Annotated in this window: 217 protein-coding genes, 1 tRNA gene, 1 pseudogene and 1 riboswitch (2 of these 220 cut by a window edge); of the genes and pseudogenes, 144 read left to right on the top strand and 75 right to left on the bottom strand. The window is 65.9% G+C overall.

Translation table 11 applies throughout. From position 1 onward, the window contains the following. Positions 1-131 carry the final stretch of a hemin-degrading factor gene (locus BMX85_RS06735; protein ID WP_090314939.1) on the top strand. It extends 1,051 nt beyond the left edge of the window, so 131 of the gene's 1,182 nt are visible here — the last part of the coding sequence; the start codon falls outside the window, past its left edge; it ends in the stop codon at positions 129-131. A gap of 104 nt (positions 132-235) precedes the next feature. On the opposite strand, the gene BMX85_RS06730 is transcribed toward BMX85_RS06735, so the two are convergent. Continuing rightward, positions 236-1,372, bottom strand: coding sequence for a glycerophosphodiester phosphodiesterase (locus BMX85_RS06730; RefSeq protein ID WP_229210305.1), 1,137 nt, complete (start codon positions 1,370-1,372; stop codon positions 236-238). Between the two features lie 44 nt (positions 1,373-1,416). After that, positions 1,417-3,831 carry a TonB-dependent receptor gene (locus BMX85_RS06725; RefSeq protein ID WP_090314936.1) on the bottom strand — a complete coding sequence of 805 codons (2,415 nt, stop codon included), beginning with the start codon at positions 3,829-3,831 and terminating at the stop codon, positions 1,417-1,419. Between the two features lie 129 nt (positions 3,832-3,960). Between BMX85_RS06725 and BMX85_RS06720 the strand changes: the two genes are divergently transcribed. Together BMX85_RS06720 and BMX85_RS06715 are read left to right on the top strand one after the other, a co-directional pair. Beyond that, positions 3,961-4,284, top strand: a complete 324-nt coding sequence (locus BMX85_RS06720; RefSeq protein ID WP_090314934.1) for a hypothetical protein — start codon at positions 3,961-3,963, stop codon at positions 4,282-4,284. Positions 4,285-4,291: 7 nt separating this feature from the next. Beyond that, entirely contained in the window at positions 4,292-5,281 is a 990-nt protein-coding gene (locus tag BMX85_RS06715) for a bile acid:sodium symporter family protein (protein ID WP_090314931.1), read from the top strand. 64 nt (positions 5,282-5,345) lie between these two features. On the opposite strand, the gene hslO is transcribed toward BMX85_RS06715, so the two are convergent. Further along, positions 5,346-6,299, bottom strand: coding sequence for an Hsp33 family molecular chaperone HslO (gene hslO, locus BMX85_RS06710; protein WP_090314929.1), 954 nt, complete (start codon positions 6,297-6,299; stop codon positions 5,346-5,348). A gap of 3 nt (positions 6,300-6,302) precedes the next feature. After that, positions 6,303-6,827, bottom strand: a complete 525-nt coding sequence (locus tag BMX85_RS06705) for a gamma carbonic anhydrase family protein (protein ID WP_090314927.1) — start codon at positions 6,825-6,827, stop codon at positions 6,303-6,305. Positions 6,828-6,990: 163 nt separating this feature from the next. On the opposite strand from BMX85_RS06705, the gene BMX85_RS06700 reads away from it, so the two are divergent. The 10 genes from BMX85_RS06700 to bamC all read left to right on the top strand — a co-directional run bounded on the left by BMX85_RS06700 (position 6,991) and on the right by bamC (position 16,615). Further along, positions 6,991-7,875: an alpha/beta fold hydrolase gene (locus tag BMX85_RS06700; RefSeq protein ID WP_090314925.1), complete on the top strand. Its 885-nt coding sequence runs from the start codon at positions 6,991-6,993 to the stop codon at positions 7,873-7,875. Positions 7,876-8,250: 375 nt separating this feature from the next. Further along, positions 8,251-9,264, top strand: a complete 1,014-nt coding sequence (locus BMX85_RS06695) for a threonine ammonia-lyase (protein WP_090314924.1) — start codon at positions 8,251-8,253, stop codon at positions 9,262-9,264. Continuing rightward, positions 9,258-10,091 (top strand): 3',5'-nucleoside bisphosphate phosphatase, encoded by an 834-nt coding sequence (locus tag BMX85_RS06690; protein WP_090314923.1) that lies wholly within the window; start codon positions 9,258-9,260, stop codon positions 10,089-10,091. Before BMX85_RS06695 ends, BMX85_RS06690 begins: the two co-directional genes overlap by 7 nt. Before the next feature lie 120 nt (positions 10,092-10,211). Then, on the top strand, positions 10,212-11,087 hold the full coding sequence (gene htpX, locus BMX85_RS06685) for a protease HtpX (RefSeq protein WP_090314921.1): 876 nt from the start codon (positions 10,212-10,214) through the stop codon (positions 11,085-11,087). Positions 11,088-11,160: 73 nt separating this feature from the next. Further along, complete coding sequence (locus BMX85_RS06680; RefSeq protein WP_090314919.1) at positions 11,161-11,784, top strand: L-threonylcarbamoyladenylate synthase; 624 nt, start codon at positions 11,161-11,163, stop codon at positions 11,782-11,784. 79 nt (positions 11,785-11,863) lie between these two features. Next, a complete protein-coding gene (locus BMX85_RS06675) occupies positions 11,864-12,541 on the top strand; it encodes a site-2 protease family protein (RefSeq protein WP_090314918.1) in 678 nt (225 codons plus the stop codon). A gap of 7 nt (positions 12,542-12,548) precedes the next feature. Next, complete coding sequence (locus BMX85_RS06670) at positions 12,549-13,751, top strand: tryptophan--tRNA ligase (protein ID WP_090314916.1); 1,203 nt, start codon at positions 12,549-12,551, stop codon at positions 13,749-13,751. A 44-nt stretch (positions 13,752-13,795) separates the two neighbouring features. Then, on the top strand, positions 13,796-14,344 hold the full coding sequence (locus tag BMX85_RS06665; protein WP_090314914.1) for a class I SAM-dependent methyltransferase: 549 nt from the start codon (positions 13,796-13,798) through the stop codon (positions 14,342-14,344). A gap of 84 nt (positions 14,345-14,428) precedes the next feature. Then, positions 14,429-15,304 (top strand): 4-hydroxy-tetrahydrodipicolinate synthase, encoded by an 876-nt coding sequence (gene dapA, locus BMX85_RS06660; protein WP_090314912.1) that lies wholly within the window; start codon positions 14,429-14,431, stop codon positions 15,302-15,304. Between the two features lie 120 nt (positions 15,305-15,424). Then, positions 15,425-16,615 (top strand): outer membrane protein assembly factor BamC, encoded by a 1,191-nt coding sequence (gene bamC / locus BMX85_RS06655; protein ID WP_229210304.1) that lies wholly within the window; start codon positions 15,425-15,427, stop codon positions 16,613-16,615. 194 nt (positions 16,616-16,809) lie between these two features. Here bamC and BMX85_RS30905 read toward each other — a convergent pair whose 3' ends face one another. The 3 genes from BMX85_RS30905 to BMX85_RS06640 all read right to left on the bottom strand — a co-directional run bounded on the left by BMX85_RS30905 (position 16,810) and on the right by BMX85_RS06640 (position 18,957). After that, positions 16,810-17,049, bottom strand: a complete 240-nt coding sequence (locus tag BMX85_RS30905) for a hypothetical protein (RefSeq protein ID WP_090314909.1) — start codon at positions 17,047-17,049, stop codon at positions 16,810-16,812. A 290-nt stretch (positions 17,050-17,339) separates the two neighbouring features. Beyond that, on the bottom strand, positions 17,340-17,816 hold the full coding sequence (locus tag BMX85_RS06645) for a DUF7931 domain-containing protein (RefSeq protein WP_090314906.1): 477 nt from the start codon (positions 17,814-17,816) through the stop codon (positions 17,340-17,342). 19 nt (positions 17,817-17,835) lie between these two features. Further along, the gene (locus BMX85_RS06640; RefSeq protein ID WP_090314904.1) at positions 17,836-18,957 is read right to left on the bottom strand and encodes a cupin domain-containing protein; all 1,122 of its coding nucleotides are present in this window, start codon (positions 18,955-18,957) and stop codon (positions 17,836-17,838) included. A gap of 139 nt (positions 18,958-19,096) precedes the next feature. On the opposite strand from BMX85_RS06640, the gene BMX85_RS06635 reads away from it, so the two are divergent. Next, positions 19,097-19,639, top strand: coding sequence for an FKBP-type peptidyl-prolyl cis-trans isomerase (locus BMX85_RS06635; protein WP_090314900.1), 543 nt, complete (start codon positions 19,097-19,099; stop codon positions 19,637-19,639). A 9-nt stretch (positions 19,640-19,648) separates the two neighbouring features. On the opposite strand, the gene BMX85_RS06630 is transcribed toward BMX85_RS06635, so the two are convergent. Together BMX85_RS06630 and mutS are read right to left on the bottom strand one after the other, a co-directional pair. Further along, positions 19,649-20,647 carry a hypothetical protein gene (locus BMX85_RS06630; protein WP_090314898.1) on the bottom strand — a complete coding sequence of 333 codons (999 nt, stop codon included), beginning with the start codon at positions 20,645-20,647 and terminating at the stop codon, positions 19,649-19,651. Further along, positions 20,644-23,355: a DNA mismatch repair protein MutS gene (gene mutS / locus BMX85_RS06625; protein WP_090314896.1), complete on the bottom strand. Its 2,712-nt coding sequence runs from the start codon at positions 23,353-23,355 to the stop codon at positions 20,644-20,646. The genes BMX85_RS06630 and mutS overlap by 4 nt, the downstream gene beginning before the upstream one ends. 247 nt (positions 23,356-23,602) lie before the next feature. On the opposite strand from mutS, the gene BMX85_RS06620 reads away from it, so the two are divergent. Further along, on the top strand, positions 23,603-24,217 hold the full coding sequence (locus BMX85_RS06620) for a glutathione S-transferase family protein (RefSeq protein ID WP_090314895.1): 615 nt from the start codon (positions 23,603-23,605) through the stop codon (positions 24,215-24,217). Positions 24,218-24,239: 22 nt separating this feature from the next. On the opposite strand, the gene BMX85_RS06615 is transcribed toward BMX85_RS06620, so the two are convergent. Further along, complete coding sequence (locus BMX85_RS06615; protein WP_090314893.1) at positions 24,240-24,878, bottom strand: hypothetical protein; 639 nt, start codon at positions 24,876-24,878, stop codon at positions 24,240-24,242. A gap of 354 nt (positions 24,879-25,232) precedes the next feature. Between BMX85_RS06615 and BMX85_RS06610 the strand changes: the two genes are divergently transcribed. Beyond that, on the top strand, positions 25,233-26,768 hold the full coding sequence (locus tag BMX85_RS06610; protein ID WP_090314891.1) for a class I SAM-dependent methyltransferase: 1,536 nt from the start codon (positions 25,233-25,235) through the stop codon (positions 26,766-26,768). Positions 26,769-26,777: 9 nt separating this feature from the next. Here the strand turns inward: BMX85_RS06610 and BMX85_RS06605 are convergent, their stop codons facing one another. Further along, positions 26,778-27,689 (bottom strand): LysR family transcriptional regulator, encoded by a 912-nt coding sequence (locus BMX85_RS06605; RefSeq protein ID WP_090314890.1) that lies wholly within the window; start codon positions 27,687-27,689, stop codon positions 26,778-26,780. Positions 27,690-27,807: 118 nt separating this feature from the next. On the opposite strand from BMX85_RS06605, the gene BMX85_RS06600 reads away from it, so the two are divergent. The 8 genes from BMX85_RS06600 (at position 27,808) to BMX85_RS06565 (ending at position 38,753) form a co-directional block, all read left to right on the top strand. Further along, positions 27,808-28,686, top strand: a complete 879-nt coding sequence (locus BMX85_RS06600; protein ID WP_218147303.1) for an oxidoreductase — start codon at positions 27,808-27,810, stop codon at positions 28,684-28,686. Between the two features lie 117 nt (positions 28,687-28,803). Further along, positions 28,804-30,459, top strand: a complete 1,656-nt coding sequence (locus tag BMX85_RS06595; protein WP_090314888.1) for a sensor domain-containing diguanylate cyclase — start codon at positions 28,804-28,806, stop codon at positions 30,457-30,459. A 209-nt stretch (positions 30,460-30,668) separates the two neighbouring features. Beyond that, complete coding sequence (locus tag BMX85_RS06590; protein WP_090314887.1) at positions 30,669-31,139, top strand: rhodanese-like domain-containing protein; 471 nt, start codon at positions 30,669-30,671, stop codon at positions 31,137-31,139. Positions 31,140-31,173: 34 nt separating this feature from the next. Further along, complete coding sequence (epsC, locus tag BMX85_RS06585; protein ID WP_090314885.1) at positions 31,174-32,121, top strand: serine O-acetyltransferase EpsC; 948 nt, start codon at positions 31,174-31,176, stop codon at positions 32,119-32,121. 16 nt (positions 32,122-32,137) lie between these two features. Further along, entirely contained in the window at positions 32,138-32,428 is a 291-nt protein-coding gene (locus BMX85_RS06580; protein WP_090314883.1) for a helix-turn-helix domain-containing protein, read from the top strand. Between the two features lie 346 nt (positions 32,429-32,774). After that, on the top strand, positions 32,775-33,707 hold the full coding sequence (locus BMX85_RS06575; RefSeq protein ID WP_090314882.1) for a family 2A encapsulin nanocompartment shell protein: 933 nt from the start codon (positions 32,775-32,777) through the stop codon (positions 33,705-33,707). A 9-nt stretch (positions 33,708-33,716) separates the two neighbouring features. After that, complete coding sequence (locus BMX85_RS06570; protein ID WP_373923275.1) at positions 33,717-35,732, top strand: family 2A encapsulin nanocompartment cargo protein cysteine desulfurase; 2,016 nt, start codon at positions 33,717-33,719, stop codon at positions 35,730-35,732. A gap of 96 nt (positions 35,733-35,828) precedes the next feature. Then, the gene (locus BMX85_RS06565; RefSeq protein ID WP_143067914.1) at positions 35,829-38,753 is read left to right on the top strand and encodes a bifunctional diguanylate cyclase/phosphodiesterase; all 2,925 of its coding nucleotides are present in this window, start codon (positions 35,829-35,831) and stop codon (positions 38,751-38,753) included. Positions 38,754-38,760: 7 nt separating this feature from the next. On the opposite strand, the gene BMX85_RS06560 is transcribed toward BMX85_RS06565, so the two are convergent. Next, positions 38,761-39,516 carry an SDR family NAD(P)-dependent oxidoreductase gene (locus BMX85_RS06560; RefSeq protein WP_090314878.1) on the bottom strand — a complete coding sequence of 252 codons (756 nt, stop codon included), beginning with the start codon at positions 39,514-39,516 and terminating at the stop codon, positions 38,761-38,763. Positions 39,517-39,649: 133 nt separating this feature from the next. On the opposite strand from BMX85_RS06560, the gene BMX85_RS06555 reads away from it, so the two are divergent. Beyond that, positions 39,650-40,555, top strand: a complete 906-nt coding sequence (locus BMX85_RS06555; RefSeq protein ID WP_090314877.1) for a LysR family transcriptional regulator — start codon at positions 39,650-39,652, stop codon at positions 40,553-40,555. Here the strand turns inward: BMX85_RS06555 and BMX85_RS06550 are convergent. Next, positions 40,552-41,532 carry a LysR substrate-binding domain-containing protein gene (locus BMX85_RS06550; RefSeq protein ID WP_090314875.1) on the bottom strand — a complete coding sequence of 327 codons (981 nt, stop codon included), beginning with the start codon at positions 41,530-41,532 and terminating at the stop codon, positions 40,552-40,554. The genes BMX85_RS06555 and BMX85_RS06550 overlap by 4 nt on opposite strands. 6 nt (positions 41,533-41,538) lie before the next feature. Then, a complete protein-coding gene (locus BMX85_RS06545) occupies positions 41,539-42,453 on the bottom strand; it encodes a glycoside hydrolase family 16 protein (RefSeq protein ID WP_229210303.1) in 915 nt (304 codons plus the stop codon). Positions 42,454-42,901: 448 nt separating this feature from the next. Between BMX85_RS06545 and bglX the strand changes: the two genes are divergently transcribed. Together bglX and galA are read left to right on the top strand one after the other, a co-directional pair. Continuing rightward, positions 42,902-45,157, top strand: coding sequence for a beta-glucosidase BglX (bglX, locus tag BMX85_RS06540; RefSeq protein WP_090314873.1), 2,256 nt, complete (start codon positions 42,902-42,904; stop codon positions 45,155-45,157). Next, positions 45,154-48,015: a beta-galactosidase GalA gene (gene galA / locus BMX85_RS06535; RefSeq protein WP_229210302.1), complete on the top strand. Its 2,862-nt coding sequence runs from the start codon at positions 45,154-45,156 to the stop codon at positions 48,013-48,015. The genes bglX and galA overlap by 4 nt, the downstream gene beginning before the upstream one ends. 109 nt (positions 48,016-48,124) lie before the next feature. Here the strand turns inward: galA and BMX85_RS06530 are convergent, their stop codons facing one another. Then, positions 48,125-51,166: a TonB-dependent receptor gene (locus BMX85_RS06530; RefSeq protein WP_090314871.1), complete on the bottom strand. Its 3,042-nt coding sequence runs from the start codon at positions 51,164-51,166 to the stop codon at positions 48,125-48,127. A gap of 368 nt (positions 51,167-51,534) precedes the next feature. Between BMX85_RS06530 and BMX85_RS06525 the strand changes: the two genes are divergently transcribed. The 6 genes from BMX85_RS06525 to BMX85_RS06500 all read left to right on the top strand — a co-directional run bounded on the left by BMX85_RS06525 (position 51,535) and on the right by BMX85_RS06500 (position 56,733). Next, positions 51,535-52,206, top strand: coding sequence for a heavy metal response regulator transcription factor (locus tag BMX85_RS06525; RefSeq protein ID WP_090315297.1), 672 nt, complete (start codon positions 51,535-51,537; stop codon positions 52,204-52,206). Then, positions 52,203-53,642 carry a heavy metal sensor histidine kinase gene (locus BMX85_RS06520; protein WP_229210301.1) on the top strand — a complete coding sequence of 480 codons (1,440 nt, stop codon included), beginning with the start codon at positions 52,203-52,205 and terminating at the stop codon, positions 53,640-53,642. The genes BMX85_RS06525 and BMX85_RS06520 overlap by 4 nt, the downstream gene beginning before the upstream one ends. 87 nt (positions 53,643-53,729) lie before the next feature. Next, the gene (locus BMX85_RS06515; protein WP_090314869.1) at positions 53,730-54,212 is read left to right on the top strand and encodes a VOC family protein; all 483 of its coding nucleotides are present in this window, start codon (positions 53,730-53,732) and stop codon (positions 54,210-54,212) included. After that, a complete protein-coding gene (locus BMX85_RS06510) occupies positions 54,209-54,622 on the top strand; it encodes a YciI family protein (protein ID WP_090314867.1) in 414 nt (137 codons plus the stop codon). Before BMX85_RS06515 ends, BMX85_RS06510 begins: the two co-directional genes overlap by 4 nt. A 40-nt stretch (positions 54,623-54,662) precedes the next feature. Beyond that, a complete protein-coding gene (locus tag BMX85_RS06505; RefSeq protein WP_090314866.1) occupies positions 54,663-55,475 on the top strand; it encodes a YciI family protein in 813 nt (270 codons plus the stop codon). A gap of 31 nt (positions 55,476-55,506) precedes the next feature. Then, positions 55,507-56,733, top strand: a complete 1,227-nt coding sequence (locus BMX85_RS06500; RefSeq protein WP_177196679.1) for an RNA polymerase sigma factor — start codon at positions 55,507-55,509, stop codon at positions 56,731-56,733. Here the strand turns inward: BMX85_RS06500 and BMX85_RS06495 are convergent. Beyond that, positions 56,730-57,236 carry a GAF domain-containing protein gene (locus BMX85_RS06495; protein WP_090314862.1) on the bottom strand — a complete coding sequence of 169 codons (507 nt, stop codon included), beginning with the start codon at positions 57,234-57,236 and terminating at the stop codon, positions 56,730-56,732. The genes BMX85_RS06500 and BMX85_RS06495 overlap by 4 nt on opposite strands. Before the next feature lie 122 nt (positions 57,237-57,358). Then, on the bottom strand, positions 57,359-58,243 hold the full coding sequence (locus BMX85_RS06490; protein WP_090314860.1) for a LysR family transcriptional regulator: 885 nt from the start codon (positions 58,241-58,243) through the stop codon (positions 57,359-57,361). Positions 58,244-58,343: 100 nt separating this feature from the next. Here BMX85_RS06490 and BMX85_RS06485 point away from each other — a divergent pair, with 100 nt between their 5' ends. From BMX85_RS06485 to BMX85_RS06455, 7 genes are all read left to right on the top strand, one after another. Then, a complete protein-coding gene (locus BMX85_RS06485) occupies positions 58,344-59,309 on the top strand; it encodes an aldo/keto reductase (RefSeq protein WP_143067913.1) in 966 nt (321 codons plus the stop codon). A 132-nt stretch (positions 59,310-59,441) separates the two neighbouring features. Further along, positions 59,442-59,690, top strand: coding sequence for a hypothetical protein (locus BMX85_RS06480; RefSeq protein WP_090314858.1), 249 nt, complete (start codon positions 59,442-59,444; stop codon positions 59,688-59,690). An 83-nt stretch (positions 59,691-59,773) separates the two neighbouring features. Beyond that, on the top strand, positions 59,774-60,880 hold the full coding sequence (locus BMX85_RS06475; RefSeq protein ID WP_090314856.1) for a ligase-associated DNA damage response exonuclease: 1,107 nt from the start codon (positions 59,774-59,776) through the stop codon (positions 60,878-60,880). Continuing rightward, complete coding sequence (locus tag BMX85_RS06470; RefSeq protein WP_090314854.1) at positions 60,873-62,516, top strand: ATP-dependent DNA ligase; 1,644 nt, start codon at positions 60,873-60,875, stop codon at positions 62,514-62,516. The genes BMX85_RS06475 and BMX85_RS06470 overlap by 8 nt, the downstream gene beginning before the upstream one ends. After that, a complete protein-coding gene (locus BMX85_RS06465) occupies positions 62,513-65,029 on the top strand; it encodes a ligase-associated DNA damage response DEXH box helicase (RefSeq protein ID WP_090314851.1) in 2,517 nt (838 codons plus the stop codon). Before BMX85_RS06470 ends, BMX85_RS06465 begins: the two co-directional genes overlap by 4 nt. A 50-nt stretch (positions 65,030-65,079) precedes the next feature. Beyond that, positions 65,080-65,757 (top strand): ligase-associated DNA damage response endonuclease PdeM, encoded by a 678-nt coding sequence (gene pdeM / locus BMX85_RS06460; RefSeq protein ID WP_090315291.1) that lies wholly within the window; start codon positions 65,080-65,082, stop codon positions 65,755-65,757. A gap of 158 nt (positions 65,758-65,915) precedes the next feature. Then, positions 65,916-66,314: a KGG domain-containing protein gene (locus BMX85_RS06455; protein ID WP_090314849.1), complete on the top strand. Its 399-nt coding sequence runs from the start codon at positions 65,916-65,918 to the stop codon at positions 66,312-66,314. Positions 66,315-66,517: 203 nt separating this feature from the next. Here BMX85_RS06455 and BMX85_RS06450 read toward each other — a convergent pair whose 3' ends face one another. Beyond that, positions 66,518-67,015: a pyridoxamine 5'-phosphate oxidase family protein gene (locus BMX85_RS06450; protein WP_090314847.1), complete on the bottom strand. Its 498-nt coding sequence runs from the start codon at positions 67,013-67,015 to the stop codon at positions 66,518-66,520. 215 nt (positions 67,016-67,230) lie between these two features. On the opposite strand from BMX85_RS06450, the gene BMX85_RS06445 reads away from it, so the two are divergent. The 6 genes from BMX85_RS06445 to BMX85_RS06420 all read left to right on the top strand — a co-directional run bounded on the left by BMX85_RS06445 (position 67,231) and on the right by BMX85_RS06420 (position 75,010). Beyond that, entirely contained in the window at positions 67,231-67,869 is a 639-nt protein-coding gene (locus BMX85_RS06445) for a PepSY-associated TM helix domain-containing protein (RefSeq protein WP_090314845.1), read from the top strand. Positions 67,870-67,890: 21 nt separating this feature from the next. Continuing rightward, a complete protein-coding gene (locus BMX85_RS06440; RefSeq protein WP_090314843.1) occupies positions 67,891-68,406 on the top strand; it encodes a DUF2271 domain-containing protein in 516 nt (171 codons plus the stop codon). A 13-nt stretch (positions 68,407-68,419) separates the two neighbouring features. Further along, on the top strand, positions 68,420-69,244 hold the full coding sequence (locus BMX85_RS06435) for a DUF4198 domain-containing protein (RefSeq protein ID WP_090314840.1): 825 nt from the start codon (positions 68,420-68,422) through the stop codon (positions 69,242-69,244). A 39-nt stretch (positions 69,245-69,283) separates the two neighbouring features. Continuing rightward, the gene (locus tag BMX85_RS06430) at positions 69,284-70,336 is read left to right on the top strand and encodes an FAD:protein FMN transferase (RefSeq protein ID WP_090314838.1); all 1,053 of its coding nucleotides are present in this window, start codon (positions 69,284-69,286) and stop codon (positions 70,334-70,336) included. A 4-nt stretch (positions 70,337-70,340) separates the two neighbouring features. Further along, a complete protein-coding gene (locus BMX85_RS06425; RefSeq protein ID WP_090314837.1) occupies positions 70,341-71,702 on the top strand; it encodes a sulfite reductase subunit alpha in 1,362 nt (453 codons plus the stop codon). 539 nt (positions 71,703-72,241) lie between these two features. Further along, positions 72,242-75,010, top strand: a complete 2,769-nt coding sequence (locus tag BMX85_RS06420) for a TonB-dependent receptor (RefSeq protein ID WP_090314836.1) — start codon at positions 72,242-72,244, stop codon at positions 75,008-75,010. Between the two features lie 124 nt (positions 75,011-75,134). Here the strand turns inward: BMX85_RS06420 and BMX85_RS06415 are convergent, their stop codons facing one another. The 6 genes from BMX85_RS06415 to BMX85_RS06390 all read right to left on the bottom strand — a co-directional run bounded on the left by BMX85_RS06415 (position 75,135) and on the right by BMX85_RS06390 (position 79,619). Further along, the gene (locus BMX85_RS06415; RefSeq protein ID WP_090314834.1) at positions 75,135-76,442 is read right to left on the bottom strand and encodes a DUF2325 domain-containing protein; all 1,308 of its coding nucleotides are present in this window, start codon (positions 76,440-76,442) and stop codon (positions 75,135-75,137) included. 12 nt (positions 76,443-76,454) lie between these two features. Beyond that, on the bottom strand, positions 76,455-76,793 hold the full coding sequence (locus BMX85_RS06410) for a hypothetical protein (protein WP_229210300.1): 339 nt from the start codon (positions 76,791-76,793) through the stop codon (positions 76,455-76,457). A gap of 99 nt (positions 76,794-76,892) precedes the next feature. Further along, entirely contained in the window at positions 76,893-77,096 is a 204-nt protein-coding gene (hemP, locus tag BMX85_RS06405) for a hemin uptake protein HemP (protein ID WP_177196657.1), read from the bottom strand. 225 nt (positions 77,097-77,321) lie between these two features. After that, positions 77,322-78,119, bottom strand: coding sequence for a Crp/Fnr family transcriptional regulator (locus tag BMX85_RS06400; RefSeq protein ID WP_090314832.1), 798 nt, complete (start codon positions 78,117-78,119; stop codon positions 77,322-77,324). 297 nt (positions 78,120-78,416) lie between these two features. Then, positions 78,417-79,061 carry a response regulator gene (locus tag BMX85_RS06395; protein ID WP_090314830.1) on the bottom strand — a complete coding sequence of 215 codons (645 nt, stop codon included), beginning with the start codon at positions 79,059-79,061 and terminating at the stop codon, positions 78,417-78,419. 90 nt (positions 79,062-79,151) lie between these two features. Further along, a complete protein-coding gene (locus BMX85_RS06390; RefSeq protein ID WP_090314828.1) occupies positions 79,152-79,619 on the bottom strand; it encodes a universal stress protein in 468 nt (155 codons plus the stop codon). Positions 79,620-80,014: 395 nt separating this feature from the next. Here BMX85_RS06390 and BMX85_RS06385 point away from each other — a divergent pair, with 395 nt between their 5' ends. The 19 genes from BMX85_RS06385 (at position 80,015) to BMX85_RS06295 (ending at position 101,467) form a co-directional block, all read left to right on the top strand. After that, positions 80,015-80,851 carry a protein phosphatase CheZ gene (locus BMX85_RS06385; RefSeq protein ID WP_090314826.1) on the top strand — a complete coding sequence of 279 codons (837 nt, stop codon included), beginning with the start codon at positions 80,015-80,017 and terminating at the stop codon, positions 80,849-80,851. Beyond that, the gene (locus BMX85_RS06380; protein WP_090314825.1) at positions 80,851-82,755 is read left to right on the top strand and encodes a chemotaxis protein CheA; all 1,905 of its coding nucleotides are present in this window, start codon (positions 80,851-80,853) and stop codon (positions 82,753-82,755) included. The genes BMX85_RS06385 and BMX85_RS06380 overlap by 1 nt, the downstream gene beginning before the upstream one ends. A 224-nt stretch (positions 82,756-82,979) precedes the next feature. Next, positions 82,980-84,383 (top strand): 3-isopropylmalate dehydratase large subunit, encoded by a 1,404-nt coding sequence (gene leuC, locus BMX85_RS06375; protein ID WP_090314823.1) that lies wholly within the window; start codon positions 82,980-82,982, stop codon positions 84,381-84,383. A gap of 31 nt (positions 84,384-84,414) precedes the next feature. Beyond that, positions 84,415-84,540, top strand: a complete 126-nt coding sequence (locus tag BMX85_RS06370; protein WP_008450980.1) for an entericidin A/B family lipoprotein — start codon at positions 84,415-84,417, stop codon at positions 84,538-84,540. Between the two features lie 52 nt (positions 84,541-84,592). After that, positions 84,593-85,240: a 3-isopropylmalate dehydratase small subunit gene (gene leuD, locus BMX85_RS06365; protein ID WP_090314822.1), complete on the top strand. Its 648-nt coding sequence runs from the start codon at positions 84,593-84,595 to the stop codon at positions 85,238-85,240. A gap of 14 nt (positions 85,241-85,254) precedes the next feature. After that, complete coding sequence (gene leuB, locus BMX85_RS06360) at positions 85,255-86,325, top strand: 3-isopropylmalate dehydrogenase (RefSeq protein ID WP_090314821.1); 1,071 nt, start codon at positions 85,255-85,257, stop codon at positions 86,323-86,325. A gap of 19 nt (positions 86,326-86,344) precedes the next feature. After that, positions 86,345-87,472: an aspartate-semialdehyde dehydrogenase gene (gene asd, locus BMX85_RS06355; RefSeq protein WP_090314820.1), complete on the top strand. Its 1,128-nt coding sequence runs from the start codon at positions 86,345-86,347 to the stop codon at positions 87,470-87,472. A gap of 214 nt (positions 87,473-87,686) precedes the next feature. Continuing rightward, complete coding sequence (locus tag BMX85_RS06350; protein ID WP_090314818.1) at positions 87,687-90,527, top strand: motility hub landmark protein FimV; 2,841 nt, start codon at positions 87,687-87,689, stop codon at positions 90,525-90,527. Positions 90,528-90,606: 79 nt separating this feature from the next. Further along, the gene (gene truA / locus BMX85_RS06345; RefSeq protein ID WP_090314816.1) at positions 90,607-91,410 is read left to right on the top strand and encodes a tRNA pseudouridine(38-40) synthase TruA; all 804 of its coding nucleotides are present in this window, start codon (positions 90,607-90,609) and stop codon (positions 91,408-91,410) included. Positions 91,411-91,424: 14 nt separating this feature from the next. Then, positions 91,425-92,117: a phosphoribosylanthranilate isomerase gene (locus BMX85_RS06340; RefSeq protein ID WP_090314814.1), complete on the top strand. Its 693-nt coding sequence runs from the start codon at positions 91,425-91,427 to the stop codon at positions 92,115-92,117. Then, positions 92,101-93,348 (top strand): tryptophan synthase subunit beta, encoded by a 1,248-nt coding sequence (gene trpB, locus BMX85_RS06335; protein WP_090314812.1) that lies wholly within the window; start codon positions 92,101-92,103, stop codon positions 93,346-93,348. Before BMX85_RS06340 ends, trpB begins: the two co-directional genes overlap by 17 nt. A 31-nt stretch (positions 93,349-93,379) precedes the next feature. Beyond that, complete coding sequence (gene trpA, locus BMX85_RS06330) at positions 93,380-94,177, top strand: tryptophan synthase subunit alpha (protein WP_090314811.1); 798 nt, start codon at positions 93,380-93,382, stop codon at positions 94,175-94,177. 101 nt (positions 94,178-94,278) lie between these two features. Continuing rightward, complete coding sequence (locus BMX85_RS31555) at positions 94,279-94,524, top strand: BrnT family toxin (RefSeq protein WP_090314810.1); 246 nt, start codon at positions 94,279-94,281, stop codon at positions 94,522-94,524. Between the two features lie 184 nt (positions 94,525-94,708). Then, entirely contained in the window at positions 94,709-95,581 is an 873-nt protein-coding gene (gene accD, locus BMX85_RS06320; protein WP_090314808.1) for an acetyl-CoA carboxylase, carboxyltransferase subunit beta, read from the top strand. Between the two features lie 101 nt (positions 95,582-95,682). Then, complete coding sequence (folC, locus tag BMX85_RS06315; protein ID WP_090314806.1) at positions 95,683-96,984, top strand: bifunctional tetrahydrofolate synthase/dihydrofolate synthase; 1,302 nt, start codon at positions 95,683-95,685, stop codon at positions 96,982-96,984. A 22-nt stretch (positions 96,985-97,006) separates the two neighbouring features. Then, positions 97,007-98,062 (top strand): SPOR domain-containing protein, encoded by a 1,056-nt coding sequence (locus BMX85_RS06310; RefSeq protein ID WP_090314805.1) that lies wholly within the window; start codon positions 97,007-97,009, stop codon positions 98,060-98,062. 15 nt (positions 98,063-98,077) lie between these two features. Further along, complete coding sequence (locus BMX85_RS06305) at positions 98,078-98,566, top strand: CvpA family protein (protein ID WP_090314804.1); 489 nt, start codon at positions 98,078-98,080, stop codon at positions 98,564-98,566. A gap of 74 nt (positions 98,567-98,640) precedes the next feature. Continuing rightward, on the top strand, positions 98,641-100,167 hold the full coding sequence (purF, locus tag BMX85_RS06300; protein WP_090314800.1) for an amidophosphoribosyltransferase: 1,527 nt from the start codon (positions 98,641-98,643) through the stop codon (positions 100,165-100,167). 55 nt (positions 100,168-100,222) lie between these two features. Then, entirely contained in the window at positions 100,223-101,467 is a 1,245-nt protein-coding gene (locus BMX85_RS06295; RefSeq protein ID WP_090314795.1) for a cystathionine gamma-synthase family protein, read from the top strand. A gap of 50 nt (positions 101,468-101,517) precedes the next feature. Here the strand turns inward: BMX85_RS06295 and lexA are convergent, their stop codons facing one another. Beyond that, the gene (lexA, locus tag BMX85_RS06290) at positions 101,518-102,156 is read right to left on the bottom strand and encodes a transcriptional repressor LexA (RefSeq protein WP_090314792.1); all 639 of its coding nucleotides are present in this window, start codon (positions 102,154-102,156) and stop codon (positions 101,518-101,520) included. A gap of 117 nt (positions 102,157-102,273) precedes the next feature. Beyond that, positions 102,274-104,982, bottom strand: a complete 2,709-nt coding sequence (locus tag BMX85_RS06285) for a DUF5695 domain-containing protein (protein ID WP_090314788.1) — start codon at positions 104,980-104,982, stop codon at positions 102,274-102,276. Positions 104,983-105,143: 161 nt separating this feature from the next. On the opposite strand from BMX85_RS06285, the gene rpsF reads away from it, so the two are divergent. The 7 genes from rpsF to BMX85_RS06250 all read left to right on the top strand — a co-directional run bounded on the left by rpsF (position 105,144) and on the right by BMX85_RS06250 (position 109,960). Further along, a complete protein-coding gene (rpsF, locus tag BMX85_RS06280) occupies positions 105,144-105,536 on the top strand; it encodes a 30S ribosomal protein S6 (protein WP_090314787.1) in 393 nt (130 codons plus the stop codon). A gap of 30 nt (positions 105,537-105,566) precedes the next feature. Further along, positions 105,567-105,872, top strand: a complete 306-nt coding sequence (gene priB, locus BMX85_RS06275) for a primosomal replication protein N (protein WP_090314785.1) — start codon at positions 105,567-105,569, stop codon at positions 105,870-105,872. A gap of 15 nt (positions 105,873-105,887) precedes the next feature. Then, the gene (gene rpsR / locus BMX85_RS06270; RefSeq protein ID WP_019922639.1) at positions 105,888-106,178 is read left to right on the top strand and encodes a 30S ribosomal protein S18; all 291 of its coding nucleotides are present in this window, start codon (positions 105,888-105,890) and stop codon (positions 106,176-106,178) included. 28 nt (positions 106,179-106,206) lie between these two features. After that, positions 106,207-106,659, top strand: coding sequence for a 50S ribosomal protein L9 (gene rplI / locus BMX85_RS06265; protein WP_090314782.1), 453 nt, complete (start codon positions 106,207-106,209; stop codon positions 106,657-106,659). Between the two features lie 141 nt (positions 106,660-106,800). Next, complete coding sequence (locus BMX85_RS06260; RefSeq protein WP_090314778.1) at positions 106,801-108,186, top strand: replicative DNA helicase; 1,386 nt, start codon at positions 106,801-106,803, stop codon at positions 108,184-108,186. Positions 108,187-108,301: 115 nt separating this feature from the next. Further along, on the top strand, positions 108,302-108,928 hold the full coding sequence (locus BMX85_RS06255; protein ID WP_090314775.1) for a DUF47 domain-containing protein: 627 nt from the start codon (positions 108,302-108,304) through the stop codon (positions 108,926-108,928). An 18-nt stretch (positions 108,929-108,946) separates the two neighbouring features. Continuing rightward, positions 108,947-109,960, top strand: coding sequence for an inorganic phosphate transporter (locus tag BMX85_RS06250; protein ID WP_090314773.1), 1,014 nt, complete (start codon positions 108,947-108,949; stop codon positions 109,958-109,960). Positions 109,961-109,992: 32 nt separating this feature from the next. Here BMX85_RS06250 and BMX85_RS29985 read toward each other — a convergent pair whose 3' ends face one another. After that, positions 109,993-110,196 carry an AbrB/MazE/SpoVT family DNA-binding domain-containing protein gene (locus tag BMX85_RS29985; protein WP_143067912.1) on the bottom strand — a complete coding sequence of 68 codons (204 nt, stop codon included), beginning with the start codon at positions 110,194-110,196 and terminating at the stop codon, positions 109,993-109,995. Between the two features lie 174 nt (positions 110,197-110,370). On the opposite strand from BMX85_RS29985, the gene BMX85_RS06245 reads away from it, so the two are divergent. After that, a complete protein-coding gene (locus tag BMX85_RS06245; protein WP_090314771.1) occupies positions 110,371-110,760 on the top strand; it encodes a hypothetical protein in 390 nt (129 codons plus the stop codon). Positions 110,761-110,783: 23 nt separating this feature from the next. Here BMX85_RS06245 and ycaO read toward each other — a convergent pair whose 3' ends face one another. Beyond that, positions 110,784-112,508, bottom strand: a complete 1,725-nt coding sequence (ycaO, locus tag BMX85_RS06240) for a 30S ribosomal protein S12 methylthiotransferase accessory factor YcaO (RefSeq protein WP_090314769.1) — start codon at positions 112,506-112,508, stop codon at positions 110,784-110,786. 152 nt (positions 112,509-112,660) lie between these two features. Between ycaO and BMX85_RS06235 the strand changes: the two genes are divergently transcribed. The 3 genes from BMX85_RS06235 (at position 112,661) to BMX85_RS06225 (ending at position 114,623) form a co-directional block, all read left to right on the top strand. Then, entirely contained in the window at positions 112,661-113,527 is an 867-nt protein-coding gene (locus BMX85_RS06235; RefSeq protein WP_229210299.1) for a metallophosphoesterase, read from the top strand. An 8-nt stretch (positions 113,528-113,535) separates the two neighbouring features. Further along, complete coding sequence (locus BMX85_RS06230; protein ID WP_090314766.1) at positions 113,536-114,012, top strand: GNAT family N-acetyltransferase; 477 nt, start codon at positions 113,536-113,538, stop codon at positions 114,010-114,012. A gap of 125 nt (positions 114,013-114,137) precedes the next feature. Continuing rightward, entirely contained in the window at positions 114,138-114,623 is a 486-nt protein-coding gene (locus BMX85_RS06225) for a cyanophycin synthetase family protein (protein WP_090314765.1), read from the top strand. Between the two features lie 57 nt (positions 114,624-114,680). Here BMX85_RS06225 and BMX85_RS06220 read toward each other — a convergent pair whose 3' ends face one another. Then, positions 114,681-115,589 carry an MBL fold metallo-hydrolase gene (locus BMX85_RS06220; RefSeq protein WP_090314764.1) on the bottom strand — a complete coding sequence of 303 codons (909 nt, stop codon included), beginning with the start codon at positions 115,587-115,589 and terminating at the stop codon, positions 114,681-114,683. Between the two features lie 245 nt (positions 115,590-115,834). On the opposite strand from BMX85_RS06220, the gene BMX85_RS06215 reads away from it, so the two are divergent. The 5 genes from BMX85_RS06215 to BMX85_RS06190 all read left to right on the top strand — a co-directional run bounded on the left by BMX85_RS06215 (position 115,835) and on the right by BMX85_RS06190 (position 126,369). Further along, entirely contained in the window at positions 115,835-117,469 is a 1,635-nt protein-coding gene (locus tag BMX85_RS06215; protein ID WP_090314762.1) for a GAF and HD-GYP domain-containing protein, read from the top strand. A 9-nt stretch (positions 117,470-117,478) separates the two neighbouring features. Next, positions 117,479-119,752 carry a CHASE2 domain-containing protein gene (locus tag BMX85_RS06210; RefSeq protein ID WP_090314761.1) on the top strand — a complete coding sequence of 758 codons (2,274 nt, stop codon included), beginning with the start codon at positions 117,479-117,481 and terminating at the stop codon, positions 119,750-119,752. A 267-nt stretch (positions 119,753-120,019) separates the two neighbouring features. Beyond that, positions 120,020-121,615: a ShlB/FhaC/HecB family hemolysin secretion/activation protein gene (locus BMX85_RS06205; RefSeq protein ID WP_090315284.1), complete on the top strand. Its 1,596-nt coding sequence runs from the start codon at positions 120,020-120,022 to the stop codon at positions 121,613-121,615. A gap of 19 nt (positions 121,616-121,634) precedes the next feature. Beyond that, on the top strand, positions 121,635-125,519 hold the full coding sequence (locus tag BMX85_RS30900; RefSeq protein WP_229210298.1) for a two-partner secretion domain-containing protein: 3,885 nt from the start codon (positions 121,635-121,637) through the stop codon (positions 125,517-125,519). Then, entirely contained in the window at positions 125,488-126,369 is an 882-nt protein-coding gene (locus tag BMX85_RS06190; protein WP_090314760.1) for a FecR family protein, read from the top strand. Before BMX85_RS30900 ends, BMX85_RS06190 begins: the two co-directional genes overlap by 32 nt. A 30-nt stretch (positions 126,370-126,399) precedes the next feature. Here BMX85_RS06190 and BMX85_RS06185 read toward each other — a convergent pair whose 3' ends face one another. The 3 genes from BMX85_RS06185 to BMX85_RS06175 are packed head-to-tail and all read right to left on the bottom strand — an operon-like array spanning position 126,400 to position 129,650. Further along, entirely contained in the window at positions 126,400-127,671 is a 1,272-nt protein-coding gene (locus tag BMX85_RS06185; protein ID WP_090314758.1) for an MFS transporter, read from the bottom strand. Beyond that, positions 127,668-128,885, bottom strand: coding sequence for an SLC13 family permease (locus tag BMX85_RS06180; RefSeq protein ID WP_229210331.1), 1,218 nt, complete (start codon positions 128,883-128,885; stop codon positions 127,668-127,670). Before BMX85_RS06180 ends, BMX85_RS06185 begins: the two co-directional genes overlap by 4 nt. A 57-nt stretch (positions 128,886-128,942) precedes the next feature. Further along, entirely contained in the window at positions 128,943-129,650 is a 708-nt protein-coding gene (locus tag BMX85_RS06175; RefSeq protein WP_090314753.1) for a hypothetical protein, read from the bottom strand. A gap of 15 nt (positions 129,651-129,665) precedes the next feature. Here BMX85_RS06175 and BMX85_RS30410 point away from each other — a divergent pair, with 15 nt between their 5' ends. Next, positions 129,666-130,004 (top strand): hypothetical protein, encoded by a 339-nt coding sequence (locus BMX85_RS30410; RefSeq protein ID WP_177196656.1) that lies wholly within the window; start codon positions 129,666-129,668, stop codon positions 130,002-130,004. 181 nt (positions 130,005-130,185) lie between these two features. Here BMX85_RS30410 and BMX85_RS06165 read toward each other — a convergent pair whose 3' ends face one another. Both BMX85_RS06165 and BMX85_RS06160 read right to left on the bottom strand, forming a co-directional pair. Next, the gene (locus BMX85_RS06165; RefSeq protein ID WP_090314749.1) at positions 130,186-131,550 is read right to left on the bottom strand and encodes a sigma-54-dependent transcriptional regulator; all 1,365 of its coding nucleotides are present in this window, start codon (positions 131,548-131,550) and stop codon (positions 130,186-130,188) included. Further along, positions 131,535-132,887 carry a sensor histidine kinase gene (locus BMX85_RS06160; protein WP_177196655.1) on the bottom strand — a complete coding sequence of 451 codons (1,353 nt, stop codon included), beginning with the start codon at positions 132,885-132,887 and terminating at the stop codon, positions 131,535-131,537. The genes BMX85_RS06165 and BMX85_RS06160 overlap by 16 nt, the downstream gene beginning before the upstream one ends. A gap of 126 nt (positions 132,888-133,013) precedes the next feature. On the opposite strand from BMX85_RS06160, the gene BMX85_RS06155 reads away from it, so the two are divergent. The 5 genes from BMX85_RS06155 (at position 133,014) to BMX85_RS06135 (ending at position 141,000) form a co-directional block, all read left to right on the top strand. After that, complete coding sequence (locus BMX85_RS06155; RefSeq protein ID WP_373923259.1) at positions 133,014-135,254, top strand: heavy metal translocating P-type ATPase; 2,241 nt, start codon at positions 133,014-133,016, stop codon at positions 135,252-135,254. Continuing rightward, on the top strand, positions 135,251-135,643 hold the full coding sequence (cueR, locus tag BMX85_RS06150) for a Cu(I)-responsive transcriptional regulator (protein ID WP_090314747.1): 393 nt from the start codon (positions 135,251-135,253) through the stop codon (positions 135,641-135,643). Before BMX85_RS06155 ends, cueR begins: the two co-directional genes overlap by 4 nt. A 42-nt stretch (positions 135,644-135,685) precedes the next feature. Then, positions 135,686-135,906: riboswitch (cobalamin riboswitch) on the top strand. Between the two features lie 64 nt (positions 135,907-135,970). Beyond that, positions 135,971-136,567: a MotA/TolQ/ExbB proton channel family protein gene (locus BMX85_RS06145; RefSeq protein WP_090314745.1), complete on the top strand. Its 597-nt coding sequence runs from the start codon at positions 135,971-135,973 to the stop codon at positions 136,565-136,567. A gap of 1 nt (position 136,568) precedes the next feature. Beyond that, entirely contained in the window at positions 136,569-136,910 is a 342-nt protein-coding gene (locus BMX85_RS06140) for a DUF2149 domain-containing protein (RefSeq protein ID WP_229210296.1), read from the top strand. Beyond that, positions 136,897-141,000: a cobaltochelatase subunit CobN gene (locus tag BMX85_RS06135; protein WP_090314743.1), complete on the top strand. Its 4,104-nt coding sequence runs from the start codon at positions 136,897-136,899 to the stop codon at positions 140,998-141,000. Before BMX85_RS06140 ends, BMX85_RS06135 begins: the two co-directional genes overlap by 14 nt. 34 nt (positions 141,001-141,034) lie before the next feature. On the opposite strand, the gene BMX85_RS06130 is transcribed toward BMX85_RS06135, so the two are convergent. Then, positions 141,035-141,796, bottom strand: coding sequence for a sulfite exporter TauE/SafE family protein (locus tag BMX85_RS06130; RefSeq protein ID WP_090314741.1), 762 nt, complete (start codon positions 141,794-141,796; stop codon positions 141,035-141,037). A 134-nt stretch (positions 141,797-141,930) separates the two neighbouring features. Between BMX85_RS06130 and BMX85_RS06125 the strand changes: the two genes are divergently transcribed. Then, positions 141,931-142,650 carry a glutathione S-transferase gene (locus BMX85_RS06125; protein WP_090314739.1) on the top strand — a complete coding sequence of 240 codons (720 nt, stop codon included), beginning with the start codon at positions 141,931-141,933 and terminating at the stop codon, positions 142,648-142,650. Positions 142,651-142,675: 25 nt separating this feature from the next. Here BMX85_RS06125 and BMX85_RS06120 read toward each other — a convergent pair whose 3' ends face one another. From BMX85_RS06120 to BMX85_RS06095, 6 genes are all read right to left on the bottom strand, one after another. Continuing rightward, positions 142,676-142,876, bottom strand: coding sequence for a heavy-metal-associated domain-containing protein (locus BMX85_RS06120; RefSeq protein ID WP_090315276.1), 201 nt, complete (start codon positions 142,874-142,876; stop codon positions 142,676-142,678). A gap of 175 nt (positions 142,877-143,051) precedes the next feature. Continuing rightward, entirely contained in the window at positions 143,052-143,336 is a 285-nt protein-coding gene (locus tag BMX85_RS06115; RefSeq protein ID WP_090314736.1) for a type II toxin-antitoxin system HicB family antitoxin, read from the bottom strand. Between the two features lie 218 nt (positions 143,337-143,554). Further along, positions 143,555-145,447, bottom strand: a complete 1,893-nt coding sequence (locus tag BMX85_RS06110; protein ID WP_090314734.1) for a PhoH family protein — start codon at positions 145,445-145,447, stop codon at positions 143,555-143,557. 283 nt (positions 145,448-145,730) lie between these two features. Continuing rightward, a complete protein-coding gene (locus tag BMX85_RS06105; protein ID WP_090314733.1) occupies positions 145,731-146,219 on the bottom strand; it encodes a peroxiredoxin in 489 nt (162 codons plus the stop codon). An 82-nt stretch (positions 146,220-146,301) separates the two neighbouring features. Continuing rightward, positions 146,302-147,249, bottom strand: a complete 948-nt coding sequence (locus BMX85_RS06100) for a formyltransferase family protein (RefSeq protein ID WP_090314730.1) — start codon at positions 147,247-147,249, stop codon at positions 146,302-146,304. 28 nt (positions 147,250-147,277) lie between these two features. Then, positions 147,278-147,670: an Mth938-like domain-containing protein gene (locus BMX85_RS06095; protein ID WP_090314728.1), complete on the bottom strand. Its 393-nt coding sequence runs from the start codon at positions 147,668-147,670 to the stop codon at positions 147,278-147,280. 205 nt (positions 147,671-147,875) lie between these two features. On the opposite strand from BMX85_RS06095, the gene BMX85_RS06090 reads away from it, so the two are divergent. Both BMX85_RS06090 and BMX85_RS06085 read left to right on the top strand, forming a co-directional pair. Further along, complete coding sequence (locus BMX85_RS06090) at positions 147,876-149,108, top strand: pyridoxal phosphate-dependent aminotransferase (protein WP_090314727.1); 1,233 nt, start codon at positions 147,876-147,878, stop codon at positions 149,106-149,108. Positions 149,109-149,169: 61 nt separating this feature from the next. Beyond that, on the top strand, positions 149,170-150,492 hold the full coding sequence (locus BMX85_RS06085) for a homoserine dehydrogenase (RefSeq protein ID WP_090314726.1): 1,323 nt from the start codon (positions 149,170-149,172) through the stop codon (positions 150,490-150,492). A gap of 216 nt (positions 150,493-150,708) precedes the next feature. Here BMX85_RS06085 and BMX85_RS06080 read toward each other — a convergent pair whose 3' ends face one another. The 8 genes from BMX85_RS06080 to BMX85_RS06045 all read right to left on the bottom strand — a co-directional run bounded on the left by BMX85_RS06080 (position 150,709) and on the right by BMX85_RS06045 (position 158,080). Next, a complete protein-coding gene (locus BMX85_RS06080; RefSeq protein ID WP_090314725.1) occupies positions 150,709-151,041 on the bottom strand; it encodes a BON domain-containing protein in 333 nt (110 codons plus the stop codon). 204 nt (positions 151,042-151,245) lie between these two features. Then, positions 151,246-152,694 (bottom strand): sigma 54-interacting transcriptional regulator, encoded by a 1,449-nt coding sequence (locus BMX85_RS06075; protein WP_307172923.1) that lies wholly within the window; start codon positions 152,692-152,694, stop codon positions 151,246-151,248. Next, a complete protein-coding gene (locus tag BMX85_RS06070) occupies positions 152,691-153,287 on the bottom strand; it encodes a hypothetical protein (protein WP_090314724.1) in 597 nt (198 codons plus the stop codon). The genes BMX85_RS06075 and BMX85_RS06070 overlap by 4 nt, the downstream gene beginning before the upstream one ends. A 20-nt stretch (positions 153,288-153,307) precedes the next feature. After that, positions 153,308-154,726 carry a HAMP domain-containing sensor histidine kinase gene (locus tag BMX85_RS06065; protein ID WP_090314723.1) on the bottom strand — a complete coding sequence of 473 codons (1,419 nt, stop codon included), beginning with the start codon at positions 154,724-154,726 and terminating at the stop codon, positions 153,308-153,310. Between the two features lie 114 nt (positions 154,727-154,840). Beyond that, positions 154,841-155,389, bottom strand: a complete 549-nt coding sequence (locus tag BMX85_RS06060) for a GNAT family N-acetyltransferase (protein WP_090315272.1) — start codon at positions 155,387-155,389, stop codon at positions 154,841-154,843. Between the two features lie 5 nt (positions 155,390-155,394). Further along, positions 155,395-155,736 (bottom strand): ribonuclease E inhibitor RraB, encoded by a 342-nt coding sequence (locus BMX85_RS06055; protein ID WP_090314722.1) that lies wholly within the window; start codon positions 155,734-155,736, stop codon positions 155,395-155,397. A gap of 144 nt (positions 155,737-155,880) precedes the next feature. Further along, positions 155,881-157,359: a sensor histidine kinase gene (locus tag BMX85_RS06050; protein WP_090314721.1), complete on the bottom strand. Its 1,479-nt coding sequence runs from the start codon at positions 157,357-157,359 to the stop codon at positions 155,881-155,883. Between the two features lie 19 nt (positions 157,360-157,378). Then, a complete protein-coding gene (locus BMX85_RS06045; protein ID WP_090314720.1) occupies positions 157,379-158,080 on the bottom strand; it encodes a response regulator in 702 nt (233 codons plus the stop codon). Between the two features lie 227 nt (positions 158,081-158,307). On the opposite strand from BMX85_RS06045, the gene BMX85_RS06040 reads away from it, so the two are divergent. The 25 genes from BMX85_RS06040 (at position 158,308) to BMX85_RS05920 (ending at position 182,479) form a co-directional block, all read left to right on the top strand. Then, a complete protein-coding gene (locus BMX85_RS06040; RefSeq protein WP_090314719.1) occupies positions 158,308-159,375 on the top strand; it encodes a porin in 1,068 nt (355 codons plus the stop codon). A 102-nt stretch (positions 159,376-159,477) separates the two neighbouring features. Continuing rightward, positions 159,478-160,455 (top strand): Bug family tripartite tricarboxylate transporter substrate binding protein, encoded by a 978-nt coding sequence (locus BMX85_RS06035; RefSeq protein WP_090314718.1) that lies wholly within the window; start codon positions 159,478-159,480, stop codon positions 160,453-160,455. Between the two features lie 36 nt (positions 160,456-160,491). Beyond that, positions 160,492-161,598, top strand: coding sequence for an ABC transporter substrate-binding protein (locus BMX85_RS06030; RefSeq protein ID WP_090314717.1), 1,107 nt, complete (start codon positions 160,492-160,494; stop codon positions 161,596-161,598). Between the two features lie 115 nt (positions 161,599-161,713). Then, positions 161,714-163,489, top strand: a complete 1,776-nt coding sequence (locus BMX85_RS06025; protein ID WP_090314716.1) for an ABC transporter permease — start codon at positions 161,714-161,716, stop codon at positions 163,487-163,489. Positions 163,490-163,554: 65 nt separating this feature from the next. Then, the gene (locus BMX85_RS06020) at positions 163,555-164,628 is read left to right on the top strand and encodes an ABC transporter ATP-binding protein (protein ID WP_090314715.1); all 1,074 of its coding nucleotides are present in this window, start codon (positions 163,555-163,557) and stop codon (positions 164,626-164,628) included. Positions 164,629-164,918: 290 nt separating this feature from the next. Then, the gene (locus BMX85_RS06015) at positions 164,919-165,674 is read left to right on the top strand and encodes a beta-ketoacyl synthase chain length factor (RefSeq protein ID WP_090314714.1); all 756 of its coding nucleotides are present in this window, start codon (positions 164,919-164,921) and stop codon (positions 165,672-165,674) included. Then, on the top strand, positions 165,667-166,452 hold the full coding sequence (locus BMX85_RS06010) for a lysophospholipid acyltransferase family protein (protein ID WP_090314713.1): 786 nt from the start codon (positions 165,667-165,669) through the stop codon (positions 166,450-166,452). The genes BMX85_RS06015 and BMX85_RS06010 overlap by 8 nt, the downstream gene beginning before the upstream one ends. Beyond that, positions 166,445-166,699 (top strand): phosphopantetheine-binding protein, encoded by a 255-nt coding sequence (locus BMX85_RS06005; protein WP_090314712.1) that lies wholly within the window; start codon positions 166,445-166,447, stop codon positions 166,697-166,699. Before BMX85_RS06010 ends, BMX85_RS06005 begins: the two co-directional genes overlap by 8 nt. Before the next feature lie 11 nt (positions 166,700-166,710). Next, positions 166,711-166,980 (top strand): acyl carrier protein, encoded by a 270-nt coding sequence (locus tag BMX85_RS06000; protein WP_229210295.1) that lies wholly within the window; start codon positions 166,711-166,713, stop codon positions 166,978-166,980. A gap of 5 nt (positions 166,981-166,985) precedes the next feature. Next, positions 166,986-167,531, top strand: coding sequence for a COG4648 family protein (locus BMX85_RS05995; RefSeq protein WP_090314710.1), 546 nt, complete (start codon positions 166,986-166,988; stop codon positions 167,529-167,531). Continuing rightward, positions 167,524-169,302, top strand: a complete 1,779-nt coding sequence (locus BMX85_RS05990) for an ApeI family dehydratase (RefSeq protein WP_090314709.1) — start codon at positions 167,524-167,526, stop codon at positions 169,300-169,302. The genes BMX85_RS05995 and BMX85_RS05990 overlap by 8 nt, the downstream gene beginning before the upstream one ends. Next, on the top strand, positions 169,292-170,050 hold the full coding sequence (locus BMX85_RS05985) for a glycosyltransferase family 2 protein (protein WP_090314708.1): 759 nt from the start codon (positions 169,292-169,294) through the stop codon (positions 170,048-170,050). The genes BMX85_RS05990 and BMX85_RS05985 overlap by 11 nt, the downstream gene beginning before the upstream one ends. Then, a complete protein-coding gene (locus tag BMX85_RS05980) occupies positions 170,047-170,988 on the top strand; it encodes a lysophospholipid acyltransferase family protein (RefSeq protein ID WP_090315270.1) in 942 nt (313 codons plus the stop codon). The genes BMX85_RS05985 and BMX85_RS05980 overlap by 4 nt, the downstream gene beginning before the upstream one ends. Then, entirely contained in the window at positions 170,975-172,540 is a 1,566-nt protein-coding gene (gene hutH, locus BMX85_RS05975; protein WP_090314707.1) for an HAL/PAL/TAL family ammonia-lyase, read from the top strand. Before BMX85_RS05980 ends, hutH begins: the two co-directional genes overlap by 14 nt. Then, complete coding sequence (locus tag BMX85_RS05970; protein WP_090314706.1) at positions 172,533-172,964, top strand: acyl-CoA thioesterase; 432 nt, start codon at positions 172,533-172,535, stop codon at positions 172,962-172,964. The genes hutH and BMX85_RS05970 overlap by 8 nt, the downstream gene beginning before the upstream one ends. Next, on the top strand, positions 172,961-173,569 hold the full coding sequence (locus BMX85_RS05965; RefSeq protein WP_090314705.1) for an outer membrane lipoprotein carrier protein LolA: 609 nt from the start codon (positions 172,961-172,963) through the stop codon (positions 173,567-173,569). The genes BMX85_RS05970 and BMX85_RS05965 overlap by 4 nt, the downstream gene beginning before the upstream one ends. Further along, positions 173,566-175,917, top strand: a complete 2,352-nt coding sequence (locus BMX85_RS05960; protein ID WP_090314704.1) for an MMPL family transporter — start codon at positions 173,566-173,568, stop codon at positions 175,915-175,917. The genes BMX85_RS05965 and BMX85_RS05960 overlap by 4 nt, the downstream gene beginning before the upstream one ends. Next, on the top strand, positions 175,910-177,157 hold the full coding sequence (locus BMX85_RS05955; protein ID WP_373923246.1) for an NAD(P)/FAD-dependent oxidoreductase: 1,248 nt from the start codon (positions 175,910-175,912) through the stop codon (positions 177,155-177,157). Before BMX85_RS05960 ends, BMX85_RS05955 begins: the two co-directional genes overlap by 8 nt. Next, positions 177,142-177,720, top strand: a complete 579-nt coding sequence (locus BMX85_RS05950) for a DUF3261 domain-containing protein (RefSeq protein WP_229210294.1) — start codon at positions 177,142-177,144, stop codon at positions 177,718-177,720. The genes BMX85_RS05955 and BMX85_RS05950 overlap by 16 nt, the downstream gene beginning before the upstream one ends. Positions 177,721-177,756: 36 nt before the next feature. After that, positions 177,757-178,959: a beta-ketoacyl-ACP synthase gene (locus BMX85_RS05945; protein ID WP_090314703.1), complete on the top strand. Its 1,203-nt coding sequence runs from the start codon at positions 177,757-177,759 to the stop codon at positions 178,957-178,959. Further along, the gene (locus BMX85_RS05940; protein ID WP_373923322.1) at positions 178,959-179,438 is read left to right on the top strand and encodes a hotdog family protein; all 480 of its coding nucleotides are present in this window, start codon (positions 178,959-178,961) and stop codon (positions 179,436-179,438) included. The genes BMX85_RS05945 and BMX85_RS05940 overlap by 1 nt, the downstream gene beginning before the upstream one ends. Continuing rightward, on the top strand, positions 179,435-180,172 hold the full coding sequence (locus BMX85_RS05935; RefSeq protein ID WP_090314701.1) for a 3-ketoacyl-ACP reductase FabG2: 738 nt from the start codon (positions 179,435-179,437) through the stop codon (positions 180,170-180,172). Before BMX85_RS05940 ends, BMX85_RS05935 begins: the two co-directional genes overlap by 4 nt. After that, positions 180,169-181,401, top strand: a complete 1,233-nt coding sequence (locus BMX85_RS05930; protein WP_090314700.1) for a beta-ketoacyl-ACP synthase — start codon at positions 180,169-180,171, stop codon at positions 181,399-181,401. The genes BMX85_RS05935 and BMX85_RS05930 overlap by 4 nt, the downstream gene beginning before the upstream one ends. A gap of 10 nt (positions 181,402-181,411) precedes the next feature. Continuing rightward, a complete protein-coding gene (locus BMX85_RS05925) occupies positions 181,412-181,858 on the top strand; it encodes an excinuclease ATPase subunit (RefSeq protein WP_090314699.1) in 447 nt (148 codons plus the stop codon). A gap of 12 nt (positions 181,859-181,870) precedes the next feature. Further along, a complete protein-coding gene (locus tag BMX85_RS05920) occupies positions 181,871-182,479 on the top strand; it encodes a 4'-phosphopantetheinyl transferase family protein (protein WP_090314698.1) in 609 nt (202 codons plus the stop codon). Here BMX85_RS05920 and BMX85_RS05915 read toward each other — a convergent pair whose 3' ends face one another. After that, positions 182,480-183,247, bottom strand: coding sequence for a polysaccharide deacetylase family protein (locus BMX85_RS05915; protein ID WP_229210292.1), 768 nt, complete (start codon positions 183,245-183,247; stop codon positions 182,480-182,482). It lies immediately after the preceding gene. A gap of 215 nt (positions 183,248-183,462) precedes the next feature. Here BMX85_RS05915 and BMX85_RS05910 point away from each other — a divergent pair, with 215 nt between their 5' ends. The 6 genes from BMX85_RS05910 (at position 183,463) to BMX85_RS05885 (ending at position 190,662) form a co-directional block, all read left to right on the top strand. Beyond that, on the top strand, positions 183,463-184,200 hold the full coding sequence (locus tag BMX85_RS05910) for a class I SAM-dependent methyltransferase (protein WP_090314697.1): 738 nt from the start codon (positions 183,463-183,465) through the stop codon (positions 184,198-184,200). A 118-nt stretch (positions 184,201-184,318) separates the two neighbouring features. Then, positions 184,319-186,484 (top strand): TonB-dependent receptor, encoded by a 2,166-nt coding sequence (locus BMX85_RS05905; protein ID WP_090314696.1) that lies wholly within the window; start codon positions 184,319-184,321, stop codon positions 186,482-186,484. Positions 186,485-186,495: 11 nt separating this feature from the next. Further along, entirely contained in the window at positions 186,496-186,795 is a 300-nt protein-coding gene (locus BMX85_RS05900) for a hypothetical protein (RefSeq protein WP_090314695.1), read from the top strand. Continuing rightward, on the top strand, positions 186,785-187,054 hold the full coding sequence (locus BMX85_RS05895) for a hypothetical protein (protein ID WP_090314694.1): 270 nt from the start codon (positions 186,785-186,787) through the stop codon (positions 187,052-187,054). Before BMX85_RS05900 ends, BMX85_RS05895 begins: the two co-directional genes overlap by 11 nt. Continuing rightward, positions 187,051-188,622: a PepSY-associated TM helix domain-containing protein gene (locus BMX85_RS05890; protein WP_090314693.1), complete on the top strand. Its 1,572-nt coding sequence runs from the start codon at positions 187,051-187,053 to the stop codon at positions 188,620-188,622. The genes BMX85_RS05895 and BMX85_RS05890 overlap by 4 nt, the downstream gene beginning before the upstream one ends. Before the next feature lie 132 nt (positions 188,623-188,754). Then, complete coding sequence (locus BMX85_RS05885; protein WP_090314692.1) at positions 188,755-190,662, top strand: MFS transporter; 1,908 nt, start codon at positions 188,755-188,757, stop codon at positions 190,660-190,662. Positions 190,663-190,672: 10 nt separating this feature from the next. Here the strand turns inward: BMX85_RS05885 and BMX85_RS05880 are convergent, their stop codons facing one another. The 5 genes from BMX85_RS05880 to BMX85_RS05860 form a co-directional block, all read right to left on the bottom strand. Then, the gene (locus tag BMX85_RS05880; RefSeq protein ID WP_229210291.1) at positions 190,673-191,638 is read right to left on the bottom strand and encodes an alpha/beta hydrolase family protein; all 966 of its coding nucleotides are present in this window, start codon (positions 191,636-191,638) and stop codon (positions 190,673-190,675) included. Positions 191,639-191,682: 44 nt separating this feature from the next. Further along, positions 191,683-192,456 carry a MerR family transcriptional regulator gene (locus tag BMX85_RS05875; RefSeq protein WP_177196654.1) on the bottom strand — a complete coding sequence of 258 codons (774 nt, stop codon included), beginning with the start codon at positions 192,454-192,456 and terminating at the stop codon, positions 191,683-191,685. Positions 192,457-192,621: 165 nt separating this feature from the next. Next, positions 192,622-194,163, bottom strand: coding sequence for a hybrid sensor histidine kinase/response regulator (locus tag BMX85_RS05870; RefSeq protein WP_229210290.1), 1,542 nt, complete (start codon positions 194,161-194,163; stop codon positions 192,622-192,624). Continuing rightward, positions 194,156-195,664 carry an ATPase domain-containing protein gene (locus BMX85_RS05865; RefSeq protein ID WP_090314689.1) on the bottom strand — a complete coding sequence of 503 codons (1,509 nt, stop codon included), beginning with the start codon at positions 195,662-195,664 and terminating at the stop codon, positions 194,156-194,158. Before BMX85_RS05865 ends, BMX85_RS05870 begins: the two co-directional genes overlap by 8 nt. 95 nt (positions 195,665-195,759) lie before the next feature. Then, positions 195,760-197,928, bottom strand: a complete 2,169-nt coding sequence (locus BMX85_RS05860; protein ID WP_090314688.1) for a diguanylate cyclase domain-containing protein — start codon at positions 197,926-197,928, stop codon at positions 195,760-195,762. A gap of 263 nt (positions 197,929-198,191) precedes the next feature. Between BMX85_RS05860 and BMX85_RS05855 the strand changes: the two genes are divergently transcribed. The 5 genes from BMX85_RS05855 to BMX85_RS05835 all read left to right on the top strand — a co-directional run bounded on the left by BMX85_RS05855 (position 198,192) and on the right by BMX85_RS05835 (position 205,596). Next, complete coding sequence (locus BMX85_RS05855) at positions 198,192-199,409, top strand: efflux RND transporter periplasmic adaptor subunit (protein ID WP_090314687.1); 1,218 nt, start codon at positions 198,192-198,194, stop codon at positions 199,407-199,409. 15 nt (positions 199,410-199,424) lie between these two features. Further along, positions 199,425-202,568 carry an efflux RND transporter permease subunit gene (locus BMX85_RS05850; protein WP_090314686.1) on the top strand — a complete coding sequence of 1,048 codons (3,144 nt, stop codon included), beginning with the start codon at positions 199,425-199,427 and terminating at the stop codon, positions 202,566-202,568. 11 nt (positions 202,569-202,579) lie between these two features. After that, the gene (gene adeC, locus BMX85_RS05845; protein ID WP_090315259.1) at positions 202,580-204,028 is read left to right on the top strand and encodes an AdeC/AdeK/OprM family multidrug efflux complex outer membrane factor; all 1,449 of its coding nucleotides are present in this window, start codon (positions 202,580-202,582) and stop codon (positions 204,026-204,028) included. Between the two features lie 164 nt (positions 204,029-204,192). Beyond that, complete coding sequence (locus BMX85_RS05840; protein WP_090314685.1) at positions 204,193-204,804, top strand: TetR/AcrR family transcriptional regulator; 612 nt, start codon at positions 204,193-204,195, stop codon at positions 204,802-204,804. A gap of 84 nt (positions 204,805-204,888) precedes the next feature. Continuing rightward, entirely contained in the window at positions 204,889-205,596 is a 708-nt protein-coding gene (locus BMX85_RS05835; RefSeq protein ID WP_090314684.1) for a fumarylacetoacetate hydrolase family protein, read from the top strand. A gap of 5 nt (positions 205,597-205,601) precedes the next feature. On the opposite strand, the gene BMX85_RS05830 is transcribed toward BMX85_RS05835, so the two are convergent. Next, positions 205,602-206,438, bottom strand: a complete 837-nt coding sequence (locus BMX85_RS05830; RefSeq protein WP_090314683.1) for an SIR2 family NAD-dependent protein deacylase — start codon at positions 206,436-206,438, stop codon at positions 205,602-205,604. Positions 206,439-206,538: 100 nt separating this feature from the next. On the opposite strand from BMX85_RS05830, the gene BMX85_RS05825 reads away from it, so the two are divergent. Then, positions 206,539-206,615: transfer RNA gene (locus BMX85_RS05825), tRNA-Pro, on the top strand. Between the two features lie 123 nt (positions 206,616-206,738). On the opposite strand, the gene BMX85_RS05820 is transcribed toward BMX85_RS05825, so the two are convergent. From BMX85_RS05820 to BMX85_RS05795, 7 genes are all read right to left on the bottom strand, one after another. Continuing rightward, a complete protein-coding gene (locus BMX85_RS05820) occupies positions 206,739-206,939 on the bottom strand; it encodes a helix-turn-helix transcriptional regulator (protein ID WP_090314682.1) in 201 nt (66 codons plus the stop codon). Between the two features lie 43 nt (positions 206,940-206,982). Beyond that, positions 206,983-207,294 (bottom strand): hypothetical protein, encoded by a 312-nt coding sequence (locus BMX85_RS05815; RefSeq protein ID WP_090314681.1) that lies wholly within the window; start codon positions 207,292-207,294, stop codon positions 206,983-206,985. Further along, a complete protein-coding gene (locus tag BMX85_RS29975; protein WP_143067911.1) occupies positions 207,291-207,482 on the bottom strand; it encodes a hypothetical protein in 192 nt (63 codons plus the stop codon). The genes BMX85_RS05815 and BMX85_RS29975 overlap by 4 nt, the downstream gene beginning before the upstream one ends. Further along, positions 207,479-207,976 (bottom strand): hypothetical protein, encoded by a 498-nt coding sequence (locus BMX85_RS05810; RefSeq protein ID WP_143067910.1) that lies wholly within the window; start codon positions 207,974-207,976, stop codon positions 207,479-207,481. Before BMX85_RS05810 ends, BMX85_RS29975 begins: the two co-directional genes overlap by 4 nt. Continuing rightward, on the bottom strand, positions 207,973-208,233 hold the full coding sequence (locus BMX85_RS05805; RefSeq protein ID WP_090314679.1) for a hypothetical protein: 261 nt from the start codon (positions 208,231-208,233) through the stop codon (positions 207,973-207,975). Before BMX85_RS05805 ends, BMX85_RS05810 begins: the two co-directional genes overlap by 4 nt. Further along, the gene (locus BMX85_RS05800; RefSeq protein ID WP_090314678.1) at positions 208,230-208,532 is read right to left on the bottom strand and encodes a hypothetical protein; all 303 of its coding nucleotides are present in this window, start codon (positions 208,530-208,532) and stop codon (positions 208,230-208,232) included. Before BMX85_RS05800 ends, BMX85_RS05805 begins: the two co-directional genes overlap by 4 nt. Positions 208,533-208,761: 229 nt before the next feature. Next, positions 208,762-208,959 carry an Arc family DNA-binding protein gene (locus BMX85_RS05795; RefSeq protein ID WP_090314677.1) on the bottom strand — a complete coding sequence of 66 codons (198 nt, stop codon included), beginning with the start codon at positions 208,957-208,959 and terminating at the stop codon, positions 208,762-208,764. A 99-nt stretch (positions 208,960-209,058) separates the two neighbouring features. Between BMX85_RS05795 and BMX85_RS31550 the strand changes: the two are divergent. Beyond that, positions 209,059-209,199 (top strand): annotated as a pseudogene (locus BMX85_RS31550) (Arc family DNA-binding protein); the annotation flags it as partial. A 281-nt stretch (positions 209,200-209,480) separates the two neighbouring features. Here BMX85_RS31550 and BMX85_RS05785 read toward each other — a convergent pair. From BMX85_RS05785 to BMX85_RS05760, 6 genes are all read right to left on the bottom strand, one after another. Further along, complete coding sequence (locus BMX85_RS05785; RefSeq protein WP_090314675.1) at positions 209,481-210,377, bottom strand: ORF6N domain-containing protein; 897 nt, start codon at positions 210,375-210,377, stop codon at positions 209,481-209,483. Then, positions 210,374-210,832: a hypothetical protein gene (locus tag BMX85_RS05780; RefSeq protein ID WP_090314674.1), complete on the bottom strand. Its 459-nt coding sequence runs from the start codon at positions 210,830-210,832 to the stop codon at positions 210,374-210,376. The genes BMX85_RS05785 and BMX85_RS05780 overlap by 4 nt, the downstream gene beginning before the upstream one ends. Then, positions 210,829-211,170, bottom strand: a complete 342-nt coding sequence (locus tag BMX85_RS05775) for a hypothetical protein (RefSeq protein ID WP_090314673.1) — start codon at positions 211,168-211,170, stop codon at positions 210,829-210,831. Before BMX85_RS05775 ends, BMX85_RS05780 begins: the two co-directional genes overlap by 4 nt. Beyond that, positions 211,167-211,421: a hypothetical protein gene (locus BMX85_RS05770; RefSeq protein ID WP_090314672.1), complete on the bottom strand. Its 255-nt coding sequence runs from the start codon at positions 211,419-211,421 to the stop codon at positions 211,167-211,169. Before BMX85_RS05770 ends, BMX85_RS05775 begins: the two co-directional genes overlap by 4 nt. 106 nt (positions 211,422-211,527) lie before the next feature. Further along, positions 211,528-212,097, bottom strand: coding sequence for a hypothetical protein (locus BMX85_RS05765; RefSeq protein ID WP_143067909.1), 570 nt, complete (start codon positions 212,095-212,097; stop codon positions 211,528-211,530). A 127-nt stretch (positions 212,098-212,224) separates the two neighbouring features. Then, positions 212,225-213,046 carry a helix-turn-helix transcriptional regulator gene (locus BMX85_RS05760; RefSeq protein WP_090314670.1) on the bottom strand — a complete coding sequence of 274 codons (822 nt, stop codon included), beginning with the start codon at positions 213,044-213,046 and terminating at the stop codon, positions 212,225-212,227. 128 nt (positions 213,047-213,174) lie between these two features. Here BMX85_RS05760 and BMX85_RS05755 point away from each other — a divergent pair, with 128 nt between their 5' ends. Next, the gene (locus tag BMX85_RS05755) at positions 213,175-213,417 is read left to right on the top strand and encodes a Cro/CI family transcriptional regulator (protein ID WP_143067908.1); all 243 of its coding nucleotides are present in this window, start codon (positions 213,175-213,177) and stop codon (positions 213,415-213,417) included. Beyond that, the gene (locus tag BMX85_RS30405; RefSeq protein ID WP_177196653.1) at positions 213,414-214,109 is read left to right on the top strand and encodes a hypothetical protein; all 696 of its coding nucleotides are present in this window, start codon (positions 213,414-213,416) and stop codon (positions 214,107-214,109) included. The genes BMX85_RS05755 and BMX85_RS30405 overlap by 4 nt, the downstream gene beginning before the upstream one ends. Here BMX85_RS30405 and BMX85_RS29965 read toward each other — a convergent pair. Beyond that, entirely contained in the window at positions 214,072-214,287 is a 216-nt protein-coding gene (locus BMX85_RS29965) for a hypothetical protein (RefSeq protein WP_143067906.1), read from the bottom strand. The two genes, BMX85_RS30405 and BMX85_RS29965, sit on opposite strands and share 38 nt — an antisense overlap. Further along, entirely contained in the window at positions 214,253-214,438 is a 186-nt protein-coding gene (locus tag BMX85_RS29960; RefSeq protein WP_143067905.1) for a hypothetical protein, read from the bottom strand. The genes BMX85_RS29965 and BMX85_RS29960 overlap by 35 nt, the downstream gene beginning before the upstream one ends. A 101-nt stretch (positions 214,439-214,539) precedes the next feature. Between BMX85_RS29960 and BMX85_RS05735 the strand changes: the two genes are divergently transcribed. The 6 genes from BMX85_RS05735 (at position 214,540) to BMX85_RS30400 (ending at position 218,108) form a co-directional block, all read left to right on the top strand. Continuing rightward, the gene (locus tag BMX85_RS05735; protein WP_090314666.1) at positions 214,540-215,364 is read left to right on the top strand and encodes a hypothetical protein; all 825 of its coding nucleotides are present in this window, start codon (positions 214,540-214,542) and stop codon (positions 215,362-215,364) included. Next, positions 215,351-216,175 (top strand): hypothetical protein, encoded by an 825-nt coding sequence (locus tag BMX85_RS05730; RefSeq protein WP_090314665.1) that lies wholly within the window; start codon positions 215,351-215,353, stop codon positions 216,173-216,175. The genes BMX85_RS05735 and BMX85_RS05730 overlap by 14 nt, the downstream gene beginning before the upstream one ends. 13 nt (positions 216,176-216,188) lie before the next feature. Next, positions 216,189-216,410 carry a hypothetical protein gene (locus BMX85_RS05725; RefSeq protein ID WP_090314664.1) on the top strand — a complete coding sequence of 74 codons (222 nt, stop codon included), beginning with the start codon at positions 216,189-216,191 and terminating at the stop codon, positions 216,408-216,410. Positions 216,411-216,459: 49 nt separating this feature from the next. Then, positions 216,460-216,987 (top strand): hypothetical protein, encoded by a 528-nt coding sequence (locus BMX85_RS05720; protein ID WP_090314663.1) that lies wholly within the window; start codon positions 216,460-216,462, stop codon positions 216,985-216,987. A gap of 25 nt (positions 216,988-217,012) precedes the next feature. Next, the gene (locus BMX85_RS05715; RefSeq protein WP_143067904.1) at positions 217,013-217,783 is read left to right on the top strand and encodes a hypothetical protein; all 771 of its coding nucleotides are present in this window, start codon (positions 217,013-217,015) and stop codon (positions 217,781-217,783) included. A gap of 163 nt (positions 217,784-217,946) precedes the next feature. Further along, positions 217,947-218,108 carry a hypothetical protein gene (locus BMX85_RS30400; protein WP_177196652.1) on the top strand — a complete coding sequence of 54 codons (162 nt, stop codon included), beginning with the start codon at positions 217,947-217,949 and terminating at the stop codon, positions 218,106-218,108. A gap of 49 nt (positions 218,109-218,157) precedes the next feature. Here the strand turns inward: BMX85_RS30400 and BMX85_RS05710 are convergent, their stop codons facing one another. Beyond that, positions 218,158-218,766: a hypothetical protein gene (locus BMX85_RS05710; RefSeq protein WP_090314661.1), complete on the bottom strand. Its 609-nt coding sequence runs from the start codon at positions 218,764-218,766 to the stop codon at positions 218,158-218,160. Positions 218,767-218,875: 109 nt separating this feature from the next. Here BMX85_RS05710 and BMX85_RS30395 point away from each other — a divergent pair, with 109 nt between their 5' ends. The 7 genes from BMX85_RS30395 to BMX85_RS05685 are packed head-to-tail and all read left to right on the top strand — an operon-like array spanning position 218,876 to position 221,062. After that, complete coding sequence (locus BMX85_RS30395) at positions 218,876-219,037, top strand: hypothetical protein (RefSeq protein ID WP_177196651.1); 162 nt, start codon at positions 218,876-218,878, stop codon at positions 219,035-219,037. Next, positions 219,038-219,475 (top strand): HNH endonuclease, encoded by a 438-nt coding sequence (locus tag BMX85_RS05705; protein ID WP_090314660.1) that lies wholly within the window; start codon positions 219,038-219,040, stop codon positions 219,473-219,475. A 59-nt stretch (positions 219,476-219,534) separates the two neighbouring features. Continuing rightward, a complete protein-coding gene (locus tag BMX85_RS31295; protein ID WP_255372370.1) occupies positions 219,535-219,669 on the top strand; it encodes a hypothetical protein in 135 nt (44 codons plus the stop codon). After that, positions 219,666-219,902 (top strand): DUF7940 domain-containing protein, encoded by a 237-nt coding sequence (locus BMX85_RS05700; RefSeq protein WP_090314659.1) that lies wholly within the window; start codon positions 219,666-219,668, stop codon positions 219,900-219,902. The genes BMX85_RS31295 and BMX85_RS05700 overlap by 4 nt, the downstream gene beginning before the upstream one ends. Further along, a complete protein-coding gene (locus BMX85_RS05695; protein ID WP_090314658.1) occupies positions 219,889-220,368 on the top strand; it encodes a lysozyme in 480 nt (159 codons plus the stop codon). The genes BMX85_RS05700 and BMX85_RS05695 overlap by 14 nt, the downstream gene beginning before the upstream one ends. After that, positions 220,365-220,760, top strand: a complete 396-nt coding sequence (locus tag BMX85_RS05690; RefSeq protein WP_090314657.1) for a hypothetical protein — start codon at positions 220,365-220,367, stop codon at positions 220,758-220,760. The genes BMX85_RS05695 and BMX85_RS05690 overlap by 4 nt, the downstream gene beginning before the upstream one ends. Further along, positions 220,757-221,062, top strand: coding sequence for a hypothetical protein (locus BMX85_RS05685; RefSeq protein ID WP_229210289.1), 306 nt, complete (start codon positions 220,757-220,759; stop codon positions 221,060-221,062). The genes BMX85_RS05690 and BMX85_RS05685 overlap by 4 nt, the downstream gene beginning before the upstream one ends. Here BMX85_RS05685 and BMX85_RS05680 read toward each other — a convergent pair. The 3 genes from BMX85_RS05680 to BMX85_RS05670 form a co-directional block, all read right to left on the bottom strand. Further along, positions 221,037-222,248 (bottom strand): nSTAND1 domain-containing NTPase, encoded by a 1,212-nt coding sequence (locus BMX85_RS05680; protein WP_177196650.1) that lies wholly within the window; start codon positions 222,246-222,248, stop codon positions 221,037-221,039. The two genes, BMX85_RS05685 and BMX85_RS05680, sit on opposite strands and share 26 nt — an antisense overlap. 118 nt (positions 222,249-222,366) lie before the next feature. Then, complete coding sequence (locus BMX85_RS05675; protein WP_090314655.1) at positions 222,367-223,761, bottom strand: tyrosine-type recombinase/integrase; 1,395 nt, start codon at positions 223,759-223,761, stop codon at positions 222,367-222,369. 320 nt (positions 223,762-224,081) lie between these two features. Next, on the bottom strand, positions 224,082-224,297 hold the full coding sequence (locus BMX85_RS05670) for a tyrosine-type recombinase/integrase (RefSeq protein WP_090314654.1): 216 nt from the start codon (positions 224,295-224,297) through the stop codon (positions 224,082-224,084). Here BMX85_RS05670 and BMX85_RS05665 point away from each other — a divergent pair. After that, positions 224,245-224,374, top strand: partial view of a ubiquitination-like system serine protease family protein gene (locus tag BMX85_RS05665; RefSeq protein ID WP_229210288.1) — the start only. It continues 269 nt past the right edge of the window; 130 of the gene's 399 nt are visible here — the first part of the coding sequence; it begins with the start codon at positions 224,245-224,247; its stop codon lies beyond the right edge, outside the window. The two genes, BMX85_RS05670 and BMX85_RS05665, sit on opposite strands and share 53 nt — an antisense overlap.

Genomic DNA, 224,374 nt, shown 5'->3' with positions numbered 1-224,374 from the left:
ACAACAACAGCGACCAGGTCGTCAGCTTCTTCGGCGTGCGCGAACCGAAGAAACCGCAGCCGGCAAGCTGGATCAACATGACCGCGGCGCTGCCAAAAGCGGACGACGCCTCGCGCCAGGCCAGCCGCTAGCCACCACCGGGGTCAAGTCTGTCATTCGGACACGGGTTGGTCCGTAAGCGCAATCACAAAGATCAGCTCGTGTCCGAATGACAGACTTGACCCCGGAGTTGGGGTTAGGTGCCGACGGCGGCGCGGCCCAGGGCCGGGTCGTCGGTGAAGAAGCCGTCCAGGCCGACCGCGATGTAGCGCTTCATTTCGGCGATCGAGCCGGCTTCGTTGCGCGCCTGCAGGCTGCCGCCGTCGCGGAAATCGGCCGCGAGGAACTGGTTTTCGGGCCGGAACGTCCACGGTTCCACGCGCAGCCCCGCCTTGTGCGCATCGTCCACCAGCGAAGTCGGCTCGGCCAGGCTGCCGTCCTTCTTCAGCGGGATGATCGAGCGCGTCGGCGGCGCCACCACGTCGGCGTATTGGGCGATGTCGCGCAAGCCGGCCGGCGTGCACATCTGCGCGAAGGTCAGCGTGCCGCCGGCCGCCGCGACGTCCATCGGCCGCACGTCCTGGCCGATCACCAGCTGCATGATGCGCAGGTTGGCGCGCCGCCCCAGCTTGCCGCGCAGGTACTTGAGGTTGGCCACTTCGAACGACTGGATCTCGACCGGGTTGCGGCGCGTGTAATCGTGCGCGTCGAGGATCGCCAGGAAACGGTCCTCCAGCGGCAGGCCGACCCTGGCGAAATAGGTCGAGTGCTTCAACTCCGGCACGATGCCGATGATGCGCCCGCGCGCGGCCGCCTCGGCCGCGACGAAGTCGATGATCTCCTCGAACGTGGCGACCTGGAACATGCCGTTGTACTGCGCGCTGCCCGGACGGTAGGCCGGAATGCGCTCCACCGCCCGCAGGGTCTTCAGTTCCGCCAGGGTGAAGTCGTCGACGAACCAGCCGTCGTGCGGCTCGCCGTCGATGGTCTTGCGCGTCTTGCGGCTGGCGAACTCGGGATGGCTGGCGACGTCGGTGGTCTCGCTGAGATAGGCCTCGTGCCGCGCCACCAGCACGCCGTCCTTGGTGCTGCACAGGTCCGGCTCGATGTAGTCGGCGCCGTCGGCGATGGCCCTGGCGTACGACGCCAAGGTGTGCTCGGGCCGCAGCGCGCTGGCGCCCCGGTGCGCGAACACCAGCGGCCTGCCGCCGCCGGCGCCGACCGGCGCGACGCCCGGCAGGCCCGACTGGTCCGCCAGCCCGCCGGTCGCCGCCAGCACCGACGATGCCGGCAGTATCAGCGTAGCGCCGGCGCTCAGCGCCGCCGTCCGCATAAATCCCCGGCGCGACAGGCGCGAAGGTAAACAAAGTCTATTCATTAGAAGTCAGCCATCAAAGTCAGGAAGCCCTGACGTGGTGCGATCGGGAATGTATTGTAAGTCCCGCTGGCCGCGCCGACCACCACATTCAGGCTGCCTTCGCGATCGGCCAGGTTGCTGATGTTGACGCGGTAGCGGGCGTTCTTGATCAAGCCGCCGTTGAGGAAGGGCAGCTTGCCCGACACGCCAAGGCTCATCAGGAAGTAGCTCGGCACCGACAGGTCGTTGGTGTAGGTCGCGTAGCGCTTGCCGACATAGTCGCCGATCAGCTGGAATTCGGTGTCGGCCACGGTCAGCGTGGCGACCGTCTTGTTCATCCACTCCGGGCTGCCCGGCACGGCCTTGCCGGCGGTGCGCACGATGTCCTTGCCGTTGCTGTAGTTGTCCTGGTACTCGGAACGGTTGTACGACAGCGCGTTGTACAACGAGAACATGCGGCCGAAGTGCAAGGTGCCGGACAGGTCGATGCCGTCGGTCTTGACGCTGCCGACGTTGGCCAGCACCGGGTTGCCGCCGATGATGGACGAGATCACCGGCGTCGGGCTGATCGTCAGCAGGCGGTCCTTGCAGTTGACGTGGTAGACGTTGACCTGGCCGTCGATCGCGCTCAGCGCGCCCATCTCGAGCTGGTGGCTGGTGCGCAGGCCGGCTTCATAGGTGATCGAGGTTTCCGGCTTGGCGGTGTCGCGGAACAGGTCGAACGCTTGCTGGCTCGCCAGGCTCCACGGCGACGCGCCGCCACCGCCATAGGTGACGAACTGGCGCATGTTTTTCTGCACGTTGACGAACAACTGGTCCTGCGCCGTGATGTCCCAGCGCGCGCCGATCTGCGGCAGCAGCCATTTCTTGGTGGTGATCTTGCCGACCGGCAGGGCGGTCGAGCCGTTGGCGATGGCGCCCACTTTCGGCTGCACCGGGAATTGGCCGTCGGCCCATTGCAAGCTCGATTTGACGCCGGCCTGCAGCGCCAGGTCGTCGCGCACGCGCCATTCGTCCTGCACCGAAATCTGCGCGACCTTGTTGTCGATCTCGCTGCCGTACTGGGTGATCAGCGGATTGCCCGGACGGTCGTACGGCGAGCTCGGATTGTTGACGTCGAGCGCGTACCAGCGGCGGTAGGCCGACGAGCGGTTGCTTTCGAGCCAGAGGCTGGCCTGCAGCTTGTGGTCGCCCAGTTCGGTCGTCAGGCTCGACAGGTAGCCGCTGCGGTTGATGACGTATTCGGTGGTGCGCGTCGCGTAGCCGGAGTTGCCGAACACCTGCTTGAGGTTCTGGCCCGGGAAGTACACCGCGAACAGGCCCGGCAGGCCGGCCACGCCGATCGGACCGGCCACCACGCCGACGCCGTCGTCGTTGTGGTAGTAGAGCTGGTTCGACCAGGTGGTCGATTCGCCCAGGTTCATGTCGAACCTGGCGTACGTCAGCCAGTCGGTGCGCTGGGCGTCGCTGTAGTAGTTGCGGTAGTTGTTGCCCTCGGCGGCCGGGGTGGCGCCGGTCGGCGACAGGTAGGACACGGCCTGCTGGAAGTTCGGATACAGGAAGGGGCGGGTGTACGGCTGGAACTTCTCGGTGGCCGAGCGCACGGTGCTGTCCTCGTTCGGCTCGATCTTGTCCGAGTAGTTCAGGAACAAGGTCAGCTTGCCCAGGCTCGACTGGTTGACGAACTTGGCGTTGAACTGGTCGCCGCCCTGGCGTCCCTTGAAGTCCCAGGCGCGCTGCTCGTGGTGCACGCCGGAGAGGTAGGCGCTGTTGCCTTCGCCGAAGGTGCCGGTGTCGTAGCGCAGGAAGGTGCGCGAGGTCTTGTAGCTGCCGACGGTCTGCTGGACCGCGAGGTTGCGCGTCTGCGACGGATCGCTGGAGAACGTCTCGATGGTGCCGCCCAGGTTGCTGGTCGACGCGGTCGACAGGTCGCCGGCGCCCGACGACAGGATCACGCTGCCGACGTTTTCGCTGATGACGGCGCGCTGCGGCGACAGGCCGTTGTAGTTGCCGTACTGCTGGTCGCCCAGCGGCACGCCGTCCATCGTGTAGCCCAGTTGCGGGCCGCTGAAGCCGTGGATGAACAGCGAGGTGTTTTGTTCGTTGTTGCCCCACGGGTCGGCGGTCTGGAAGCTCACTCCCGGCAGGGTTTGCAGCGCTTTCAAGGGATTGATGCCAGGCAGGATCTTCTGCATATCGCTCTTGGTCATCGCGACCGACGAGCGGGTCTTGCGGGTGGCGATTTCCACGGTGGCCATCGGCGCGGCGGCTGTGGCGGCGGCGTCCACGCTATCGGCAGCGGCGGCGGCGGCGGGGGCTTCCGCGGCATTGGCCGGGGCGGCCATTTCAGCGACGGCGGCGGCAACGTTGGCGGCCATGGCCAGCATCGGGAAGCTCAGCGCGGCGAAGCACACTGCGGATAATTTCTTGTTCATGTTCTGCCTTCAAAACCGGTTAAAAGAGTAACAACAGGAATAGCAACGCTGCGCATGATAGTGACGGCGTGTGACCGGGTGATGACCGATGCGTTACACTTCCGTATGGAAATAAGAGGGAAAAACACGATGCGCATACTTCTGATGCTGGCGTTGGCGTTGCCACTGGCCGGCTGTTACACGGTCAATCAGGCTCGGTTGGGCAACTTCGTCACCGACACCGTGCAGCCCGGCATGCCGCTGGAGCAGGCGGTGGCGCGCATGCGGGTCGAAGGCTTTGCCTGCAACGCCAGCAGCGCCGGCACCGTGACGGTGTGCACCCGCACGCAGGAACGGCTGATGCGCGGCGACTGCGTCGAACGCGTCGACCTGGTGCGCAGCACGGCGTCGGCCAAGACGCTGGGCGCGGTCGACATTCTGGAAGTCCAATGCGCCAAGATCAAGCTGTGGTGATCCGGCGATGACCCGTCCTAAATTCCTACCCGATAACTTTACGCTGGCGATGGTCGTGACGATCGTCGCGGCCAGCCTGTTCCCCTGCACCGGCCAGGGCGCCGTCATCTTCAACGGCGTCACCCATGGCGCCGTGTGCCTGCTGTTTTTCCTGCATGGCGCCAAGCTGTCGCGCGAAGCGGTGGTGGCTGGCATCACGCACTGGCGGTTGCACTTGCTGGTGTTGCTGTGCACGTTCGCGCTGTTTCCCTTGCTGGGATTCGTGCTCAAGCCGCTGCTGATGCCGCTGGTGACGCCGGACCTGTATCTGGGCATCCTGTTCCTGTGCATGCTGCCGTCGACGGTGCAATCGTCGATCGCCTTCACGGCGGCCGCGCGCGGCAATGTGCCGGCGGCGATATGCAGCGCGTCGGCGTCGAACCTGATCGGGATTTTCCTCACGCCGTTGATGGTCGGGCTGCTGACGGCGGCGCAGATGCAGGGTGGCTCGCCGTGGGAATCGGCGTTGCAGATCGCCTTGCAGTTGCTGCTGCCGTTTATCGCCGGACAGGTCGCGCGGCGCTGGATCGGCGCCTGGGTCGAACGCAACAAGCCGCTGACGCGGATGGTCGACCAGGGGTCGATTTTGCTGGTGGTCTACACCGCCTTCAGCGAGGCGGTCGGGCAGGGGCTGTGGCACCAGCTGTCGTGGGCGTCGCTGGGCGGGCTGATGCTGATTGACGTGGTGTTGCTGGGATCGGTGATGCTGATCGCCGCGCAGTTGAGCCGGCGCCTGGGATTCAACCGCGAAGACCGGATCGCGATCGTGTTCTGCGGGTCGAAGAAAAGCTTGGCCAGCGGCGTGCCGATGGCCAAGGTGTTGTTCGCCGGCGGCGCGCTCGGCGCGGTGGTGTTACCGTTGATGTTGTTCCACCAATTGCAATTGATGGTGTGCGCGGTGCTGGCGCAGCGCTATGCGAGCGAGCCGGAGGCTACGGCACAGGGTAGGGCGGATTAGCGTAGCGTAATCGGCACCGAGCCGCCAGCGGCTCGAGGCGGATTATGCGAGCTATTTTCAACGATCAGTGCTTGACGTCGCTCGCCGGGATCAACGCCGCGACCGGCTCGTCACTGGCGAACAACTGCGCGCAATCGACCTTGTCGTAGTCGTAATGCTGCCCGCAGAAATCGCAATTGACGCCAACGTGCCCCTGTTCCTCCAGCACGCTGTCGACCTCATCGCGTCCCAGCATCTTCAGCATGTTGCCGACTTTTTCGCGCGTGCAGGTGCAGTGGAACGACGGGCTCAACGGATCGAACACCCGGATCGTCTCCTCCCAGAACAGGCGCTGCATCAGCACATCGACGGTCGTCTCCAGCAACTCCTGCTCCTTCAGCGTCGAGCCCAGGATCACCGCCCGGTTCCACGTCTCCAGCGCGTCTTCCTGCGTCAGCGGCTCGGCGCCGGCCTTGCCGCCATGGTCCGGCAGCTTTTGCAGCAGCAAGCCGCGCGAGACGTTGTCGTCCGCCGCCAGCCACAGCTTGGTGTCCAGCTGTTCCGAGCGCAGCATGTAGTTTTCAATCACGGTCGCCACATCGTCGCCGTCCAGCGGCACGATGCCCTGGTATGGCTGCTGGCCCGGCACCTTGTCGGCCGGATCGAGCGTGATGATGAAGCGGCCCTTGCCGTTGGCGTTCAACATCGCCGGCAACGTGGCGTCGTCGGCGATGACGGCGCCCTCGGCCAGCTTGGCGGTAGCGCGCAGGCGCAGCTCGGCGTCGCACTCGACCACCAGCAACTGCACTGGACCGTCGCCATGGATTTGCATGATGATCGACCCGTTGAACTTCAGGTTGGCCGACAGCAGCGCGCCGGCGCCGACCATCTGGCCCAACAGCTTCTTGACCGCAGGCGGATAGTCGTGGCGCGACAGCACCTCGCGCCATGTGGCCGAAATGTCGATGAACTCGCCGCGCACGGCGGCGTTCTCGAAGATGAATTTCTGCAGGACGTCCGTAGTCAGGGTAATGCTCATGTTTTATCCAATCTTTTTGAGTTGCGTCTTGAACAGCTGGCCGCGTTGCACATAGCTGTCGGCGCTGGCGAGCAGGCGCGCGGTGTCCTCGGGCGTCAGGGTGCGCACGGCCTTGGCCGGCGAACCGATGATCAGCGAGTTGTCCGGAAATTCCTTGCCTTCGGTGACCAGCGCGCCGGCCCCGACCAGGCAACCGGCGCCGATCTTCGCGCCGTTCAGGATCACCGCCTGGATGCCGATCAGGGCGCCGTCGCCGATGGTGCAGCCGTGCAGCATGGCCTGGTGGCCGATGGTCACGTTTCTGCCCACGGTCAGCGGGTAACCCATGTCCGTATGCATCACGGCGCCTTCCTGGACGTTGCTGTTCGCGCCGATGGTGATGCGTTCGTTATCGCCGCGCAAGGTCGCACCAAACCACACCGAGGTGTTGGCCTGTAACGTGACTTTGCCCACCAGGGTCGCGCTGTCGGCGACAAATGACGATGCATCGATCTCTGGCGCGTGTTCGCCCAGTTGATAAATAGACATTGGAAACCTTCGGTTGAATGATGGGAACGGCGGGATGGCGCTATTTTACGCTTGCACGACCAGCGAACGGTCGTGCTATTATTTTGCTTTGCGGCCAGCAATGTACCGATATTGCGCTGACTTCGCCGTTTTCAAGCTGCCGTCTCAGACAAGGACAACAACCATGACGCTGACACCATCCCGCTCCGAATTCCTGACCATACGCGGCTTGCGTTGCCATTTGCATCATTGGGGCAGGGAAGGCGCGCCCAAGATCTTCATGCTGCATGGCTGGATGGACGTCGGCGCTTCGTTCCAGTTCGTTGTCGATGCACTGAAGGGCGACTGGCACGTGATCGCCCCGGACTGGCGCGGCTTCGGCCTGTCCGAGCGCAGCGGCGAGGATACTTACTGGTTCCCCGACTACCTGGCCGACCTGGACGCGATCCTGCGCCACTATTCGCCGGACAAGGCGGTCGACATCGTCGGCCACAGCATGGGCGGCAACATTCTCGGCCTGTACGCGGGCGCGCGTCCCGAGCGCATCCGCAAGCTGGTCAACCTCGAGGGCGCCGGCCTGCGCGCCGCCAAGCCCGAGCAGGCGCCCGGCCGCTACGCCAAGTGGATGGATGGCTTGCTGGAAAAGCCGGAACTGCGCACCTACCCGTCGCGACAGGCCGTGGCGGCCCGCTTGCAGAAGACCAATCCGCGCCTGAGCGACGAGCGCGCCGCCTTCCTGGCGCAGCACTGGTCGGCGCAGAACGAGCAGGGCGAGTGGGAAATCCTCGGCGACCCGGTGCACAAGCAACAAGGCCCGCTGCCGTACAACGTCGACGAGGTGATGGCGTGCTGGAAAGCCATCACGGCGCCGGTGCTGTGGGTCGAGGCCGACCAGACCAATATGTGGGACTGGCTCGGCTCGAAGCCGGGCGGGCAGGTCGAACTGGAGCGCCGCCTCGGTTATTTGCGCGACGTCACCCGCAAGATGGTGCACGATGCCGGCCATATGCTGCATCACGACCAGCCGGTCGAGCTGGCCGGATATATCGAAGAATTCCTGACGCGCTGAAAATCACGCGTTCCTCTGAATCACGTAGCGCGGATTGGCGTAGCGTAATCGGCCATGTATGCGTCGCGGCGGCTCCAAGATGGCCGTTTACGGCGTTCGGCCTAATCCGCCCTACGAACTTCTTGCCAGCGCGCTACTTCTTTGGCATGATTGACCTCATGAACCCGCATAACACCACCGTCACGAACCACCGCCACGTCGCTACCGACGCCGGCCGGGCCGCGTTCGCCGGTTGCGGTCGGTCCTTCTCCATTATTCGAATTATTCAGGGTCGCTGAGCTGCGGCTGCGCCGGTGCTCGGCGCCCCTAGCCCCAGCGCGTCCCCGCGCGCGGGCCGTGCCCGCGCCTTCCCTGAATAGTTTAATGGAGCACCCAATGACAACGTCCCACCCGTATCCTTTGCTGGCCGAGATCCGCGATACCGCCGCTCGCCTGCAAGGCCGCATCCTGCACACACCGGTCTGGCGCTGGCAAACCGGCGTCATCGAAGAACAATTCCCGTCCACCGAAGTCTGGCTCAAGCTGGAACTGTTTCAGAAAACCGGCACCTTCAAGCTGCGCGGCGCGCTCAACTGCATCGAGGCGCTGGACGCGGCCGCGCGCGAGCGCGGCGTGGTCGCCGTCAGCGCCGGCAACCATGCGATCGCCGTGGCGTACACGGCGCGGCTGGCGGGCTGTAGCGCAAAGGTCGTCATGCCGGCCCACGCCAGCCCGGCGCGTATCGCCGCTTGCCGCGAGTTCGGCGCCGAAGTGCTGCTGATGCCGGACGTACACCAGGCGTTCGCGCGCGGCCGCGAGATCGAACGCGACGAGGGCCGCACCATGCTGCATCCGTACGACGGCCCGCTGACCGCGCAGGGTACCGGCACCGTCGGACTGGAACTGATGGCGCAGGTGCCGGACCTTGATGCGGTGGTGGTCCCGGTCGGCGGTGGCGGCTTGTGCGCGGGCATCGCCGCCGCTGTCAAGCAGCTCAATCCGCGCTGCGTCGTGTACGGCGTCGAGCCGTTCGGCGCCGACGCGCTGTTCCGCAGCTTCGCCTCGGGCACGCCGCAGACCTTGGAGCGGGTCGACACCGTCGCCGACAGCCTGGGCGCGCCGTATGCGATGGAGTACAGCTTCAACGTCTGCCGCCGCTTCGTCGACGAGGTGGTGCGGGTCGACGACGACCAGATCTGCGAAGCCATGCTGTATCTGTTCCGCGACGCCAAGCTGGTGGCCGAGCCGGCGGCGGCGGTGGCGACGGCCGCCCTGTTCGGCCCGCTGCGCGAGCGGCTCCGGGGCAGACGCGTGGCGTTGCTGGTGTGCGGCTCGAATATCGACCCCGCGCGTTTTGCCGAGCTGCTGTGCAGGGGCGCGCGCATCCGGGATACAATGACAGCATGTTAAAAGTCGATCTGCACTGCCATTCCAATGTCTCCGACGGCGTCCTCGCACCGGCCGCCGTGGCCGCCCACGCGCGCAAGGCCGGCGTCGACGTCTGGGCCTTGACCGACCACGACGAAGTCGGCGGCATTCCCGCCGCGCGCGCCGCCGCCAGAGAGCAGGGGATGGAATTTGTCTCCGGCGTCGAGATTTCGATCACGTGGGCCAACGAGACGGTGCATATCGTCGGCCTGCGCATCGACGAGACCAACGCCGCGCTGCTCAACGGCCTGGCGTGCACGCGCTCGGGCCGCGACAACCGGGGCCGCGAAATCGCGCGCCAGTTGGAAGCGGCCGGCATCGCGGGCGCCTACGAGGGCGCGCTGACCTATGTCGGCAATCCGGACTTGATGTCGCGCACGCACTTTGCCCGCTATCTGGTGGAAGTCGGCGCCTGCGCCAATATTCCGGAAGTGTTCAAGAAATACCTGTCGGAGGGCAAGCCGGGCTACGTGCCGCATTGCTGGGCAAGCCTGGCGGACTCGGTCGAATGGATACGCGGGGCCGGCGGCATCGCCGTCATCGCCCACCCGGGGCGTTATCGCTTCAGCCAGCTGGCCCAGGGGCAGTTGTTCGACGAGTTCAAGCAGCTGGGCGGGCAGGCGATCGAGGTCGTCACCGGCAGCCATACGCCGGACCAGTATCCGGTGTATGCGCAGTTGGCGAATAGTTACGGTTTTCTCGCCTCGCGCGGCACCGATTTCCATGCGCCGGGCGAGTCGCGCGTCGATTTCGCGTTGTTGCCGCCATTGCCAGCCAACGTCAAGCCGGTCTGGCACGACTGGTTCTAAGCCTCGCCGGTAAAACCTGCCGCTGATTACCGGCGGTAATTAATATTGCCATCTTGATTTTGCGTAGCACCGGTCATACCTTATGATCTGGGCAAACTTGTCCATACCGGAGAACAATCAATGAAACGCATCGTCCTGTTTATCGCCACCAACCTTGCCGTCGTGCTGGTGTTGTCCATCGTGCTGTCGCTGCTGGGCATCGGCCGTCCGGGCGCGGGCGGCGACCTGGAGCTGGGCAGCCTGCTGGCGTTTTCGCTGGTGGTCGGCTTCACCGGCGCGATCTTCTCGCTGCTGATCAGTAAGCCGATGGCCAAGTGGTCGACCGGCGCGCGCGTGATCGAGACGCCGTCCTCGTCGACCGAGCTGTGGCTGGTCAATACCGTCAAGGCGCTGTCCGAGCGCGCCGGCATCGGCATGCCCGACGTCGCGGTCTACGCCGGCGAGCCGAACGCATTCGCCACCGGCGCCTTCAAGAACTCGGCGATGGTGGCGGTGTCGACCGGTTTGCTGGAAAACATGAACCGCGACGAGGTCGAGGCCGTGCTCGGCCACGAGGTGGCCCACATCGCCAACGGCGACATGGTCACCATGACCCTGATCCAGGGCGTGGTCAACACCTTCGTCGTGTTCCTGGCGCGCGTGGTCGGCTTCTTCGTCGACAAGGTATTGCTCAAGAACGACCGCCAGGGCACCGGCATCGGCTACATGGCCACCGTGTTCGTCTGCGAACTGGTGTTCGGCCTGGTCGCCTCGCTGATCGTGGCCTGGTTCTCGCGCCATCGCGAATTCCGCGCCGACGCCGGTTCGGCCAAACTGCTCGGCAGCAGCGTGCCGATGCAGCACGCGCTGGCCCGGCTGAACGGCATGGAGCCGGGCGCCTTGCCGCAATCGATCGCGGCCGCCGGCATCACCAACCGTGGCGGCTGGGGCGCGCTGTTCTCGACCCACCCGCCTTTCGAGCAACGCATCGCCGCCTTGCGTAGCGTACAATCCTGATGTTATTAATAGCGGCCTCGGCCGGCTGCAGTCGGTCTCGACTTCAGCTAAAGCCGGGCCCTGCCAGCCAACCATGAGTCAATTCTTCCAGGTCCATCCCGTCAACCCGCAAGCGCGCCTGATCAAGCAGGCGGCGCAAATCATCGACGGCGGCGGCATCGTCGCCGTGCCGACGGATTCCTGTTACGCGCTGGTCTGCCATCTGGACGACAAGGGCGCCGTCGAGCGCCTGCGCCGCATCCGCGGCATCGACGAGAAGCACCACCTGACCTTGCTTTGCCGCGACCTGAGCGAGATCGGCGTCTACGCGCGCGTCGACAACCGCCAGTTCCGCCTGCTCAAGAGCGCCACGCCGGGGCCGTACACCTTCATCCTCGAGGCGACCAAGATCGTGCCGCGCCGGCTCAGCCATCCGTCGCGCAAGACCATCGGCCTGCGCGTGCCGGAGAATCCGATCGTGCTGGCGCTGCTGGAGCAGTTGCAGCAGCCGCTGCTGGGCACGACGCTGATCATGCCGGGCGAGCAGGACGCGCTCAACGACGCCGACACCATCTGCGAGCGGCTCGGCAAACAGATCGAGCTGGTCATCGACGGCGGCGCCTGCAGCATGGAGCCGACCACCGTGATCGACCTGACCGGTCCCGACGCCGAACTGGTGCGCCAGGGCCGGGGCGACGCCGCCTTGTTCGGACTCTGATCGTCCCTTCGCGACAAGGCAAGCGCGCCGGCCTTCGACGGCGCCCAAGATCACTTAGCAGCCTCTGGTAGAATCCCCCATCATGGATATAGATAGCATCGTCCGGACCATCACGGTCTACGCCATCCCGGTTCTTTTTGCGATTTCCCTGCACGAAGCGGCGCACGGCTATGTCGCCCGCTACTTTGGCGATTCCACCGCCGCCGACCTCGGCCGCCTGAGCATCAACCCGATGCGCCACATCGATCCGTTCGGCACGGTGCTGCTGCCGCTGGTGCTGAGCCTGCTGACCTTGCCGGCGCTCGGCTACGCCAAGCCGGTGCCGGTCGATTACGGCCGCTTGCGCAATCCGAAGAAACAGATGGCCATCGTGGCCGCCGCCGGCCCCGGCGCCAACTTCGCCATGGGACTGGGCTGGATGGTGCTGTGGGTGGTGCTGACGTTCGTGTTCCATGCCGACCAGGAGGACTTCTTCATCCTGATGGCCAAGGCCGGTATCGGCGTCAATTCCGCCATGTTCGTGTTCAACCTGATTCCGTTGCCGCCGCTCGACGGTGGCCGCATCGTCACCGGCATCCTGCCGATGCCGCTGGCGCGCAAATACGCGCAGATCGAGCGCTACGGCGTCTATGTCTTCATCGGCCTGATCCTGATGATGCAATTCGGCCTGCTGACCGGCTTCCTGATCGGCGGCATGCACCTGGTGCAGGGCGTGTTCCATTTGCTGGTCAAGCCGCTGATCTTCCTGTTAGCCTGAGCCAACCATGTACCCCGATCGTGTCGTCTCCGGCATGCGTCCGACCGGCTCCATGCATCTGGGCCACTACCACGGCGCGCTGAAAAACTGGATCAAGCTGCAGGCCGAGCAGCCGTGCCTGTTCTTCGTGGCCGACTGGCACGCGCTGACCACGCACTACGACGACCCCGGCGTCATCGAGCGCAGCACGTGGGAGATGCTGATCGACTGGCTGGCCGCCGGCATCGATCCTTCGCAGACGACGCTGTTCATCCAGTCGCGCGTGCCCGAACACGCCGAGCTGCACCTGCTGCTGTCGATGGCCACGCCGCTGGGCTGGCTCGAACGGGTGCCGACCTACAAGGACCAGATCGACAACCTGTCCAACAAGGACCTGGCCACCTACGGCTTCCTCGGCTACCCGCTGCTGCAGGCCGCCGACGTGATGATCTACCGCGCCAGCCTGGTGCCGGTGGGCGACGACCAGGTGCCGCATATCGAGATGATGCGCGAGATTGCGCGCCGTTTTAATCACTTGTACGGCAAGGAAAAAGGCTTCGAGGAAAAGGCGGAAAAGGCCGTCAAGAAGCTGGGCAGCAAGCGCGCCAAGCTCTACATGGAGCTGCGCACCGAATACCAGCAGGACGGCAAGGACGAGGCGCTGGAGCAGGCCAAGGCCATGCTCGACGACGCCCAGAACCTGTCGCTGGGCGACCGCGAGCGCCTGTTCGGCTATCTGGAGGGCAGCCGCAAGCTGATCCTGGTCGAGCCGCAGGCGCGCCTGACCGCCGCCTCGCGCCTGCCGGGCCTGGACGGACGCAAGATGTCGAAGAGCTACGGCAACGCCATCGCGCTGCGCGAGGACAGGGACTCGGTCGCCAGGAAGATCCGCACCATGCCGACCGATCCCGCCCGCGTGCGCCGCACCGATCCGGGCGATCCGGCGCGTTGCCCGGTCTGGCAATTCCACCAGGTGTACTCCGATTCGCCGACCCAGGCCTGGGTGCGGCGCGGCTGCATGTCGGCCGGCATCGGCTGCATCGAGTGCAAACAGCCGGTCATCGACGCCATCGTCAAGGAACAGGAGCCGATGCACGAACGCGCCCAGCAGTATCTGGACGATCCGTCGCTGGTGCGCGCCATCGTCGCCGACGGCAACGACGCCGCCCGCCGTCTGGCGCAGGACACCATGCGCGACGTGCGCGAGGCCATGGGCCTGGCCTACACATAGCGCTGGAAACTTTGTAACCCTTGGTAAATTCCGGTAAAGACATCATGAGCGATAACATCTCCCCCTGGGTGCGGCGCTACGCCCCCCTGATTCCCGGCGGCGACGTGCTGGACCTGGCCTGCGGCAACGGCCGCCATACCCGCCACCTGGCGTCGTTGGGCCACTCGGTGGTCGCCGTCGACCGCGACCCGGAGGCGCTGGCGCTGGCGGCCGGCTCCGACATCACCACCTCCAACATCGACCTGGAGCAGCCGGGCGCCGCCTGGCCGTTCGGACCCGCGCGATTCGCCGGCATCGTGGTCACAAACTACCTGCATCGGCCGCTAACGGCCGCGATGATCGCCAGCCTGGCGCCGCACGGCGTGTTGATCTACGAAACCTTCGCCGACGGCAACGCGCAGTTCGGCAAACCGTCGAATCCGGACTTCCTGCTCAAGCCGGGTGAACTGCTGGATTGGGCGCGCGACCACGGCCTGCGCGTGGTGGCTTTCGAGGACGGCGTCGTCGACGCGCCAAAAACTGCCATGGTGCAACGAATCTTTGCGGTGAAGCCCGATTTTCCGCGCGTGGCGGCCCTGTTGCCGCCATTTTGAAGCCCGATTTGTCGCCCCGAATGCACCATAACCACGACTCATCGTCTACAATCGTCGTTTTAATACTTTATGCAGTGGTTTCCTATGATTAAGGGCAGCATAGTAGCAATCGTCACTCCGATGCACCCGGACGGCAGTCTGGACTTCGAGGGCCTGAACCGCCTGATCGACTGGCACATCGCCGAGGGCACGGACAGCATCGTCATCGCCGGCACCACCGGCGAATCGGCCACCGTCAGCGTGGAAGAGCACTGCGCCCTGATCAAGGCGACGGTCGCCCACGCCAAGGGCCGCATCCCGATCATCGCCGGCGCCGGCGCCAACTCGACCGCCGAAGCGATCAAGCTGACCCGTTTCGCCAAGGAAGCGGGCGCCGACGCCACGCTGCAAGTGGTTCCCTACTACAACCGCCCGACGCAGGAAGGCATGTTCCAGCACTTCAAGGCGATCGCCGAAGCGGTCGACCTGCCGGTGATCCTGTACAACGTGCCCGGCCGGACCGTGGCCGACATGAGCAACGACACCATCCTGCGCCTGGCGGCCGTGCCCGGCATCGTCGGCGTCAAGGACGCGACCGGCAACATCGGCCGCGGCTACGACCTGCTGCGCCTGGCGCCGAAGTCGTTCGCCGTCTACTCCGGCGACGATCCGACCGCGATGGCGCTGATCCTCGGCGGCGGCGCCGGCAACATCTCCGTCACCGCCAACGTCATGCCGCGCGCCATGGCCGAGATGTGCGCGGCCGCGCTGGCCGGCGACATCCCTAAAGCGGTGGCGCTGAACAATCAAATGTTCCCGCTGCACCAGAAGCTGTTCATCGAGCCGAACCCGGTGCCGGTCAAATGGGCGCTGGCGGAAATGGGCAAGATGCCGGCCGGCATACGCCTGCCGCTGGTGCCGCTGGGCGCCGATTGCCACGACGCGGTACGCGCGGCCCTGCGAGAGGCCGGCGTACTGTAAAACCCGGCAGGCATGCTGGCGCCCGCGCTGTCGCACGGGCGCGGCAGCTGCCTGAGCAACAAGCCCCGACTCGATCGGATCATATTTTGCTGCACTCCAGCTTCTTATAACAGTAACGACATGACTATTCGCAAGACAGCTTCTATTTCCTCGCAGCGCGTGCTGGTACTGGGCGCATTGATGGCCAGTTTGACCGGTTGCGGCATGATCAGCTCCGTCATCGGCAACGACAAGGTGGATTACAAGTCCGCCAAGAAGGCCAGCACCCTGGACGTGCCGCCGGATCTGACGCAATTGCAGAAGGATAACCGCTACTCGCTGCCGGACTCGAACAACGGCGTCGCCACCGCCTCCGGCTACAACGCCGCCAAGGGCGCGGCCGCCGCCGCCGGCGTCGGTCCGGGCGTGGTCGTGCCGGGCCAGCCGGCCGCCGGCACCGTGGTGCCGACCACCGTCAACGATATCAAGGTCGAGCGCGACGGCAACCAGCGCTGGCTGGTGATCAAGCAGACGCCGGAACAACTGTGGCCGCAGCTCAAGAAGTTCTGGGAGGATTCGGGCTTCACCTTGGCGCAGGAACTGCCGACCGCCGGCATCATGGAAACCGAATGGAACGAAAACCGCGCCAAGATTCCGCAGGATTTCATCCGCAACACCATCGGTAAAGTCTTCGACTCGGTCTATTCGAGCGGCGAGCGCGACAAGTTCCGCACCCGCATCGAGCGCCGCGCCGACGGCGCCAGCGAGATCTACATCAGCCATCGCGGCGCCCAGGAAGTGGTCACCGGCGCCCAGAAGGAAACCACGATGTGGACCCCGCGTCCGAACGATCCGGGCCTGGAAGCCGAATTCCTGGCGCGCATGATGAACAAGCTGGGCAACGGCGGCGAAGACACCTCGCCGGCCAAGACCGCCGTCGAATCGGCCATCGTGCAGCCGCAGCACGCGTCGCTGGTCGGCACCGGCGCCGAGCGCGCCGTGCAGGTGGACGAGGGCTTCGACCGCGCCTGGCGCCGGGTCGGCCTGGCGCTGGACCGCGCCGGCTTCACCGTCGAGGACCGCGACCGCACCAGCGGCACGTACTTCGTCCGCTACATCGACGACGCGACCGAAACCAAGGGCTTCTTCAGCAAGCTGTTCAGCTGGGGTTCGTCGTCGGAGGCCGATAAGGAAGCGCAGCGCTATCGCATCTCGGTCAAGGCCGGCGCGGGCAATAGCAGCACCGTCACCGTGATGAACAATGCGGGCAAACCGGAAACCGGTCCGGTCGGCGATAAGATCCTGACCCTGCTGCACGAGCAATTGAAATAAGCGCGATTGCGGTGGCGGCGCCGATCGGCGTCGCCGCCTGAATAACCGGAGAATATCCGGACATAAAAAAACCGGCGCGACGCGCCGGTTTTTTTATCGCCGCGAATAAATGGGAATTTCCATTCGAACGCAAAAGCGTCAGGCGAAAAAAAACCCGCCGGCGCCATAAGCGCCAGCGGGTTTTTCCTTACGAATTACTTCGAAGCAGCAGGTGCCGAAGCAGCTGGGTCAGCGGCAGGAGCGGCTGGAGCAGCAGCGTCAGCAGCTGGAGCGGCTGGAGCGGCAGCGTCAGCTGGAGCTGGTGCTGGAGCAGCAGCAGGAGCGGCTTCTGGAGCAACTACTGGAGCTGGGGTAACGGTGGTTTCTTCTTTTTTCGAGCAAGCGGTCAGAGCAGCAACGGCCAGCAGGGAAACGATCAGCAGGGATTTTTTCATGGATTTTCCTTAGTAAATACAAAATTGAACACAGTGTTGCGATTAATAATTACCGGTAATTATCGCTCATTAGGTCGTCTTCGAAGGCTTTTCGTACCTGACATGGTGCCTGCCAGACAACGGAAACTTCCTAACCGAATATTATAGCGATTTTTACTGCGTCGCAATAGGACAAAGAGCCGTTCTCACAACTATTTTGCGGTATCGCAACATTTCGCTTTCGACTTCAGTTTAGGGAAGCCGGCCACTACCGGAGTTCGCTTCGAACACCGCATTTTACCCCTAACCGTTCAAAGTCCTGTTGAATTTGCAAACATTCCCGCGCCTGATTCGTCCCAAATTGTAAGGAAACGTTCCAAAGGGGTGTTTATGTCGGCCGGACCGTCGAAAACTGCTTCACCACGGAAATGATCCGAATGGAAGCGCCGCACCAGATGGCGTTCGTCGGCGATACAGAACGAGTCGGTTAGTTGCCGCAGCGACTGGCTGGTGCGCCTAAACTCGACCGCGTGGCCGTAATCCTTAACCAAACGCAAGAAACGCGGCGCCTCCCGCTCGAGCACGCGGCCGTCGTGGGCGGCCAGCTGCAGCCGGCCGCCGGCTTTCAGGAAGCGGCGCAACACCGCGTCGGTGGCGCTGCCGCCCAGGTCCCAGATGGCGAAATCGGGATCGAACAGCCGCAGCGTGTGCTCGGCGCGGGGCAGGCAGGCGGCCAGTTGTTCGACAAACCCGCCCCTGGTTGTAAAGGGAAATACTTGCCTTTCCATCGCGCCTCCGCCTGATTGATCAGCCCAGTTCGACCCAGCCGTCCTGGTACCACGTGTACAGCGCGTCCATCACGTCGTCGGACGCCGTCGCCAGCTCGGCGCCGGTCAGCGCGCGGTGATTGGCCAGCAATTCCAGCGCCACCTTGTCGGCGCGGCCGACGCCGAACGATTCGCCGTTGATGAACACGTGCTTGCCGCGATACAGCATCTGCGTCTTGCGCGACAGCGACAGGCCCTTTTTCGCGGCCGCCTCGCCGAACTTGCCGAACGTCAGCGGTTTGGCGGGCCCGGTGAAGAACACGTTGTGCTTGGGCTCGGACATGTACTCGCCCAGGAAGATCGTCACGTCCTCTTCGGTGAAGCGCACCTTGTTGATTTCCTCGGTGATCGTGTCGAGCATGTGGCGCGGGATCTCGGCCGGCTTGGCGGTCGCCTCCAGCTCCGGATCGGCGTAGCGGCCCGGCAGGTCGATCGAATCGGCCATGAATTGCAGGAACGCCTCGCCCAGCTCCTGGTACGACGGCGAGCGGAAGCCGATCGAATAGGTCTGGCAATCGCCGATGGCCACGCCGTCGTGCGCGTAGTGCGGCGGCAGGTACAGCATGTCGCCCGGATTGAGGACGAATTCCTCGTTCGGCTTGAAATTGGCCAGGATCTTGAGCGGCAGGCCGTCGACCAGGCTCAGGTCCTTCTGCGGGCCGATGCGCCAGCGGCGCTGTCCCTGCGCCTGCAGCAGGAACACGTCGTAGGAATCGAAGTGCGGACCGACGCCGCCGCCGTCGGTGGCGAAGCTGACCATCAAGTCGTCGAGGCGGGCGTCGGGGATGAAGCGGAACTGGCGCAGCAGCGCGTCGGCCTTGGCGTCGAACAGGTTGACGCCCTGGACCAGCAGCGTCCATTCCTTTTGCGTCAGCGGCGGCAGGTTTTCCAGCGGCCCGTGCTGCATCGACCATTGGCCGTCGACGGCCGCGATCAGGCGCGATTCGGCATGGTTGGTCGAGGCCAGCCTGGTCAGGGCGTCCAGGCTCAGCAGAGGCTTGAAACCGGGGATGGCGTTACGGATCAGGAGTGGCTTTTTGTGCCAATAGTCGCGCAGGAACTGCGCCGGCGTGATGTCGCCGAGGAGCGGTATTTTTTTCATACCGCATTATAAACCGGCGCCCGGGGCGAAGCGCCGTAATCCGTCCGGCCTGCATGGCATTGCGGGTGCGCCGCTGCGGCGCGGCCCGCCGGACGATTAAAGGTATAATCTGCCTGCTCATAACAGAAAGGAAATTCAAATGAAGATTGCCAAGAACACGGTCGTGACTGTGAATTACAAACTGTCCGATGCACAGGACAATCTGATCGAAGACGGCCGTCAACCGATGGTCTATCTGCACGGTGGCTACGAGAACACCCTGCCAAAAATCGAAGAAGAACTGGACGGCAAGGAAGTCGGCTATTCGTCGATCATCCAGATCGAGCCGGAAGACGCGTTCGGCGACTACGACGCCGCGCTGGTCAAGGTCGAGCCGCGCAACCGCCTGCCGGAGCCGCTGGAAGTGGGCATGCAGTTCGAGGGCATGCCCGACGGCGACGACGCCGACGAAGCGATGATCTTCACCGTCACCGACATCGCCGACGACAAGGTCGTTTTGGACGGCAACCATCCGCTGGCCGGCATGGCGCTGCGCTTCTCGCTCAACGTCACCGAAGTGCGCGAAGCGTCGGACGAGGAAATCGCCCACGGCCACGTGCACGGCGCCCACGGCCACCACCACGGTGACGAGGACGACGAAGGCGAAGACGGCGACCACGTCGCCATCCATCCGATCCACTAACCTAGTCGATCAAGGCGTCGTCTCGGCGCCGCCGCCCTTGATGGTGAACAGGGTGGCGGCGTCGGGATTGACGCGCACCTCGGCCGATTCGGCGGCCACGCTCAGATGCCCGACGTTGCCGCGCCAGTCGATGGCCGTCTCGGTCCTGCCGGCGGCGCCGACCTGGGTCTGGATCTGGGTATCGACCAGCAGCACCTTCCCCTTGAATTTTTTCGCCAGCGTGTTGATTTGACGGCGCGGTTCGGCGAAGCCGTCCTGTTTCGACTCGAAACGCGGCAACAGCGAAAACCCTTCCTCCTCCTGCAAGCCGATGGCGCCGTCCGAGAACAGCACCAGGCCTTGCAATTTCTGGCGCGCGGCCAGCGTGAACAGGCGGTGCAGCCACGCGCGGTTGGCGACCAGGCGGTCCTCGTACTCGCTGTTGCGGCCCGCCTCGGGGCGGTAGTGGTTATTGTTGGCCGGCAGATTGATGGTGGCGAACAGCACCTTGCCGTATTCCCAGTGCGCGTTTTCGGCGTAGCTGCGGAACTTGGCGGTGCTCGACAGGCGTGACAGCGCGATGCGCTGCGCGCCCAGCGATTCGGGCTCGCCGTAAAACAGTTCGCGCAGGCGGTTCAGGCGTTCGATCGCGTTCGAGCGGCCGGCCGAATTGAGACAGGCGCTCCAGTCGCTGCCGGCCAGCGACACCACCACCGGCGCGGCCGCGTCGTCCAGGATCGCGTGGCGCGCGGCGTACAGCTTGTCGCTGCACGGTTCCTTGTCGCCCTTGATCCCGGTGGCGACGATGAAGGCCGGATTGCCCTGCATGGCGGCGGCGATGGCGCGCTTGAGGGGCGCCTCGTCGGCGCCTTGCTTGAACGGATGGCCGATCACCGCGAACTGGAAGCCCTTGCCGGCCGGGGCGGCGCGCTCGCGCGCCTGCGCCGGCGCCAGCGCCGCCACGACGCCGAGCGCGGCGGTCAGCGCGATCCTTCGCGCCACAGCCAACCGGGACGCGGCGCGCGTCATGCCTGCGCGGTCTCCGTCATGCGCTTCACTCGATGCTTAAGCTGATACAAGCGCTCCAGCGCCTCGCGCGGTGTCAGCGCGTCCGGGTCCAGATCGTCGAGCGCGTCGAGCAGCTCGCGCATGGCCGGCGTCGGATCGCCGTCGCCGGCGCCGTCGGCGGAGCCCGGCGTTTCCGCCGGTTCGTCGTTGGCGTCGGTGGCCGGCGCCGCGAACAGGTCCAGCTGCGGCGTGGCGTCGAGCGCCTGCGCCTCGAGACGCGCCAGGTGCTTGCGCGCCGCCTTGATCACCGTCTGCGGCACGCCGGCCAGCTGCGCCACCTGCAAGCCGTAGCTCTGCGACGCCGGGCCGTCCTGCACCGCGTGCAGGAACACGATGCTGTCCTTGTGCTCGACCGCCGACAGGTGCACGTTGGCCGCCGTCGGATGGCTCTCCGGCAGCTGCGTCAGTTCGAAGTAGTGGGTCGCGAACAGCGAGAAGCTGCGGCTGGTGTCGATCAGGTGGCGCGCGATCGCCCACGCCAGCGCCAGGCCGTCGAAGGTCGAGGTGCCGCGTCCCACTTCGTCCATCAGCACCAGCGAATGCTCGGTGGCGCCGTTGAGGATCGCCGCCGACTCGGTCATCTCCACCATGAAGGTCGAACGGCCGCCGGCCAGGTCGTCGGTGGCGCCGATGCGGGTGAAGATGCGGTCGATCGGGCCGATCGTCGCGCTGGTGGCCGGCACGTAGCTGCCGACGTAGGCGAGCAGCGTGATCAACGCCACCTGGCGCATGAAGGTCGATTTACCGCCCATGTTCGGACCGGTGATCAGCAGCAGGCGGCGCTCGTCGACGAAACGGCAATCGTTGGCGATGAAGCGCTCGATCTGGTTCTCGACCACCGGATGGCGGCCCTCGACGATGTTGATGCACGGGCCGTCGACCAGCTGCGGCGCGCACCAGTTGTGGCGCAGCGCGTGGTCGGTCAGCGACACCAGCGCGTCGAGCTGCGACAGCGCCTTGGCGATCGTCTGCAGGCAGCCGATGAACGGCGCCAGGTCGGCCAGCAGCTGGTCGTACAGCATCTTCTCGCGCGCCAGCGCCTTGTCCTGCGCCGACAGCGCCTTGTCCTCGAACGCCTTCAGTTCCGGCGTGATGTAACGTTCGGCGTTCTTCAAGGTCTGGCGGCGGCGGTAATCGTCCGGCACCTTGGTGGTCTGGCCGTGCGTGACCTCGATGTAGAAGCCGTGCACCTTGTTGTACTCGACGCGCAGGTTGGCGATGCCGGTGCGGGCGCGTTCGCGCGTCTCCAGGTCGACCAGGAACTGGCCGGCGTTTTCCGACAGCGCGCGCAGCTCGTCGAGCTCCGCGTCGAAGCCGCGCGCGAACACGCCGCCGTCGCGCACCATGTTGGCCGGCTCCGGCGCCACCGCGCGCACCAGCAGGTCCAGGCATTGCTCCGGCGACGACAGGTCGCCGTGGATCGCGGCGAGCAAACCATTCGGATCGGTCAGCGCGCGCTGCAAGCCGTGGCGCAGCGCCGGCAGCTGCTTGACGCCGTCGCGCAGGCTGGCCAGGTCGCGCGGACGCGCCGACAGCAGCGCGATGCGCGTGGTGATGCGTTCGATGTCGGGCACCTGCGCCAGGGTGTGCGACAGGCCGCCGGTGGCGTCGGCCTGCGCCAGCGCGGCGATGGCCTGGTGGCGCGAGCGGGCGATGCCCTGGTCGCGGCGCGCGTGGTGCAGCCAGTAGCGCAGCAGGCGCGAACCCATCGCCGTGCGGCAGTGGTCCAGCAGCGAGAACAGGGTGGGGGATTCCTGGCCGCGGATGGTCTCGGTCAGCTCCAGGTTGCGGCGCGTGGCCGCGTCCAGGCCGATGAATTCGCTCTCGGTCTCGGTGCTCAGGCTGCGCACGTGCCGCAGGCCGCGACCCTGGGTCGACTGAGCGTAGCGCAGCAGCGCGCCGGCCGCGCCGAACGCCGCGCCCAGGCCGTCGGCGCCGAAGCCGGTCAACGTCGCCACGCCCAATTGATCGAGCAGCGACTTGTGGCCGGTGACGACGTCGAAGTGCCAGTCCGGCACCCGGTTGACGTGGCAGCCGACGGCCTCCTCGAACAGGTCGGCGTTGTCGCCGCGCAGGATCTCGGCCGGCGCGATGCGCTCGAGCTCCTGCTGCATGCGGGTGTTGACGGTGCGGCTGTCGCCGGAGAATTCCATCAGCTTGAGCGAACCGCTGGCCAGCGACAGCCACGCCAGGCCGGCGGTGCACACCTTGCGCTGGCTGATGATGCACATCGCCAGCAGCGGGCGCTCGGCCTTTTCCGGCAGCAGGTCGGCGTCGGTCAGCGTGCCCGGCGTCACCACCCGCATCACCTTGCGCTCGACCGGGCCCTTGCTGGTGGCCGGGTCGCCGATTTGTTCGCAGATCGCGCACGACTCGCCGATCTTGACCAGCTTGGCCAGATAGCCTTCCAGCGAATGGAACGGCACGCCGCACATCTTGATCGGCTGGCCGCCCGACGACCCGCGCGCCGTCAGCGTGATGCCGAGCACGCGCGCCGCCTTCTCCGCGTCGGAATGGAACAGCTCATAGAAATCGCCCATGCGGTAGAACACCAGCATGTCCGGATAGTCGGCCTTGATGCTGAGATATTGCTGCATCATCGGCGTGATTTTTTCTGTGGGACTGTTCTTGACGGCGGCGGCGTTGATTTCGTTGGGGACGGTGGTCATTGGTTCTTTTTCGGCGGTGCGATGAGTCTGGTTTTGCCGGGGCGTAACGCCCGTGGCGCGTAACCCGACATTCTACCGCTTTCGGGCACGGATAGCCCATTTGCTACCGCCTTGGAAAATCATGTAAATGGGAAATCAGCGGCCGTCGGCGGCGTCCGCAATTCGATCGCGCTCCGACTTTCCGTACCGAACACCGCGTGTGCTATAAATCGAACGGTCGACACCCACAACGCTGAAAAGGAAACACATGACTATCCGGGTCCATCATTTGAACAAAAGCCGCTCGCAGCGGATCGTCTGGTTGCTCGAGGAACTGGGCCTGCCGTACGAAATCGTGCGCTACCAGCGCGATGCGAAAACCAACTTCGCGCCGCCCGAGCTGAAGAAAATCCATCCGCTGGGCAAGTCGCCGCTGCTGGAGGACGACGGTGAACTGATCGAAGAGTCGGGCGCGATCGCCCAATATCTTTGCGACCGCTACGGGGAAGGGCGCCTGCAGCCAGAGCCGGGATCGAAGGCCGCGCTGAAGCACCTGCAACTGATGCACTTTGCCGAGGGCTCGGCGATGCTGCCGCTGCTGCTGCGTATTTATGTCTCGCGGCTGGGCGACGGGGGCGCGCCGCTGCACGGGCGCATCGACGGCGAGATCGTCAGCTATTTCGATTACCTGGAAGGCATCCTGCAGCCGTCGGGCTTCTTCATCGGCGACGACTTGAGCGCCGCCGACATCATGCTGAGCTTCCCGGTCATCCTGGCCACCCAGCAGCCCGAGGGGCAGCGTTGGCCGAAGCTGAAGGCGTTCGTCGAATCGATCAAGGCGCGCCCGGCATGGCAGCGCGCGATGGCGGCCACCGAAGGCTAGCCTTCACGGCCGTGCCACAGCGTCAGTTCACGATCACATCGATCTGTTTCGACAGTCCCGGCGCCAGTTGCGGCGTCGGGCTGTTGTTCAACACCCAGGGCACCAGCTTGCCGTTTGCGACGATCTCGGCCTTCGAAAAGACGAGGCGCAGATAGGCCTCGGCCTCCATGACGGTCGCCGGGTTCGCGGCGGCCTCCGTTCTCAGTTCGGTATCGTCTTCAAAATAATACCGCGAGCTGTTCAACGACGGATATTTCGCCAGCAACCGGTCGTTCAACGTATGGCTGGCCTCCTTGCCGTACAGATCCGCCTGCGCTATTTTGGTGACGGTCAGGTCGCGCACGCCGTCTTTCAGCGATGCATACTCGTCCTTCGTGGTCGAAAAGGCGGACAGCGGCTGGTTCGGCGGCGACAGCTGCCGGACCACGGCGAGCCGCACATGGTCGCCTTCGATCTCCACCACCTTGAAGATGAAATAGGCGCGCTCGCGGCTTTGGCTGCCGTTGTGCTCCATCGACGTGGTGAAGATATAGCTGCCCGATTGCAGGCGATGCTCCGGACTGGCGATGGCCTTTTTCCACATGTAAGGCTGGTAGACCATCAGCTTGAGGACATACAGCGCGACGAGGACGAGCAGGCTGAGCGCGAGGATTTTTTTCATTGGAGGGCGGGCCGGCGACAAGGCGGACGATCCGGCATTCTACCGCGCCGTCGGTCAGCCTTCGCGGCGATGGCGGACGGTTGCTGCCCGGCCGGCGGCGGCGGCACCGTTGAAACAACGATGTTGTCTTGCGCCGGTTGGCGCGATAGTATTTGTGTCCACGTCCCCGAAGCACGGAAGCGGCGGCGTCGGCGGTTCGGGCAGTAATGGCGGCGGATCAGGCAATCGGCTTCGCGGCCGGCTGGCGATAATAGCGGATTGATAGTGACGGGGTCCCGGAACGCTCGCGCTGGCGGCTTTTCGCGGACCGGATGGCGCCCCGGGCGCCCGTTAAGTTCGAGATCGAGGAAACGCATGACTGATTGGACCGGCGGCTATGTCGCGGACGTAGGCTACACCTATGGTTATTACGGGGAACTCAACCCGCTGCGCGCCAGGCTCGCGCTGCTGAGCGCCAACCTGGCGCTGCCGAAATCCGGCGCCGCTTGCGAGCTGGGTTTCGGCCAGGGCATCAGCGCCAACGTCCACGCCGCCGGCTCGGGCACGCGCTGGTACGGCACCGACTTCAATCCCGCGCAGGCCAATTTCGCCGGGCATCTGGCGGAGAGTTTCAGCGGCGGCCCGCAGTTGTTCGACCAGTCGTTCGCCGAATTTTGCGCGCGCGACGACTTGCCCGACTTCGATTTCATCGGGCTGCACGGCATCTGGAGCTGGATCTCCGACGACAACCGCGCCGTCATCGTCGACTTCCTGCGGCGCAAGCTCAAGGTCGGCGGCGTCCTCTACATCAGCTACAACACCCAGCCCGGCTGGGCCGCGATGGTGCCCGTGCGCGACCTGTTGAACCAGCATGCCGACATGCTGGCGCCGGCGGGCGCCGGCGTGGTGGCGCGGGTCGAGGGCGCGCTGGCCTTCGCCAAGAAATTGTGGGCCGTCAATCCGGCGTTCGCCCGCAACAATCCGCAGATCGCCGAGCGCCTCAAGAAGATCGAGGCCATGGACCGCAACTACCTCGCGCACGAATACTTCAACCGCGACTGGGTGCCGATGTCGTTCGCCGACATGGCCGCCGCGCTGGCGCCGGCCAAGATCGACTTCGCCTGCTCGGCCACCTACCTCGACCATTTGCCGAACCTCGGCATGACGCAAGAGCAGCTCGCCTTGCTCGACGAGCTGCCCGATCCGGTGTTCCGCCAGAGCACGCGCGACTTCATGGTCGGCCAGCAGTTCCGGCGCGATTACTGGGTCAAGGGCGCGCGCAAGTTGAACCCGCTCGAATACCGCGAACAATTGCGCGCCCAGCGCGTGGTGATGGTGGCGCCGCGCGACAGCGTGACGATGACGGTCAAAGGCGTGCTGGGCGAGGCCACGCTGACCGACGCGATCTACCGGCCCATCCTCGATTTGATGAGCGATCACCAGGTGCGCGGCGTCGGCGAGATCGAGCACGCCTTGCGCGAACACGCCATCCCGCTGGCGAGCCTGCATCAGGCGCTGATGGTGTTGACGGAGAAGGCCGCGCTGGCGCCGGCGCACGACGAGGCGACGATCGCGGCCGCGCGTCCGCGCACCGACCAGCTCAACCGCTTGTTGCTCGACCGCGCGCGCGGCAGCGGCGAGATCAACTATCTGGCCAGCCCGGTGCTGGGCGGCGCCGTGACGTTGACGCGCTTTCCACAACTGTTCATCCTGGCCATCCAGGCCGGCAAAGCGTCGCCCGAGGAATGGGCCGCCTATGTATTGCAGATCATTAAGGGCCAGGGCCAGAGCATCGTCAAGGACGGCAAGCCGTTGCAGGGCGACCAGGCCAACTTTGACGAGCTGCTCGCGCAGGCCACCGAGTTCGGCAGCCAGCGCCTGGCGGGATTGCGCGCCCTCGGCGTGCTGTGAGGCCGCGTTCTACGGCGGCGCGGGCGACCTGATGAAATCGACGAACGCGCGCAGCGGCGCCGGCAGGTGGCGCCGGCCCGAGTAGTACAGGAACGGGCCGGGGAAATCCGCCCACCAGTCCCGCAGGATCGGCTGCAACTGGCCGCACGCCATGTACGGCTCCAGCCACTCCTCGAACAGATAGATCACGCCGTGGCCGTCCACGGCCGCGCTCACCGCCAGATCGAACACGGTCGGCGTGACGACCAGCGGTCCGCCCGGCTCGACCGTCAGGGTCTGGCCATCGCGCGCGAACTCCCAGGGATAGATGGCGCCGCTGAGGAACTTGCCGCGCAGGCAGGCATGGCGCAGCAGGTCGCGCGGGTGTTCGGGCACGCCGCGCCGCGCCAGATAGTCGGGCGCGGCGGCCACCGCGAAGCGCTGCACGCGCGGCCCGATCGGGATGGCGATCATGTCCTGTTCCAGCCGCTCGCCGTAGCGGATGCCGGCGTCGCAGCCGCTGGCGACGACGTCGACGAAATTATTGTCGATCACCACGTCCAGCACGATGTCCGGGTACGCGCGCATGAAGCGGTTGACCAGCGGCTGCAGGAAAAAGCGCGCCGCGCTGACCGGCACGTTGAGCCGCAAGGTGCCGCGCGGGCTGTCGCGCAGGTCGTTGAGCACGTCGAGCGCGCCGGCGACCTGGCCCAGCGCCGGTTGCAGGCGCGCCAGCAGCAGGGCCCCGGCCTCGGTCGGGGTGACGCTGCGGGTGGTGCGCAGCAGCAGCCGGATGCCGAGCTGGTTCTCCAGCCTCCGCAGCGCCTCGCTCAGCGCCGACGCCGACTGGCCGCCCGCGCGCGCGGCCTGCCGGAAGCCGCCGTGCTGGGCCACCAGCGCGAAAGTGGCCAGGTCGGCCATGGAAGGGGTGTCGGTGGTCATGGCGGCGTTCTCGATTGTGCGGAATTTCGTACAGCCCGTGCGGCATTGCCCCCATTATCACACGCCCGCGCAGCCGCTACCATGGGTCCATGTTCACACCACACCCGAGGAGATCGACATGAACCCGAGCATGCGTACGTATTCCCCATCCGCCGACCAGTTCAGCCCCGCCGGCAGCGGCATCCGCTTCAACCGCGTCGGCTACGGCGCCATGCAGCTGGCCGGCCCGCATGTGTGGGGGCCGCCGAAGGACCGCGCCGCCGCCGTGGCCGTGCTGCGCGAGGCGATCGAGCTGGGCATCAACCACATCGACACCTCGGACTTTTACGGGCCGCACGTGACCAACCAGATCATCGGCGAAGCGTTGCACCCGTACCGCGACGGGTTGACCATCGTCACCAAGGTCGGCTTCGTGCGCGGCGCCGACCAGTCGTGGCTGACGGCGGCCTCGCCGCAACAACTGCGCGACGCGGTCCACGACAACCTGCGCAACCTGCGACTGGAGGCGCTCGACGTGGTCAACTACCGCGCGCCGGGCGTGCAAGGCCCGGATGGTTCGCCGATCGGCGAGGCGATCGCGGCGATGGCGCGCCTCAAGGAGGAGGGACTGATCCGCCATATCGGCGTGAGCAACGTCAGCGCCGCGCAGGTGGCCGAGGCGCGCGCGATCACCGGGATCGTCTGCGTGCAAAACCAGTACAACCTGGCCCATCGCGGCGACGACGCGCTGATCGACGCGCTGGCGGCCGATGGCATCGCCTACGTGCCGTTCTTCCCGCTGGGCGGCTTCTCGCCGTTGCAGTCCGACGCGCTGAGCGCGGCGGCGGCCGCGCTGGGCGCCCAGCCGATGCAGGTGGCGCTGGCCTGGCTGCTGCAGCGCTCGCCCAACATCCTGGTCATTCCCGGCACCTCGTCGGTGGCGCACCTGCGCGACAACGTCGCCGCCGGCGCCTTGCGCCTCGACGCCGACACGCTGGCGCGGCTGGACGCCATGTGACGCCGCCGTGGGTAATTCGACACAAAATTACTTCGAGGAAAGTAATCCTGTTATGATCGCATGACGAGGCCCAACCCCCGCCGCGTTTTTATTCCGTAAAAATAGCCCAAGGGAAGTATGCCGCAGTCCGCCGCCAACGAATTCGCCCCCGCCGCGCCGCCGCCCGCCGGCGCCGGCGGCGCGTCCGCATCGACGCTGGTGCAGCTCGAGGGGAAAAAACGGCCGGTGGGCCGCGCCGCGTCGTTTTTCCTGATCTTCGTCATCTGCGCCATCTGCGGGCTGCAATTCGCCTACCGCAGCGGCGCCCGCCAGAGCCAGCTCGACGAGAGCCGGCGCGCCACCGTCAATATCGCCCGCGCGACCGCCGAGCACGCGGAGCGCACGGTCGACATCGTCTCGTCGGTGCTATTCGGCGTGGTCGAACGCGCCGAGGTGGACGGCACCGGCCCGTCCAATTTCCCGCGCCTGCACGCGCTGCTCAAGGCGCGGGTGGCGCAAACCCGTGGCCTGCTGGGCATCTTCGTCTACGATGAACAAGGCCGCTGGGTGATCACCTCGCTCGACCAGGTCGAGCCCGGCGCCAACAACGCCGACCGGCCCTATTTCAAGTATCACCAGACGCACACCGACCGCGGCCTGCATATCGGCGTGCCGGTGCGCAGCCGCTCGTCGGGCCTGTGGATACTGCCGGTGTCGCGCCGCATCAACCATCCCGACGGTTCGTTCGCCGGCGTGGTGCTGGCGACCATCCGCACCGATTACTTCCAGCACTACTACAACGGCTTCGACATCGGCAAGGCCGGCGGCATTTTCATCGCGCTCGACGACGGCACCCTGATCGCGCGCCGGCCGATGCTGACCGACGTCACCGGCAGCAGCCTCAAGGGCGGGGCCGTGTTCACGCTGGTCGACCAGGGGCACGACAGCGGCACGGTGATGCGGGTGGCGCTGGTCGACCAGGTCGAGCGGCTGTACAGCTTCCGGCGCGTGCGCGGCTATCCGCTGGTGATCGCGGCCTCGCTGGCGAAACAGGAAATCTACGCCCAATGGTGGATCGATACCTGGCGCCAGTGCGGCGCGCTGGCGGTGTTGCTGGCCACGCTGGGATGGCTGGGCGCGCGGCTGTTCCGCCAGATCAGCCTGCGGGACCGCCTGGAGGTCGAACTGCGCAATTCGCGCGCCGCGCTGGAGGACAGCGTCGGCAAGCTGGAGTTGATCGCCACCACCGACGCGCTGACCGGCTTGAAGAACCGCCGCTACCTCGACGAGCGGCTCGCGGGCGAACTGGCGCGCGCCGCGCGCGACGCCCTGCCGGTGGCGCTGATCATGCTCGACGTCGACTTTTTCAAGCGCTACAACGACACCTACGGCCACCCGGCCGGCGACGCCTGCCTCAAGCTGGTCAGCGATGTCGTGGCGCGGGCCGCGCAGCGCGGCGCCGACGTCGCCGCGCGCTTCGGCGGCGAAGAGTTCGTGGTCTTTCTGGCCAACACCAATCTGGACGGCGCCCGCGCCGTCGCCGAGGGCATCTGCGCGGCGGTGCGCGCGTTGCAGGCGCCGCATCGCGGCAGCGATTTCGGTATCGTCACCATCAGCGCCGGCGTGGTCGCCGGTGTCCCCGTCCAGGGCGATGGCGGCGGCTCGCTGATCGAAGCGGCCGACGCCGCGCTGTACGCCGCCAAACGCCAGGGCCGCGACCGGGTTTCACCGCCGCCGCCGCCGCCAGCGGACAGCGCGCCAGCCGTGCCGCGTCCGGCCTGCGCCGAAGCCTGACGAGCGGCCGCGCGGCCGCCATTTCCCCTGCAAGGCCGGCGCCGCCGGGCCGTCCGCGCGCGCGGCATGCCGTCGCATAGACGGTTTTCGTCTTTGTGAAGTTGATTTTATTCGTTTTGTTTCACTTCGGCCGAACGTATATTTCATTCCGCAAGCCGTCCATCGCCATCGACGGCTATCCACCAATCACGCCATCATAAGGTCCTCCTATGTCCGTTGACGTCCTCTCGCCGGCGCTGCCTCCAGTGCTGGCATCGATCAAGGCCGATGCGGCCGCGTCCCAATTGCCGTATGCCGGCGGCGTCGCCCCGGCGCTCGCGTGGGAACTGTTCTCCGCCAAGGACGTGCTGCTGGTCGACGTGCGCACCGGCGAGGAGCGCAAATTCGTCGGTCACGTCGCCGACAGCTTGCACGTGCCGTGGGCCACCGGCACCGCGCTGACGCGCAATCCGCGCTTCGTGCGCGAGCTCGAGAGCAAAGTCGGCGGCAAGGACGCGGTGGTCCTGCTGCTGTGCCGCAGCGGCAAGCGTTCGGCGCTGGCGGCCGAAGCGGCCACCAAGGCGGGACTCGGCAACGTCTTCAACGTGCTCGAAGGCTTCGAGGGCGAGCTCGACGCGCGCCAACAGCGCGGCAAGGCCGACGGCTGGCGCTTCCACGGGCTGCCGTGGGTGCAGGACTGAACCGTACCACCAACCATTTCGGGACGAGGACAGCGTGGCCACTTTCGACATCACCACCATCGTGCAATCGCTGCACGAGGCGCGCCACCGCTGGCGCCAGCAACAAAGCCGCGGCAGCGAACCGGGCGGGCGTGAATTCCCCTCGCGTAACGCCTTGGCGGCCATCATCGACAGCCTCAAGGGCGTGCTGTTTCCGATGCGCCTGGGCCCGCCCGACCTGCGCCAGGAAAGCGAGGACTTCCACGTCGCCCACGCGCTTGACGGTGTGCTGCACGCGCTGCTCAAGCAGGTGCGGCGCGAGTTGACCTACAACGCCGGCCTGCGCGGCGAACCATTGCGCGCAGTCGACGCCAGCATCGGGCACGACATCGACCACGCGGCGCTGGACGCGGTGCGCCGCTTCGCCGCCGCGCTGCCGGCGATCCGCGCGCTGCTCGACAGCGACGTCATGGCCGCCTACCAGGGCGACCCGGCCGCGCGCAGCGTCGACGAGGTGCTGCTGTGCTACCCGGGCGTGCTGGCGATGATCCATTACCGCATCGCCCACCAGTTCTACACGCTCGGGCTGACGTTACTTGCCCGCATCGTCGCCGAGCTGGCGCACGGCGCCACCGGCATCGACATCCATCCCGGCGCGCGCATCGGCCCCGGCTTCTTCATCGGCCACGGCACCGGCGTGGTGATCGGCGAGACCGCCGTCATCGGCGCGCGCGTGCGGCTGTACCAGGCCGTCACGCTCGGCGCCAAGCGCTTCCCGACCGACGCCGACGGCAACCTGCAAAAAGGCTTGCCGCGCCACCCGGTGGTCGAGGACGACGTCGTCATCTACGCCGGCGCCACGGTGCTCGGCCTGATCACGATCGGCAAGGGCGCCATCATCGGCGGCAATGTCTGGCTGACGCACGACGTGCCGCCGGGCGGCCGCATCGCCCAGGCCGAATCGCGCGTGGGCGCCTTCGCCAACGGCATCGCGGCGGCATGAGCGGCGGGGCGGACCGATGACCAGCCTGGTGCGCAGCTTCGGCATCGGCGTGCGGCAACTGCGCGAGGCGCAGGGATGGTCGCAGGAACAGCTGGCCGAGAACTCCAACCTGAACCGCTCATATGTCGGCGAGATCGAGCGGGGCCGCGTGATCGCCTCGCTGCTGACGGTGGAAAAGTTGGCGCTGGCGCTCAAGCTGACGCCGTCCGCCTTGCTGACGCGCGGCGAGATGGTCGGCGACGCCAGCTCCATCCCCCCGGGGTCAGTGCCGACATTCGGACACAAGCTCGGCAGGCGAACGGATTAGTCCGTCCATCCCCGGGGTCAGCATCCCCGGGGTCAGTGCCGACATTCGGACACAAGCTCGGCAGGCGAACGGATTAGTCCGTGTCTGAATGTCGGCACTGACCCCCGGGGGCTGACCCCCGGGGGGGATTGGTGGCGATAGCACGTCCATCCCCGGGGTCAGTGCCGACATTCGGACACAAGCTCGGCAGGCGAACGGATTAGTCCGTGTCTGAATGTCGGCACTGACCCCCGGGGGGGATTGGTGGCGATAGCATGTTGAGCTGACTCATCAGTAGCGCCATACTGGCCCGGTTATTTTCCGCATAACCTTATTTGATTTTTCACCTTACTGAAATGGAGTCACGATGTCGGCAACTGTAGGCGGTACCACGGCGCTGGGCGATAACGCAGCACGGCAATTAGCGAACGCGACCAAGACCGTTCCCCAGCTCGAGACCATCAGCCCGCGCTGGCTGACCCATCTGCTGCAATGGGTGCCGGTGGAGGCGGGCATCTACCGGCTCAACAAGGTCAAGAATCCGGAGGCGATCAAGGTCACCTGCACCGCCCGCGAACAAGAGAACCAGTTGCCGCGCACCTACGTCGATTACGAGGAAAATCCGCGCGAGTACTTCCTCAACGCCGTCTCCACCGTGCTCGACGTGCACACCCGCGTCTCCGACCTCTACAGCAGCCCGCACGACCAGATCAAGGAGCAACTGCGCCTGACGATCGAGACCATCAAGGAAAACCAGGAAAGCGAGCTGATCAACAATCCCGACTACGGCCTGCTGGCCCAGGTGACCGACGAGCAGCGCATCTTCCCGCTGACGGGCGCGCCCACGCCGGACGACCTCGACGAGCTGCTGACCAAGGTGTGGAAGGAGCCGGCCTTTTTCCTGACCCATCCGCTGGCGATCGCCGCCTTCGGCCGCGAGGCCACCCGCCGCGGCACGCCGCCGCCGACCATCAGCCTGTTCGGCTCGCAGTTCATCACCTGGCGCGGCATTCCGCTGATCCCGTCGGACAAGGTGCCGGTGGCCGACGGCAAGAGCAAGATCCTGCTGCTGCGCGTCGGCGACAAGCGCCAGGGCGTGGTCGGCCTGTTCCAGCCGGGTCTGCCGGGCGAGCAAAGCCCGGGCCTGTCGGTGCGCTTCATGGGCATCAACAACCATGCGATCTCGTCGTACCTGATCTCGCTGTACTGCTCGCTCGCGGTGCTGACCTCCGACGCGCTGGCCGTGCTCGACGACGTCGAGATCAACAAGTACCACGACTATCCGGACACCTACAAGTAAGCGCGCGCCGTGAGCCTCCTTTCGCCCCCCATCTCCCTGCCGGCGGACCGTGCCGCCGGCGTTCCCGAACCGTCCGGCGCGCCGTTCGATGCGGCCGCGCTGGCGCGCCTGGCCAACGAATTCTTTGCGGCGCCGCCGTTCGTCCGGCAATTGAGCGCGCCGGGCGTGCAGGCGCCGGCCAACATCGCGCCGCCCGGTTCGCCGCTGGTCAGCCCGGCCGGCTTCGGTCCCGGCGTGCCCGGCACGCCGATCCCGCAGGGCCAGATTCCCGGCACCAACCTGATTTCCGGATCGCCGACCCAGGTGCTGTCGCTGGGCAATCGGGCGCCGGCGTTGTTGCCGGCCGCGCAGGCCGGCAACGGCGTGCCCGACAAGGCGTTCGGCGCGATTCCCGCGTACGAGCCGCGCAACGGCGGCGCCGTGCTGGGCGTGCCGAACGTGCCGACCACGGCGGCCGGCGCGAGCGCGCCGGCCGAAGCGTCGTCGTACTATTTCTTGAGCGAGCGCTACGGCCAGCCGGGCGCCACGGCGCAGGCGCAGCAGCGTTCCGCACCGTCGTCGCCTTTGCCGGACGGCGCGCCGCCGGCGCCGCACGGCGCCACGCCATCGTTGCCGTCGCCCCGGCCGCCGGCCGGTGCCGCGCTGCCGCCACCGGTGACCGGCTTGCCGGGCGCGTCCGCGCCGGCGGCGCCAGCGCCAGCGCCGCGGTATTACTTCGTCGACGCGGTGGTGCTGCCCAGCGGCTACGTCACCCCGGCCAAGCCGGCGCCGCACGGCGGCGCGCCACTGGCCGGCGGCGAGCGCCATCCACCGTTCGACGTGCACGCCGTGCGGCGCGATTTTCCGATCCTGCAGGAGAAGGTCAACGGCCGCCAGCTGGTCTGGTTCGACAACGCCGCCACCACCCACAAGCCGCAGTCGGTGATCGACCGCATCGCGTATTTCTACGCGCATGAGAACTCGAACATCCACCGCGCCGCGCACGAGCTCGCCGCGCGCGCGACCGACGCCTACGAGGGCGCCCGCGAGCGGGTGCGGCGCTTCCTCAACGCTCCCGACGTCAACGAGGTCATCTTCGTGCGCGGCACCACCGAGGCGATCAACCTGGTGGCCAAGAGCTGGGGCGGACAACACGTGGGCGAGGGCGACGAGATCATCGTCTCCAACCTCGAGCACCACGCCAACATCGTGCCGTGGCAGCAGCTGGCCGCCGCCAAGGGCGCGCGGCTGCGCGTGATCCCGGTCGACGACAGCGGCCAGGTCTTGCTCGACGAGTACCGCAAGCTGCTCAACGACCGCACCAAAATCGTCGCCGTCACGCAGGTGTCGAACGCGCTGGGCACGGTCACGCCGGTCAAGGAAATCGTCGAGCTCGCCAAGCGGGCCGGCGCCCGGACCCTGGTCGACGGCGCGCAGTCGGTCTCGCACATGCGCATCGACGTGCAGGACATCGGCGCCGATTTCTTCGTCTTCTCCGGCCACAAGCTGTTCGGCCCGACCGGCATCGGCGCGCTGTGGGGCAAGCGCGAAGTGCTCGAGGACATGCCGCCATGGCAGGGCGGCGGCAACATGATCGCCGACGTCACGTTCGACAAGACCGTGTTCCAGCCCATCCCCAACAAGTTCGAGGCCGGCACCGGCAACATCGCCGACGCCGTCGGGCTGGGCGCGGCGATCGACTACGTCACGCGCATCGGCATCGACAACATCGCCCGCTACGAGCACGAGCTGCTGGTGTACGGCATGCGCGAGCTGGGCGCGATCAACGGCGTGCGCCTGATCGGCACGGCCGCCGACAAGGCCAGCGTGATGTCGTTCGTGCTGGCCGGCTACACCACGGAAGAGGTCGGTCACGCGCTCAACGACGAGGGCATCGCCGTGCGCACCGGGCACCATTGCGCGCAGCCGATCCTGCGGCGTTTCGGCGTGGAGACGACGGTGCGGCCATCGTTGGCGTTCTACAACACTTTCGACGAGATCGACCGGCTCGTCGCAGTGGTGCGCAGGCTGGCGTCGGCCCGCTAGCGCGGCACGGTAGAAACGCGGCCAAACGGCGCGGCGAAATTGCGGCAAAATAGGTGTTCAATTTTGTCGAGCCGCGCCGATCCGGCCGGGCAGCCCATGCCGCCATCTCTCCAAGAATCGATACCGTTGCCGCACCAGGCGGCCGGGATGTTTTGCCTGATGGTGCAGGAGATCAAGGAGTGCGCCATCTTCCTGATGGACACGCGCGGCGTGATCACCAGCTGGAACCGCGCGGCCGAGGTCATGAAGGGCTACCGCGCCGACGAGGCGATCGGCCAACACCTGTCGCTGCTCTACCGCGACGAGGACCGGGTGCGCCGCTGGGCCGACCACAACCTGGGCCAGGCGGCCGAGCACGGCTTCTACAGCGAGGAAACCTGGCGCCGCCGAAAGGACGGCAGCCTGTTCTGGGCGCACATCGCGCTCACCGGCCTGCGCGACGAGCACGACCGGTTGATCGGGTTTTCCAAGGTCACGATGGACCTGACGCGCCACAAGCTGCTCGAGCAGTGCCTCGACGAAAAAGAAGAAAACCGCCGCATCATGACCGCCGCCAACGCCGGCACCTGGAAGTGGCAGGCCGCCGGCCGCCACCTGGCGTTGTCCCCCGCGCTCAAGCAATTGCTCGGCTACGAGGCCGGCGGCGCCGCGCCCGACGCCAGCGACTGGCGCGCCCTGGTCGACCCGCGCGACGTGCCGGCCGTATGCGCCAGGTTGCGCACCATGATGACGGCGATGCCGGCGCGCCCGCTGGCGCTGGAGCTGCGGCTGTGCCGCCAGGACGGCAACTGCCGCTGGTTCTTCGTGCGCGCCGACTGGACGCGCGATGCGGCGGGCCAGGGCGAGCTGAGCGGTGTTTGCGTCGACATCCACGATATGCGCCTGCTGGCCGAGGACCGCGAGCGCCTGCTCAACGAGCTGCAGCTGATGCGCTTGCGCTTCCGCGCCGTCATCGACCAGATGCCGTCCGGCGTGTTCGTGGCGGAGGTGCCATCGGGCAAACTGCTGTACCAAAACCTCAAGGCCCGGCGCATCTTCGGCGCCACGCTCGACGAGATCGCCACGTACCACGACTACGTGCGCGTCGACATCCGCGATCTCGACGGGCGGCGCCTGCTGGCGCACGAGTTTCCGCTGGCCCAGGCCATCCTCAGCGGCCGGCCGGTGCCGGCGCGCGAACTGGTGTTCCATCCGCCCGGCGCCGCGCCGCGCTACTTCCGGGTCGGCGCCACGCCGGTGCAGGCCGACGGCGACGAGCGCCGCATGGCCGTCGCCGTGGCCCACGACATCGACGATCTGAAGCGGGCGCAGGAATCGCTGCGGGCGGAAAAGGAGCGCGCCGAGGTGACGTTGCGGGCCATCAGCAACGGCGTCGTCACCACCGGCCTGGACGGGCGCATCGACAGCATGAACACGGCCGCCGAACGGCTGACCGGCTGGAGCCAGCGGGAGGCCCTGGGCCGGCCGCTCGACGAGGTGCTGCAACTGGACGAGGAGCCGGCCGACGAGCCGGGCGGGCAGCCGCGCGCGCCCGCGGCCGGCATCGATCCGGTGCTGCGCTGCCTGCGCGAGAACCGGCCGGTGACGTCGTCCGCGCCGGCGGTGCTGCACGCGCGCGGCGGCGGCCGGCACATGATCGACTACGCGGCCGCGCCGTTGCAATTGCCGGACAACCGCACCGGCGGCGCCGTGCTGGTGCTCAACGACGTCACCGAGTCGCGCGGGCTGCTCAAGCACCTGGGCTACCAGGCCAGCCACGACGTGCTGACCGGCCTGGTGAACCGGCGCGAGTTCGGCGTGCGCCTGCAGCGCGCGCTCGACCGCACCGGCCAGCCGGGCGCCAGCAACAGCGCGCTGCTGTACCTGGACCTGGACCAGTTCAAGATCGTCAACGACACCTGCGGCCACGCGGCCGGCGACGACCTGCTGCGCCAGCTGTCGGTGGCCTACGGCGCCCATGTGCGCGAGCGCGACACGCTGGCGCGCATCGGCGGCGACGAGTTCGCGCTGATCGTCGAGCACTGCACGGTGGAGGAGGCCAAGGTGGTGGCCGACAAGCTGCTCGAGACCACGCGCAACTTCCGCTACATCTGCAACAACCAGGTGTTCCGGCTGGGCGTGAGCATCGGCCTGACGCCGCTCGACGGCGGCACCACGACGATGGAGGAGGCGCTGCGCCAGGCCGACCACGCCTGCTACATCGCCAAGGAGGGCGGACGCAACCGGGTGTTCCTGCAACAGCGCGGCGGCGCCGAGATCGCCCAGCGGCGCAACGACATGTACTGGGTCAAGCGGCTCGGCGACGCCTTCCGCAACGACGAGCTGCAGCTGTACCACCAACCGATCCGCGCGCTCGGCGGCGCCGGCGACGGCGGCCTGCACTACGAGATCCTGCTGCGCATGAAGGACGGCAGCGCCGGACCGGTGGGGCCGACCAGTTTCCTGCCGGCCGCCGAGCGCTACGACATCATGCAGGAGGTCGACCGCTGGGTGCTCGACCGCAGCCTGGCCTGGCTGGAGGCCCATCCCGGCCACGTCGAGCGGCTCGAGCTGTGCACCATCAACCTGTCGCAGCGGGCGCTGGCCGATCCGGGTTTCCAGCAGTACGCCGCCGCCCGCATCCAGGCGGTGGCGGTGCCGGCCCACAAGCTGTGCTTCGAGATCACCGAGACCGGCGCCTTCGCCAATATGCAGAACACGCTGTCGTTCGTGCTGGCCTTGCAGCGGCTGGGCTGCCGCTTCGCGCTCGACGATTTCGGCACCGGCATGGCCTCGTTCGCCTATCTGAAGCAGTTGCCGGTCAACTACGTCAAGATCGACGGCTCGTTCATCCAGATGATGACCAGCAGCACGGTCGACTTCGAGATGGTGCGCTTCACCAACGACATCAGCCACATCATGGGACGCCGCACCATCGCCGAGTTCGTCAATGACGAGGACACGCTGGCCAAGCTGACCGAGATCGGCGTCGATTACGCCCAGGGCTTCATGCTGGGCGAGCCGCAGCCGCTGGAGGCGTGACGGCCGACTAGATTTGCGCCACGCCGCCGTCGACGAACAGCTCGACGCCGTTGACGAAGCTGGCGTCGTCCGAGGCCAGGAACACCGCCGCCTTGGCGATCTCGTCGGGCTCGCCGACGCGCCCCATCGGAATCTGCGCGGCGAGGTGGTCGAGCAAGCCTTGCTGCCGGGCGGCGTCCGGCCCGGCCAGCTCCACCAGGCCCGGCGTCCTGATCGGGCCGGGGCTGATGGTGTTGATCCGGATGCCGCGCCCCTTCAGGTCGAGGATCCAGTTGCGGGCGAACGAGCGCACCGCCGCCTTCGACGCCGCGTAGACGCTGAACGCCTCGGTGCCGGTGCTGCCGGCGGTCGAGCCGGTCAGGATCACCGACGCGCCCTGGCCCAGCAGCGGCAGCGCCGTCTGCACCGTGAACAAGGTGCCTTTGACGTTGCGGCCGAAGGTGTCGTCGAAGTGAGCCTCGGTGATCTGGCCCAGCGGCAGCATCGAGCCGCCGCCGGCGTTGGCCACCAGCACATCGAGCTTGCCGTGTTCGGCCTTGACGCGGTCGAACAGCGCCTGCAACTGCGCCTGGTCGGCCGAATCGACGCGCGCGCCGATCGCGGCCGCGCCGATCGCGTCGACCGCGGCGTCGAGTTCCGGCTGGCGGCGTCCGGTGATGTAGACGCGCGCGCCCTCGCTGGCGAAGCGCTTGGCGACGGCCAGGCCGATGCCGCTGGTGCCGCCGGTGACGACGGCGATTTTTCCTTCGAGTTTCTGGGACATGATGTTTCCTTTCCATTGGTTGGGTCGAAAGACCATGGAAGCAGTGTGCGCCCGGAACAGGCCGGCGATAAGACAGGCGCGGCGCATATGATTTATGTTTTAATCGCATAAATACTTTGCGGGCAATCGGAAAATGAATAAATTGCTATGGATGCGCTGTTTTGTGCGCGTGGTCGAGACCGGCAGCTTTTCGGCCGTCGCCCGCGAGCTGGCCATCGGCCAACCCAATGTCAGCCGCCATATCGCCGCGCTGGAGGCGGAACTGGGGGCGCTGTTGCTGCACCGTTCGACGCGCCAGCTGGTCGTCACGCCGGAGGGCCACCGCTATTACGCGCAGGCGCGCCAGGCGCTCGACCTGATCGCGCAGGCCGAGGCCGACGTGCTGGGACAGCACAATCCGCGCGGCTTGCTGCGCGTGGCCTGCTCGCCGGCGCTGGGCACGGAAGTCATCACCGCCACCTTGCCGGCCTTCCTGGAGCGCTACCCCGACATCGAACTGGAGCTGCGCATGGACGATGGCTATGTCGACTTGGTGGCCGAGGGCATCGACATCGCCATCCGGGGCGGCGAGCTCAAGGACAGCGCGCTGCGCGCCCGCCGTCTGGGCAATTCGGAGCGCCTGTGCGTCGCCAGCGCCGGCTATGTGGCGCGGCACGGCGCGCCGGCGGCGACGGCCGACCTGGCGCGGCACCAGTGCATCGTCTACACGCTGCTCGGCGGCAGCGGCGCGTGGCGCCTGAGCGATGGCGAAGTCCATGTGCGCGGGCGGCTGCGGGTCAACAGCCTGGAGGGGGTGCGGCGCGCCGCGCTCGCGGGCCTGGGCATCGGCTACCTGCCGCGCTGGATGGTGGCCGATCACCTGCGCGCCGGCGCGCTGGTCGACGTGCTGGCCGGGCACGCGCCGACGTTCTCGCCGGTCAACGCCGTCTATTCGGCGGCGCGCCTGCTGCCGCTGCGCGCCAGCGTGTTCATCGACCACATCGCCGCGGTGTTCGCGGCCACGCCGGGGTTCGATGGCGTGGCGCCGGCCTTGCCTTAAACCGGGGTTGGCCGGGGATGCCCGGGAAAACCCGGCGCCGACTGCTGGCGCAGTATCGCCAGCAGCGATTGCGCGGCCGGCTGCAGTTCGCGTCCGCGCCGCGTGATGATGCCGTAGCAGTCCATCGTAATGCCGAGTTCGAACGGCAGGACGACGATCGCGCCAGCGTCGAGGTACGGCTGCAGAAGCGGAGGCGGCAGCGCCACCAGCATGTCGCTGCGCATGATGAGCGACGACACCACCGGCAGCGCGCTGGTCTCGACAATGTCACGCGGCGGTTCGATGGCGCCGGCCAGAAACAGCGCTTGCAGGCGCGCGCGCAGGACGCTGGCGGCCGGCGGCATGATCCATGGCTGGCGCGCCACGCCGGCCAGCGTGATGGGATGCTCGTCGAGCAACGGATGCTTGGCGCGCGCGAGCAGGCTGTGCGGCTCGTCGGCGACCGGCTCGACGCGCAATTGGTCGAGCTGGTCGATCAGCACCGCGCGGCCGACGACGATATCGAGCTCGTCGCGCTGCAGCGCCTGCAGCAATCGCACGCTGCCGTCGACCGTGACCGAAACCTGCACCGCCGGATTGTCCGCCTGCAGCCGCACGATCGCCTGCGGCACCAGCGAGACGGCCGGCGTGAGGATCGCGCCAACGCGCACATGGCCGCGCAGGCCCGTCATGACGTCGTGGATCTCCTGGTGGGCCGCTTCCATTTCCCCCAGCGCCGCGCGCGCGCGGCGCAACAGGATGGTGCCGTACCAGGTCGGTTCCACCCCGCGCGCCGAGCGCTCGAACAGCTGCACGCCGAGCACCTGTTCCAGTTCGCCGAGCAGCTTGGAGGCCGCCGGCTGGCTCAAGTGTACCGCCTTGGCGGCCTGCGCGATGGTGCCGTGCTTGCCGAGTTCGCCCAGCAGCACGAGGTGGCGCATCTTCAGCGTCGGCCGCTCCGACAGCTCGGGTGGCGGGAGAATGGTCCGTTCGCCCATGGCCGCCTACGGTTGCCAGACGCGCACATAATCGACTTCCATGCGGGCGGGCAGCGCCGTGTCGCCGACCGGGCCTCCCAGCATACCGCCCATGGCGATGTTCAGCAGCAGGTACTGGGGCCGGTCGAACGGCCACTTGGCGCGGTCTGCGCCTCCCGGATTGCTGAACTGGAAGTACGACTTGTCGTCGATGCCGATCTTGATCTGGGTCGCGGTCCACGTCAGCTGGTAGCGATGGAAGCTGTCGCACACGGTGTCGCGCCGGATCGACGCCCCCAGCTGGGTATTGTTGGTGTGGTTGTAGGCCAGCGTGTGGATGGTGCCCGACACCTCGCCCGGGTTGCGCCCGACATGCTCCATGATGTCGATTTCGCCGTCGTCGGGCCACTTGCCGCCGCTGCCCAGCGTCCAGAACGCCGGCCAGGTTCCGACCCCGCACGGCAGCTTGGCGCGTATCTCGACGAAGCCGTACAACCAGTCCTGCTTGCCGCGCGTCACCAGCCGGGCCGAGGTATAGGCTTGGCCGCCGTAGTCGGCGGCGGAGTCCAGGCGTTCCTTGCGTGCTTCGATGACCAGCATGCCGTTCTCGACCCGGGAATTTTCGCGCCTGGCGCGCGCGTAATACTGTTGTTCGTTGTTGGGCCAGCCGCCCTGGTTGCCCCAGGTGTCGTAGTCCCACTTGGACGGGTCGGGCAAGTCCGATCCGCCCACCTGGTCGAATTCGTCGTGCCAGACCAGCCGCCACTCGGCGGGCCTGGGCGCGTCGATCAGCGTCGACGCCACCGGTCCTGCCGGAGGCGGCGCCGCTGGATTGGCCGACACCGCGTTCGCCGGTGGCGCCGCGTTGCCTCCCCCCGCGCCGCCGCAGGCGGCCAACGCCACGGCGAACGCGAGTACGGTACTGACTGAATGACGCATCATTGTCTCCTGATTATTGTCGTTCCCGCGGCGGCGTGGCCAGCGGGGCGCTTCCACAGCGAACAGCGCATGTTGTAACGAAACTACAGCATGCGGTCCTGATTCGCCGGATTCAATCCTATCACCAAGCCTGCCGGGGGCAGGTATTCATAAAATAGCGTATGGCATATCGAAATCGGTATGCCGTCTTAACCAATCGCATCGAATTGCTATCGATTACGAAAAATCAATATGGGTTTGGCGAAAAATGGAATAGCCAAATGGCGACGATTCTGATTCGTTAGCGAGTGCCGTCGATATAATACCAAGCATGGAAGCGATTCCAAACTTGCCGGGCCGGTGGCGCTTGAACGCGCCGGCGGGGATGCGCCGCGCGCGCTGTAGGCAAGTTACTTGTCCCGTGCCCCGCCGGGGGCGCCGACGCCCCATCTCACTTTTTGGAAAGGCCTACATGCGTTCTCATCTTCCGGCGGCCGCGTTGCTCGCCGCCGTCATGCTGCCCGTGGCCGCCGTGGCCGCCGAGGCGACCGCGCGACTGCCCGCGTTATCCGCCGAGGACAGCCGTCGCGTCGGCGCGCTCATGGCCCGCATGAGCGTCGACGAAAAAGTCGGCCAGCTTAACCAGGTCGCCGGCGCCGACGCGACCGGGCCGGTCAGTCCCGCCAAGGCCGAGGATCTCGCCGCCGCCGTGCGGTCCGGCCGGATCGGCTCCATGCTCAACATCCGCGGCGCCGCGGCGACCCGCCAGTACCAGCAATGGGCGATGCGCTCGCGCCTGAAAATTCCGCTGCTGTTCGCCCTGGACGTCATTCACGGCTACCAGACCGTGTTCCCGGTCCCGCTGGGCGAGACGGCATCCTGGGACCTCGGGCTGATCGAGCAATCGGCCCGCATCGCCGCCATCGAAGCATCGGCGTCCGGCATCCACTGGACGTTCGCGCCGATGGTCGACGTGGCGCGCGATCCGCGCTGGGGCCGGGTGATGGAGGGCGCCGGCGAGGACCCCTGGCTGGGCGCCGCCGTCGCGCGCGCCAGGGTGCTCGGCTTCCAGAAGCGGCGCCTGGGCGACACCGACGCGGTGATGGCCACGGCCAAGCATTTCGCCGGCTACGGCGCCGCGCTCGCCGGCCGCGACTACAACACGGTCGACATGAGCCTGCAACAACTGCACGACGTGTACCTGCCACCGTTCAAGGCGGCCGCCGATGCCGGCGTGGCGTCCTTCATGAACGCTTTCAACACACTCAACGGCGTGCCGGCCACCGGCAGCCGCTACTTGCAAACCACGCTGCTGCGCCGCCAGTGGGGCTACGACGGCATCGTCGTGAGCGACTGGGGATCGGTGGGCGAGATGATCACCCACGGCTTCGCGCGCGACGCCGCGCACGCCGCGCCGCTGGCGCTCAATGCGGGCAACGACATCGACATGGAAAGCCATGTGTACGACAAGGCGCTGGCCGCCGCGGTGCGCTCCGGCGCGGTCGCCACGCCGACGCTGGACGCCGCCGTGCGCAGGGTGCTCGAGATGAAGGCGCGCCTTGGACTGTTCAAGGACCCGTACCGCTTTTCCGACGAGCGGCGCGAGCGCCAGGCGCTGTCGAATCCCGCGCACCGGTTGGTCGCGCTGGAAGCGGCGCGCAAGTCGGCGGTGTTGCTCAAGAACCACGAACGGCTGCTGCCGATCCCGCCGCGGGTGCGCCATATTGCCGTGATCGGCCCGCTGGCGCGCGCCCGCCGCGACCTCGAGGGCGGCTGGCTGGTCAATTCGTCGCCGCAGCACGTCGTCACTATCGCCGAGGCGATCAAGGCGCGCGCGCCCGCCGGCACGCAGGTGACGGTGCTCGACGGGTGCGACGTCGATTGCGCCAGCGACGCCGGCTTCGCCGCCGCCGAAGCGGCGGCGCTGCAGGCGGACCTGGTGGTGCTGGCAGTCGGCGAGGGCTGGGACATGACGGGCGAGGACCGCTCGCGCGCCGACATCGGCCTGCCAGGGCGCCAGAACGAACTGGTGCAACGGGTCGCGCGCGCCGGCAAGCCGGTGGCGGCGGTGGTGCTGGGCGGGCGCCCGCTGATCCTGAACACGGTCGCCGAGCATGCGGGCGCCATCCTGCTGGCCTGGCTGCCGGGCAGCGAGGGGGGCAACGCCATCGGCGACCTGCTGTTCGGGCACGTCAATCCGTCGGCCAAACTGCCGATCACGTTCCCGCGCTCGGTGGGGCAGATCCCGATCAGCTACGCGCACTACATGACGGGGCGCCCGGCCGGCGCGGTGCGCGCCCCTTACCGCAGCCAGTACATCGATAGTCCCAACACCCCGCTGTACGCCTTCGGGCACGGGCTCAGCTACACCACGTTCGAGTACACCGCGCCGGCCCTGAGCGCGGCGGCGATCAAGGCCGACGGCAAGGCCACTTTGCGCTTCACGCTGACCAACAGCGGCGCCGTGTACGGCGAGGAAGTGGTGCAGTTGTATGTGCACGACGAGGTGGCCTCGCTGGCGCGGCCGGTGCGGCTGCTGCGCGGCTTCCGCAAGGTCGGCCTGCAGCCCGGCGCGTCGGCGCAGGTGGAATTCACCATCGATCGCGCCACGCTGTCGTTTATCGACGCCAGCCTGGCCAGCGTGGTCGAACCCGGAAGCTTCAGGCTGATGGTGGGCGCCGCCTCCGACGACCTCCGCTTGGAGGCCCGCCTCGAGGTGCTGCCGTGAGCGCGCCGCGCGGACCGGCATGCCGCTGGTGGATCCTGGCTTTACTGTGGGCGGCGTTGCAGTCCTGGACCGGCGCGGCCGGCGCCGCGACCGGACGCGAACGCCTGTCGCTGGATCGCGGCTGGGTATTCCATCTTGGCGATATCGCCACGCCTGAAGTGCGCGGGCATACCGAGAGCTATTTGCACGCCAAGGCCGGCAACGCCACCGGCGCGGCCGCCGCGTCCTACGACGACAGCCAATGGCGCCCGGTCGATCTGCCGCACGACTGGGCCGTGGAGGGACCGTTCGATCCGCAAGCGAACGTGTCGCAGGGCTATCGCCCGCGCGGCATCGGCTGGTACCGGCGCTATCTGCGGCTCGATGCGGCCGAGCGCGGTCGCCACGTCGAGCTGCAGTTCGATGGCATCGCCACCCACTCGACCGTCTGGGTCAACGGCAACCTGGTCAGCCGCAATTGGTCGGGCTACACCGGCAACAATATCGACATCACGCCGTACCTGCGCTATGGCGACGAGTTCAATACGATCGCGGTGCGGGTCGACGCCACCCGGATGGAGGGCTGGTGGTACGAGGGCGCCGGCATTTACCGCCATGCCTGGCTGGTCAAGCGCGCGCCGGTGCACATCGCCACCGACGGCGTGCATGCGACACCGCGCCGCGACCGGGCCGGCGCATGGTCGATCCCGGTGGCGGTCACGCTGGGCAGCGCCGCCCGCGCGCCGGCGCAGGTCACGGTGCAGGTGGACGTGTCCGATCCGTCCGGACGGCCGGTGCACACGGCCAGCCGGCGCGTCGCCATCGATCCGCTGGCGCCGGCCAGCGCCCGCTTGCGGATCCCCATCGCCAAGCCGGTGCCGTGGTCGATCGACACGCCCCGCCTGTACAACGTTCGCACGCGGGTGCTGCAGGCCGGCCGGGTGATCGACGCGCACGAACTGAAAACGGGACTGCGCACCATCCGCTTCGATCCGCGGCGCGGCTTGTTGCTGAACGACCGACACGTCAAGCTGCAGGGCGTGTGCATCCACCAGGACCATGCCGGCGTCGGCGTCGCGCTGCCCGACGCGATCTGGGCATACCGGCTGCGCCGCCTGAAGGAACTGGGCGTGAACGCGATCCGCTTCTCGCACCACGCGGTGGCCGCGGAAGTGCTGGACCTGGTCGACCGCATGGGCTTTTTGGTGATGGACGAAAACCGCAATTTCAACCCGTCGCCGGACTACATGCTCCAGCTCGAATGGATGGTCAAACGCGACCGCCATCGGCCCGGCGTTGTGCTGTGGTCGGTATTTAACGAAGAGCCGATGCAGGGCACCGGGGCCGGCTACGAAATGGCCAGGCGGATGGTGGCGCGGGTGCGGGCGCTCGACGATACCCGTCCTGTCACCGCCGCCATGAACGGCGGCTTTTTCAGCCCGCTGAACGTGGCCCACGCCGTGGACGTGCTGGGAGCGAACTACCAGGCCGCCGACTACGACGCGATCCACCGCGCCTTCCCCGACCTGCCATTCACCAGTTCCGAGGACACCTCCGCCTTCATGACACGCGGTGAATTCGTCACCGATCCGGGCAAGCATACGATCGCCAGCTACGACGAGGATTTCGCCCAATGGGGCAGCAGTCACCGCGACGGCTGGGAAGCGATACGGCGACGCGAGTACCTCGCCGGCGGCTTCGTCTGGACCGGTTTCGACTACCGCGGCGAGCCGACCCCGCACGAATGGCCATCGGTCAGTTCCTTCTTCGGCATCATGGACCTGAACGGTTTCGCGAAGACGGCGTACTACATCCATCAAGTGCAATGGATCAAGGACCAGCCGCTGGTCCACATCGCGCCGCACTGGAACTGGCCGGGGGACGAGGGCAAGAACAAGCGGGTGATGGTGATGGCCAATGTCGAGCGCATCGAGTTGCTGCTCAACGGGCGGCGGATCGGTGGACAGGCGGTCGACAATGTCCGCATGAACCATTTCGAGGTGCCTTACCAGCCCGGCCGGCTGGAAGCGATCGGCTACCGGCAGGGGCGGGAAGTGGCGCGCGCCGTGGTCGAAACGGCGGGCGCCGCGGTCCGGCTGGAGCTGCTGCCGGACCGCGCCCAGCTCGACGGTGACGGCCGCGACGCCATGCCGGTCACCGTGCGCGCGCTCGACGCGGCCGGGCGCGTGGTGCCCGATGCCAGCCCGCTCGTCACGTTTGCCATCTCCGGCAGCGGCCGGTCGATCGGACACGGCAACGGCGATCCGAACTCCCACGAGGATGAGAAGGGGGCGCGGCGGCGCCTGTTCAACGGCCTGGCACAGCTGATCGTGCAGTCCCACGACGATGCCGCCGGCGACCTGGCGATCACCGCCAGCGCCGATGGGCTGCAGCCGGCGCGGCTGACGATTCCGGTGCGCCGCGCCGCGCCGGTGGCGAGCGTGCCGGTCACCGGCGCGGCGCCGGCCGCGCTGGTGGACTGGCGGATTTCGCCGGTCTATGCGCGGCGGCCAGACCCCGGGCAAAAGCTGGCCGGCTTCGATATGAATTCGTGGGCGCCAGGCCGTCCGCCGATGCGGCTGGGCGATGGCGCCGGCGCCGGCGAACCAACCCGGTACCGGCTGTACCGCACCGTGCTGGCGCCGCGCGCCGCATTGCAACAGGGCACCGCCAAGCTTGAGTTCGCCGGGTTGCGGGGCGTGGCCGAGGTGTGGCTCGATGGGAGCTTGCTGTCCAAAAAGACCGCTGCGCAAGCCGAGCGATGGTCGGTCGCGCTGCCGCCCGGCAGCGGACCGCGCGAGCTGACCGTGCTGGTGGAATCGGCCGCCGGCGTCGACGCCGGTTTCGAGGGCGCGGCGCTGCGGGAGGCGGCGCGTTGAGCCGGCGCGGCGCGAAAAAAAGCCAACCCGCGAGGTTGGCTTGTGAACCGCGCGCCGCCATCGCGGCGGCGCGCGGTCGCTGCCGGGCATGGCCCGGCATCGCGCTTGGCTAGAACGCGTACTGGGCCTGGATGACGTAACGCGGGCCGCTCATGAATACCTGGCGGGTGAACATGCCGGCATGCTGTTGCATGATCTGGCGCGTTTTGGCGTTGTTCAGGTTCTGCGCCTCCAGGCCGATGCGGAGCTTGTCGGTGAAGTCGTAGAAGATCGACCCGTCCAGCTGGCCGTACGCCGCCTGCCACAGCGGCAGGCCGTATGCCTGGTCGTGGACGGTGGTCGGTACCAGGTACTTGTCCGCCGGGGCGGCGGGGTTGGTGTTCAGACCATTGGTGCCACGGCTGCCCCAGGTGTTGACGGCCACCAGGTACTTCGAACGCCAGTTGTAGGCCAGGCGGGCCGACAGGCCATGCTGCTCGTACATCAGCGCGAAGTTGATGGTATGGCGCGACAAGCCTTGCAGCGGGGTCTTGCCGAACGCGCGGCCATCGGTATCGCAGCCGTTGATGGACAGGTTGAAGTTGCTGGCGGCGTCGTTGCCCGAGCACCAGGGCTCGTATACCGGGCGCTTGAGCTTGCGCTCGCTGGACACGTACGTCCAGCTCGACTGGGTGCCGATGCCCTTGAGCCAATCGGGCACGAAATCGTAGTACTGCTGGTGGGCGATTTCGACGCCGCGCGCGAAGCCCTTGGCGCCGTTGACCGGGCCGGTGACGGCAAACGTCTGGTCTTGGCCGTTGACATCCTTGACCGTCTTGCCGTACGTCTGGGTGACGATGATGTTGTTGATGTGCTTGTTAAACGCCGAGAAGGTCAGCGAACCGGCCGGGGCGAAGTACCATTCGACGGTCAAGTCCTCGTTGGTCGACGTGACCGGCTTGAGCAGCGGATTGCCGTCCGTGGTGCCGGTCAGGCTGGTGCCGTTGAACTGCACCGCGGTGGTCTCGCCGGCGGCATTCTTGATCGTCGTCGACAGGTTCGAGGCGGTCAGCGTGGTCTGCGCCTGCAGCTGGTTGAAGTCGGGACGCGACATCGACCTGGCCACGGCGAAGCGGAACTGCAGCTTGTCGTTGTACTTCATGCGCAGGTTCAGGCTGGGCAGCCAGTTATCGTACGAACTGTCGTACGACAGCGGCTCGGCGAAGGCGCGGATGTTGATCAATTTTTCCTGGCCGGTGACGACCGCGCCGGGCGCGACCGAAGTCGGCGGCGGCGGCGTGAACGCCACGTAGCCGTTGGCCGTGCCGGTGGTCCTGACGAAGCGCAGGCCGACGTTGCCGTCGATCGGGTATTTCAGATTGTCGAAACCGAAGCGCAGTTGGGTGTAAGCGCCGCGGGTCTTCTCGGTTTGCGCATTGCGCGCGGCGGGCGTGTCGAAGGTCGCTGGCACCCAGGGATCGCAGGTGGAGCCTTTTTCCTTGCATAGCACATCGTGGTAGGCGTGGATCTTGCTCCACTCGTCCGGGAAGCCGCGGACGGTCGCTTCGCTGGCGAACAGCATCGGTGGCACCGCGACTTTGCCGTCGAAGAAATTCGGAACCTGATACAGCGACGAGCCACCGCTAAAGCGCGGGTCGCCCAGCCGCGCCACGCCGTTGATCTGCCAGCCCTCCATCCATGGGAAGGTAATGGCCGACCAGTTGTAGAACTTCTGGGCGCGGTTGTTCTCGCCGTCGCGGTTGGCCATGCGCACGCCGAAACGGATGTCGCGCAGGACCGGATCGTCGAAGTCGAACTTGAGGTCCGACTTCCACGCCTTTTGCTCGGCCTTGGCCTTGTCCAGCGCCTCCTGGGTGTACGCCCAATAGTAGTTGTTCGGGTCGGCCATGTAGGCTGCCGAAGCGAGCCCGACGTGCGGGATCTTCCCGGTCGTGTCGATCGCCTGGCTCGGCAGGATGAAGCCGGTGGAGACGTCGGCGTCGAAGCCTTCGGTGGTCGACCGCACGTGCTGGAAGTCGTTGGTCCAGGTCAGCTCCGGCGTCACGCGCCATTGCACGTTGAGCGCGATGTCGCGGGTGCCCGCCTGGCGCTTGTTGATCCGTTGCGAGCTGTTGAACGGCGAGCCGCCGTAGGTCGGATTGGTGATCGTGCCGCTCTGGAAGGCGCCGTTGCTGTCGAACACCGAATCCGGGCTGGCGACCTGCTGGTACCACTTGTCTTCGGCCGGCGCCACCAGGTGCTCGCTCAGGTCTTCGTTGTACTTGGTTTTGAAGTACGTCAGGCCGGCCGTCAGATCGCGGTTCGGCCGCCACTGGAAGGCCGCGTAGTCGCCATGACGGATGCGCTCGAAGTCTTGCGAGCGGTATCCCACGCCCAGCGGAATCCATCTGGTCCGGGCCGGGTCGTATTTGGCGGGATCGGTTGAATTGACGTGGGGGAAATACGGCTCCACGCCGATGGCGTCGGTGCGGGTCGGGCTCTTGGCGTAGGCGAGGTCGACCAGGGCGCCGAATTGACCGAACGGCGTGTCCCAACGGTTCGACAGCAGGATGGCCCCGGTCGGCGCCTTTTGCTTGTTCAGGCTCGAGTAGCTTTCCGACGCGACGAGCGAGCCTTTGAAGCCCTTGAAGTCGAACGGCATGGCCGTGCGCAGATTGACCAGGCCGGCAACCGCGCCTTCGATCTGTTCGGCGGAGGGGTTCTTGTACACGTCGACCCCCGCCATCAACTCCGGTGCCACGTCGGTAAAGCCGAGCGAGCGGCCGCCGCCGGCGGAGAACGCGTCGCGGCCGTTGACCTCCGAGCGCACGTAGGTCAGGCCGCGCACGGAGACGCCCGAACCCTCAACGGCCTGGCGGTTCGGATCGCCGACCACGTTGCGGTCCATCGTCACGCCGGCGATGCGCTGCAAGACCTCGGTAACCGAACGGTCCGGCAATTTGCCGATGTCTTCGGCAACGATCGAATCGACCACCTCGTCGGCGTTCTGTTTGAGTTTTTGCGCCGATTGCAGCGCTGCGCGTTGGCCGCTGACCACGACGACCGGCGGTGCGGCGGTATCGGTGTCGGCCGCCTGGGCCCTGGCGCCGGCGTGCAGCAGGACGATCTGGGCGACGCCCATGGCGATCGCGGTTTTCTTCAAGTTATACAAAGTCAGTCTCCCTCCGGTGCTTTTGTAGTGATTTATTGACAATAGGTTGGCCGGCGGCGCAGCGTGCGCGCGCCGACTTGCCTCATGGTGCAGAAACATCGTCGAAGGGCGGTTATTCCTTTTTTCGGTCCGGTTATGCGCTGGCGGAATAGCCTTAAGGAAATGGCGTCGCGGCGGCGGGTAAGCTGTTGTTTTTGAACGGATATGGTCGGGACGTGGCGCCGCTCGAAAAGGGATGGTTGATCAATATGGCGTGCATCCCGAACAACACATTCGGCTGGGTCCGCGCCGGCCGGTCCTGTATCCTTGGCGGCCGAATGACGGATTTGTAATCCACAACGGCCCTCAAACCCGCGACAATGGACGGCATGAAAATACTGGTGGTGGAAGACGAGCCCAAGGCGGGCGATTACCTGGTCAAGGGCTTGCGGGAGTCGGGCTACACGGCCGACCTGGCGCGCAACGGCGTCGACGGACTGGCGCTGGCGCTGGCGCACGAGTACGACCTGGTGGTGCTGGACGTGATGCTGCCGCAACTGGACGGCTGGGCGGTGCTGGGCAAGCTGCGCGAGCGCAAGCACACGCCGGTGCTGTTCCTGACCGCGCGCGACGACGTGGCCGACCGGGTCAAGGGGCTGGAACTGGGCGCCGACGATTACCTGGTCAAGCCGTTCGCCTTTGCCGAGCTGCTGGCGCGCATCAAGACGCTGATGCGGCGCGGGCCGGTGCGCGAGGCCGACGTGGTGCGCGTGGCCGACCTGGAGATCGACGTGCTGCGCCGCCGCGTCACGCGCCAGGCCCAGCGCATCGAGCTGACGGCCAAGGAGTTCGCGCTGCTGCACCTGCTGGCCAAGCGCCAGGGCGAGGTGCTGTCGCGCACGCAAATCGCGTCGATGGTGTGGGACATGAACTTCGATTCGGACACCAACGTGGTGGACGTGGCGATCCGCCGGCTGCGCGCCAAGATCGACGATCCGTATCCGGTCAAGCTGATCCAGACGGTGCGCGGCATCGGCTACCTGGTCGAGGAGCGCGCGTGACGGTGGCGCCGGCAGCCAAGGCGGCGCGCAGGCCGCGTCCGCTGTCGCTGACCGTGCGGGTGGCGCTGCTGCTGTCGGCGGTGGCGGTGGCGACCTTCCTGGCCGTCGGCGCCTACCTGTACCAGACCCTGGCCAGCCAGATGGCCGAGCGCGACGATATCGAGCTGATCGGCAAGGTGGCGCAGATCCGCCGCATCCTGGCCGAGCTGCCGTCGCCGCAGGCGATCGTGCAAAATCCGCGTCCGCTGACGGAGGCGCTGTTCGGCCACGACGATTTCATGCTCAGCGTCAAAGGCGCCGACGGCGCGTCGCTGCTGCGCACCTCGCTGACGTCGCGGCCGCTGCCGCAGGTCGAGCGCGTGCCGCCGCGGCGGGCGCTGACGCTGGCCGACGTGCACGACTGGACGCCGGCCATGGGCACCGGCCGCATGGTCAGCGCGGTCGGGCTGGTGGGCGCGGACGGCCAGCCGGTGCAGATCACGCTGGCGCGCGAGCGCTCGGACCGGCTGCGCATCATGCGCGATTACGCCGTCGACCTGTTCGTCGCCTTGTGCGTGGGCGCCACCCTGGCCGCGTTGCTCGGCTACGCCATCGTGCGCCACAGCATGCGCCGCCTGCGCTCGGTCATCGGCAAGGCCAACGCCATCAACACCAGCCGCCTGAACACCCGCCTGTCGGTCGCGGACGCGCCGGTCGAGCTGCGCGAGATGGGGCAAGCCTTCAACGCCATGCTCGACCGCTTGGAGGATGGCGTGCAGCGCCTGTCCGGCTTTGCCGCCGACCTCGCGCACGACCTGCGCACGCCGGTCAACACGCTGATGATGGAGACGCAGGTGGCGCTGTCGCGTCCGCGCACGGTGCAGGAGTACCAGGCGCTGCTGGCGTCCAACTCCGAGGAATACGAGCGGCTGGCGCGCATGATCGAGAACACGCTGTTCCTGGCGCGGGTCGACAACGCCCAGCTGGGCTTGCGGCGCGAAGCGGTCGACCTGCGCGCCGAGCTGCAACGCATCCACGACTATTTCGAGATCCTGGCCGACGACGTCGGCGTGCGCCTGATGGTCGACGCGCCGCCGCTGCGGGCCGAGGTCGATCCGGTGCTGTTGCAGCGGGCGGTGGGCAACCTGGTGTCGAACGCGATCCGCCACACGCCGGCCGGCGGCGAGGTGGGGTTGTCGGCGCGGGCGACGGCCAACGGCGTGGAATTGGCCGTCAGCAATACCGGACCCGGCATCGCCGCCGAGCACTTGCCGCATATCTTCGACCGTTACTACCGGGCCGATCCGGCCCGTTCGGACCACGCCCACTCGGCCGGACTGGGCCTGTCCATCGTGCGCGCCATCATGGAATTGCACGGCGGTAAAATCCGGGTCGACAGCATGCCGGGCGCCAGCACGGTTTTTTATCTGTCGTTTGAAAAAACTCAAAATATTTAGAAAAAACTGTCGATTCGGTTTGTGCGGCTTCGTCGTGGAGGTAGAGTGGGATGTCTCACTCGGTTCAACCACACTTAGGAGATCACCATGACTGCACAAGTAGAACCTGTCCCCAGCGACATGCACACGGTCACCCCGCACCTCGTTTGCGACGGCGCCGCCGCCGCCATCGACTTCTATAAAAAAGCCTTCAACGCCGTCGAGACGGCCCGCATGCAGACGCCGGACGGCAAGATCATGCACGCGAGCGTGCGCATCGGCGATTCCAACGTGATGCTGGTCGACGAGTTTCCCGACTACGGCAGCGTCGGCCCCAAAAAGCTCAACGGCAGTCCCGTGACGCTGCACGTCTACGTGCCGGACGTCGACCGCGTGTTCGAGCAGGCGATCGCCGCCGGCGCCACCGTGCGCATGCCGGTGGAGGACCAGTTCTGGGGCGACCGGTATGGCCAGGTGGTCGATCCGTTCGGCCACAACTGGTCGATCGCCACCCATGTCAAGGACATGACGCCGGAAGAAATGGGCGCGGCGATGCAATCGATGAACCCGGAATGCGGGCCGCAATCATGAGATTCATGATCATCGTCAAAGCCACCGAGGACACCGAGGCGGGCAAGCTGCCGGGCACCGACTTGCTGACGGCCATGGGCAAGTTCAACGAGGAACTGGTCAACGCCGGCGTGCTGCTGGCCGGCGAAGGCTTGCAACCCAGTTCCAAGGGCGCGCGCATCCGTTACGAGGGCAGCGCGCGCACCGTCATCGACGGCCCGTTCCCGCAGACGCGCGAGCTGGTCGCCGGCTTCTGGCTGATCCAGGTCAAGTCCAGGGAGGAGGCCATCGAATGGATGAAGCGTTGTCCGAATCCGTCCGACGGCCCGTCCGAGATCGAGATCCGCCAGGTGATGGAACTGGAGGATTTCGGCGCCGCCGCCACGCCCGAGATCGTGGCGCGGGAAGAAGCCTTGCGCGCACGCCTGTGAAGCTGCTACCTTTACGTTAAATCTTTATCAGGAGCAAGCAATGGAATTCATGGTACTGCGCCGCGCCAACCAGAGCACCGAGCGCGGCGAGCAGCCGCCGGCGCTGGAACCGGGCGTTTTCCTGCGTCCCAGCACCGAGGCGGTGCGCCTGACGCGCCGCGACGGCGAGTGGCTGCGCAGCGACGGCCCGTTTTCGCCCAAGGAGCTGGTCGCCGGTTTCACCCTGGTCGAGGCGGCCTCGCGCGAGGACGTCATCGAGCAGGTGCGCTGGTGGCCGCTGTTCGACAGCGGCGCGGTCTATGAAATCCGCGATCCCGGCTGCGTCGGCGGTTGCCACAGCATCGACGAGCGCGGCACGGTGCTGGGCAACCTGCCGCAGCGCGATGTCGCGCTCAAGCGCTACGTGGTGTTCCTGCGCTCGGATGTCGAGGCGGAGGCCGACCTGGCGCCGCCGCCGGAAGTCATCGACCGCATGAACGAGCGCAACGAGGCGGCCGTGCGCGAGCGCGTGCTGCTGGCCGGCGCCGGCCTGCGCGGCACCGGCAGCGGCGCGCGCGTGCATTTCGCCAATTCGAAGACCACGGTGGTCGACGGGCCGTTCACCGAGGTGAAGGAATTGATCGCCGGCTACTGGATGGTGCAGGCGGCCACGCGCGACGAGGCGATCGCCTGGGCCCAGGCCTATCCGTATCCGCACCGGGGCGACCTGACCCTGGAGCTGCGCGAGGCGTGCGAGCGCATCGAGCACCAGGAATTCACGCCGGAGATGCGCGCGGCCGAGGAGCGCCTGCGCGCCGAGTTGCTGGAAGCGGGCCTGCGCGGCGCCTTCGGCAGGAACAACCGTGGCCTCTGACGTCGCCCGGATCGTCGAAGCGGTATGGCGGATGGAATCGGCCAAGATCATCGCCGTGCTGGCGCGCATGCTGCGCGACGTCGGCCAGGCCGAGGAGCTGGCGCAGGACGCGCTGGTGCTGGCGCTGGAGCGCTGGCCCGAGGCCGGCGTGCCCGGGCAGCCGGCCGCGTGGCTGACCACCGTCGCCAAGAACCGCGCGCTGGACGTGCTGCGGCGGCGCCAGCTGCACCAGGAAAAGGAGCCGGCGCTCACCCACGAAATCGAAGGCATGTTGCAGGACGCCGCGCCGGACCTGGAGGCGGCCGTGGCCGACGCGCTGGAAAACGACATCGGCGACGATTTGCTGCGGCTGGTGTTCGTGGCCTGCCATCCGGTGTTGCCGACCGACGGCCGGGTGGCGCTGACGTTGCGCCTGCTGGGCGGCCTGAGCACCGAGGAGATCGCGCGCGCCTTCCTGGTGCCGGAGTCGACGGTGGCGCAGCGCATCGTGCGCGCCAAGCGCACCCTGGCCGAGGCCAGGGTGCCGTTCGAGGCGCCGCGCGCGCACGAGCTGGGCGAGCGGCTGGCGTCGGTGCTGCAGGTGGTCTATCTGATCTACAACGAAGGCTATTCGGCCAGCGCCGGCGCCGACTGGATGCGGCCGGCGTTGTGCGAGGAGGCGCTGCGGCTGGGACGCATCCTGGCCGAGCTGGCGCCGCGCGAGCCGGAGGTGCACGGGCTGGTGGCGCTGATGGAGATCCAGTCGTCGCGCGCGCGCGCACGGGTGGGGCCGGGCGGCGAGCCGATCCTGTTGCTGGAGCAGGACAGGTCGCGCTGGGACCAGTTGCTGATACGGCGCGGCTTGTCGGCGCTGGCGCGGGCCGAGCGCACCGGCAGGGGGCTGGGGCCGTATGGGGTGCAGGCCGCGATCGCCGCCTGCCATGCGCGGGCGCGGCTGGCCGCCGATACCGACTGGGGGCGGATCGCCGCCTTGTACGACGCGTTGTCGCAGCTGGCGCCGTCGCCGGTGGTCGAGCTCAACCGGGCGGTGGCGGTGTCGATGGCGTTCGGGGCGGAGGCGGGGCTGGAGGTGGCGGACGGCTTGCTGGAGGTGGCGGCGCTGAAGAATTACCACCTGCTGCCGAGCGTGCGGGGCGATTTGCTGGCCAGGCTGGGACGCAACGACGAGGCGCGGGTGGAGCTGGAACGCGCCGCGCAGTTGACGCAGAACGCGCGCGAGCGGACCTTGCTGCTGGCCCGCGCCGCCCAGTTGCGCTAAACCAGCGTCGCCTCCAGCACCATGACCAGCGCCTCGATGCCGTCGGCGTCGGTCTGGTCGAAGCGGTTCGGCAGCGGGCTGTCCAGATCGAACACGCCGATGATTTCGCCGTTGGCGCCGCGCACCGGCACCACCAATTCCGAACGCGAATTCACATCGCAGGCGATATGGCCCGGGAACGCGTGCACGTCCGGCACGACGATCGACTTGCCCTCCACCACGGTGGTGCCGCACACCCCGCGTCCCTTTTTGATGCGGATGCAGGCCGGCTTGCCCTGGAACGGTCCGAGCACCAGCTCGTCGCCCTTGAGGAAGTAGAACCCGGCCCAGTTCAAGCCCGGCATGCTGTTGAACACGAGCGAACTGAAGTTCGCGGTGTTGGCGATCAAGTCGCGCTCGCCGTGCACCAGGCCCGCCAGTTGCGAGCGCAGGTCGTCGAACATGGCAATCTTGGCTTGCGGGGTGTCGGTGCCGTAGGCGGTGTCGCTGAGGGTAAAGGTCATAATATTCTTAATATCTATTAATCAATTAATCAATTTTGTCGATTGAGGGTCCGCGAAGCGCGGGTGGGCTTCGGCCAAGCCGCTATGGTAGCCCAAGCGGGCCGGACGCGCAGCGGCCGGGGTCAAGCCAGCGTCTGCGTGGCCACGCGCGCCAGCAGTGCGGCGTCGGCATGGCCGTCCGCCACGACCAGGCCCAGGCCGGTGGCGAGCCGTTCGCCCTCGCCCAGCTTGCGGTAGGCCACGCCAGGGCGTGCGATCGCGGCGAACGACGCCGGCAGCAGCGCGATGCCGTTGCCGGCCGCCACTTCGCTCAGCAGCACGTGGTGGTCCGGCGGCTCGCGCACGAACGACGGCGCGAAACCGAGCTCGCGGAACACCCTGTGGCAGTGGTCGAAAAACGCCGGCTGGCGCGCCCGCTCGAACCAGAACACGGGCTGGTCTTGCAAATCGGCCAGCGACAGCGCGCGGCGCCTGGCCAGCGGGTGGCGGCTGGACAAGGCCACCAGCATCGGCTGGCTGCCCAGCCTCGTGACTGGCAGATCGAAGGTGGTGGTCGGCAGGGCGATGATGGCCGCGTCCAGCCGCCGCGCGCGCAGGCGCGCGACCAGCCGGGGCGAGTCGTCGACGACGATGTCCGCGGCCGCGCCGGCCTGGGCCGACAGCGCGTCGGTGAAGCGGCGGAACAGGTCCGATTCCATCGAACGGGTCAACCCCAGGCGCAGCGGGCGGCGCTGCTGCTGCCGCTCGGCCCGCAGCGCCAGTTCGGCCTCGTCGAGCAGCGCCAGGATGCGCAGCGCGCGCGGCAGCAGGGCGGCGGCGGCGCTGGTCAGCGCCACGTGCCGGGTGTCGCGCTCGAACAGGCCGACGCCGAGCCGCTGCTCCAGTTGCCGCACGGCGCGGCTCAGCGGCGGCTGCGTCATGTGCAGCTGTTCGGCGGCCTGGCGGAAGTTCAGGCATTGGGCGACGGCGACGAACATGCGCAGCGCGTGGGTGTCGAGTTGTCTCATGATACCTAAAAGGTATCACGAATTCGGACATTCCGCGCGCCGCGCGGCGGCCCTAGACTGCTTGTCATCGCCGCTTGTCATCAACCAACCGGAGCACATCATGAACAAACACTCGCGCATGGGACTGGGCTGCATGGGCATGTCCGAATTCTACGGCGCCACCGACGACGCCCAGTCGCTGCAGACGCTGGAGACCGCGTTCGCCCACGGCGTCACGCTGTTCGACACCGCCGACAGCTATGGCGCCGGCCACAACGAGGAATTGCTGGGCCGTTTTCTTCGCGGCAAGCGCGATCGGGTGGTCATCGCCACCAAGTTCGGCCTGGTGCGCGAGAAGGGCAGTTACGCGCGGCGCGTCGACAATTCGCCCGCGTACATCCGTCAGGCGTGCGAGGCGTCGCTGGCGCGGCTGGGCGTCGATCATATCGATTTATATTATATGCATCGTTTGAATCTGGAACAGACGCCGCTCGAGGATGCGATCGGCGCGCTTGGCGAGCTGGTCCGGCAGGGCAAGATCGGCGCCATCGGCCTGTGCGAGGTGTCTCCGGCCACCTTGCTGCGCGCGGCGGCGATCCACCCGATCGCCGCCGTCCAGAGCGAGTATTCGCTGTGGACCCGCGATCCGGAAGACGGCGTGTTGCGCGCGTGCCGCGACATCGGCGCCATGTTCTGCGCCTACAGCCCGCTGGGACGCGGCTTCCTGACGGGGAAGCTCGCCGCCTTGCAAGCGGGGGACTTCCGCACTTTAAGTCCCCGCTTTGCCGATGAGAATCGCCAGGCCAACCAGCGCATCGCCGATAGCGTGCGGCGCATCGCCGACGACAAGGGCTGCACCCCGGCCCAGCTGGCGCTGGCCTGGCTGCTGGCGCAGGCCGGCGCGCACGGGTGCGAAGTGGTGCCCATCCCGGGCACCAAGCGCAGCGCTTACTTGCTGGAGAACCTGGGCGCCTTGCGGGTTGTACTGACCGGGGCCGAGCTGGACGGGATCAACGCCGCGTTGCCGGCGGGGATGGCGGCCGGCGCGCGGTATCCGCGGGAGGGCATGAAAGGCGTGAACGCCTGATTGGGGCCACGTCCCTCCTACGGTAAATGTAGGCAGTCTCCGATGGCGCGCGCCTGCCATGCGAGCTACTCTTGTCGCAGTGCGTCACGACTTCTATGAGACGCGTCTTTTACCAATCCAAACGGAAAATTTATGTCGACCAGAAAAAAGAACGCCGACTCACAGCGTCAGGGCAAGCAAAAAAATAATGACAAGCAAGAACAACAGCAACCGCAGCAAAAGCGACACACCGGCGGCGAGGGCGGGCCGGCACAGCCAAGCCCAACTGTAGGAGGCCTCGACCTCGCCGCCATGATGATGATAGGCGACGAACACGTCGTCATCAACGGCCACGAAGACGACAACAACGGCTTCATGGCGGAGTTCATCGATCCCTTATGAAGGTGCGCTGCCTGACAGACGGAGGCATATGACGGGCGACAGAATCGGCTATCGTGGCTAAACGCCGTTTCTGAAAGCTGTCCATGTCCACAACCGCATCAACCCAATCCGATCTGGTGGTCGTCCGCAAGGAAGGCCTGTATTGCGTGCCGGGCCAGTTCTACATCGACCCCTGGCGGCCGGTGGAACGGGCCGTCATCACCCACGCGCACGGCGACCACGCCCGGGGCGGCCATCAGCACTATCTGACGGCCGAGACGGGCGTGAACGTGGTCAAGTCGCGCCTGGGCCCGATCCACATCGAGGGCCTGGCCTATGGCGAGCGGGTGGTGCACAACGGCGTGACGATCTCGCTGCACCCGGCCGGGCACGTGCTGGGGTCGGCGCAGGTGCGCATGGAGCACCAGGGGCGGGTGTGGGTGGCGTCCGGCGACTACAAGGTCGAGCCGGACAGCACCTGCGCGCCGTTCGAGCCGGTGCGCTGCGATACCTTCATCACCGAATCGACCTTCGGCCTGCCGATCTACCAATGGCAGCCGCAGCAGGAAGTGTACGACGACATCAACGACTGGTGGCGCTCCAACGCCGAGCAGGGCCGCGCCAGCGTCATGCAGTGCTACAGCTTCGGCAAGGCGCAGCGCATCCTGAGCGGACTGGACCCCGACATCGGGCCGATCATCTGCCACGGCGCGGTGCAAACGCTGAACCAGGTCTACCGCGACGACGGCGTGTGGCTGCCGCCGACCGTCATGGTGGGCGAGGTCGACAAGCAGGCCATCGGCCGCGCCATGGTGATCGCGCCGCCGTCGGCGGCCGGCTCGCCGTGGATCAAGCGCTTCGGCGACTTCAGCGACGCCTTCGCCAGCGGCTGGATGCAGCTGCGCGGCGCGCGCCGCCGGCGCGGCGTCGATCGCGGCTTCGTGCTGTCCGACCACGCCGACTGGCCGGGACTGATGCAGGCGATCTCCGCCACCGGCGCCGAGCGCGTGATCGTCACCCACGGCTCGATCCCGGTGCTGGTGCGCTGGTTGCAGCAGCAGGGCTTGCAGGCCAGCGGCTTCGACACCGAATACGGCGATGACGAGGCCGACGAGGTCGCGGCGGCCGGCATTGCGGCCGACCCCGCCGCCACCGCCGCCGCCGGGGCCGACGCCGGCGCCCCCGTGACGCAAGGAGCCGCCGATGCGTGATTTCGCCCGCCTTTACGCGGAACTCGATGAAACGACCTCCACCACCCGCAAGCTGGCGGCGCTGCAAGCCTATTTCACCAGCGCGGCGCCGCAGGACGCGGCCTGGGCCGTGTACTTCCTGGCCGGCGGCAAGCCGCGCCAGGCGGTGCCGACCAAGCTGCTGCGCCAGTTCGCCATCGAATACTCGGGGCTCGACGACTGGCTGTTCGACGAGTGCTACCACGCCGTCGGCGACCTGGCCGAGACCATCGCCCACATCCTGCCGCCGCCCAGCCAGCCGAGCGACATCGGCCTGGCCGACTGGATCGAGCTGGGCATCGCGCCGTTGCGCGGCGCCGCGCCGGAGGCGGTGCGCGCGGCGCTGCTGCTGTACTGGGACCAGCTCGATACGCGCGAGCGCTTCCTGCTGACCAAGCTGATCGGCGGCGGCTTCCGCGTCGGCGTGTCGCGGCTGCTGGTGACGCGCGCGCTCAGCGCCATCGCCAACCTCGACAGCAAGCTGGTGGCGCAGCGCCTGATGGGCTGGACCGACGGCAGCGTCAGCCCGACGGCGGCCGGCTTCCTGCAGCTGATCGCCGCCCACACGCCGGAGGAGCACGCGCAGCGCGGCGGCCAGCCGTATCCGTTCTTCCTGGCGCACGCGCTGCTCGAGCGCGAACCGGCCTCGCTCGGCGAGCTGTCGGACTGGCAGGTCGAATGGAAATACGACGGCATGCGCGCGCAGCTGGTCAGCCGCGAAGGGCAGAACTGGCTGTGGTCGCGCGGCGAGGATTTGATCACCGAGCGCTTCCCGGAACTGGCCGCGCTGCGGCTGCCGGACGGCGTGGTGATCGACGGCGAGATTTTGATCTGGCACGGCGGCAATTCGCCGGCGCCGTTCGCCGACCTGCAAAAGCGCATGGGCCGCAAGCAGGTGTCGGCCCGGCTGCTGGGCGAGTTGCCGGCCGTGCTGGTGGCCTACGACCTGCTGGAGATGGACGGCCGCGACCTGCGCGAGCTGCCGCAGTCGGAGCGCCGCCGCATGCTCGAACAGCTGGTCAACATGCTGCGCGCGCAGCAGGCGGCGCCGCAGCTGCGCCTGTCGCCGCTGATCGCCGCCGACAGCTGGGAGCACCTGGCGCGCATCCGCGAGGAATCGCGCGAGCGCGGCGTCGAGGGCATGATGCTCAAGGCGAACGACGCCAAGTACGGCGTCGGCCGCACCAAGAACGTCGGCACCTGGTGGAAGTGGAAGATCGACCCGTACAGCGTCGACGCCGTGCTGATCTACGCGCAAAGCGGCCATGGCCGGCGGGCCTCGCTGTACACCGACTACACCTTCGCCGTGTGGGAACAGGAGGACGGCGGCGAGCGCAAGCTGGTGCCGTTCGCCAAGGCCTATTCCGGCCTGACCGACGCCGAAATCGCCAAGGTCGACCAGGCCATCCGCAAGACCACGGTGGAAAAATTCGGGCCGGTGCGCAGCGTCACGCCCAGCATGGTGTTCGAGATCGGGTTCGAGGGCATCGCCAGCTCGCCGCGCCACAAGTCCGGCATCGCCGTGCGTTTCCCGCGCATCCTGCGCCAGCGCGACGATAAAACGATCGACGAGGCCGATACCCTCGATACGCTGAAAAGCCTGCTGGCGACGTCATGAGCGGGCTCCCGGGCCCGGTGCCAGCCAAGCTCAAGACCACGGCGGCGGTCGCGCAAACCAAGGCGTGGTTCGCCACGCGCGGCTGGAGCGTGTTCCCGTTCCAGCGCGAGGTGTGGGCGGCGGCGGCGGCCGGCCATTCCGGGCTGCTGCACGCCAGCACCGGCGCCGGCAAGACCTACGCGGTGTGGTTCGCGGCGTTGCAGCGCGCGGCGGCCGTGGCCAAACCCAAGGCCGGATTGAAAATACTGTGGATTACGCCGATGCGGGCGCTGGCCGCCGATACCTTGCGCGCATTGCAGGAGTCGCTGGAGGCGCTGCCGGCACTGGCGGCCGGCGGCAAAACCGGCTGGCAGGTCGAGGCGCGCACCGGCGACTCCAGTTCCGCGCAACGCGCACGGCAGAACAAGAAGCTGCCCGACACGCTGATCACCACGCCCGAAAGCCTGACCCTGCTGCTGAGCAAGGCGGAGGCGGCCACCCAGTTCGCCCAGCTCGACATGATCATCATCGACGAGTGGCACGAGCTGATGGGCAACAAGCGCGGCGTGCAGACGCAGCTGGCGCTGGCGCGCCTGCGCAGGTGGAACCCGTCGCTGCTGGTGTGGGGACTGTCGGCCACGCTGGGCAACCTGGAGCAGGCCAGGCAGGCGCTGATGCCGGACGGCGTCACCGTCGAAGGCCACGTGGCCAAGGAGATCCAGGTCGACACCCTGATCCCGGCCAATCCGTCGCGCTTTCCGTGGGGCGGCCACCTGGGCATCCAGATGCTCGGGCCGGTCATCGCGGAAATCGAAAAACACGCGACCACGCTGGTGTTCACCAACACCCGGTCGCAGGCCGAGCTGTGGTACCAGCACATGCTGGAGGCGCGCCCCGACTGGGCCGGGCTGATCGCGCTGCACCACGGCTCGCTCGACAAGGAAGTGCGCGACTGGGTCGAGCAGGGCTTGAAACAGGGACAGCTGAAGGCGGTGATTTGTACCTCCAGCCTGGACCTGGGCGTCGATTTCCTGCCGGTCGAGCGCGTGCTGCAGATCGGCAGCGCCAAGGGCATCGCCCGGCTGTTGCAGCGGGCCGGCCGCAGCGGCCACGCGCCGGGCCGGATCTCGCGCCTGACCCTGGTGCCGACGCAAAGCATGGAGTTGCTGGAGGCGGCCGGCGCCCGGCAGGCGGTGGCCGCGCGCGACATCGAGGCGCGGCCGGTGCCGGACAAGCCGCTCGACGTGCTGGTGCAGCATCTGGTGACGATGGCGCTGGGCGGCGGCTTCCGCTCCGAGGCGCTGTACGCGGAGGTGCGCACCGCCTGGTCGTACCGCGACCTGGGCCCCGAAGAATGGCAGTGGGCGCTCGACTTCGTCGCGCGCGGCGGCCAGACCCTGGCCGTGTATCCGGAGTACCGGCGCGTGCTGCCGGACGAGGAGGGCGTCTACCGCGTGCCGGACCTGGCGCTCGGCCGGCGCCACCGCATGGGCATCGGCACCATCGTGTCCGACAGCTCGCTGCAGGTCAAGTATCTCAGCGGCGGGCGCATCGGCAGCGTCGAGGAATCGTTCATCTCGCGCCTGAGCAAGGGCGACCATTTCCTGTTCGGCGGCCGCATCCTGGAATTCGTCCGCCTGCACGAGATGACCGCCTACGTGCGGCGCGCCACCGGCGTCAAGAAGGGGGCGGTGCCGCGCTGGCAGGGCGGCAAGATGCCGATGTCGTCCGAGCTGGCGCACGCGGCGCTCGAGCAGTTGCGCCTGGCCACGCTGGACCGCTACGAGGGACCGGAAATGCAGGCGATCAAACCGCTGCTGGAGATCCAGCGGCGCTGGTCGGCGCTGCCGACGCCGGACACCACCGTCGTCGAGAGCATGCACAGCCGCGAGGGCCGCCACCTGTTCATGTTCCCGTTCGCGGGACGCTCGGTGCACATCGGGCTGGCGTCGTTGCTGGCGTGGCGCGTCGGCCGCATGACGCCGGTGACGTTTTCGATCGCCGTCAACGACTACGGCTTCGAGCTGCTGGCGCCGCAGGAGATCGACTGGGCCGTGCTGATCGGCCCCAGCGGCGGCACCGGCGCGAACGTCGACCTGTTCAGCACCGAGCATCTGCTGGAGGACGTGCTGGCCAGCCTGAACGCGACCGAGCTGTCGCAACGGCGCTTCCGCGAGATCGCCCGCATCGCCGGGCTGGTGTTCCAGGGCTATCCGGGACAGCCGAAAAGCGCGCGCCAGCTGCAGGCGTCGTCGCAGCTGTTCTACGCCGTGTTCACCCAGCACGACGCTGGCAATCTGCTACTCACCCAGGCCCAGCGCGAGGTGCTGGAGCAGGAACTGGAATTGAACCGTCTGCGCAATACATTAGAGGCGTTGCAGGCGCGCCAAGTCAGTTATCATGGAACCAAGCGGGCGACGCCATTCGGCTTCGCGCTGATGGTCGAGCGCTTCCGCGAAAAGCTCAGTACCGAAAAACTGTCGGATCGCGTCGCCAGGCTGGTGCGCGAACTTGAAAAGGCGGCCGGACCATGACAATTGCAATCAGCAAGGCACAACAGATGGAGGAAGCCGGCGTCGCCGGCATGGCCGGCACCCTGGCCATCGAACTGGCGGGCGAACAGGTGCTGCTGCTGCCGGAAAAGGCGCTGTACTGGCCGCGCGAGAAAATGCTGATCATCGCCGACATCCACTTCGGCAAGGCGGCCTCGTTCCGCGCGCTGGGCGTGCCGGTGCCGGGCGGCACCACGGCGGCCAACCTGCGCGCGCTCGACGGCTTGCTGGCGCGGCACGCGGTGCGCGAGATCCTGTTCCTGGGCGACTTCCTGCATGCGAAGGCGGCGCACGCCGAGGCGACGATGACGGCGATCCACGGCTGGCGCCTGGCGCGGCCCGCGTTGAAGCTGACGGTGGTGCGCGGCAACCACGACGCCCATGCCGGCGATCCGCCGGCCCGGCTGGCCATCGACATGGTCGACGAACCGCTGCGGCACGCGCCGTTCGCGTTCTGCCACCACCCCGACCTGCTGGTGTCCGGTTATCTGATGGCCGGCCACGTGCATCCGGTGTACCGCTTGCGCGCCGGTTGGGATTCGCTGCTGCTGCCGTGCTTCCTGGTCGGCGAGGGCAGGGTGGTGCTGCCGGCGTTCGGCGCCTTCACCGGCGGCCACCCGGTGCTGCCCGAGCCGGGCGAGCGGCTGTTCGTCAGCAGCGGCGACACCGTGGTCGAGGTGCCTGTCAAACCGCATGTCGCGCCCGCGTAGGCGGGTTGGCATGGTGGAGCGGGCGGCGACCCGGCGTACAAGGAATGGTCCTACATTCTCTGCTGCGCATGTCCTATATTGCGCCGCTGGGCGGTGCACTACGATGACTCCACCTGTGAAGCAAGCAGGGATGACGCGATTCATCCAAGGAGACGATCATGGCGACGAACGATAAGAGTGGTAGCGGCGGTGGAAACCAGGGCGGCGGTCGGGGCGGCAAGCAAGGCGGCAAATCCGGTAACGAGCAGAGCGAGCCAAGAAAACGCGGTTTCGCATCGATGGACCCGGAGCAGCAGCGCCAGATCGCCGCCGAGGGCGGGCGCGCGGCGCATGAAAAAGGCACGGCCCACGAATTCACGTCGGAAGAGGCGCGTCGCGCCGGCGCGATGAGCCACAAAAACGATGCCAACAGTCAAAGCAGCACTGGCGCCTCGCGCGGCGGTTCGGGTGGCGGCAACAAGGCCAGCGCCCGTGTCGAGGATGCTGACGAAGCGGGCGGCGGCGCGGGCCGGGGCGGCAGCCGTTCCGGTTCGGGCGGTTCGGGCTCGAAATCCTGATGTGCGGTTGATGTGCGGCGGGCGCCTTCTGCTCTGGGCCCCGCCGTTTTGAGGCTTGCGGATGCCACGTCCGCAGGCCTTTTTTTTTCGGCTCGCGGTCGATCCGCCGGCCTGGTTAAGCATAGCGAACGCTAACCGCGTGTCTGGCTTTACATGTCCGGCCACACCCAAAGCGCTCGGCCCGGATGCGCTACCGGGCTCGCCTACAGGCAGATCGTGGTGTGGCGTCCCATGGCCATCGGCGCGCGGCCGGTGATGGCGGCGGTGGCGATCTGCACCAGCTGTTTCATCTTGGTCGAGCCGGCGTCCCAGTATTCGGCCGACTCGATGCGCACGCGGATCAGGGTCAGGTGCGGATCGTCGACGCCTTCGGGGAACCAGCTGCGCGCCGCCGCGTTCCACAGCTCGCGCGCCTTGGCGCGGTCCTTGAGCACATAGGCGCGTCCGGAAATGGACAGGTAGAGGTTGCGTTCCGGGTCGGAGTAGCTGATATTGACGCCTGGATTCCGAGGCAGGTCGAGCATGAAGGCCGCTTCGTCGGAGGCGAAGAACCACAGGTTGCCCTCGTTGTCGATCTGCTGGGTGGTCAGTGGACGGCTGGTGAGCACGTGTTCCGCGTCGAAGGTGGTGAACATGCCGAAGCGCACATCCTTGATCTTGGCGGAGATGGTGTTGATCTGGTCTTGCGAATACAGCGGCATGATGCGCCTCCATGACAAAAGGATGATTTGGTCCCAGCTTACGTGTCGCCCGGGCCGCAGTCTGTACGCGCTCTCACGCTGGCGTGAGGCCAGTGTAACCGGCGAACTTTACACAGGCGTTACATTGGACAGGTTGACAACGTAAATGATAATAATTATCATTTGTGTTTGTGCCTGGCTCAAGGGCAATACTTTTACCGGATCGAGGACATGTTTTGAGCGCTCAACAAGCCAGCAATGCCAGCCGCGCGGTATGGCTGAAGAACCTGCACCAGTGGCACTGGATCAGCTCGGCCTTATGCCTGCTCGGCATGTTTTTGTTCAGCATTACCGGCATCACCCTGAACCACGCTTCCCAGATCGAGGCCAAGCCGTCCATCGTGCGCCAGCAGGCCACGGTGCCGGCCGCGCTGGCGGCGCAGTTGCGCGCCTACGCCGCCGACCACGACGGCGCCAGGGAGCCGCTGCCGGCGGCCGCCGAACAATGGCTCAGCGACACCTGGAAGGTGCAGGCCGGCGGCCGCGCCGCCGAATGGGCCGCCGACGAAGTCTACCTGCCGATGCCCAAGGCCGGCGGCGACGCCTGGGTGCGCATCGCGCTGGAGGACGGCGCGGCCGAATATGAAAAGACCGACCGCGGCTGGATCTCGTGGCTCAACGACGTCCACAAGGGCCGCAACACCGGCGCCGCGTGGAACTGGTTCATCGACATCTTCGCCGGCGCCTGCCTGGTGTTTTGCATCACTGGATTGCTGATCCTGAAGTTCCACGCCGCCAACCGGCCGTTCACGTGGCCGATGGTCGGGCTGGGTATTTTGATTCCGTTTGTCATCGCTTTGCTGTTCATCCATTAACCATCTCTCTTCGGGTACTCCATGAAATTACGTTATTCCATCGCGTTGAGCCTGCCGCTGGCCAGCGCCTCGGCCATGGGCGCCGACCTGGCCCTCAAACTCGACGTGCCGCAATTGAACGTGGCCGAATACCACCGCCCCTACATCGCCGCGTGGCTGGAGAACGCCGACCAGAAAGTGGTGACCAACCTGGCCGTGCTGTATGACACCAAGAAGAAGGACAACGCCGGCACCAAGTGGCTCAAGGACATGCGCCAGTGGTGGCGCAAGAGCGGGCGCGACGTCGAGATGCCGATGGATGGCGTCAGCGGCGCGACCAAGGCGCCGGGCGAAGTGTCGCTGACCTTCCCGGGCGCCAAGGCGGCGCTCGACAAGCTGCCGGCCGGTAACTACACCTTGCTGGTCGAGGCGGCGCGCGAGGCCGGCGGCCGTGAAGTGGTCAAGGTGCCGCTGCAGTGGCCGCCGAAGGCCAAGCAAGACCTCAAAGGCCAGGGCAAGGAAGAGCTGGGCGCCGTCGTTGTACAACTGAAACCATAAGAAAGCAGGGGACATGTCTACACTCAAAAAATCGCTGGTGGCGCTGGCGCTGGCCGGCATCGCGCTGAGCGCGCACGCCCACAAGCCGTGGCTGCTGCCGACGTCGACCATCGTCGAGGGCAAGGAAGCCTGGGTCACGATCGACGCCGCCATCTCGGAGGGCCTGTTCGACGTCGACCACCAGCCGCTCAAGATCGACACGGTCGTCATCACCGGCCCGGACGGCGCCAAGCTGGAAAAGCAGAACGTCGCCAACGGCAAGATGCGCAACAGCTTCGACCTCAAGCTGCCGAAACCGGGCACGTATAAAATCGAGCTGGTGTCGAAGAACGTGTTCGGCAGCTACAAGAACGCGGCCGGCGAGATGAAGCGCTTCCGTGGCACCGAGGACACCCTGGCCAAGGACGTGCCGGCCGACGCGACCGAGGTCAAGCTCACCCGCACCGACAGCCGCCTGGAGACCTTCGTCACCACCGGCGACCCGGACCTGGCGGTGTTCAAGACCACCGGCGTGGGCCTGGAGATGGTGCCCGTCACCCATCCGAACGACCTGCGCGCCGGCGAGAAGGCGACCTGGCGTTTCCTGCTCGACGGCAAACCTGCGGCCAACCAGGGCGTGAGCCTGATCCCGGGCGGCGTGCGCTATCGCGGCACGCTGGGCGAGATCCGCCAGAACACCGACGCCAAGGGCGAGCTGACGTTCACCCTGCCGGCGGCCGGCATGTACATGGTCAGCAGCAGCTGGCCGGCGGCCGCGCCGCAGGCGCAAGGGCAGCCGCCGCAGATGGCGCCGCGCCGCGCCAGCTACGCGGCGACGGTGGAAATCCTGCCGGAGTAATCCGGCCCGTTGCTCCACCTTCACGTCGACAAGGTCCGCATGCGCCGGGTTCTGCTGCCTCACCATATCTCCGAAGACCCGGCGCCGGCGGGCGGCGTCGTCCGCGATTTCGCCGGCCGCAGCATGGGCACCGGCTGGTCGGTGCGGCTGGTGGCCGCGCCCGGCCACCTTGCGCTCGACCATCTGCAACACGGGCTGCAGCAGCAGCTCGATGCCATCGTGGCCGAAATGAGCCACTGGGAAACCGATTCCGACCTGGGCCGCTTCAACCGCGCCGAGGCGGGCAGCTGGCTGGCCTTGCCGCCGGCTTTCTTCGACGTGCTGTCGTTCGCGATGGGCGTGGCGCGCGAGTCCGGCGGCGCCTACGATCCGTGCGCCGGCGCCCTGGTCAACCTGTGGGGCTTCGGGCCGTACGGGCGCTTCGACCAGCCGGAATTCGTCGCCCCTTCGGCCGACGAGATCGCCGTCGCGCGCACCCAGCTGGCCGCCGCCGGCGTGCGGCTCGAGCGCGCGGGGCGCAAGGCGCTGCAGCCGGGCGGCGTGCAGCTCGATCTGTCGGCCGTGGCCAAGGGCTACAGCGTCGACCGGCTGGCCTATTTCCTGAAAACGCAGGGTATCGAACACTACCTGGTCGAGGTCGGCGGCGAGCTGCGCGGCGCCGGCGTCAAGCCGGACGGCCAGCCGTGGTGGGTGGCGCTCGAGGAGGTGGCGGACCGGCTGCCGGACGCGCCGATGCGTGCGGCGCCGGCCGTGGAGCAGCCCGCTTCGCTGGTGCTGGCGCTGCACGGCCTGGCGGTCGCCACGTCGGGCGACTACCGCCGCTACTTCGAGCTCGGCGGCCGGCGCTATTCGCACACCATCGATCCGCGCAGCGGCATGCCGATCGCCAACGACCTGGCGTCCGTCACCGTGGTGCACGGCCAGTGCATGGCCGCCGACGCCTGGTCCACCGCGCTGACGGTGCTGGGCGCCGAACAGGGCCTGGCGCTGGCCGAACGCCAGGGGCTGGCGGCGCGCTTCGTGGTCCGCGACGCCGGCGGCGGCTTCACCGAACATCTGAGTTCCCATTTACGCGGCATGCTGAACGAATAACCGAATGATCTGGACCGACGACCCGACCCGATTGATGCTGGTGGCGGCACTGGGCGCCGGCTATGGCCTGGCGTGCCTGCTGCCGTATCTGCGCCACCGCCGCAAGCGGCAGGCCGCGCTGCGCGCCAAGGCCGAGGCGGCCGCCGCCCCCGGGTGGATCGTCGCCTACGCCAGCCAGACCGGCAACGCCGAGGCGCTGGCGCAGCAAACCCTGGCGACGTTGCGGCTGGCCGGCATCGCCGCCCAGCTCAGCGAACTGTCCGAACTCGACGCCGACGACCTGCGCCGCGCCGAGCGCATCCTGTTCCTGGTCAGCACCTATGGCGAAGGCGACGCGCCCGACGCCGCCGCCGCCTTCGCCGGCCGCCTGATGACCACCGAATTGCCGCTGGCGCACCTGCATTACGCCGTGCTGGCGCTGGGCGACAGCGCCTACGCCCGGTTCTGCGGCTTCGGCCGGGCGCTGGACGCCTGGCTGGCCGCGCGCGGCGCGCACAGCCTGTTCCCGCGCATCGAGGTCGACCGCAGCGCCGACGCCGCCGTCGCGCTGTGGCGCCAGCAGTTGAGCCACCTGGCCGGCACCAGCGACGCGCCGGACTGGAGCGCGCCGGCGTTCGCGGACTGGACCTTGCGCGCGCGCACCGAACTCAATTCCGGCAGCGCCGGCGCGCCGCTCTACCACCTGGAGCTGGCGCCGCCCGGCGGCGTGTTGCCGGACTGGCAGTCGGGCGACCTGGTGCAGATCGCCGCCCCGGCCGAGCCGTCGCGTCCGCGCGAATACTCGATCGCGTCGATCCCGGCCGACGGCGCCGTGCAGTTGCTGGTGCGCCTGCACAGCCACGACGACGGCAGCCACGGCGTGGCCTCCGGCTGGCTGACGCGCCAGGCCGAGCCGGGCGGGACGGTGCGGCTGCGGCTGCGCCAGCACCGCCGCTTCCGGCTCGAGGACAACGCGCGCCGGCCCTTGATCCTGATCGGCAACGGCAGCGGCATCGCCGGGCTGCGCGGCCACCTCAGGGCGCGCGCGCTGGCCGGGCAGGGGCGCAACTGGCTGCTGTTCGGCGAGCGCAACAGCGCCCACGACTTCCATTACCGCGACGAGCTCGAGGCGCTGCACCGGGCGGGGCGGCTCGAGCTCGACCTGGCCTGGTCGCGCGACGGCGGCGCGGCGCGCTATGTGCAGGACCTGCTGCCGGCGCGGGCGGACAAGTTGCGGGCCTGGGTGGACGACGGCGCCGCGATCTATGTCTGCGGCAGCCTGGAGGGCATGGCCGCCGGCGTCGACCAGGCGCTCGAGACGATACTGGGGAGTGTTCGATTGGCTGGATTGGCCGCCGAAAAGCGTTACCAGCGTGACGTGTACTAGCTGGCGTGGAGACACGGGACGCCGAGGTGGTACTTCAGGTTGTTGACCGGGCAATCGCTCCGCCGGGCCGCGTAGCATTCCTGGCGGCACCGGCGAGGTTTCATTTTCGATACATTGGTGACTGAAAGGCGCCGCCGGCGCGACCTTTATTGACAGAAATCGTCATATTGTCGTTGGGATATATATATCAATGTGGTGAAAACGCAACGCTTGCATATGGCAAAAGGGGGATATCGCAAAACAAAGTTTATTCGTAACGGCGACTATCGGAATTATCCACATTTCTATTCGCTTTGCTTTATTGTTTCGTAAAATTGCCTTAAAACATCCCCAGTTTGTGACAAAGCCGTTACATAATCTTCGGTTGATGAGCAAGGATAGTCCTTACGTACTCGTCGCCGAGCCTGATCCTTTTCCGTCCTGCGTTGCGGCCCCCAGTGGCCGAATACCGCGCCAGGCCTGTCTTGGCCGCAGAGCGCGAAGCGCACGCATTCACCTTGCTCATGTAGTTTATATAACCACATTACAGGGAGTAGTGAATGATTTTGCAAGAGAAAGTCGGCGCCCGTTCGGTTCGCCTGGCACTCGCAGTCCTGGCCGGTACGACGATGTTCGCAGGTCAGGCGTCGGCACAAGAGCAAGCCATCCAGAAAGTGGAAATCACCGGTTCGGCCATCAAGCGCATCAACGTTGAAGGCGCCCTGCCGGTGCAGCGCCTGAGCTCGGAGCAGATCGCCAAGACCGGCGCTACTTCGGTCGCCGAACTGATCCAGGCCCTGCCTTCGATGCAAGGTTTCACCGTCGCCGCCATCGCGGCCGGCACCAACTCCGGCGGCCGCGTGTCCGCCTCGATCCACGACATCGGCGAAAGCTACACGCTGGTGTTGCTGAACGGCCGCCGCATCGCCCCGCAAGGCTCGGGCTCCGCGATCAACCTGAACGCCATTCCGATGAGCGCGGTTGAACGTGTCGAGATCCTGACCGACGGCGCTTCGGCCCTGTACGGTTCGGACGCCATCGCCGGCGTGATCAACTTCATCCTGAAGAAAAACCTGCAAGGCGGCAGCATCGAAGCGACCGCCAGCCAGCCCGGCCAAAGCCGCGCCGGCCAGTCCAGCAACTTCAGCGCCACCTATGGTTTCGGCGACCTCGACACGAACCGCTACAACGTCTTGCTGTCGGCCCGCCACGACGAGAACAGCCGCGTCAAAGCGACCGACCGCGACTTCGCCAACAGCTCGTTCCTGCCATTCAGCTGGAACGGCCAGAACTACATCCACGACCGTTCGAGCACCTCGGCCGTGCCGGCCAACGTCGCCGTGGCCTACCGCGACGGCCGCACGCCGACGTCGACCTCGTCGATCGGCTTCAATCCGTACCGCAACATCAACGGCCAGTGCGGCCCGATGAACCAGCCGTCCAAGAACAACACGGCCACCGTGCAGAACTGCGGCTTCGATTCGGCTTCGACCGTCGAGATCGTACCGGCATCCCAGCGTGACACCGTGTTCGCCAAAGGCACGGCCAAAGTCGGCGAGACCTTCGAAGTGTTCGTCGAGGCCGCCTACTCGCGCATGGACCTGACCGCCCGCATCGCGCCGAACACCGCGTCGATCGCGCTGGCCAAAGGCTCGCAGCTGTACAACAACTACGTGCGTCCATACCTGACCACCGCGCAAGACGCCAACCTGTCGAGCGCCACGGCCACCTACCGCACCTACGACTGGGGCACCCGCGACAGCCAGACCATCACCGAAGCGAAGCACCTGGTGCTGGGCGCCGAGGGCGAGATCGGCGCGTGGAGCGTCGGCACCGGCCTGACCTGGTCCGAGAACTCGATCGACGAGCGCTATCAGGGCGGCTATGTGAAGAACGCCGAGTTCCGCAGCATGCTGGCCAACAACCAGTTCAACCCGTTCCTGGCCGCCGGCGCGCAAAGCGACGCCACCAAGCAATTGATCGCCAACTCGGTGTTCAAGGGTTCGATCCGCGAAGCGTCGACCACGCTCAAGGGCATCGACTTCCGCGGCTCGCGCGAGCTGGTCCAGCTGCCGGCCGGCGCGGCCAACGTCGCCCTGGGCGGCGACTACCGCAACTACCACTACAAGCAAACCCCGAACGCGACCTCGTCGGACATCTACGGCTTCAGCGCTTCGCCGGCCTACGACATGGAGCGTGACAACTACGGCGCCTTCGCCGAGTTGAACGTGCCTGTGATCAAGAGCATCGAAGTGACGGCCGCGGCGCGTTACGACACCATCGAAGCGGTCAAGAACCACATCGCCAACCGCGAAATGGGCAGCAAGGAATCGGCCAGCACCTACAAGGTGTCGGCCCGTTGGCAGCCGACCCAGTCGTTCCTGATGCGCGGTTCGTACGGCACCGGCTTCAAGGCGCCGTCGATGCTCGACATCGGCCAGCCACTGGTGGCGGCCGGCTTCACCGCCTCGCCGTTCGAATGCCCGGCCAACCTGGCGGCGGAAAACTCGTCGTACTGCCGCGTCGGCAAGAGCCAGTACAACGTGCTCTCCGGCGGCAACGAGAACCTCAAGCCCGAGAAGTCGAAGCAATTCACCGTGGGCTTCCGTTTCGAGCCGACCTCGTCGTTCTACGTCCAGGCCGACCTGTGGGACGTGAAGATCCGTGACGCCGTCTCGGCGGTGTCGGAAGCGCAGATCTTCGCCGATCCGGTCCAGTTCCGCGACCTGTTCACCACCTTCGTCGAACCGGGCAGCGGCCAGACCTTGTGGGCCAAGAAAACGCTGTCGGTCAACATCGGCCAGACGCACAACCAGGGTATCGACTGGGAAACGACCTACCGTCACCGCTTCGGTTTCGGCAACCTGAGCACCACGCTGAACGGCACCTACCTGCTGAAGTCGGACTACACCCGTCCGGGCACGAGCAACGACTGGGTCAACAGCATGAACTTCTTCGGCATCAACGATGCCGTGTCGTTCCGCCACGTGATCCGCCTGGCCACCACGCTCGACACCGGCGCGTTCTCGAACTCGCTGATCGCCAACTACCGCAACGGTTACACCGACGCGTCGGCGACGTCGTTCAACCTGGGGACCAACAAGAACGAAACGTTCCGTATCGAAGTGCCGTCGTACCTGACGTTCGACTGGCAGGGCAAGTGGCAAGCGACCAAGCAGTTCGGTCTGCGCGCCGGCGTGAAGAACATCGCCGACCGCAATCCGCCGCTGTCGCTGCGCGCCTCGTCCGGCCACCAGATCGGCTACGACGCACGCTACGCCGATCCGATGGGCCGTACGTTCTACCTGACCGGCAACTACACCTTCTAAGCCGGCTGCGCGCTTAGCAAGCGAAAGCCCCCACCAGCCTGAACCCGGTTAAGACCGTGTTCAGCGCGGGTGGGGGCTTTTTTTGTTTCGGGAAGTGGCGGCGCGCGGGCGCGCGCCGGGCGACCTACGGCTCGGCGCCGGCCTGCTCCAGGCCGCGCGCCAGGCTCGAGATGCTGGGGTTGTCGATGAACACGCAGCGCGTGCCCGTGCGCTTGCAATAATCCTTGACCCGCCAGTAGGCGCTGTGGCTGATGCAGCCGGTCTGGCAGATCACCAGGTCGGCCGCCGCCAGGCTGGCGTCGAGGCGGTTGGCGTTGTCCTCCAGGCCGCCGTCGTGGTGGGCGAACTGCGCGCCCTGTTGCTCGATCAGCTCGCGGTAGGTGGCGACGTTGCCCGAGCGCCCGCCGACGCACAGCACGGCCCGGTCGCTGAGGCGCAGCGGCATCTTCATGACATGCTCGACCACCTGGCGCGTTTCCTCCTGGATCGGCGCCGGCGGCTCGACGGCGCGCAGCGCCTCGGTCTTGAGCTCGGCGATCTGCTGGCGCAGCGCGCGCTCGCGCTCGTCCATCTGGGCCAGCCGCTCGGCCAGCTTGGCGCGCGTTTCCAGGCCCGGGATCGATTCCTTCAATTGTTCGAGCTCGGTGCGCAGCGAGTCGACCAGGCTGTCCTTGCCCACCAGTTGCGCGCGCAGCTGCATCAGTTGCGTGGCGTGGCGCTCGGCGTCGGCGCTCTTGTCGGCCAGCAGGGCGGCGGCGCGCTGCTGCGCCTTGCCGAGGTCGTGCGCCAGGCGCGTGTTCTCGGCCAGGGTGGCGTTGAACTTGCCGATGTCGGCGCGCACGCAGGCGCCGGCCTGGTGTTGCACCATGTGCAGGTCGCGGCACATTTGCTCCTCCAGCTCGCTGCTGCAGCGCGGGTGCGTCAGGCCGGCCCAGAAGGCGCCGGCGACGTCGCCGTTGGCCACGGCGGTGCGCCACAGCTCGCCGACCTGTTCGGTCGTCTTGGCGCCGCGGAAGCGCAGCAGCACGGCCGCATAGCGGCGTTCCAGTTCCTTTTGCAGCGCCTCGGACAGCCGGTTGCGGTTGGCGCACTCGGTGACCGCGCCGACGTGCACTTCGTAATCATCGGCCACGACTTTGCCGCTTGTCACCTTGTCGACCAGCTTGCGCAGCACGCCCAGCGGGAAGCCGACGCCGACCAGCGGGCAGTGGCAGGCGTGGCCCAGCTCCCACAGGCGGCGGCGGCGCGAGGTGTGCGGCTCCGGCTCGCCGGCGAGGATGTCCGCGACGTTGTTGATGACCGGTTTGACCACTTGCCGGGCGCGGTGCGGGTCGGTGCCGGGCTGGCTTTGCGCCGGGGCCGGGTTGGCCGTGCCCAGGCGCGGCATGGCGGCGGCGACGATGGCCGCCAGCGGATCGTGTTTTTCGCACATCGGGTCGTCTCCTCAGGCGGTGGCCGGCGTGCTGCGGGCGCGCGCCATGATGCGGCTGAGGAAGTTGCTTTTCTCCTGCTCATGCATATTGCGTTCGACCACCGTGGCCCACTGCTCGGACAGCTGCTGGCAGGTGGCGCTGAGCACCGGCGCCAGGTCCGGCAGGCCGGCCAGCGCCTTCAGGTGGCGTTCGATGACCGAGGCCAGCTTGACGCAGCCGCCGGGCGCGTCGGCGCTGGCCGTGTAGTGCGACATCAAATGCAGCACGGCGGACAGCATCAGTTCTGGATTGTGTCCGCCCGGTCCCTGTGGCGGGGCAAGAAAAATCGGATTGCTACGGTCTATGGCCATCAAACGCTCCTGGGTCGAATTGGGAGTGCGGCTGGCGGTGCGGCTGGCGACTCGGGGGAGTGGGCGCGGCGGCGCCCGGGGCAAACAACATTAAGGAAATCAGGCTGTCAGGATCAGCTTGTTGAGCTGCGTGACGCGCAGGCGATAGACGCGGCCGGCGTGTTCGATCTCGAGTTCGCGGCCGCCCTCCATCAGGCCGGTGCTGTTGACGCGCTTGACGGGCGACACCGCCGAGGACACCACGGCGTGGGAGGGGCGGGCTGGTTGCACCAGGGGCATGGACATCGGCAAGGTCGTGGTCATCGTCGTTTCTCCTTTAAATAAGAATGATTCGTATTTGCATTCATTATTGTGGAAGGCGGGACGGAATGCAAGCCTTATTTGAAATGAAAGTGACGCGGAATAGCGTGCGGCGTGCCGTGGCGCGCCGGCCCGGCGCGGGCGCGGGATCACGTCCGGAAGATGTAAAAAAAAGCCCGGCGGGGAAGCCGGGCCCAAGGCTGGGTGATTGCCCGATACGGCCGGGGCCTACAGCGCCGCGAGCAGTTGGCCGGGCGTGACCGCCTCGCCCGCCTTGCTCTTGGCCGCGGCCAGTTGTTTGGCGCGGGTGCGCGACGGCGGCAGGCGCCGAAGGGTCTTGAGCGCCTCCGGGTCCTTGATGCCGATGGTGCGCTGGTCGACGCTGATGAGGCCGATTTCGTTGAAGGCCGACAAGGTGCGGCTGACCGTTTCCAGCGTCAGGCCCAGGTAGCTGCCGATCTCGTGGCGCGTCATGCGCAGGTTGAACAGCTTGCTCGAGTAGCCCATCTGCGCGAAACGGTCCGCCAGCGACACCAGGAAGCGCGCCACGCGCGCCTCGGCGCTGAGCGCGCCCAGCATGCCGATCATCGCCTGTTCGCGCACCAGTTCGCGGCTCATGACGCCGTACATCATGTTCTCCAGTTCCAGGTGCACGCGGCCGAGCGCGGTGAGCTTCTTGAACGGCAGCAGGATCAGGTCGCAGTCCGACAGCGCCACCGCCTCCGACGAGTAGTGGCGGGTGTGGATGCCGTCGACGCCGAGCATGTCGCCCTTCATCGGGAAGCTGAGCACCTGTTCGTTGCCGAACTCGTCGATCAGCACGGTCTTCAGGAAGCCCGAGTTGACGATATACAAGGTGTCGAACGGCTGGCCGATGGTGTGGATGCGCTGGCCGGTTTTGAACTGCACGTGCTGGAACAGCAGTTCCTCGGTCGAGACCGAGACGGCCGCCGGGATGTGCAGCAGGTCGCAGACCTCCTTCAGGTTCGACCACAGCCGCCCCTGACGCTGGCGGCCTGCTTCCATCGACGAGGATTGCACCGTCGCGGTGGTGACTGGGCGAATTTCAGACGTTTGCGTTGACAGCATGTTGATCTCCTGATCAGGTAACTCTGTTCGTTAGGCCGGGGAACGCTGATTGCATGACATTTTGTACAGCAAGTGTTCCGTATGGCATCTCGGTGCACCGCATGTAGCCTTGCAGCATCAATCGTGTGGTTTCAGTATGCCAACAGAGGGAGGAGATAGATATCAGCAATGGCTGAATATGGGAGTAGGCGTCAGCGCACGGATGTAGGAGTACTCCTACTGACCCGGCTGCTTTTACGTTTTAAAAGGGGACAACAGGCGATGCGCCACGGCATATTGGACCATCTCCGAGAGCGAGTTCATGCCCATTTTCTGCATGATGCGGGTTTTATGCGTGCTGACGGTTTTCACGCTCAGGTGCAGGCTGTTGGCGATTTCGGTGATCGATTTTCCGGCCACCAACAACGAAAACACCTCGAATTCGCGGTCCGACAACTGTTTATGCAACAGGCTCTCGTTGGGCATCATGATGTTGAGCGCCAATTGCTCGGCCACTTCGGTGCTGATGTAGGGCCGCCCGGAGGCGACCTTGCGGATCGCGCCGACCAGCTGGGTGCCGGCACTCTCCTTGGTCAGGTAGCCCTGGGCGCCGGCGCGGATGGCGCGCACGGCGTACTGTTCCTCCTCGTGCATGGTGAGGATCAGGATGGCCAGCTTGGGCGCCTCGGCCTTGATCTGGCGGATCAGGTCGACGCCGCTGCGCCCGGGCATCGACAGGTCCAGCAGCAGCAGGTCGAAGCCGCCCTGGCGCACGTGGCCCAGCACTTCGAAGCCGTCGATCGCCTCGCCCACGATATCGATGTCCGGCGCGCCGTCGAGGATGCGCTTGAGACCCTCGCGCATGATGGTGTGGTCGTCGGCAATGACTATTCGAATCATAAAGGGGTTATCTCAAGTGGCCTGAAGCAAGTATTGTTGCGTTTGAATTAATTTTTAATCTTACTATACAAACCGTTGCAGGATCGCATTTTATTTGTGGTCCGGCCCGTTGATCAAGCGGTGGACCAGCACCGGAATGCGCGAATGCGACAAGACCTTGTTGGTCACGCTGCCCAGCAACAACTGGCCCCAGCCGCTGCGCCCGTGCGAACCCATGAAGATCAGGTCGCAGGCGTTGTGCTGCGCGACCTCGACGATCTTGAGCGCGGCGCTCTCCGAAAACGTGGTCAGCGCCTCGCAGCGCACGTTGCGGCGGGCGCAGGAGTCGACCACGTCCTTGGTATGCTCCTTGCCGGCGCGCAGCATCGCGGCGCGGTACTCGTCCTCGCTCGGATAACTGGGCGGGATGATTTCCACGTAAATCGGATACTGGTACTCGGGCGCGACGAACAGCGCCAACACCTCGGCGCCGAGCTGTTCGGCCAGCGCCACGCCGGCGCAGGCGGTTTTGCTCGACACGGCCGAGCCGTCGGTGGTGATCAGGATTTTACGGTACATGGCGAGCCTCCTTGTGCGACGCGGCCTACTTCCCATTGTAGACGCGATTGGTAGTATTGTTAGTAAGGAAAGACTTGATGTTGATCAAATAAAAGCGCGAATCTCAGCCGGTTCGGACCCTCGCCGGCCGCTTTAACAATTGTTCACAGTTGCTCGACGGATTTTTTCGTCAGCTTTGTCTCTTTAATGCTGCCTTTGGCAATCTATCCGATGATAGTATCTCCAAATACAACGAAACAAGGCTTTCAGACGGAGAACAGGGCAGAGGACCGACGCCGGGATTGAATATTTCCATGTTGCCCTGCTACACTCGCATAAGTGCTTTTTATTGCCGAGCGTCATCAATACGCAGGGTTGAGGGCAGCAATTTTACAAATTATGGAGAAGCAGGGATTATGACCAACGCCGCTGATGATTTCGACGCATTATTTGAAGAAGTGTCCGCTCAGAGCAAGACCGCAGCGCCCGCTCCAGCGCCTGCCCCCGCACCCGCCGCCGAAGACGACCTCGAAAGCCTGTTCGACGAGGTGTCGTCGTCGGCGGCCGCCGCGCCGGCCCCGGTCCCGGCCCCGGCCCCGGCTCCCGCCGCCGCGCCCGCCGCGGCGGCCGGCGGCGGCGAGGCCGAGGAGGGCGGCGACAAGCCGATGTTCGAGCGCCTGGGCGGCATCGTGCGCCTGCTGCACGATTCGCTGCGCGAACTGGGCTACGACAAGGCGCTGACCGAGGCCTCGTCGCAGATCAACGATGCCCAGGACCGTCTGGAATACGTCGCCACCCTGACCGAACAAGCGGCCAACAAGGTGCTCAACACGCTCGACGAGGGCATGCCCGAGCAGGACACCTTGTCGAAGAAATCCAAGGAAATGGAAAACCGCTGGGCCGACCTGTTCGCGGGCAAGCTCAGCCTGGACCAGTTCAAGCAGCTCGCCGGCGACTCGCAAGCCTTCGCCGTGGCCGTCTCGGCCGCCACCGAGGCCGAAAAAGCCCGGCTGCTCGAAATCATGATGGCCCAGGACTTCCAGGACATCACCGGTCAACTGATCAAGAAGGTCGTGAACATCACCAAGACGGTGGAGCACGAACTGGCAGAACTGCTGCGCGACAACGCGCCGCCGGCGGTACGCGAGAAAATCGCGCAAAAAGAAGTGTCCCTGATGTCCGGCCCATCGGCTCCGGCCGTGGCGCTGAACCAGGACAATGTCGACGACCTGCTTGCTGATCTGGGATTCTAATGGACGATATGCTGAAGGATTTCGTCGTCGAGGCGATGGATCTGGCGGTCAACGTTGAAGAGCACTTGCTGCGCCTCGAACGCGACCCCGACAACAAAGAGACGCTGAACGCGGTGTTCCGCTCGTTCCACACCATCAAGGGCGGCGCCGGTTTCATGGGCCTGCCGGCGATGGTCGCGGCCTGCCACCTGACCGAAAACCTGTTCGACGCGCTGCGCACCGGCGCCGCGCCGGTGACGCCGATCGCGATCGAGGCGGCGCTGCAGGCGTCCGGCTTCGTGGCCGACCAGCTCGCCGAACTGAACAACGGCGCCGAGCCGCACAGCCTGGCGCCGATGCCGCACGACCTGGAAGTGATCCTGACCGACGCCATCGAAGGCAAGACCGGCGCGCCCGCGCCTGCCGCGGCGCCGGCGCCGGCGCCGGCCCCCGTGGCCGCGCCGGCCGCCGCCGCGCCGGCCGCCGTCGCCGCCGTGTCGATCACCTCCGAGGACGGCCTCGACTGGGAAGGCATGTATGAAACCGTGATGCCGGCCGGCAGCTACACCCGTCCGGCCGTTTCGGCCGCGCCGGTGGCCGCCGCCGCGCCGGCCGCCGCCGCCGCGCCAGCCGCAGCCGCAGCCGCAGCCGCCGCGCCGGCCGCCGTCGGCACCGCCGTGGCCGCCCCGGCCAAGCGCGACGCGCCGGAGAAACGCGAAGAGCGTCCGCATGCGGCCCCGGCCAAAGAAGAGTCGATCCGCGTCGATGCTGTTAAACTGGATGCCTTGCTGGAAGTGGCGGGCGAATCGGTGCAGGCCGCCAACCAGGCCGCCGTGCTGCTCGAGCGCCTGTTGCAATTCAAGTTCGAGGGCCAGGCCCAGACCCTGATGGCCACCTTGGCGGAAACGCTGGAGCGGGCGTCGCGCTATTCGACCGAGCTGCAGCGCGCCACGCTGGCGACGCGCATGCAACCGGTCGGCCGCCTGTTCCAGAAATTCCCGCGCCTGGTGCGCGAGCTGGCCAAGGACCTGGGCAAGGACGTCGAACTGACGATCGAGGGCGCCGAGACCGAAGTGGACCGCGTGGTCGTCGACAGCCTGTACGATCCGCTGGTGCACATGCTGCGCAATTCGCTGGACCATGGCGTCGAGTCGCCGGAAGACCGCCTGGCGGCCGGCAAGCCGGCCAAGTCGTTCATCTCGCTCAAGGCGTGGCAGGAAGCCAACAGCGTCATGATCGTGCTGCAGGACGACGGCAAGGGCATGGATCCGGTGGTGTTGCGCACCAAGGCCCAGCAGAAGGGCTTGATCAGCGAGTCGGCCAATTTGACCAACGACGAGTGCTTCCAGCTGGTGTTCCTGCCGGGCTTCTCGACCAAGGAAGTGGCCTCGAGCGTGTCGGGCCGCGGCGTCGGCATGGACGTGGTCAAGACCGCCGTGGAGAAGAACCGCGGCGCCATCCACATCGAATCGGCGCTGGGCAAGGGCACCAAGTTCGCCATCCGCCTGCCGATCGAGCTGTCGATCGTGCCGACCATGCTGGTGTCGACCTCGGGCGCCGCGCTGGCGCTGCCGATGGCCGTGGTGCAGCGCGTGGTCGAATTGCCGGACGTGTTCATGGAAGTGGGCGGCGCCCCGGTCCTCAAGGACCAGGGCCGGCCGCTGCCGGTGCGCTCGCTGGCCGATGCGCTCGGCTACGAGAGCTGCCGCGAGAAGGTCGGGATTGTTGTCGCCGCGCCACAGCCGTATATCCTGGCGGTGGAAGCGGTCGACGGCACCGCCGACCTGGTCATCAAGCCGATGACCGCGATCACCGTCGAGGGCATCACCGGCACCGCGCGCTCGGCCGAGGGCGAACTGGTGCTAGTGGTGGGCCTATCGTTCCTGATGGACGGATGCAGGGGAAGTGTACGCATGGCGGCCTAGTCGACGGATTAAGCCAAGCACACAAAAGCCTGCGTCCACGCAGGCTTTTTTTTCGTTTGAATGTTATTCGCGGTACCAAATTTTTAAAGGAGTCATAAAACGTGTATCGGTAGGCGCAGCCGCATCGGCTCACGAGGCCGGATGGCGGCGGTCGCTATCGCATTGCACAATATGGCATAATCGAAGTGGATCACTCACACAGGCAGCAGCAGTAAGCACACATCATGATGAAGACGCTTTACGACAAACTCTGGGAATCCCACGTGGTCAAGGCCGAGGAAGACGGCACCACCATCCTCTATATCGACCGCCACCTGGTGCACGAAGTGACCAGTCCGCAGGCCTTCGACGGCCTGCGCGCCGCCAACCGCCAGCCGTGGCGCCTGTCGGCCAACCTGGCCGTGGCCGACCACAACGTGCCGACCACCTCGCGCGCCGACGGCATCGCCGACCCGGTCTCGCGCCTGCAGGTCGAAACCCTGGACAACAATGCCAAGTCCTACGGCATGACCTATTTCAACATGAACGACAAGCGCCAGGGCATCGTCCACGTGATCGGGCCGGAGCAGGGCGCCACCCTGCCGGGCATGACGGTCGTCTGCGGCGACTCGCACACGTCGACCCACGGCGCCTTCGGCGCGCTGGCGCACGGCATCGGCACCTCCGAGGTCGAGCACGTGCTGGCCACGCAAACCCTGCTGCAAAAGAAATCCAAGGCGATGCTGGTGCAGGTCGACGGCCCGCTGCCGGTGGGCGTCACCGCCAAGGACGTGGTGCTGGCCATCATCGGCAAGATCGGCACCGCCGGCGGCACCGGCTACTGTATCGAGTTCGGCGGTTCGACCATCCGCGCGCTGTCGATGGAAGGGCGCATGACCGTCTGTAACATGGCGATCGAGGCCGGCGCGCGCGCCGGCATCATCGGCGTCGACGACACCACGATCAACTACGTCAAGGGCCGGCCGTTCTCGCCCGCCGGCCCGCACTGGGACCGCGCGGTCGACTACTGGCGCACCCTGCACTCGGACGCCGGCGCCCGCTTCGACCTGGTCATCACGCTCGACGCCGCCGAGATCAAGCCGCAGGTGACCTGGGGCACGTCGCCGGAGATGGTGACGTCGATCGACGGCCGCGTGCCGGACCCGGACCAGGAAAAGGACAGCGTCAAGCGCGACGCGATGGAAAAGGCGCTGGTCTACATGAACCTCAAGCCGAACACCGCGATCGAGGACATCCGCATCGACAAGGTCTTCATCGGCTCGTGCACCAACTCGCGCATCGAGGATTTGCGCGCGGCCGCCGCCGTGGTGCGCGGCAAGCAGCGCGCCTCGAACGTCAAGCTGGCGATGGTGGTGCCGGGGTCGGGCCTGGTCAAGGACCAGGCCGAGCGCGAGGGCCTGGACCGCATCTTCAAGGACGCCGGCTTCGAATGGCGCGAGCCGGGCTGCTCGATGTGCCTGGCGATGAACGCCGACCGCCTGGAACCGGGCGAGCGCTGCGCCTCGACCTCCAACCGTAATTTCGAAGGACGCCAAGGTCAGGGCGGACGCACCCATCTGGTGTCGCCCGCGATGGCCGCCGCAGCCGGTATCGCCGGCCACTTCGTCGACGTGCGCGCGCTGCGCTGAATTTTTCGATTGATACCACGAGTACACCAACATGAAAAAACTATTCGCCCTGTCCATCATCGCCTTGATCCTGACCGGCTGCAACACGGTCAACGGCTTCGGCAAGGACGTGAAAAAAGTCGGTGAGTCGCTGGAAGGCGCTTCGACCAAAAAATAACCGCAGTACGGCGGGCCGCGACGGTCCGCCGTCGCACAACCCGAACGAGATCATGGATAAATTTACGATATACGAAGGCCTGGTGGCCCCGCTCGACCGCGCCAACGTCGACACCGACGCCATCATTCCGAAGCAATTCCTGAAGTCCATCCATCGCACCGGCTTCGGCCCCAACCTGTTCGACGAGTGGCGCTACCTCGACCACGGCGAGCCCGGCATGGACAACAGCAAACGCCCGCTCAACCCGGACTTCGTGCTCAACGAGGCGCGCTACCAGGGCGCCTCGATCCTGCTGACCCGTAAAAATTTCGGCTGCGGCTCCTCGCGCGAGCACGCGCCGTGGGCGCTCGACCAGTACGGCTTCCGCGCCATCATCGCGCCGTCGTTCGCCGACATCTTCTTCAACAACTGCTACAAGAGCGGCTTGCTGCCCATCGTGATTCCTGAAGCGCAGATCGATCATCTGTTCAACGAAGTCAAGGCCTTCCCCGGTTACCGTCTGGTGGTCGACCTTGAGCAGCAGCGCATTTCCACCAGCAATGGCAGCGTCTCCTATCCCTTCGAGATCGACGCCTTCCGCAAATACTGCCTGATGAACGGACTCGACGATATCGGCCTGACCCTGCGCCACGCCGACACCATCCGCGAATTCGAAGAGCGCCATCTGGCAAACCAACCCTGGTTGGCTAACGTCATCTAATCTCGAAAACTCACATGAAAATCGCAATCCTCCCGGGCGACGGTATCGGCCCGGAAATCGTCGCCCAAGCCGTCAAGGTCCTCAACGTGCTGGGCGAATCGTTCGAGCTGGAGACCGCCCCCGTCGGCGGCGCCGGCTACGCCGCCCACGGCCATCCGCTGCCGGACGCCACCCTGGCGCTGGCCAAGGCGGCCGACGCGGTGCTGTTCGGCGCCGTCGGCGACTACCAGTACGACACGCTGGAACGCGCGCTGCGCCCCGAGCAGGCCATCCTCGGCCTGCGCAAGAACCTGGGCCTGTTCGGCAACCTGCGTCCGGCGATCCTGTATCCGGAACTGGCCGGCGCCTCGACCCTGAAGCCCGAGGTGGTCTCCGGCCTCGACATCCTGATCGTGCGCGAACTGACCGGCGACATCTACTTCGGCCAGCCGCGCGGCGTGCGCGAGTGCCCGGACGGTCCGTTCAAGGGCCAGCGCGAAGGGTTCGACACGATGCGCTACGCCGAAGGCGAAATCCGCCGCATCGCCCACGTGGCGTTCCAGGCCGCGCAAAAACGCGGCAAGCGCCTGACCAGCGTCGACAAGGCCAACGTGCTCGAGACGTTCCAGTTCTGGAAGGACATCGTCACCGACGTCCACAAGGAATATCCTGACGTCGCGCTCGACCACATGTACGTCGACAACGCCGCCATGCAACTGGTGCGCGCGCCGAAGAAATTCGACGTCATCGTCACCGGCAACATGTTCGGCGACATCCTGAGCGATTGCGCGGCGATGCTGACCGGCTCGATCGGCATGCTGCCGTCGGCCTCGCTCGACGCCAACAACAAGGGTTTGTACGAGCCGTCGCACGGCTCGGCGCCGGACATCGCCGGCCAGGGCATCGCCAACCCGCTGGCGACGATCCTGTCGGCGGCGATGATGCTGCGCTACACCTTCAACAAGAACGAACAGGCCGACCGCATCGAGACCGCCGTCAAGTCCGTGCTGGCGCAGGGCCTGCGCACCGCCGACATCTTCGAACCGGGCACCACCAAGGTGGGCACCGAGGAGATGGGCAACGCGGTCGTCAAGGCTCTGGCTTAAACTATTCAAAGGATAAAAAATGAAACTCGTAGGCTTGGTAGGTTGGCGCGGCATGGTCGGTTCGGTCCTGATGCAGCGCATGCAGGAAGAGGGCGATTTCGCCCACATCGAACCGGTGTTCTTCACGACGTCGAACCCGGGCGGCGACGCCCCGAAGATGGCGAAGAACGAGACCAAACTGAAAAGCGCGACCGACATCGACGAACTGAAAAAGTGCGAGATCATCATCTCGTGCCAGGGCGGCGACTACACCACCGAGGTGTTCCCGACATTGCGCGCGGCCGGCTGGAACGGCTACTGGATCGACGCCGCGTCGACCCTGCGCATGGAGAAGGATGCCGTCATCGTGCTGGACCCGGTCAACCTGCACGTCATCAAGGACGCGCTGGGCAAGGGCGTGAAGAACTACATCGGCGGCAATTGCACCGTGTCGTGCATGCTGATGGGCCTGGGCGGCCTGTTCCAGCACAACCTGGTCGAGTGGATGACCTCGATGACGTATCAGGCGGCCTCGGGCGGCGGCGCGCAGCACATGCGCGAGCTGCTGACCCAGTTCGGCACGATCAATTCGTCGGTCAAGGCGCTGCTGGACAATCCGGCCTCGGCGATCCTGGAGATCGACCGCCAGGTGCTGGCGACGCAACACGGCCTGTCGGCCGAGGAAACCAAGCAGTTCGGCGCGCCGCTGGCCGGCAACCTGATCCCGTGGATCGACAAGGACCTGGGCAACGGCCAGTCGAAGGAAGAGTGGAAGGGCGGCGCCGAGACCAACAAGATCCTCGGCCTGGGCGCGGACTTCGGTTCCAAGGCGATTCCAGTGGACGGCCTGTGCGTGCGCATCGGCGCCATGCGCAGCCACTCGCAGGCGCTGACGATCAAGCTGAAGAAGGATGTGCCGATCGACGAGATCCACGACATCATCGCGTCCAACAACCAGTGGGTCAAAGTGGTGCCGAACACGCGCGAAGCGTCGGTCAAGGACCTGTCGCCGGCCGCCGCCACCGGCAGCCTGACGATCCCGGTCGGCCGCCTGCGCAAGATGAGCATGGGCGACGATTACCTGTCGGCCTTCACCGTCGGCGACCAGCTGCTGTGGGGCGCGGCCGAACCGCTGCGCCGCATGCTGCGCATCGTGCTGGATAAGTAAAAGCCACCACGCAATCGTGGTAGCAGAAGGGGTTTTCTCTATGTGCTTTCATAGGGAAAACCCCTTTTTTGGTTTAAATTAGGCACAGAGCTGACAACTCTTCATGTATCACTTGAGAAAGGGCGTGCAAAGCTTGCATGCTCATGTGCATGATGATATGTTGATATATCCGGGAAAGTAACATTTTCCCTCTGATAACCTACTGCCGCCCACTATGCCCTTCACCAATCGCACCAGCATCGTTTCGTTCGCGTTGAAAACACTCACTAGCGCGGTCGCCGGTGCGGTGTTGTTGTCCGCCGCCGCGAACGCCGCCGGACTCGGCAAGCTGACCGTCCTGTCGTCGCTGGGCCAGCCGTTGCGGGCGGAAATCGAACTGACCGCCGTCACCGCCGAGGAGGCCAGCGGCCTGGTGGCCCAGCTGGCGTCGGCCGATGCCTTCCGCACCGCCAACATCGATTTCAATCCGGCGCTGACGTCGCTGCGCTTCGAAGTGGAGCAGCGCGGCGGCCGCCAGCTGATCCGCGTCTCGTCGACCCAGCCGGTCAATGAACCGTTCGTCGACATGTTGCTGGAACTGAAGTGGAACGGCGGCCGCATGGTGCGCGAATACACCTTCCTGCTCGACCCGCCGGACATGCGCTCGGCCAATTCGCCGCAAGTGGCCGCGCCGGTCGATCTGAGCCGCCAGGCCACCGCCCCGGCCGCGGGCGCGCCGAACGCGCCGCTGGCCAGCGCGCCGGCCGTGCCCGCCGCAAGCGCCGCGGGCGCCGGCGCCAATCCGGCACCGGCGGCGCCCCGGCCGCAGCCGGCCAAAAGTTCGACCGAGCAGTACACCGTGAAAAAAGGCGACAACCTGAGCCGCATCGCCAGCCAGGTCAAGCCGGGCGACATCTCGCTCGACATGATGCTGGTGGCGCTGTACCGCGCCAACCCGGAAGCGTTTTCCGGCAATAACATGAACCGCCTGAAGTCGGGCCAGATCCTCAAGGTGCCGGATGCCGGCGCGGTGCGCTCCATCGTGCCCGAGGGCGAGGCGCGCGGCGTGGTGGTCGCGCACGCGGTCGATTTCAACGCCTACCGCGCCAAGCTGGCCGGCCAGGTGGCCAGCAGCACGCCGGCCAAGGAAGCGGAGACCACGCAAAACGTCAAGGGCAAGATCACCGCCAAGGTCGAGGAAAAGCCGAACGCCGTCAACGAGGCCAAGGACAAGCTGACCTTGTCCAAATCGACCGCCAGCGCGCCGGTGGCGGGCAAGACCGGCGTGGCCGCCGAAGACAACATCGCCAAGCAAAAGCAGGTGGACGAAGCGGCCGCCCGCGTCAAGGAACTGGAAAAGAACGTCAACGACCTTGAAAAGCTGATGGCGGTCAAGAACAAGACGATCGCCGAAAAGCCGCCTGTCGCCGCCGCCCCTGCGGCCCCGGTCGCGCCGCCGGCCGCCGCCCCGGCGGCCACCCCGGCCGAGGCGCCGAAACCGAAACGCACCCTGGCCGTGCCGCCCCGCAAGCCGGTCGAGCCGAGCTGGTATGAAGTGATGATGGACAACATCCAGCTGGTCGGATTGGCCGTAGCCGCCTTGCTGGCGCTGGTCTACGGCATCATCCTCGCGCGCCGCCGCAAGGGTAAGAAATTCGTCGTGGTGCCGGGCGAGATCGTCATGCCGCCCGACCCGACCACGCCGATACAGCCGTTCATCACCGAGGCCGGCGCGCAGAACGTCGACACCAGCAACAGCGTGTTCAACTCCAACTTCGCGCCGTCGGCCAGCCAGCTCGACACCAACGAGGTCGATCCGGTGGCCGAGGCCGACGTCTACATCGCCTACGGCCGCGACGCGCAGGCCGAGGACATCCTCAAGGAAGCGCTGCGCACGCATCCCGAGCGCCACCCCGTGCGCCTGAAACTGCTGGAAATCTACGCTACCCGCAAGGATGCGCGCGCCTTCGAAAGCCAGGCGTCCGAGCTGTATTCGCTGACGCGCGGCCAGGGCGACGAGTGGGCGCAAGCGTCCGCGCTGGGGCAGTCCATCGATCCGACCAATCCGCTGTACTCGGCCGCGCCCGACGGCGTTGGCGGCGCGGCCATGTCGGCCGCCGCCGTGCCGGTCGCGGCGGGCGCCGCTGCCGCCGCTGCCGCCGCCTCGGCCTACTCGGCGAACGATTTTGGCACCGGCGACGATTTCGGCGCCGAACCGCCGGCCGCCGCCCCGAGCGGCCTGGACCTGGATCTGGGCCTGGATGCGGCGTCCGCCAAGGCCGACAACGCGATGGACTTCGGCCGCGACCTGGACGACATGGAAACGGCGTTGCCGCAACCTGCCGACGCCTCGGTGTCGCCGGCGTCGGTGGCCGCGCAATCGGACAACCTGATGGACTTCGACCTGGGCGACATGAGCTTCGAGCCGGTCGCCAGCGCCAAGTCGCCGATCGAAATGCCGTCCCCGGTCCGTGACGAGGCGGTCGACGACCCGTTCGATCTGGCCTTCGATGCGCCGGCCGCCCCCGCGGCCGCGCCGGTGGCGGCGGACGACCCGAGCATGGACTTCAGCCTGGACCTGCCGGAAGACAAAGCCGAGCCGGCCACGCCGGCGGAGCGCCTGCCTTCGGCCAGCACCGATCCGCTGGACATGGACATCATGGGCTTCGACATTCCGGAAGTGCCGGCCCTGACCGAGCCACCGAAGGCCGATCCGAAGGCCATCGACTTCGACGAGCCGCTGGAGTTGCCGGAGGACGCCGAATCGATCACCGCCGCGCCGGCGCCGGCATCCGCGCCCGAGTTCGACCTGTCGGACATCAACCTCGATCTGGACAATGAGTTCACCGGCGCCGCCGCCGGGGCGGACGCCGCGCCGGCCGAACCGGCCGCCGCCGGCCGCGACGACACCCTGTCGGCGCACCACATGGAGATGGACACCAAGCTCGACCTGGCCATCGCCTACCAGGAAATCGGCGACAAGGAAGGCGCGCGCGAACTGCTGGACGAAGTGCTGCGCGGCGGCAGCGACGACCAGATCGCCAAAGCCAACGAGATGAAAGCGCAGCTGGGGTAGGCGCTTGCCGGTGGTCCGCGAGGTTGCTCCCGTGGTTGTCCGATATAATGCCAGCCTCAAACATCACCTCGGGCAGCAATTGAAACGGATAGCAATCGGCGTCCAGTACGACGGCACCGCCTGGCACGGCTACCAGAAACAGGAAGACGGCCACACGGTCCAGGACAAGCTGGAACAGGCGCTGGAAAAATTCGCCACGCTGCGCCTGGCCACCACCTGCGCCGGCCGCACCGACACCGGCGTGCACGCGCTCGAACAAGTGGTCCACTTCGACACCGACCTGACCCGCGACGCCCATTCCTGGGTGCGCGGCGTCAACGCCTTCCTGCCGCCGTCGATCGCCGTGCGCTGGGCCAAGGAGCTGCCGGGCGACCCGAGCGTCGACGACTTCTTCCACGCCCGCTTCAGCGCGCGCGCCCGCACCTACCATTACGTGCTGTACAACAACCCGACCCGCTCGCCGCTGCTGGAAGGGCGCGCCGGCTTCTGCTTCCGCCCGCTCGACGTCGCGCTGATGCAACAAGCGGTCGCGCCATTGCTCGGCTGGCACGATTTCACCGCCTTCCGCGCCGCCCAGTGCCAGGCCAAGTCGCCCGTCAAGCTGATGCACGACATCCGGATCAAGCGCGTCGGCGAACTGGTGGTGTTCACCATCACCGCCAACGCCTTCCTGCACCATATGGTGCGCAACCTGGTCGGCTCGCTGGTCTACATCGGCACCGGGCGCGAAAAGCCGGAATGGCTGGGCCAGCTGCTGGAAACCAAGGACCGCCACGCCGCCGCGCCCACCTTCATGCCGGACGGCCTGTACCTGGCCAAGATCGACTACGACCCCAAATGGGAATTGCCGCTGGAGACCGCCAGCGCCTTACCCTGGTTCTAAAAAGGAAACATTGCATGCCACGCACCCGTATCAAAATCTGCGGCCTGACCCGCGTGGAGGACGTGCAGGCCGTGGCGGCCGCCGGCGCCGATGCGATCGGCTTCGTGTTCTATCCGAAAAGTCCGCGCTACGTCACCCCGGAGCAGGCCGCCGCGCTGATCGCCGCCGTGCCGCCGTTCATCACCTGCACCGGGCTGTTCGTCAACGCCACGCCGGAACAGGTGGCCGCTGTCGTCAAAGTGGCGCCGGTGTCGCTGATCCAGTTGCACGGCGACGAGACGGTGGCGCAGTCGGCCGCCATCGCCGCCGCCTGCGAGCGACAGTTCATGCGCGTGTTTCGCGTCAAACCCGACACCTTGCCGTCCGATTTGCTAGAATACGAACAACTATGCCGCGCCGCCAGTCCCCTGTTCACCAGTTTGTTGCTGGATACATATGTGGATGCCTACGGTGGCGCAGGAAAGGGTTTTGATTGGTCTCTCATTCCAAAAGATCTCGCGCCTCGGGTCGTTTTAAGTGGTGGCTTGAGCGTACACAACGCGACTGACGCGGTGGTTGGTGTACGCCCCTACGCCGTCGACATCAGCAGTGGTGTCGAAGCGTCCAAGGGGATCAAGGACGCCCGCAAGATCGCCGCCTTCGTCGCGGCGGTGCGGGCCGGAGATGACATGATTGAAAGCGAAACCCACCATGAAAGCATTACCTGAGATCGGCGCCGCCGCGCCCCTGTTCCACGCCCAGGACTACGATTTCCCCAACGCCAGCGGCCACTTCGGTCCGTACGGCGGCTCCTTCGTCGCCGAAACGCTGACCTACGCGCTGGCCGAGCTGAACGAGGCTTACGAGCGCTACAGCAAGGACCCCGAGTTCCTCGAGGAATTCCGCTACGAGCTGAAGCACTTCGTCGGCCGTCCGTCGCCGATCTACCACGCCAAGCGCTGGTCCGAGATGGCCGGCGGCGCGCAGATCTATTTCAAGCGCGAAGACCTGAACCACACCGGCGCCCACAAGATCAACAACGTCATCGGCCAGGCCCTGCTGGCCAAGCGCATGGGCAAACCGCGCGTCATCGCCGAGACCGGCGCCGGCCAGCACGGCGTCGCCACCGCCACCATCTGCGCCCGCTTCGGCCTCGAATGCGTGGTGTACATGGGCAGCGAGGACGTCAAGCGCCAGGCGCAGAACGTCTACCGCATGAAGCTGCTCGGCGCGACGGTCGTGCCGGTCGAGTCCGGTTCGAAGACGCTCAAGGACGCGCTCAACGAGGCGATGCGCGACTGGGTCACCAACATCGAAAACACCTTCTACATCATCGGCACCGTGGCCGGCCCGCATCCTTATCCGATGCTGGTGCGCGACTTCCAGTCGGTGATCGGCGAGGAATGCCTGGTGCAGATGCCGGAAATGACCGGCCGCCAGCCGGACTACGTGATGGCCTGCATCGGCGGCGGTTCCAACGCGATGGGGATCTTCTACCCGTACATCGACCAGAAACAGGTGCGCCTGATCGGCGTCGAGGCGGCCGGCGAGGGACTCGACGGCGTCAAGCACGCGGCCTCGCTGACCAAGGGTTATCCGGGCGTGTTGCACGGCAACCGCACCTACCTGCTGCAGGACGAGAACGGCCAGATCATCGAGACGCATTCGGTCTCGGCGGGCCTGGACTACCCCGGCGTGGGACCGGAACACGCGTACCTGAAGGATATCGGCCGCGCCGAGTACGTTTCGATCACCGACGACGAGGCGCTCAAGGCCTTCCACGATTGTTGTCATATCGAAGGCATCATCCCGGCGCTGGAATCGTCGCACGCGCTGGCGTACGCGGTGAAGCTGGCGGCCACCTTGCCGAAGGATCAGATCATTCTGGCCAACCTGTCGGGCCGTGGCGACAAGGACATGCACACCGTGGCGGAGCGGATGGGTTTGAACTTCAACTAATCCATCCAATAACTCCACCAAGGAAAAAACCATGTCCAGAATCGCACCAACCTTCGCCGCCCTGAAGGCGGCCAACAAGACCGCGCTCGTCACCTTCATCACCGCCGGCGATCCCGGTCCCGCGCACACCGTTCCGCTGATGCACGCGCTGGTCGCGGGCGGCGCCGACATCCTCGAACTCGGCGTGCCGTTCTCCGATCCGATGGCCGAGGGCCCGGTCATCCAGCGCGCCTGCGAGCGGGCGCTGGCGTTCGGCGTCGGCATCCGCGACGTGTTCGAATACGTCGCCGAGTTCCGCAAGACCGACCAGACCACGCCGGTGGTGCTGATGGGCTACGCCAACCCGATCGAGCGCATCGGCGCCGCCGCCTTCATCGCCCGATCGAAGGAAGTGGGGGCCGACGGCGCCATCGTGGTCGACTACCCGCCGGAGGAGTGCGAAGAGTTCGCCGCCGCCATGCGCGCGGCCGAGCTCGATCTGATCTTCCTGCTGGCGCCGACCTCGACCGAGGAACGCATCCAGCAGGTGGCCAAGGTCGGTGGCGGCTTCAGCTATTACGTCTCGCTCAAGGGCGTCACCGGCGCCGGCAATATCGACACGGTGCAGGTGGCCGAGCGCCTGACCGAGATCCGCAAGCACGTGAGCTTGCCGATCGGCGTTGGCTTCGGCATCCGCGACGGCGCCACCGCGCGCGCCGTGGCCGAGGTGGCCGACGCGGTCGTCATCGGCAGCCGCATCGTGCAGGAGATCGAAAAGCACGGTGCCGAAGGTTCGGTCGCGGCGGTGCAAGCCTTCGTCAGCGACATCCGCAGCGCCCTCGACGCCTGACCGGGCGGCCGTAACACCCTCCGGCCGCTTGGCCACCCTCAAATCACGACCGCTCACCTTGATACATAGTTAAGTACTGGCTATGTTGAAGGGGAGCGGTCGTGCGTTTTGAATGGGATGCCCGTAAGGCCAAGGCCAATCTCCGCAAGCACGGCGTGAGCTTTGACGAAGCGTGCACTGTGTTCGATGATCCGAACTCAAGTTTGAGCTTTGCTTCGAGCATGCCGACTCCGAGGACAGATTTTTGCTGCACGGATACAGCGATAAGGCCAGGCTGCTGCGCGTGTCCCGTCGCTATCGACAAAGCAACGTTGTTCGCATCATTTCCGCTCGCTGGAGGAGCGTGAACGGCTAAAGGACGTAGTAATAGAGGTGCCTGACGATGACTAAGCGACCTGCTTGCTAGTAGGGGATTCCCTCTAAATCCCGCCGAATTCCATGACGAAAGCTAAAAATTATTGTATTGCAATGTTCGACAGGCGTACAAGAAACGGCTACACTTCGGCCACGAGTTAGCTGCAAGGAGAATTTATGAGTTGGTTGGAAAAACTGCTGCCCCCAAGAATCCAGCGTTCCGACGTTGCCGCCCGCAAGACGATGCCGGAGGGCCTGTGGGTCAAATGCCCATCGTGCGAAGCCGTCCTGTACCGCACCGATCTGGAATCGAACCTGCATGTTTGCCCCAAGTGCGACCACCACATGCGCATCCGCGCCCGTGAACGCCTCGACAGCCTGTTCGACGCCGGCGGACGTTATGAAATCGGCATGGATACCTTGCCGGTCGATACGCTGAAGTTCAAAGACAGCAAGAAATACCCGGACCGCCTCAAGCAAGCGATGGAGGCGACCGGCGAGACCGACGCCATGATCGTCATGGGCGGCGCCATCATGAGCATGCCCGTCGTCGTGGCCTGCTTCGAATTCGAATTCATGGGCGGCTCGATGGGCTCCGTGGTCGGCGAGCGCTTCGTGCGCGGCGCGCAAGTGGCGCTGGAACAGAAAGTGCCGTTCATCTGCATCACCGCCACCGGCGGCGCCCGCATGCAAGAGGGCCTGCTGTCGCTGATGCAGATGGCGAAAACCACCGCCATGCTGACCAAACTGTCCGAGAAGAAGCTGCCGTTCATCAGCGTGCTGACCGATCCGACCATGGGCGGCGTGTCCGCCTCGTTCGCCTTCATGGGCGACGTCGTCATCGCCGAGCCGAAGGCGCTGATCGGCTTCGCCGGCCCGCGCGTGATCGAAAACACCGTGCGCGAGAAGTTGCCGGAAGGTTTCCAGCGCTCCGAGTTCCTGGTCACCAAGGGCGCCGTCGACATGATCGTCGACCGCCGCAAGATGCGCGAAGAAATCGCCCGTCTAATGGCCTTGCTGCAGAACCAGCCGGCCGAGGTTATCGCGTAACCTTATCGCATAGTCAATATTGCATTTTCAATGCCCGGCACGACGGCGCGCAATCGGATATCATCCGGCCTGCGCGCCGTTGCCATTTTCAGAGTCACATCATGTCGAACCTCCCAACCACTTTGCCCGCCTGGCTTGCGCTGCTTGAATCGCGCCACGCCGAAACCGTCATCAACATGGGCCTGGACCGCGTCCTCGCCGTCAAGGAACGCTTGCAGCTGAGCTTTAGCTGCCCGGTCATCATGGTGGCCGGCACCAACGGCAAAGGTTCCACCTGCGCCATGCTCGAATCGGTGCTGCTGCGCGCCGGCTACAAGGTCGGCCTGTACATCAAGCCGCACTTCCTCGACTTCAACGAGCGCGCGCGTATCAACGGCGACCTGGCCAGCGACGAGGTATTGGTCGACGCCTTCAACGCCGTCGAGGCGGCGCGCGGCGACACCCCGCTGACGTATTTCGAATTCACCACCCTGGCCATCATGAAGCTGCTGGCGGGCGCCGGCATGGATGTCGTCATCCTGGAAGTCGGCCTCGGCGGGCGCCTGGACGCCGTCAACATCGTCGACGCCGACGTCGCCATCGTGACCAGCGTCGACATCGACCACACCGACTACCTGGGCGACACGCGCGAAAAGATCGGCTTCGAGAAGGCCGGCATCTTCCGCGCGGGCAAGACGGCAATCTGCTCCGACCCGGTGCCGCCGCAGTCGCTGATCGACCACGCCGAGGCCATCGGCGCCGACCTGTGGCTGATGGGCCGCGATTTCAACTATTCCGGCGACAAGCAGCAGTGGAACTACGGCGGCCGCTCGCAGCGCCGCAATTCGCTGGCCTACCCGAGCCTGCGCGGCGCCAACCAGATCCTCAACGCCACGGCCGTGCTGGCCGCGCTGGAGGCGCTCAAGCTGGAATTGCCGGTCGGCGCGCAGGAAGTGCGCACCGGCCTGGTCACGGTGGAGCTGCCGGGCCGCTTCCAGGTGCTGCCGGGCCGCCCGACGGTGATCCTCGACGTCGCCCACAACCCGCACGCGGCGTCGGCGCTGAACCAGAACCTGGGCAATATGGGCTTCCACCCGTACACCTACGCCGTGTTCGGCTCCATGCACGACAAGGATATCGACGGCGTCATCGCCGCCATGTCCGAGCATGTCGACCACTGGTGCCTGACGAACCTGCCGTCGCCGCGCGCCGCCAGCGCGTCCGAACTGGCCGCCAAGGTGCAAATCGTGCACGCCAGGGATGTGGCAAATTCGTCCGAACGCACCATCAATATCTTCGACGATCCGGCCGCCGCCTTTGCAAATGCGATGAGCCGGGCCGGGGAGAATGATAGAATTGTGGTCTTTGGATCTTTCCTCACGGTCGCGGGTGTCATGGCGGCGAGAAAATCCTCACTCCATTGAACGCACAGGACTGAAATCACGCATGGGCTTGTTCTCGAAATTCGGTAAAAACAAGCAAGAGACCGCCGGTCAGGACAGCGGCTATTACACCAGCGCGGATGATCAGGCCGTCGCCGAACGGGCGCGCTCCAAGCGCGCCTCGTCGGCCGACGGTCCGGCCAAGTCGCGCCGCGCCAAGGACCGCGAGGCGGACGACCCGGTGTTGCCGGAAAAGAAACGCGCGCGGCGCCGCCTGGTCGGCGCCATCGCGCTGGCGCTGGCCGTCGCCGTCGGGCTGCCGATGGTGCTCGATTCCGAGCCGCGTCCGCTCGCGTCCGACATCGAAATCAAGATCCCGGCCAAGGATAAGCCGGCCGCCGTGCGCGCATCCGCCGCCGCCGTGCCCGCCAGCGCCGCGCTCGACAGCAAGGAAGAAATCGTCGACGACGTCAAGCCGGCCAAGGGCGCGACCGCCGCCGTTGCCGCGCGCGCCGCGCCGTCCGCCGAGGAGGTCATCAAGGCCGACAACGCCCGGCAGGAAGCCGAAGCCCAGGCCGATCTGAAGGCCGAGGCCAAGGCCAAGGCGGAAGCCAAGGCCGAGGCGCTGGCCAAGGCGAAGGCCGAGCATGAGTCCAAGGCCCGGGCGGAGACCGAGGCCAAGGCCAAGCTGGAGGCCGAGCGCAAGCGCGAAGCCGAGCGCAAGCTGGCCGAGGCGAAGGCCGACGCAAAAGCCAAGGCCGATGCCGAGCGCAAGCTGGCCGACGCCAAACCGGCCGCCAAGCCGGCGTCCGACAAGGCGTCCGAGGACGCGCGCGCGCTGGCCATTCTGGAAGGCAAGGGCGCGGCCAAGCCGGCCGCCGCCGCAGCGGAGTCCGGCCAGAAATTCGTGCTGCAAGTGGCCGCGCTGAGCGACCAGGGCAAGGTGGACGAGCTGCGCAAGAAGCTGAAGGACGCCGGCATCAACTCCTTCACGCAGAAAACGCCTTCCGGCGAGATCACCCGCGTGCGCGTGGGGCCGTTCACCAACAAGGAAGAGGCGGAAAAGGTGCGCGCCAAGCTGAGCGGCATGGGCCTGAGCGGCCGCCTGGAAACGGTTTGATCCAGGCCGCCTGACGTGACGATTTTCGATTATCTGGTGATCTTCGTGATGGTCACGTCGGTCATCATCAGCATGCTGCGCGGGCTGGTCAAGGAAGTGCTGTCGCTGGCCGGCTGGGTGGTCGCCTTCGTCGTGGCCAACGCCTACGCCGCCGCGCTGGCCGTGATGTTGCCGGCCGTGGTGCCGGGCGAGGTGTTGCGCCTGATCCTGGCCTTCATCGCCCTGTTCATCGGCGTGCGCATTTTGATGGGCTTGCTGGCCATGGCGCTGGGCGCCTTGCTCGACGCGGGCGGCCTGAGCCTGTTCGACCGCCTGCTCGGCGCCGTGTTCGGCGTCGGCCGGGGCCTTGTAATCGTGCTGACCGCCGTCATCTTGTGTGGGATGACGTCGCTCCCACAACAGGATTTCTGGAAGGAGGCGCTGCTCAGCCCGTATGCCGAGACCGGCGCCCGGCTCGTCAAGACCTTCCTTCCCGCTGCGATGGCGCAGCATGTGAACTTTTGAATTGCATCACCGTTTTTAATCTGCGTCTTTAATCTGCGTCTTTAATCTGTATTACCCAGTCCAGGAGCACCATCATGTGTGGCATCGTCGGCGTCGTTTCCCATCAACCTGTCAATCAACTGCTGTATGACGCCTTGCTGCTGTTGCAGCATCGCGGCCAGGATGCAGCGGGTATCGCGACCAATCACAGCAGCATGTTCGCCATGCACAAGGCCAACGGCCTGGTGCGTGACGTTTTCCGCACCCGCAACATGCGCACCCTGCAAGGCAACTCGGGCATCGGCCACTGCCGCTATCCGACCGCCGGCTCGTCGAGCGAGGAAGAGGCGCAGCCGTTCTACGTCAACGCCCCGTTCGGCATCACGCTGGCGCACAACGGCAACCTGACCAACTGGGAACAGCTCAAGCAAGAGATGTTCAAGAACGACCGCCGCCACATCAACACCGACTCCGATTCGGAAGTGCTGCTCAACGTGCTGGCCCATGAAATCCACATGGCCACCACCGGCATCTCGATCGACGCCGACACCATCTTCGACGCCGTCACCGTGCTGCACCGCCGCGTCAAGGGCGGCTACGCCGCCGTCGCGCAGATCGCCGGCGTCGGCCTGCTGGCCTTCCGCGATCCGTTCGGCATCCGTCCGCTGTGCCTGGGCATCAACGAAACCGAGCAGGGCGCCGAGTACCTGGTCGCCTCCGAATCGGTGGCGCTCGAAGGCATGGGCTTCCGCTTCCTGCGCGACGTCGCGCCGGGCGAGTGCATCTTCGTCGACGCCGACATGCAGCTGCACAGCCGCCAGTGCGCCGACAATCCGTCGCTCAACCCGTGCGTGTTCGAATTCGTCTACCTGGCCCGTCCGGACTCCGTCATCGACGGCGCCTCGGTCTACGCCACCCGCCTGAAAATGGGCGAGTACCTGGCCGAGAAGATCAAGCGCGAATTCAAGGACGGCGAGATCGATGTCGTCATGCCGATTCCCGATTCGTCGCGTCCGGCCGCGATCCAGCTGGCGCTGGCGCTCAACGTCGAGTACCGCGAAGGCTTCATCAAGAACCGCTACATCGGCCGCACCTTCATCATGCCGGGCCAGGCCGCGCGCAAGAAATCGGTGCGCCAGAAGCTGAACGCGATCGCCTCCGAATTCAAGGACAAGGTCGTGCTGCTGGTCGACGACTCGATCGTGCGCGGCACCACCAGCCGCGAGATCGTGCAGATGGCGCGCGAAGCGGGCGCCAAGAAAGTGATCTTCGCCTCGGCCGCGCCGCCGGTGATCTACCCGAACGTGTACGGCATCGACATGCCGACCCGCGACGAGCTGATCGCCTACGGCCGCACCACCGAGGAAGTGTGCCGCGAAATCACCGCCGACCACCTGGTGTACCAGGACATCGAGTCGTTGAAGCGCGCCATCTCCGATGTCAACCCGGAGCTGAAGAACTTCGAGGCGTCGTGCTTCGACGGCGTCTACGTCACCGGCGACGTGTCGAAGGAATACCTCGACAAGCTGGAGTACGCGCGCCACCACCCGAAGGCCAAGACGACCCACGAGGACGCCGGCCGCTCGCAACTGAATCTGAATCTCGCGACCGCCGAAGGCTGATGTCGCGCCCGGTACGGTTCGCCGTACCGGGCTTTTTTTTTGACCATCCAAGCATATGAACGATAAGAAGAACTACGGTTTCACCACCACCATCCTGCACAACGACCGCCTGAAGGGCATCGAGCACGGCTCGCTGCACAAGCCGATCCACACCTCGGTCGCCTTCGGCTACGGCGACGCGCGCCAGCTGGCGTCGGTGTTCCAGGGCAAGGAGCCGGGCTTCCGCTACGGCCGCCAGGGCAACCCGACCATCTCCGCGCTCGAGGACAAGGTCAACAAGATGGAGCAGGGCGTCGGCACCTTGTGCTTCGCCACCGGCATGGGCGCGATCGGCGCCGTGTTCCAGGCGCTGCTTCGCGCGGGCGACCACGTCGTCTCGTCGGCCTTCCTGTTCGGTAACACCAACAGCCTGTGGCAGACCACGATGGCGCAGGGCGTCGGCGTCTCGTTCGTCGACGCCACCGACGTCGCCAATGTCGAAGCCGCGATCACGGAACGGACGCGCGTGGTGTTCGTCGAAACCATCGCCAACCCGCGCACGCAGGTGGCGGACTTGAAGCGCATCGGCGAATTGTGCAAGGCGCGCGGCATCCTGTACATCGTCGACAACACGATGACCACGCCATACCTGTTCCGGCCGAAATCGGTCGGCGCCGGGCTGGTGATCAACGCGCTGACCAAATCGATCGGCGGCCACGGCAACGCGCTGGGCGGCAGCCTGACCGACACCGGCGAATACGACTGGACCCAATTCCCGAATATCTACGAGAACTACAAGAAGGCCGCGCCGCTGCAATGGGGGCTGGCGCAGATCCGCGCCAAGGGGCTGCGCGACTTCGGCGCCTCGCTGGGGCCGGAGGCGGCGCACCACATCGCCGTCGGCGCCGAAACCTTGGCGCTGCGCATGGAGCGCACCAGTGCCAATGCGCTGGCGCTGGCGCGGATGCTGGAAGCGGACGAGCGCGTGGCGGCGGTGTACTACCCCGGGCTGGCATCGCATCCGCAGCACGGCATCTCGAGCGAGCTGTTCCGCAAGCACGGTTCGCTGCTCAGTTTTGAATTGAAGGATGGGATCGACTGCTTCGACTTCCTGAACCGGCTCAAGCTGGCGATTCCGGCATCCAACCTGGGGGACACGCGCACCCTGGTGATTCCGGTCGCGCACACGATCTTCTACGAGATGGGCGCCGAGCGGCGCGCATCGATGGGCATTGCCGAATCGCTGATCCGGGTCTCGGTCGGCATCGAAGACAGCGACGACCTGCTGGACGACTTCGCCTGCGCGCTGGAAGGCTGCTAACACAACGGAGACACTTGCATCGTGTCTCCGGGTCCGGTCGCGGCCCTGGCTTAGTGCCAGCTGCGCATCAGCCCGACCGCCAGGCCTTCCAGTGCGAACTCGTCCGCCTCCGGATCGACCTTGATGATCTTGAAGTCGGGGTTCTCCGGCAGCAGTTCGACCAGGGTGCCGGTCTTGCGGTAGCGCTTGACCGTGACGTCGTTGCCGATCCTGGCGACGACGATCTGGCCGTTCTTGGCGCTGTCGACTTTTTTGACCGCCAGCAGGTCGCCGTCCATGATGCCGGCGTCGCGCATCGATTCGCCGCGCACCTTGAGCAGGTAGTCGGGCTTGGACGAGAACATCGCCGGGTCGACGCTGTAGCTCGCCTCCAGGTTTTCCTGCGCCAGGATCGGCGAGCCGGCGGCCACGCGGCCGATCAACGGCAACGACATCATCAGCGACACCGGCGCCTTCGGCGTGGCCGGCTCGGCGTGCACGCCCAGCAAACGAATGCCGCGCGAGGTGCCGGCGGCGATTTCGATGGCGCCCTTGCGCGCCAGCGCCTGCAGGTGCTCCTCGGCCGCGTTGGCGGATTTGAAGCCCAGCTCGTTGGCGATCTCGGCGCGCGTCGGCGGGAAGCCGGTGTTTTCGATGGCATCCTTGATCAGATTGAGAATTTGTTCCTGACGTGCTGTGAGCTTGATCATGAGTGCGGTTGGGCCTGTGTATATAGACAGTCTGTATTTTTGTACAGTATGGCTCGCAATGCAAGGAAATTTGTTGTGTTCAGCGAAATAAAATGAAAAAAGTTCGTTCAACCACCCTCATCGTGGCTTCAACAGCACGCGCGTGGTGCTGGCCGTCAGCGGAATCCGGTAGCCGCCACGCTCGGCGACCAGCCCCTGCGGTTTGAATTTGCCGCCCGGACTCTCGACCAGCAGCCGGGCCGCCGGCGTCGCCGCGGTGGCGGCCGCCAGCTCCAAGGTGATGGCGCGGCTTTTCGGGTCGTAGGCCGCGCTGTCGATCTTGCCCGCCTCGAGGGTGATCCAGGCGCGCGCCGGCGCCACGAACAGGCGCGTGCGCGCGCTGTCCTTGGGCGTGATCTGGACCACGCCATTATTAGCCACTTTCATGTTGCCGCCGAAACTGAGCCAGCCGAAGGTCGGGTCTTTCAGTACATAGGTCGCGCTGGCGTAGGCGTGGCCGTAGAAGCCCATGCCGTAGTCGCCGCTGTAGGCGTCCCAGCGCATCATGTCGGGCCAGGCGTGGAAGGCGGCCGACGAAAAGCCGTCGCGGTCGATGTTGGTGATGCCGCCCAACAGGCCGCCGTAGGCCACGCGCAGCAGGTGCAGGTCGCTTGGGTTGGCGCGGTAGGCGTCGAACAGCGGCACCGCGTTCAACGTCGAGCCGTAGTGGTGGATCTGGCGTTCGATGCGCGCGGTCTTGCCGCCGTACAGGAAGTCCCAGTAGCGGCGGGCGTTGCCGTTGTAGCCCCAGCTCGGCATCGCCGGATCGTAGCCGAGGATCACTTCGCGCGTGATGTCGGCCTGCTTGGCGTAGCCGAAGTGGCGCATCCACGCGTACACCTCGGCCTGGCCGGTCGAATCCCACGCCATCTCGCTGCCGAACGGGTAGGCCAAGGTGCGCCAGTGGTCGGCGCGCCGCTTCATCATGGCTTCCATGTCGGTCGCCTCGGCCGTCATGCCTTCGCGTTGCAGGTCTTTCAGGATGTCGACGAAGACGTCGCCCTCCATCAGGCCGAACTGCGCGCACTCGGGCGCGTCGCGCACCATCGCCACCGTGGTCTGGTAGGCCTTGTTCAGATACCAGCGCCAGTCGTGCGCGGTGACCAGGCCGACGTGGTTGCGCGCCAGCCGGTACAGCACCCAATGGCCGATGGCCACGTGCGGATAGTTGTAAGCGCGGCCCAGGTCGTCGGCGTCCTTCTTGGTCCACGAGGCCCAGGTGCCCCAGTTGGCCTTCTGGTTGTAGTAGGACGGGAAGGATTTCGGGTCGTAATAGAACAGGCTTTTGCGCACGGCGCCGGCTTGCGGGCCGTCGGCCACCTGCAACTTGCCGACCACCGTTTCGTTGACCAGCCGTTCCAGCTTGGCCACTTCGGCGGGATCTGGATTGTCGAGCTGCTTGCTGATGGCCGCGACCCAACTGCCGCCGCCACCCTCGTCGCTCATGCCGGAGATCCATACTCGCGGGTCGTCGGTGACGATGCGCTTGGCGTCGCGGTCGTAGGTGAGGATGGCCGGCGCGCGCTTGAACGGATCTTTCTTGTCGTCGAACCATTGCTGCGTGGTGGAGAACTTGCCGAGGTCGGCCACCGCCTGCTCCAGCGGCTTGGTGACGAAGTAGCTGACCGTTTGCACGCCGCCGTCGGCGTAGGCGATCGACAGGCGCGCCGGTCCCCAGCCGTTGGCGCGCACCGTGTAGCGCGCCCAGCCTTTGGCGCTGGACTTGTCGGGCGTGACGGCCAGCGCGTTCTCCGGGTAACTGGTGATGCCGACGACTTTTTGCGGACTCTTGAGGAACAAGGTCGCCTCCAGGTCGGTTGGCACCACGTAGCCGGGGATGCCGACCGCGACCGGCCGTTTTTGCGCGATCAGCGCGGCCTCGATGGCGCGGATCGACGGCGCGGTGGCGAAGCGCACGCCGATGTCGCGCCGCGCCCCCGCTTCCAGGGTGATGCTGGTCGGCGCGTTCCATTGTTCGCCGGCGTTTTTCCACTCGTTCTCGGCGTAGGCCTTGCTCGCCACGGTCCAGTCGTAGAAGCCCTCCGACGTTTGCGCGCGCGGACTGCGGTCGGTCAGCGGGCGCCACGCTTCGAGCGGCGTGCGCCCGTCCGGCGTGACGATCAGCGCCGGGCCCTGGCCGTTCAGGCGCGTCACCTGCACGTAGCCGGCGTCGCGGCCTATATAAGGATCGGCGAAACTGGCGCTGGCGTGGGCCTGCTCCAAGGTGCGGTCGGTGATGATGTTGTCGAACACCATCGGCATGCCGAGGCCGCCGATCTCCACCGGCGCGTTGGCGTTGTTAATCAAGGTAAACCGCAGCACCAGCGCGCCGCCCTCGTTGAGCCAGCGCCGCTCCACCGTCAGCGGCAGGTCTTTGCCCATCGTGGCCGTGATGTCGGCCGCCGCCAGGACCTTGCCGCCGGCCGCCAGCGGCTTGATCGGCTGGCGCGCCGACGACGAGGAGAATTCCCGCCAGGCGCCGGCGCCGCCGTTGCGCAGTCGCAGGTTGAGGTCGCCGATGTGGGCGTAGCCGTCGTACTGGCGCTCGGCCTCCCTCGGGCCCGGCGTGAAGTCGAAGCTGGGATCGGCGACCGGATCGAGCCGCGCCAAGGTCTGGGTGTCGGTACGCAGGGCCAGCAGGAACTGCCTGGTGCTGTAGGCCTTGGTGGCGACGTCGGGATGGCTGGCTGCGGTGGCCGCTGCCGCGGGGGCGGGGCCCTCGGCGGCGAGTGCGGCGGCGATGAAGAGGGAAAACAGCAAAGGGGACAGCGCGCGGGTAGGTGGCATATCGGAATCCTGTTGGTTTCACAAGATGTTAGCACTGTCGCGGGGCCGGCAAGGGGGTAGATTTCCATCCAAAAAGCTGATATAGTCGCGGGCTTACCTCTTCCCACACCTGTCTTGACGCCAGGGTGGGCTATATTTTCACAGTCCTTAAGGGAGTTTGCATGCGTCACTATGAAATAGTATTTATCGTCCATCCGGACCAGAGCGAGCAAGTGCCCGCCATGATCGAACGTTACAAGACCACCGTAACGACCCGCGGCGGCGCCGTGCACCGTGTTGAAGATTGGGGCCGTCGTCAGATGGCTTACTCGATCCAGAAACTGGCTAAAGCACACTACATCTGCCTGAACATCGAATGCGACAACGAGACCCTGGTCGAGCTGGAAACCGCCTTCAAATTCAATGATGCCGTGCTGCGTCACCTGACCGTCAAGATGAAGAAAGCGGAAACCGCTCCTTCGCCGATGATGAAGTCGGTACAACGTGAAGATGCAGCGAAATCGCATCGCACCGAAGCCCCAGCAGCTCCTGTTGCCGCCGCTCCTGCGGCCTAATTGTTGCAAAACCGAGCTGACACAGCTCCAGTGAATCAAAGCCAATTCATTGCCTTGATCGCCGAACGGGACGCCTTGCGCTACACCCCGGCCGGCATGCCGATCGTGAACGCTGTACTCCAGCACCGGTCGCAGCAGATGGAGGCGGGCATCGCCCGGTTGAGCGAGTTTGAGATTTCCGCGGTCGCCGCGGGCGAGATCTCGGGCCGCTTCAGCCAGGCGCCACTGGGCGGGGTGTATCAGTTCACCGGTTTTATCAACAAGAAGACACGCAACAGCAAAAGCCTGGTGTTTCACATCATTGATTTTAGTGCTGTCCCAGACAGCTCAATTTAGATACAGGAGCCTCAAATGGCATTCGGTAAAAAGTTCGACAAAAACAAGCTCAAGCTTAAAGAAAAGCGCAAGCAACAAAATCCACTGTTCAAGCGCAAGAAGTTCTGCCGCTTCACCGCCGCTGGCGTTGAGCAGGTTGACTACAAAGACGTTGATACCCTGAAGGACTTCGTCCAGGAAAACGGCAAGATCATGCCAGCACGTCTGACCGGCACCAAGGCGCACTACCAGCGTCAAGTTGACACCGCCATCAAACGCGCCCGCTACCTCGCGCTGCTGCCTTACACCGATCTGCACCACGCTTAATTGCGTAGTCTAATCCTGGAGAAAAACTATGCAAATCATTCTGTTAGAAAAAGTCGTCAACCTGGGCAACCTGGGTGAAGTCGTTAAAGTTAAAGACGGTTACGCACGTAACTTCCTGATTCCGCAAAAAATGGCCCGTCGCGCTACCGCGTCGGCTGTTGCTGAATTCGAAGTCAAGCGCGCCGAACTGGAAAAAGCCGCTGCCGCCAAACTGGCCGCCGCTCAAGCCCAAGGCGAGAAACTGAACGGCATGACCGTGAACGTTTCGCAAAAAGCGGGTGTCGACGGCCGTCTGTTCGGTTCGGTCACCAACTTCGACATCGCTGAAGCGCTGACCAAAGCTGGTTTCGCTGTAGAAAAAGCTGCCGTGCGCATGCCTACCGGTCCTCTGAAGACCGTGGGCGAGCACCCGGTCAGCGTTGCTCTGCACACCGACGTGGTGGTCGAAGTGACCGTCGCCGTCGTGGGCGAAGCAGCCTAAATTACTTGCACGGGCAGCAATGCCTGTTATGCTAGTAATCATGGCAACAGATGAAAAAAGCCGGGCTTGCCCGGCTTTTTTCTCGCCAATTTTTTCGTAGTAACGCCTTGGCTGCCGGCCTAAGCGGGTATAATTCGCGCCATGAACACCCCCTCCGATCCGCAACTTGATTCCCTCCGCGTCCCGCCGCATTCCATCGAAGCAGAACAGTCCGTCATTGGCGGCTTGCTGCGCGATAACCAGGCGTTCGACCGCATCGCGGACATGATGCATTCGGAAGACTTCTACCGCTATGACCACCGCATCATCTTCGAACAGATCGTCAAGATGATCAACGGCTCCAAGCCGGCCGACGTCATCACGGTGTTTGAAACGTTGACGCAGATGGGCAAGGCCGAGGATGTCGGCGGCCTGGCCTACCTGAACGCGATGGCGCAAAACACGCCGTCGGCGGCCAACATCCGCCGCTACGCCGAGATCGTGCGCGACCGCTCGATCCTGCGCCAGCTGATCACCGTGGCCGACGAGATTTCCGGCCAGGCGTTCACGCCCCAGGGCAAGGAAGTCAAGCAGATGCTCGACGAGGCCGAATCGAAGATCTTCGCCATCGCCGAACAGGGCGCGCGCGGCGCCGCCGGCTGGCTGCCGGTGCAGCCGCTGCTGACCCAGGTGGTCGAGCGCATCGATGAATTATATTCACGCGACAACCAGTCCGAGATCACCGGCGTGCCGACCGGCTGGATCGACCTCGACCGCATGACCTCCGGCCTGCAGCCGGGCGACATGGTGGTCGTCGCCGGCCGCCCGTCGATGGGCAAGACCGCGTTCTCGATGAACATCGCCGAGAACGTCGCCGTCGAAGAGGGCTTGCCGGTGGCCGTGTTCTCGATGGAGATGGGCGGCGTGCAGCTGGCCATGCGTATGCTCGGCTCGGTCGGACAGCTCGACCAGCACCGCCTGCGCACCGGCAAACTGAACGACGAGGATTGGCCGCGCCTGACGCACGCCATCCAGAAAATGAACGACGCCCAGGTCTACATCGACGAGACGCCGGCGCTGAACCCGATCGAGATGCGCGCGCGCGCGCGGCGCCTGTCGCGCCAGTGCGGCAAGCTCGGCCTGATCGTGGTCGACTACCTGCAGCTGATGACCGGCTCGACCCAGGGCGACAACCGCGCCTCCGAGATCTCGGAGATCTCGCGCTCGCTCAAGGGCCTGGCCAAGGAGCTGCAGTGCCCGGTGATCGCGCTGTCGCAGCTGAACCGCTCGCTGGAGCAACGCCCCAACAAACGTCCCGTCATGTCCGACTTGCGCGAATCGGGCGCGATCGAGCAGGACGCGGACGTCATCATCTTCCTGTATCGCGACGAGGTCTACAACCCCGACTCGCCCGATAAGGGAACGGCCGAGATCATCATCGGTAAGCAGCGTAACGGCCCGATCGGCTCGGTGCGCCTGACCTGGATCGGCCAATACACCAAGTTCGGCAACTACGCCGGTAACCTGGCGCTGTACCAGGGCGACTAACCCCGGCAACACACTGGGTCCGCCACAGCAAACAGGGCGGACCCATCCCGACGCCGCCGGCCCGTGCCGGAGGGCGGTCTGTAGCAGTAATCACGACTATGAAACGGAGAAAGACATGTTTGGACGCTTGATGCCCACCGAGGGCAAATTTTTTGACCTGTTCAATCAACACGCCGACCTGTGCGTCAAAGGTGCAAAAGAGATGCTGGGGTTGATGTCCAACTTCGACGACCTGGAAAACCGCGTGCACGCCATCGAGAGCATCGAAAAACAGGCCGACAAGATCACCTACGCCACCGTCGACCTGCTGCACAAGACCTTCATCACGCCGATCGACCGCGACGACATCCACAAGCTCATCACGCGCCAGGACGACATCCTCGACCTGCTCGAGGACGCCGCCCAGACCGTCTCGCTGTACGACCTGCACTCGGTCACGCCGGAAGCCAAGCGCCTGGCCGAGCTGGTGCTCGCCTGCACCGAGAAGGTCAAGGAAGCCGTGGCCCTGCTGCACAACATGGACAATTCGCGCCAGATCGTCGCCATCTGCGAAGAGATCGACCGCCTCGAATCGGACGCCGACCACGTGATGCGCGCCGCCATGTCCAAGCTGTTCCGCGACGAACCGGACGTGCGCAACCTGATCAAGATGAAGGCCATCTACGAAATTCTGGAAACCGTCACCGACCGTTGCGAGGATGTGGCCAACATCATCGAAGGCATCATCGTCGAAAACGCATAATTACAAAAAGATCAGTCCATGAATACCATAACAATAAGCATCTACGTGCTGGGCGTGCTGATCGCGCTGGCCTTGGTGTTTGACTTCATGAACGGCTTCCACGACGCCGCCAACGCGATCGCCACGGTCGTCTCGACCGGTGTGCTGAAGCCGCAAACGGCGGTGGCGATGGCCGCGTGCTTCAACTTCGTCGCCATTTTCGTGTTCCACCAGCTGACCGTGGCCGCCACCGTCGGCAAGGGCACCATCGACCCCAGCGTGGTCGACCAGTACGTGATCTTCGGCGCGCTGGTCGGCGCCATCGTCTGGAACATCGTCACCTGGTACTACGGCATTCCGTCGTCGTCGTCGCACGCGCTGATCGGCGGCCTGGTCGGCGCGGCCGTGGCCAAGAGCGGCACCGGCGCGCTGATTTCGGCCGGCCTGATCAAGACCGTCGCCTTCATCGTGCTGTCGCCGCTGCTCGGCTTCATCTTCGGCTCGCTGATGATGTTGCTCGTGTCGTGGGTGTTCGTGCGCTCGACGCCGCGCCGGGTCGATAAATGGTTCCGCCGCCTGCAACTGATTTCGGCCGCCTCGTACAGCCTCGGCCACGGCGGCAACGACGCCCAGAAGACCATCGGCATCATCTGGATGCTGCTGATCGCGGCCGGCTACTCGCAGGCCGGCGACGCCGAGCCGCCGCTGTGGGTGATCGTCTCGTGCTACACGGCGATCTCGTTCGGCACCCTGTTCGGCGGCTGGCGCATCGTCAAGACCATGGGCCAGAAGATCACCAAGCTCAAACCGGTGGGCGGCTTCTGCGCCGAGACCGGCGGCGCCATCACCTTGTTCACCGCCACCGCCCTCGGCGTGCCGGTGTCGACCACGCACACCATCACCGGCGCCATCGTCGGCGTCGGTTCGGCGCAAAAGATGTCGGCGGTGCGCTGGGGCGTGGCCGGCAACATCGTCTGGGCGTGGATCTTCACCATACCGGCGTCGGCCTTCGTCGCCGCCATCGCCTGGTGGGTCGGACAACACATCATGTAACGCGAAAGGGAGCCGAGGCTCCCTTTTTTTAGCTAGTAGTTGCCGCGCGCCGGACGGATGCGCAGCTCGTCGCCGATGCGTTGGATGTCGAGGTTGATGTCGGCGCGGCCGTACGCGATTTCAGGCGGAATCTGGATTGCCTGGAAATTTCCGCTCCGAAATGCCTTGGTGGTAACCGAGCCCAACATTCCTAGGGCGATCAGTTCCAAGCCTTCTGTGAGCGATTCCCAGTTCATTGTTTGCCTCCTCGCGCAAGGTCCACAACAACAGCGCATAGCCGCAGCATGAATCCGATCAACAGTGATGTGCGTGCGCCATCGATTCCCGGGATGTACCGGCTGTCGCGGTTGCTGAGATATACGCTAATGGCCCAAGCTGTAGAATCGTGTAACTTGCCGATAGGGTTGAATATGCAAAAAATTGATTTCGCGACGTTGACGCGGTTGGCGCAGGCGTCCGCCTCGGTGGGCGTGCCTTGTAGCTGCAACCAGACATCGCTGGCGGCTTGGCAGGCGTTGCCGATGACGTTGGAGCTGGAGCGCTTCGAGGATGTCGGTACATTGATGGAAGATCCGTATGACGAACCGACGTTCGTCGAATTCCACCCGAACGAAACGCGCTACGAAAGCGCGGACGCGCCGATTGCGCCGCGCTATTACCCGTACAACCGTTGTACGGTGTCGCGCTGCACGAATTGTGGCCGCAACTATCTGCGCTACAACGAGGCCGGCGGCTATTTCACCGAGCTTCGTATCCGCGCCTTGCAGCCGGACTTGTTGGTGGACGCAACCGCCCCGTAAATCATTTAAGGCGGTTGGTGGTTTTACACCGCGTCCGGCGCGAACAGCTTGTCGTAGGCCGCCAGCAGGCTCTGGTGCAAGGGGCTGCCTTCGAAGTTCGGGCCGAGCGGCTCCAGGCCGAAGAAGCGCTCGGAACCATCGAGCAGCGCCTCGGCCATCGCCAACGTCTCGGCGCCGTACAGCAGCTCCAGCGCGCGGCGGAAGTTGTCCGGCTCCTCCAGCCTGACGAGGCTTTCGATGCAGCGGTACACCAGCCGGCGCGGCTTGGCCAGGTCGCCGTAGTGGTGGATCCAGTTGCAGCCTTCCAGCACCGCCTCCTCGTCGCCGACCACCAGCGCCAGCAGGGTTTTCAGCTCGCCGATGCGCAGCTGTTTCCACGGCGTCCCGGCCGCTGCCGCCAGGCCGAGGATTTCCCACAGCGGCCGCTCGTCGTTCAGGTTCGAGGTCTGCAATTCCACCAGCAGGGCCGTGCATTCCTGCACGCTCAGATCCTGCAGGCGCACCAGCAGCGGCCGCAGCGCGTTGCCGACGCTGTTGTTCTCCCACTCCAGATCCTCGACCGGATAGATCTCCGACAAGCCCGGCACCAGGATGCGGCACGTGTGGACGCCTTGCGCGTCGAAATCGGCCACGTAGATATCCTTGCCCTCGGCGTGCAGCGCGTCGACCAGCCACAGGTAGTCCTCCACGGTGGTGCCGCCGAAGTTCCAGTCGACGAACGGATAGTCGGAGGTGTCGCTCAGGAAGTCCCATGCGATCACGCCGCGCGCATCGACGAAGTGCGCCTCCAGGTTGGCGACGGCGTCGATCTCGCTGGCGTCGAAGCTTGGCTCGGGGTAGCCGTCGAGCGCGCCGAGCGAACGGCCCCGTAGCAGCGCGGTCAGCGCCCGCTCCAGCGCGATCTCCAGGCGCGGGTGCGCGCCAAAGCTGGACAGCACGCCCTGGTCCTTCGGCTGGATCAGCGTGACGTTCATCACCGGGTACTTGCCGCCCAGCGAGGCGTCCTTGACCAGCACGCCGAAACCGGCCCGGCGCAGCCCGGCGATGCCGGCCGCGATGGCGGGGAAGCGCGCGACGACGTCGTCCGGCACCTCCGGCAGGCACATGCCCTCGGCGATGACGCGGTACTTGATGGCGCGCTCGAAGATCTCCGACAGCGCCTGGACGCGCGCCTCGTTGACGGTGTTGCCGGCGGCGGTGCCGTTGCTGACGTACAGGTTGCCGATGAGGTTGACCGGGATGTAGGCGGTGGCGCCGTCGCGCAGGCGCTGGTAGGGCAGGGCGCAGATGCCGCGCGCGACGTTGCCGGAGTTGATGTCGACCAGTACGCCGGCGTCGATGTCGCCGCGCGGGTTGTAGAACGCGTGCAGCTCGGGGTCGAGCAGCTCGGACGGCCACGAACCGTCCGCCGCCGGCGCGAACCATCGCTCGCTCGGGTGGTGCACGAACGGCGCGTTGGCGCGCTGCGCGCCCAGGTGGTAGTGGGTCCAGAAGTCGTGCGTGCCGAGCCGTTCGGCGAACGCGCCGTAGGCGCTGGCGCGCGCGGCCAGCTCCGTCGCGCCCCTGCCGTGCGCGCTGAGCAGTGGACAGTCGACGTCCTGGAGCTCGATGGACCAGATGCCGTCGACCTCGCGCGTCGGCGGCGACTCGGCCAGCCGGAAGCGGCGCCGGGCCAGCGTGGCCCGCAAGGTGGCGATGGTGGTGTCGAGGGCGGCGTCTTTGCCCGGGAAGGTGGTTTCAGTAGTCATCGAGCAATCTCTGTAGGGGAGTCAAGGTCGGCGCAACGGCAACCGCGCCGGCGAGGCGAAGGCATGCCTGTTCGTCCCAGCTTACCACCGCCGGGGCCGCGATGTCGCAAATGCGCTATGATGCCGCCTTTTCCAGATTCACTCAGGCATCAATGACATTACCTCCGGGCAAGGCCCCACGCGGCGGCCGCCAGTCCCGGTTCCGGCACTACACTGAAACCTTGATGAACGCCGCGCTGCTGGGCGGCCTGGTGGCCTGGCTCAGTTACCGCGTCGGCTTGCACGGCCGCCTGGGCGTGACACGCTACAGGGTCGCGCTGCCGCCGGAGCGCCGCCTGCCGCGCCCGCTCAAGATCGCCTTCGCCTCGGACTTCCACGCCGGCCCGCCGACCCATGCCGGCATCTTCGACGACCTGTTCGCGCGCATCGACGCCGAGCGGCCCGACCTGCTGCTGCTGGGCGGCGACTACGTCCACGGCCCGGCGCGCTACGCCGGCGCGCTGTGCGCGGCGCTGGCGGCCTGCCGTCCGCCGCTGGGCAAGCTGGCCGTGTTCGGCAACCACGACCTGATCACCGACCACGGGTTGATCGAGCGCATGTTCGCGCGGGCCGGGGTGCGGATGCTGGTCAACCGCGCCCACGCCTTGCCGGCGCCGTTCGACGCCGTGTCGGTGTGCGGCATGGACGATCCGTGGACCGGCGTGCCCGACGGCCACGCCACGTTCGCCGGCGCCGGCCCCACGCGGGTGTTGCTGATGCACGCGCCGGACGGCCTGTTGCGCCTCGACGGCCACCGCTTCGACGTCGGTTTCGCCGGCCACACGCACGGCGGCCAAATCGCCGCCGCCGACGGCACGCCGCTGGTGATGCCGCGCGGGCCGCTGTCGCGTCCCTTTCATTATGGGCGCTTTCCGTTGCACGACAACGGCGAGTTGATCGTCAGTCGCGGCGTGGGCTGCAGCGGTATTCCGGTGCGCATCAACGCCGATCCCGAACTGGTGATCTGCACTATGCAATAATCGCTGGCATGAACAAGCCGATCCCGACCATATCGCTCACGCCCGAAGATCCCGGCGCCGCCGACTGCCTGGCGTTGATGGAGGAGCTGTCGACGCTGCTCGAGCAGATCACCGGCGGCAACGGCAAGGCCTCGTTCGACGCCGACGACGTGCGCGGCCCGATGGCGCGCTTCGTGGTCGCGCGCGACGCCGCCGGCGTGGCGCAGGGCTGCGGCGCCTTCCGGCCGCTGGAGCCGGGCGTGGCCGAGATCAAGCGCATGTACGCGCGGCGCCACAGCAGCGGCATCGGCAGCGCCGTGCTGGCCTACCTGGAGCGCGAGGCGGCCGCGCTGGGCTACCAGGCGGTCTGGCTCGAGACGCGGCTGGTCAATCGGCGCGCGGTCGATTTTTACACCGCGCGCGGCTACGCGCGCATCGCCAACTACGGCAAGTACATCGGCAATCCGCTCGCTGTTTGCTTTGAGAAACAACTCCCCGGAAATTAACACCCGGGGCTTAGAAACGCCTTACGTGTAAGTTTCGTCTTACAAGCGTATGCTCCGCGCGCCGCTTCCGCGCGCGGCCGGTCGGGTTCAGAATATGGCCTGTTTCGTCAAAGGCCAGAAAAACCATGCGTATCATCGATCAGCGTTACCTCTCCAGCGACAACCGCTACTCCACCCAGCCTTGCCTGCTCAGCATTCTCGAAGTCGACGACGCGCCGGCCACGCCGGCCGCGCTGGCGTCGCTCGACCAGCGCCTGCTGGCGTTGCTGCCCGGCGTGCGCAGTCACTCCGGCCTGGTCGGCATGCGCGGCGACGACGTGCCGCAGATCGTGCGCGTGGTGCAGCAGGTGGCGTTGGAATTGCGCCGCCTGGCGCTCAACGAAGTGACGGTGGGGTTTGTCGGCGTGGTGCCGCGCATGCAGGGCCGTTACCGGCTGGTGCTGCCGTACGCGGCCAAGAACGCCGCCGCGCCGGCGCTGCGCATCGCCACCCAAATGGTCAGCGCGCTGCGCGCCGGCCGCGCCTTCAACCTGCCGGCCGCCGTGGCCCGCCTGCGCGCGCTGGCCGACCGCCGTTTGACGGCCCGTCCGGCGGTGGCGGCCGCCGCTTGATGCGGCCGGTCTAGCCCACACCTTTCGCGGGCGATCGATCCGATCGCCCGGATCGTTTTACCGCGCCCGATCGCCCAGCTCAACCTCCAACCCCTCGTACGCCAGCACCACCTTCAACCCGCCCAGCAGCGACGCGTGGCGGGCCAGCACGTCGGCGAACACCGCCTCCAGCTCGTCGTCGCCGCGGGTCGGTTCGTGATGGGTGCAATACAGGGTGCCGGCGCCGGTGCGCAGCGCCAGCGCGAACGCCGAGTCGAACGTGCCGTGTCCCCAACCCCGCTTGGCCGGATATTCTTCCCGCGTGTACGAGCAATCGACGATCAGCGCGTCGACGCCCATGGCCATGGCGTCGATGGCGGCGCTGCGCTCGCGCATCCAGCGCTCGTAAGCCGCCTGCTCCGGGTGGCCGTCCGGATGGATATTGTAAAAAGGCTCGTGGTCGCCGGTGAAGAACAGCGACTTGCCGTTGCATTCGATGCGGTAGCCCAGGTCGGTCACCGGATGGTTCATCACCACGTTGTTAACGGTGGCGTCGCCCACCCGCACCGCTTCGCCGACCGTCAGCGTGTGGTATTCGATGGTGGCGTCCATCTGCGTTTCGCTGACCGGGAAATAACTGTTCTGCAACTGCACGCCCATCACGTGCTCGATGCCGTTGCCGGTGACGGGGTCGGTGACGCCGTGCAGGCGCACCCGGCTGTCGCGCACGAACAGCGGTGTGAAGAACGGCAGCCCGTGGATATGGTCCCAATGGCTGTGGGTGATGAAAATGTTGGCGTGGATGGCGGCGGTTTTGTTTTGAATCAAGGATTGCGCGAGCGAAAACAGCCCGGTGCCGCCATCGATGATGATCAGCGTATCATCATCGGTGCGCACCTCGATGCAGGTGGTGTTGCCGCCATAGCGCGCGGTGCGCGGCCCCGGCGAGGGGATGGAGCCGCGTACGCCCCAAAATCTGAATTTCATGCTCGATCCCTAGTGATTTTTTTGTAATTTTTGCGCGTGCCGGCAACTTTTTTGTGCCTTGCCACCAACGGCCGATGATAGCTTTTTTTTTCCGCGCGGGGGCGAAACAGCACAAGAAAGCGCGCAGGCGCGCGGCGATTTTGCCGCACTGCACAGTTCTCCATGTACAACAGCTTGCGCTGCGGCTACACTCGACACTGCGTCGATGCCAGTCACTTTCCTTGAAACGGTAACAAAAAACAATCATGCATGAGTTGAATCAAACGCAGATTGCCCAGCGTCTCGACCAGTTGACGGAACTCAGCGTGGAGCTGGGCGGCACCCACGACACCGACTCACTGCTCGAGCGGATATTGATTGTCGCCAAAAGCATGACGAACGCCGACGGCGGCACCTTGTACCGCCCCAGCGCGGACAAGCGCTTCCTCAATTTCAATATCCTGTGGAACGACACCCTGGGCATGCGCCAGGGCGGCGCCCACGGCGCGCCGGTGAGCGCGCCATCGATTCCGTTGTACGACGCCGGCGGCGCCAAGAACCTGGCCTCGGTGGCGGCGTACGCGGCCCATTTCGGCGTCTCGGTCAATATCGAGGACGTCTACAAGGCCGACGTCTTCAACTTTTCCGGCATGGTCGATTTCGACCGCCAGCGCAACTACCATTCGCAATCGTTCCTGACCGTACCGATGAGCGACCACGAGGGCGAGCTGGTCGGCGTGCTGCAATTGATCAACGCCATCGACGCCGAGACCGGCGCCATCCGCGCGTTCTCGTCGACCGACCAGCGCTTCATCGAAGCCTTGGCCGCGCAGGCGGCGGTGGCGCTGACGCACCAGCGCCTGATCCGCCAACTGGAGGAACTGCTCGAAGCGCTGGTCAACCTGATCAACATCGGCATCGACGAGAAGTCGCCCTACACCGGCCGCCATTGCCAGTTCGTGCCGGAGCTGACGATGATGCTGGCCGAGGCTGTGCACGCCACCGAGACGGGCCCGATGGCCGGCTTCCGCATGACCGACGCCGACCGCAAGGAACTGTGGCTGGCCGGCCTGCTGCACGATTGCGGCAAGATCACCACGCCGGTGCACGTGGTCGACAAGGCCACCAAGCTCGAGACCATCAGCGACCGCATCACCACCATCGACACCCGCTTCGAGGTGCTGCTGCGCGACGCCGAAATCGCCGCGCTGAAGCAAAAGCTGGCCGCCGGCGCCGCCGCCGATCCCGCGCGGCTGGCCGCGATCGACGCCGCGCTGGCGCGCCGCCAGGGCGAGCTGCGCGACGAGCGCGACTTCATCCGCTTCGCCAACGTCGGCGCCGAGGCCATGTCGGCCGAGCACCAGCAACGCGTGCGGGCGATCGCCGCGCGCCGCTGGACCGGGCCGGACGGCGTCGAACAGGACTTCCTCGACGCCGACGAGGTGCTGAACCTGACCATCCGCTCGGGCACGCTGACCGAGGCCGAGCGCAAGATCATCAACAATCACATCGTCGTGACGATCCGCATGCTCGAGGCGCTGCCGTGGCCCAAGCACCTCAAGAACGTGCCCGAATACGCCGGCGGCCACCACGAGCGCATGGACGGCAAGGGCTATCCGCGCGGCCTGACCGGCGACCGCATGTCGGTGCAGGCGCGGCTGATGGCGATCGCCGACATCTTCGAGGCGCTCACGGCCAAGGACCGCCCGTACAAGAAGGGCAAGATGCTGTCGGAGTCGCTGCGCATCCTCGGCCAGTTCTCGCTCAACGGCCACATCGACCCGGACCTGTTCGATATTTTCATCCGCAGCAAGATCTATCTGGAGTTCGCCCGCCGCAACATGGACGAGAAACAGATCGACGTCATCGACGAAACGCTGATTCCCGGCTACCAACCGTAAGGAACACCCATGCCACAGTGGAGCCGGTGGAGCAGGACGCTGTTGAGGTCGGCCCCGCGCTGGCTGCTGGGGCTGCTCGTCACGGCGCTCGGCGCCGCCTACGCGCTCGGCTGGTACGACAACGGCACCGTCGCCCGGCTCGACAGCCTGATCGCCGGCGAGCGCATGAAGCTGCAGGCGCCGGTGCTCGATCCGCGCATCGTCATCGTCGACATCGACGGCAAGGCGCTGACCGAATTCGGCCGCTTCCCATGGGGCCGCGACATCCAGGCGCGGCTGGTCTCCCGGCTGACCCGGCACTACCAGGTGGGCGCGGTCGGCTACGATATCTCCTTTCCCGAGCCGGACACCAGTTCCGGCTACGGCGTGCTGGAACGACTGTCGGCCGGCGAGCTGAAGGACGTGCCGGCGCTGCGCGAACGGCTCGCGCAACTCAAGCCGGCGCTGGACTACGACGGCCTGTTCGCCGCCGCGCTGCAGGGCCAGCCGGTGGTGCTCGGCTTTAACCTGTCGCCGGACCAGGTCAAGGGCGCGCTGCCGGCGCCGCTGTTCAGCGAGCAGGAATTGAACGGCCGCGAACTGCTGGCCTATTCGGCCGACGGCTACGAGGCCAACGTCGCGCCGCTGGCGCGCGCGGCGGCCGGCGCCGGCAGCTTCTCGGTGGTCACCGATCCGGACGGCATCGTCCGCACGGCCGGCCTGATCCAGCAGGTCGGCGCCGATTACTATCCGTCGCTGTCGCTGGCCACGGCCGGCGTCTACCTCAAGGCGCGCGCCATCAAGCCCTTTCTCGACCGCACGGTCGACCGCATGTCGCAGAGCCAGCAGGACAGCGGCGGCTACGACTTCCTGTCGCTGTTCCTGCCCGGCGGCCAGCGCCTGATCCCGGTGGGCGAGGCGATGACGACGGTGATCCAGTTCCGCGGCGGCGGCGGGCCGCGCGGCGGCGCCTTCCGCTACGTGTCGGCGGCCGACGTGCTGACCGGGCGCGCGCCGGCCGCCGTGCTCAAGGGCGCGGTGGTGCTGATCGGCACCACCGCGCCGGGCCTGGTCGACCTGCGCGCCACGCCGGTCGGCCCCGAGTTTCCCGGTGTCGAGATCCACGCCAACATCATCAAGTCCATCCTCGACGACCAGTTCAAGGCGCGGCCGTTTTACGCCTTCGTGCTGGAGGCCGGGCTGATCCTGCTGGCCGGGCTGGCGCTGACGTTCGCGCTGCCGGCGCTGGCGCCGTTGCAGGCCATCGCGCTGGGCGCGGCCGCGCTGGCCGCCAGCGTCGGCCTCAACTACTACCTGTACAGCGCGCGCGACCTGCTGTTCAACCTGGCGATGCAGCTGATCGTCATCGCCGCCATCTTCGTGTTCAACGTCGCGTGGGGCTACTTCTTCGAGGTGCGCAAGGGCAGGGCGCTGGTGTCGCGCTTCGGCGAATACGTCGCCCCCGAACTGGTGGCCGAGATGGCCGCCAATCCCGAGCAATACAATATGGACGGCGAAAGCCGCGAGCTGACGGTGCTGTTCGTCGACGTGCGCGGCTTCACCACCATTTCCGAGGGCCTGACGCCGAAGGCGCTGCGCGAATACATCAACCTGTACCTGACGGCGATGTCGGAGGACATCCGCGACAGCCATCGCGGCACGCTCGACAAATACATCGGCGACGCCGTCATGGCGTTCTGGGGCGCCCCGGTGGCCTTCGCCGACCACGCCCGGCGCGCCGTCGCCACCTCGCTGCTGATGCAGGCCAGCGCGCGGCGCCTCAACGACGACTTCGTCGCGCGCGGCTGGCCGCCGCTGAAGATCGGCATCGGCCTGAACACCGGCCTGATGCACGTGGGCGACATGGGCTCCAAGATCCGCCGCGCCTATACCGTCATGGGCGACGCGGTCAACCTCGGCGCCCGGCTCGAGGGCATCACCAAGGTCTACGGCGTCGGCATCGCGGTCGGCGCGGCCACGCGCGCGGCGGCGCCGGAATTCGCCTACCGCGAACTGGACCTGGTGCGGGTCAAGGGCAAGCGCGAGCCGGTCGCCATCTTCGAGCCGCTGGCGCCGGTGAACGAGCTGGACGCGGCCAGCGCCGCCGGCCTGGCGCGCTGGCACGAGGCGCTGGCCGCCGTGCGGGGGCAACAGTGGGATAGAGCCATGTCAATAATTGCCCAATTGCATGATTTATCGCCGGATGATCGCCTGTACTCGCTATACACTGAACGCATCGCCTACTACCGCGCCCACCCTCCGGGCGACGCTTGGGACGGCGTGACGACGTTCGACAACAAGTAATACGAAAAATGCAATGATAATCGGTGCGCAATGATCGCGCGCGCCGCCCGCCACGGCATGCCGCCGGCGCCGTCGCTCGCCAAGAAAACCTACTGCAACCAGGTCGCACCGAAATCCAACACCGGCGGGCGCGATTTAACAATTGATACTTGCAATTCGGCATCTTTCTTTGTGGAACATGTTAACATCGGGGTTGTGACGAAGCCAGGGAGTGTCGAACAATTAACATTTCCTGCGATGACAGCGACAGAGAACCAAGAGCCGATGATGACCGAAAGTTTCCCCCGCCTGCTAGCGAGCGCCCTGCTTGCCCTGACCGTGTCCACGGCCTGGGCGGGGGAGCCCGCGAGCGACAGCGCCGCCATCCGTTTCGATATCGCCCGTTTCGATGTCCAGGGCAATACGCTGCTGGCGCCGGGCCGGATCGGACAATTGCTGGCGCCGTTCACGGGCGACGCGCGCGACTTCGGCGACGTCCAGCGCGCGCTCGAGGCGCTCGAGGGCGCCTACCACGCGCTGGGCTACAACGTCGTCACCGTCGGGTTGCCCGAGCAGGAACTGGACCGTGGCGTGGTGCTGCTGCGCGTGGTCGAAACCAAGGTCGGCCGCGTCAGCGTCAAGAACAACCAGTACTTCGACGAAGCCAACATCCGCCGCGCGCTGCCGGCGCTGCAGGAGGGCCGCACGCCCAATCTGCAGGCGGTCTCGGCCAACCTCAGGCAAGGCAACGAGAATCCGTCCAAGCAGGTCACGCTCAAGCTGCAGGGCGGCGAGAAGGACGATGAAGTCGACGCCGTGCTGGAGGTCAAGGACGAGCGCGTTTGGAAGGCGATGGCCAACGCCGACAACACCGGCACCCGGCAGACCGGCAAAACGCATCTGGGCTTCATCCTGCAGAACGCCAACCTGTTCGGCCTCGACCATGTGGCCTCGCTGCAGTACACCACCTCGGCCGAGGAGCCGGGCCGGGTCAAGGTCTACGGCGCCGGCTACCACATTCCGCTGTACGCGCTGGGCGATTCGCTGGACTTCTTCGCCAGCTATTCCAACGTCGATTCCGGCACCGTGTCGGCCGGCTTGTTCGACCTGGCCGTCAGCGGCCGGGGCGCCGTCTACGGCGCGCGCTACAACCAGTCGCTGGCCAAGCGCGGCGAGCTCGACTCCCGCCTGACCTACGGCGTCGACGTCAAGGCGTTCAAGAACAACGTCGAGCTGGTCGGCCAGCAGTTGGGCAACCTCGGCAACGACGTCACCGTGCATCCGCTGAGCATCGCCTGGAGCGGCAACCTGCCGTTGAAGTCGGGCGAAATCGGCGGCCAGATCACGCTGGTACGCAACATCTCCGGCGGCGCCAAGGGCGGCCAGCGCGACTTCACGCTGGCGCGCACCGGCGCCAAGGCCGACTACACCGTGCTGCGCCTGGGCGGCAGCGTGACGTGGGCGCTGGCCGACGACTGGCAGCTGCGCGCCATCGCCAACGGCCAATACACACGCGACGCGCTGATCCCCGGCGAGCAGTTCGGCGCCGGCGGCGCCACCTCGGTGCGCGGCTTCGTCGAACGCGAGGTGTCCAACGACAGCGGCGTCGCCGTCAACCTGGAGGCGTACACGCCCAACCTGTGCACCCGCCAGGGCTGGAACTGCCGCCTGCTCGGCTTCGCCGACAACGCCTATGTCAAGCGCAACCGTGCGTTGCCGGGCGAGCTGCAAAGCACCTCGATCGGTAGCGCCGGCGTGGGCGCGCGCCTGCTGCTGTCGACCTACGTCAACCTGCAACTCGACTATGGCCACGTGCTGCGCGCCGGCGCCACCGGCCGTGCCGACGCCAACCGCCTGCACCTGCGCCTCGGCCTCGCTTACTGAACGCCCTGAAGGAACCTATATGACCAGCCACCACACCCGCTCCAGCCGCCGTCCCAGCCGCCTGCCGTCGTCCGCGAAGTTGCGCCGCAAGGCGCTGGCCGTGCTGGTGGCGGCCGCCTTCGGCACGGCCCACGCCAGTCCGGTGGCGCCGAGCGTGGTGCACGGCGCGGCGAGCTTCAGCCAGCAGGGCAACGTGTATTCGATCACCAACACGCCCAACACCATCATCGACTGGCGCAGTTTCTCGGTCAACGCGGGCGAGGTCACCCGCTTCATCCAGCAAAGCGCCGACAGCAAGGTCCTGAACCGCATCACCGGCCAGGACCCGAGCCGCATCCTGGGCTCGCTGCAGTCGAACGGCAAGGTGTTCCTGATCAATCCGAACGGCGTGCTGTTCGGCGCCGGCGCGCGGGTCGACGTCAACGGCCTGGTCGCCTCCAGCCTGGCGATCTCCAACGCCGATTTCCTGGCCGGCAAACACAACTTCGCCGGCGGCGCCGACGCGGGCAAGGTCGTCAACCAGGGCGCGCTCACCACGCCCGCCGGCGGACAGATCTTCCTGATCGCGCCGGCCGTGGAAAACAGCGGCGTCATCTCGTCGCCCAACGGCGACGTGGTGCTGGCGGCCGGCCACAGCGTGCAGCTGTTCGATTCCAGCGATCCGAACGTGCAAGTGGTGGTTTCGGCGCCGGCCGACCAGGCGCTCAACCTGGGCAGCATCGTCGCCCGGGGCGGGCGCGTCGGCGTGTACGGCGCTCTGGTCAACCAGCGCGGCGCGATCAACGCCGACAGCGCCGTGCGCGGCGAGCGCGGCCAGATCGTGCTCAAGGCGAGCGGCACCACCCTGCTGGAGGCGGGCAGCGTCACCAGCGCGGTCGGCGGCAACCTCAATACCGGCGGCGATATCCGCCTGCTGGGCGAACGGGTCGGCCTGACCGGCAACGCCGTGGTCGACGCCGGCGGCGCGGCCGGCGGCGGCACGGTGCTGGCCGGTGGCGACTACCAGGGCAAGAACGCGGCGCTGCCGAACGCGCGCCAGACCTTTGTCGGACGCGACGCGACGATCAGCGCCGACGCCGGCGCCAGCGGCGACGGCGGCAAGGTGGTGGTGTGGAGCGACGAGGCGACCCGCATGTACGGCGCCGTATCGGCGCGCGGCGGGGCGCAGGGCGGCGCCGGCGGCCTGATCGAAACCTCGGGCCATTATCTTGATGTGGCGGGCGCGCGCGTGGACGCCGGCGCGGTGGCCGGGGGCAAGCACGGCACCTGGCTGCTCGACCCGTTCGACATCGTCGTCATCAAGGATTCCAACATCCAGACCCCGCTGTCGGAGTTGACGCCGTTCGGCCAGGCCGCCAGCGACGTGACCGAGGTCGACTCCGGCGCCCTGAGCGGCGCCACCGCCAACGTGGTGCTGCAGGCGCGCAACGATATCACCTTCGGCGCGGCGATTCACAATAGCAACAGCGGCGTCAGCCTCACGGCCCAGGCGGGCAACGACATCCACGTCAACGCCGCGCTGGCGATGACCGGCGAAGTCCGCCTGACGGCCAACGACGACGCCGCCGGCACCGCCAGCGGCAGCGGCGCCGTGACGATCGCCTCGCTGGGCGGCGCGACCACGCTCGACAGCCGTGGCCACACCATCTCGTTGAGCGGTCGCGCCGTCAACGTCAACGGCAAGGTCGACGCCGGCGCCGTCGGCAACCTGGCGCTCGAAGCGAACAACGTCGCGCTGGGCGACAACGCCACCGTCACCGGCGGCGATATCAGCATCAAGGCCCGTACGCTGGCGCTGGGCGGCGGCGCCCATATCAGCGGCCAGGGCGGCGCGTCGCAAGTGCTGATCACGTCGCTCGGCGATGTCAACGTCGGCAGCGGCGCGCATGGCAACGGCAACGGCAGCGACGCGATGGCCGTGAGCGAGGACGCGCTCAAGAAAATCGCCAACGCCGACGTCACCATCGCCAGCGCCAGTGCCGGCGGCGTGGTCGCGGTGACCGGCTCGCTCAACCTGACCGGTTCGAGCGGCTACGTCCGCAACCTGACGCTGGGCTCGGGCCCCACCGGCAAGGTGCTGGTCGACGCGGCCACCCGGATCAACGGCACGCTGACGTTGAACGCGCTGGAGGTGAACGTCAACGCCGCGACCCGCGCCGACACGGTGGCGATCGCGGCCAACGCGCTCGACTTGACCGCCAACGTGACGGCCAACCTGGCCAGCATCCGGCCGGCCACCGGCGGCTACCATATCGAACTGGGCGCCGATTCCTGCGTCAACACGGCCAGCTGCCTGCTGGTCCGGGATATCCGCTATCTGAAGACGCCGATTTTGGTGATCGGCAGCCAGGACGCCGGACATAACGTGACCGGCATCGCCGTCGCCGGGATTGCCACCACCGGTTCCTCGGCGGCGCAGCGAGACGCCGGCACCACCCGCATCGCGCTGTTGAGCAACGGCGGCGCCATCACGCAAACCGGCGCGATCAACGTGGAAAACCTGGCGGTGGCCAATGCGGGCGACATCACGCTGACCCACGCCGGCAACCGGGTGGTCAACCTGGCGGCGTCGCAGCGGGGCGCCGGCAATGATTTTACGTTCAAGAACAGCTTCAGCACGGGCATCGCCACGCAGATCGGTGGCGATCTGTACAGGATCAGCGGCATCGATAGCGATGGCGACGTGACGTTGGACGTGGTTGGCGCCATCACCACGGCCGGCGGCATCAATGGCGCGCCCATCATCGCCAACCATCTGACGATGGCCGCCACCGGCGGCATCGGCTCGGTGGCGACGCCTTTGCGGACCAAGGTTTCGCAACTGTCGGCGGTCAACCGCGCCGGCGTTGGCGCGAGGGCGCCGATCAATATCGCCAATGTTAACAACACCGCGCATGCGGACACCTTGACGGTGACGAGGGCGCAGCAGGTCTCGGTCCTCGGTGACAACAACGGCGCGATTACCATCGATAACACCGGAGCGATGCTGGTCGCCGCCGCGCCGTCGCCGCTGGTGGACGGCATGCATGGCGTGTGGACCAGCACCGGCGACATCACGCTGCAAACCCATAGCCCGTTGACGATCGAGGGGACGGTTAATACCATCTTTGGCGACATCATCCTGGCGGCGGGCGATAGCTATGATGAGAGCAATACGATGACTTTCGGTGGCGGGTCGCGCGTGACCTCGGCCGGCGGCTCGGTGACTATGACGGCGACCAATTTTATTTTCGCCCCGGGCAACTTCGTGGACGGCTCAAATCGCGGCTACAAGCAGATTACGCATACGGCGCCGACGCCGACGCCGACGCCAACGCCAACGCCAACGCCAACGCCAACGCCAACGCCAACGCCAACGCCAACGCCGGACCCTACGCCGACACCAACCCCGACGCCGACGCCTGATCCGACGCCGACACCGACGCCGACACCGACGCCGACACCTGACCCGACGCCGATGCCTACGCCTGAACCGACGCCAACGCCGACACCGACGCCAACGCCAACGCCAACCCCGACGCCGACGCCAACGCCGACGCCAACGCCAACGCCAACGCCGACGCCAACGCCAACGCCAACGCCAACGCCGACGCCAACGCCGACGCCAACGCCAACGCCAACGCCAACACCGGCATCCGCGGATATTTGCATCGTCGCACCGAATTCAGCGCTATGCCAGGTGTTATCGCCGCCAAGCGCGAGCGAGCCGGTCAAGCCGGCGCTGCTGGCCAGCACCGAAGTCATCAAGACGGTCAGCCGCAGTACGGCCGCGCCGTCGCCCGCAGCCGACGATAAAGCCGACGAACCATTGTCGAGCGAACCGAAGGCGCAAAGCAGCAGCACCACCACCACCGAAAACACCGGAAAACAAAATGTCCCTGCCAAAAAAACCTACTGCAACTAGGCATGTTGCAACCAAGAGTCTGATCAAGGGTCTGATGCTGCTGGTGTTTTGCTGCGTGGCCGGCGCCGGTTGGGCGGCGCAGGTGGCCGGCACCATCACGCAGCTCAGCGGCCCCTTGCTTGCCAAGAAGGCCGATGGCGCGGTGCGGGTGCTGTCGCTGCGCTCGGAAGTGGAAAGCGGCGACACGCTGATGACGGAGAAAAACACCTACGCGCTGGTCAAGTTCGTCGACAACAGCGAAATCACGCTCAAGCCGGGGACCACGTTCAAGGTCGAAAACTTCGCCTTCGACGCCGGCAAGCCCGACGGCGACCAAGCCTCGTTCAGCCTGGTCAAAGGAGGCCTGCGCTCGGTCACCGGCCTGCTGGGAAAACGCAACAAGGAAAAGTTCTCGATGAAGACGCCGAGCGCCACTATCGGCATACGCGGCACCACCTTCATCGCCGACGTGGTCGAACCATCCGCCGAAGAAGTCGCGGTGGCGGTGGCCACGCGCGAGGCGTACTTGATGGCCAGCACGGCGTCGCTGGACGCTCTCGCGGCGCCGCTGAAACCGCTGATGCTGGCGCAGGGACCGACCCCGCCGCCAACCTCGGGCGGCGCGCTGCCGGCCGGTTTGTATGTGAACGTCCTCGACGGCATGATCAATGTGAGCAACCCCGCCGGCGCACTGAACTTCAGCGCCGGCCAGTTCGGCTACACGCGCAACAACGTGATGCCGCCGGTGATGGTGCCGAACAACCCGGGAATCAAGTTCGCGCCGCCCCCCGCATTCAGCAGCAACACGACAACCTCGGCTTCGGGTGCCAATGCCCCGAAACCGGCGGCGGTCGACTGCGAAGTCCGGTAGCCCGCCGCGCCGCCAGCATCCGACAAGCCGTTAGCGGCCGTCGTCGCCGCGCCGCATCGGCACGAACGCCGCCAACGCCGCCAGCGCGACGGCGCCGTGCAGCAGATAAGTGACCGGATAGCCGTGGCGCGCCACCAAATAGCCGGCCACCACATTGCTGGAGGCCGCGCCCAAACCCTGTACCATCATCACCGCCGCCAACGCCAGGTTGAAGTGGCCGCTGCCGCGCGTGAGCCGCTCGACCAGGAAAGGCGTCAGGATGCCGAGCAGGCCGACGCCCACGCCGTCGAGCAGCTGCGCCGGATAAATCATGGCGAAGTCGGAGAATGCCCAGGCCAGCACCCCGCGCAGTGGCAGCGTGAGCATGGCCAGCACCACCGCCGGCCGAACCAGGCCGCGCTTGATAATCCACGGCGCCGCCAGTGCGGCGGCCAGCGCCGCCAGTTGCGACACCATGGTGATCACCGCCGTGGTCTCGAACGGTTTTTGCATCTGCACGGCGAATTGCTGCGCGATCAGCCGCGCCAGCGGCGCGTTCCCGAAGTGGAACAGCAGCAGCGACACGCTCAATAGCAGCAGTGGTTTGTTGTGATACAGCGCGCTCAGTGGCGACGCCTTTGCGCCGCCTTGCGCGCCGGTGTCCTTGCCGGCGGCCGCCATGCCGCGCGCGGCCGCGTGATCGATGGCCCCCGGCGAGATCGCCAGCGTGGCGGCGATGGCGGCCACCGTCGTGACCAGCATCAGCGCCGCCACGCCGGGCAGGCCGAACCAGACGCTGGCGGCCCAGGTGCCGCCCAGCAGCACGATATTGCCGGCATGGTTGTAGGCCTCGTTCTTGCCAAGCTGCGCGCCGAAACGGTCGCCACCGACCACACCCAGTGTGATGCCGACCAGCGCTGGCATGATCAGCACGCCCGCCACCGCCGCCAGCGCCTGGCTGCCGAACACCATCCAGCGATCGGGAAACGCGATGCACAGGAACGCGCCCAGCGTGATCAGCGCCACCGGCAACACGATCATGGCCCGCTTGTGGCGGCTGCGGTCGGCCAGCGCGCCGGCGGGCAGGCCGGCCAGCAGGCCGATCACGCCGCACGCCGTCGCCAGCACGCCCAGGTCCATCGACTGCCAGCCTTTTGTGCTCAGGTAGGCGTCCAGGAACGGACCGAGGCCGTCGCGCGCGTCGGCCAGGAAAAAATTCAACATGGCGAGCGCCATCAGGCTGGCGCCCGCCGGGGCGGCGTGCGTGTTCGCGGTGCTCGCCGCGTTGTCGGCGCCGGCGGGCAGGGCGCGTGGCGCCGTCATGACCGCACCCACAGCAATGCGAGCGCCGCCGCCAGCCCGGCCGGCATCACCACTAAGCCCAAGCGCAGGAAGCGCCACGCGCCCACGTGCAGGCCTTCGCGCCTGAGCGCCGTCAGCCACAAGATCGTCGCCAGCGAGCCGCTCACCGATAGATTCGGCCCCAGGTCGATGCCGATCAGGGCCGCCGCGCGCAGCGCGCCATCGGCGTTCACATGGTCCAGGGTGGCGGCGCCCAGCAGGCCGGCGGGCAGGTTGTTGACGAGGTTGCACGCGACCGCCAGCAGCGCGCCGGTGAGATTGCCGGCGTTGTCCGGCCAACGCGCTTGCAGCGACTGGAGCTGCGCGGCCAGCGTCGCCACCACGCCGTGCTGCTGCAACGCCTCGATCAGCACGAACAGCCCCGCCACCATCAGCAAGACATCCCATGACAGTGCGCGCAAGGTCGCCACCGGCGCGGCGTAGCCCGTGCGTGTGCTGACGCTCACCAGCAGCAGCGCGGCCACCGCCGCAGCCAGGGTGACCGGCCCGAGCGCCAGGCCGAGCGCCGAGGCCACCGCCAGCAGCAGCGCCGTGCCGGACAAGGCGCCGACCGTCAGGCGGCCGGGTGTCGTCAGCTGCGGCACCTCGACATCGCGCCGGATCGTTGTCGTGAGCTCGCCGCGCAGCAGCAGATACAAGGCAACGCCGGTGGCGATGATCGCGCCCAGCGACGGCAGCAGGAACAGCGACAGCCATTGTCCCAGCGCGGGCATATGCTCGCCGAACATCACCAGGTTGGCGGGGTTGGAGACCGGCAGCACGAAGCTGGCGGCGTTGGCGACGAAGGCGCATATGAACAAATACGGCAGCGGCGGGGCGCCGACCGCGCGCGCCACCGCGTACACTGCTGGGGTCAGCACCACGGCGGTGGCGTCGTTCGACAGCAGCACCGTGACCACCGTGCCGGCCAGGTAGACCAGTAAAAAAAGGCGGTGGCCGGAGCCGGCGGCGGCGCGGGCGGTATGCGCAGCCAGCCAGTCGAAGACGCCGTGGCGGCGTCCCATTTCGGCCAGCAGCATCATGCCGGCCAAAAACAGGTATACGTCCCAGCCGCGCGCGGCGCCGCCGACAATGCTGGCCGGGTCGATCAGCTGGAACAGCGCCAGTGCCAGCACCGCCAAGGCCGCCCAAACCGCTTCCGGCACGCGCCAGGGCCGCAACACGATGCCGGCCATCGTCAGGCCTGTGATGATCCACAATATATTTTCAGTCGCCACGCGTCGGTGCTCCGGTTACGGTTGATGGGCCGGCGGCGTGCCCGGTGGTGAAGGGCGCGCGGGCCGGGCAGGCGCCTCACGGGTCGCCGCGCGCGCCGCCGACAGGTCGGCGCCGACCGTTATCGCTTCGAGCGACATGCCGGCGGCGCCGCGCGTGCCGATGCCGGTGGCAGCGAACGGCTGTGCGGGCGCCACCTGTGTGCGGACCAGGTCCGGACGGAAGTAGATGATGTCGCCGTTGGTGAGGATGACGCCATTGGCCTCGCCACGCGGTCCGCGCAGCACGACATCGATGGTGCCGGCGGATTCCAGCCTTTGCATCGATCGACGCGGTGCTGGCGGGGCGGGCGGTCCCGTAGGTTCGTCGCCGACGTTGGCGCCCGAAGACAGGTTGACCAGGTCGGCGGCGCGGATCACGCCGTCGTCGGCGACCTGGCCGATGACGCGCACCCGGTCTCCCTGCGCGGCGGCGCCGCCGATCCGCGCCGCCACGTGCGGCGGGAACAGCACCAGCGTGCCATCGGCCAGGCGCAGGCCGTTTGGATCGCCGTAGGGGGTGGTGAGATAGCGCGCAACGACGCCTTCGGCCACCGGCGCCTGGGCGGGGGCGGTGGCCAAGCGGCCGCGCGGTGGCGGCGGTGGCGCTGCACTGGCCTCGCCGCAGCAAAGGCTGGACAGCGCCGCCGCCAGCGCCGTGGCGCGCGCCAGCGCAGACGGTGGCATTGTCACGGCGGTGTTATGGCTGGCCGACCGGCGGTGGTGGTGGTGGTGGTGGTGGTGCTTGGGTTCCCGGCGCCTGTGGTGGCGGAGGAGGCGGCGTGTCGAGCGGCCTTTTACCCGCCGGACCACGCGGCTTGGGTGGCGGCACAGGCTTGGCGGCGTCGCCCCGGCGGCCCTCCACCGGTGGCGGCGGCGGCGGCGCGTCCGCGCCTGGCGGTGGCGGAACCGGCGCTCCCGGTGGTGGTGCCGGCGGCGCTGGCGGTGGTGGCGCCGGTTGCCCGGCTGGCGGTGGCGGCGGAGCCGGATCGGTTTGTGAAGGGGCTGCGGATGCTGCCGTGGCCAGCGAAAGCGCGATGACCATCATCGGGTATTTAAGAATATTCATGACTATCTCCTTGTGTGATGTCGAGGGGTGGTAGTCATCACTATGCAGATAGCGTGCCAGGCCCGCGCGCCCCTGGTTACGCCAGCGCGCACGCCGGGGTGTCCGTTGCTGTTACAGCGGGGTGTCAATGGAACGGACAGCTGTCCGCCAGCGTCACTCCAGCCGGTACTGCGCCAGCTTGCGGTACAACTGCTGGCGCGACAATCCGAGGCGGCGCGCGGCTTCGCTGCGATTGCCCGCCGCCGCGTCGAGCGCGCGCCGCAGCATCGCAAGTTCGACCTGCGCCAGCGCGCTTTCGAGCGTGCCATCCCAGTCGATGTCCGTAGCCGAGGCCGGGAGGGTGGCGGAGTCGCCGGCCTGGCGGACCGCGCCAAGGCCAAGGTGTTCGATCTCGATCAGGTCACCCTCGCTGAGGGCGATGGCGCGCTGTATCGTGTTGCGCAGTTCACGCACGTTGCCCGGCCAGTCGTGCGCCTCCAATGCGCGCAATGCCGGCTCGCTCAGGCGTTTTTCTCGCCCGCCCGCACGTCCGCGCAAAAAATGCGCGGCCAGCAGCGCGACATCGCCCGCGCGCTCGCGCAGCGGCGGCAGCGTGATCGTGATGACCTGTAGCCGGTACCACAGGTCGGCGCGGAAGGTGTGCGCGGCCACCTCGGCCTCCAGGTCGCGGTGGGTGGCGGCGACGACGCGCAAATCGACCGGCTGGCTGTGGCGCGCGCCCAGCGGCGTCACTTCGCGCTCCTGCAGCACACGCAGGATCTTGGCCTGGGTCGGCAGCGCCATATCGCCGATCTCGTCGAGGAACAGGGTGCCGCCGTCGGCCTCGCGGAAGCGCCCGGGGCGGTCCGCGGTGGCGCCGGAGAACGCGCCTTTGACATGGCCGAACAGTTCACTCTCGAGCAGTTCGGCGGGGATCGCCGCGCAGTTGACTGCGACGAACGGCCCGGTGCTCCTGGCGCTGTTCTGATGCAGCGCCTGCGCCACCAGTTCCTTGCCGGTGCCGGTCTCGCCCAGCACCAGCACCGAGTTGTCGCTGTCGGCGACCAGGCCGATGCGTTTGAAGATGGCCCGCATCTCCGCGCTGTTGCTCAGCATTTTTTCGTCCTGCAAATCGCAGTCCGGCGCCAAGGTGCCGGGCGTTTCGTGCGCCGCCTGCGTGGCGGCCTTGAGCGCCCGGCCCAGCGCCACGGCCAGCGCGTCGCGCCCGAGTGGCTTGGTCAGGTGGTCGAAAGCGCCCAGGCGCATCGCTTCGATGGTGTTGGAGCCGCTTGCGTAAGCGGTCAGCATCAGGCACGGCACGCCGGGCGCGATGCCGGGCGCCGCTCGCAGGAAGGCCAGGCCGTCATCGCCGGGCAGGCGCAAATCGACGATGGCGGCGGCGATCCGGCCCTCCGCCAGGGCGCGCAACCCGGCCTCGCAGCTGGCCGCCTGGCGCACCGCGTGGCCCAGGTCTTCCAGCGTCTCGGCCAGGGTGGCGCGGAACGCGGCGTCGTCGTCGACAATCAGGATCGTGGCCATGGCAGCTCCAGTTCGATGCGGGTGCCCGCGATTTGTTGCGCGCCCAGCGCCACGCGGCCGCCGTGGGCCTGGACCACTTCGCGCACGACGGCCAGTCCCAGGCCGGTGCCGCCTTCGCGGCCGGTGACCAATGGATCGAATAGCGTGGCGCGCAGCGCAGGCGGCACGCCGCTGCCGTCATCGGCCACCCACAGACGCAGCAGGGCGCCGTCGCGCGCCGCGCCTAATTGAATGTGTCCACCGGCGGCGGTGTGTGCCAGCGCGTTCAATATCAGGTTGTCCATCACACGCTCCATTTGCGCCGGATCGAACAGCGCCGTGGCGCGCGTGGCGTCGTCGAGACCGGGCTGCAGGTCGACGCTTAAGGTCACGCCAAGATCGGTGGCCGCTTCGGCGTGTTGCTGGACGCGCTGCGCGAGCCAGTCGGCCAGCGCCACCGCCGCGCGTTGCGGATGGAAGGAGCGCGTCAACGCCAGCAGGCTGGCCACCAGCGTCTCGAGCCGCTGTACCTGCGCCAGCGTCGTATGCAGCGCCGCTTCGGTGCGGGCCTGGCGGCGGTCCGGCGGCGCCGCCAGCGCGTTCTCCACCTTCATGCGGATGGTGCCGAGCGGGTTGCGGATCTCGTGCGCCAGGCCGGCCGCCAGCCCGCCCAGCGCGGCCATGCGTTCGCTCCCCACCAGCAGCGCCGACAGGCGCTGCGCCTCGCGCCCCCAGCGTGTGAGCAGCAGGGCGAAGCCGGCGCCGGCCAGCACCAATGAGCCCAATAGCAAGCTGAGGGCCAGGACCAGATGCCGGAGCGCGCCGTCGGCGATGGTCGCCACCCGGGTCAGGGTCCATCCGGCGATGTTGGCCGTCACCGGGCAGGCGCTGTAGACGACGGCCTCGCGCAATCCGGGCCGCACTTCGTCGACGGCGGCGCGCGCGGCCAGCGCCTGCTCCGACAGGGCCGCCAGCCGGGGTAGCTCGGCCGCCGGCACGTCCGTCTTGGCGCCGCTGCCGTCGTAGGTCGGGAAGGCATAGGCGAACACGCCGCGCTGGCGCTCCCACAGGCCGCCCTCGACGCCGGCGTCCTCGCGCAGGGCCATGTCGACGATGGCGCGAGCCGTCGCGGTATCACCGGTGGCGCCGACGTCGATGCGTTCGCCGCCGGCGCGCATGATCTGGCACAGAACGGCGGCGCGCGAGCGGGCCGCCGAAACCTGCCAGTCCGCGCCCTGGCGGCCCAGTTGCAGCAACAGCCACACCAGCAGTACGACCATGGCGGCGATGGCAGTCCAAAGCCACAGCAGATCGCGTTTTAACATTCGGCCCAGCGCCACTTTGATCTTTCTTGTCATGTCGATATCCGGATTGTAGCGATTATCTCGGCGGTTTCTGTGCGCGAGCGGACGCGCGTGCCGAAAAAGCGCTTGACCTTCCAATCGTGGGATACTTGAAGCTAGTGCTAATAACCCGCCATTCGAATGACCATGATGAACGCAACCGCTGAAAAGCCCGTCTCGCAATCGATCAAGATCGAGGGCATGAGCTGCGCCTCCTGCGTTGGACGCGTGGAGCGCGTGCTCGCCGCCGTGGCGGGCGTCAAGCAGGTCAGCGTCAACCTGGCGACCGAGATGGCGCGCGTGGACTCGGCGCTGCCGATCGATTTCGAGGTGCTGCGGCAGGCCGTCGACAAGGCCGGCTACCAGGCCACGCCGGCGCCGGCGCCTTTCGCGCCCGCCGTGCCGGTGGTGCCCGCCCCCGGGGCCAGTGGTTACGCCGTGCTGCTGGCGGCGCTGCTGTCGCTGCCGCTGGTGCTGCCGATGCTGCTGGAACTGGCCGGCGTCCATTGGATGCTCGACGGCCGCATCCAGTTCCTGCTGGCGACGCCGGTGCAGTTTTTGCTCGGCGCGCGCTTTTACCGGGCCGGCTGGCTGGCCGCGCGCGCCCGCAGCGGCAATATGGATTTGCTGGTGGCGGTCGGCACCAGCGCCGCCTACGGCCTGAGCGTCTACCAACTGCTGGCCGCCACGTCGGCCATGCCGCACCTGTACTTCGAGGCGTCCGCCGTGGTCATCACGCTGGTGTTGCTGGGCAAATGGTTGGAGGCGCGCGCCAAGCGCCAGACCACGTCCGCGATCCGCGCGCTGCAGGTGCTGCGGCCCGAGTCGGCGCGCGTTCGACGCGGCGGCGAGGATGTCGACGTGCCGATCGCGCAGGTGCTGCCCGGCGAGATGGTGGTGGCGCGGCCGGGCGAACGCATCGCCGTCGACGGCGTGGTGGTCGAAGGCGCCAGCCACGTGGACGAAGCGCTGATCACCGGCGAAAGCCTGCCGGTGGCGCGCCATGTCGGCGACCGTGTGACCGGGGGCGCGATCAACGGCGAAGGCATGCTGCTGGTGCGCGTGACGGCGGTCGGCGCCGAGAGCACGCTGGCGCGCATCATCCGCCTGGTGGAGGACGCACAGGCGGCCAAGGCGCCGGTGCAGCATCTGGTGGACCGCGTCAGCGCGGTGTTCGTGCCGGTGGTGCTGGTATTGGCTTTGCTCACACTGGTGGGATGGTGGCTGGCGTCAGGCGACGGCGAGACCGCCATCATCAACGCGGTGGCGGTGCTGGTGATCGCCTGTCCGTGCGCGCTGGGACTGGCCACGCCTGCCGCCATCATGGCCGGCACCGGCGTGGCGGCGCGCCACGGCATCCTGATCAAGGACGCGGAGGCGCTGGAGCTGGCGCACCGCATCACCACCGTCGCTTTCGATAAAACCGGTACGCTGACCGAGGGCAAACCGTCGCTGGCGGCGTGCGAGCCGGCGCCCGGCGCTGTCGACCAGGCGCGCCTGCTGCAACTGGCGGCGGCGGTGCAACGGGGAAGCGAGCATGCGCTGGCCCGCGCGGTGCAGCAAGCCGCCGAGGGAGAATCCGCCGATCCGATGAGCGCCTCTGACACCGCCGCCTTGCCCGGACGCGGCGTCGCCGCCACCGTCGACGGCATGCGGCTGATATTGGGCAGCACGCGCCTGATGGAGGAGCAGGGCGTCGCGCTGACCGCGCTGGCGGCGCGCGGCGCCGAACTGGAACGGCAAGGCCTGACCGTTTCCTGGCTTGCCGCGCAGTCGCCGCAACCGCCCCGTTTACTGGGCTTGCTGGCCTTCGGCGACCGTATCAAGCCGCAGGCGCGCGCCGCGATCGAGGCGCTGCACGCGTTGAACATCGAGACCGTGCTGCTGACAGGCGACAATCAGGGCAGCGCCGCCCATGTCGGCGCGGCGCTCGGCGTCCAGCGTGTGGTCAGCAACATGCTGCCGGCCGATAAAGCCGCCACCATCGGCGCCATGAAGGGAGAGGGCAAGTGCATCGCCATGGTCGGCGATGGCATCAACGACGCGCCGGCGCTGGCCGCCGCCGACGTCGGCATCGCCATGTCCAGCGGCACCGACGTCGCCATGCACGCCGCCGGCATCACGCTGATGCGCGGCGATCCGGCACTGGTGGCCGCCGCCATCTCGATCTCGCGCCGCAGCTACAGCAAGATCCGCCAGAATCTGTTTTGGGCGTTTATCTATAACCTGGTCGGCATTCCGTTGGCCGCTTTCGGCCTGCTCAACCCCATGGTCGCCGGCGCCGCGATGGCGCTCAGTTCCGTCAGCGTGATCAGCAACGCGCTGCTGCTGCGCCGCTGGAAGCCAGATGCGCACCCCGCAACGACAGGAGGGAAGGCATGAATATCGGACAAGCGGCCAGCGCCTCCGGCGTTTCGGCGAAGATGATCCGCTACTACGAGAGCATCGCACTGATTCCGCCGGGGCGGCGCAGCGCATCGGGCTACCGCGTCTATGGCGAGAACGACCTGCACGCGCTGCGCTTCGTCAAGCGCGCGCGCACGCTGGGCTTCTCGCTGGACCAGATCCGGGAGCTGCTGTCGCTGTGGCAGGACAAGGAGCGCGCCAGCGCCGACGTGAAGACAATCGCGCTCGGCCACGTCGAAGAGCTCAACCAGCGCATCGCCGAACTGACCGAAATGCGCGACACGCTGCAAACGCTGGCGCGCTGCTGCAAGGGCAACGACAGGCCCGATTGTCCCATTCTTCAAAGTCTCGCCGAATCAAACTAGCTCGGAGCACCCGCCGCATCTGTCGGGACGGGCTGGAACCACGTATAATCGCCAGGTTTTGGTGCCCGCGCGTCCGTCTGGATGCGCAGTTAAACGGGAAACATGGCGCTGGCCCAGCCAGCCAACATGTGCTGCCCCCGCAACGGTAAACAAGCGTCGTCCCCGACGACTATCCGCCTCGCTGTGCCACTGTGCTGTCGCATGGGAAGGTCAGGCGGATTTGCTTGCGAGCCCGGATACCGGCCAAAAAGGTGGAAGCGCCGATGCGCTTCCTTTCAATCCGCTCACGGGGAGGTGAGTGGCTTGCTTCTGTCGCTGGATCATTCAATGCCTAACCTGCCTGCCGACGCGGCCATCCGCTCGATCGAGACGCTGCTGTATTCCATTTCCAACGTGCTGTATCTGCCCGTGTTGCTGGGGATCGCCGCGCTGACCTTATATATGCTGGTGTGCTTCGGCACCTTCGGCGCCGAATGGATCGAGCGCCGCCGCGGCGTGCGCATGCTGGTGGCGACCGCGCGTCACGACATGGCGGCCGTGCTGACCGCGCAGGAAGGCGAACCGGGACTCGACGCGCGCCTCGAACGCGTGGTGCAGCGCGCCGACGCCGCCGGCGTGCGCCGCTTGGACGGCGTGCGTTTCGTGGTGCGGGTCGGCCCGGCGCTCGGTCTGATGGGCACCCTGATACCGATGGGTATCTCGCTGGCCGGCCTGGCGCAGGGCAATCTGCCGAAGATGGCCGAATCGATGACCACCGCCTTCACCGCCACCGTGGTCGGCCTTGCGTGCAGCGTGTGCGCGTATGTTCTGAGCCTGGTGCGCGAGCACTGGCTGCGCAACGACCTGACCGACATCGCCTACGCCGCCGAGAGCATGCTGGCGGCGAACGCCAGCAAGCCGCACCTGATGCGCGCGGAGGCGTGATATGGCGATGCGCTTCATGAACCGCCACCGCTACAGCCGCATCGGCGAGCACACCGAGGACCCGCTGGCCGGCGTCGCCAACCTGTTCGACGCCAGCATCGTCTTCATCGTCGCCATGATGCTGGCGCTGTTCTCCGCCTGGAACATGATGGACCTGCTCGATCCGAATTCGGAAGTCACCATCGCCAAGAAAAGCGCGGACGGACGCGTCGAAGTGCTGACCAAGAAGGGCGCCGAGATCACCGTGAGCCGCGTCAGCGACAAGCCATTGTCCGGCTCGGGCAAGCGACTCGGCACCGCCTACCAACTGCCGGACGGGAAGGTCGTATATGTTCCGGAATAAGCGCTTTGGAACACTGGAAGCCGTCCTGCTGCTGCTGGTTTCCTTCTTCATCGTCGGCTATGTGCACTCGGCGCAGGCGCCGCGCACGCTGGCGCTGATGCTCGGCGACGTCGAATCGCGGCCGGCGGTGCTGGCGGTGCGCGGTTTGCAGGCGGAGCTGAAGGCGCTCAACGTCGTCATCCGCATCATCCCCAACAACGGCATGACGCAGGCCGACCGCAACGCCCTCGCCAGCGCCGATGTCGCGATCGTCAACGCCAAGGGCAGGCTGGCGATGGCGGGACTGAAGGATGAACTGCAGGCGCTGAGGAAGTCGCGCCATCCGGTGTTCGCCGTCGGCGGCGCCATCGACGACAGCATCCGCGAGATGGGCGTCCAGGACGACAAGACCATCCAGCAGTATCACAGCGAGGGTGGGATCGAGAACATGGGCAACCTGCTGCGCTACATCCTGCGCCAGCATTTCGGCGCGACGCTGGTGGCGGCGCCGGTGCATGCGATGCCGGACGTGGGCCTGTACGACGTCGCGGCCAACCGCACCTACGGCAGCTACGAGCAGTATTTGCAGGGCTATGCCAATTACAAGACGGGCGCGCCGTGGATCGCCGTGCCGTTCTATCGCGCCAGCCTGGTGGCGGGGCAAACTTTGCCGCTGGCGGCCATCGTCGCCAGGCTCGAAGCGGGCGGCTACAACGTGCTGCCGGTGTTCGGCTATCCGTACGACGTGCCGTTGCGCTTCCTGCTCGACGAGAACGGCAAGAGCCGCGTGGACCTGATCGTCGCGCTGGGCATGAAGGTCGGCGGCACCGCCAACACTGGCGCTCTACTCGACAAGATCGGCGTCCCGGCGATCAACGCCATCACCCTGAGCCAGCACACGGCGGCGCAATGGCGCGACTCGAAGATCGGCCTCGATATCATCGAACGCACCTGGCAGCTTGCCGGCGCCGAGATGGCGGGCCTGATACAGCCGACGGTGGTCGCCAGCCGCGAGCGCATCAGCGATGCGCAGACCGGCCTGGCCTACGTCGAGGAGACGCCGATCGCGGAGCGCATCGAACGCCTGAACGAGCGCGTGGCGGCCTGGCTGGCCCTGCGCCAGAAGGCCAACGGCGACAAGCGCATCGCGATGATCTACTTTAACTACCCGCATGGTTCGGAGACCATCGGCGCGGCGTATCTGAACGTGCTGCCGGAAAGTTTGTGGCAGATCGTCCAGCGCCTCAAGCGCGACGGCTACCAGACCGGTGACGCGCTGCCTGCCGGCGAGGCCGAGCTGCAAGGCGAGATCCAGCAATGGGGCAATTACCCGGGCAAGTCCAAGGGCGACTACATGACGGGCCTGAAGCATCTGGCCGAAAGCGGCCAGGCCTTGCTGGTGCCGCTGGGCGATTATCAGGCATGGTTTGCCAAACTTCCGCAAACGCTGCGCGAATCCATCCTGGCCTCCTGGGGCAAGCCGGAAAACGCACCGGTGCTGTGGCGCGACGCCAAGGGGCAGCCGTTCTTCGTCTACCCGGCGCGCCGCTTCGGCAACGTGTTGATGGCGCCGCAGCCCGGCCGCGCGTGGGAGCAAAACCTGGAGAAGCTGCACAACGAAGTGAGCATGCCGCCCAGCCACGAGTACATCGCCTTCTATCTGTGGCTGCAAAAGAGCTTCCAGGCCAACGCCGTGATGCACATCGGCACCCACGGCACGCAGGAATGGCTGACCGGTAAAGAGGCCGGCCTGTCCGAGGACGATCCGACCGAGGCGCTGATCGGCGCCGTGCCCAATATTTATCCCTACGTGATGGACGACGTGGGCGAGGGCATACAGGCCAAGCGGCGCGGCATGGCCACCATCATCGACCACATGACGCCACCGTTCGATATCGCCGGCCTCAATCCCGACCTGCGCGAGCTTGGCGCGCTGCTCAACGACTACCGCGTGGCCGAGCAAAAAAGCCCGCTGCTGGCGCGCAGCCACATGCTGGCGCTGAACCGCGTCGCCGCCAAAAGCGGCGTGTTGAAGGACATGAAAAAGACCGAGCTCAAAACCGAAGCCGATATGGAGGCGCTGGAAGAGTACCTGGACGATACCGGCAACAAGCTGACGCCTTTCGGCCTGCACACCTTCGGCGTGGCGCCGACGGCGGAGCGGCGCAACGCCACCGCGCGCGCGGTGGTCAGCCTGGACACCGGCGCCACCGCCGAGCAGAAGGCCAAACGGGTCGCGCGGCTGGAAGACGATATCGAGCGCAGCGCGGCGCTGGAGTTGGACCGCTTGATGGAGTCCCTGGCGGGCCGCTACATTCCGGCCGGCGCCAGCGCGGACCTGGTACGCAATCCCGACGCGCTGCCGACGGGCCGCAACTTCTTCGGTCTCGATCCCTCGAGGATTCCCGGCAAGACGACTTACGAGGCGGGCGCTAAACTCGCGCGGCAACTGGTCGACGACTATCGCAAACGCCATGGCGTGTACCCGGACAAATTGAGCATGAACCTGTGGGGTGTGGAGACCTCGCGCCACGAGGGCATCATGGAGGCGCAGGCGATGGCGCTGATGGGCGTGCGTCCGACCTGGGATGAACGCGGCCGCGTAACCGGTGTCGAAGCGCTGGCCCGCAAGGAGCTGGAACGTCCGCGTGTCGACGTCACGCTGATTTCGTCGGGCCTGTTCCGCGACCTGTTCGGCAATCTGCTGGCGTTGATGGACAAGGCGGCGCAACTGGCGCAGCAACAGGACGATCTGGGCACGGCGGCCGATGCCGGGCCGTCGGGCAACGTGATGCAGGAGCACAGCCGCAAGACCGCCGCCGCCTTGCAGGCCACCGGCATGTCGGCCGACGAGGCGCGGCGCATGGCGTCGGTGCGCATCTTCGGCGTGCCGAGCGGCGCCTACGGCACCCAGATCGAAAAGCTGATCCCGCTGACGAACGCCTGGAAGAACGAGAAGGAAGTGGCGGACGTGTTCATCAACCGCATGAGCCATCCTTTCGGCGCCGGCTACTGGGGCGACGACAAGGCCGACCCCGCGCAACGGCGCGAATTGTTCAAGCGGGCCATCAGCGGCAGCAAGATCGCGCTGCACAGCCGGTCGAGCAACCTGTTTGCGACATTGGACAATGATGACTTCTTCCAGTACCTGGGCGGCACCGCGATGGCGATCCGCAGCACCGACGGCAAGACGCCGGAGGTGGTGGTGAGCGATTTGTCCAACCCGCGCAAACCGGGCCACAAGACGCTGGAGCAGTACATGGGCCAGGAGATGCAGTCGCGCTACCTCAATCCCAAGTGGGCCGACAGCATGCTGAAGGAAGGCTACTCCGGCGCGCGCTACATCAACCGCGTGGTCGACTATTTGTGGGCCTGGCAGGTGACGGTGCCGGAGGTGGTCGACAGCGGCAAGTGGCAGCGCATGTACGACACCTACGTGGCCGACCGCCATGGCCTGAAAGTGCGCGAGCGCTTCGCCGCCAGCGGCAACCTGCGCGCCTACCAGGCGGTGACGGATCGCATGCTCAGCGCCATCGAGCGTGGGTACTGGAAGCCGGGCGACGCGGTGCGCGACGATCTCACGCGGCAAAACGCGCGGGCGATCAAGGATGCGGGCGTGTCGTGCAGCGCGGATTCGTGCAGCAAGGCGACGTTGAAGATCGCGCCGGAGTTCACCGGCCAGTTCGTGCCGAACGTCGGTTCCAATCCGGCGATCGCGCGCGGGGCGGCGGCGGCCGGGCGTGCCGGCGGTTCGGCGCCGTCGGCGCAGCCAGTGGCGGCCGCGCCGGGGCAGCAACAAGCCAGCGACGCCGCGATGCAGGCCGCGCTGGCGGACCTGCAAGTGCTGCAAGCGAAGTCGCAGGAGCTGCAACCGGTACCGGCGCCCCGCGCCAAGGCCAAACCGGCAGACCCGGCGCCGGCACCGTTTGCGAAAACCGAGCCGGCCGACGCCAAGGTAAGCGGGTTTGAGATGCAGACGCTGGCCGATCTCAGCCCGGCGCAGAAGACGGTGGGGACGCTGGCGCTGCTGGCGCTGGCCGCCGGCCTGGTGGGCGCCGGCTATATCGGACGTCGAAAGAAGCTGAAGAAACTAAGCGGAATGCTCGATTAAGCGTCGATCCGAAGCGCGCGCGGGGTTGACGACATCAACGCACAAACATCCAAACCGTCAGCGCCGCGCCGACCAGCACCACGAACCCGCGCATCACCTTCTCCGGCAGGCGGTGAATCAACCACCCGCCGCACAAGCCGCCGGCGATGCCGCCCACGCACAGCGCCAGCGCCGCCGGCCAGCTGATCAAACCCGAGGTGGCGAAGATCAGCGCCGCCACCGCGTTCATGGCCATCGCCAGCACGTTCTTGGTGGCCGCGGCCATGCGCACCTGTTGGCCGGCGACCGTCAGCGCCGCCAGCATCAAAAAGCCGATGCCGCCGCCAAAGTAGCCGCCATAAATCGCGATGCACCCCTGCGCCAGCGCCAGCACCCAGCGCGGCATGCCGCCGGCCGCGTGCAGCGGCTTTTTGCGGAAGCTCCCCCACGCGAACACGCTGGTGGCGAACAGCACCAGCCAGGGCACCAGCCGTTCGAAGAACGACGCCGGGGTGTTCAACAGCAGCACGGCGCCGAACACGCCGCCGATGGCGCTGATGATCAGCATCTGGCGGAACGTCAGCGGACCGACGTCGCCCACCAGTTGGCGTCCCGCGTAGGCCGAGGTGATCTGGCTCGGAAACAGGGCGATGGTCGACGTCATGTTGGCCGCCAGCGGATTCAATCCGGCCAGCATCAGGGCGGGGAAGGTGATGAACGAGCCGCCGCCGGCCAGGGCGTTTTGCACGCCGGCGAGGAATCCGGCGGCGGCGACCATCAGGACGATGTGGATTTCAAGCGGTGGGACTGGCGGCATGGGCGGGCGCAGACATGGTTGATATGGAAGCGGGCGGAACAATAGTTTCCGCTTGATTATAACCGTCGCCCGAAAAGCTTTCCGGGCGCGGCATTGTGCGACGGGAGCGCGCCGGCGGTGCTACGATATTCCGCATGACGACACCATATCAACTCTATTACTGGGACGGCCTGCAGGGCCGCGGCGAATTCGTGCGGCTGGCGCTGGAGGAGGCGGCCCTCCCCTACGACGATGTGGCGCGGCGCAAGAAGGGCATGCCGGCGTTGATGGCGAGCCTGGACGGCGACAAGGTCGATCATCCGTCGTTCGCGCCGCCGGTGCTGCGCGCGGGCGAGCTGCTGATCGGGCAGACGGCCAATATCCTGCTGTTCCTCGGCGCGCGCCATGGCCTGGCGCCGCGCGCGGAAGCGGGGCGCTTGTGGGCCAACCAGCTGCAACTGACCATCTGCGACATCGTCGCCGAGGCGCACGACACGCATCACCCGATCTCCACCAACAAGTATTACGAAGACCAGAAGAAGGAAGCCAAGGCGCGCGCGCAGGATTTCAGGGACACGCGCATACCGAAGTTCCTGGATTATTTCGAGGGTGTGGTGCGGCGCAATCCGGGACGTGGCGGCTGGGCCATCGGCTCGCGCCGGTCGTATGTCGACCTGTCGCTATTCCAGTTGATCGAGGGTTTGCGCTACGCGTTTCCGAAAACGATGGCGAAACTCGAGCCGTCGTATCCGGGTTTGGTCGCCTTGCGCGACAAGGTGGCGGCGCGGCCCAACATCGCCGCCTACGTGGGTTCGAAGCGGCGCATCCCCTTCAACGAGGACGGCATCTTCCGCCACTACCCCGAGTTGGAGTGACCCGGGGCTTCGAGGGACGCCGCGGTCAGGCGGCGGAGGTGACCGGGTAGCCGGCGTCGGCGATGGCCGATTTCAGCGGCGCCAGCGCGGTGGCGCTGTCGATGTTGACGGTCTTGGTGGCCAGGTCGACTTCGACCCTGGCGGCGGCGTCGATCGCCTGCACCGCCTTGGTCACCGCGCCCACGCAGTGACCGCAACTCATGTTCTCCACTTGTAGCTGATACATCGACTTCTCCTTCATGGTTTCGATGATCATACTGTATGCCTTCCAATCATGGGAAGGTCAAGGGAAACGTCGTCGTAGGCGCATGATGGGCCGACAACGGATCCTGGCCGATTACGCTGCGCTAATCCGCCCGAGGTGGTTTAGATGGGCGCTTGTTCCCGCGGAGCGCTAATCGTCACCCCTCCGGCGGATCGTCCAGCCTGGCCAGGTCGAGGCTGACCATGGCCCAGATGCCGTCGGCATAATCCGGCTCGCGCGACAGGTACTCCACTTCGGAGGGCTTGATTTCGAAGGCCTTGCCCTGTTCGACCAACTGGCCGACGTGGCCGTAGATGGCCTTGGTGGCGTTGCTCATCGCTTTGTCCACCGTCTCGCCGGTGGTCACGCAGCCCGGGATGTCCGGGACGGTCACCCCGTATCGGCTGCCTTCACGCTTCTGGATCAGGATTGGAATGTCCATGGTCTTACCTCAGCTGTGGTCGGAAAGGCGGGCGAAATCAATGACTTGGATGTAAGTGTTATACAGGTTGCCACAGGATTCAAGAACTTTCGTGGATCAACCCGCTTACTTGTGCCGACTTGTGCATAGGTTGAGTGGCAGAAACTGTTTTCGCAAAAAAGAAGCCCCGCCGGCATCGCTGCGGGCGGGGCTAACAGGTACGAATTGATTCTACTACATTACAGCACGTCGCTGGCGTGATCGGCCAAGCGCGAGCGTTCGCCGCGCGCCAGGGTCACGTGGCCGCTGTGCGACCAGCCCTTGAAGCGGTCGACCACGTACGTCAGGCCGCTCGAACCCTCGGTCAGGTACGGCGTGTCGATCTGCGCGATGTTGCCCAGGCAGAGGATCTTGGTGCCCGGACCGGCGCGCGTGACCAGGGTTTTGACCTGTTTCGGCGTCAAGTTCTGCGCCTCGTCGATGATCAGGAACTTGTTGACGAAGGTGCGGCCGCGCATGAAGTTGAGCGACTTGATCTTGATGCGCGAGCGGATCAGGTCCTGCGTCGCCGCGCGGCCCCATTCGCCACCGTCCGAATCGGACTTGTTGAGCACTTCGAGGTTGTCGTCGAAGGCGCCCATCCACGGCGACATCTTCTCTTCCTCGGTGCCCGGCAGGAAACCGATGTCCTCGCCGACCGGCACCGTCACGCGGGTGACGATGATTTCGTTGTAGAGCTTGGTTTCCAGCACTTGCGCCAGGCCGGCCGCCAGCGCCAGCAGGGTTTTGCCGGTGCCGGCCTGGCCGAGCAGGGTGACGAAGTCGCATTCCGGATTCATCAGCAAGTTCAAGGCGAAGTTCTGCTCGCGGTTGCGGGCGGTCACACCCCACACATTGTTCTTGTTGTGGCTGAAGTCGCGCAGGGTTTGCAGCACGGCGGTCTTGCCGTTGATCTGCTTGACCTGGCCGTAGAACGGCGCTTCGCCATTCTTCGGCTCCAGGAAGATGAACTGGTTGACCAGCAGCGACGGCACGAACGGACCGGTGACGCGGTAGAACGTCGCGCTTTGGCCGTTTTTGTTTTCCTGCCACGATTCCAGATCCTTGCCGTGCTTGGTCCAGAAGTCGTCCGGCAGCTGGACGATCCCCGAGTACAGCAGGTCGGTATCTTCCATCACGTGGTCGTTGAAGTAGTCCTCGGCCGGCAGTCCCAGCGCACGCGCCTTGATGCGCATGTTGATGTCCTTCGACACCAGCACCACCGGACGGCCTTCCTGTTCGGCCTCCAGCGAGCGCACCACGGACAGGATCTGGTTGTCGGCCTTGCCGACCGGCAGGCCCACCGGCAGGTCGGCCGTTTGCATGCGGGTCTGGAAGTACAGACGGCCCTTGGCGTCCTTGTTGCCCAGCTTGGACAGCGGGATGCCGTTCTCGATGGCGTCGTCGTCGGTGTTGGAGACCAGCGCATCGAGCGTGCGCGAGACCTGGCGGGCGTTGCGCGCCACCTCGGTCATGCCCTTCTTGTGGTTGTCCAACTCCTCCAGCGTCATCATCGGCAGGTAGACGTCGTGCTCCTCGAAGCGGAACAGCGACGATGGATCGTGCATCAGCACGTTCGTGTCGAGCACGAACAGCTTGGTCGTGCCGGTCTGGTCGGCGTGGCGGCTGGTCGACGACTTGATCGCCACTTCGTTGGCCTTGTGCTTGGCCGGATGTGGCGCCTCGGCGGTGATCGGCGTGACCTTGCCGCGCGCGACGGGCGCGGCGGGAACGGCCTTGGCCTTGGCGGCCGGCTTGGCGGCCACCGGGGCCGGCGCCGGCGCCGGCGTCGCCTGGGCGGCCTTCAACACGGCCGGCGCGGCCTTCAGCACAGCGGCCACGGCCTTCGACTTGGCGGTGGTTTTCACTGGCGCCGCCGGCGCGGCTGGTGCGGGTTGCGCGGCGACCGGCGCCGCCGCCTTGGATTTCGCTACGGGTACTGCTTTGACGGGCGCCGCCTTCTTCGGCGCGGGTGCCGGCGCGATCTCGGCGACCGCCGCAATGGCGGAAACCGGGCGCGGCCCTGTCGCTTTTGGATAATCTTTTGCCAACAGTAAAGTCGCTGGCTTACTAGGTAATTTTGGCAGTGGCATCAGGATCTCAATTGAAAAATAACTGGAGGAATCCGCCCATAGGCGAGCGCACGTGTCCAGCGATGGAAACGTTGGTGCCGGATGGGGTGGATGCTGGGTGGAACAGGATAGTAGACTGCCGACGGGCGCACAGCTTGCCCGGAGAAAGTACCGCGTGGTGGCCGGCTGGCCACCATGTAGGGTGGGAAGAGTGACAGTGATGACTCAAAATGGTTAACAAAATGGCTGGATGCGCATGATTCTGCTACGGTTGAGCAACTCTGAAAGGCAACGCGCAAACCTGTTAAGCCTGACGCGCCACAAATTCCAGCACTTCATCGACGTGACCCGCTACCTTCACGCCTCTCCATTCTTTCACCAATTGACCGCTAGCGTCAATGACAAACGTGCTGCGCTCGACGCCACGGACGGTCTTGCCGTACATTTGCTTCATTTTCATGACGTTGAACTGCAAGCACACCGCTTCGTCGGCGTCGGAAATGAGCTCGAAAGGCAGGCCCAGCTTGGCTTTGAAGCCTTCGTGCGAGCGCAGCGAATCGCGGCTGATGCCGTAGATTTCGGTGCCGGCGGCCTGGAATTGCTCGTACAGGTCGCGGAACGCCATGTTCTCGGTGGTGCAGCCGGGGGTATTGTCTTTCGGGTAAAAAAACAGCACGGTGTGACGCGCTGGCCGGCCCGACAGCTGGAAAGTCTGGCCGCTCGTCATGGGGGCGGAAAAGTCGTTGACTACGGGTTGGCTATCAGCCACTGGTTTTCTCCTGGAGATGGACATCGACAATATGAGGGCGGGTTCTCACCCTTCAAGACGGCGCGCAAAGTAAATCTTGGCCCGTCGGCTTGACCGTGGGCATGGCCTATGGCCGCGTCCGCAGGCGGGCTTGCAGTTGCTCGGCCGTGATGGGCGCGCCATCGGCGGTCAGGCGGGAAATCGTCAGCATGCGGCCGTCGCCGCACACGCCGAAGATGCAATTATCCACTACGGTCAAGCCCGCTGGCAAACCGAGCGCGACGACATTGCCGAAATTGCCGGACAGGCGGGCGCGCTCGATCACGTAACGCACGCCGGCGATGTCGGTGAAGGCGCCGGGGTAGGGCGGCGCGGCGGCGCGGTGCAGATTGTAGACCTGCCGCGCCGGCTGGCGCCAGTCGATGCGGCCGTCCCCGGGCGGGCGCGGGTCGAAGCCGCCGTCCGCCGCGGCGTCGTTGCGCAGGCGCGGCGCGCTGCCGTCAAGCAGCGAAGGCAGCACCCGCCACAAGGTCTGCTCGGCCGCCACGACGACCTTGACGGCCACGTCGAACGCGGTGTCGTCGGGCAGGATCGGCACCTCCACCTGCGAGACGATGGCGCCGGCGCCCGGTTCCCCGGTCAACTCGTGCAGGCTGGCGCCGGTGACGACGGCGTCGTGCAGCACCGCCCGCTCGATCGGCGCGCCGCCCGCGAATTCCGGCAGCAGCGAGGCGTGCATGTTATAGGCGGGGGCGAGCGCGAGCAGCTGCGGCGACAGCGTGCGGCGATAGTCAAAGCTGAACAGCAGGTCCGGCCGTGTGGCGCGGATTTGTTCCAGCAGCCCCGGGGACGCGGCGCCGTCGGTGGTGATGCAGCGCAGGCGTTCTTCGCGGCACAGGGCGCGCACCGGTTCGTCGTCTTGGCCCGGGTCGCCGGCGTGGGTGAGCACCAGCGCGACGTCGACGCCGCCGGCCAGCAGCACCTTCAGGCAGCGCACGCCCAGCTGGCCGTGCGCGAAGACGACCGCGCGTTGGCGGCGCTCGGGCTCGTCCGCATCGTCGTCGGCGTCGTTCATGGCCGTGCGCCTTGTGCCGTCGGCCGGCTCAGGCGTCCGCCTTGGCGGTGGTGTCGATGATCAGCGCCAGCGTCACCTTGCGGCCTTCGCCCATCAGGATGTTGTAGGTGCGGCAGGCGGCCTGGCTGTCCATGCATTCGACGCCGATGCGGCGCATCGTCAGCGCGGCCGTCAGGCGCGGATGGATGAAGCGCTGCCGGGCGCCGGTGCCGAGGATGACGACGTCGGGCGCATCGGCGCCGATGATGTCGAAATGTTCGGCGGTGAGCGCTTCGAAGGTCGGCGCCGGCCAGGCGCGCGGCTCCGATTCGGGCAAGACGATCAGGCTGTAGTTGTAGCGCTGGGCGTTGATCTCGACGCCGGTTTCATCGTAGCCGGTGACGGTTTGGTACTTTTTGGTGTCGCTTGCGTGGAGCTTCATGGTGATATCGGCTGTTTGGTGGCTTGTCTTACTGGTATTAGTGGCATTGTAGCCTTTTTCAAGGGGCGCTTCGCCGTTTAGCCCCGCCAGAGGTTGATTAAACGGGTGGCTTTCGGCAGAATGGTCCTTTTCGCATTGCAGCACAGGCCGCCAGCGCGTTTTTGGCAGGCCACAGCGGTTTGCCTCACCAACACAGGATTTTATTTTGCGACCGATTAATAAATCGAACAAACTGGCGGAAGTCTGCTACGAGATCCGCGGGCCGGTGCCGGAAAAAGCCCGGCAAATGGAGGAAGAAGGCCACAAGATCACGAAGTTGAATATTGGCAACCTCGCCGTGTTCGGTTTCGACCCTCCGGACGAGATCGTCCAGGACATGAAGATCAACCTGTCCAACGCCGCCGGCTACACCGATTCCAAAGGGATGTTCGCGCCGCGCAAGGCGGTCATGCACTACACGCAGGGCAAGAACATCGCCGGCGTGTCGATCGACGACATTTACCTGGGCAATGGCGCGTCCGAGCTGATCGTCATGTCGATGAACGCGCTGCTCAACACCGGCGACGAGGTGCTGGTGCCGGCGCCCGACTATCCGCTGTGGACCGCCGCCGTCAGCCTGTCGGGCGGCACGCCGGTGCACTACATCTGCGACGAGCAGCAGGACTGGTTCCCGGACATCGATGACATCCGCCGCAAAATCAACTCGAACACGCGCGCTATTGTCGTCATCAACCCGAACAACCCGACCGGCGCGCTGTACCCGGTCGAGCTGCTGCAGCAGATCATCGAACTGGCGCGCCAGCACCAGTTGATCATCTACGCCGACGAAATCTACGACAAGGTGCTGTACGACGAGGCCGAGCACGTCTCGATCGCCTCGCTGGCCGACGACGTGCTGTTCGTCACCTTCAACGGCCTGTCGAAGAATTACCGCGCCTGCGGCTACCGCTCCGGCTGGATGGTGGTGTCGGGCGAGAAATCCCATGCGAAAGACTATATCGAGGGCCTCAACATGCTGGCCTCGATGCGCTTGTGCGCCAACGCACCGGGGCAGTTTGCGATCCAGACTGCGCTCGGCGGCTACCAGTCGATACAAGACCTGGTGGGACCGGGCGGGCGCCTGTTGAAGCAACGCGATCTGGCCTACAAGCTGCTGACCGATATTCCGGGCGTCACTTGTGTCAAGCCGAAAGCGGCGCTGTACATGTTCCCGCGCCTCGATCCGAAAATCTATCCGATTGCGGACGACCAGCAGTTCGCCTACGAATTGCTGGCAGAAACAAAAGTGCTCATCGTCCAGGGCAGCGGCTTCAACTGGATCGCGCCGGATCACTTCCGCGTCGTGTTCCTGCCGAACTCGGACGATATGACGGAGGCCTTTGGCCGTATCGCCAAATTCATGGAAGGCTACCGCAAACGCCACGGCGCCAGCTGCTAGGGCGTCGCGTTGCAGCCAGCCTCCACGCTCCACCGAACCGCAGATCAATAGAAACGAAACTATGAAACCCATCAAAGTAGGCTTGTTAGGCGTCGGCAACGTCGGCTCCGGAACGTTCAACGTGTTGGAACGCAACCAGGAAGAAATCCGCCGCCGCGCCGGCCGCGGCATCGAAGTGGTGGCCGTCTCGGCCCGCAACCTCGAGCGCGCCAAGGAGCGCACCGGCGGCAAGGTCAAGGTCGTCGCCGACCCGTTCGACATCGTCAACGATCCCGAGATCGACATCGTCGTCGAGCTGATCGGCGGCTACGACCAGGCCAAGGCGCTGGTGCTGCAAGCGATCGCCAACGGCAAGCACGTGGTCACCGCCAACAAGGCGCTGCTGGCCGTGCACGGCAACGAAATCTTCGCCGCGGCGCAGGAAAAGGGCGTCATGGTCGCGTTCGAAGCGGCGGTGGCCGGCGGCATCCCGATCATCAAGGCGCTGCGCGAAGGCCTGACCGCCAACCGCATCGACTGGCTGGCCGGCATCATCAACGGCACCACCAACTTCATCCTGTCCGAGATGCGCGACAAGGGCCTGGACTTCGCCACCGTGCTCAAGCAGGCGCAGGAGCTGGGCTACGCCGAAGCCGACCCGACCTTCGACATCGAAGGCGTCGACGCGGCGCACAAGGCCACCATCATGTCGGCCATCGCCTTCGGCATTCCGGTGCAGTTCGACAAGGCGCACGTCGAGGGCATCTCCAAGCTCAACGCGATCGACATCCGCTACGCCGAGCAACTGGGCTACCGCATCAAGCTGCTGGGCATCGCCAAGCGCGCCAAGGTCAACGGCGTCGAGGGCGTTGAATTGCGCGTGCATCCGACGCTGATCCCGAGCAAGCGCCTGATCGCCAACGTCGAAGGCGCGATGAACGCCGTGCTGGTGCAGGGCGACGCCGTCGGCGCCACGTTGTACTACGGTAAAGGCGCCGGCGCCGAGCCGACCGCGTCGGCCGTGATCGCCGACCTGGTCGACATCACCCGCCTGGCCACGGCCGATCCGGAGCACCGCGTGCCGCACCTGGCGTTCCAGCCGAACGCGATGACCAACATCGAAATCTTGCCGATGTCGGAAATCACCACCAGCTACTACCTGCGCATGAACGTCAGCGACCAGCCCGGCGTGCTGGCCGACCTGACCCGCATCCTGGCCGACGCGACGATTTCGATCGACGCCATGCTGCAAAAGGAACCGGCCGACGGCGAAACCAGGACCGACATCATCTTCCTGACGCACCAGACGCAGGAAAAGAACGTGACGGCGGCCATCGCCAAGATGGAAGCGCTGTCGACCGTCTGCGGCAGCGTGACCAAGATTCGTCTGGAAAACCTGAGCTGAGAACCACGAAGGAGCAAGCGTGGCCGGTTAATCGATTATAGTTGATTATCTGGCAACTCTTTGGGCAAAAAAAGTCCGGGTAGCGTCTACGCACGCTACCCGGAAAAGGGTCAGTTACTAGGGTGGTGTTGCGGTACTACGGATACTTCTACTGCAAGGTTTTTACTGCGGGAAACTCATTACTGCTCAATGGGTGCTCGATTGCTGCGCTGCTGCTTACTTCGAAGCGACGGTCAGTTCGCTTTTTACTTCTTTAACGCCGGGAACGGCCGATGCGACCTGAATGGCTTTGGTGCCCACTTCAGTGCTTGGCACGGCGCCGCTCAGCACGACCACACCGTCGGTGGTGGTCACGCCAATTTGTTTTTGATCGGCCAGCGAGGCCTTGATCTTGCTGGTGATGGCATCGTCATTGGTGGCGGTGCCAGTCTTCGCGGCTCCAGCCATAGCACCTTCTTGCTGACCCGCGGCGAAGGCGGTACCAGTAGCTGCGGCGGCGGTGAGGGTAGCGGCTACCATCAGGCGGGCGATCAGATTGGTGGTCATCATGATTTGCTTCCTTTTTCGAGTTGGGTAAAACGTCAGTGACGTACCCCATCCTTAGCAAGCAGCGTGCCAGCTATAAAAAGCTGTTTCAAATCATGGACTTATCAGAGTATTGCTTTTGGAGAATTGTCAAATCGTGATGTTTACGTCCACATTCCACGAATTTTGTCGTGAAATGGCGACAGCTTTATGTCGCCATTCGGTAAGTCATTGATTTTTAAGGGGATCGTCTTGTCGCTCGGAGGCGACAAGGGTGGGGTCGGTGCGGAACAGGCTGGCGTCGAGGTCGTATTTCTGCAGCAGCCGGTAGAACTCGGTCCGGTTACGCTCGGCCAGGCGGGCGGCGTCGGCCACGTTGCCGTCGGTTAGCTTGAGCAGCTGGACCAGGTAATTGCGCTCGAAGCGTTGCTTGGCTTCGGTGTAGCTGAGCACTTCCAGCGACGGCACGCGCAGCGCCCGCTGCACCAGCGACAACGGAATCAGCGGGGCGGTCGCCAGCGCGCACACGTGTTCGACCACGTTATACAGTTGCCGCACATTGCCCGGCCACGAGGCCGTGGTCAGCGCCTCGAGCGCGTCCGGGGCGTAGCCGCGCACCGTCTTGCCGTACTTGGCGGCCAGCGTGTGCAGGAACTGGGTCGCCATCGGCGTGATGTCCTCGCGCCGCTGCGACAGCGGCGGCAAGGTCAGCGTGATGACGTTGAGGCGGTAATACAGATCCTCGCGGAACTGGCCTTCGAGCATCGCCGCGTCGAGGTCGCGGTGGGTGGCCGACAGGATGCGCACGTCGACCGGCCTGGGGATGTCCGAGCCGAGCTGGCGCACCACGCGCTCTTGCAGCACCCGCAAAAGCTTTACCTGCAGCAACAGCGGCATATCGCCGATCTCGTCGAGGAACAGGGTGCCGCCGTCGGCGGCCTGGACCAGCCCCTCGCGGCTGCTGACGGCGCCCGTGTAGGCGCCTTTGACGTGGCCGAACAGCTCCGATTCGAGCAGCGCCTCCGGAATGGCGCCGCAGTTGACGGCGATGAAGGGCGCCTTGGCGCGGCGGCTGGCGCGGTGGATGGCGTTGGCCAGCAATTCCTTGCCGGTGCCGCTTTCGCCACGGATCAGGATGCTGGCATCGGACGCGGCCACCAGCCGGGCCTCGGCCAGCAGCTCGTCCATGCACTGGCTGCGGCTGATCAGGCCGGCGCGCCAGGCCTCGTCGCCGTTGGACGGACTGGCGGCCGGCGCGGACAGGCTCAGCGCCTGGGCGATGCGGTCCAGCAGCAGCTTGGCGTCGAACGGCTTGGTCAGGTAGGCGTAGGCGCCCAGCGTGGTCGCCTCGATGGCGTCGGGGATGGTGCCGTGCGCCGTCAGCAGGATCACCGGCAGCGCCGGATAGTTGTGGCGGATTTCCTGGAACAGCGACATGCCGTCGCGGTCCGGCAGGCGGATGTCGCTGATGACCAGACGAGGCAGCTCGATCGACATGCGCGCCAGCGCCGCCTCCGCGCTGCCGACGCCGGTGACCCGGTAGCCGTTGGCCGTCAGCCGCATCGACAGCAGGCGCAGCAGGTCGGCGTCGTCGTCGACCACCAACAAATGCGCGCCCTTGCCGGCCGGGTTGCGGGCGGCGCCGGCGGCGGCCAACTGTTCGTCGGCCGCGCTCACTTGATGATCCCCTGGGGCGCGCTGGCGGCCGGCCGGACCGGCAGCGTGCGCTCGATGTTTTTCAAGCCTTCGACCATGTCGTTGAGCTGGTCGATGCGGCGCTGGCTATCTTTCTGCTGCGCCGCCAGCCGGTCGACATGCTCGGCCAGCCGGCGCGCCTCGGCGCAATTGCTCGACAGCACCAGCGCCAGCGGTTTGAAAGCGGCCGCTTCGCTGTCGTTGGAGTTGCCGACGCCGTCGAACAGCGTTTGCGCGCGGGCCAGGTCGCCGCCGCCGCGCGTGAGCATCAGCACCATGCCCATCTGCATCGACAGGCGCGGGCTGCGCGGCTGCTGGGTCAGGCCGCTGAGCTCCTTGAGCAGTTCGCCCTGGCTCATGCGCCGCAGCGACTGGTGATAGTTCAGCAGCGGCCCGATCGCGTCGAGCGGCGGCGGTGGCGGCGCCAGCTCCACCACCACCGGCGGCGGCGGCGGCTCCGGCGCGGGCGCCGGCTTGGGCTGGATCTGGGTGCAGGCGGCCAGTACCAGGCACAGCAGCACGCACAGCAGGGGCGCCGGCGCGCGGGAGGAAGCGGGTTTTATGTAAGGGATCATGTTAACCATCGTGGGCGGCTTCAATAAGGTAGTTCGATTCGGAAACGGGCGCCCTGGTCGGACGGCAGCAGTTGCAACATGCCATGGTGCGCGGAGATGTATTCCTGCACGATCGACAGGCCGATGCCATTGCCGCGGCGCGCGCCGGGCGGCTGGCGCTGGCCCTGGTAAAACGGTTCGAAGATGCGCGCCGTGTCGTTCGGCGCCACGCCCGGCCCCTGGTCGGCGCAGTCGATCAGCAGCCGGTCGTTGCGTTCCTCGAGCTTGAAAGCGATCACGCCGCCCTGGGGACTGAAGCGCACGGCGTTCGACAGCAGGTTGCCGATCGCCACGCCCATTTTCTCGGCGTCGACCGTGATCGGGCGCGCCTTGCCCTCGGTGTGGACGGTCAGCTTGGCCGCCTGCCATTGCAGGCGCTGGCTGTCGATGGCGTGCGCGAGCAGCGCCGCCATGTCGGTCGGCTCCAGGTGCAGGTGGTGGGCGTCGAACGTCGCTTCGTTGTAGCGCAGCAGCGCTTCGATCTGCGACTGCAGCGCGACGGTGTTTTGATTCAGTATACCGGCGATTTCGCGCTGGTTGGGCGATAACGCGCCGGCCACGCCATCTTCCAGCAGGGCAACGCCTTCGCGCAGCGCCGCCAGCGGGGTCTTCAGTTCGTGCGAGATGTGGCGCAGGAACCGGGACTTGTCCTCCTCCAGGTTGGACAGGCGCTGGCGCAGCCAGTTCAATTGCTGGCCGACGCGCTGCAGGTCGGCCGGGCCGCGCACCTCGATGGTTTCGTCGAACCGGTTGGCGCCGAGCCGGTCGATCGCCGATTCGATCTGCGCCAGCGGCCGCGACAGCCACAGGCCGAAGCCGCCGGCCAGCAGCGCGGCCACCACGATGGAGGCGATCACTTGCGCCTTGAGCACGGCGCGCCGCCGGTCGAGCTCGGTCAACAGGGCGATATTGCGCAGTTCGACCTCCTGCTTGACCTCCTCGGCCAGCTGGGCGTTTATGCGCGGCAACAGTGCCAGCACTTTCTCCAGCGCCTGCCGGCGCGCGCTGGTGCGCGCGCGGGTCGGCATTTGCAGGATGTCCCAGGCTTGCTCGCCGGCCTGGCGCCAGGTGTCGAAGGCGATGTTGGGGGCGTGCGGCAGGCCGCGCTGGACGGCGTCGAGCGCGGCGCGGGCCTCGCGCCAGGCGTCGGCGTAGCGCATGCGGAAGGCCGGGTCGTCCAGCACCAGGTATTGGCGGGCGCTGCGCGTCATCGCCACGCTGCGCTCGTCGAGCTGCTGGGTGTTTTCGGTGAGCGCCAGCGCGTGGTGTCCGCTGTCGCGGCTGTGGAAGGCGAGACTGTCCAGCGTCCACAGCGCGTGCAGGGAGGCGGCACTCAGCAACACAGCAATCAACAGGAAGACGCCCAGCAGTAACTGGCGAAACGAGAGTTTCGAAAGCATTGTTGGTCGGTAGAGGAGAAATGACTGAATGATAGGCGAAACGGCGCCCGAGGTGTGTTTAATTGGAAATATTGCGAGGGCGGCGGGCGCGCGCTGCGGCCCGCCGTCAACCGGTTACGGTGCCCGCGGGCGCCCCGTGTGTTGCGCCAGGTCGCCGGGCGCCATCTCGAAGACGGCGACGTCGGTCTCGTACCAGCGCTCGACACCCCTGAAGCGCATGCCGATGCGCCGCATGACGGCCGACGAGGCCAGGTTTTCCTGGTGGCAGACCGCGAGCAATTGGCCGGCGCCCAGCCGCTCGAAAGCGAAGCGCGCCATGGCCAGCGCCGCCTCGGTGGCGTAGCCCTTGCCCTGCTGGTCGGCGCGCAGGCGCCAGGCCAGTTCCAGCGGGTTGCGCGGGTCGCGTTCCAGATGCTGCACGGCGCCGGTGCCGACGATCTGGCCGCTGTCAGCGGCGATGAAGGCCCACCATGCGTGGCCCAGCTCGGCCCACTTGATTTTGTGGCGGGCGATGAAGGCGGCGGTGTCCTCCGGCGTTTCCGGCCGTCCGGTGATGTAGCGCATCACCTCGGCATCGCCGCTGATCGCGCGCAAGCCGTCGAAGTGACGGTCGTCCACCGGCTCCAGCCGCAGGCGCGCGCTGGTGAGGATGTTCGATGGCATCGGCGTCACGCGGCCGGGCCGACGTCCATGCCGTCGTACGATTCCAGGCCGTGCTGTTCGGCGAACTGGTAGAACTGCTGGTTGCGGGCGTGCAGGGTGTCGACCGTGTGCTTCTCGACCTTTTCGATGTGCAACCACCACAGCGCCGGCGCGTCGCCGTCGGGCTTGGAGTCGTAGATGCCGACGATCTGATAACCCATCGCTTTCAGCGGCGCCTGCACCGCTTCCAGCTTGGCCTTGTCGGGGTCGGCGAAAAAGTAGCCCCACAACAGCGGCTTGTTGCTGTCCCACGGGGCGTTCTGCTTCATGTCGGCGAATAGCTCGACCATTTCTTCTTTGGTGATCATCTGTGTCTTTCTGCAAGCGACCCGGGGCACGCCACCCCGGGGTCAGGTCCGACATTCGGACATTTTGAAACTTTTTGATGGCTGAAAAGTTCCCCCATTTTGCCAAATGTCCGAATGTCGGACCTGACCCCGGTATTTTAACGGTTAAGCGCGATTGAACGTGACTGTCACTTTCAGGCCCCGGCCGCCGGCCGCTTCGTCGAGCGCGATGCCGGCGCCGTGCAGGCTGGCGATGTCGCGCACGATGGCCAGGCCAAGGCCGGCGCCGCCGGGGTTGCGCTCCAAGGTGGCGGCGGCGCGATAGAACGGCGCGAACACGCGCTCGCGCTCGGCCACGGCGATGCCCGGACCGCTGTCCTCGACCTCCAGCGCCACGCCGTCGTCATGCTCGACCACGCGCAGCGCCACCCGGCCGCCGGCCGGCGTGTAGCGCAGCGCGTTGTCGACCAGGTTGGCGATCATTTCGTGCAGCAGCAAGGCCTGGCCGCTGACGACGCCGTCGCGCTCGGCCTCCAGCGACAGGTCGATGTTCTTGGCCACCGCCGCCATCGCCATCTCCAGCCCGACCTGGCGCGCGCCGTCGCGCAGCGACACCGGCGCCGCCTGCGCGGCGGCGCCGTCGGCGTCGCCGCCATGCTCGATGCGCGCCAGGGTCAGCAGCCGGTTGGCCAGGTTGACGGTGGAGTCGGTGGTGGCGGCGATGCCGTGGACGATGTGGCGCAGCGCCGCCTTGGTCTCCTCGGGCGGCACGCCGGGCCGGTCGCATTCGCGCAGCGCCAGTTCGGCCTGCGTCTTGAGCACCGTCAGCGGCGTGCGCAGCTGGTGCGAGGCATCGGCGATGAAGCGGCGCTGGCTGCTGATCAACAGCTGCAGGCGCGAGCGCGAACTGTTCATCGCCGCCACCAGCGGCCGCACCTCCTTGTGCACCAGCGCCGGATCGACATCGGACGAATCGTTCAAGCTGCGCGTTTCGACCGCGATCTTGAGCCGCATCAGCGGCTGCAGCACCAGCCGCACCGCGAACCACACCAGCAGCGCGAGCGCCAGCAGCAGCAAGGCTTGCCAGGTCAAGGTGTCGAACAGGATCTGGTTCGACAGGCCGCGCCGCGCCTCGAGCGTCTCGCCGACCTGGATCAGCGCGATGCCGCGCATCGAGTCGTCGTACACCGGTTGCAGCAGCGCGGCGATGCGCACCGGCTGGCCGTTGTAGTTGGCGTGATAGAAGCGCACCAGCGCCGGATAGGCCTCCGAGCGCGGTACGTTGGCCGGCACCGCCGGCAGGTCGCCGTAGCCGGACACGGTCTCGCCGTCGATGCCGGTGACCTTGTAGAAGATGCGCCCCAGGGTGTCGGTCTCGAAGCTGTCGAGCGCCACGTAGGGCACGTCGGCCACCACCTTGCCGCCGACGATGGAGACGCGTTCGGCCAGCGCGCGCGTGGACGCCAGCAGCGAGCGGTCGTAGGCGACATCGGCCGCGTCCAGCGCGTTGCGATAGACCGACACCGTGTTGAGCGCGACCAGCGCCAGCAAGGGGCCCAGCAACCAGCGCAGCAACTGGCCGCGCAGGCTGCCCAAGGTGGCGCCGGGGCCGAAGCGCTTGGCGAGCCTGGTCAAGAGCGGCATCGGTGCGTGGCTCCGCGCGTCAGTCGGCGGCCAGCGCCGGACGCGGTTGCAGCAGGTAGCCGATGCCGCGCAAGGTGGTGATGATGGCGGCGTCCGGCGCGGCGATGTCGAGCTTTTTGCGCACGCGGTGGATATACAGCTCGATGGCGTCGATGTTGGCGTCGTCGGCCAGCGCGAATACCTCGTCGAACAGCTTTTCCTTCGAGACGGCGCGGCCGGCGCGCGTGATCAGCGTTTCGAGCACCGCGTGTTCGCGCGGCGTCAGCGCCAGCGCGTTGCCGGCGTAGGTGAACATGCGCGTGACGGTGTCGAAACTGAGCGCGCCGCAGTGATGCACCAGCGCCTCGTTGCCGACGCTGCGGCGCAGCAGCGCCTTGACGCGCGCCTCCAGCTCCGCCAGTTCGAACGGCTTGGCGAGGTAGTCGTCGGCGCCCAGGTTCAGGCCCCGCACCCGTTCATCGAGGCCGCCGCGCGCGGTGAGGATCAGCACCGGCGTCTGGCCGCGCGGCGCGGCGCGCGCGCGCAGGCGCTTGAGCACCTCCAGGCCGTCCATGCGCGGCAACGTCAGGTCCAGGATCAGCAGCGCGTAATCCTGCGTGTGCAGCAGGGCGTCGGCGTCGGCGCCGTTGTCCGCGCATTCGACCGTCAGATGGGCGTCGCGCAGCGCTTTGGCCAGCCAGTGCGACAGCTCGGTGTGGTCTTCAACTAACAGTATGCGCATAAATTCTTGCCATGGCGTAAAAATGGGTTCAGTGTAAGGCCAGAATCATCGTCGCCCCCGCGTGAAAAGGGAAGGCCTATCGGCTTTGTGGCGCGAGGACGACAGGAACTACCCTTCCTGATGCGGTGAAAGGTAAGTGAAAGGTAATTGAAAGGATGCGACTTCTATAGTGGCACCCTGATAGCAAATATCAGGCATCACGAATAACTATAACCACTGGAGACACAATGAAAAAATCCCCATTCAGCCTTGCCATCCTGGCATTGGCGGCAGCCGCCGGCGGCGCCGCGCAAGCCCAATCGAATGTGCAAGTCTATGGCTTGCTGGACGTCGGCGTCGAAAACGCCAATAACTCCAGCGCCACCGGCGGTAGCAATACCCGCGTGATTTCGGGTGGCATGAACACCTCGCGCTGGGGCATCCGGGGTACCGAGGACCTGGGCGGTGGTCTCAAGGCCGTCTTCAATCTGGAGGGCGGGATCCTGATGGACACCGGCGCCCAGGACGGCGCGCTGTTCCGCCGCCAGGCCTACGTGGGCCTGGAAGGCGCCTTCGGCCGCGTGGTCGTCGGCCGCTCGTTCACCAGTGTCTACGACACGGTGATCGGCTACGATCCGATGGGCTTTGCGCCATACTATTCGTGGGCGACCTCGGGTCCGGCCACCGGCCCAAGCAAATACGGCTTCACCACCGGCTACGATAACCTGATCAAGTACGCCGGCACCTTCGGTAACTTCCGCTTCGGCGCCAACTACGCCGCCGGCGAACAGACCAGCGGCGTGGCCGACAGCGCCAAGATGGGCGCGACCGTCGCCTACAAGTTCGGCCCGGCCAACGTGATGGCCACCTATGAGCGCAACAACGGCAACACCGTGGCCGCCACCGGCAACCGCGATGAAAACACCGTGTGGCACGTCGGCGCCAACTACGAAACGGGTCCGCTGAAATTCTGGGCCGTGCTGCGCGACTACAACCTGACCGCCGGCCGCGCCGCGACCGCCGACGTCGAAGCCACCACCACCTGGGGCGGCGTGGCCTACAAGCCGAACGAGGTGACCACCATCACCGGCGCGGTCTACCACGTCGACGTCAAGAACGTCGCCGCCAATACCGACGCCGATCCGACCATGTACGTGCTGCGCTACCGCTACGCGCTGTCCAAGCGCACCGACGTGCATATTTCGGGCGCCTACGCCAAGGCCAAACACGGCCAGCTCACCGGCCTGTCGCGCGACGACGCCGGCTTCGCCAACAGCCAGCGCGGTATCACCGTCGGCATGCAGCACCGCTTCTAAGCCGCTTCGCAACGAAGACCGGGCCGTGTCGATATTTATCTGCAAGTCGACGCGGCCTGAAAGCGCTTTGAAAGCTTCACCGCTCTAAGATAACCATACAAGATGACTAAAGTTTTGCAGGCTTTGATCGCCGCGCTGTTTTTATTATGCGCGGTGGCGCGGGCGGCAAGCGTGGAGTGCATCGTGCCGTCCAAACCGGGTGGCGCGATGGACCTTACCTGCAAGCTGGCGCAAAAGGGCCTGCTGGGCTTGCGCGAGGCGCCCAAGCCGCCGCCGTCGGACATGCGCATCACCTATCTGCCGGGCGGAATCGGCGCGGTGGCCTGGCATTCGCTGGTGTCGCAGCGGCGCCGCGCGGAGCCGAACACGCTGGTGGTGTTTTCGGGCGGCTCGCTGCTCAATCTGGCGCAGGGCAAGTTCGGCAAGGCCAGCGCCAACGATGTGCGCTGGGTGGCGGCGCTGGGAACGGATTACGGCATGATCGCGGTGCGCGCCGATTCGCCTTACAAGACGCTGGCCGATCTGCTGGCGGCGTTGAAGAGGAATCCGCAGAAGGTGCTGATCGGCGTCTCCGGCACCATCGGCAGCCAGGATTGGCTGAAGATGGCGATGGTGTTCAAGACCGCCGGGCTAGACCCGAAGGTGCTGCGCTTCGTGGCGCTGGAGGGCGGCGGCGAGGCCTTCACGGCGATGCATGCCGATTATGTGCAGGTGGTGTCGGGCGACGCCAGCGAAGCGACGCTGTACGCGGCCGACGGCAACACCCGGGTGCTGGCGGTGCTGTCGGAGAAGCGCCTACCCGGCGTGCTGGCCAACGTGCCGACCGCGCGCGAGCAGGGCGTGGACGTGGTGTGGCCGGTGATCCGCGGTTTGTGGATGGGCCCCCAGGTGCCCGATGCGGTGTACCGGCAGTGGGTGTCGGCCTTCGACCGCGTGCTGGCCGATCCGAAGTTCGCGCAGACGCGCGCGGCGGCCGGGTTGTATCCGTTTGCGCTGACCGGCGACGCATTGAAAGCTTATGTAACAAAGGCCGTAGACGATTACGGCAGGCACGCCGCCGAACTCGGTCTGGTGCGCTGATCACAAAAAATTATTAAAACAATTGGAGACTAAAAAATGATGTTAAAGACCTCAGTGGCCGCCGCATGCGCGTCCCTCTCGTTCGCGCTGTTCGCAACCTCCAACGCCGCCTTCGCGCAAGTGCCCGCCGGCTATCCGGCCGACTACCAGAAGATCATCGACGGCGCCAAGAAAGAGGGCAAGCTGGTGGTCTACGGCGCCACCGACAGCAAGGCCACGCAGCCGCTGATCAAGGATTTCAGCGCCCAGTTCCCCGGTATCACCGTCGAATACAACGACATGAATTCGACCGAGGTATACAACCGCTTCATCTCCGAGGTGGCCGCCGGCGGCGCCACCGCCGACGCGGTGTGGTCGTCGGCGATGGACCTGCAAATGCGCCTGGCCTCGGACGGCTACGCGATGAAGTACAAATCGGTCGAGGCGCCGAAGCTGCCGGCATGGGCGATGTGGGACGACCAGGCCTACGGCACCACGTTCGAGCCGGCCGCCATCGTCTACAACAAGCGCCTGGTGGACGCCAAGGAAGTGCCGCAGACGCACGCCGACTTCGCCAAGCTGATTCAGACGCCGAAGTTCAAGGACAAGGTCACCACCTACGACATCGAAAAATCGGGCGTCGGCTTCATGTTCATGACGCAGGACGCGCGCGAGAATCCCAAGTTCCTCGACATGCTCAACGCCTTCGGCGCCGCCAAGGTGCGCGTGCAGTCGTCGACCGGCACCATGATGGAACGGATTTCCTCGGGCGAGAACCTGATCGGCTACAACGTCGTGGGCTCCTACGCGCTGGTGCGCGCCAAGACCGATCCTTCGCTCGGCGTGGTGCTGCCGAAGGATTACACGCTGGTGATGTCGCGCGTCCTGTTCATCAACAAGGCCGCCAAGAATCCGAACGCCGCCAAGCTGTGGCTCGATTACATGCTGTCCCATCGCGGCCAGACCATCGTCGCAAACGACTCCAAACTGTTCGCGATCCGCGCCGACGTCACCGGCGAGACCACCTCGGCGGACCTGATCAAGCAGATCGGCAAGGACAACGTCAAGCCGGTGCCGGTGCATCCGATGGTGCTGCAGTTCCTCGGACCGGCCAAGCGCATGGCCTTCCTCAAACAGTGGAAAGAATCGGCCGGCAAGAAGTAAGCGCTGAACGCAAGCTTTTGGAGCAAGCGTCACCTGTAAGCGTCACCCCAGGTCCACCCACCGCCGCACCGACGCGCGGCTGGGTGCCCGCACGCGTCTGAATAACGGAATTCCTATGCAAACTATGACACTCCCCGGCTCCGGCCGGCGCAGCCTGAACTGGCCGCGCGGCGTGGTGGTGGTACTCGCCTCCATCGCCATCTTCCTGCCGCTGTTCCTGATCTTCTATCAAAGCTTTTTGAGCGCGCCGTTCTTCATGCCGGTCAAGGAGCTGGGCCTCGACGCCTACCGCTTCATCTTCGACGACCCCGATTTCACGACGGCGTTCAAAAACGCCTTCATCCTGGCCGTCGGCCTGGCCGCCATCGCCGTGCCGCTGGGCGGCATGCTGGCGTTCCTGATGATCCGCACCGACCTGCCGGCCAAGGGCTTCATCGCGCCGCTGCTGCTGGTGCCGATCTTCGTCTCGCCGATGGTGATGGGCTTCGGTTACGTCGTCTCGATGGGGCCCGTCGGCTTCTATTCGCTGTGGGCCAAGGACATCCTCGGCATGGTCCCGTGGAATATCTATTCGTTCACCAGCATCGTCGTGATCGCCGGCCTGACGCACGTGCCGCACGTGTACCTGTACGCCTCGTCCGCGCTCAAGAGCCTGGGCTCGGACGTGGAGGAGGCCGCGCGCGTGGCCGGCGCCTCGCCGCTGCAGGTGATGTTCAACGTCTCGCTGCCGATGATCACGCCGGCGCTGGCGTATGCCGGCGTGCTGGTGTTCTTCCTCGGCTTCGAGGTGTTCGGCCTGGTGCTGGTGCTGGGCGACCCCGAGGGCCACATGGTGCTGGCCACCTATCTCTATAAGCTGACCAACAAAATGGGCACGCCGTCCTACCACCTGATGGCCGCCGTCGCCGTCTGCCTGGTGATGGTGACGATGCCGCTGGTGATGGTGCAGCGCCACCTGCTCAAATCGGCCAACAAGTTCGTCTCGATCAAGGGCAAGGGCGCGCGCTCGAAGCCGATGCCGCTGGGTAGCTGGAAGTGGCTGGCCTTCGCGCTGATCTTCGCCTGGCTGATGTTCACCATCATCATGCCGCTGTCGGGCATCGTGCTGCGCTCCTTCGTCCAGTACTGGGGCGAGGGCGTCAAGCTGGCCGACGTGCTGACGTTGCAGCACTTCCGCGAGATCCTCGAGCAGCCGGCGCTGGTGCGCGGCATCGTCAACACGGTGCTGATCGGCGTGATCGGCGGCGCGCTGGCGGTGATCTGCTACAGCGCCATCGCGCTGGCGATGCACCGCAAGCCCGATGCCATCACCCGCTTCCTCGACTACAGCGTGCTGGTGCCGCGCGCCGTGCCCGGCCTGCTGGCCGGCCTGTCGTTCCTGTGGGTGTTCCTGTTCGTGCCAAGCTGGCTCGATGGCATGTTGAAGGGCATGGACAACGGCGTGGCGCTGTGGCTCAGCGAGCACGCGATCCCGCTGCTGCGGTCCGTGCGCTCGACCATCTTCGCCCTGTGGCTGGCGTATTCGGTGGTGTGGCTGGCCTACGGCATGCGCCTGATCTCGACCGCGCTGCTGCAGGTGGGGCCGGAGCTGGAGGAGGCGGCGCGCGCGGTCGGCGCCCGGCGCGGCCAGGTCACGCGCGACGTCACGCTGCCGCTGGTCAAATACGGTTTGCTGGGCGCGTGGCTGATGGTGTTCCTGATCTTCGAGCGCGAATACTCGACCGGCGTGTACCTGCTCACGCCCGGCACGGAGGTGATCGGGGCGATGATCGTGTCGCTATGGGCGAGCGGCTCCACCGATCTGGTGGCGGCGCTATCGTTCATCAACATCTCGCTGGTGGCCATCGGCCTGGGCATCGCCTTGCGCTTCGGGGTCAAGTTGCACAACTAAGCTACGCCATCGATCCAAACAACGCGCCAAACACTGCGTCAAACAATATGAAACGAGACACCACCATGAACGAATTAACCGTCAACGACCTGCACCTGGACTACGGCACCGGCGCCCATGCCAATCAAATCCTGAAGGGGGTGTCGATGCACCTTCAGAAGGGCGAAGTGGTGGCGCTGCTCGGGCCTTCGGGCAGCGGCAAGACCACCTTGCTGCGCGCGGTGGCCGGCCTGGAAAGCGCCAAGCAGGGCACCATCTCCATCGGCGAGCGCAATGTCTACGACGGCTCGAAGAACTTCGAGATGCCGGCCGAGCACCGCAACCTGGGACTGGTGTTCCAGTCGTATGCGCTGTGGCCGCACAAGACGGTGTTCGACAACGTCGCCTATGGCCTCAAGCTGCGCAAGATGGGCGCCGCCGACATCAAGGACAAAGTCGCCGACGTGCTGAAAAACCTGGGCCTGGGCCATCTGGCCGAGCGCTATCCGCACCAGCTGTCCGGCGGCCAGCAGCAGCGCGTGGCGATCGCCCGCGCGCTGGTCTACAACCCGCCGGTGATCCTGCTCGACGAACCGCTGTCGAACCTGGACGCCAAGCTGCGCGAGGAGGCGCGCGCCTTCCTGCGCGAGTTGATCGTGCGACTGGGCCTGTCGGCGCTGATGGTGACCCACGACCAGGCCGAGGCGATGGCGATCTCGGACCGCATCCTGCTGCTCAACAACGGCAAGATCGAACAGCAAGGCACGCCGCAAAGCATGTACGAGACGCCGGAGACGCTGTTCACGGCGGAGTTCATGGGCAGTAACAACCGCCTGCCGGCCAAGGTCGTGCAGCGCGACGGCGCCCGGGTGCGGCTGGACGTCAACGGCACCGCGCTGACCGGCACCGCGCGCGGCGCCGGCGGCGGCGAACCGTCGACCATCATCCGCGTCGAGGAGGTGAAGATCAGTCCGACGCCGGTGGAAAACGCCATCGAGTTGCCGCTGCTGACCTGCATGTATCTGGGCGACCGCTTCGAATGCCTGTTCAAGAGCCCGGCGGGCGGAGGCGAGTTCGGTCTGCGCGCCTATTCCAAATACAAGCTGGAAGCGGGTAACTACTGGTTGCAATTGCCTGTCGACAAGTTGTGGGTGTTCTAAGACGCCAACCGGAGTGATCCGGTCGACAAAAGGACGGGATCGCAGCGATGCGACCCGTCTTTTTTTTTTGCCCCGGGACAAACAAGTGTGACATTTGGTGAGAAACTGATCTGCAAGTTGCACAAAACTAGAGCGCAATCAACAAAATGGTTGCTTTGGAGCTATTTTCTGGGCGGATTGTCGGCGGCTGTCGTTTATAATTTTAAAAGTACGTCGGCCTGGCATTTCCGCTGCATGTGAGCGCGAGTTCGTACCTTCCTCTACCTCAGAACTCTGGATTATTTGTTAACATGCGCACTCATGGCGTCACCTTTTCAATCGTCAGTCACGCCGCGTGGGCACCCGGCCTGACCACGCCGGAGGCGTGGGCGCAGTGGGCGCGCGCGCCGCACCGCATCGTGGCCGGCGAGGAACCCGGGGTCAAGGCGATGCCCGCGATGCTGCGGCGGCGGGCGGGGTTTTTGGGGAAGATGGCGCTGGAAGTGGCCTATCGCTGCCTCGCCGGGCGGGCCGACGGCGACGGGAGTGGCGGCATCCCCACGGTTTTCTGTTCGCGCCACGGCGAAGTGTCGCGCGCGCTCGAACTACTGAGCGATCTGGCGCGCGGCGAGGCATTGTCGCCGACGGCGTTCAGCATGTCGGTGCACAACGCGACGGCCGGCCTGCTGACCATCGCGCGCAGCGACCGCGCCAACCACATCGCGCTGGCCGCCGGCGCGGCGACGATCGAGCACGCGGTGATCGAGGCGTGCGGCCTGCTGGCCGACGGCGCGCGGATGGTGCTGCTGGTGGCGTCCGATTGCCAGCTGCCCGAATTGTTTTTGCCGTTCCAGCAGTGCGAGGAACAGCCGCACGCGTGGGCGTGGCTGATGACCGCCGCCGACGACGATGGCGACGCGATCTCCCTGCGCTGGAACGCCAGCGACGAGGCGCCGTCGTCCGGCATGCCGGGCGGCCTGGCGGTGGCGGCGTTTCATCTGGGCGGGGCGGGCATGATGGAGCGCTGCGACGGCCGCATGCGCTGGCGGTGGAGCCGCGATGCTTGATGCGGCGCTGGCCCGGCTGTCGCTGTACTGGCGGGTGCTGGCCACAGGGTTGAGTTTTACGGTGTTTGGCGTTGGCGGGCTGCTGATGCGCGTGGTGCTGTTCCCGGTGTTGAACCTGGTGGTGCGGCGCAAGGAACGGCGCGTGGCGGCGGCGCGCGGGTTGATACGGCTGGCGTTCCGCACCTATGTGGACATGATGCGAGCGCTGGGCGTGCTGCGTTACGAGGTGCGCGGCCTGGAAAAACTGGAACGGGGCGGTCTGCTGATACTGGCGAACCATCCAACCTTGATCGACACCGTGTTCCTGATGGCCTTCGTGAAGAACGCCGATTGCATCGTCAAGGGCGCGTTGTGGAACAACCCGTTCACGCGCGGGCCGGTGCGGGCGGCCGGTTACATTAACAACGAGGGCGGCGCGGCGCTGGTGGACGATTGCATCGCCTCCCTGCGGCGCGGTAACAACCTGATCGTGTTCCCCGAGGGGACGCGCACGCCGGCCGATGGCGTCATCAGCATGAAGCGCGGCGCGGCCAATATCGCGGTGCGCGGGGCGCGCGCCATGACGCCGGTGCTGATCCGCTGCGAGCCGCTCACGCTGGGCAAGGGCGAGAAGTGGTGGCGCGTGCCGCCGCGGCGGGTGTTGATACGGATAGACGTCCAGGATGACCTGGCGATCGAGACGTTTACTGGCAACGGCGCCAGCGAAGTGATGGCGGCGCGCCAGTTGACGGAATTTTTACAAGACTATTTTACCGGGAAGTACCAACGTCATGCTTGAACTGGAAGTGAAAGAACTGATCATCGAAGTGCTGCAGCTGGAAGATATCACGCCGGACGATATCGACAGCGCCGCACCGTTGTTTGTCGAAGGCCTCGGACTCGATTCGATCGACGCGCTGGAACTGGGCGTCGCGTTGCAGAAGAAGTACGGCATCTCGCTGTCCGCCGATTCGGAGGACACGCGCCGCCATTTCGCGTCGGTACAGGCGCTGGCGGCGATGATCGAGACCCATAGAAAGAAATAAGGGAGCAGGACATGATAGCTTTGAATGACATGAGCAGGGACCAACTGCAAGCGTGGGTGATCGATCTGTTGGCCGACATGTTCGAACTCGATAAAGCGGGACTGACCGCCGATTCGAACCTGTACGCCGATCTCGATATCGACAGCATCGACGCGGTCGACCTGGCCGTCAAACTCAAGCAACTGACCGGCAAGCGTTTGCAGCCGGAGGTGTTCAAGACCATCCGCACCATCGGCGACGTGGTCGATGCGCTGGCCGGCATGACGGAGCAGGCGGCTTAATCGCGATGCCGATGACTGTATTGACGGCGGCGATGACGCTGCTGTATCCGTTGGCGATCTGGCTGGGACATGGACAAGTGGAGCCGCGCTGGCTGGCCGGCCTGCTGCTGCTGGCGGTGGCCACGCGCCTGCCCGCGCTCAAATTGAGCGGCGTCGCGCGTTGGTCCGTCGCGGGCGGCCTGGTGCTGGTCGGCTGCGCGATCTGGAGCAACCTGCTGCTGCCGTTGAAGCTTTACCCGGTGCTGGTGAGCGCCGCGCTGCTGGCGGGCTTCGCCTGGAGCCTGACGACGCCGATGTCGGCCGTCGAGCGCATGGCGCGGCTGCGCGGCGAGGATTTTCCGCCGCCGGCCCAGGCGTATATGCGCTCGGTCACGCAGGTGTGGTGCGTGTTTTTCGTGATCAACGGCTTGATCGCGCTGGCGACCGCGCTGTGGGCCTCCGAGGCCGTGTGGTCGCTGTACACGGGTATCATCTCGTACGCCCTGATGGCGATCCTGTTCGGCGCCGAGTATCTGGTGCGGATGCGTTTCAAGCGGCTGCACCATGTCTGACCGTATCGAGCATTTGATGGCCGCGATGGGCGAGCGGCCGGCCACAGGCATCGTCGGCTGGAGGGCGGGCGAGGGCGTCACCAACGGCCGGTTCCTGGCGCGCGCGCGCGACTGGCACGCGCTGCTGCGCGGCCTGCCCGGACGCGACTACGCGCTCTATCTGGAAGACAGCATCGAATTCGGCGCGGCACTGCTGGGCGCCTGGCACGCCGGTAAAACCATCTGGCTGAGCGCCGATACGCTGGAGGCCACGTGCGCCTCGCTGCGCGCCTCGGTCGATGGCTTCCTCGGCGAGTTCCCATCGGAGTTGGAGCCGTTGCGTCCATCGCCATCGTCGGGCGACGGCGCCGGCATGGGCGGCGCCCTCGATCCGGATTTCCCCGCATTGGTGGTGTTCACCTCCGGCAGCACCGGCGTCGCGCAGGCGATCCCGAAAAAACTGTCGCAGATGGCGAACGAGGTCGAAACGCTCGATCTGCTGTTCGGCGCGGCGGCGGGCGATGCCGCGATACTGGCGACGGTGTCGCATCAACACATCTACGGCCTGCTGTTCAAGGTTCTGTGGCCCCTGACGTCGGGCCGCGCGATCCACGCCCTCAGCCTCGCCTTCCCGGAGGCGCTCGCGCCGGCGCTGGCGGCCGGACCGTGCGTGCTGATCGCCAGTCCGGCGCATTTGAAACGCCTGCCGGACCACCTGGACTGGAACGGCGCCAAGGACATGCTACGCGGCGTCTTCTCGTCCGGCGGCCCGCTGGCGCCGGAAACCGCGTTCGCGATGGGCGGCCTGCTGGGCAAGGTGCCGGTGGAAGTCTACGGCAGTTCAGAGACCGGCGGCGTGGCCTGGCGCCAGCGCAGCGTCGGCGCCGACGATTCGTGGCTGCCGTTTCCGACGGTGGCATGGCGCCTCGGCGAGGACGACGGTTTGGAAGTGCGCTCGCCCCACCTGCCCGACGGCGAGTGGCTGGCCCTGGCCGACCGCGCCGAACGGGCCACCCGCGACGGCGAACAGCGCTTCCTGCTGCGCGGGCGCAGCGACCGCATCGTCAAGATCGAGGAGAAGCGCATCTCGCTCAGCGCGATGGAGGCGGCGATCACCGGCACCGGCCTGGCCGCCGAGGCGCGCGTCATCCTGTGCGATCCGGTCGCCGGCGAACGCCAGCGGGTCGCCGCCTTCGTCGTGCCCACCGCCGCCGGCCGCGCGCTGCTGGCGGGCGGCAAGACCGCCCTGAACGCCCGCTTGCGCGGCGCGCTCACGGCGACGGTGGAACTGGTGGCCTTGCCGCGCCGCTGGCGCTATCTGGATCAGATGCCTGTCAACGCGCAAGGCAAGACCACCATGGCGGCCTTGCTGGCGCTGCTGGACAAGGACGACGCGGGTGCGGGCGGGACCGGCGCGGGCGCCGACCATCGTCCGCGCCTGCCGCGCGTGCGCGAGCTGGAACGCACCGGCGAGCGCGTGGTGCTGGAGGTGACTGCGCCGTCGAACCTGTATTATTTCGACGGCCACTTCGACGTCGCGCCAATCTTGCCGGGCGTGGTGCAGGTCGACTGGGCGATCCATTACGGCCGCCAGTACTTCACTTTGCCGGCCATCTTCAAAGGAATCAACGCGCTCAAGTTCCAGCAGGTGATACAGCCGGCGCAGCCGGTTCGCCTGGAACTGCTGCACGACGCGGCCAAGGGCAACCTGCAGTTCCGCTACGCGTCCGACGCCGGACAGCATTCCAGCGGCCGCATCGTGCTGCTGGCGGGGAGCGGTGATGACCGCTAAACCCGCCTTCAGGCCCGGCATCGTCGTCCCGGTCTATAACCACGAACACGCCATCGGCGCGGTGCTGGCCGGCTTGCTGCGCCACGACGCGCCGTGCATGCTGGTCGACGACGGCAGCAGCGCGGAATGCGCCGCCGTGCTGGACGCGCTGGCGCTGGCCAACCCGGGTCGGGTGACGCTGGTGCGGCTGGCGACAAACCAAGGCAAGGGCGCGGCGGTGCTCAGCGGATTTCGCCGCGCGGCGGAACTGGGCTGGAGCCACGTGCTGCAAATCGACGCCGACGGCCAGCACCGCACCGGCGACGTGCCCAAGTTCCTGGCGCAGGCGCGCGCCCACCCGGACGCCATCATCGCCGGCCATCCGGTCTACGACGAATCGGTGCCGAAGGCGCGCCTGTATGGCCGCTACGCCACCCACATCTGGGTCTGGATCAATACGCTGTCGTTCGACATCAAGGATTCGATGTGCGGCTTCCGCGTCTACCCGGTGGCCCCGGTCAACGCGCTGGCGTCGCGCCACGCCATCGGCGTGCGCATGAACTTCGACACCGACATCCTGGTGCGGCTGTTCTGGGACGGGCTGCAAGTGGTCAATCTGCCCACCCGCGTATCCTATCCGGCGGACGGCGTGTCGCACTTCCGCGTGTGGCGCGACAATGTGCTGATCACGTGGATGCACACGATGCTGTTCTTCGGCATGCTGCCGCGCATCCCCAGGCTGCTGGCGCGGAAGTGGCGGACACCGTGAGCGCGCGCAGTCTGCACTGGGCCGCGATCAACGAAATCAGTTTTGTCGCCGGCATGCGTTTCCTGTTCTGGATCTGCCGTGTCTTCGGCCGTTGGCCGTTCCGCCTGGTGCTGTATCCGGTGCTGGCGTGGTACGTCCTGACCAAGCCCTTGCCGCGCGGCGCCTCGCGCGATTACCTGCGGCGCATGGAGCGGTTTACCGGCCGCGCGCAGTCCGGCGTGATGCGCCACTTCGCCGCCTTCGGCGAGAGCATCCTGGACAAGATGCTGTTGTGGGGCGGCTTGTTCGACGTCGACAGCGTCGCGCTGCACGGCGGTGAATTGATCACCGACGCCGTCGCGCAAGGGCGCGGCGGGCTGATGATCTGCGCCCACCTGGGCAACCTGGAGTTGTGCCGGGTGCTGTCGCGCCAGCGCCACGACATCAAGCTCACGGTGCTGGTGCACACCAAGCATGCGCAGGCCTTCAACGAGATGCTCGGCACCCTCAATCCCGCCAGCCAGCTCAATCTGATGCAGGTGACGGAAATGTCGCCGGCTACCGCGATGCTGTTGTCGGAGCGCGTGGCGCGCGGCGAATTCGTCGTCATCGCCGGCGACCGCGTCCCGGTCTCGCACAACCCGCGCGTGGCGGTGGCGGATTTCCTTGGCGCGCCTGCCGCCTTCCCGGTCGGCCCCTATGTGCTGGCCAGTATTTTGCAATGCCCGGTATACCTGCTGTTCTCGATGCGCCGGGGGGCGCGGTCGGACGTGTATTTCGAACGCTTCCGCGAGACCGTGCGCATCCCGCGCAAGGAGCGCGACGCCGCGCTGGCGGCGCTGGCCGGCGACTACGCCAAGCGGCTGGAGCACCACTGCGTGCAGGCGCCGCTGGAATGGTTTAATTTTTACGATTTTTGGCATTTACCCGAATTGGAGCGTTCCGATGTACCCCGCTGACACAGTCCGACTGAATACCGCCGCGCGCACCGTGTGCTTCGATCGTCAGCGCCTGACGATCGAAGACATCGTCGATATCGCGCAAGGACGTGCCGCCGCCGCGTTGTCCGACGATCCCGCGTTCCGCGCCGCGATCGCGCGCGGCGCCGATTTCCTCGAGCGCCTGCTGCGCGAGGACGGCACCATCTACGGCGTCACCACCGGCTACGGCGACTCCTGCACCGTCACCGTGCCGCCGGAATTGGTGGCCGAGCTGCCGCACCATCTGTATACCTATCACGGCGTCGGCCTGGGCGAGTATTTCACGCCGCAGCAGACGCGCGCGATCCTGGCCTCGCGCCTGGCGTCGCTGAGCAAAGGCTATTCCGGCGTCAGCGTCGAGCTGCTGTTGCAGATCACCCGCCTGCTCGACGCCGGCCTGCTGCCGCTGATCCCGTCCGAAGGCTCGGTCGGCGCCAGCGGCGACCTGACGCCGCTTTCGTACCTGGCGGCGGTGCTGTGCGGCGAGCGCGAAGTGTGGCGCGACGGCGTGCAAGTGCCGGCCGCGCAGGCGCTGCGCGAAGCGGGCATCACCCCGCTGAAACTGCGTCCGAAGGAGGGGCTGGCGATCATGAACGGCACCGCCGTCATGACCGCGCTGGCCTGCATGGCTTACGATCGCGCCGACTACCTGGTCAAGCTGACCACACGCATCACCGCGATGGCGTCGTTCGCGATGGACGGCAACGCCCACCACTTCGACGAGGTGCTGTTCTCGGTCAAGCCGCACGGCGGCATGCAGCAGGTGGCGGCCTGGCTGCGCACCGACCTGCCGACCGACCAGTGGGAGCGCAACGGCAAGCGCCTGCAGGACCGCTACTCGATCCGCTGCGCGCCGCACGTGATCGGCGTGCTGGCCGACGCGCTGCCGTTCTTCCGCGCTTCGATCGAAAATGAACTCAATAGCGCCAACGACAATCCGCTGATCGACGCCGAGAACGAGCGGGTGCTGCATGGCGGCCATTTCTACGGCGGCCATATCGCCTTCGCCATGGACGGCATGAAGAACGCCGTCGCCAACCTGGCCGACCTGCTGGACCGCCAGATGGCGCTGCTGGTCGACAGCCGCTACAACCATGGCCTGCCGGCCAACCTGACCGGCGCCACCGGCCCGCGCGCGGCGATCAACCACGGTCTCAAGGCGCTGCAGATCAGCGCCTCCGCGTGGACCGCCGAAGCGCTCAAGCTGACCATGCCGGCGTCGGTGTTCTCGCGCTCGACCGAATGCCACAACCAGGACAAGGTCAGCATGGGCACCATCGCCGCGCGCGACTGCCTGCGCGTGCTGGAGTTGACGGAGCAGGTGGTCGCCGCGCTGCTGATCACCGTGCGCCAGGGCGTTTGGCTGCGCTGCCAGGCCAGCCCTGAGCTGCGGCCGCACGCCACGCTGGCGGCGATGCAGGAGGCGCTGGCCGCCGATATCAGGGCGGTCGAGGAAGACCGCCGCCTGGAACCGGACCTGCGCCTGCTGCTGGACCGCATCCGCGCCAAGGCATGGGATCTGTATGCGTAAGGCCCGGGAAAGCCGCTGGTTCGCGGAAGTCGAGATGCAGGTGCAGTTCTTCGACCTGGACCCGATGGAAATCGTCTGGCACGGCCGCTACGTCAAGTACCTGGAAGTCGTGCGCTGCGCTTTGCTGGACAAGATAGACTACAACTATCCGCAGATGAAGGCCTCCGGCTATGCGTGGCCGGTGGTCGACATGCAGCTGCGCTACGTCGGCTCGGCCACCTTCGGCCAGAAGCTCAAGCTGCGCGCCGATATCGTCGAATGGGAAAACCGTTTGAAGATCGACTATCTGATCACCGACGCGGAAACCGGCAAGCGCCTCAACCGCGCTACCACCACCATGGTCGCCGTCGATATCGCCACCAAGGAGATGTGCTTCGTGTCGCCGCCGGTGCTGTTCGAAAAACTGGGAATCGAGCCTGTATGAATAAAGTAAAATCCGTTTTGCTGGCGGCCGCGCTGGCGCTGTTCAATCCCGCGCATGCCGCCGCGCCGGTCGCCAAGATCCAGGCCTTGCTGGCCAAGCCGCCCATCATGTGCGGCCGCTTCGACCAGACCAAGCAACTGGCCGGCATGAAAAAACCGCTCGCCTCCAACGGCCGCTTCTGCGTCGTCGCCGGCAAGGGCGTGTTGTGGCGCACCTTGCAGCCGTTCCCGAGCACCCTGCGGCTGACGCGCGACGAAATCGTCAACTACCAGGGCGACCGCGTCGCCATGCGGCTGGACGCCAAGACCGAGCCGACGGTCCGCATGATCAACAACGTGCTGTTCTCGCTGCTGTCGGGCGACCTTGGGCAGCTCGAATCGCTGTTCGAAGTCGACGGCACGGTCGACGCCACCAGCTGGAACGTCGCGCTCAAGGCGCGCCAGGCGGCGCTGGAAAAAGCCATCGGCACCATCAAGCTCGATGGCGGCGCCTACGTCAGGAACATCGTCATGAGCGAGGCGGGCGGCGACAAGACCAGCATCGTCTTCTCCGCCATCCAGACCGGCGAGACGGCGATGACGAAGGAAGAGGCGGCGCTGTTTTGACGCGCACCAGACAACTCGCGCTGCTCTGGGCGGTGGTGGTGTGCCTGCTGCTGGGCCACAACGCCTATCTGTGGCTGGTCCAGCGCATCGTGCCCAACACCGACATCATGGCGCTGCTGCCGGTGCAGGAGCGCGATCCGGTGCTGCAGCAGTCGTTCTCGCACATGGTCGATGCCGCGCAGCAGAGGATCATCGTGCTGGTTGGTGCCGCCGACTGGGAAGACGCCAAGCGCGCGGCCGACGCCTACGGCGCGGTGCTGGCGCCACGCAAGGACTTGTTCGATGCGATCCAGATCAGCGAAAAGACGCAGGGCGACTGGTTGTCGCTGTTCCAGCGCCACAGCCTGACCTTGCTGACGGCGCAGCAGGAGGCGCAGTTGCGCGCGCAGCCGTCGCAATTCTGGCTCGAGGCGGCGCTGGGCAAATTGTATAGCCCCTTCGGCGGACCGAAGCTGGGCTCCTGGCAGCAGGACCCGTTCGGCCTGTTCGCCGGCTGGGTGCAGGAGCGCGCGCAGGAGACGCCGGTGCGTCCGCGCGACGGCCATCTGTTTGTCGCCGACGCCCGGCGCCAGTATGTGCTGCTGCCGTTGACGCTCAAGGTGCCCGCGCTGTCGATGACGGCCCAGGAAACCGTGCTGCCGCTGCTCAAGCAGGCCGCCGACGCCGCCCGCAAGGCCGCCCCGCAGGCGGAGTTGATCCAGGCGGGCGTGATCCTGCACGCGGCCGAAGCCAGCGCCCAGGCCAGCGGCGAGGTGTCGACCATCGGCATCGGCTCGCTGCTCGGCATCATCCTCCTGATGTGGTTCGCCTTCCATTCCTTCAAGCCGATTTCGCTGATCATGCTGTCGATCGGTATCGGCTTCCTCGGCGCCTTGTCCGTGTGCTGGCTGGTGTTCGGCCAGATTCACTTGATGACGTTGGTGTTCGGCGCCAGCCTGATAGGCGTGGCGCAGGATTACGGCATCTACTTCCTGTCCAACCGCCTGTCGGCCGACGAAAAACTCGATTCCCCGGCCTTGCTCAAACGCCTGCTGCCGGGACTTGGACTGACCTTGCTGGCTGCGGTGATCGGCTACATGGGATTGGCGTTGACGCCGTTCCCCGGCCTGCGCCAGATGGCGGTGTTCTCGGCGCTCGGCCTGGTCTTCGCCTGGCTGACGGTGGTGTGCTGGTTCCCCGCGCTGATCGGCGCCCGCGCGCTCAAGTCGGGCGCGCTGGTGCGGGTGTACGGCGACGCGCTGCGGCGCTGGCCCTTGCTGCGGCTGAACCGCGCCACCCTGGCGGCGGCGGTGATTTTCGTGCTGGCGGCCGGCTACGGCGTCAGCCGCCTTGGCGCCAACGACGATATCCGCCTGCTGCAAAATCCGCCCAAGCATCTGATCGACGACCAGATCAAGTTGAGCAAGCTGACGGACGCGCCGACGCCGGTGCAGTACTTCCTGGTGCGCGGCGCCTCCGCCGAAGAGGTGTTGCAACGCGAGGAAGCGCTCAAGGCCAGGCTGGATAAACTGATCGCCGGCGGCGGCATCACCGGCTATCAGGCCGTGTCGAACTGGGTACCTTCGGCGCGTACGCAGGCCGCGCGCCGCGCGCTGATCGAACAGAAGCTGCTGGGCGACGACGGCCCGCTGCAAGGACTGGCCGAACAGACGGGCGAGGACGCGCAATGGATCGCCGCGACCCGCGCCGGACTGCTGGCGGCGGGGACGCCGCTGACGCCGGAGGATTTCCTCAAGTCGCCGGCCAGCGAGCCGTCGCGCCACCTGTGGCTGGGCGATACCGGCGGCGTCCACGCCAGCATCGTCGCGCTGCGCGGGCTGGGCAGGGCGGCGGTGCCGGATGTCATGCGCGCGGCCGACGGCTTGCACGGCGTGCAGTGGGTCGACAAGGTGGCCGAGATTTCCTCGGTGCTGGGCCGCTACCGCGAGAATATGAGCTGGGTGGTGCTGGGCGCCTACGCGCTGGTGTTCGCGCTGCTGTTCCCGCGCTACCGCGGCCGCACCTGGCGGGTGCTGGCGCCGACCGCGCTGGCCAGCGTCGCCACCCTGGCGATCCTGGGTTTCGCGTCGCAGAATCTGCAGCTGTTCCATGTGCTGGCGCTGTTGCTGTTGCTGGGCGTGGGCGTCGACTACGGCATCTTCATGCAGGAGCGGCCCGACAATCGGGGCAACGCGGCCTGGATGGCGGTGGGGATGTCGGCATCGAGCACGTTTTTGTCGTTCGGCCTACTGGGCTTGAGCAAAACCCCGGCGCTGCAGGCCTTCGGCCTGACCATGCTGCTGGGGATCGCGCTGGCCTGGCTGATCGTTCCCTGTTTTGGCACCATCAAAGAAGGCAAGCATGACTGACGCACTGACCATCGAAACCGTCGAAATTCTGATCGTCGGCGCCGGCCCGGCCGGCTCCGTCGCCGCCGCGCTGCTGCGCCAGCAGGGGCGCCAGGTGCTGGTGATCGAAAGAGAGGAATTTCCGCGCTTCTCGATCGGCGAAAGCCTGCTGCCGCAAAGTATGGCCTACCTCGAACAGGCCGGCATGCTGCGGGCGGTGGTGGAGGCGGGCTTCCAGTTCAAGAACGGCGCCGCCTTCATGCGCGACGGCCGCTACACCGACTTCGACTTCCGCGACAAGCACTCCGAAGGCTGGGGCACCACCTACCAGGTGCAGCGCGCCCACTTCGACCACATCCTGGCGAAGGAGGCCGCGCGCTTCGGCGCCGAAGTGCGCCACCGCCACGAAGTGCTGAACATCGAGCTGGGTGTCGATGGCGCGCCGGCGCTGGTCACCGTCAGGAATCCACACGGCGAACAGTATCAGGTGCGCGCCGGCTTCATACTGGACGCCAGCGGCTTTGGCCGCATCCTGCCGCGCCTCCTGAAGCTGGAGACGCCGTCCAACTTCCCGGTGCGCGGCGCCATCTTCACGCACGTCGAAGACGGCATACGCGGGGGCTTCGACCGCAACAAGATCCGCGTCACCGTGCATCCGAAGCACGACGACGTCTGGTTCTGGACCATTCCGTTCGCCGGCGGCCGCTGTTCGCAGGGCGTGGTGGCGGAGACCAGCTTCCTGGACCGCTACGAAGGCACGCCGACCGAGCGCCTGCAAGCGATCCTGGCGGAGGAGCCGTCGCTGAGCGCCTTGCTGGCCGACGCCAAGTGGGACACGCCGGCGCGCCAGATCGTCGGCTATTCGGCCAACGTGGAAAAACTGTGGGGACCGGGCTACGCGCTGCTGGGCAACGCCGGCGAGTTCCTCGATCCGGTGTTCTCGTCGGGCGTGACCATCGCCTTCAAGTCCGCCAGCCTGGCCGCCGCCGCGCTGCAACGCCAGTTCGCCGGCGAGACGGTCGACTGGCAGGCCGACTTCGGCGCGCCGCTGCGCAAGGGCGTGGACACGTTCCGCGTGTTCGTCGAGTCCTGGTACGCCGGCGGCTTCCAGAAGATCATCTTCCATGAAAACCAGCAGCCCGAGATCAAGCGCATGATCTCCGCCATCCTGGCCGGTTACGCCTGGGACTTGAGCAATCCCTACGTCAAGGAGACGCCGCGCAGGCTCGCCGCCCTGGAGGCCCTATGCACGCCGGCGTGATGTGGCAGCGGGTCCGCCAGGGCGTGGGCGTGGTGTCGCTTGCGGCGCTGGCGATGTTGGCCGGCTGCGCCACGACGCCGCCGCCGCAGGCGCGTCTGGGCCTGAAGCTGCCGCCCGCGGCGCTGGGCGCGTCGATCAGCGTGCAACAGCATTTGAAGGTGGAGCGGGCCGGCCGCACCGACGATCTGGACGTCGCCTTGCAAGTCGAACCGGACGCGATCGACGTGGTCGGCCTGGCGTTCGGCCAGCGCGTGCTCACCATGCGCTACGACGGCAAGGAACTGACCTCCTGGCGTCACGTGATGCTGCCCTCGCAGGTGCGCCCGGAGGACGTGCTGGAGGATATGCAACTGACCTTGTGGCCGGCCGAATCGATCGCCACCGGGTTGCCGGCGGGCTGGCGCATCGCCGAGCAGGGCGCGACGCGCACCTTGTACCTGGAAAACGAGCCTATCATGCGGATTGTCTACAGTGGCAGCCCGCGCTGGAGCGGCACGGTGGTATTGGAGAATCTGCGTTATCACTATAAGCTTACGATACAGTTCGCGCAGGAAGGCCAATGAACTCACTGAACGAACGCGATTGACCGAGGCGGTGGCATGTTGAATTTTTATCTGAACGCTTGCGGTATCATCTGCGCGCTGGGCGATAGCCATGCGCAGGTCAAGGCGCGCCTGTACGCGGGCGAGAGCGGCGTGGCGATGACCGGCGAATGGTCGCCCGGCCGCCAGCTGCCGCTGGGCTGCGTGCTCGCGGCGCTGCCGCCGGTCGACCATTTGCCCGCGCGCCAGCGCAGCCGCAACAACGCGCTGGCGCTGGCCGCGCTGGCGCAGATCCGGCCGGCCGTCGAGGCGGCGGTGGCGCGTTACGGCGCCGACCGCGTCGGCGTGGTGATCGGCACCAGCACCTCCGGCATCGGCGAGACCGAACAGGCCATCCGCCACTACTGCGCGGACGGCGTCCTGCCACCGCAATTCGTCTACGATCCGCAGGAAATGGGATCGCCCGCAGTCATGCTGGCGCACGAATTGGGCCTGTCGGGGCCCGCCTACGTGCATTCGAGCGCCTGTTCGTCGAGCGCCAAGGCGATGGCCAGCGCGGCGCGCCTGATCAAGATGGGACTATGCGACGCCGTGCTGACCGGCGGCGTCGATTCGCTGTGCACCTTCACGGTGGCCGGTTTCGCTTCATTGGAATCGGTCAGCGACGAGCGGTGCAACCCGATGAGCGCCAATCGCCACGGCATCAATATCGGCGAAGCCGGCGCGCTGTTCCTGATGAGCGCCGATGCGGGCGACGCCGGGACGGCGGGCGCGGTGGCCTTGCTCGGGTGGGGCGAATCGTCGGACGGCCACCACATGTCGGCGCCGGATCCGGCCGGCGTGGGCGCGCGGCTGGCGATGACGCAGGCGCTGCAACGCGCCGGCCTTGACGCCGCGCAGATCGACTACGTCAACATGCACGGCACCGCCACGCCGCAAAATGACGCGATGGAGTCGCGCGTGATTGAAGACCTGTTCGGCCTTGAAACGCCGGTCAGTTCGACCAAGCCGTTCACCGGCCACACGCTGGGCGCGGCGGCGGCGGTGGAGGCGGCGCTGTGCTGGCTGGCGATGCAGGACGATAATCCGCAGGGCAGGCTGCCGCCGCATCTGTGGGACGGCGCCGCCGATCCCGCGCTGCCGGCGCTCAACCTGGTGCCGCCCGGCGCGGCGCTGGGCCGGCCTTTGCGCCATGTGCTGAGCAGCTCATTCGCTTTCGGCGGCTCCAACGCGGCGCTGGTGCTGGGGAGGACGGCATGATGGCAGTAATGCCCGACCCGATGCCCGATGTCGAAACGCTGGTGCCGCACTCCGGCCACATGGTGCTGCTCGACCGCGTGGTCTGCGCCGACGCGGACAATTTGTGCGCGGAGGTGCGCATCCATGCCGGCAGCTTGCTGGCGACCGAACAGGGCGTGGGCGCGTGGGTCGGCATCGAATACATGGCGCAGGCGATCGCCGCGCACGCGGGCTGGCTGACGCGCCAACGCGGCGACGCCGTCAAGGTGGGATTCCTGCTTGGCTCGCGCAAGTACGAGACCAGCGTGCCGCATTTCGCGCCCGGCAGCGTGCTGCTGGTGCATGTGCACCGCGTGCTGCAGGCGGAAAATGGCCTGGGCGCCTTCGATTGCCGGATCGTGTCGGCCGATGCCGATGCCGCCAGCCTGGCCACGGCGACGGTAACGGTTTTCCAGCCCGACAATGTCAATCAATTTCTCAAAGATGGAAACGTAGCATGAATCAGAACAAGTCCATGAGCGTGCTGGTGACGGGATCTTCCCGTGGCATCGGCAAGGCGATCGCGCTGCGCCTGGCGCGCGACGGTTACGACGTGGTGCTGCATTGCCGCAGCCAGCGCGCCGAAGCCGACGCGGTGGCGCGGGAGATCGAAGCAATGGGCCGCGCCGCGCGCGTGCTGCAGTTCGACATCGGCGACCGCGCCGCCACCGCCGCCGCGCTGGAGGCGGACATCGAACAACACGGCTGCTACTACGGCGTGGTGTGCAACGCCGGCGTCGCGCGCGACAACGCCTTTCCGGCCATGTCCGGCGAGGACTGGGACATCGTGCTGCAAACGAACCTGGACGGTTTCTACAACGTCCTCAATCCGCTGGTGATGCCGCTGGTGCAGCGGCGCAAACCGGGCCGCATCGTCACCCTGGCGTCGGTGTCGGGCCTGATCGGCAATCGCGGCCAGGTCAATTACAGCGCGGCCAAGGCGGGCATCATCGGCGCCACCAAGGCGCTGGCGCTGGAACTGGCCAAGCGCGCCATCACCGTCAACTGCGTCGCGCCGGGCCTGATCGAGACCGATATGATCGGCGACGTGCCGCTGGACGAGGCGCTCAAGATGATACCGGCGCGCCGCGTCGGCAAGCCGGAGGAGGTGGCGGCCGCCGTCAGCTTCCTGATCGGCGAGGAGGCCGGGTACATCACGCGCCAGGTCATCTCCGTCAACGGCGGGCTGGCATGAGCCGCCGCGTCGCCGTCACCGGCATGGCCGGCATCAGCCCGATCGGCAACGACTGGACCGCCATTCGCCAGCGCCTGGGCGAATTCCGCAACGCCGTCGTGCACATGGACGACTGGTCCGACTACGAGGGCTTGAACACGCGCCTGGGCGCGCCGGCCGCGCCGTTCGAACTGACCGAACGCTATAACCGCAAGGCCATCCGCAGCATGGGCCGCGTGGCGCTGATGGCCACGCGCGCCACCGAGCTGGCGCTGGCCGACGCCGGCTTGCTGGATCATCCGCTGCTCAAGGGCGGCGACCTGGGGGTGTCGTTCGGCTCCTCGGCCGGCACGCCGAGCGCCATCGGCGACTTCGGGCGCATGATGGAGGAGCGCACCACCAAGGGCATCAACGCCACCACCTACATCAAGATGATGTCGCACACGGCGCCGGTCAACATCGGCGTCTTCTTCGGCATCACCGGGCGCGTGATCACCACGTCGAGCGCCTGCACCTCCGGCAGCCAGGGCATCGGCTACGCCTACGAGGCTATCCGCGCCGGCAAGCAGCTGGCGATGGTGGCCGGCGGCGCCGAGGAGCTGTGCGCGACCGAGGCGGCGGTGTTCGACACGCTGTTCGCGACCAGCACCCGCAACGACGCCGGCCACACCACACCGCGTCCTTTCGACGCCGGGCGCGACGGCCTGGTGATCGGCGAGGGCGCCGGCTGCCTGATACTCGAGGATATGGACCATGCGCTGGCGCGCGGGGCGGCGGTCCACGCCGAACTGGTGGGCTTCGGCACCAACAGCGACGGCTGCCACGTCACGCAGCCGAATGCGGCCACGATGCAAAAGGCGATGCAGCTGGCGCTGGCCGACGCCGGGTTGCAGCCGTCGGACATCGGCTACATCAACGCCCACGGCACCGGCACGCAGCAGGGCGACATCGCCGAATCGCAGGCGACGCTTGCAGTGTTCGGCGATAAAACCCCGATCAGCTCCCTGAAAAGCTATATGGGCCACACGCTGGGCGCGTGCGGCGCACTCGAAGCGTGGATCAGCATCGAGATGATGCGCGAGGGCTGGTTCGCGCCCACCATCAACCTTGAACAAGTGGACGGCGAGTGCGCGCGGCTCGACTACATCGCCGGCGAAGGCCGCGCGCTGCATTGCCACTACGTGATGTCGAATAACTTCGCCTTTGGCGGCATCAATACATCCCTGATTTTTAAACGGTACGTTAAATAGGAAGACGACAATGAAAAAAACCATCGTTACCGCAGCCTTGCTGGCTGTTTCGCTGACCGCCTCGTTCTCCGCCTCGGCGGAAGACAAAATGGTGAAATTCCCTATCGCCGGCGCCATGGCCGCCAACGACGCGCAGCAGCGCCTGGGCGACTCGGTGAAGTTCTATTTCGCCGACCAGCAGACGCCTAAAGTGGCGAGCAAGATCACCAGCGACAAGACCAGCCAGCGCACCAACGGCTTCGGCAAGTCCGCCGAAAAAGCCTGTAACTGGGTGTTCCTGTCGGCCATGCTGGCATTGCAGAAGCGCGCCACCGAAGTCGGCGCGGACGCGGTGGTCAACATCGTCAGCAATTTCAAGGACCAGGAATTCGCCAGCCAGACCGAATACGAGTGCGCGGATGGCGCCATCATGGCCGGCGTCGCGCTGAAGGGCGATTTCGTCAAGCTGGCCAAGTGATAGCTGGCCTTCATGAGTAAGGCGGCGCTGTGGATGGTGGACGCGGACGCGGTGGCCGATGCCGATCTGCTGCGGTTCCGCGACTGGCTGTCGGCGGGCGAGCTGGCGCGCTATCAGCGCTTTGTCCGCGCGCAGCGGCTGCGCCAGTTCGTGGTGGGCCGTGTGCTGCTGCGCAAGGCGCTGGGCCGCTTGCTCGACGTCGAGGCGGCGGCGATCCAGCTGGAGGAGCAGGTCGGCAAGGCGCCGCTGCTGGTGTCGCCCGTCGTCAAGGGCGGCATGCCCGGCTTCAGCATCGCGCACAGCGGCCGCTGGGTCGCCTGTGCCGTGAGCGCGCACACCGCGCTCGGGCTGGATATCGAAATGCGCGACGCCGGGCGGGATCTGGCCGCGCTGGCCGCGCAGACGTTCGACGCGCGCGAAATGGCGCGCTGGCAGGGATTGCCCGAGGCGCGGCGCGTCGACGGGTTTTACCGGATGTGGAGCGAGAAGGAAGCGCGCTTCAAGCTGGGGGAGGGCGCTGGCGGGCATTACGTCGCCATGCCGCATGACGAGCTGTCGGTGGTGATCTGTAGCGAATCGCCGTTGGACGAAGCGCCCAGGATAGAAGTCGTCAGCCTGTGATCACTGCCACAGCCAGTTCCACAGCCCTGGCAGCTGCGGCTTGGCGTTCGGGTTGCTGACCGTGCTGGCCAGCGCGGCGCGTTCCAGTTCGTCGTGGTCGTCGTAGAACGGTTTGGCCGCCAGCGGCACGTCGAGTTCACGCGCGACGTCGATCAGGATGTCGAGGTATTCCTGGATGTGGCGCGAGGTGTAGGTGTTCACGTCGTGGAAGGTGACGACGACCGGCGTGCTGCCGTCGACCACCGGCATGGCGCCGGCCGCCCAGCGCTTGCGCGTCTCCGCCAGGTGCTTGAGCATGTTCGAGCGTTTGTGCCAGCTGAAGTTGATGCCGTAGATTTTGCCGTCGTTGGCATTGAGGTCGGTCAGCAGCATGCGCATGCCGTGCTGGCGGTACGACTCCAGCGTCTCGGCGTCGTAGGCCCAGAACGGCGGCCGCACCAGCTTGGGCGCGACGCCGGTGATGCCGGTCAGGTCGTCGACGCCTGTTTGCATCGATTCGTCGAGCGTCTGTTTGCTCATGAAGCGGTGGTTCGAGTGGAACAGCGTGGCGCTATGCAGCGCGACGACATGGCCCTCGTCGTGTTCACGCTTGATCAGCGCGCGGCCGACATCGGTGCCGCCGCCGTGCCAGGCGCGGGTCTGGGTGAAGAACACGGCCTTGATGTTGTCCTGCAGCGGATTGCGGGCCAGCGTCTCGAGGATATGCACGGTGGGATTGTCGCTGTCGGCGGCGGCGGGGCCATCGTCGAAGGTCAGCAGAAATCGCACGGGCGCCGGCGCCGGCGCGGACAAGGGCGGCCCCGCGGACGTGTCCTGCCCTGCGGCGGCGGCGCTCAATAGCAGCAATGACAACGTTGCGAACAGCAGGCGGGGACGAAGGGCTAACACGGGTTTAACGGACGACGAGGGATGACTATTGTACGTGAATTTTCATTGTCGCCGCGCACCCGAAATTTTATTAAACCAATGTAGATGAAGATCTTATGAGCGCCAATTTCGATGTAATGAAGCCTTCCAGCGATCCCCATGTGCCGGAGACGGCGTTCGGCAAATGGTTCCTGCGCACCGAGACTTGGACCGTCCATGTGCTGGAGCGCGCGCTGGTGGACCTGGAGCGCATGATGCCGGCCGATCGGCGCGGCTACGACGTGGTGGCCGACGTCGGCTGCGGCTTTGGCCGCTCGCTGGGCAAGCTGCACCAGCGCTTCGCGCCCAAGCGCTTGATCGGCATGGACATCGATCCCGAGATGCTGCAGGAGTCGGCCAAGGAGATGGCGGCGCTGAATATCGCGGCAGACTTCATTTGCTGTTCCAGCTCCAACATCAAACTGGAAGACAATTCGGTCGACCTGCTGTTCTGCCACCAGACCTTTCACCACCTGATCGACCAGGAGCGCGCGATCCAGGAGTTCTTCCGCGTGCTCAAGCCGGGCGGCGTGCTGCTGTTCGCCGAATCGACCAAGCGCTATATCCACTCGTGGATCATCCGCCTGCTGTTCCGCCATCCGATGGATGTGCAGAAGACCGCGCCCGAGTACCTGGCGATGGTGCGCGCGGCCGGTTTCGTGGTGCCGGATAGTTCGGTGTCGTACCCGTTCCTGTGGTGGAGCCGCGAGGACCTGGGGATCCTCGAGACGGCGCTGCGCATCAAGCCGAAGGCGGTGCGCGAGGAGACGCTGATCAATCTGGTGGGCGTTAAACCTTCGCCGCCCGTCCGGTAAACGACGCCACGAGGCAATTTCGATGCCAAATCAACACAATTACCTTTGAATGTAAACGATTCTCATTTAATATCGGGTGTTTGTGAGAATAATTCTCATTTCGACGATAGGATGTGGCATGCGTATCAAAGTAATGGTGGTGGCGTTGAGCGGCGTGGTGGCGGGCTGGCAGGTGCAAGCGGAGGAACTTCCGGCGGCGGGATCCGGCGCGGCGCCGGTCGAACAGGTGGTGATCTCCGGCGATAAGCTCAGGCGCACGGAAATCGACAGCAGCGCCAGCGTCGGCGCGCGCAACCGGCGCCAGATCGCCGAATCGGGCGCCGCCACCATCGAGGACGTGGCCACGCAGATGGCCAACGTCGGCACCGCCGAGGGACTGTCGATACGCGGCGTGGGCCTGAGCGGGCCGACCGGCGGCGGCGGGCGCACCATCACCGTGGTGGTCGACGGCGTCGCGCAGGACGGCTTCGGCCAGGATGTCGGCGGCATGAGCGTGTGGGACGCCGACCGCCTCGAGGTGCTGCGCGGGCCGCAATCGACGAACCAGGGACGCAACTCGCTGGCCGGCGCGGTGGTGGTCAAGACGCGCGATCCGTCCGACGCCGCCGATTTCAGCTACCGCGCCAGCGCCGGCAACCAGAACTCGCACCGGGTGGCGGTGGCCGGCGGCGGCGCCCTCGTCGATCAGGTGCTCGCTGGCCGCATCGCCTTCGAGCAGCGCCGCAGCGATGGCGGCACCTACGACCCGACCCGCGACGACCGCCGCTTCAACCACGACGACGGCTACACGCTGCGCGCCAAGCTGCGCGTGACGCCATGGGGCGATCGTTATCAAGCCTTGGTCACGCTGGTGGACGAGCAGCGCAAGTTCGGCAGCCCGCATGTGGAAGCGGTCAGTTATCCGGCGTCGGCGCGCGTGAACCTGTCGAACGTGCAGCGCGATTCGGACAACCGGGCCCGCTCGGCGGCGCTGGAACAGACCTTCCGCGCGGGCGGGGCCGATGTCACGCTGCTGACGACGTATTCCCACAACCGCTATTCGCGCCTGTTCGACTACGATTCGACGGAGCTGGACCAGGGCTACCGCACCGGCGAGAACATCACGCGCCAGTGGACGCAGGAAGCGCGCGCCAATCTCGACACCACCTTGTTCGGCCGCCCGCTCAAGGGCGTGGCCGGCCTGTACTACGCCAACCAGCATTACGATTACGACGACATGTTCGTGGTGCCGCTGTCTTACGTGCTGGGATTGACGGGGCAGTGCAGGGTGCAGGCGGCGTGCGATGCGCAATACGGCGCGGAGTTCATCAATCGCGGCAACGTACAGGCCGACGGCATCCGCACGCGCGCCGTGTTCACGGAGTTCGACTATGTGGTCGGCAAGCTGACCGTGACGGCCGGCCTGCGCTACGACGCCGAAAGCCAAAGCCGCGTGCCGACCAGCGTCACCACCGGCACCTCGGCGCTGGCGCGCACCGTCCTGGCGCGGCTGATCGCCGGTGGCGTCTTCGCCGCCGACGGCACCCAACACCTGGGCACGGACACGTCGGTGTGGCTGCCCAAGCTCGGTGTGCGCTACGCGCTGGCGCCGGCGTGGGTGGCGGGATTGACGGCGCAGCGCGGCTACCGCACCGGCGGCGTCAATTACAGCTACCAGCGCGGCGCCAAGGCCTTCGATCCGGAGTTCACCAACAACTACGAAGCCTCGCTCAAGGGAGCGCTCGACAACGGCCTGGTGGTCGCCCTCAACGCCTACCGCGTCGACTGGTCGGACCAGCAGGTCGATGTCGGCCGCAATTCGCTCGACACTTATTTCGTCAACGCCGGCAAGTCGCGCCTGCAGGGCCTGGAGGCCGAGGCGCGCGGCAGGGTGATGAAGAACCTCGAGCTGTTCGGGGCGGTGGGCGTGGCAAACACACGCTATATCGATTTCGTCTCGCCGCAGGGGACGTACACGGGCAACCGCTTCCCGGATTCGCCCCGGCGGACGCAATCGGTCGGTTTCAGCTGGACGCCCGGAGGCTGGATGGTGAACGCGAACCTGGTGCACGCCGCCGGCAGCTACACCGGCCCCGAAAACGTCGACCGCAACGACGGCCACACCACGCTCGGCGCCAAGCTGTCCTACACGCTGGCCAATGGCGTTACGCTGTTCGCCACCGGCACCAACCTGACCGACCGCACCTACGTCGTCAACAACCGCATCGCGACCGTGACGGGCCGCTACAACGTCATTCTCGGCAACCCGCGCCAGTTCGCCTTCGGCGTGCAGGGCAGCATCTAAGGAAGCAGGCGATGAACTGGATCAGCATCGTGGTGGCGGCATTGGCCGCCTTGTGTTTGTATTTGGCCTCGCCGCACCAAGGGTTATGGCCGGCCGCGCTGGCGCGCCGGTACTTTTTGCGCTGGCTGTCGGTGCCGCTGGCCACCGGCGCCATCGCGGCGGCGGCGCGGGACTACGGCCCCTGGTGCGGCGTTTGCATCGCGCTGTCAGGGTTCATGACGACGCTGGTGGTGCTGCCTTATGCCGACGCCTGGCTGCGTCGCCGCGGGACGCCACCCGCGGCCAAACCGGGAGCGCGCCATGTGGGGTAAATCGACGGCCGCCGTGTTTCTCGGCTTGCCGCTGGCGGTGGTCGTGGTGGGCGTCTGCGCGCTGCTGAGCCGCGACCAGGCGCGCACCACGCTGCCATGGCTGCTGATGTTCTTCCTGTTCTGGATCGGCGCGATGACGATCGCCTTCCTGTTCCGCACCGGCCTGCGCGCCTGGTTGTGGATGGGCGGCGCCACCGTGCTCGGTTACGCCGTGCTGCACTTGTCCAAGGCCAGCGGCCTGTTGAGGATCGCCGGATGAAATCCTCGACCCTGCGCACCTTCATTTCGGTCCACACCTGGGTGGGGCTGGTGGCGGGCTTCGGCCTGTTCATCGCCTTCTACGCCGGCGCCATCACCTTGTTCCATTCGGAGCTGCACGCATGGCAGACGCCTGTCGCGCCATCAGCGCCTGCGGCCGCCGCGCCGCGGCCGCAGGCGCTGATCGACGCGGTGCTGGCCGCGCATCCGGAGGCGGGCAAGATGTTTTATGTTAGCCTGCCGTCGGACTATGAACCGGAGCTGGTGCTGACCGCCGGCGAGCGCCACTTCCGCTTCGACGCCGCCGGCAAGCTCGAGGAATTCGACGAGCGCTCGCACCTGATGGACTTCATCTACCGGCTGCACTACACGGCGGGGCTGCCGCAGCAGTTCGGCTTGTACGCGCTCGGCGTGGTGTGCGTGCTATACGGGCTGGCGCTGGTGAGCGGCGTGATTATTTACGCGCCCAGCTTCGCCAGGGACTTGTTCGCGCTCCGGATAGGCAGGAACCTCAAGCGCATGTGGCAGGACGCGCACAACGCCATCGGCATCCTGTCGCTGCCGTTCCACATCATGTATGCGTGGAGCAGCGCGATCCTGACGCTGGGCCTGATCCTGCTGGCGCCTTTCCAGTACCTCGTTTTCGACGGCAAGCTGCTCAATCTGGTGGGAGCCGATATCAACGCCGCCGCGCCGCCGCAGCCGGCCGGCCAGGCCGCGCCGCTGCTGCCGGTTCCGCAATTGATGGCCGCCGTCGAACGCGCGGCGCCCGGCATGGAGGTCAAGCGCCTGCTCTACCGCGAGGCCGGCGACGCCAACGCCCAGATGCAGGCAATAGGGGACATACACCAAAAGACCGTGGCGCATATCGCCGCGGTGGTGCTCAACGCCAGCACCGGCGAGGTGCGGCGGGTGGTGGTGCCGGAGAATTTCAGTCCGGGCACGCGTTTCCTGCGTAGTTTGCAGGCGCTCCATTTCGGTAACTTCGGCCACGCGGCGGTGCAGTGGGTGTATTTCATCCTCGGTCTCGCCGGCGCGTTCCTGTTCTACAGCGGGAACCTGCTGTGGATCGAGTCGCGCCGCAAGCGGCTTAACCTGGTGCAGCCGCGCAGCGGACGCCTGATGGCGCAAGCCACCCTGGGCGTGTGTCTCGGCTGCGTGGCGGGCGTCTCGGCCATGTTCGTGATCAACAAGCTGGCGCCGGCGGCGCCGGGGCAGCTGCCGTTGTGGGAGTCGCGCGGCTATTACGCGGTGTTCTGGCTGGCCGTGGCGTGGGCCTTCGCCCGGCCGCCGGCGCGCGCCGCCTGCGAGCTGCTGGCCGCGTGCGCGGCGCTGACCGTGGCCATTCCGCTGTCGCACTGGATCGCCACCGGCCTCAATCCGCTGCTGGCGCTGATGCGCGGCGACGGCGTCACCGTCGGCGTGGCGGTGGTGGCGCTGCTGGCGGCAGCGTTGTACTGGAAAATGGCGCGCGCGGTGCTCCGGCGCGGGCTGCATGGCGATCCGCACAGCGTCTGGTCGCTGCGCGCGCCGGCGGCCGAACCAGACCTGGCGCGGCAGGCGGCGTAGCCGGCGCCGGGCGCGCCGGCTGTTTGATCTGCCTCACCACTAACTTCCATATCGGCATGCCGGGGCGGGACGGCATGCGGTTATAATCCGCTCAATCTTTCCGGAATTTCCAGATAGCAAGGACCGCACGATATGAGCCAGCCCAATCAGTTTTCCCTGTTGACGCAACGCCGCTTCGCGCCGTTCTTTTGGACCCAGTTCCTCGGCGCGTTCAACGACAATCTGTTCAAGACGGCGCTGATCGTCATCATCACCTTCGATGCGCTCAGTTGGACCACGCTGTCGCCGTCGCTGGTCACCAATCTGATCCCGGGGCTGTTCATCCTGCCGTTCGTGGTGTTTTCCGCCACCGCCGGCCAGCTCGCCGACAAGTTCGACAAGGCCGGGCTGACGCGCTTCATCAAGTGGCTCGAGCTGGGCATCATGCTGGTGGCGGGCGTGGGCTGGATGACGCACACCCTGTGGCTGCTGGTGCTGGGCGTGGTCGGCATGGGCGTCCATTCGACCTTGTTCGGCCCCGTCAAATATGCGTATCTGCCGCAGCAGCTCAAGCCGGAGGAACTCATCGGCGGCAACGGCGTGACCGAGATGGGCACCTTCGTCGGCATCCTGCTGGGCGAGATCCTCGGCGCCATCCTGGTGGTGCAGCAGCCGCACGGCATCCTGCTGGAGGCGGGCGGCACGATCTTCTTCGCGGTGCTCGGCCTGATTGCCGCCTACCGCATTCCCAGCTCGCCGGCGCCGGCGCCGGACTTGAGAATCAACTGGAACTTCGTCGGTGAATCGATCCGCAATATCAATTTCTCGCGCAAGAACCGCACCGTGTTCCTGTCCATGCTGGGCAACTCGTGGTTCTGGTTCTACGGCGCGCTGGTGCTGTCGCAGTTCCCGGTGTTCGCCAAGGATTACCTGCACGGCGACCATAGCGCCTTCGTGCTGCTGCTGACGGTGTTCTCGCTCGGCGTGGGCAGCGGCTCGCTGCTGTGCGAGCGCCTGTCCGGGCGCAAGGTGGAAATCGGCCTGGTGCCGTTCGGCGCCATCGGCCTGACGATCTTCGGCGTGGACCTGTACTTCGCCAGCCTGGCCTACGGCGGCGGCGCGGCCGCGCTGGCGGCCGGCCCGCACCTGGACGCGATCGCGCTGCTGGCGCAGCATGGCATGTGGCGCATCCTGTTCGACATCCTGATGATAGGCCTGTTCGGCGGCCTGTTCATCGTGCCGCTGTTCGCGCTGATCCAGACCCGCTGCGACCCGCAACACATATCACGCACCATCGCCGGCATGAACATCCTCAACGCGCTGTTCATGGTGGCGGCGGCCGGCCTGGCCATCGTGCTGCTGGGGCAGGGCTTCACGATCCCGCAGCTGTTCCTGGTGACGGCGCTGCTCAACGCGCTGGTGGCGATCTACATCTTCTCGCTGGTGCCGGAATTCCTGATGCGCTTCCTGGCCTGGATGCTGATCCACACCGTGCACCGCGTACGCACCATCGACGCCGAGCGCATTCCGGCCGAGGGGGCGGCGGTATTGGTGTGCAACCACGTCAGCTATGTCGACGCCATCGTCATCGGCGCGGCCAGCCCGCGGCCGATCCGCTTCGTCATGGATCACCGCATTTTCAAGCTGCCGTTATTGGGGTGGATCTTCCGCACCGCGCGCGCGATTCCGATCGCGCCGGCCAAGGAAGACCCGTGGCTGATGGAGAAGGCCTACATCGACATCGCGCAGGCGCTGCACGAGGGGGATCTGGTGTGTATCTTCCCGGAGGGGCGCTTGACGCACGACGGCGAGATCAACCAGTTCAAGGGTGGTATCGCGAAGATCATCGAGCGCTCGAAGGTGCCGGTGATTCCGATGGCGCTGCGCGGGTTGTGGGGGCATCTGCTGAGCCGCAATGGCGAGAATGTGTTCCAGCGGGCGTTCCGCAACGGGCTGCGCTCGCGGCTGGCGCTGGCGGTGGGGCTGCCGGTGCCGCCGCATGATGTCACGCCGGAGGGCTTGCAGAAGCAGGTGCTCGATTTGCGCGGGGATTGGAAGTAGGGCAGGCGGGTCAAGCCGGCGCAAGCGATCGGCGCGACCAGCCGGCGATGGCGTCGGCCACCGCCGTGTCGCTCTCGGTTGCCAGCATCATCGATTGCATCGGCGGCAGGCCGGGCGGCGTCCTTTTGTAGAAGTGGTTCAGTGACGGGAACAGCGCCACGTCGGTCGGCAGCGTTGCCCGTCCCGCGCGCAGCGCCTGTGCGTGCTCCTGCGGCACCGACGCGTCGCGCCCTCCCTGCACGATCAACACCGGCTGGCGCACCTGCGCCAGCGCCGCCACCGGATCGACGCGGTCGGCGCTGCGCAGGTAGGCGTGTCCCATCGCCGGCATGGTCGCCAGCATCGCCGTGCGCGGATCGCCCGCCGCCTCCGGAGGCAGCGCGGTGCCGTCGCGGATCGCCGCCACCGTGCGGTCGAACAAGGCCAGGTCCGGCGCCATGCCGGGCGGCGTCATCGCCGCGATCTGCTCCCGCATGACGGCGAAGATCGGCAACGCCGGGCCGGACAAACTCACCACGCCATCGATCGCCCGCCGGTCCGCGCCGCCGGCCAGCAGCGAGGCCACCACCGCGCCCTCGCTATGGCCGGCGACGATGACGGGCCGCGCCTCCACGGTCGCGCGCAACAGCGCCAGGCCGGCGGCGGCGACCGCCACGCGCGTGAGGAAATCGACGTGGGAGGCGGCCAGCATGGGATTGATCGTCTGCGATCCGGTGCCGGGCCCGATCTTGGCCATCCGCAGCACGGCGAAGCCGCGCGCGCTCAAATGGCGCGCCAGATCCGCATACGCATGCGGGCGCATATTCATCGTCGGATAGTTTCCGTCGACGTCGCTGAACAGCGAGCCGGGCACGATCAACACCGCGCCCACGGCGTCGCCCTCGGACGGCGTGAAGCGGCATGGGATCGCCACCCCGGCGACGGTGACGGAAACATCCTGCTCTTGCGGCGCGGCACCCGCGCGACGGGTCGACATGGTCATTGCTCCTATCAGTGGAAGTGCCAGGAAGCCGCGGCGTTTCACGCCCGCCCCGCGTCGGCGAGTCCTCGCGCATAAATCGCCATCGCCTCGGCCAGGAAAGGCGCCAGCCCGGGATGCAGCGCGTCGTACATGGCGCGGAATTCATTATGCTCGATGTAGAGCGCGCCCAGCGCCGCATAGGCATCGGCGTCCGGCCGCCACGACCGGCTTACCCAGCGGTAGTGCCGCGCGGTCTCCGCTTGCGCCTGGTCCGAGCCGGGCGCGAACCCGCGTTCGATCAGTGCCACGAAGCGCGCGTGGATGGCGTCGATTTCGGCCCGGAAGTCGATCATGGCGGCCGGCGAGAGCGCCGCCTGCGCGCCGCGCGACTGCCGGATGGCGGCGGCGGCGGGGGCGCCGTAGCGCTGCGTCAGCTCGGCCTCCCACGCGGCCTGCTTTTCCGGCGAGACGCCGTCGAACAGGCGGCGCGCGTCCAGGGGTTCACCGGCGTCGATCAGCGCCAGGGTGCGGTCGATGGTCCTGGCCAGATCGCGCCGGCGTTCGATCTCCGCCTCCACGCGCCGGCGCAGATCGACCAGCGCGGCGCGGGTGTTGAAGGCGGGATCGTCGAGCATGCGGCGGATCTCGGCCAGCGCCACGCCCAACTCGCGGTAGAACAGGATGCGTTGCAGGCGCAGCAGCTCCTGCCGGCCGTAGTAGCGATAGCCGTTCGGCCCGATTTCCGGCTTCAGCAGTCCGATCTCGTCGTAATGGTGCAGGGCCCGCACGCTGATACCGGACGCCTCGGCGACCTGCTTGACAGTCTTCCTCATATTCATCCCCATCGATAACACCGCGATTGTGGGGGATGACGCCGCGTGAGGGTCAATAAAAATGACTGCCAGCAGAAAAAACAGGCAGACCAGCGGTGAATGGCGCCGGAGCCTCGAGCGCGGCAGCCGCGCCGCATCCGGACGCCGGGGCAAGCCGATCGGCGCTCAGCGCGCCGCTTGCACCTGTTCGCGGTTCTGGCGCGCGCCGGCCAGGCGGATGATCTGCTCCAGTTCCACCGGCTTGACCAGGTGGTGGTCGAAGCCCGCTTCCACCGTGCGGCGGCGGGCGTCGCTCTGGCCCCAGCCGGTCAGGGCCAGCATCAGGATGCGCTCGGCGCCGGGACGCTGGCGGATCGCCCGCGCCGTCTCGTAGCCGTCCATGCCGGGCATGCCCAGATCCATGATGATCATGTCCGGCTGGCTCTCGGCGGTCATCGCCACCGCCGCCGCGCCGTCGTAGACGGTGCGCACGTCGAAGCCGTCGATCTCCAGCAGCGCCGCCAGCGAATCGGCGGCGTCGGTGTTGTCGTCGACCACCAGCACCTTCATCTTGCGGCCGTCGGCCGCCGCCGGGGAGGCCAGCGGCACCGGCTCGCGCGCGCCGCTGTCGTTGACGACCGGCAGATGGATGACGAATTCACTGCCCTTGCCGACCCCCTCGCTGTGGGCGTCGACGGTGCCGCCGTGCATTTCGGCGAACTCGCGCGACAGGCTCAATCCTATCCCCAGGCCGCTGGAGAACTGGCCCACCACCGTATTGCTCTGTTCAAACATGCGGAAGATGCGCGTGATCGTTTCCACTTCCAGGCCGATGCCGCTGTCGCGCATCGACACGGTCAGGTCGTTGCCCGCGACCACGGCGCGCACCACCACGTTGCCGCCCTGCGGCGTGAACTTGATCGCGTTCGACAGGATGTTGGCGAAGATTTGCACCACGCGCGCATAGTCGGCGTTGAGCATGGTCTCGCTGGCCGGCAGCTGCCAGGCCACGTGGATGCGCTTGGCGCTGGCCGCCTGCGCGCACAGTTCGCTGACATGGTTCATCACCGACGCCAGCGTGACGAGCTGGCGCTGCAGTTTGATTTTGCCGCTGGTGATGCGGGCGACGTCGAGCAGGTCGTCCACCAGCCGCGTCAGCAGGCGCACCTGGCGTTCGACCATGTCGCGGATGCGCGCCACCGGCGCCGCGTCCGGATACAGGTGCGTCAACAGCGAGACCGAGGTGCGGATCGGCGCCAGCGGATTGCGCAGTTCATGGCCCAGGCTGGCGAGGAACTCGTCCTTGCGGCGCGCCGCCTCGCGCACCTGGTATTGTTTGCTGCGCGCCCGCAACGTCGAATGCAGCGCGGTGATCAACGTCAGGGTGCGCACCGGCCGCTCGACCAGGGTCAGGTTGCCCAGGCCGGCGACGGCGTGGCGCACCGTCTGCGAATCGGCGCCGCGATGGGTCAGCAGCACGATCGGCAGGTCCGACCAGTCGGGCTGGCGCGCCACCCATTCCTGCAGCAGCTTGAAGCCGCCGGGCGCCAGCGCCTCCTCCACCGTCAGCACCGCGCCGGCGCCCAGCTCCAGCTGCGCGGCCAGGTCGGCCAGCGTGTGGCAGACGTGGCTGTCGATCTGCGCCATCGCCAGCACCTTGGCCGTCAACGGCCCGTCCTGGCCGAACGGCGCATGGATCAGGATGCGGGTTTCCATGGTGTCAGCCATGGGCGCCGTCGAGCGGATGGCCATGGCCGGTGCCGTCGCCGGTGTAGGTCGGCACCCCGGTCAGGATGCCGTGGAAATTCTTCAGCACCGCGCCGACCTTGATGCCGCCCTGGTTGACCTGGAAGCGGCGGATGGTGCGTTCGTGCGCGCTGCCGCGCTTCTTGAACACGGAGATCGCCTGTTGCACCTCGCCGGCCGCCTCGAAATAGCGCAGCATGATGACGTTGTCGGCGATGTAGCTGGCGTCGACCGCGGTGGTCATGCCGGTGCCGATCATGCCCTGCTGGACGCCGACGATGATGCTGACCACGCCGCGCTGGCCCAGGTACGTCAACAGCTCGTGCAGGTAGATGGTCAGGAAGCGCTCGTCGGGCACCGCGTTCAGGTAGCCGTTCAGGCTGTCGATGACGACGATGCGCACGCCGCGCTCGACCGCCTCGACGATCGCGTGCGCGAATTGGCCCGGCGCCAGTTCGGCCGGGTCGATTTGCTGCACCGTCAGCAGGCCCTTGTCGATGGCGCCGCTCAAGTCCATGCCCAGGTTGGCGCAGCGGTTGAGCATGTTGTTGCGCGCCTCCTCGAACAGGAACATCGCGCTGGCCTCGCCGCGCTGCGAGGCGGCGTGGACGAATTGCGCCGCCAGCGACGATTTGCCGGTGCCGGGCGGGCCGGAGATCAGCGTGCTCATGCCTTCCTCCAGGCCGCCGCCGATCAGCTGGTCCAGTTCCGCCAGGCCGCTCGAGAGCTGGCGCCGCCGGCTTTCGACGCGCGAGCCGGCCGCCACCAGGCGCGGGTAGACCTGCAGGCCGCCCTTGACGATCTTGTAGTCGTGGGCGCCGCCGTGGAAGGCGATGCCGCGGTACTTGACCACCCGCACGCGGCGCCGTTCGGCGCCGTAGGCCTGGTCGGCCAGTTCCAGCGTCAGCACGGCGTGCGCCACGCTGCGCACCTGCAGGTCGGTCGACAGCGCGGTGCGGTCGTCGAGGAAGATGGTGGTGCACGAGCGGCTGGTCAGGTACTGCTTGAGCGCGAGCACCTGGCGCCGGTAGCGCAGCGGGCTTTCGGCCAGCAGCTGCAGCTCCGACAGCGAGTCGAGCACCACGCGGCGCGGCTTGTATTTTTCGATCGCCGCGACGATGCGCTGGGTGGTGCTGCCCAGTTCAATCTCGGACGGATGGAAGATGGTGTATTGCTGGTCCGGATCGAGCGCGTTCTCGTTGGGGATGATTTCCTCGACCTGGATGCCGCCCATGTCCCAGCCGTGCGACTCGGCCACGCTGCGCAGTTCGACCGCCGTCTCGGCCAGCGTGATGTACAGCACGGTTTCGCCGAGGCGCGCGCCCTCGTTGAGGAATTGCAGCGCCAGCGTGGTCTTGCCGGTGCCGGGCTCGCCCTCGACCAGGTACAGGCGGTCGCGCGTCAGGCCGCCGGCCAGGACCACGTCCAGGCCGGGCACGCCGGTGCCGAGAAATAGGTTGGTAACGCTGTTTTGTGCTTGCATGTCGGAATCCGATGCCTTTGAGTTGCCTCAAATATTACCGGAAACGGCCAACCAAGGGTTTTCGATATGGAAAGTTGCGTACGCCAGCGAACAAATCAGCCGCGTCCCATCCGCTGCGCGCCCTGCTGCTTGTTGACGTACATCGCGCGGTCGGCGCGGCCCAGTAGCATCTCGATATCCTGGGGGTCGTCCGGGTGGTGCACCGCGATGCCGATGCTCGCGCCCAGCTGCACCGTGACGGTCTTGAGCGGGTAGGGCCGGCGCAGCGCCGCCAGCAGCTTGTCGGCCGCCTCGCGGGCGTCGTCGTCGCAATGCAGCATCTCGACGATGACGACGAATTCGTCGCCGGCCAGGCGGCCGACGGTGTCGGTCTTGCGCACCGTCTGGCGCACCCGCTCGGCGAACTGGCGCAGCAGCTCGTCGCCTTCCTCGTGGCCGTAGCGGTCGTTGACCTGCTTGAAGCGGTCGAGGTCGAGGAAGTAGACGGCGCAGCACTGGCGCGTGCGGTTGGCGCGCTGCAGCGCCTCGGTCAAGCTCTGTAACAAGGCGCGGCGGTTGGGCAGGCCGGTGAGGGTGTCGCGCAGCGCCATCGCCTCCATCGACGCGAACAGTTTTTTGCGCTCGCTGATGTCGTGCAGGAAGGCGATGAACAGGTGGCCGCCGCTGCGCGGCACGTACGCCAGCGAGATCTCGACCGGCAGCTCCTGGCAGTCGCGGTTGTGCAAGGTCAGCTCGACGCGGCGGCTGAGGACGGCGGTGTCGCCGGCCGCGCCGCCGGCGCCGGCGGACTCGGCCAGCTGGCGCATGTCGCGCTCGTAGGCGCGCCGCAGCAATGGCGGCAGCACCATCGCCGCCAGCGGCTGGCCGATCACCTCGGCGCGGGTCCAGCCCAGCAGTTTTTCGGCCTGGCGGTTCCAGTCCAGCACCACGCCGCCCGGATCGAGCGCGATGAAGGCGTCGTGGGCGTTGTCGAGGATGGCGCGCAGCTCGGCCGCCCGTTCCTGCAGCAGCCGCTGCGTGCTGTGCTCCTGGGCCAGCGCGCGCTCCAGTTGCAGCGCCTTGCGGGCGATTTCGCGGGTGCGCTCGGCCACCGTCGATTCGAGCTTTTCGTTGAGCGCGCGCAGCGCGGCCAGGTGCGATTGTTCATTGTCGACCAGGCGCGCCAGCGCGCTCGACAGCACCTGCACCTCGTGGAAGCTGTCGACCCGGACGATGGCCGGCAGGCCGGCGGCGCCGGCCGGCGCCGCCGAGCGCAGTTCGAGGTCGCGGCTGAGCGCGTTGAACGGGCGGGTGTAGCGGCGCCCGACGACGACCGCCGCCGCCGCCATCGCCAGCCCGAGGAGGGCGCCGAGCAGCAGGATGCGGCGCTCCAGCACCCGCGCCGAGGCCAGCGCCACGTCCGCCGGTTGGCGCACGATCACCGCCCAGGCCAGCGTGGCCGGATCGCCCGGCCTGCCCGTCAGCGAGTAGCCGCTCAGGTAGCTGCGGCCGTCGGGCCAGGTTTCCCGCACCGCGCCGGTGGCGCCGCTGCGCGCCCGCCGCAGGCTCTCGCTGTCGAGCTTTTGCTCCTCCATGCCCTTGGGACCGAGGATGATGGTGCCGTCGGCGCGCACCACGAAGATGTCGGCGGCGTAGGCCCGGTCGGCCGGCGCGACGATGGTTTGCGCCATGCGCCGCGCCCAGCCCCAGCTCATGTGCACGCACAGCACGCCGCGCGCCACGCCGTCGGCGCCGGTCACCGGGCCGGCGGCGTCGACGAAGCGCCACGGGTCCGCGCTGGCCGGCAATTTCTTGCCCAGCAGGACGGCGGGGTGGAAGTCGCCCGCGAACAGTTTGTCGCGGCCGCCCCGGAACCAGTCGCGCGCGCCGACGTCGGCGCCCTCGAGCATGCCCTGGGTGGCGGCGTAGACGCGGCCGTCCGGCGCGGCCAGGCCGATCCAGGCGTAGTCGGGGAAGGCTTTTTGCACGCTCTCGAGCACGGCGCGCACCCCGGCCGGCGAGCTGGCGTCGCGCACCTGCGGCAGATCGGTCAGCAGCACGACGTCGCCGGTGGCTTTCTGCACCACCCGGTTGAGGGCGTCGCGCGTTTGCCACGATAGCTGTTGCAGGCGCTGGCCCGCTTCGCGCTCGGCGTGATCGGAGCCGACCCGGTCGACCAGGATCAGCAGCGACAGCACGGTGAGCAGCACCGTGCCGCTGACGCCCGCCGTCACCAGGGTGGTGAGCCGGGGGCGAGCCGTGCGGTGGGTGGGCTGCGTGGTCATGACGGCGGGTTTTCGGCTCGGCTCAGGCCTGAAAGATAACTGAAAGAAAGTATTTTAATTGTAGCACCCGACAGTCGGCATGGTTCCGGTGTTATAGACAAATTCCTCTAATGCAACAACGTTCGGGCCGCGTGCGGCCTGTTAGCGCTTTCTTAAACCTCCCTTAAAGTTGCTTTGCATAACTAGATGCCAGCTTGACATAATTAGAATGATCGTTCATTCTATAGCTTGTGCTCATAATTTCTACAGAAAGTCCCAAAGCCATGGAAGCTCTTTTCTGCAAACCGTCCCTGCGGACGGCCGGGGCAGCAGCCCTGATCACCGCCGCCGTGCTCGTCTCCGGTTGCTCCAAATCCAAGCCCGCAGCACCTCAAGCGCAGGTGGCGGAAGTGGGCGTTTTCAAGGTGGCGCCGCAAGCGCTGCAAATCACGACCGAACTGCCGGGCCGCACCGCCGCCTTCCAGGTGGCCGAAGTGCGCCCGCAGGTCAACGGACTGATACAAAAACGCCTGTTCGTCGAGGGCGCCGACGTCAAGGCCGGCACCGCCCTCTACCAGATCGACCCGTCGCTGTACCAGGCCAGCGTCAACTCGGCCAAGGCGGCCCTGGCCAAGGCCAAGGCCAGCGTGCTGACCAGCGGCCCGAAAGTCTCCCGTTATAAGGAGCTGGTCGCCATCGAAGGCGTCAGCCGCCAGGATTACGAGGACGCCGTCGCCGCCGATGCCCAGGCCAAGGCCGATGTCGAATCGGCCGCCGCCGCGCTGGAAGAGGCGCAGATCAATCTGCGCTACACCCACGTCTATGCGCCGATCAGCGGCCGTATCAGCCGCTCGACGGTGACGCCGGGCGCGCTGGTGACCGCCAACCAGACCGACCCGCTGACCACCGTGCAGCAGCTCGACCCGATCTACGTCGACATCACGCAGTCGAGCGAAGACCTGCTGCGCCTCAAGCGCGACATGGAAAGCGGCAGCCTGAAACAATCGGGGCAGGCCAAGGTCACCCTGATGCTGGCCGACGGCACCAAGTACGCGCAGGAAGGCAAGCTGCAGTTCTCCGGCGTCTCGGTCGACACCAGCACCGGCAACGTGGTGCTGCGCGCCTTGTTCCCCAACCCTAAGAACGACCTGTTGCCGGGCATGTTCGTGCGCGCGGTGGTCGAAGCCGGCGTCAACGAGCAGGCCATCGCCGTGCCGCAGCAGGGCGTGAGCCGCAACCAGAAGGGCCAGGCCACCGCGCTGGTGCTCAACCCGCAGGGCAAGGTCGAACAGCGCATCCTCGTCACCAGCGGCACCCAGGGCGACAAGTGGCTGGTCAAATCCGGCCTGGCCGCCGGCGACCTGCTGATCGTCGAAGGCCTGCAAAAAGTCAAACCGGGCGCGCCGGCCAAGGTGGCCGCCGCTCCCGCCGCCGCTCGCGGCGATCCCGCCGCCGCTACCGCCGCTGCCGCCGCGCCGCCCGCCGCCAAAAGCGCGCACTAAGAGGGGAACCAGCCAATGTCACGCTTCTTTATTGACCGCCCCATTTTCGCCTGGGTGATCGCCATTGTGATCATGCTCGGCGGGGTACTCGCGATCATGGGACTGCCGATCGCGCAGTACCCGAGCATCGCGCCGCCATCGATCTCGATCTCCGGTTCCTATCCGGGCGCCTCGGCTAAAACCGTGGAGGACGCAGTCACCCAGGTCATCGAACAAAAGATGAAGGGGATCGACGGCCTGCGCTACATGAACTCGTCGAGCGATTCGACCGGCGGCATCAGCATCACGCTGACCTTCCGCAGCGGCACCAATCCGGACATCGCGCAGGTGCAGGTGCAGAACAAGCTGCAACTGGCCACGCCGCTGCTGCCGGCCGCCGTCACCCAACAGGGCCTGGTGGTCAGCAAGGCCACCAAGAACTTCATGATGGTGCTCGGGTTCATCTCCGAGGACGGCAGCATGAAGCAGGCCGACCTGGGCGACTATGTCGCCGCCAACGTCATCGATCCGATCAGCCGCGTCGAAGGCGTGGGCGACGTCACCGCCTTCGGTTCGCAGTACGCCATGCGCATCTGGCTCGACCCGGCCAAGCTGCAAAGCTATCAACTGACGCCGGCCGACGTCACCACCGCCATCACCGCGCAAAACACCGAGGTCTCCGCCGGCGCGCTGGGCGGCCTGCCGGCCGTCAAGGGCCAGCAGCTGAACGCCACCGTGTCGGCGCAGAGCCGTCTGCAAACCGCCGAACAATTCGGCGCGATCCTGCTCAAGACCTCCGCCAACGGCGCCACCGTTCACCTGCGCGACGTCGCCACGATGGAACTCGGCAGCGAGAACTATGCAGTGCTGTCGCGCTACAACGGCAACGCCGCCACCGGTATGGCCATCAAGCTGGCCACCGGGGCCAACGCGCTCGATACCGCCACCGCCGTCAAGGCCAAGGTCGCGGAACTGCAAAAGCTGTTCCCGCCCGGGATGAAGGCCGTCGTCGCCTTCGACACCACGCCGTTCGTCAAGATCTCGATCGAGGAAGTCGTCAAGACGCTGATCGAGGCGATCGTGCTGGTGTTCCTGGTGATGTACCTGTTCCTGCAAAACTTCCGCGCCACCTTGATCCCGACCATGGCCGTGCCGGTCGTGCTGCTGGGGACCTTCGCCATCCTGTCGGTGCTCGGATATTCGATCAACACCTTGACCATGTTCGCGGTGGTGCTGGCGATCGGCCTGCTGGTCGATGACGCCATCGTGGTGGTGGAGAACGTCGAGCGGGTGATGACGGAGGAGGGCTTGTCGCCGCTCGAGGCGACGCGCAAATCGATGACGCAGATTAGCGGCGCGCTGGTCGGCATCGCCATGGTGCTGTCGGCGGTGTTCGTGCCGATGGCCTTCTTCGGCGGCTCCACCGGCGTGATCTACCGCCAGTTCTCGATCACGATCGTCTCGGCGATGGTGCTGTCGGTGATCGTGGCGATGGTGTTCACGCCGGCGCTGTGCGCCACCCTGCTCAAGCCCGTGCCGAAAGGCCACACCGCGATCAACACCGGCTTCTTCGGCTGGTTCAACCGCACCTTCGAAAAGAGCAGCCATAAGTACGAAGGCTTCGTCGGCAAGATCCTCAATCGCGGCGGCCGCTCGGTGCTGGTGTACGCGTTGATCCTCGGCGTGCTGGCCTTCGTGTTCATGCGCCTGCCGACTTCCTTCCTGCCGGAAGAAGACCAGGGCGTGCTGTTCACGCAGATCCAGCTGCCGACCGGCGCCACCCAGGAGCGCACGCTCAAGGTGATCGAAAAGGTCGAACAGCACTTCATGAACAACGAGAAGGAATCCGTGGCATCGGTATTCGCGGTGGCTGGCTTCAGTTTCGCCGGTAACGGCCAGAACACCGGTATCGCCTTCGTCCGCATGAAGGACTGGTCGGAGCGCAAGGGCGCCGACCACGCCGTCAGCGCCATCGTCGGCCGCGCCATGGGTGCGTTCTCGCAAATCAAGGATGCGATGGTGTTCGCCTTCGCCCCGCCCGCGGTGCTGGAACTGGGTAACGCCTCCGGCTTCGATTTGCAGCTGCAGGACACGGGCGGCGTCGGTCACGAGGCCTTGATGGCCGCGCGTAACCAGATGCTGGGCATGGCCTCGCAAAGCAAGGTGCTGGTCGGCGTACGTCCGAACGGCCAGGAAGACACGCCGCAGTACAAGATCACCGTCGACCAGCAAAAAGCCATCGCGCTGGGCCTGACCGTGGCCAACGTCAACCAGGTATTGAGTAATGCCTGGGGTAGCGCGTACGTCAACGACTTCGTCGACCGTGGCCGCGTGAAGAAGGTGTACCTGCAGGGCCAGGCCGAAGCGCGCATGGTGCCTGAAGACCTGAAGAAGTGGTTCGTCCGTAACGCCGACGGCGAGATGGTGCCTTTCTCCGCCTTCTCGACCGGCGAGTGGATTTACGCCTCGCCGCGCCTGGAACGCTACAACGGCCTGTCGTCGAGCGAGATACTGGGCGCTCCGGCGCCGGGCCAGAGCTCGGGCGCCGCGATGGCCGAAATCGAAGCCCTGGCGGCGAAGCTGCCGCCTGGTGTCGGCTACGAGTGGACCGGCCTGTCGCTCGAAGAGCGCGACTCCGGCTCGCAAACGGTGGCGCTGTACGGCATCTCGATCCTGATCGTGTTCCTGTGCCTGGCCGCGCTGTATGAAAGCTGGTCGATTCCGTTCTCGGTGCTGCTGATCGTGCCGCTGGGCGTGGTCGGCGCGGTGCTGGCGACGTTCCTGTTCAAATTGTCGAACGACGTGTACTTCCAGGTCGGTCTGCTGACCGTGGTTGGCCTGGCGGCGAAGAATGCGATTCTGATCGTGGAATTCGCCAAGGACCTGCAGGAGCAGGGCATCGAACTGCGCGAGGCGACCTTGCAAGCGGTGCGCCAGCGTCTGCGTCCGATCTTGATGACGTCGATCGCTTTCGGTCTGGGCGTGCTGCCGCTGGCCATCAGCAGCGGCGCCGGATCGGGCAGCCAGAACGCCATCGGCATCGGCGTGTTGGGCGGGATGCTGACGTCGACCTTCCTGGGTATCTTCTTCGTACCGCTGTTCTTTGTGCTGGTGCGCGGCTTCTTCAGCAAGAAGAAGGCCACGCCAGCGGCACCTACCTCGCACGTGGAGGCGCATTAATCATGAAAATCATGCATAAGTCTTTAATCACCATGGCCGCGCTGGCGCTGCTGGCCGGTTGCAGCCTGGCGCCCGTGTACGAGCGGCCGGCCGCCCCGGTGGGGCAGGCCTGGCCGGCCGGCGACGCGTATAAAAACGTGCCGCCGGCCGCCGCCGACGCCAAGCCGGTGTCGGAAATCCAGTGGCGCGAGTACTTCGCCGACGAACGCCTGCGCAAGGTGATCGAGCTGGCGCTGGCCAACAACCGCGACCTGCGCGTCTCGGCGCTCAACATCGAGCGCGCCCGCGCCGAGTACAACATCCAGACGGCGGCGCTGCTGCCGAAGGTGAACGCGGGCGTCAACCAGAGCGCCACCCGTACGCCGGCCAACATGACCGGCACCGGCGAGGCGGCCATCACCCGCCAGTACAGTGGCGGGCTGTCGATGCCATCGTATGAGCTGGACTTCTTCGGCAAGGTGCGCAACGCCTCCGAGGCAGGCTTGCAGACCTACCTGGGCACCGAGGAGGCGCGCCGCACCCAGCAAATCAGCCTGGTGGCCGAAGTGGCCAACGCCTACCTCACCTTGACGGCCGACCAGCAGCGTCTCAAGCTGGCGGCGGAAACCTTGAGCAGCCAGCAGATCACCTATGACTTGAGCCGCAAGCGCTTCGAGAACGGCGTCACCTCCGGCGTCGACATGTACGACGCCGAGACCAGCGTGCAATCGGCGCGCAACGACGTCGCCACGTACACCGCGCAGGTGGCGCTGGACCAGAACGCGCTGAACCTGCTGGTGGGCGGCGCCGTGCCGGCCGACCTGCTGCCGGCCGACGAACTCAATCCGGTCACGCAACTGGCCGCGATTCCGTCCGGGCTGCCGTCCGACCTGCTGCGCAACCGTCCCGACGTGCAGCAGGCCGAGCGCACCTTGCGCGCCGCCAACGCCAACATCGGCGTGGCGCGCGCCGCCTTCTTCCCCAGCATTTCGCTGACGGCGTCGGGCGGCAGCGCAAGCCGCAACCTGTCCGGATTGTTCAAGTCCGGTTCGGGCACGTGGAGCTTCGCGCCGCAGATCAACCTGCCGATCTTCGATGGCGGCGTCAATCGCGCCAATCTGAGCATCGCCAAGACCGACCGCGATATCTACGTGGCGCAGTACGAGAAGGCGATCCAGGTGGCCTTCCGCGAGGTGGCCGACGCGCTGGCCACGCGCGGCACCATCGACGAGCGTTTAGCCTCGCAGCAGGCGCTGGTGGACGCGGCCGAGAAGAGCTTCAAGATCAACGACGCCCGCTACCGCAAGGGCGCCGACACGTATCTGAACGCGCTGGTGTCGCAGCGCGCGCTGTATGCGGCGCAGCAGGGCTTGATCAGCACGCGCCTGAACCAGACCAGCAACGCCGTCAACCTGTACAAGGTGCTCGGCGGCGGCTGGCAACCCGAGGTCGCCGGGCAGGGCAATCCGCCGCGCGGTTAGATTGTCGCCAGCTTGCCCGCGCAAGCGCGCGGCGGGCGCGGGACTGCTGTGGTGAACAGCCGTTGCGCGTCCGCCGCATTCGACCCAAAGGGTGGATTGACAAACCCGGTCGGCATCACCACAGTTCCGCCTTCAGGCATGAGAGAGAGACCCGAGGACACGACATGACTACTCCCGCAAAACGACGCACCGATCCGGAACGGGCGAAGAACCGCCGCAACCAGGTACTGGAAGCGGCGGCCGTGTGCTTCGCACGCAGCGGTTTTCACGGCGCCAGCATGTCCGAGATTTCCAAGCAGGCTGGCATGAGCGCCGGCCATATCTACAATTATTTCGACAGCAAGGACGCCATCATTCTCGCTTTTGTCGAGCGCCAGGTTGAATACATCACCGGCACGCTGCGCGACTTGGGCTCGCGCGAAGATCCGCTGCAAGCGATGATCGACGACGCTCCGCGCCATATCGACGAGAAGCTCGACCCCCAGCCCTGGCATGTGCCGCTGGAAATGTACGCGGAGGCGTCGCGCAACCCCGCCATCGCCGACAAGTTGCGCCAGCATGAGCTGGCGTCCCGCTCGGAGTTGCTGCGGTTGGTCAGGCAGGGGCGCGAGCGACGCGGTCTGGCGGTCGACGATTTCCTGCTCGACGGCCGTGTCGATACCATGATCGCGTATTTCCAAGGCTTGCAGCTATGGCGGCTGCACCGCCTCGACATGAAGCGCGAGGGCCTGGTGGAAGGGTTCCGCGTCGCCATGACGGCGTTGCTGCTGACCTGAATTGTCTCGTAGTGTTTCCGGCCGAGCAGGCCGGTTTTTGTTGTTGTACCATGGCTGATCTCCCATTCCAGCCATCGGAGCATCATGACTTCCTACGTTATTCCCGCCCACGACATCGTCGGCCTTCCCGTCGCCGGCACCACCGACCTGTTCCCCGTACGCCGCGTCTACTGCGTCGGCCGCAACTACGCCGCCCACGCGCGCGAAATGGGCTACGACCCGGATCGCGAACCACCGTTCTTCTTCTGCAAACCCAACGACGCCCAGGCGCTGGTGCCGGTCGCGCCGGGACAGGTGGCCGAGCTGCCGTATCCGCAAGCGACCAGCAACCTGCACTACGAGTGCGAACTGGTGGTCGCCATCGGCAAGGGCGGCAGCGACATCGCCGTGGAAGACGCGGCGCAGCATATCTTCGGCTACGCGGTCGGCTTGGACATGACGCGCCGCGATTTGCAGTTCAAGATGCGCGACGCCGGCCGGCCGTGGGAAATCGGCAAAGCCTTCGACTACTCCGCGCCCATCGGCGTGATCCACCGCGCCGCCGAAGCGGGCGACATCGGCCACGCCGCGATACAGCTGGACGTCGACGGCGTGACCAGGCAGTCGGCCACCATCGACCATCTGATCTGGTCGATCAGCGAAACCATCGCGAATTTGTCGACCTTGTTCGCGCTGGCGCCGGGCGACCTGATTTTCAGCGGCACGCCCGAGGGCGTGGGCGCCGTCGTGCGCGGGCAGACTTTGACCGGCAAGGTCGACGGCCTGTCCGGCATCGCCGTCAAATTGGTGTAAATCGGTTAGAGCAGGGCGTCGATGGCGGCCAGGCCGGCCAGGGCGCCCATCGGCAGGCCGACATCGCGCGTGCTTGCCACCTGCGGCTCGCGTGGATTGATGCGGATTATGCGGCCGCCGAACTGCCGGATCACGTGTTGGCCGAAATGGCGCACCGACGGTATCGCCACGCCGGCGCCCAGTTCCACGACCAGCGGACGGCGGGCCTTTTCCAGCAACGCATGCAAGCGCGCCTGCTGCATCGCCGAACGGCGTTCATTCCATCCCCAGTCGCCGAACATCAGGATGTTCGGCCGCGCCAGCGCGCCGCAGCGCGGGCAGGTCGGCGCCGCGTTCAGTAGCTGGCAGGCGTCGCTGTCGACTTCCGGTTGGAAGCGGTCGGCGCTCCAGATTCCGTCGTCGCAGGGCTCCAGGCATTGCAGATGATGGATGGAGCCGTGGCATTCGTAAATCCGCTGCGAATCGAAACCGGCGCGCTGGAACTGGCCGTCGACATTGCTGGTGAAGACGCCGTAGCCCTGGTCCATATGTTCGCCCCAGTCCTTGAGGATGGCGAAGCCGGCGTGCGGCACGGTGTCGCGGTACAGGTTGAGGCGATGGCCGTAGAAGCCCCAGGCCAGCGACGGATCGGCGCGGAAGGTGTCCGGCGAGGCGACGCTGGTAAATTCCATGCGCGCGCGGGCGAGCGCGGGGTAGGCCTGCCAGAAGCCCTGGTTGCCGCGAAAATCCGGCAAGCCGGAATCGACGCCCATGCCGGCGCCGGCGGCGATGATCAGCAGATCGGCGTCGGACACCAGGGCGGCGGCTTGGTCGAGCAGCGGGGATGGAATGGGTTCTGACATGCTCGATATCTTAGCCGCGCCCGGGTTCGAATTCCATCTCACTGTGGCGCAAAGCAAACATGACAAATACTTAAAGCGGCTGCTATAATTGCGAATTCGTCGGGGCGTAGCGCAGCCTGGTAGCGTACGTGCATGGGGTGCACGGGGTCGGAGGTTCGAATCCTCTCGCCCCGACCAATAGAATCAAAGACTTAGGCCAATCTTCGGATTGGCCTTTTTCTTATCTGCGAAAATTACCCCTACAATTACCCCTACAAATCTGTGGCCTCTAGCGGTGCTGCATGGAACCTGATAGAACAATCAGCCAACTTTTCGGCTCGCGGCGATGCGGTCCAACTGCCACTGCGCGACCGCGCCGGAATCCCATGCAACGGCGTGCGGTCCGATGTCTATCGGTGCCGGGAAGCTGCCGGCCTTCACGGCGCGCAGGATCGTGCTGCGAGATAGCCCGGTGGCGGCGATGACCGCCGGCATGCGGATAAAGACCTTCATTTCGTTCATATTCACGTTCAGTTCCTTTCGTTGGTGGTGGTAGATTTCTTGTTCATCGTATAAATCCGTTCCAGTCGCTGGGCGTCGTGGACAAGTTCAGCAACGCGAAAAATTTGTGGGGTCCGCCGATGCGTTCGACCACCTCGGCGGCCAGTTGCTCGATCAGGCCAGTGAAGCGCCGGCGCGCCGCCAGCTGCAGGATGATGTCGGCGTCGACGAAGCCGCCGGCGCCCGCCGCGCGCAGCAGGTCGGCGAGGATGCCGTTGGCGCGGTCGACCATGTGCACGTCCAGGGCGTGAGCGAAGTGCGGCGCCGCCGCCAGCGCCACCACCACCGTGGTCGCGTCCGCCACCGGCGCGCTCACAGCTCGCTCCCGTCTAACTGCGCGAGGTCGCGCGCAATCCCGTCGGCCACGCACGCGCAGCGCCGCACCAGCGCCTCGCGCTCCTCGGCGCGCACCAACAGCAGCGTGCCCAGCATGGTGCTGACCAGCCCGGACAGCGCCTCCAGCCGGCGCACCTGGTCGACCGAAGCTGCCGACAACGCACTCATGCCGCCTCCCCCTGGCTCTGGCGCCCGCCCTTGGAGCGACGTTCGCGCTTTGGCTGGGTGAACCCGGGGATCGAGGCTTTGAATGTCTGAAATTTCTCATCCGAGCACGCCGCCGCGTAGACGGCATAACGCCTATTCGAATCAGCTATTCCTTTGGCGCTGTTATGGTAGACGTACTCATCCAACTCTCTTTTTTTGCGTTTCAGCTCGACATCGAAGAAACTTTCGCCAATTACTTGCTGGCGCAGACACCACCAGTCGACGTCAACGAAAAGCTTGCGAGGGCCTTTCGCACCTTCGGGTCGCTCCCTCGTCATGCAGTACTCGAACTTGCCATCGTCCCACCGCAGGTCATCGTAACCTTGTGGCCATTTGAGATTCGCCGGGACGATGCCTTCACCCTCCAGCATGGCGCGCGTACCCTGAAACTCGGTCATGCCGTATTTGCCCAAGCAGATGGTCATTTCTGCCGGCGTAACGACGGGCGCGCTCATGCTGCTGCTCCCGTGACGCCAGCGGTGCTGACACCGTCGCGCAGCAGGTCCAGATCGTTGGCAACTTCCTCAGCCTGGCCAGAGCCGTGCTTGCACAGGGTTTTGATGTCCCGGTTGTCGGTCATGACCGCAATGCCGCGCAAGAGCGCGCCCAACGCTTCGATCCTGATGTGGGCAATCTCCAGCGCGTCCTCGATCTCGCTGGCGGTGACTGGCTTGGCGCCGGTGGCGGCCGGTTTAGGCAGATGGGCGCTCATTGCTCACCGCCTTCAACTTCTTCGAAGGCGAGGCTCATGGCACTGGCCGATTCCTCGATCACAATCACGGCGCGATGGGTACTCTTGAACAGCGCGTCGAGCCGCGCCATCATCTCCTCGACGATCACAGTGCCGCCGAGGATTTCGATGGCCATTTCGGCCATCGTCTGCGCAGTCAGCGCCTGATCTTGAATGCTTTCCACGTGAAGCCGCAAAGTGTTGAGGTGCAACAATGGCAGAGTGATATTTTTCGCTTGTGCGTCCAACAGGACGGTGTTAACATTGGTTCGTTGGTTCATTATTGTCTTTTCAAAAGGGTGTAGTGATCCACGCGGCCTCCGATGCTGAGAACATCGTTGACCACCTGCTTCCCCTGGTTACGCCAGGTCGGTTGCTAGACATGGAGGACGGCTTGCCGGCCGTCCTCCGTAGTCGAATTCATTAAGTCAAAATATCTTCCACTTCCCAGTCAATAAGTCGATATCCAGACGCAGCGATCCGCGCCCGGTTTCTTTTTCTGATTGCCTGTCAGCTTTGGTTCGGCTCGTCAGTCCGTGCTCCGTCGGTAGCCTTGATACCGGCCTCGATCAGGAACAGAATTTCGGCGTTCATGGTTCGCAGGTTGGCTTGGGAGCGCGCCTTGAGTGCGTCGCGCTGACCTTCCGATTGGAACCGCAGCACAAATTGCTGGCGCGTGGCCGGGGGGCGTTCGAACTTTTCCGTCATTTTTGTTCCTAGTCTTAGTACGATCTATGGTACTCGCATAGTGCGATCATCGCAACTGCATAGTATTGAAAGAATACAACAGGTCAGTATCATGAGTCGATGACCCAAAAGACCGCTCCCCCAAGTAAAACAGCCGAGCAGTTCGTGGTTCGGCTACCGGACGGCATGCGCGATCGGATCGCCGAGTCGGCAAAACGCTACAACCGAAGCATGAATGCTGAGATCGTGAGCATCCTCCAGGATTACTACGACCTCCGGGACTATCACGACCAACTGGTGGACGAATCGGTCGAGGCACAGCAGCCGCAATCCCCGCCGGTCGTCTACGATCTTGCTCCGAGCCCAGAAGCCCTTAAAATGTTGGCCGACCTTATTGGCGAGAACATCGATAAGCGGTATGCGTTGAAAATGAAGCCAGTCAAGCTGAGCGGCCGCACAACCCAGGTTGCCGAGCCGGGCGACCAGCGGCCGATCGTTAAGCTCACCGGCCCCGTCAAACGCACGCGGCTGAAGCCCAAGGACTAGCCGCCGATCAGCGGCAGCTGGCCGCCCGGCCCGGCCGCCGACTGCGGCGTCAGCTTGAACCGACCTTCGATGAACGGGTGCGTCGCCTGAGTCGCTGTCACGCGCTGGCACTCGCCGGCGAAGCGGGCGAACACGGCGCTCACGTCCTTGATCCAGAAGCATGCGTAGCTGCCGCCCAGTGCATCCGCGTGTGCGTTCTTCACCATCACCGGCTTCAAGGCGTACGGCGACTGCCGGACAACCTCGTCGACGATGCGTGCCGGCAGGCCGTACAGCTTGCCGATTCGGATCCTGATGTGCACGATGGACTCGGCCGCCGACGGCCGCGTTAGCAGCACCTGGCCGGCCGCGATCTCGTCGACGCGCTGCTCGACGGTGGTCAGCGCCGCGCCCTGCGTGTCCAGCCGCTGCTTCATGGCGGCTTGCTCGAACATTAGGTCCACCAGCGCGCGCTGCTCCGGCGGCAAGCAGGCCAGCGGATCGGCGGCCGGCGCGTGCTTTGCAAAGTACGACTTCACCAGCTGCCGCTGCACGTCCCAGGCCAGATCATCGGTGAAGGATTTCACCAGCATGCTGTAGCCGGTCTCGGTCAGCAGCAACATCGACGCCGGCGTGCCGCCCTGCGGTCGCGTGAAACCAAGGCGACGAATTTCGTCGGGCTGGTCGATCTCCATGAAGTCCTCGCCTTCAACCAAGCGCGCTCGATTCTCCCGGAAATTACGGCCGGCGGTACCATCGGGCCGGCGGTGCGCCTTGTCCATCATCGCCAGCGTCAGTACCCGGACGCCGGCGTATTCGATCGGCACCAGCTGTACGCCAGCGATTTCTACCGGGGCGGCCGGCGCCGACTGCTGGGCCGCCAGCAGCAGCTCGTATGGTGGCCGGGCGCTCATTCCGCACCATCCTCATCTTGGTCCGGAGCGTGGTCGGTGCCGAGCATGCCCAGCGCAGCGCCAGCGGCGTTGAATCCGTAGATGAACGATTCGAATGCCTCGTAGCTCGCGGCATGCATGATGAAGTGTGGACCAATGATCTTCACGCCGGAATGGTCTGCGACCAGGCTCCAGTTCCGGTAGAGGACGTGATCCATAATCCGCTGGAACTCGACGTCTGTGAACCGCGTGACGTTATGCGCTGACTCGTCCACCTTGCCGCTATCGTAGCCCTCGAGCCATTGCTCGATTTCGCTCGACGTGCAATCTTCGGTGAGGAAATCATCATCTTTGTACACAGCGAAGCCGGCCGCATTCCCGACAATCTCCATGCCGTGCTGCGCGGCCAGCAACAGCGCGTGCGCGCTCAGCTGGGTGAAGTCAGCGCCGGCGGCCGTGGTGGTGCTGCTGTTCATGCTTTTTCTCCTGGTGGGTTGAACTGCTGAGTTTTGAGGTCGGCGATCATGTCGTCGACCATGGATTGCGTCAACTCGGCGCCGACGACCTCGCCGAGGCGGGTGGCGATCCAGAGCGCGCTGTCGCTGAGCTCTTCGCCCTTGGCAACGAGTGCGGCGAGGTCACCGGCAAGCGTGAAGCCGCGCCGCGCGGAGCAAGCGACTACGCGACCGACGTGATCCCTCACAATGGGATTGTTCTCTGCCTCGCCTTTGTGGACCGCGACGAAGAACGCGTAAAAATTCACGATGCACTGCGGGCAATCCGATTGGCCAGGTGCTTGATGCTGGACGCTCATGCCGCACCGCCGGCGAGGAAGTCGCGGATGCGCTCGGTCAGATCAAATGCATCGGCGGGAAGTGCCTCCATGCAGCCCAGCTCCTTCATGTCAGCTATCGCTTCGTCGTCTTTGGTCAGCGTCTGCGTGAGCAGCGCGCGGGCGGCGCCCAGGTCAGCTTGCGCCTTGTCGCACTCAGCTTTCAATTCGGTGAAACGGGAGCGCATCGTGGCGCCGAGCATCAGCATGTTTTCGAGGCTGTCGATACTCATGCCATCGCAGGCGTTCCAGCATGCGCCAGCGCGTCGAGCATTTGCTTCGCGAAGACCGCGCGCGCCCCCGAAGAAGATATAGCCGGCTGGCACGAAAATTACGGTTTCATTTGCGGTGATTTTGTAATCGGGCGAGGGTAGCCGACCCGGCGTGTGCGCGCTCATACAGCACCTGCAGCGACAGCCCGGCGCCAGATAGCGTGCCCCTCAACTTGGCCAGCGTCGAACGCATCGTCGTGCGGCGTGCCGGCGGCATAGGGGCGGGTGATCGGCGTCCCGCCAATACGGAAGGCGAGGACGGGTGGGCGCCGGCCTTGTACTCGGCGCTGCGCGGACTGCGCGGACCGGCGAACGCCGCGGCGATCAGCTGGTCAACCGTCGCGCTGCTTTGCACCTTCGCTGCTTCGGCGTACTGCCGCTCGACTTCCAGACCGCAGTCGATGACCTGCGTGGCGACCTGGTCCGCACGGCGCCGCTTCTGGGCGTCGCCGGCGGCAAGGAAGTCGATCGGGTTCGCCACCAGCATGCCACGCTCGATCAGCGCCACGGCCTCGGCGCTCGCGGTGCGGTAGTTGAGCTTGGCGCGGGCGGCCAGCGCGGCGTGCATGCTCATCTGGAAGGGGAAGGAATCGCGGCCGGGCTCGGCCGGGGTGGTGCTGGTGGAAGTAGAGGTCATTGTGGTCTCACGAGTTCGGTTAGTGAGACAACTTTAGCATGATGGAATCTTAAATACAACATTCGATTTATATAAGGCGTAAATTTGGGCGGAAAAAATGCGCCGCTTGGCGCATCCCAGAGTGGGGTTAGCCGAGATCGGTCGCCTGATTCCCATGCAACTTAATAAGTGCCAGCACCTGGCGAGGGCTGTTCGCTACAAATATCGACAGATCGAGTGGCGCAGCTTCCGCGCTGAGTCGGCGAACAGCTTGTTCGTTCGTGAGGATTTCGAGATCATCCCACTCCGGATCACCTTCTTCGTAGTCGACTCGAACATTTGCCGGCATCATAATGATCAGGAGGTATTGGCGATCATCCCGCAGGCTGGCGCGCAGCGTCGTTAGATTCCATAGGGCCAGCCGTACTTCATCGCCGAGCATTTTCTTTAGCGCCGCAGGTGATTCCGCATACTTAAATTCTGCGACGACTTCGTTGTCGGAGTAGTCAATCCGCCAGTTGAGCGTACCTCTTCTCACATTTTCAGACCATTTAGCCCCTGGGCGCTCCGCATTCAGTAATGGCTCGAGTGTGGCAAGCATATCTTTGCGCAGCGTCTGAGGAGCGTACGGGTTCACGTCAAATTGAGGGAAGCCAATATCGTTGCTGATATCTCTTCCGCGAGCGCCTTCAGCTCGCCTCAGTTCGTTTTGGGTGTTCTCGTATAGGTTCCGGGCGAGATCCGGGGCGCGCGCACCTTTGCTCTGCCCGTAGGGTTCTATGATTTCTTGATGGGGAATTCTCAGAACCGAACTCAGTTTCGCAAAGGCGGCTGGGCGCGGATATGCGCGCCCCGACTCCCATTTCGCGATCGTCTGCTGGGATACATCGAGCAATTTGGATAGGTCATCCTGGGTGAGGCCTGCCTTTTCCCGGTATTGCTGCACTAGGGTTCCGAAGACGTTATCCATCTTATAACCATAAAGGAGTAATGAATCCGAAGTGTAGCCTATTTGCCAAAAGATGTAAAACTATGGCGTTATAAAGATGAAAGGCGTAAAATATCATTTCAATGAACAACTTTGGATCAAGGCTCTTAATGTCCCCGAAATCGAAGTCTCACACTGGTATCGCTGCGGCCGTTGCTGCTGCTGGCACTCAGGACAAACTTGCGAAGGATCTGGGCGTCACGCAGCCGGCGGTCCAGAAATGGTGCAAGCAGGGCTGGGTGCCGCTCATGCGCGCCGGCCAGATCGAGGCCCTGTACAACATCTCGCGCACGCGGTTGGCAAATCCCAAAATCGTCGCGCTGCTCGGCACCACAAGCAAGGCCGCCACATGACCGCCACCAGCACCACAGGCGCGCCGGCCGACCGTCTAACCAATTCTGGTGACACGCCCACCACCACCGAGGAAACCACAATGACCACCACCGCCCTGGCCGCCGACGTCCGCGCCGCCATCGCCACCACCCGCGACGTCTACGGCTCCGTCCCGGGCACCGACAGAGTGCTGAACTTCCTGGAGGCCGCGCTGAGTGCCGGCGCCGAGGTGCGCGAGGCCGCCGAATGGCGCGAGCGCGCGCTGAAGGCCGAGGCTGCGCTGGCCGCCGGTGGCGGAAACATTGGCGCGCACACCGCCGGCGGCACGCGCTTCGGCCCGGTGGTCGGCAACTCCAGCTGGAGCATCGACGGCCAGCCCAGCACCGTCCACTTCGACCAGGCCGCCGCCAAAATGGCCGCCGAGTCCGCGCAGATGGCTGCCGACGCTGAGCGCATGGCTGCGTGCACGGCCACCGGCCCCGTGGACGCCGACCTAGTGCTGACGATCGACACCAGCGCCGTCGACGCCGCGCTGGCGAAGGTCGAGCAGCTGAAGGCGGCGCTGGCCTGCTTGGCGTGCCCCCAGCCGTTGACCGATGCTCAGGTTCGGAAGATAGAGGATTGGGCGGCTTCCACGGCCTATGCATGCGCCGTCGGCATGCCGCCTGTCGACGTCACTTCTTTTCTGGCGGATTTAAAAAATTCTGCATAAGTTCGATCACGCGAGCGGCGGACTTTCGATGCAATTCCGTGATCGTGTCTTCCCGGTCGAGAGGGAGTTTGATGTTGAACGATATCGTCTCGCCGCTGCTAAATACCAGTTCTCGGGCAATCGTTGGGCCGGGTCCGGAAATCTCAATGTTGAAGCTGGCTGATTTCAAAACGCTCATGGGAACTTCCTTTCAAATTATCAAGTGGAATTGCCAATTTAACACGCTTGGGAGTTTCCACCTTTTTATTGCCGGCCACGCGCCGGCGCAAGTTTTCAAATGGGGCACCGGCTGCGCGGCCGCGACCATGCGATTCCAGCCCGCTGGTCATGCCCGACCCTTTATACGGCTGGATGGAAGGTTGGAGAAACACGATGTCTCAACAGACCGCAGGCGCCACATCCGCGTGGTATCGCCGCTGGAGCGCCGCAGATGAGTAACGGTATCGACTGGTTCCGCTGGCACCATGGCAGCGTTACGGACCCGAAGTTCCAACTGGTCGCACGCAAGGCCGGCGCCTCGCTGCCTGACGTCCTGGCCGTGTGGGCCTTCCTGCTTGAGGCAGCCAGCGCCGCCACGCCGCGCGGCATCTACGGCCAGATCGACGCGGAGGCTGTCGACTGCCTCTTCAATTTTCCGGACACCGAGACGCGAACCGCCAACATCATAGCGGCGCTGGAAGGTCGCGGGATGCTGGCGGACGGGCGTGTCGTCGAGTGGGAGAAACGCCAGACGAAGCGCGAGCGCTCCGACGACAGCAGCACCGACCGCGTTGCCGCGCACCGCGCGCGCAAAGCTGCTGCGACTGCCGTTACGGAGGATGAAACGCCGTGTAACGCCAGTAACGCATCGGAAACGCCTAGAGAAGAGAAGAGTAGAGAAGAGAAAGAGAAGAAAGAACGAAAGTCAAAAGCAGAGTCAGCACGCGCTTCGCGCTTGCCCCTCGACTGGCATCCCACAGAAGCCGATACCGAGTTCTGCAAAACGGAGCGTCCCGACCTGCGCCCGTCTACAGTGGCTGCTGCCTTCTTCGACTACTGGATCGCACAGCCGGGCGCCAAGGGCCGCAAGGCCGACTGGTCGGCCACCTGGCGCAACTGGGTACGAAACGAGAAGCTGCAGCCGGCACCGCGTGCGTCCCCGGGAGCGCCGTCGGACCTGGCCGCCGCCCAGCGCGCGGCGAACGAAGAAGCGAAGCGACGGCTGGGGATTGCACCGGGCGCCAACAACGAAAGGATCATCGATGCACGCGAATGACTACGACGACTTCGCCCAGCTGCTGGACGATGTGTACGACCTGATCGGCTCGGGTGCGAACAAGATCATCGCCGGCGGCGCGAAGAGCATGTTTTTTGCCGCGCTGGCGCCGTATTCGCTTGCTACCGTGCGCGCGGCGCTGGGCGCCCATTGCGTCGACAAGGTGCGCGGGCGCTTCACGCCGAAGCCAGCCGACATCATCGAGCAGATCGAGGCCTCCGTGCTGAACGACGGCCGGCCTGGCGCGGAGGAGGCCTGGGCCATCGCACTGCGCAGCCAGGACGAGGCGGATACCGTGGTATGGACGGCGGAATGCGCGGAGGCGTACTCCCTGGCCAAACCGGTGATGGCTCTAGGTGACGAGGTCGGCGCGCGAATGGCCTTCAAGGAGGCGTACGTTCGGCTGGTGGCGGCTGCGCGGGCCGCGCGCCGGCAGACCACCTGGACTGCATCGATCGGCTGGGACGGTGGGCGCCGCGACCAGGCGCTGGTGCGCGCGGTGGTGGCGGGTCTACTGCCTGTGCCGACCATTCAGCCACTACTGTCGGGCCCGGCCAGCGACGAGCCGATCAGCAACATGGCGCGAGAGCAGTTGGCGGCCATCAAGAAGATGATCGCCGATGGACTGGTCGCGCGCGAGGCTCGACTGGAGGCGGAGCACGAGCAGCGCGTCGCCGCCGACGCCGCTGAGCGCGCGGAGATCAACCGGAAGGTCGAGGCGTACGCGCGGCGCACCGGCATCCCGATGACGGACATACGGCCAACAGCACCAGGCGCGGCACAGCGCCCAGCACCACCACCAAAACCATAGGGAGCAGCAAACGATGGACCAAGAAATTAAACACCTGCAGCGGCTGCGCCCTTCTAAGCGCGCGATCTGCACTGCGATCGGCTTCGCGGCCACCCTGATCGTCGGCTGGTCTGCCGGCTACGACATGCTCGAGCGCGGTGTTGCGCAGGCGGTAATCCTGATCGAGGCGCTGTTGATCGCGGTCCTTGTCTGGACGTGCCCGATTTGGCCGAAGGAGCAGCGCAATGGACAATAATCGCGAGCTGCTGGGCGTGATCGGCGCCACCGAGAAGAAGCGCGCGTAGTTGACGCTTGGCTGGCGCGGCGCCACCACTAGGCTGCCGAACGTCACGTTCGTCGAGGAGCAGCCGGCGGCGCCGGTGGTGCACACCGTGGCAGCCGCTGCGCCGGCGTTGCGCATGGACCCGTGGACGAAACCGGATCCAGTCGACCTGTGCCTGGAGCTTTGGAAAAACTGGATGGTCGGCGACAGCGACCGCGACTTGGGCGCCAAGACGATGCGCGGCATGTGCGGCGAGGGCGACGCCCACGGGGTAGACCTTTACGAGGCGCAGCAGGCCAACGACATCCGGATCGCGCAGGCCACTAACGCGGCGATCGACAGCATGCCGCGTTTGCACGTGTGGGCGATCTACCGCGCCTGCAGCCTGGCCAGCGTGTGGCGCTTCCCGAATGCGTCGCTGGTCGAGTGGCCGCCGAGGCGCGCGCGGAATTGGCAACGAAGCTTCGGAAGAATATTTGCACGGCGGTGTTGTTTTAGCAGCATCTCTCGCGAAGCCCCTAGAAAACGTCATGTAATTAATCCATACTAGTGCCTTTTGGCAACGGATTATTGCAATGGACGATTTCACCAAAAGCCTAAAAGCTCACCTTTACGACAGGGCATCAAGTCCGCTCTTCTTTTCTTTTGCCTTGTCGTGGTGTGCTTGGAATTATCGCTATATTCTGATACTAATTTCGTCGATGAGTCCGTCCGATAAATTTCTGGCGATCGACTTACTAGGCATGAAATTTCCGGAACAATGGATATACTGGGTTTGTTACGGGATTGTGTTCCCGCTCGTCACAGCGATGTTATATATTTTTGCCTATCCGATTCCGTCGCACTTGATATATAAATACTCGCGGGAACAGCAAAAGAAACTAAAAGAAATTCAGACAAAAATTGATGATGAAACACCCCTAACGCAAGAGGAAGCACGTGAACTTCGCAAGCAAGTTAGAGAATTGGTGAAGGTTCACGAAGGGGAAATTAAGGACCGCGAAACTATAATTGAAAATCTTCGAAAGGCCAATGCTGAATTGGCTGGAGATCTGGCACCTGTGTCGATCTCGCCCGCTAGCAATGAACCGGTCCCCAGTGATACCTTAGATTCCCCCTCTCTCAAGGTGCTGAAAATTATAGCCGAAGAGTCCCAAGGTATTGAGCGACGTTCTTTATTAGAGGCTAGAACCATAGATAGGCTCCAGACCGAGCACGCCGTAGATGTATTGCTGGAACTAAAATATATTAGTGAGAAGCAAGGGGTAGGCGATTTATACTATGTGACGACGCCCGCCGGGCGGGCGTACTTGGTGCGTAACCGTTTGGCCGCGACATCCCCGTAGTTAGCTGCGGTTTGGTGTTGCGTACGGGTTAGAATGTGCTACTATAGGCCCATAGGCGCTCTCCGATCGCCTTGGAAAAAGTTCACCGCGCACCGATTGTCGCGGGAGCAAGCCACCCTTGAGGTGGCTTTTTCTATTTCGGCGCCACTTTCGTGAGGCTGCCATGGCCAGCACAACGCACCCGACCAAGCAGCTCGTCCGCGACTACATGGACGCGCGCACGCGGTCGGACGACCCGCCGCCGACGTCGGACGAGATCCGGCGCCAGCTGGGTTGGGACATGCTGACCACGAACAATCAGCCAGACTGTGCCGGGCGCGACTGAACTGCGCAGCGCGCCCCTTGTTTCGCTGCAGGGATGCACAGCTACGGGCTCAGTCCAGTTGCTTGAGTGTTTCGAGGACTTCCCAAGCAATCTGCCTTACGGTGGCTAGATGCGCCCCTGGAATGCCGCGTTCGCCGCCCGTTTTCGAGCTTACGGTGATACGCGGGTCTACACTTGCGGCCATCGCTTCGTAAAGAGGTGAGGTGGAATTGTCTACGTGCGCTGCATCTCTATCTCGCATCATCGTTATCAAGGTGGCGCGGGTGAACCCGCCGAGGCCGGGCGTTTTGTATATGAGTTGATCCCACCAAACATGAAATCGCATGAGTTGAACATTCGGATTCGCATCTGGCCATACCAAGCACTGGGGTGTGATTTCGGCTCTAGCACCCATGCCTATCAGCGTGAGTGGAGCGAACGGCATTACGCCCTCAGGCAAATCGATCTTGGTGCTTACAAATCCCAATTTTCCTCGGACGTTGAGGCGCCTCAGTAGCGACTCTTGCCTACCCTTATCAAACATAAGAACATGTATTGCAGTCGCCATGCGTTTTGCTTCCCAGGAATTGCCGGCATCATAGCTGCGCGCTGAGGCTTCGAGCATTTGCCGCTGTTCGGCAAGCGCAGTGATAAGTCGCTCGGGCTGTCCTGACATCATCGCATCCTCCTTCGTTGTCTAGCATCAGATCATACACGCTAGTCCTAACACCATAACCTTTGCCGCCGGCCGCATCACTACGCTGCCGGCTTTTCCATTTGAGGTGCGTATGTTCGGCCTGTTCAAATCCGTGGTCGACCTGGCCACCGACGTAGTGAAGGTCGCCGCAGCGCCAGTCGAGGTCGTTGCCGACCTGGCCGGCGCCGCCGTCAAGCCGGTCGCCGAGGCTGCCAAGTCGCTGGTCGCCGACGTCAAGAGCCTGAAGGACTGAATGCCTAAGCGCGCCAAGTCCATCTGTCGTCAGGCTGGATGCGGCGCGTCGATCGAGAAGCCCGGCCACTGCGCCAAGCACGAGAAGGCCAAGCAGGTCGCTGTCGACGAGCAGCGCGGCACGGCCCACGAGCGCGGCTACACCAGCGCTTGGACCAAGGCTCGGGCCGCATACCTGCGAGTCCACCCGCTGTGCGTGCACTGCGCAAAGGAAGGCCGCCGCGCGGTACCCGCTCATGCGGTCGACCACATCATTCCCCACAAGCTGAAGCAGGCCATCGACAGCGGCGATGCTGCGCTGATCGCCAGGGCCCGCGCCCTGTTCTGGGACAGCGCGAACAACTGGCAGCCGCTGTGCAAGACGCACCACGACCGTAAGACGGCGACCGAGGATGGTGGATGGGGGCGAAGCGCGAAGGCGTCGCCTGCGTCGCTCTGATGCGATCTGGAGGGGATTGACCTCGAAGGGGAGGGACGGGTCGAAAGTCCAGAGATTTTTTGGAAAAGACCGTCCTGGTGATGACGTCAATGCGCGGCGGCGTCCGCGTGCTGGGCTGGCTCGAGCGCCCCGCGAAGTGGATCGCGGCCATGGCGGGCGCCGCCGCCGTCTACGCTCTGTGGAAACTCAAATGAAAATCAAACTGATCGGCGACTGGCGCGCGGTGCTGAAGCGCGCGTGGTCCGTGAAATTCAACGTGCTGGCCGCGCTGCTCGGCGCCGCCGAGATGGTGGTGCTGTTCTACCAGCCGGCCAGCATCCGCCCCGGCGTGTTCGCGGGCATCGACGGCGGCGTGTCGCTGGCCGCAGCGCTCGCGCGCCTCGTCGCACAAAACGAACTGTCCGGAGGTAAGAATGGCAACAGCTAAACAACGCGCGGCCGTAGCCGCTGCCCTGGCCACCGCCATCGCGGTGCCGGCGGAGGGTCTGCGCCAGGTCGCATACTACGATCCTCCGGGCATCCTGACGGTCTGCTACGGGCACACCGGTGCCGACGTCGTCGCGAAGCGCAAGTACTCGCTCGACGAGTGCGGCGCGCTGCTGACCATCGACATGCAAAAGGCCGTCGCCCAAGTCGAAGCGTGCCGCCCTGGGCTGCCCGTGCCAGTGCTGGCCGCCTTCGCCGATGCCGCGTTCAACCTCGGGCCCGGCATCGCGTGCAGCACCGCCACCTCGACGGCGGCGCGCATGCTCTACGTCGGCGATGTGGTCGGCGCATGCAATCAGCTGCCGCGCTGGGACAGGGCGCGCCTGATGGGCGTCCTCGTGCCGCTGCCAGGCCTGACCAAGCGCCGTGCCGCCGAGCGCGAGCTGTGCCTGACGGGTGTCCCGTGAGCGCCTTCAGCTTGGCCGGCGGCGCCGTCGTCGGTGGCATCTGGAAGGTCGCCGCGATCGCTCTGGCCGGCCTGCTTGTCGTCGGTGGCGCCGCCGGCGGCACGGCGCTGTGGCTGGCCAGCTCCGCGCGCGACGATGCTGTCTCCAAACTGGAGACGTCGCGGCTGCTCGTCGCTGACCTTCGTGCTGGCGTCAACGCCCAAAACACGGCCATCATGAAGCTCGGCGAGGAAAAGCTTGCCGCCGAGGCGCGCGGCGCGGCCGCCCGGCAAATCGCCGCAGCGAAGGGCCGCCGCTACGATGCAGCGCTTGCGGCCGCCGCCGGCGCGCGCGCCACCACCTGCGACGAGGCGATGCCGGTCGTCAACCAGTTGCTGAAGGATCTCAAATGAAATATATCATCCTGGCGATCGCGCTGCTGGCCGGCTGCGGCACGGCGCCGCCGGCGACGCAGACGATCAACATCCCGACCTACGTCAGCTGTGTCGATCCGGCCGACATGCCGGCGCGCCCGATTTATGAATTCGGGCGCGCGCATGGAAGACACGCCGGGCGGGCGTGTGCTCGCACTCGCGCGGGACTGGCCCGTCGGCCGCAAGTACGAGGAGCAGCTGGAGGCTGTTATCGCTGGTTGCCGTTGACTGGCGAATCCTCGCGATTCCGGATCACTATTTTAGTAGCGATGTATCCTTGATCAATCCGCGTTTAAGTCCGTCCATGGTTACATATGGCTGCATGAGAGGATTGATAAATCGGAAGCGGAATCGACGCGTTTCGCCAATACGCTGCAATATCGGACCGCGCTGATCGTCGCAAAATGCGTTTAAATGCTGCGAGAAAGCTGGGATGTCGTAAAAGCGACCCATTATCTCAGTCATCGGATCCCTAACGTCCGCCGCAGAGAAATATCCCAAAGCGTCTGGCTTCGCAAGCGCACACGCCAACAAAACCTGCGCATAGAGATTTTCGCGTTGACTACTTGTCGCTTTGTGGTAAGCCGAAATAATACTTTGTTGAGCTTTGCTTAACGCGTTTTCTATTGCCGAACTAACGTCTTCGCCTGTCACATGCGTCTGCCCTTTGCGTGCAGCGGTCTGAAGGGCATGAAGCGCCAATAGGTGTGTGTAATGCGGGAGCCCCTGTGAAAGGGACGAAATTTTATTTTTCGCCGCTTTTTCAATGGTCATTCCAGCATTCGCAACTCCCTTGTCGATAATCTCATCCAATTCCGCTACTGTCATGCGAGGCATTCTGATTTGCACTAGAGCGCGTTCGACTGACTGATGTTCTTGAATAAGCGAATTTACTGAGTCCGCAACCCCTACCAAAATTAATGTGGTTGGAACAGAATGATCTGACAGAGTTTTAATTGTGTCCGCAAGTAGGGTTGTCACCTCCGGATCTTCAATCCTATCCAACTCATCAATAACAATAATAGTTTTTCCCAGCCGTTGCAGGATGTGCCTGATATCGTCCGGTGTGACTGTCGCCGGCAGATAATCAGCAAGTGAGCCTGTATGCATAGTCGGAGTTGCATTGAATCCGATGCCGTTTGTTATGCCAGCATTAATCGGGATTTCCCGGAATACCTTGCGCCATAAACCGCCAAAATCCATCGTCTGATCGCAGTTGATCGTTCCTGAAGAGATGGTGTTTGCTGTTCCTTTGAATGCGTGCGAAATAACCGTCGAGAGCGAGGTTTTCCCGACACCCCTTTCTCCAAAAAGGATAACATGCTGCCCCCTCTGTGCGACTGCGTTTGCAACGTCGGTGAACTGCTGAATCCTGCCAGCGAAGAGGACCTTTTGGTCAATTGGAGCGCTGGGGCTAAACGACTCCGAGATGCGCTGCATTAATGCGAATTGCTCTTCTGAATTCATTTTCTCACCAAGTAACAGGGGTTTGCTAAGCTTTCGAAGTACGAAGCACATAATATACAGGCATCCGCCGTCAAAGTCCAAGCCGCAACTGATTGCAGCGCGTTCCAATCTGCCTATATTAAGTTAGGATCGCCGAGATTGCGAACAACCTCTCGCCGAGCGCCGCCCACGCCGCGCGCTTCTCCTCTGCATAGTCGTGGTGCATGTAATGTCGCCGCACCTTGCTGCCCGCCAGCACGTGATTCTGGCAGCGGTCGATGATGTCCAGCGCCACGCCGAGCTGCTGCATCATGGTGGCGCCGGTGCGACGCAGGTCGTGCGGCGTCCAAGCCCCGCTCGCGCCGCCGGCCAGGATTAGGGTGTTGTCGTTGCGCCTGTTCTTCAGCACGCGCGGCGAGCCATCCCTACTCTTCTTGAACGTCACCTGGCGGTCGCCCAGTTGCTTGCTGATCGACTTGACGTCGAGGTGGCCGGTTCCTGCGTGGTTGGGGAAGCACCACTCGGTATGCCCGGTCAGCGCGTGCAGCTGCTTGAACTGCTCGAGAGCGAACGGCGACAGGTAGACCATCAGGTCCGCGACGTTGTCCTTGACGTTCGCCTTTGGCAGGAACCACTCACTGGTCGCCAGGTCGACGTGCTCCCACCTGGCCATCGACATCTCGCCGACCCGGCACAGCGTCGACAGCATGATCCATATTCCGCATTGGGTGGTCCGCTCGAGCGGTTGGGCCGCAAGGCGCTTGTTTGGCGCCGCGTCGTACTCGGCTTGCATTCGATCCAGGGCTACGCGCAGCTCGCGTATCTCGTCCGGCGCCAGTACCCGGTCGCGATAGTTGTCCAGGTCGTACTCGGGCGCGACAATTTTCTCGATCTCGATCAGCTCCATTGGATCGCCGTCGGCCAGCAGTTTGCGCCACGGCTGCCGCTTGCGCGCCCAAGCAAACATCTGCGTCAGGCTGTTGCGCTGAATGACGGCCGAGCGGTTGACGCCACGGTCGACCATCGCGCGCAGCACGCCGCGCAGGTGGTGCTCGGCCACGTCTTTCACTGGAATGGCGCCGATTGCTGGTAGGACGTCCGCCTCGAACATCCGCTTCAACATCGCGTTTCCGTCCTTGCGGCGCACGCCGTCGGTGATCCACTCGGTGAAGAGATCGTTGACTGTCAAGTCCTTGACGCGGGCCGCTTCGATCGATGCTAGCTTTTGAGCTACCTCCGTTTGCATTTCGTGCCGAACGATCTTCTTATCGATCGCGGGATTGACCCCAGCAGACACCTTGTCGCGCGCAGCATCTCGCACCGTGCGTATCGACGCCAGGCTGTCGCCGGGCCATGTGCCGCACGATAAATCCTTGAGCTTGCCCTCGAACCGGAACCGGTAATAGAACGAGATGGCAACGCCACCGCTGGCCGTTGCTCGCACGCGGCCAAAGAGATTGCCGTCCTCCCGCACCACGACCCCGACCTGCGTCGGCGTGATCGCCTCTAAACCCCGCTGTGTTAGTTTTGCCATTTTTTATACAGGGTCGGAGGTTTCTTGAAATTACCCCTACAATTACCCCTACAGATTAGTGACCTCGCAGTGTACTGCCTGAAATCTGTTGCTACAAACATTTTTGTAACTATATGATTTTAAAGGGGTGGGAATAGGCTCTGACATCTGGTGGAACATGTCGGGGGTAGGAGTAAATCGCATGGGGTGCACGGGGTCGGAGGTTCGAATCCTCTCGCCCCGACCAATAGAATCAAAGACTTACAAGAGGAACTGTATATAAGCCCAGCGCTGTATATTAGACGGTTGTCTAATATCGGAACTGGGCTTTGTCTTTTTGCCTACCGCCATGGCAAGTCCATGTCGATGTTGGATACGTCGGGGAACACTTCCTCGATGTAGATTTCCGTCGTCTCGCCCGACATGTGCGCCAGCCGATCCTGGATGTGCTTCCGGTTCTCTCCGCGCCGCGCCGCGTCCGTGGCGCCGGGTGCGCGAATATCCTTGAACACGACGTCGTCCTTCATTCCGATGCGCTGCTTGGCGCGAATCCACATCGAGTTGAGTCCCGACCTGGCGTACGGCTGGCCCTCCCCTGGTTGCGGCGAGGTCCATGTGCTGCCAGTCGGGCAGG

It is taken from the genome of Duganella sp. CF517 (assembly GCF_900110275.1).
Classification (GTDB): Bacteria; Pseudomonadota; Gammaproteobacteria; order Burkholderiales; family Burkholderiaceae_D; genus Rugamonas.
Note: the sequence above shows the minus strand (reverse complement) of the source record. Positions and strands in the feature narration are given on the sequence as shown.

What these genes read in the sequence shown, in the direction of transcription:
- pdeM (WP_090315291.1), top strand. Translation starts at nt 65,080, where the DNA reads ATGGCCGGCACCCTGGCCATCGAACTGGCGGGCGAACAGGTGCTGCTG.
- BMX85_RS30395 (WP_177196651.1), top strand. Translation starts at nt 218,876, where the DNA reads ATGTTCGGCCTGTTCAAATCCGTGGTCGACCTGGCCACCGACGTAGTG.
- BMX85_RS06085 (WP_090314726.1), top strand. Translation starts at nt 149,170, where the DNA reads ATGAAACCCATCAAAGTAGGCTTGTTAGGCGTCGGCAACGTCGGCTCC.
- BMX85_RS06620 (WP_090314895.1), top strand. Translation starts at nt 23,603, where the DNA reads ATGACTATCCGGGTCCATCATTTGAACAAAAGCCGCTCGCAGCGGATC.
- rpsR (WP_019922639.1), top strand. Translation starts at nt 105,888, where the DNA reads ATGGCATTCGGTAAAAAGTTCGACAAAAACAAGCTCAAGCTTAAAGAA.
- BMX85_RS06310 (WP_090314805.1), top strand. Translation starts at nt 97,007, where the DNA reads ATGGGCTTGTTCTCGAAATTCGGTAAAAACAAGCAAGAGACCGCCGGT.
- BMX85_RS06060 (WP_090315272.1), bottom strand. Translation starts at nt 155,389, where the DNA reads ATGCCATCGAACATCCTCACCAGCGCGCGCCTGCGGCTGGAGCCGGTG.
- BMX85_RS05910 (WP_090314697.1), top strand. Translation starts at nt 183,463, where the DNA reads ATGAGCGCCAATTTCGATGTAATGAAGCCTTCCAGCGATCCCCATGTG.
- BMX85_RS06410 (WP_229210300.1), bottom strand. Translation starts at nt 76,793, where the DNA reads ATGGCCATAGACCGTAGCAATCCGATTTTTCTTGCCCCGCCACAGGGA.
- dapA (WP_090314912.1), top strand. Translation starts at nt 14,429, where the DNA reads ATGATTAAGGGCAGCATAGTAGCAATCGTCACTCCGATGCACCCGGAC.
- hslO (WP_090314929.1), bottom strand. Translation starts at nt 6,299, where the DNA reads ATGAGCATTACCCTGACTACGGACGTCCTGCAGAAATTCATCTTCGAG.
- adeC (WP_090315259.1), top strand. Translation starts at nt 202,580, where the DNA reads ATGCATAAGTCTTTAATCACCATGGCCGCGCTGGCGCTGCTGGCCGGT.
- htpX (WP_090314921.1), top strand. Translation starts at nt 10,212, where the DNA reads ATGAAACGCATCGTCCTGTTTATCGCCACCAACCTTGCCGTCGTGCTG.
- BMX85_RS05755 (WP_143067908.1), top strand. Translation starts at nt 213,175, where the DNA reads ATGTCCCCGAAATCGAAGTCTCACACTGGTATCGCTGCGGCCGTTGCT.
- BMX85_RS06560 (WP_090314878.1), bottom strand. Translation starts at nt 39,516, where the DNA reads ATGTCCCAGAAACTCGAAGGAAAAATCGCCGTCGTCACCGGCGGCACC.
- BMX85_RS06135 (WP_090314743.1), top strand. Translation starts at nt 136,897, where the DNA reads ATGTTCCGGAATAAGCGCTTTGGAACACTGGAAGCCGTCCTGCTGCTG.
- BMX85_RS06640 (WP_090314904.1), bottom strand. Translation starts at nt 18,957, where the DNA reads ATGAAAAAAATACCGCTCCTCGGCGACATCACGCCGGCGCAGTTCCTG.
- BMX85_RS06385 (WP_090314826.1), top strand. Translation starts at nt 80,015, where the DNA reads ATGACCAACGCCGCTGATGATTTCGACGCATTATTTGAAGAAGTGTCC.
- BMX85_RS06190 (WP_090314760.1), top strand. Translation starts at nt 125,488, where the DNA reads ATGTCCCTGCCAAAAAAACCTACTGCAACTAGGCATGTTGCAACCAAG.
- BMX85_RS06645 (WP_090314906.1), bottom strand. Translation starts at nt 17,816, where the DNA reads ATGGAAAGGCAAGTATTTCCCTTTACAACCAGGGGCGGGTTTGTCGAA.
- BMX85_RS06720 (WP_090314934.1), top strand. Translation starts at nt 3,961, where the DNA reads ATGCGCATACTTCTGATGCTGGCGTTGGCGTTGCCACTGGCCGGCTGT.
- BMX85_RS05780 (WP_090314674.1), bottom strand. Translation starts at nt 210,832, where the DNA reads ATGAACAGCAGCACCACCACGGCCGCCGGCGCTGACTTCACCCAGCTG.
- BMX85_RS05840 (WP_090314685.1), top strand. Translation starts at nt 204,193, where the DNA reads ATGACTACTCCCGCAAAACGACGCACCGATCCGGAACGGGCGAAGAAC.
- BMX85_RS05895 (WP_090314694.1), top strand. Translation starts at nt 186,785, where the DNA reads ATGTGGGGTAAATCGACGGCCGCCGTGTTTCTCGGCTTGCCGCTGGCG.
- BMX85_RS06425 (WP_090314837.1), top strand. Translation starts at nt 70,341, where the DNA reads ATGATCTGGACCGACGACCCGACCCGATTGATGCTGGTGGCGGCACTG.
- BMX85_RS06380 (WP_090314825.1), top strand. Translation starts at nt 80,851, where the DNA reads ATGGACGATATGCTGAAGGATTTCGTCGTCGAGGCGATGGATCTGGCG.
- BMX85_RS06050 (WP_090314721.1), bottom strand. Translation starts at nt 157,359, where the DNA reads ATGCCGCTCTTGACCAGGCTCGCCAAGCGCTTCGGCCCCGGCGCCACC.
- BMX85_RS05830 (WP_090314683.1), bottom strand. Translation starts at nt 206,438, where the DNA reads ATGTCAGAACCCATTCCATCCCCGCTGCTCGACCAAGCCGCCGCCCTG.
- rpsF (WP_090314787.1), top strand. Translation starts at nt 105,144, where the DNA reads ATGCGTCACTATGAAATAGTATTTATCGTCCATCCGGACCAGAGCGAG.
- BMX85_RS05760 (WP_090314670.1), bottom strand. Translation starts at nt 213,046, where the DNA reads ATGGATAACGTCTTCGGAACCCTAGTGCAGCAATACCGGGAAAAGGCA.
- BMX85_RS06480 (WP_090314858.1), top strand. Translation starts at nt 59,442, where the DNA reads ATGTCGACCAGAAAAAAGAACGCCGACTCACAGCGTCAGGGCAAGCAA.
- BMX85_RS05855 (WP_090314687.1), top strand. Translation starts at nt 198,192, where the DNA reads ATGGAAGCTCTTTTCTGCAAACCGTCCCTGCGGACGGCCGGGGCAGCA.
- leuD (WP_090314822.1), top strand. Translation starts at nt 84,593, where the DNA reads ATGGATAAATTTACGATATACGAAGGCCTGGTGGCCCCGCTCGACCGC.
- BMX85_RS06225 (WP_090314765.1), top strand. Translation starts at nt 114,138, where the DNA reads ATGCGTATCATCGATCAGCGTTACCTCTCCAGCGACAACCGCTACTCC.
- BMX85_RS05805 (WP_090314679.1), bottom strand. Translation starts at nt 208,233, where the DNA reads ATGAGCGCCCATCTGCCTAAACCGGCCGCCACCGGCGCCAAGCCAGTC.
- leuC (WP_090314823.1), top strand. Translation starts at nt 82,980, where the DNA reads ATGATGAAGACGCTTTACGACAAACTCTGGGAATCCCACGTGGTCAAG.
- BMX85_RS06635 (WP_090314900.1), top strand. Translation starts at nt 19,097, where the DNA reads ATGAAGATTGCCAAGAACACGGTCGTGACTGTGAATTACAAACTGTCC.
- BMX85_RS06155 (WP_373923259.1), top strand. Translation starts at nt 133,014, where the DNA reads ATGACCATGATGAACGCAACCGCTGAAAAGCCCGTCTCGCAATCGATC.
- BMX85_RS06665 (WP_090314914.1), top strand. Translation starts at nt 13,796, where the DNA reads ATGAGCGATAACATCTCCCCCTGGGTGCGGCGCTACGCCCCCCTGATT.
- BMX85_RS06505 (WP_090314866.1), top strand. Translation starts at nt 54,663, where the DNA reads ATGGAATTCATGGTACTGCGCCGCGCCAACCAGAGCACCGAGCGCGGC.
- BMX85_RS05865 (WP_090314689.1), bottom strand. Translation starts at nt 195,664, where the DNA reads ATGCAAGCACAAAACAGCGTTACCAACCTATTTCTCGGCACCGGCGTG.
- BMX85_RS06080 (WP_090314725.1), bottom strand. Translation starts at nt 151,041, where the DNA reads ATGATGACCACCAATCTGATCGCCCGCCTGATGGTAGCCGCTACCCTC.
- BMX85_RS06115 (WP_090314736.1), bottom strand. Translation starts at nt 143,336, where the DNA reads ATGGACATTCCAATCCTGATCCAGAAGCGTGAAGGCAGCCGATACGGG.
- BMX85_RS06395 (WP_090314830.1), bottom strand. Translation starts at nt 79,061, where the DNA reads ATGATTCGAATAGTCATTGCCGACGACCACACCATCATGCGCGAGGGT.
- BMX85_RS05850 (WP_090314686.1), top strand. Translation starts at nt 199,425, where the DNA reads ATGTCACGCTTCTTTATTGACCGCCCCATTTTCGCCTGGGTGATCGCC.
- BMX85_RS06495 (WP_090314862.1), bottom strand. Translation starts at nt 57,236, where the DNA reads ATGACCTTTACCCTCAGCGACACCGCCTACGGCACCGACACCCCGCAA.
- BMX85_RS06485 (WP_143067913.1), top strand. Translation starts at nt 58,344, where the DNA reads ATGAACAAACACTCGCGCATGGGACTGGGCTGCATGGGCATGTCCGAA.
- BMX85_RS06700 (WP_090314925.1), top strand. Translation starts at nt 6,991, where the DNA reads ATGACGCTGACACCATCCCGCTCCGAATTCCTGACCATACGCGGCTTG.
- BMX85_RS06215 (WP_090314762.1), top strand. Translation starts at nt 115,835, where the DNA reads ATGCATGAGTTGAATCAAACGCAGATTGCCCAGCGTCTCGACCAGTTG.
- BMX85_RS06670 (WP_090314916.1), top strand. Translation starts at nt 12,549, where the DNA reads ATGTACCCCGATCGTGTCGTCTCCGGCATGCGTCCGACCGGCTCCATG.
- BMX85_RS06145 (WP_090314745.1), top strand. Translation starts at nt 135,971, where the DNA reads ATGCCTAACCTGCCTGCCGACGCGGCCATCCGCTCGATCGAGACGCTG.
- BMX85_RS05995 (WP_090314710.1), top strand. Translation starts at nt 166,986, where the DNA reads ATGCCGATGACTGTATTGACGGCGGCGATGACGCTGCTGTATCCGTTG.
- BMX85_RS06025 (WP_090314716.1), top strand. Translation starts at nt 161,714, where the DNA reads ATGCAAACTATGACACTCCCCGGCTCCGGCCGGCGCAGCCTGAACTGG.
- BMX85_RS05945 (WP_090314703.1), top strand. Translation starts at nt 177,757, where the DNA reads ATGTTGAATTTTTATCTGAACGCTTGCGGTATCATCTGCGCGCTGGGC.
- BMX85_RS06455 (WP_090314849.1), top strand. Translation starts at nt 65,916, where the DNA reads ATGGCGACGAACGATAAGAGTGGTAGCGGCGGTGGAAACCAGGGCGGC.
- BMX85_RS06730 (WP_229210305.1), bottom strand. Translation starts at nt 1,372, where the DNA reads ATGCGGACGGCGGCGCTGAGCGCCGGCGCTACGCTGATACTGCCGGCA.
- BMX85_RS29975 (WP_143067911.1), bottom strand. Translation starts at nt 207,482, where the DNA reads ATGAGTGCGTTGTCGGCAGCTTCGGTCGACCAGGTGCGCCGGCTGGAG.
- BMX85_RS06705 (WP_090314927.1), bottom strand. Translation starts at nt 6,827, where the DNA reads ATGTCTATTTATCAACTGGGCGAACACGCGCCAGAGATCGATGCATCG.
- BMX85_RS06545 (WP_229210303.1), bottom strand. Translation starts at nt 42,453, where the DNA reads ATGATGCGTCATTCAGTCAGTACCGTACTCGCGTTCGCCGTGGCGTTG.
- BMX85_RS06695 (WP_090314924.1), top strand. Translation starts at nt 8,251, where the DNA reads ATGACAACGTCCCACCCGTATCCTTTGCTGGCCGAGATCCGCGATACC.
- BMX85_RS06390 (WP_090314828.1), bottom strand. Translation starts at nt 79,619, where the DNA reads ATGTACCGTAAAATCCTGATCACCACCGACGGCTCGGCCGTGTCGAGC.
- BMX85_RS06165 (WP_090314749.1), bottom strand. Translation starts at nt 131,550, where the DNA reads ATGGCCACGATCCTGATTGTCGACGACGACGCCGCGTTCCGCGCCACC.
- BMX85_RS05905 (WP_090314696.1), top strand. Translation starts at nt 184,319, where the DNA reads ATGCGTATCAAAGTAATGGTGGTGGCGTTGAGCGGCGTGGTGGCGGGC.
- BMX85_RS06470 (WP_090314854.1), top strand. Translation starts at nt 60,873, where the DNA reads ATGCGTGATTTCGCCCGCCTTTACGCGGAACTCGATGAAACGACCTCC.
- BMX85_RS05870 (WP_229210290.1), bottom strand. Translation starts at nt 194,163, where the DNA reads ATGGCTGACACCATGGAAACCCGCATCCTGATCCATGCGCCGTTCGGC.
- BMX85_RS06725 (WP_090314936.1), bottom strand. Translation starts at nt 3,831, where the DNA reads ATGAACAAGAAATTATCCGCAGTGTGCTTCGCCGCGCTGAGCTTCCCG.
- BMX85_RS05685 (WP_229210289.1), top strand. Translation starts at nt 220,757, where the DNA reads ATGAAATATATCATCCTGGCGATCGCGCTGCTGGCCGGCTGCGGCACG.
- bamC (WP_229210304.1), top strand. Translation starts at nt 15,425, where the DNA reads ATGACTATTCGCAAGACAGCTTCTATTTCCTCGCAGCGCGTGCTGGTA.
- BMX85_RS06550 (WP_090314875.1), bottom strand. Translation starts at nt 41,532, where the DNA reads ATGGGCGAACGGACCATTCTCCCGCCACCCGAGCTGTCGGAGCGGCCG.
- leuB (WP_090314821.1), top strand. Translation starts at nt 85,255, where the DNA reads ATGAAAATCGCAATCCTCCCGGGCGACGGTATCGGCCCGGAAATCGTC.
- BMX85_RS05730 (WP_090314665.1), top strand. Translation starts at nt 215,351, where the DNA reads ATGCACGCGAATGACTACGACGACTTCGCCCAGCTGCTGGACGATGTG.
- BMX85_RS05820 (WP_090314682.1), bottom strand. Translation starts at nt 206,939, where the DNA reads ATGAACGAAATGAAGGTCTTTATCCGCATGCCGGCGGTCATCGCCGCC.
- hemP (WP_177196657.1), bottom strand. Translation starts at nt 77,096, where the DNA reads ATGACCACGACCTTGCCGATGTCCATGCCCCTGGTGCAACCAGCCCGC.
- BMX85_RS06465 (WP_090314851.1), top strand. Translation starts at nt 62,513, where the DNA reads ATGAGCGGGCTCCCGGGCCCGGTGCCAGCCAAGCTCAAGACCACGGCG.
- BMX85_RS06010 (WP_090314713.1), top strand. Translation starts at nt 165,667, where the DNA reads ATGCTTGATGCGGCGCTGGCCCGGCTGTCGCTGTACTGGCGGGTGCTG.
- BMX85_RS05765 (WP_143067909.1), bottom strand. Translation starts at nt 212,097, where the DNA reads ATGACCTCTACTTCCACCAGCACCACCCCGGCCGAGCCCGGCCGCGAT.
- BMX85_RS06030 (WP_090314717.1), top strand. Translation starts at nt 160,492, where the DNA reads ATGATGTTAAAGACCTCAGTGGCCGCCGCATGCGCGTCCCTCTCGTTC.
- BMX85_RS05695 (WP_090314658.1), top strand. Translation starts at nt 219,889, where the DNA reads ATGGCAACAGCTAAACAACGCGCGGCCGTAGCCGCTGCCCTGGCCACC.
- BMX85_RS05930 (WP_090314700.1), top strand. Translation starts at nt 180,169, where the DNA reads ATGAGCCGCCGCGTCGCCGTCACCGGCATGGCCGGCATCAGCCCGATC.
- BMX85_RS06210 (WP_090314761.1), top strand. Translation starts at nt 117,479, where the DNA reads ATGCCACAGTGGAGCCGGTGGAGCAGGACGCTGTTGAGGTCGGCCCCG.
- BMX85_RS05885 (WP_090314692.1), top strand. Translation starts at nt 188,755, where the DNA reads ATGAGCCAGCCCAATCAGTTTTCCCTGTTGACGCAACGCCGCTTCGCG.
- BMX85_RS06285 (WP_090314788.1), bottom strand. Translation starts at nt 104,982, where the DNA reads ATGCCACCTACCCGCGCGCTGTCCCCTTTGCTGTTTTCCCTCTTCATC.
- cueR (WP_090314747.1), top strand. Translation starts at nt 135,251, where the DNA reads ATGAATATCGGACAAGCGGCCAGCGCCTCCGGCGTTTCGGCGAAGATG.
- BMX85_RS06600 (WP_218147303.1), top strand. Translation starts at nt 27,808, where the DNA reads ATGAACCCGAGCATGCGTACGTATTCCCCATCCGCCGACCAGTTCAGC.
- lexA (WP_090314792.1), bottom strand. Translation starts at nt 102,156, where the DNA reads ATGATCAAGCTCACAGCACGTCAGGAACAAATTCTCAATCTGATCAAG.
- BMX85_RS05835 (WP_090314684.1), top strand. Translation starts at nt 204,889, where the DNA reads ATGACTTCCTACGTTATTCCCGCCCACGACATCGTCGGCCTTCCCGTC.
- BMX85_RS06420 (WP_090314836.1), top strand. Translation starts at nt 72,242, where the DNA reads ATGATTTTGCAAGAGAAAGTCGGCGCCCGTTCGGTTCGCCTGGCACTC.
- BMX85_RS06370 (WP_008450980.1), top strand. Translation starts at nt 84,415, where the DNA reads ATGAAAAAACTATTCGCCCTGTCCATCATCGCCTTGATCCTGACCGGC.
- BMX85_RS06615 (WP_090314893.1), bottom strand. Translation starts at nt 24,878, where the DNA reads ATGAAAAAAATCCTCGCGCTCAGCCTGCTCGTCCTCGTCGCGCTGTAT.
- accD (WP_090314808.1), top strand. Translation starts at nt 94,709, where the DNA reads ATGAGTTGGTTGGAAAAACTGCTGCCCCCAAGAATCCAGCGTTCCGAC.
- BMX85_RS06180 (WP_229210331.1), bottom strand. Translation starts at nt 128,885, where the DNA reads ATGGCCGGCATCGTGTTGCGGCCCTGGCGCGTGCCGGAAGCGGTTTGG.
- BMX85_RS05925 (WP_090314699.1), top strand. Translation starts at nt 181,412, where the DNA reads ATGAAAAAAACCATCGTTACCGCAGCCTTGCTGGCTGTTTCGCTGACC.
- BMX85_RS30400 (WP_177196652.1), top strand. Translation starts at nt 217,947, where the DNA reads ATGGCCAGCACAACGCACCCGACCAAGCAGCTCGTCCGCGACTACATG.
- BMX85_RS05880 (WP_229210291.1), bottom strand. Translation starts at nt 191,638, where the DNA reads ATGTCGACCCGTCGCGCGGGTGCCGCGCCGCAAGAGCAGGATGTTTCC.
- BMX85_RS05860 (WP_090314688.1), bottom strand. Translation starts at nt 197,928, where the DNA reads ATGACCACGCAGCCCACCCACCGCACGGCTCGCCCCCGGCTCACCACC.
- mutS (WP_090314896.1), bottom strand. Translation starts at nt 23,355, where the DNA reads ATGACCACCGTCCCCAACGAAATCAACGCCGCCGCCGTCAAGAACAGT.
- BMX85_RS05900 (WP_090314695.1), top strand. Translation starts at nt 186,496, where the DNA reads ATGAACTGGATCAGCATCGTGGTGGCGGCATTGGCCGCCTTGTGTTTG.
- BMX85_RS05675 (WP_090314655.1), bottom strand. Translation starts at nt 223,761, where the DNA reads ATGGCAAAACTAACACAGCGGGGTTTAGAGGCGATCACGCCGACGCAG.
- BMX85_RS05965 (WP_090314705.1), top strand. Translation starts at nt 172,961, where the DNA reads ATGAATAAAGTAAAATCCGTTTTGCTGGCGGCCGCGCTGGCGCTGTTC.
- BMX85_RS06065 (WP_090314723.1), bottom strand. Translation starts at nt 154,726, where the DNA reads ATGCTTTCGAAACTCTCGTTTCGCCAGTTACTGCTGGGCGTCTTCCTG.
- BMX85_RS06595 (WP_090314888.1), top strand. Translation starts at nt 28,804, where the DNA reads ATGCCGCAGTCCGCCGCCAACGAATTCGCCCCCGCCGCGCCGCCGCCC.
- BMX85_RS05670 (WP_090314654.1), bottom strand. Translation starts at nt 224,297, where the DNA reads ATGTGGATTCGCGCCAAGCAGCGCATCGGAATGAAGGACGACGTCGTG.
- BMX85_RS05700 (WP_090314659.1), top strand. Translation starts at nt 219,666, where the DNA reads ATGAAAATCAAACTGATCGGCGACTGGCGCGCGGTGCTGAAGCGCGCG.
- BMX85_RS05890 (WP_090314693.1), top strand. Translation starts at nt 187,051, where the DNA reads ATGAAATCCTCGACCCTGCGCACCTTCATTTCGGTCCACACCTGGGTG.
- BMX85_RS05935 (WP_090314701.1), top strand. Translation starts at nt 179,435, where the DNA reads ATGAATCAGAACAAGTCCATGAGCGTGCTGGTGACGGGATCTTCCCGT.
- BMX85_RS05875 (WP_177196654.1), bottom strand. Translation starts at nt 192,456, where the DNA reads ATGAGGAAGACTGTCAAGCAGGTCGCCGAGGCGTCCGGTATCAGCGTG.
- BMX85_RS29965 (WP_143067906.1), bottom strand. Translation starts at nt 214,287, where the DNA reads ATGAGCGTTTTGAAATCAGCCAGCTTCAACATTGAGATTTCCGGACCC.
- BMX85_RS06255 (WP_090314775.1), top strand. Translation starts at nt 108,302, where the DNA reads ATGTTTGGACGCTTGATGCCCACCGAGGGCAAATTTTTTGACCTGTTC.
- BMX85_RS06250 (WP_090314773.1), top strand. Translation starts at nt 108,947, where the DNA reads ATGAATACCATAACAATAAGCATCTACGTGCTGGGCGTGCTGATCGCG.
- BMX85_RS05940 (WP_373923322.1), top strand. Translation starts at nt 178,959, where the DNA reads ATGGCAGTAATGCCCGACCCGATGCCCGATGTCGAAACGCTGGTGCCG.
- BMX85_RS06140 (WP_229210296.1), top strand. Translation starts at nt 136,569, where the DNA reads ATGGCGATGCGCTTCATGAACCGCCACCGCTACAGCCGCATCGGCGAG.
- BMX85_RS06205 (WP_090315284.1), top strand. Translation starts at nt 120,020, where the DNA reads ATGACCGAAAGTTTCCCCCGCCTGCTAGCGAGCGCCCTGCTTGCCCTG.
- rplI (WP_090314782.1), top strand. Translation starts at nt 106,207, where the DNA reads ATGCAAATCATTCTGTTAGAAAAAGTCGTCAACCTGGGCAACCTGGGT.
- BMX85_RS05950 (WP_229210294.1), top strand. Translation starts at nt 177,142, where the DNA reads ATGCACGCCGGCGTGATGTGGCAGCGGGTCCGCCAGGGCGTGGGCGTG.
- BMX85_RS06555 (WP_090314877.1), top strand. Translation starts at nt 39,650, where the DNA reads ATGAATAAATTGCTATGGATGCGCTGTTTTGTGCGCGTGGTCGAGACC.
- BMX85_RS06340 (WP_090314814.1), top strand. Translation starts at nt 91,425, where the DNA reads ATGCCACGCACCCGTATCAAAATCTGCGGCCTGACCCGCGTGGAGGAC.
- BMX85_RS06690 (WP_090314923.1), top strand. Translation starts at nt 9,258, where the DNA reads ATGTTAAAAGTCGATCTGCACTGCCATTCCAATGTCTCCGACGGCGTC.
- BMX85_RS06565 (WP_143067914.1), top strand. Translation starts at nt 35,829, where the DNA reads ATGCCGCCATCTCTCCAAGAATCGATACCGTTGCCGCACCAGGCGGCC.
- BMX85_RS06220 (WP_090314764.1), bottom strand. Translation starts at nt 115,589, where the DNA reads ATGAAATTCAGATTTTGGGGCGTACGCGGCTCCATCCCCTCGCCGGGG.
- BMX85_RS06235 (WP_229210299.1), top strand. Translation starts at nt 112,661, where the DNA reads ATGACATTACCTCCGGGCAAGGCCCCACGCGGCGGCCGCCAGTCCCGG.
- BMX85_RS06020 (WP_090314715.1), top strand. Translation starts at nt 163,555, where the DNA reads ATGAACGAATTAACCGTCAACGACCTGCACCTGGACTACGGCACCGGC.
- BMX85_RS05990 (WP_090314709.1), top strand. Translation starts at nt 167,524, where the DNA reads ATGTCTGACCGTATCGAGCATTTGATGGCCGCGATGGGCGAGCGGCCG.
- BMX85_RS06715 (WP_090314931.1), top strand. Translation starts at nt 4,292, where the DNA reads ATGACCCGTCCTAAATTCCTACCCGATAACTTTACGCTGGCGATGGTC.
- BMX85_RS05920 (WP_090314698.1), top strand. Translation starts at nt 181,871, where the DNA reads ATGAGTAAGGCGGCGCTGTGGATGGTGGACGCGGACGCGGTGGCCGAT.
- BMX85_RS05800 (WP_090314678.1), bottom strand. Translation starts at nt 208,532, where the DNA reads ATGAACCAACGAACCAATGTTAACACCGTCCTGTTGGACGCACAAGCG.
- BMX85_RS06580 (WP_090314883.1), top strand. Translation starts at nt 32,138, where the DNA reads ATGACCAGCCTGGTGCGCAGCTTCGGCATCGGCGTGCGGCAACTGCGC.
- BMX85_RS29985 (WP_143067912.1), bottom strand. Translation starts at nt 110,196, where the DNA reads ATGAACTGGGAATCGCTCACAGAAGGCTTGGAACTGATCGCCCTAGGA.
- BMX85_RS06160 (WP_177196655.1), bottom strand. Translation starts at nt 132,887, where the DNA reads ATGACAAGAAAGATCAAAGTGGCGCTGGGCCGAATGTTAAAACGCGAT.
- BMX85_RS06435 (WP_090314840.1), top strand. Translation starts at nt 68,420, where the DNA reads ATGTCTACACTCAAAAAATCGCTGGTGGCGCTGGCGCTGGCCGGCATC.
- BMX85_RS30900 (WP_229210298.1), top strand. Translation starts at nt 121,635, where the DNA reads ATGACCAGCCACCACACCCGCTCCAGCCGCCGTCCCAGCCGCCTGCCG.
- BMX85_RS06430 (WP_090314838.1), top strand. Translation starts at nt 69,284, where the DNA reads ATGCGCCGGGTTCTGCTGCCTCACCATATCTCCGAAGACCCGGCGCCG.
- BMX85_RS06000 (WP_229210295.1), top strand. Translation starts at nt 166,711, where the DNA reads ATGATAGCTTTGAATGACATGAGCAGGGACCAACTGCAAGCGTGGGTG.
- folC (WP_090314806.1), top strand. Translation starts at nt 95,683, where the DNA reads ATGTCGAACCTCCCAACCACTTTGCCCGCCTGGCTTGCGCTGCTTGAA.
- BMX85_RS06575 (WP_090314882.1), top strand. Translation starts at nt 32,775, where the DNA reads ATGTCGGCAACTGTAGGCGGTACCACGGCGCTGGGCGATAACGCAGCA.
- BMX85_RS06350 (WP_090314818.1), top strand. Translation starts at nt 87,687, where the DNA reads ATGCCCTTCACCAATCGCACCAGCATCGTTTCGTTCGCGTTGAAAACA.
- BMX85_RS05775 (WP_090314673.1), bottom strand. Translation starts at nt 211,170, where the DNA reads ATGAGCGTCCAGCATCAAGCACCTGGCCAATCGGATTGCCCGCAGTGC.
- BMX85_RS06295 (WP_090314795.1), top strand. Translation starts at nt 100,223, where the DNA reads ATGAACGATAAGAAGAACTACGGTTTCACCACCACCATCCTGCACAAC.
- BMX85_RS06035 (WP_090314718.1), top strand. Translation starts at nt 159,478, where the DNA reads ATGACTAAAGTTTTGCAGGCTTTGATCGCCGCGCTGTTTTTATTATGC.
- BMX85_RS06120 (WP_090315276.1), bottom strand. Translation starts at nt 142,876, where the DNA reads ATGTATCAGCTACAAGTGGAGAACATGAGTTGCGGTCACTGCGTGGGC.
- BMX85_RS06500 (WP_177196679.1), top strand. Translation starts at nt 55,507, where the DNA reads ATGGAATCGGCCAAGATCATCGCCGTGCTGGCGCGCATGCTGCGCGAC.
- BMX85_RS05735 (WP_090314666.1), top strand. Translation starts at nt 214,540, where the DNA reads ATGAGTAACGGTATCGACTGGTTCCGCTGGCACCATGGCAGCGTTACG.
- BMX85_RS05680 (WP_177196650.1), bottom strand. Translation starts at nt 222,248, where the DNA reads ATGAATTCAGAAGAGCAATTCGCATTAATGCAGCGCATCTCGGAGTCG.
- BMX85_RS06630 (WP_090314898.1), bottom strand. Translation starts at nt 20,647, where the DNA reads ATGACGCGCGCCGCGTCCCGGTTGGCTGTGGCGCGAAGGATCGCGCTG.
- BMX85_RS06415 (WP_090314834.1), bottom strand. Translation starts at nt 76,442, where the DNA reads ATGTGCGAAAAACACGATCCGCTGGCGGCCATCGTCGCCGCCGCCATG.
- BMX85_RS06045 (WP_090314720.1), bottom strand. Translation starts at nt 158,080, where the DNA reads ATGCGCATACTGTTAGTTGAAGACCACACCGAGCTGTCGCACTGGCTG.
- BMX85_RS30405 (WP_177196653.1), top strand. Translation starts at nt 213,414, where the DNA reads ATGACCGCCACCAGCACCACAGGCGCGCCGGCCGACCGTCTAACCAAT.
- BMX85_RS05985 (WP_090314708.1), top strand. Translation starts at nt 169,292, where the DNA reads ATGACCGCTAAACCCGCCTTCAGGCCCGGCATCGTCGTCCCGGTCTAT.
- BMX85_RS06610 (WP_090314891.1), top strand. Translation starts at nt 25,233, where the DNA reads ATGACTGATTGGACCGGCGGCTATGTCGCGGACGTAGGCTACACCTAT.
- BMX85_RS06590 (WP_090314887.1), top strand. Translation starts at nt 30,669, where the DNA reads ATGTCCGTTGACGTCCTCTCGCCGGCGCTGCCTCCAGTGCTGGCATCG.
- BMX85_RS30410 (WP_177196656.1), top strand. Translation starts at nt 129,666, where the DNA reads ATGGCTGGCCGACCGGCGGTGGTGGTGGTGGTGGTGGTGGTGCTTGGG.
- BMX85_RS06055 (WP_090314722.1), bottom strand. Translation starts at nt 155,736, where the DNA reads ATGATCACCAAAGAAGAAATGGTCGAGCTATTCGCCGACATGAAGCAG.
- BMX85_RS06400 (WP_090314832.1), bottom strand. Translation starts at nt 78,119, where the DNA reads ATGGAAGCAGGCCGCCAGCGTCAGGGGCGGCTGTGGTCGAACCTGAAG.
- purF (WP_090314800.1), top strand. Translation starts at nt 98,641, where the DNA reads ATGTGTGGCATCGTCGGCGTCGTTTCCCATCAACCTGTCAATCAACTG.
- BMX85_RS06440 (WP_090314843.1), top strand. Translation starts at nt 67,891, where the DNA reads ATGAAATTACGTTATTCCATCGCGTTGAGCCTGCCGCTGGCCAGCGCC.
- BMX85_RS30905 (WP_090314909.1), bottom strand. Translation starts at nt 17,049, where the DNA reads ATGAAAAAATCCCTGCTGATCGTTTCCCTGCTGGCCGTTGCTGCTCTG.
- BMX85_RS05795 (WP_090314677.1), bottom strand. Translation starts at nt 208,959, where the DNA reads ATGACGGAAAAGTTCGAACGCCCCCCGGCCACGCGCCAGCAATTTGTG.
- BMX85_RS06015 (WP_090314714.1), top strand. Translation starts at nt 164,919, where the DNA reads ATGCGCACTCATGGCGTCACCTTTTCAATCGTCAGTCACGCCGCGTGG.
- trpA (WP_090314811.1), top strand. Translation starts at nt 93,380, where the DNA reads ATGTCCAGAATCGCACCAACCTTCGCCGCCCTGAAGGCGGCCAACAAG.
- trpB (WP_090314812.1), top strand. Translation starts at nt 92,101, where the DNA reads ATGAAAGCATTACCTGAGATCGGCGCCGCCGCGCCCCTGTTCCACGCC.
- BMX85_RS06175 (WP_090314753.1), bottom strand. Translation starts at nt 129,650, where the DNA reads ATGCCACCGTCTGCGCTGGCGCGCGCCACGGCGCTGGCGGCGGCGCTG.
- ycaO (WP_090314769.1), bottom strand. Translation starts at nt 112,508, where the DNA reads ATGACTACTGAAACCACCTTCCCGGGCAAAGACGCCGCCCTCGACACC.
- BMX85_RS06095 (WP_090314728.1), bottom strand. Translation starts at nt 147,670, where the DNA reads ATGAAGCTCCACGCAAGCGACACCAAAAAGTACCAAACCGTCACCGGC.
- BMX85_RS06130 (WP_090314741.1), bottom strand. Translation starts at nt 141,796, where the DNA reads ATGCCGCCAGTCCCACCGCTTGAAATCCACATCGTCCTGATGGTCGCC.
- BMX85_RS06515 (WP_090314869.1), top strand. Translation starts at nt 53,730, where the DNA reads ATGACTGCACAAGTAGAACCTGTCCCCAGCGACATGCACACGGTCACC.
- BMX85_RS06005 (WP_090314712.1), top strand. Translation starts at nt 166,445, where the DNA reads ATGCTTGAACTGGAAGTGAAAGAACTGATCATCGAAGTGCTGCAGCTG.
- BMX85_RS06450 (WP_090314847.1), bottom strand. Translation starts at nt 67,015, where the DNA reads ATGCCGCTGTATTCGCAAGACCAGATCAACACCATCTCCGCCAAGATC.
- BMX85_RS05705 (WP_090314660.1), top strand. Translation starts at nt 219,038, where the DNA reads ATGCCTAAGCGCGCCAAGTCCATCTGTCGTCAGGCTGGATGCGGCGCG.
- BMX85_RS05725 (WP_090314664.1), top strand. Translation starts at nt 216,189, where the DNA reads ATGGACCAAGAAATTAAACACCTGCAGCGGCTGCGCCCTTCTAAGCGC.
- bglX (WP_090314873.1), top strand. Translation starts at nt 42,902, where the DNA reads ATGCGTTCTCATCTTCCGGCGGCCGCGTTGCTCGCCGCCGTCATGCTG.
- BMX85_RS06490 (WP_090314860.1), bottom strand. Translation starts at nt 58,243, where the DNA reads ATGAGACAACTCGACACCCACGCGCTGCGCATGTTCGTCGCCGTCGCC.
- BMX85_RS05715 (WP_143067904.1), top strand. Translation starts at nt 217,013, where the DNA reads ATGGACGATTTCACCAAAAGCCTAAAAGCTCACCTTTACGACAGGGCA.
- BMX85_RS05710 (WP_090314661.1), bottom strand. Translation starts at nt 218,766, where the DNA reads ATGATGTCAGGACAGCCCGAGCGACTTATCACTGCGCTTGCCGAACAG.
- BMX85_RS06605 (WP_090314890.1), bottom strand. Translation starts at nt 27,689, where the DNA reads ATGACCACCGACACCCCTTCCATGGCCGACCTGGCCACTTTCGCGCTG.
- BMX85_RS05785 (WP_090314675.1), bottom strand. Translation starts at nt 210,377, where the DNA reads ATGAGCGCCCGGCCACCATACGAGCTGCTGCTGGCGGCCCAGCAGTCG.
- BMX85_RS06475 (WP_090314856.1), top strand. Translation starts at nt 59,774, where the DNA reads ATGTCCACAACCGCATCAACCCAATCCGATCTGGTGGTCGTCCGCAAG.
- BMX85_RS06245 (WP_090314771.1), top strand. Translation starts at nt 110,371, where the DNA reads ATGCAAAAAATTGATTTCGCGACGTTGACGCGGTTGGCGCAGGCGTCC.
- BMX85_RS05770 (WP_090314672.1), bottom strand. Translation starts at nt 211,421, where the DNA reads ATGAGTATCGACAGCCTCGAAAACATGCTGATGCTCGGCGCCACGATG.
- BMX85_RS06110 (WP_090314734.1), bottom strand. Translation starts at nt 145,447, where the DNA reads ATGCCACTGCCAAAATTACCTAGTAAGCCAGCGACTTTACTGTTGGCA.
- BMX85_RS06125 (WP_090314739.1), top strand. Translation starts at nt 141,931, where the DNA reads ATGACGACACCATATCAACTCTATTACTGGGACGGCCTGCAGGGCCGC.
- asd (WP_090314820.1), top strand. Translation starts at nt 86,345, where the DNA reads ATGAAACTCGTAGGCTTGGTAGGTTGGCGCGGCATGGTCGGTTCGGTC.
- BMX85_RS29960 (WP_143067905.1), bottom strand. Translation starts at nt 214,438, where the DNA reads ATGACCAGCGGGCTGGAATCGCATGGTCGCGGCCGCGCAGCCGGTGCC.
- BMX85_RS05810 (WP_143067910.1), bottom strand. Translation starts at nt 207,976, where the DNA reads ATGAGCGCGCCCGTCGTTACGCCGGCAGAAATGACCATCTGCTTGGGC.
- BMX85_RS06040 (WP_090314719.1), top strand. Translation starts at nt 158,308, where the DNA reads ATGAAAAAATCCCCATTCAGCCTTGCCATCCTGGCATTGGCGGCAGCC.
- BMX85_RS06105 (WP_090314733.1), bottom strand. Translation starts at nt 146,219, where the DNA reads ATGTCCATCTCCAGGAGAAAACCAGTGGCTGATAGCCAACCCGTAGTC.
- BMX85_RS06510 (WP_090314867.1), top strand. Translation starts at nt 54,209, where the DNA reads ATGAGATTCATGATCATCGTCAAAGCCACCGAGGACACCGAGGCGGGC.
- BMX85_RS06185 (WP_090314758.1), bottom strand. Translation starts at nt 127,671, where the DNA reads ATGACGGCGCCACGCGCCCTGCCCGCCGGCGCCGACAACGCGGCGAGC.
- hutH (WP_090314707.1), top strand. Translation starts at nt 170,975, where the DNA reads ATGTACCCCGCTGACACAGTCCGACTGAATACCGCCGCGCGCACCGTG.
- BMX85_RS06525 (WP_090315297.1), top strand. Translation starts at nt 51,535, where the DNA reads ATGAAAATACTGGTGGTGGAAGACGAGCCCAAGGCGGGCGATTACCTG.
- BMX85_RS06680 (WP_090314919.1), top strand. Translation starts at nt 11,161, where the DNA reads ATGAGTCAATTCTTCCAGGTCCATCCCGTCAACCCGCAAGCGCGCCTG.
- BMX85_RS06100 (WP_090314730.1), bottom strand. Translation starts at nt 147,249, where the DNA reads ATGAACGACGCCGACGACGATGCGGACGAGCCCGAGCGCCGCCAACGC.
- BMX85_RS06260 (WP_090314778.1), top strand. Translation starts at nt 106,801, where the DNA reads ATGAACACCCCCTCCGATCCGCAACTTGATTCCCTCCGCGTCCCGCCG.
- BMX85_RS06070 (WP_090314724.1), bottom strand. Translation starts at nt 153,287, where the DNA reads ATGATCCCTTACATAAAACCCGCTTCCTCCCGCGCGCCGGCGCCCCTG.
- BMX85_RS05955 (WP_373923246.1), top strand. Translation starts at nt 175,910, where the DNA reads ATGACTGACGCACTGACCATCGAAACCGTCGAAATTCTGATCGTCGGC.
- BMX85_RS05970 (WP_090314706.1), top strand. Translation starts at nt 172,533, where the DNA reads ATGCGTAAGGCCCGGGAAAGCCGCTGGTTCGCGGAAGTCGAGATGCAG.
- BMX85_RS06230 (WP_090314766.1), top strand. Translation starts at nt 113,536, where the DNA reads ATGAACAAGCCGATCCCGACCATATCGCTCACGCCCGAAGATCCCGGC.